The sequence below is a fragment of the Nocardia africana NBRC 100379 genome, from assembly GCF_001612635.1.
Lineage (GTDB): Bacteria > Actinomycetota > Actinomycetes > Mycobacteriales > Mycobacteriaceae > Nocardia > Nocardia africana.
Map to the genome: position 1 here is coordinate 1 of NZ_BDAV01000011.1, position 225164 is coordinate 225164.

General features: G+C 68.6%; 218 protein-coding genes, 1 pseudogene and 1 riboswitch (1 of these 220 running past the window's edge). Of the genes and pseudogenes, 113 read left to right on the forward strand and 106 right to left on the reverse strand.

The window, feature by feature from the left end:
• Window positions 1-160 precede the first annotated feature (160 nt).
• Complete coding sequence (locus NA3_RS19065) at window positions 161-1561, reverse strand: amidase (protein ID WP_062965005.1); 1401 nt, start codon at window positions 1559-1561, stop codon at window positions 161-163.
• A gap of 82 nt (window positions 1562-1643) precedes the next feature.
• On the opposite strand from NA3_RS19065, the gene NA3_RS19070 reads away from it, so the two are divergent.
• The 3 genes from NA3_RS19070 (at window position 1644) to NA3_RS19080 (ending at window position 4756) form a co-directional block, all read left to right on the forward strand.
• Window positions 1644-2324 (forward strand): TetR/AcrR family transcriptional regulator, encoded by a 681-nt coding sequence (locus NA3_RS19070; protein ID WP_062965006.1) that lies wholly within the window; start codon window positions 1644-1646, stop codon window positions 2322-2324.
• A gap of 313 nt (window positions 2325-2637) precedes the next feature.
• Window positions 2638-3162 (forward strand): hypothetical protein, encoded by a 525-nt coding sequence (locus NA3_RS19075; protein WP_062965007.1) that lies wholly within the window; start codon window positions 2638-2640, stop codon window positions 3160-3162.
• A gap of 820 nt (window positions 3163-3982) precedes the next feature.
• The gene (locus NA3_RS19080; protein ID WP_062965008.1) at window positions 3983-4756 is read left to right on the forward strand and encodes a CE1 family esterase; all 774 of its coding nucleotides are present in this window, start codon (window positions 3983-3985) and stop codon (window positions 4754-4756) included.
• Window positions 4757-5105: 349 nt separating this feature from the next.
• Here the strand turns inward: NA3_RS19080 and NA3_RS19085 are convergent, their stop codons facing one another.
• Window positions 5106-7175 carry an acyltransferase family protein gene (locus NA3_RS19085; RefSeq protein ID WP_227995262.1) on the reverse strand — a complete coding sequence of 690 codons (2070 nt, stop codon included), beginning with the start codon at window positions 7173-7175 and terminating at the stop codon, window positions 5106-5108.
• 366 nt (window positions 7176-7541) lie between these two features.
• On the opposite strand from NA3_RS19085, the gene NA3_RS19090 reads away from it, so the two are divergent.
• Complete coding sequence (locus NA3_RS19090; RefSeq protein ID WP_084491681.1) at window positions 7542-8471, forward strand: DMT family transporter; 930 nt, start codon at window positions 7542-7544, stop codon at window positions 8469-8471.
• Between the two features lie 39 nt (window positions 8472-8510).
• On the opposite strand, the gene NA3_RS19095 is transcribed toward NA3_RS19090, so the two are convergent.
• Both NA3_RS19095 and NA3_RS19100 read right to left on the reverse strand, forming a co-directional pair.
• Window positions 8511-9269, reverse strand: coding sequence for a DUF2071 domain-containing protein (locus NA3_RS19095; RefSeq protein WP_062965009.1), 759 nt, complete (start codon window positions 9267-9269; stop codon window positions 8511-8513).
• Entirely contained in the window at window positions 9266-9604 is a 339-nt protein-coding gene (locus tag NA3_RS19100; protein ID WP_062965010.1) for a metalloregulator ArsR/SmtB family transcription factor, read from the reverse strand. The genes NA3_RS19095 and NA3_RS19100 overlap by 4 nt, the downstream gene beginning before the upstream one ends.
• Window positions 9605-10664: 1060 nt before the next feature.
• Between NA3_RS19100 and NA3_RS19105 the strand changes: the two genes are divergently transcribed.
• From NA3_RS19105 to NA3_RS38685, 3 genes are all read left to right on the forward strand, one after another.
• Complete coding sequence (locus NA3_RS19105) at window positions 10665-11084, forward strand: CBS domain-containing protein (RefSeq protein ID WP_062965011.1); 420 nt, start codon at window positions 10665-10667, stop codon at window positions 11082-11084.
• Between the two features lie 12 nt (window positions 11085-11096).
• Window positions 11097-11435: a ribonucleotide reductase N-terminal alpha domain-containing protein gene (locus NA3_RS19110; RefSeq protein ID WP_062965012.1), complete on the forward strand. Its 339-nt coding sequence runs from the start codon at window positions 11097-11099 to the stop codon at window positions 11433-11435.
• A gap of 118 nt (window positions 11436-11553) precedes the next feature.
• Window positions 11554-12042 (forward strand): hypothetical protein, encoded by a 489-nt coding sequence (locus NA3_RS38685; protein ID WP_062965013.1) that lies wholly within the window; start codon window positions 11554-11556, stop codon window positions 12040-12042.
• A gap of 172 nt (window positions 12043-12214) precedes the next feature.
• On the opposite strand, the pseudogene NA3_RS39485 reads toward NA3_RS38685, so the two are convergent.
• Window positions 12215-12520 (reverse strand): annotated as a pseudogene (locus NA3_RS39485) (histidine kinase); the annotation flags it as partial.
• A gap of 170 nt (window positions 12521-12690) precedes the next feature.
• Between NA3_RS39485 and NA3_RS19120 the strand changes: the two are divergent.
• Together NA3_RS19120 and NA3_RS19125 are read left to right on the forward strand one after the other, a co-directional pair.
• Window positions 12691-14622 carry a sensor histidine kinase gene (locus NA3_RS19120; RefSeq protein ID WP_062965014.1) on the forward strand — a complete coding sequence of 644 codons (1932 nt, stop codon included), beginning with the start codon at window positions 12691-12693 and terminating at the stop codon, window positions 14620-14622.
• 227 nt (window positions 14623-14849) lie between these two features.
• Window positions 14850-15035 (forward strand): hypothetical protein, encoded by a 186-nt coding sequence (locus NA3_RS19125; protein ID WP_062965015.1) that lies wholly within the window; start codon window positions 14850-14852, stop codon window positions 15033-15035.
• Between the two features lie 370 nt (window positions 15036-15405).
• Here NA3_RS19125 and NA3_RS19130 read toward each other — a convergent pair whose 3' ends face one another.
• A complete protein-coding gene (locus NA3_RS19130) occupies window positions 15406-15732 on the reverse strand; it encodes a cupin domain-containing protein (protein ID WP_062965016.1) in 327 nt (108 codons plus the stop codon).
• A 136-nt stretch (window positions 15733-15868) separates the two neighbouring features.
• Window positions 15869-17650, reverse strand: a complete 1782-nt coding sequence (locus NA3_RS19135) for a molybdopterin-dependent oxidoreductase (RefSeq protein WP_084491736.1) — start codon at window positions 17648-17650, stop codon at window positions 15869-15871.
• A gap of 398 nt (window positions 17651-18048) precedes the next feature.
• On the opposite strand from NA3_RS19135, the gene NA3_RS19140 reads away from it, so the two are divergent.
• Together NA3_RS19140 and NA3_RS19145 are read left to right on the forward strand one after the other, a co-directional pair.
• Complete coding sequence (locus tag NA3_RS19140) at window positions 18049-18315, forward strand: Hsp20/alpha crystallin family protein (protein ID WP_233427308.1); 267 nt, start codon at window positions 18049-18051, stop codon at window positions 18313-18315.
• Complete coding sequence (locus tag NA3_RS19145) at window positions 18312-19220, forward strand: universal stress protein (protein ID WP_062965018.1); 909 nt, start codon at window positions 18312-18314, stop codon at window positions 19218-19220. Before NA3_RS19140 ends, NA3_RS19145 begins: the two co-directional genes overlap by 4 nt.
• A gap of 177 nt (window positions 19221-19397) precedes the next feature.
• On the opposite strand, the gene NA3_RS39285 is transcribed toward NA3_RS19145, so the two are convergent.
• Window positions 19398-19682 (reverse strand): CBS domain-containing protein, encoded by a 285-nt coding sequence (locus tag NA3_RS39285; RefSeq protein WP_084491682.1) that lies wholly within the window; start codon window positions 19680-19682, stop codon window positions 19398-19400.
• Here NA3_RS39285 and NA3_RS37700 point away from each other — a divergent pair.
• Window positions 19681-19953 (forward strand): ATP-dependent DNA ligase, encoded by a 273-nt coding sequence (locus NA3_RS37700; protein ID WP_062965019.1) that lies wholly within the window; start codon window positions 19681-19683, stop codon window positions 19951-19953. The genes NA3_RS39285 and NA3_RS37700 overlap by 2 nt on opposite strands.
• 80 nt (window positions 19954-20033) lie before the next feature.
• On the opposite strand, the gene NA3_RS19155 is transcribed toward NA3_RS37700, so the two are convergent.
• Both NA3_RS19155 and NA3_RS19160 read right to left on the reverse strand, forming a co-directional pair.
• Window positions 20034-21155, reverse strand: coding sequence for an acyl-CoA dehydrogenase family protein (locus tag NA3_RS19155; protein ID WP_062965020.1), 1122 nt, complete (start codon window positions 21153-21155; stop codon window positions 20034-20036).
• A 124-nt stretch (window positions 21156-21279) separates the two neighbouring features.
• Window positions 21280-22290 carry an AraC family transcriptional regulator gene (locus NA3_RS19160; RefSeq protein ID WP_062965021.1) on the reverse strand — a complete coding sequence of 337 codons (1011 nt, stop codon included), beginning with the start codon at window positions 22288-22290 and terminating at the stop codon, window positions 21280-21282.
• 150 nt (window positions 22291-22440) lie between these two features.
• Here NA3_RS19160 and NA3_RS19165 point away from each other — a divergent pair, with 150 nt between their 5' ends.
• Window positions 22441-23448 carry a zinc-binding alcohol dehydrogenase family protein gene (locus tag NA3_RS19165; RefSeq protein ID WP_062965022.1) on the forward strand — a complete coding sequence of 336 codons (1008 nt, stop codon included), beginning with the start codon at window positions 22441-22443 and terminating at the stop codon, window positions 23446-23448.
• An 86-nt stretch (window positions 23449-23534) separates the two neighbouring features.
• The gene (locus NA3_RS19170; protein WP_084491737.1) at window positions 23535-24455 is read left to right on the forward strand and encodes an alpha/beta fold hydrolase; all 921 of its coding nucleotides are present in this window, start codon (window positions 23535-23537) and stop codon (window positions 24453-24455) included.
• Between the two features lie 5 nt (window positions 24456-24460).
• On the opposite strand, the gene NA3_RS19175 is transcribed toward NA3_RS19170, so the two are convergent.
• From NA3_RS19175 to NA3_RS19190, 4 genes are all read right to left on the reverse strand, one after another.
• On the reverse strand, window positions 24461-25861 hold the full coding sequence (locus NA3_RS19175) for a WS/DGAT/MGAT family O-acyltransferase (RefSeq protein WP_062965023.1): 1401 nt from the start codon (window positions 25859-25861) through the stop codon (window positions 24461-24463).
• Between the two features lie 56 nt (window positions 25862-25917).
• Window positions 25918-26634 (reverse strand): polysaccharide deacetylase family protein, encoded by a 717-nt coding sequence (locus NA3_RS19180; protein ID WP_062965024.1) that lies wholly within the window; start codon window positions 26632-26634, stop codon window positions 25918-25920.
• Between the two features lie 45 nt (window positions 26635-26679).
• Window positions 26680-28695: an SDR family oxidoreductase gene (locus NA3_RS19185; RefSeq protein WP_062965025.1), complete on the reverse strand. Its 2016-nt coding sequence runs from the start codon at window positions 28693-28695 to the stop codon at window positions 26680-26682.
• A 318-nt stretch (window positions 28696-29013) separates the two neighbouring features.
• Window positions 29014-29694: a biliverdin-producing heme oxygenase gene (locus NA3_RS19190; protein WP_062965026.1), complete on the reverse strand. Its 681-nt coding sequence runs from the start codon at window positions 29692-29694 to the stop codon at window positions 29014-29016.
• Between the two features lie 494 nt (window positions 29695-30188).
• Here NA3_RS19190 and cutA point away from each other — a divergent pair, with 494 nt between their 5' ends.
• Window positions 30189-30521, forward strand: coding sequence for a divalent-cation tolerance protein CutA (gene cutA, locus NA3_RS19195; RefSeq protein WP_062965027.1), 333 nt, complete (start codon window positions 30189-30191; stop codon window positions 30519-30521).
• Between the two features lie 170 nt (window positions 30522-30691).
• Here the strand turns inward: cutA and NA3_RS19200 are convergent, their stop codons facing one another.
• The gene (locus NA3_RS19200) at window positions 30692-31441 is read right to left on the reverse strand and encodes a helix-turn-helix domain-containing protein (protein ID WP_062965028.1); all 750 of its coding nucleotides are present in this window, start codon (window positions 31439-31441) and stop codon (window positions 30692-30694) included.
• Window positions 31442-31717: 276 nt separating this feature from the next.
• On the opposite strand from NA3_RS19200, the gene NA3_RS19205 reads away from it, so the two are divergent.
• From NA3_RS19205 to NA3_RS19220, 4 genes are all read left to right on the forward strand, one after another.
• Window positions 31718-32032, forward strand: coding sequence for a hypothetical protein (locus NA3_RS19205; RefSeq protein ID WP_062965029.1), 315 nt, complete (start codon window positions 31718-31720; stop codon window positions 32030-32032).
• 234 nt (window positions 32033-32266) lie between these two features.
• Entirely contained in the window at window positions 32267-34111 is a 1845-nt protein-coding gene (gene asnB, locus NA3_RS19210) for an asparagine synthase (glutamine-hydrolyzing) (protein ID WP_062965030.1), read from the forward strand.
• 187 nt (window positions 34112-34298) lie between these two features.
• Window positions 34299-35534: a cytochrome P450 gene (locus NA3_RS19215; protein WP_062965031.1), complete on the forward strand. Its 1236-nt coding sequence runs from the start codon at window positions 34299-34301 to the stop codon at window positions 35532-35534.
• A gap of 124 nt (window positions 35535-35658) precedes the next feature.
• Complete coding sequence (locus tag NA3_RS19220; protein WP_062965032.1) at window positions 35659-36378, forward strand: TetR/AcrR family transcriptional regulator; 720 nt, start codon at window positions 35659-35661, stop codon at window positions 36376-36378.
• A gap of 50 nt (window positions 36379-36428) precedes the next feature.
• Here the strand turns inward: NA3_RS19220 and NA3_RS19225 are convergent, their stop codons facing one another.
• On the reverse strand, window positions 36429-37811 hold the full coding sequence (locus tag NA3_RS19225; RefSeq protein ID WP_062965033.1) for a threonine/serine exporter family protein: 1383 nt from the start codon (window positions 37809-37811) through the stop codon (window positions 36429-36431).
• A 201-nt stretch (window positions 37812-38012) separates the two neighbouring features.
• Here NA3_RS19225 and NA3_RS19230 point away from each other — a divergent pair, with 201 nt between their 5' ends.
• Both NA3_RS19230 and NA3_RS19235 read left to right on the forward strand, forming a co-directional pair.
• Window positions 38013-40049, forward strand: a complete 2037-nt coding sequence (locus tag NA3_RS19230; RefSeq protein ID WP_084491683.1) for an acyl-CoA dehydrogenase family protein — start codon at window positions 38013-38015, stop codon at window positions 40047-40049.
• 65 nt (window positions 40050-40114) lie between these two features.
• Window positions 40115-40849 carry a phosphatase PAP2 family protein gene (locus NA3_RS19235; protein WP_063917603.1) on the forward strand — a complete coding sequence of 245 codons (735 nt, stop codon included), beginning with the start codon at window positions 40115-40117 and terminating at the stop codon, window positions 40847-40849.
• Between the two features lie 32 nt (window positions 40850-40881).
• Here the strand turns inward: NA3_RS19235 and NA3_RS19240 are convergent, their stop codons facing one another.
• Both NA3_RS19240 and NA3_RS19245 read right to left on the reverse strand, forming a co-directional pair.
• The gene (locus NA3_RS19240) at window positions 40882-41775 is read right to left on the reverse strand and encodes a nuclease-related domain-containing protein (protein WP_062965034.1); all 894 of its coding nucleotides are present in this window, start codon (window positions 41773-41775) and stop codon (window positions 40882-40884) included.
• Window positions 41776-41919: 144 nt separating this feature from the next.
• A complete protein-coding gene (locus tag NA3_RS19245; protein ID WP_062965035.1) occupies window positions 41920-43614 on the reverse strand; it encodes a GMC oxidoreductase in 1695 nt (564 codons plus the stop codon).
• A gap of 272 nt (window positions 43615-43886) precedes the next feature.
• On the opposite strand from NA3_RS19245, the gene NA3_RS19250 reads away from it, so the two are divergent.
• From NA3_RS19250 to gcvP, 7 genes are all read left to right on the forward strand, one after another.
• Window positions 43887-44444 carry a CDP-alcohol phosphatidyltransferase family protein gene (locus NA3_RS19250; protein ID WP_062965345.1) on the forward strand — a complete coding sequence of 186 codons (558 nt, stop codon included), beginning with the start codon at window positions 43887-43889 and terminating at the stop codon, window positions 44442-44444.
• A gap of 162 nt (window positions 44445-44606) precedes the next feature.
• The gene (gcvH, locus tag NA3_RS19255) at window positions 44607-45005 is read left to right on the forward strand and encodes a glycine cleavage system protein GcvH (RefSeq protein WP_062965036.1); all 399 of its coding nucleotides are present in this window, start codon (window positions 44607-44609) and stop codon (window positions 45003-45005) included.
• A gap of 219 nt (window positions 45006-45224) precedes the next feature.
• Entirely contained in the window at window positions 45225-45695 is a 471-nt protein-coding gene (gene odhI / locus NA3_RS19260) for an oxoglutarate dehydrogenase inhibitor Odhl (protein WP_036500944.1), read from the forward strand.
• Between the two features lie 55 nt (window positions 45696-45750).
• The gene (gene ftsR / locus NA3_RS19265) at window positions 45751-46524 is read left to right on the forward strand and encodes a transcriptional regulator FtsR (protein WP_157126576.1); all 774 of its coding nucleotides are present in this window, start codon (window positions 45751-45753) and stop codon (window positions 46522-46524) included.
• A 79-nt stretch (window positions 46525-46603) separates the two neighbouring features.
• Window positions 46604-47077: a bifunctional nuclease family protein gene (locus tag NA3_RS19270; RefSeq protein WP_030517724.1), complete on the forward strand. Its 474-nt coding sequence runs from the start codon at window positions 46604-46606 to the stop codon at window positions 47075-47077.
• Window positions 47078-47318: 241 nt separating this feature from the next.
• Entirely contained in the window at window positions 47319-47909 is a 591-nt protein-coding gene (locus NA3_RS19275) for a MerR family transcriptional regulator (protein ID WP_051024556.1), read from the forward strand.
• Window positions 47910-48002: 93 nt separating this feature from the next.
• Window positions 48003-48097: riboswitch (glycine riboswitch) on the forward strand.
• Window positions 48098-48265: 168 nt separating this feature from the next.
• Window positions 48266-51079, forward strand: a complete 2814-nt coding sequence (gene gcvP, locus NA3_RS19280) for an aminomethyl-transferring glycine dehydrogenase (RefSeq protein ID WP_062965038.1) — start codon at window positions 48266-48268, stop codon at window positions 51077-51079.
• A 103-nt stretch (window positions 51080-51182) separates the two neighbouring features.
• Here the strand turns inward: gcvP and NA3_RS19285 are convergent, their stop codons facing one another.
• The 10 genes from NA3_RS19285 to NA3_RS19325 all read right to left on the reverse strand — a co-directional run bounded on the left by NA3_RS19285 (window position 51183) and on the right by NA3_RS19325 (window position 61521).
• Window positions 51183-52856 (reverse strand): VWA domain-containing protein, encoded by a 1674-nt coding sequence (locus NA3_RS19285; RefSeq protein ID WP_181838460.1) that lies wholly within the window; start codon window positions 52854-52856, stop codon window positions 51183-51185.
• A 105-nt stretch (window positions 52857-52961) separates the two neighbouring features.
• On the reverse strand, window positions 52962-53222 hold the full coding sequence (locus tag NA3_RS19290; protein WP_036500951.1) for a WhiB family transcriptional regulator: 261 nt from the start codon (window positions 53220-53222) through the stop codon (window positions 52962-52964).
• Window positions 53223-53256: 34 nt separating this feature from the next.
• The gene (locus NA3_RS19295; RefSeq protein ID WP_062965347.1) at window positions 53257-53826 is read right to left on the reverse strand and encodes an HNH endonuclease; all 570 of its coding nucleotides are present in this window, start codon (window positions 53824-53826) and stop codon (window positions 53257-53259) included.
• A 54-nt stretch (window positions 53827-53880) separates the two neighbouring features.
• On the reverse strand, window positions 53881-54012 hold the full coding sequence (locus NA3_RS39060; RefSeq protein ID WP_258562174.1) for a hypothetical protein: 132 nt from the start codon (window positions 54010-54012) through the stop codon (window positions 53881-53883).
• A gap of 238 nt (window positions 54013-54250) precedes the next feature.
• Window positions 54251-55006 (reverse strand): NAD(P)H-dependent oxidoreductase, encoded by a 756-nt coding sequence (locus NA3_RS19300; RefSeq protein WP_062965348.1) that lies wholly within the window; start codon window positions 55004-55006, stop codon window positions 54251-54253.
• Between the two features lie 128 nt (window positions 55007-55134).
• Window positions 55135-57318 (reverse strand): malate synthase G, encoded by a 2184-nt coding sequence (locus NA3_RS19305; RefSeq protein WP_062965039.1) that lies wholly within the window; start codon window positions 57316-57318, stop codon window positions 55135-55137.
• Between the two features lie 227 nt (window positions 57319-57545).
• Window positions 57546-58250 carry a class I SAM-dependent DNA methyltransferase gene (locus NA3_RS19310; RefSeq protein WP_062965040.1) on the reverse strand — a complete coding sequence of 235 codons (705 nt, stop codon included), beginning with the start codon at window positions 58248-58250 and terminating at the stop codon, window positions 57546-57548.
• 151 nt (window positions 58251-58401) lie between these two features.
• Window positions 58402-59115 carry a hypothetical protein gene (locus NA3_RS19315; protein WP_062965041.1) on the reverse strand — a complete coding sequence of 238 codons (714 nt, stop codon included), beginning with the start codon at window positions 59113-59115 and terminating at the stop codon, window positions 58402-58404.
• Between the two features lie 165 nt (window positions 59116-59280).
• Window positions 59281-59943 carry a DUF305 domain-containing protein gene (locus NA3_RS19320; protein WP_062965042.1) on the reverse strand — a complete coding sequence of 221 codons (663 nt, stop codon included), beginning with the start codon at window positions 59941-59943 and terminating at the stop codon, window positions 59281-59283.
• Complete coding sequence (locus NA3_RS19325) at window positions 59944-61521, reverse strand: LVIVD repeat-containing protein (RefSeq protein ID WP_062965043.1); 1578 nt, start codon at window positions 61519-61521, stop codon at window positions 59944-59946.
• 256 nt (window positions 61522-61777) lie between these two features.
• Here NA3_RS19325 and NA3_RS19330 point away from each other — a divergent pair, with 256 nt between their 5' ends.
• Both NA3_RS19330 and NA3_RS19335 read left to right on the forward strand, forming a co-directional pair.
• On the forward strand, window positions 61778-62152 hold the full coding sequence (locus NA3_RS19330; RefSeq protein WP_174561094.1) for a DUF8021 domain-containing protein: 375 nt from the start codon (window positions 61778-61780) through the stop codon (window positions 62150-62152).
• 58 nt (window positions 62153-62210) lie between these two features.
• The gene (locus NA3_RS19335; RefSeq protein ID WP_062965045.1) at window positions 62211-62684 is read left to right on the forward strand and encodes a nuclear transport factor 2 family protein; all 474 of its coding nucleotides are present in this window, start codon (window positions 62211-62213) and stop codon (window positions 62682-62684) included.
• A gap of 19 nt (window positions 62685-62703) precedes the next feature.
• Here the strand turns inward: NA3_RS19335 and NA3_RS19340 are convergent, their stop codons facing one another.
• The 4 genes from NA3_RS19340 to NA3_RS19355 form a co-directional block, all read right to left on the reverse strand.
• Window positions 62704-63606 carry a hypothetical protein gene (locus tag NA3_RS19340; RefSeq protein WP_062965046.1) on the reverse strand — a complete coding sequence of 301 codons (903 nt, stop codon included), beginning with the start codon at window positions 63604-63606 and terminating at the stop codon, window positions 62704-62706.
• Window positions 63603-64667: a hemolysin family protein gene (locus tag NA3_RS19345; protein WP_062965047.1), complete on the reverse strand. Its 1065-nt coding sequence runs from the start codon at window positions 64665-64667 to the stop codon at window positions 63603-63605. Before NA3_RS19345 ends, NA3_RS19340 begins: the two co-directional genes overlap by 4 nt.
• Window positions 64660-66042: a hemolysin family protein gene (locus NA3_RS19350; protein WP_062965349.1), complete on the reverse strand. Its 1383-nt coding sequence runs from the start codon at window positions 66040-66042 to the stop codon at window positions 64660-64662. Before NA3_RS19350 ends, NA3_RS19345 begins: the two co-directional genes overlap by 8 nt.
• Before the next feature lie 364 nt (window positions 66043-66406).
• The gene (locus tag NA3_RS19355; RefSeq protein ID WP_062965350.1) at window positions 66407-67843 is read right to left on the reverse strand and encodes a GuaB1 family IMP dehydrogenase-related protein; all 1437 of its coding nucleotides are present in this window, start codon (window positions 67841-67843) and stop codon (window positions 66407-66409) included.
• 68 nt (window positions 67844-67911) lie between these two features.
• Between NA3_RS19355 and NA3_RS19360 the strand changes: the two genes are divergently transcribed.
• Window positions 67912-68370, forward strand: coding sequence for a PPOX class F420-dependent oxidoreductase (locus tag NA3_RS19360; RefSeq protein WP_062965048.1), 459 nt, complete (start codon window positions 67912-67914; stop codon window positions 68368-68370).
• Here NA3_RS19360 and NA3_RS19365 read toward each other — a convergent pair.
• On the reverse strand, window positions 68367-68903 hold the full coding sequence (locus tag NA3_RS19365; protein ID WP_062965049.1) for a DnaJ family domain-containing protein: 537 nt from the start codon (window positions 68901-68903) through the stop codon (window positions 68367-68369). The two genes, NA3_RS19360 and NA3_RS19365, sit on opposite strands and share 4 nt — an antisense overlap.
• Before the next feature lie 194 nt (window positions 68904-69097).
• Here NA3_RS19365 and NA3_RS19370 point away from each other — a divergent pair, with 194 nt between their 5' ends.
• The gene (locus tag NA3_RS19370) at window positions 69098-70519 is read left to right on the forward strand and encodes an ethanolamine ammonia-lyase subunit EutB (protein ID WP_062965050.1); all 1422 of its coding nucleotides are present in this window, start codon (window positions 69098-69100) and stop codon (window positions 70517-70519) included.
• 26 nt (window positions 70520-70545) lie between these two features.
• Window positions 70546-71361, forward strand: a complete 816-nt coding sequence (eutC, locus tag NA3_RS19375) for an ethanolamine ammonia-lyase subunit EutC (protein ID WP_227995260.1) — start codon at window positions 70546-70548, stop codon at window positions 71359-71361.
• A 174-nt stretch (window positions 71362-71535) separates the two neighbouring features.
• Here the strand turns inward: eutC and NA3_RS36105 are convergent, their stop codons facing one another.
• The 6 genes from NA3_RS36105 to NA3_RS19405 form a co-directional block, all read right to left on the reverse strand.
• Window positions 71536-72921, reverse strand: a complete 1386-nt coding sequence (locus NA3_RS36105; RefSeq protein WP_227995258.1) for a DEAD/DEAH box helicase — start codon at window positions 72919-72921, stop codon at window positions 71536-71538.
• 313 nt (window positions 72922-73234) lie between these two features.
• The gene (locus NA3_RS19385) at window positions 73235-74212 is read right to left on the reverse strand and encodes a M56 family metallopeptidase (protein ID WP_062965052.1); all 978 of its coding nucleotides are present in this window, start codon (window positions 74210-74212) and stop codon (window positions 73235-73237) included.
• Window positions 74213-74275: 63 nt separating this feature from the next.
• On the reverse strand, window positions 74276-74713 hold the full coding sequence (locus NA3_RS19390) for a BlaI/MecI/CopY family transcriptional regulator (protein WP_051024559.1): 438 nt from the start codon (window positions 74711-74713) through the stop codon (window positions 74276-74278).
• A 77-nt stretch (window positions 74714-74790) separates the two neighbouring features.
• Window positions 74791-75681: an ABC transporter ATP-binding protein gene (locus NA3_RS19395; protein ID WP_062965053.1), complete on the reverse strand. Its 891-nt coding sequence runs from the start codon at window positions 75679-75681 to the stop codon at window positions 74791-74793.
• Window positions 75678-76712, reverse strand: a complete 1035-nt coding sequence (locus NA3_RS19400; RefSeq protein ID WP_084491740.1) for a FecCD family ABC transporter permease — start codon at window positions 76710-76712, stop codon at window positions 75678-75680. Before NA3_RS19400 ends, NA3_RS19395 begins: the two co-directional genes overlap by 4 nt.
• Before the next feature lie 200 nt (window positions 76713-76912).
• Window positions 76913-77983 (reverse strand): FecCD family ABC transporter permease, encoded by a 1071-nt coding sequence (locus NA3_RS19405; protein ID WP_062965054.1) that lies wholly within the window; start codon window positions 77981-77983, stop codon window positions 76913-76915.
• 100 nt (window positions 77984-78083) lie between these two features.
• Here NA3_RS19405 and NA3_RS19410 point away from each other — a divergent pair, with 100 nt between their 5' ends.
• Complete coding sequence (locus NA3_RS19410) at window positions 78084-78791, forward strand: IucA/IucC family C-terminal-domain containing protein (protein WP_062965055.1); 708 nt, start codon at window positions 78084-78086, stop codon at window positions 78789-78791.
• A gap of 222 nt (window positions 78792-79013) precedes the next feature.
• On the opposite strand, the gene NA3_RS19415 is transcribed toward NA3_RS19410, so the two are convergent.
• Both NA3_RS19415 and NA3_RS19420 read right to left on the reverse strand, forming a co-directional pair.
• On the reverse strand, window positions 79014-80339 hold the full coding sequence (locus NA3_RS19415) for a bifunctional o-acetylhomoserine/o-acetylserine sulfhydrylase (RefSeq protein ID WP_062965056.1): 1326 nt from the start codon (window positions 80337-80339) through the stop codon (window positions 79014-79016).
• Between the two features lie 87 nt (window positions 80340-80426).
• A complete protein-coding gene (locus tag NA3_RS19420) occupies window positions 80427-80969 on the reverse strand; it encodes an OsmC family protein (RefSeq protein ID WP_062965057.1) in 543 nt (180 codons plus the stop codon).
• Window positions 80970-81183: 214 nt separating this feature from the next.
• On the opposite strand from NA3_RS19420, the gene NA3_RS19425 reads away from it, so the two are divergent.
• The 5 genes from NA3_RS19425 (at window position 81184) to NA3_RS19445 (ending at window position 84872) form a co-directional block, all read left to right on the forward strand.
• The gene (locus NA3_RS19425) at window positions 81184-81642 is read left to right on the forward strand and encodes a PaaI family thioesterase (protein ID WP_218021852.1); all 459 of its coding nucleotides are present in this window, start codon (window positions 81184-81186) and stop codon (window positions 81640-81642) included.
• Window positions 81643-81736: 94 nt separating this feature from the next.
• Window positions 81737-82039, forward strand: a complete 303-nt coding sequence (locus NA3_RS19430; protein ID WP_062965058.1) for an urease subunit gamma — start codon at window positions 81737-81739, stop codon at window positions 82037-82039.
• A 9-nt stretch (window positions 82040-82048) separates the two neighbouring features.
• Window positions 82049-82435, forward strand: coding sequence for an urease subunit beta (locus tag NA3_RS19435; protein WP_062965059.1), 387 nt, complete (start codon window positions 82049-82051; stop codon window positions 82433-82435).
• Window positions 82435-84156, forward strand: a complete 1722-nt coding sequence (locus tag NA3_RS19440) for an urease subunit alpha (protein WP_062965060.1) — start codon at window positions 82435-82437, stop codon at window positions 84154-84156. Before NA3_RS19435 ends, NA3_RS19440 begins: the two co-directional genes overlap by 1 nt.
• Before the next feature lie 56 nt (window positions 84157-84212).
• Window positions 84213-84872, forward strand: coding sequence for an O-methyltransferase (locus NA3_RS19445; RefSeq protein ID WP_062965354.1), 660 nt, complete (start codon window positions 84213-84215; stop codon window positions 84870-84872).
• Here NA3_RS19445 and NA3_RS19450 read toward each other — a convergent pair.
• The gene (locus tag NA3_RS19450; RefSeq protein WP_062965061.1) at window positions 84862-85455 is read right to left on the reverse strand and encodes a PadR family transcriptional regulator; all 594 of its coding nucleotides are present in this window, start codon (window positions 85453-85455) and stop codon (window positions 84862-84864) included. The genes NA3_RS19445 and NA3_RS19450 overlap by 11 nt on opposite strands.
• A gap of 84 nt (window positions 85456-85539) precedes the next feature.
• Between NA3_RS19450 and NA3_RS19455 the strand changes: the two genes are divergently transcribed.
• Window positions 85540-85944 (forward strand): nuclear transport factor 2 family protein, encoded by a 405-nt coding sequence (locus tag NA3_RS19455; RefSeq protein WP_218021853.1) that lies wholly within the window; start codon window positions 85540-85542, stop codon window positions 85942-85944.
• Between the two features lie 7 nt (window positions 85945-85951).
• Here the strand turns inward: NA3_RS19455 and NA3_RS19460 are convergent, their stop codons facing one another.
• Window positions 85952-86668 (reverse strand): TetR/AcrR family transcriptional regulator, encoded by a 717-nt coding sequence (locus tag NA3_RS19460; protein WP_084491687.1) that lies wholly within the window; start codon window positions 86666-86668, stop codon window positions 85952-85954.
• Between the two features lie 84 nt (window positions 86669-86752).
• On the opposite strand from NA3_RS19460, the gene NA3_RS19465 reads away from it, so the two are divergent.
• Together NA3_RS19465 and NA3_RS19470 are read left to right on the forward strand one after the other, a co-directional pair.
• A complete protein-coding gene (locus NA3_RS19465; protein ID WP_062965063.1) occupies window positions 86753-88279 on the forward strand; it encodes an MFS transporter in 1527 nt (508 codons plus the stop codon).
• A gap of 57 nt (window positions 88280-88336) precedes the next feature.
• Window positions 88337-89203, forward strand: coding sequence for an SDR family NAD(P)-dependent oxidoreductase (locus tag NA3_RS19470; RefSeq protein ID WP_227995257.1), 867 nt, complete (start codon window positions 88337-88339; stop codon window positions 89201-89203).
• A 19-nt stretch (window positions 89204-89222) separates the two neighbouring features.
• On the opposite strand, the gene NA3_RS19475 is transcribed toward NA3_RS19470, so the two are convergent.
• Both NA3_RS19475 and NA3_RS19480 read right to left on the reverse strand, forming a co-directional pair.
• Entirely contained in the window at window positions 89223-90050 is an 828-nt protein-coding gene (locus tag NA3_RS19475; protein WP_062965064.1) for an alpha/beta fold hydrolase, read from the reverse strand.
• 137 nt (window positions 90051-90187) lie between these two features.
• The gene (locus tag NA3_RS19480; protein ID WP_062965065.1) at window positions 90188-91162 is read right to left on the reverse strand and encodes a zinc-binding dehydrogenase; all 975 of its coding nucleotides are present in this window, start codon (window positions 91160-91162) and stop codon (window positions 90188-90190) included.
• Between the two features lie 161 nt (window positions 91163-91323).
• Here NA3_RS19480 and NA3_RS19485 point away from each other — a divergent pair, with 161 nt between their 5' ends.
• From NA3_RS19485 to NA3_RS19495, 3 genes are all read left to right on the forward strand, one after another.
• On the forward strand, window positions 91324-91956 hold the full coding sequence (locus NA3_RS19485) for an urease accessory protein UreF (RefSeq protein ID WP_062965066.1): 633 nt from the start codon (window positions 91324-91326) through the stop codon (window positions 91954-91956).
• A gap of 69 nt (window positions 91957-92025) precedes the next feature.
• Window positions 92026-92739 carry an urease accessory protein UreG gene (gene ureG, locus NA3_RS19490; RefSeq protein WP_062965067.1) on the forward strand — a complete coding sequence of 238 codons (714 nt, stop codon included), beginning with the start codon at window positions 92026-92028 and terminating at the stop codon, window positions 92737-92739.
• A complete protein-coding gene (locus NA3_RS19495; protein WP_062965068.1) occupies window positions 92729-93418 on the forward strand; it encodes an urease accessory protein UreD in 690 nt (229 codons plus the stop codon). The genes ureG and NA3_RS19495 overlap by 11 nt, the downstream gene beginning before the upstream one ends.
• Window positions 93419-93528: 110 nt before the next feature.
• On the opposite strand, the gene NA3_RS19500 is transcribed toward NA3_RS19495, so the two are convergent.
• Window positions 93529-95070, reverse strand: coding sequence for an NAD(P)/FAD-dependent oxidoreductase (locus NA3_RS19500; RefSeq protein WP_084491688.1), 1542 nt, complete (start codon window positions 95068-95070; stop codon window positions 93529-93531).
• Between the two features lie 138 nt (window positions 95071-95208).
• Window positions 95209-95874: a TetR/AcrR family transcriptional regulator gene (locus tag NA3_RS19505; protein WP_128145205.1), complete on the reverse strand. Its 666-nt coding sequence runs from the start codon at window positions 95872-95874 to the stop codon at window positions 95209-95211.
• A gap of 87 nt (window positions 95875-95961) precedes the next feature.
• On the opposite strand from NA3_RS19505, the gene NA3_RS19510 reads away from it, so the two are divergent.
• Window positions 95962-97425: a cytochrome P450 gene (locus tag NA3_RS19510; RefSeq protein WP_062965070.1), complete on the forward strand. Its 1464-nt coding sequence runs from the start codon at window positions 95962-95964 to the stop codon at window positions 97423-97425.
• An 84-nt stretch (window positions 97426-97509) separates the two neighbouring features.
• Here the strand turns inward: NA3_RS19510 and NA3_RS19515 are convergent, their stop codons facing one another.
• Complete coding sequence (locus NA3_RS19515) at window positions 97510-98400, reverse strand: serine hydrolase (protein ID WP_084491741.1); 891 nt, start codon at window positions 98398-98400, stop codon at window positions 97510-97512.
• A gap of 126 nt (window positions 98401-98526) precedes the next feature.
• Window positions 98527-98733 carry a hypothetical protein gene (locus tag NA3_RS19520; protein ID WP_062965071.1) on the reverse strand — a complete coding sequence of 69 codons (207 nt, stop codon included), beginning with the start codon at window positions 98731-98733 and terminating at the stop codon, window positions 98527-98529.
• A gap of 363 nt (window positions 98734-99096) precedes the next feature.
• Here NA3_RS19520 and recC point away from each other — a divergent pair, with 363 nt between their 5' ends.
• The 3 genes from recC to recD are packed head-to-tail and all read left to right on the forward strand — an operon-like array spanning window position 99097 to window position 108145.
• The gene (gene recC, locus NA3_RS19525) at window positions 99097-102516 is read left to right on the forward strand and encodes an exodeoxyribonuclease V subunit gamma (protein WP_062965072.1); all 3420 of its coding nucleotides are present in this window, start codon (window positions 99097-99099) and stop codon (window positions 102514-102516) included.
• Window positions 102513-106268, forward strand: coding sequence for a UvrD-helicase domain-containing protein (locus NA3_RS19530; protein ID WP_227995255.1), 3756 nt, complete (start codon window positions 102513-102515; stop codon window positions 106266-106268). The genes recC and NA3_RS19530 overlap by 4 nt, the downstream gene beginning before the upstream one ends.
• The gene (gene recD / locus NA3_RS19535; protein WP_062965073.1) at window positions 106265-108145 is read left to right on the forward strand and encodes an exodeoxyribonuclease V subunit alpha; all 1881 of its coding nucleotides are present in this window, start codon (window positions 106265-106267) and stop codon (window positions 108143-108145) included. Before NA3_RS19530 ends, recD begins: the two co-directional genes overlap by 4 nt.
• A gap of 21 nt (window positions 108146-108166) precedes the next feature.
• Here recD and NA3_RS19540 read toward each other — a convergent pair whose 3' ends face one another.
• Window positions 108167-108871, reverse strand: a complete 705-nt coding sequence (locus NA3_RS19540; protein ID WP_227995253.1) for a TetR/AcrR family transcriptional regulator — start codon at window positions 108869-108871, stop codon at window positions 108167-108169.
• Window positions 108872-109002: 131 nt separating this feature from the next.
• Here NA3_RS19540 and NA3_RS19545 point away from each other — a divergent pair, with 131 nt between their 5' ends.
• Window positions 109003-110571 (forward strand): succinic semialdehyde dehydrogenase, encoded by a 1569-nt coding sequence (locus NA3_RS19545; protein WP_062965074.1) that lies wholly within the window; start codon window positions 109003-109005, stop codon window positions 110569-110571.
• 36 nt (window positions 110572-110607) lie between these two features.
• A complete protein-coding gene (locus NA3_RS19550) occupies window positions 110608-111435 on the forward strand; it encodes an SDR family NAD(P)-dependent oxidoreductase (RefSeq protein WP_062965075.1) in 828 nt (275 codons plus the stop codon).
• Between the two features lie 31 nt (window positions 111436-111466).
• Here NA3_RS19550 and NA3_RS19555 read toward each other — a convergent pair whose 3' ends face one another.
• Window positions 111467-111982, reverse strand: coding sequence for an NUDIX domain-containing protein (locus NA3_RS19555; protein WP_063917606.1), 516 nt, complete (start codon window positions 111980-111982; stop codon window positions 111467-111469).
• Window positions 111983-112066: 84 nt separating this feature from the next.
• On the opposite strand from NA3_RS19555, the gene NA3_RS19560 reads away from it, so the two are divergent.
• The 3 genes from NA3_RS19560 to NA3_RS19570 all read left to right on the forward strand — a co-directional run bounded on the left by NA3_RS19560 (window position 112067) and on the right by NA3_RS19570 (window position 115328).
• Complete coding sequence (locus NA3_RS19560; RefSeq protein WP_062965077.1) at window positions 112067-113239, forward strand: SPFH domain-containing protein; 1173 nt, start codon at window positions 112067-112069, stop codon at window positions 113237-113239.
• A 426-nt stretch (window positions 113240-113665) separates the two neighbouring features.
• Window positions 113666-114820 (forward strand): TFIIB-type zinc ribbon-containing protein, encoded by a 1155-nt coding sequence (locus NA3_RS19565; RefSeq protein WP_063917608.1) that lies wholly within the window; start codon window positions 113666-113668, stop codon window positions 114818-114820.
• Between the two features lies 1 nt (window position 114821).
• Complete coding sequence (locus NA3_RS19570) at window positions 114822-115328, forward strand: hypothetical protein (RefSeq protein WP_062965079.1); 507 nt, start codon at window positions 114822-114824, stop codon at window positions 115326-115328.
• A 10-nt stretch (window positions 115329-115338) separates the two neighbouring features.
• Here the strand turns inward: NA3_RS19570 and NA3_RS19575 are convergent, their stop codons facing one another.
• Complete coding sequence (locus tag NA3_RS19575; RefSeq protein ID WP_227995248.1) at window positions 115339-116160, reverse strand: putative protein N(5)-glutamine methyltransferase; 822 nt, start codon at window positions 116158-116160, stop codon at window positions 115339-115341.
• Window positions 116161-116203: 43 nt separating this feature from the next.
• On the reverse strand, window positions 116204-117076 hold the full coding sequence (locus NA3_RS19580; protein ID WP_062965080.1) for a YdcF family protein: 873 nt from the start codon (window positions 117074-117076) through the stop codon (window positions 116204-116206).
• 180 nt (window positions 117077-117256) lie between these two features.
• Here NA3_RS19580 and NA3_RS19585 point away from each other — a divergent pair, with 180 nt between their 5' ends.
• On the forward strand, window positions 117257-118105 hold the full coding sequence (locus tag NA3_RS19585) for a bifunctional 5,10-methylenetetrahydrofolate dehydrogenase/5,10-methenyltetrahydrofolate cyclohydrolase (protein WP_062965081.1): 849 nt from the start codon (window positions 117257-117259) through the stop codon (window positions 118103-118105).
• Here NA3_RS19585 and NA3_RS19590 read toward each other — a convergent pair whose 3' ends face one another.
• Window positions 118106-118837, reverse strand: a complete 732-nt coding sequence (locus NA3_RS19590; protein WP_308189524.1) for a L,D-transpeptidase — start codon at window positions 118835-118837, stop codon at window positions 118106-118108.
• A gap of 150 nt (window positions 118838-118987) precedes the next feature.
• Window positions 118988-119644 carry a cyclodeaminase/cyclohydrolase family protein gene (locus NA3_RS19595; RefSeq protein WP_062965083.1) on the reverse strand — a complete coding sequence of 219 codons (657 nt, stop codon included), beginning with the start codon at window positions 119642-119644 and terminating at the stop codon, window positions 118988-118990.
• Between the two features lie 231 nt (window positions 119645-119875).
• Here NA3_RS19595 and NA3_RS19600 point away from each other — a divergent pair, with 231 nt between their 5' ends.
• Entirely contained in the window at window positions 119876-120913 is a 1038-nt protein-coding gene (locus NA3_RS19600) for an LLM class F420-dependent oxidoreductase (RefSeq protein ID WP_062965084.1), read from the forward strand.
• 46 nt (window positions 120914-120959) lie between these two features.
• On the opposite strand, the gene NA3_RS19605 is transcribed toward NA3_RS19600, so the two are convergent.
• Window positions 120960-121298 carry an STAS domain-containing protein gene (locus NA3_RS19605; RefSeq protein WP_036501953.1) on the reverse strand — a complete coding sequence of 113 codons (339 nt, stop codon included), beginning with the start codon at window positions 121296-121298 and terminating at the stop codon, window positions 120960-120962.
• A gap of 270 nt (window positions 121299-121568) precedes the next feature.
• Here NA3_RS19605 and NA3_RS19610 point away from each other — a divergent pair, with 270 nt between their 5' ends.
• Window positions 121569-121982, forward strand: a complete 414-nt coding sequence (locus tag NA3_RS19610; RefSeq protein ID WP_062965085.1) for a phage holin family protein — start codon at window positions 121569-121571, stop codon at window positions 121980-121982.
• Window positions 121979-122242 (forward strand): DUF3618 domain-containing protein, encoded by a 264-nt coding sequence (locus NA3_RS19615; RefSeq protein ID WP_062965086.1) that lies wholly within the window; start codon window positions 121979-121981, stop codon window positions 122240-122242. Before NA3_RS19610 ends, NA3_RS19615 begins: the two co-directional genes overlap by 4 nt.
• Before the next feature lie 4 nt (window positions 122243-122246).
• Here NA3_RS19615 and NA3_RS19620 read toward each other — a convergent pair whose 3' ends face one another.
• The 4 genes from NA3_RS19620 to NA3_RS19635 form a co-directional block, all read right to left on the reverse strand.
• Window positions 122247-122582 (reverse strand): hypothetical protein, encoded by a 336-nt coding sequence (locus NA3_RS19620; protein ID WP_062965087.1) that lies wholly within the window; start codon window positions 122580-122582, stop codon window positions 122247-122249.
• 549 nt (window positions 122583-123131) lie between these two features.
• A complete protein-coding gene (locus NA3_RS19625; protein WP_062965088.1) occupies window positions 123132-123878 on the reverse strand; it encodes an SDR family NAD(P)-dependent oxidoreductase in 747 nt (248 codons plus the stop codon).
• Window positions 123875-124897, reverse strand: a complete 1023-nt coding sequence (locus NA3_RS19630) for a phosphotransferase family protein (RefSeq protein WP_062965089.1) — start codon at window positions 124895-124897, stop codon at window positions 123875-123877. Before NA3_RS19630 ends, NA3_RS19625 begins: the two co-directional genes overlap by 4 nt.
• Window positions 124894-126102 (reverse strand): acyl-CoA dehydrogenase family protein, encoded by a 1209-nt coding sequence (locus NA3_RS19635; protein WP_062965090.1) that lies wholly within the window; start codon window positions 126100-126102, stop codon window positions 124894-124896. Before NA3_RS19635 ends, NA3_RS19630 begins: the two co-directional genes overlap by 4 nt.
• Before the next feature lie 130 nt (window positions 126103-126232).
• On the opposite strand from NA3_RS19635, the gene NA3_RS19640 reads away from it, so the two are divergent.
• Complete coding sequence (locus tag NA3_RS19640) at window positions 126233-127129, forward strand: TetR-type transcription factor C-terminal domain-containing protein (protein ID WP_062965091.1); 897 nt, start codon at window positions 126233-126235, stop codon at window positions 127127-127129.
• 54 nt (window positions 127130-127183) lie between these two features.
• Here NA3_RS19640 and NA3_RS19645 read toward each other — a convergent pair whose 3' ends face one another.
• The 6 genes from NA3_RS19645 to NA3_RS19670 all read right to left on the reverse strand — a co-directional run bounded on the left by NA3_RS19645 (window position 127184) and on the right by NA3_RS19670 (window position 132487).
• Window positions 127184-129445, reverse strand: coding sequence for a SpoIIE family protein phosphatase (locus tag NA3_RS19645; protein WP_062965361.1), 2262 nt, complete (start codon window positions 129443-129445; stop codon window positions 127184-127186).
• Window positions 129446-129485: 40 nt separating this feature from the next.
• Window positions 129486-130118, reverse strand: coding sequence for a SpoIIE family protein phosphatase (locus NA3_RS19650; RefSeq protein WP_062965092.1), 633 nt, complete (start codon window positions 130116-130118; stop codon window positions 129486-129488).
• Window positions 130111-130527 (reverse strand): ATP-binding protein, encoded by a 417-nt coding sequence (locus NA3_RS19655; protein ID WP_372464269.1) that lies wholly within the window; start codon window positions 130525-130527, stop codon window positions 130111-130113. Before NA3_RS19655 ends, NA3_RS19650 begins: the two co-directional genes overlap by 8 nt.
• Window positions 130527-130901: an STAS domain-containing protein gene (locus NA3_RS19660; protein WP_030518329.1), complete on the reverse strand. Its 375-nt coding sequence runs from the start codon at window positions 130899-130901 to the stop codon at window positions 130527-130529. The genes NA3_RS19655 and NA3_RS19660 overlap by 1 nt, the downstream gene beginning before the upstream one ends.
• A gap of 12 nt (window positions 130902-130913) precedes the next feature.
• Complete coding sequence (locus tag NA3_RS19665) at window positions 130914-131807, reverse strand: STAS domain-containing protein (RefSeq protein ID WP_030518330.1); 894 nt, start codon at window positions 131805-131807, stop codon at window positions 130914-130916.
• A 152-nt stretch (window positions 131808-131959) separates the two neighbouring features.
• Window positions 131960-132487 carry a MarR family winged helix-turn-helix transcriptional regulator gene (locus tag NA3_RS19670; protein ID WP_084491691.1) on the reverse strand — a complete coding sequence of 176 codons (528 nt, stop codon included), beginning with the start codon at window positions 132485-132487 and terminating at the stop codon, window positions 131960-131962.
• A 253-nt stretch (window positions 132488-132740) separates the two neighbouring features.
• Between NA3_RS19670 and NA3_RS19675 the strand changes: the two genes are divergently transcribed.
• Both NA3_RS19675 and NA3_RS19680 read left to right on the forward strand, forming a co-directional pair.
• Window positions 132741-134417 (forward strand): fumarate hydratase, encoded by a 1677-nt coding sequence (locus tag NA3_RS19675; RefSeq protein WP_084491744.1) that lies wholly within the window; start codon window positions 132741-132743, stop codon window positions 134415-134417.
• 150 nt (window positions 134418-134567) lie between these two features.
• Window positions 134568-135155, forward strand: coding sequence for a TetR/AcrR family transcriptional regulator (locus tag NA3_RS19680; RefSeq protein ID WP_218021854.1), 588 nt, complete (start codon window positions 134568-134570; stop codon window positions 135153-135155).
• A gap of 42 nt (window positions 135156-135197) precedes the next feature.
• On the opposite strand, the gene NA3_RS19685 is transcribed toward NA3_RS19680, so the two are convergent.
• Complete coding sequence (locus NA3_RS19685; protein WP_062965094.1) at window positions 135198-135503, reverse strand: putative quinol monooxygenase; 306 nt, start codon at window positions 135501-135503, stop codon at window positions 135198-135200.
• Window positions 135504-135781: 278 nt separating this feature from the next.
• Between NA3_RS19685 and NA3_RS39290 the strand changes: the two genes are divergently transcribed.
• Window positions 135782-136000, forward strand: a complete 219-nt coding sequence (locus tag NA3_RS39290; protein ID WP_369689785.1) for a nuclear transport factor 2 family protein — start codon at window positions 135782-135784, stop codon at window positions 135998-136000.
• A gap of 82 nt (window positions 136001-136082) precedes the next feature.
• The gene (locus NA3_RS19695; RefSeq protein WP_063917609.1) at window positions 136083-136607 is read left to right on the forward strand and encodes an HIT family protein; all 525 of its coding nucleotides are present in this window, start codon (window positions 136083-136085) and stop codon (window positions 136605-136607) included.
• Here the strand turns inward: NA3_RS19695 and NA3_RS19700 are convergent.
• A complete protein-coding gene (locus NA3_RS19700; RefSeq protein WP_062965096.1) occupies window positions 136587-137813 on the reverse strand; it encodes an FAD-dependent monooxygenase in 1227 nt (408 codons plus the stop codon). The genes NA3_RS19695 and NA3_RS19700 overlap by 21 nt on opposite strands.
• Window positions 137814-138224: 411 nt before the next feature.
• On the opposite strand from NA3_RS19700, the gene NA3_RS19705 reads away from it, so the two are divergent.
• Window positions 138225-138623, forward strand: a complete 399-nt coding sequence (locus NA3_RS19705; RefSeq protein ID WP_062965364.1) for a PPOX class F420-dependent oxidoreductase — start codon at window positions 138225-138227, stop codon at window positions 138621-138623.
• A gap of 33 nt (window positions 138624-138656) precedes the next feature.
• Here the strand turns inward: NA3_RS19705 and NA3_RS19710 are convergent, their stop codons facing one another.
• The gene (locus tag NA3_RS19710) at window positions 138657-139340 is read right to left on the reverse strand and encodes a hypothetical protein (protein ID WP_062965097.1); all 684 of its coding nucleotides are present in this window, start codon (window positions 139338-139340) and stop codon (window positions 138657-138659) included.
• Between the two features lie 95 nt (window positions 139341-139435).
• On the opposite strand from NA3_RS19710, the gene NA3_RS19715 reads away from it, so the two are divergent.
• Entirely contained in the window at window positions 139436-139699 is a 264-nt protein-coding gene (locus NA3_RS19715) for a hypothetical protein (RefSeq protein ID WP_062965098.1), read from the forward strand.
• A gap of 38 nt (window positions 139700-139737) precedes the next feature.
• On the opposite strand, the gene NA3_RS19720 is transcribed toward NA3_RS19715, so the two are convergent.
• A complete protein-coding gene (locus NA3_RS19720; RefSeq protein ID WP_062965099.1) occupies window positions 139738-140949 on the reverse strand; it encodes an FAD-dependent monooxygenase in 1212 nt (403 codons plus the stop codon).
• Between the two features lie 93 nt (window positions 140950-141042).
• On the opposite strand from NA3_RS19720, the gene NA3_RS19725 reads away from it, so the two are divergent.
• A complete protein-coding gene (locus NA3_RS19725) occupies window positions 141043-141804 on the forward strand; it encodes a TetR family transcriptional regulator (protein ID WP_062965100.1) in 762 nt (253 codons plus the stop codon).
• A gap of 32 nt (window positions 141805-141836) precedes the next feature.
• On the opposite strand, the gene NA3_RS19730 is transcribed toward NA3_RS19725, so the two are convergent.
• The 5 genes from NA3_RS19730 to NA3_RS19750 all read right to left on the reverse strand — a co-directional run bounded on the left by NA3_RS19730 (window position 141837) and on the right by NA3_RS19750 (window position 145357).
• Window positions 141837-142802 (reverse strand): DUF1152 domain-containing protein, encoded by a 966-nt coding sequence (locus NA3_RS19730; protein ID WP_062965101.1) that lies wholly within the window; start codon window positions 142800-142802, stop codon window positions 141837-141839.
• Window positions 142803-142894: 92 nt separating this feature from the next.
• On the reverse strand, window positions 142895-143233 hold the full coding sequence (locus tag NA3_RS19735; protein ID WP_062965102.1) for a winged helix-turn-helix transcriptional regulator: 339 nt from the start codon (window positions 143231-143233) through the stop codon (window positions 142895-142897).
• Window positions 143234-143235: 2 nt separating this feature from the next.
• Window positions 143236-143619: a hypothetical protein gene (locus tag NA3_RS19740; protein WP_062965103.1), complete on the reverse strand. Its 384-nt coding sequence runs from the start codon at window positions 143617-143619 to the stop codon at window positions 143236-143238.
• 84 nt (window positions 143620-143703) lie between these two features.
• On the reverse strand, window positions 143704-144318 hold the full coding sequence (locus tag NA3_RS19745) for a hypothetical protein (RefSeq protein WP_062965104.1): 615 nt from the start codon (window positions 144316-144318) through the stop codon (window positions 143704-143706).
• A 106-nt stretch (window positions 144319-144424) separates the two neighbouring features.
• Window positions 144425-145357, reverse strand: a complete 933-nt coding sequence (locus NA3_RS19750; RefSeq protein ID WP_062965105.1) for a LysR family transcriptional regulator — start codon at window positions 145355-145357, stop codon at window positions 144425-144427.
• 131 nt (window positions 145358-145488) lie between these two features.
• On the opposite strand from NA3_RS19750, the gene NA3_RS19755 reads away from it, so the two are divergent.
• The gene (locus tag NA3_RS19755) at window positions 145489-145800 is read left to right on the forward strand and encodes an EthD family reductase (RefSeq protein WP_062965106.1); all 312 of its coding nucleotides are present in this window, start codon (window positions 145489-145491) and stop codon (window positions 145798-145800) included.
• 67 nt (window positions 145801-145867) lie between these two features.
• Here NA3_RS19755 and NA3_RS19760 read toward each other — a convergent pair whose 3' ends face one another.
• Together NA3_RS19760 and NA3_RS19765 are read right to left on the reverse strand one after the other, a co-directional pair.
• Window positions 145868-146599: a dienelactone hydrolase family protein gene (locus tag NA3_RS19760; protein ID WP_062965365.1), complete on the reverse strand. Its 732-nt coding sequence runs from the start codon at window positions 146597-146599 to the stop codon at window positions 145868-145870.
• Window positions 146600-146814: 215 nt separating this feature from the next.
• A complete protein-coding gene (locus NA3_RS19765; RefSeq protein ID WP_062965107.1) occupies window positions 146815-147438 on the reverse strand; it encodes a TetR/AcrR family transcriptional regulator in 624 nt (207 codons plus the stop codon).
• Between the two features lie 110 nt (window positions 147439-147548).
• Between NA3_RS19765 and NA3_RS19770 the strand changes: the two genes are divergently transcribed.
• Entirely contained in the window at window positions 147549-148775 is a 1227-nt protein-coding gene (locus NA3_RS19770; protein ID WP_062965108.1) for an alpha/beta hydrolase, read from the forward strand.
• Here NA3_RS19770 and NA3_RS36115 read toward each other — a convergent pair.
• Genes NA3_RS36115 through NA3_RS19780 form a run of 3 tightly spaced genes read right to left on the reverse strand, consistent with a single transcriptional unit; the run spans window position 148699 to window position 150047 of the window.
• A complete protein-coding gene (locus NA3_RS36115; protein WP_084491693.1) occupies window positions 148699-148950 on the reverse strand; it encodes a DUF397 domain-containing protein in 252 nt (83 codons plus the stop codon). The two genes, NA3_RS19770 and NA3_RS36115, sit on opposite strands and share 77 nt — an antisense overlap.
• Before the next feature lie 18 nt (window positions 148951-148968).
• On the reverse strand, window positions 148969-149181 hold the full coding sequence (locus tag NA3_RS19775) for a DUF397 domain-containing protein (protein ID WP_062965109.1): 213 nt from the start codon (window positions 149179-149181) through the stop codon (window positions 148969-148971).
• A complete protein-coding gene (locus tag NA3_RS19780) occupies window positions 149178-150047 on the reverse strand; it encodes a helix-turn-helix domain-containing protein (protein ID WP_062965110.1) in 870 nt (289 codons plus the stop codon). Before NA3_RS19780 ends, NA3_RS19775 begins: the two co-directional genes overlap by 4 nt.
• 338 nt (window positions 150048-150385) lie before the next feature.
• On the opposite strand from NA3_RS19780, the gene NA3_RS19785 reads away from it, so the two are divergent.
• From NA3_RS19785 to NA3_RS36985, 3 genes are read left to right on the forward strand one after another with little or no spacing between them, the layout of a single operon-like run.
• Window positions 150386-150739 carry a hypothetical protein gene (locus NA3_RS19785; RefSeq protein WP_062965111.1) on the forward strand — a complete coding sequence of 118 codons (354 nt, stop codon included), beginning with the start codon at window positions 150386-150388 and terminating at the stop codon, window positions 150737-150739.
• Window positions 150740-150742: 3 nt separating this feature from the next.
• Window positions 150743-151090 (forward strand): hypothetical protein, encoded by a 348-nt coding sequence (locus NA3_RS19790; RefSeq protein WP_062965112.1) that lies wholly within the window; start codon window positions 150743-150745, stop codon window positions 151088-151090.
• Window positions 151083-151295 (forward strand): hypothetical protein, encoded by a 213-nt coding sequence (locus tag NA3_RS36985; RefSeq protein WP_128145208.1) that lies wholly within the window; start codon window positions 151083-151085, stop codon window positions 151293-151295. The genes NA3_RS19790 and NA3_RS36985 overlap by 8 nt, the downstream gene beginning before the upstream one ends.
• A gap of 14 nt (window positions 151296-151309) precedes the next feature.
• Here the strand turns inward: NA3_RS36985 and NA3_RS19795 are convergent, their stop codons facing one another.
• The gene (locus tag NA3_RS19795) at window positions 151310-151537 is read right to left on the reverse strand and encodes a hypothetical protein (protein ID WP_062965113.1); all 228 of its coding nucleotides are present in this window, start codon (window positions 151535-151537) and stop codon (window positions 151310-151312) included.
• A 164-nt stretch (window positions 151538-151701) separates the two neighbouring features.
• Between NA3_RS19795 and NA3_RS19800 the strand changes: the two genes are divergently transcribed.
• Window positions 151702-152853 carry a serine hydrolase domain-containing protein gene (locus NA3_RS19800; protein ID WP_062965114.1) on the forward strand — a complete coding sequence of 384 codons (1152 nt, stop codon included), beginning with the start codon at window positions 151702-151704 and terminating at the stop codon, window positions 152851-152853.
• A 21-nt stretch (window positions 152854-152874) separates the two neighbouring features.
• Here the strand turns inward: NA3_RS19800 and NA3_RS19805 are convergent, their stop codons facing one another.
• Complete coding sequence (locus NA3_RS19805; RefSeq protein WP_062965115.1) at window positions 152875-153270, reverse strand: hypothetical protein; 396 nt, start codon at window positions 153268-153270, stop codon at window positions 152875-152877.
• Window positions 153271-153299: 29 nt separating this feature from the next.
• Between NA3_RS19805 and NA3_RS36990 the strand changes: the two genes are divergently transcribed.
• Window positions 153300-153461 (forward strand): hypothetical protein, encoded by a 162-nt coding sequence (locus tag NA3_RS36990; protein ID WP_157126577.1) that lies wholly within the window; start codon window positions 153300-153302, stop codon window positions 153459-153461.
• Between the two features lie 14 nt (window positions 153462-153475).
• Here the strand turns inward: NA3_RS36990 and NA3_RS19810 are convergent, their stop codons facing one another.
• Window positions 153476-153943, reverse strand: a complete 468-nt coding sequence (locus NA3_RS19810; RefSeq protein WP_062965116.1) for a YybH family protein — start codon at window positions 153941-153943, stop codon at window positions 153476-153478.
• A 10-nt stretch (window positions 153944-153953) separates the two neighbouring features.
• A complete protein-coding gene (locus NA3_RS19815) occupies window positions 153954-154538 on the reverse strand; it encodes an NADPH-dependent FMN reductase (protein ID WP_062965117.1) in 585 nt (194 codons plus the stop codon).
• Between the two features lie 157 nt (window positions 154539-154695).
• Between NA3_RS19815 and NA3_RS19820 the strand changes: the two genes are divergently transcribed.
• Window positions 154696-155184, forward strand: a complete 489-nt coding sequence (locus NA3_RS19820) for a M15 family metallopeptidase (RefSeq protein ID WP_084491694.1) — start codon at window positions 154696-154698, stop codon at window positions 155182-155184.
• A 156-nt stretch (window positions 155185-155340) separates the two neighbouring features.
• Window positions 155341-155646, forward strand: coding sequence for a hypothetical protein (locus NA3_RS19825; protein ID WP_062965118.1), 306 nt, complete (start codon window positions 155341-155343; stop codon window positions 155644-155646).
• A gap of 42 nt (window positions 155647-155688) precedes the next feature.
• Here the strand turns inward: NA3_RS19825 and NA3_RS19830 are convergent, their stop codons facing one another.
• The 5 genes from NA3_RS19830 to NA3_RS19850 form a co-directional block, all read right to left on the reverse strand.
• Window positions 155689-159912, reverse strand: a complete 4224-nt coding sequence (locus NA3_RS19830) for a TIGR02680 family protein (protein ID WP_062965119.1) — start codon at window positions 159910-159912, stop codon at window positions 155689-155691.
• A gap of 2 nt (window positions 159913-159914) precedes the next feature.
• Window positions 159915-161357, reverse strand: coding sequence for a TIGR02678 family protein (locus NA3_RS19835; RefSeq protein ID WP_062965120.1), 1443 nt, complete (start codon window positions 161355-161357; stop codon window positions 159915-159917).
• A complete protein-coding gene (locus tag NA3_RS19840) occupies window positions 161357-162862 on the reverse strand; it encodes a TIGR02677 family protein (protein ID WP_062965367.1) in 1506 nt (501 codons plus the stop codon). Before NA3_RS19840 ends, NA3_RS19835 begins: the two co-directional genes overlap by 1 nt.
• Before the next feature lie 159 nt (window positions 162863-163021).
• Entirely contained in the window at window positions 163022-163786 is a 765-nt protein-coding gene (locus tag NA3_RS19845; protein ID WP_062965121.1) for a DUF2127 domain-containing protein, read from the reverse strand.
• Between the two features lie 58 nt (window positions 163787-163844).
• A complete protein-coding gene (locus NA3_RS19850) occupies window positions 163845-165071 on the reverse strand; it encodes a helix-turn-helix domain-containing protein (protein ID WP_227995247.1) in 1227 nt (408 codons plus the stop codon).
• A 199-nt stretch (window positions 165072-165270) separates the two neighbouring features.
• Here NA3_RS19850 and NA3_RS19855 point away from each other — a divergent pair, with 199 nt between their 5' ends.
• Window positions 165271-165576, forward strand: a complete 306-nt coding sequence (locus tag NA3_RS19855) for a hypothetical protein (RefSeq protein ID WP_062965122.1) — start codon at window positions 165271-165273, stop codon at window positions 165574-165576.
• A 72-nt stretch (window positions 165577-165648) separates the two neighbouring features.
• Here the strand turns inward: NA3_RS19855 and NA3_RS19860 are convergent, their stop codons facing one another.
• Window positions 165649-166509, reverse strand: coding sequence for a PAC2 family protein (locus tag NA3_RS19860; RefSeq protein ID WP_210743458.1), 861 nt, complete (start codon window positions 166507-166509; stop codon window positions 165649-165651).
• Between the two features lie 161 nt (window positions 166510-166670).
• Between NA3_RS19860 and metH the strand changes: the two genes are divergently transcribed.
• The gene (gene metH, locus NA3_RS19865; protein ID WP_062965123.1) at window positions 166671-170249 is read left to right on the forward strand and encodes a methionine synthase; all 3579 of its coding nucleotides are present in this window, start codon (window positions 166671-166673) and stop codon (window positions 170247-170249) included.
• 40 nt (window positions 170250-170289) lie between these two features.
• Here the strand turns inward: metH and NA3_RS19870 are convergent, their stop codons facing one another.
• Entirely contained in the window at window positions 170290-171384 is a 1095-nt protein-coding gene (locus NA3_RS19870) for an epoxide hydrolase family protein (RefSeq protein WP_062965124.1), read from the reverse strand.
• A gap of 495 nt (window positions 171385-171879) precedes the next feature.
• Here NA3_RS19870 and NA3_RS19875 point away from each other — a divergent pair, with 495 nt between their 5' ends.
• Window positions 171880-173517 (forward strand): serine/threonine-protein kinase, encoded by a 1638-nt coding sequence (locus NA3_RS19875; protein ID WP_062965369.1) that lies wholly within the window; start codon window positions 171880-171882, stop codon window positions 173515-173517.
• 16 nt (window positions 173518-173533) lie between these two features.
• Window positions 173534-174208 carry an HAD family hydrolase gene (locus NA3_RS19880; RefSeq protein WP_128145210.1) on the forward strand — a complete coding sequence of 225 codons (675 nt, stop codon included), beginning with the start codon at window positions 173534-173536 and terminating at the stop codon, window positions 174206-174208.
• Here NA3_RS19880 and NA3_RS19885 read toward each other — a convergent pair.
• Window positions 174190-176718, reverse strand: coding sequence for an ATP-binding protein (locus NA3_RS19885; RefSeq protein WP_062965125.1), 2529 nt, complete (start codon window positions 176716-176718; stop codon window positions 174190-174192). The two genes, NA3_RS19880 and NA3_RS19885, sit on opposite strands and share 19 nt — an antisense overlap.
• Before the next feature lie 168 nt (window positions 176719-176886).
• Between NA3_RS19885 and NA3_RS19890 the strand changes: the two genes are divergently transcribed.
• The 6 genes from NA3_RS19890 (at window position 176887) to hisG (ending at window position 182522) form a co-directional block, all read left to right on the forward strand.
• Window positions 176887-177834 carry a HalD/BesD family halogenase gene (locus tag NA3_RS19890; RefSeq protein ID WP_227995246.1) on the forward strand — a complete coding sequence of 316 codons (948 nt, stop codon included), beginning with the start codon at window positions 176887-176889 and terminating at the stop codon, window positions 177832-177834.
• 28 nt (window positions 177835-177862) lie between these two features.
• On the forward strand, window positions 177863-178672 hold the full coding sequence (locus tag NA3_RS19895) for a class I SAM-dependent methyltransferase (RefSeq protein WP_218021855.1): 810 nt from the start codon (window positions 177863-177865) through the stop codon (window positions 178670-178672).
• The gene (locus NA3_RS19900) at window positions 178669-180483 is read left to right on the forward strand and encodes a choline/carnitine O-acyltransferase (protein ID WP_062965126.1); all 1815 of its coding nucleotides are present in this window, start codon (window positions 178669-178671) and stop codon (window positions 180481-180483) included. Before NA3_RS19895 ends, NA3_RS19900 begins: the two co-directional genes overlap by 4 nt.
• Window positions 180484-180635: 152 nt before the next feature.
• Window positions 180636-181229: a GNAT family N-acetyltransferase gene (locus NA3_RS19905; protein WP_227995245.1), complete on the forward strand. Its 594-nt coding sequence runs from the start codon at window positions 180636-180638 to the stop codon at window positions 181227-181229.
• A gap of 85 nt (window positions 181230-181314) precedes the next feature.
• Entirely contained in the window at window positions 181315-181578 is a 264-nt protein-coding gene (locus NA3_RS19910) for a phosphoribosyl-ATP diphosphatase (RefSeq protein ID WP_030518144.1), read from the forward strand.
• Window positions 181579-181670: 92 nt separating this feature from the next.
• Complete coding sequence (gene hisG, locus NA3_RS19915) at window positions 181671-182522, forward strand: ATP phosphoribosyltransferase (protein ID WP_062965127.1); 852 nt, start codon at window positions 181671-181673, stop codon at window positions 182520-182522.
• 21 nt (window positions 182523-182543) lie between these two features.
• Here the strand turns inward: hisG and NA3_RS19920 are convergent, their stop codons facing one another.
• Complete coding sequence (locus tag NA3_RS19920) at window positions 182544-183407, reverse strand: RecB family exonuclease (protein ID WP_062965128.1); 864 nt, start codon at window positions 183405-183407, stop codon at window positions 182544-182546.
• Window positions 183408-183490: 83 nt separating this feature from the next.
• On the opposite strand from NA3_RS19920, the gene NA3_RS19925 reads away from it, so the two are divergent.
• Window positions 183491-184324: a tRNA (adenine-N1)-methyltransferase gene (locus NA3_RS19925; protein WP_030518141.1), complete on the forward strand. Its 834-nt coding sequence runs from the start codon at window positions 183491-183493 to the stop codon at window positions 184322-184324.
• Between the two features lie 101 nt (window positions 184325-184425).
• Here NA3_RS19925 and NA3_RS19930 read toward each other — a convergent pair whose 3' ends face one another.
• Window positions 184426-185013 (reverse strand): WKL family lipoprotein, encoded by a 588-nt coding sequence (locus NA3_RS19930; protein ID WP_227995244.1) that lies wholly within the window; start codon window positions 185011-185013, stop codon window positions 184426-184428.
• A 180-nt stretch (window positions 185014-185193) separates the two neighbouring features.
• Between NA3_RS19930 and arc the strand changes: the two genes are divergently transcribed.
• On the forward strand, window positions 185194-186954 hold the full coding sequence (gene arc, locus NA3_RS19935; protein WP_062965129.1) for a proteasome ATPase: 1761 nt from the start codon (window positions 185194-185196) through the stop codon (window positions 186952-186954).
• Window positions 186955-187015: 61 nt separating this feature from the next.
• Here arc and NA3_RS19940 read toward each other — a convergent pair whose 3' ends face one another.
• Window positions 187016-187747, reverse strand: a complete 732-nt coding sequence (locus tag NA3_RS19940) for a peptidylprolyl isomerase (RefSeq protein ID WP_372464231.1) — start codon at window positions 187745-187747, stop codon at window positions 187016-187018.
• A gap of 82 nt (window positions 187748-187829) precedes the next feature.
• Here NA3_RS19940 and NA3_RS19945 point away from each other — a divergent pair, with 82 nt between their 5' ends.
• Complete coding sequence (locus NA3_RS19945) at window positions 187830-188549, forward strand: TIGR00266 family protein (protein ID WP_227995243.1); 720 nt, start codon at window positions 187830-187832, stop codon at window positions 188547-188549.
• Here NA3_RS19945 and NA3_RS19950 read toward each other — a convergent pair.
• Window positions 188546-189073: an NUDIX hydrolase gene (locus NA3_RS19950; protein WP_062965130.1), complete on the reverse strand. Its 528-nt coding sequence runs from the start codon at window positions 189071-189073 to the stop codon at window positions 188546-188548. The genes NA3_RS19945 and NA3_RS19950 overlap by 4 nt on opposite strands.
• Window positions 189074-189179: 106 nt before the next feature.
• Here NA3_RS19950 and NA3_RS19955 point away from each other — a divergent pair, with 106 nt between their 5' ends.
• The 4 genes from NA3_RS19955 to NA3_RS19970 all read left to right on the forward strand — a co-directional run bounded on the left by NA3_RS19955 (window position 189180) and on the right by NA3_RS19970 (window position 193137).
• Complete coding sequence (locus NA3_RS19955) at window positions 189180-189929, forward strand: LamB/YcsF family protein (protein ID WP_128145211.1); 750 nt, start codon at window positions 189180-189182, stop codon at window positions 189927-189929.
• Window positions 189926-190558: a 5-oxoprolinase subunit B family protein gene (locus tag NA3_RS19960; protein ID WP_128145212.1), complete on the forward strand. Its 633-nt coding sequence runs from the start codon at window positions 189926-189928 to the stop codon at window positions 190556-190558. The genes NA3_RS19955 and NA3_RS19960 overlap by 4 nt, the downstream gene beginning before the upstream one ends.
• 17 nt (window positions 190559-190575) lie before the next feature.
• On the forward strand, window positions 190576-191436 hold the full coding sequence (locus NA3_RS19965; protein WP_062965131.1) for a 5-oxoprolinase subunit C family protein: 861 nt from the start codon (window positions 190576-190578) through the stop codon (window positions 191434-191436).
• Between the two features lie 129 nt (window positions 191437-191565).
• Window positions 191566-193137, forward strand: coding sequence for an ArnT family glycosyltransferase (locus NA3_RS19970; protein ID WP_227995233.1), 1572 nt, complete (start codon window positions 191566-191568; stop codon window positions 193135-193137).
• 15 nt (window positions 193138-193152) lie between these two features.
• On the opposite strand, the gene NA3_RS19975 is transcribed toward NA3_RS19970, so the two are convergent.
• Both NA3_RS19975 and NA3_RS19980 read right to left on the reverse strand, forming a co-directional pair.
• Window positions 193153-194754 carry an FAD-dependent monooxygenase gene (locus tag NA3_RS19975; RefSeq protein WP_062965132.1) on the reverse strand — a complete coding sequence of 534 codons (1602 nt, stop codon included), beginning with the start codon at window positions 194752-194754 and terminating at the stop codon, window positions 193153-193155.
• 53 nt (window positions 194755-194807) lie between these two features.
• A complete protein-coding gene (locus NA3_RS19980) occupies window positions 194808-195416 on the reverse strand; it encodes an acyl-CoA-like ligand-binding transcription factor (RefSeq protein ID WP_062965133.1) in 609 nt (202 codons plus the stop codon).
• 115 nt (window positions 195417-195531) lie between these two features.
• Here NA3_RS19980 and NA3_RS19985 point away from each other — a divergent pair, with 115 nt between their 5' ends.
• Both NA3_RS19985 and NA3_RS19990 read left to right on the forward strand, forming a co-directional pair.
• Window positions 195532-195900 carry an arsenate reductase family protein gene (locus NA3_RS19985; protein ID WP_062965134.1) on the forward strand — a complete coding sequence of 123 codons (369 nt, stop codon included), beginning with the start codon at window positions 195532-195534 and terminating at the stop codon, window positions 195898-195900.
• Between the two features lie 118 nt (window positions 195901-196018).
• Window positions 196019-196399 carry a nuclear transport factor 2 family protein gene (locus NA3_RS19990; protein ID WP_062965135.1) on the forward strand — a complete coding sequence of 127 codons (381 nt, stop codon included), beginning with the start codon at window positions 196019-196021 and terminating at the stop codon, window positions 196397-196399.
• A 12-nt stretch (window positions 196400-196411) separates the two neighbouring features.
• Here NA3_RS19990 and NA3_RS38705 read toward each other — a convergent pair whose 3' ends face one another.
• Together NA3_RS38705 and NA3_RS20000 are read right to left on the reverse strand one after the other, a co-directional pair.
• The gene (locus NA3_RS38705; protein WP_227995232.1) at window positions 196412-197302 is read right to left on the reverse strand and encodes a DUF4873 domain-containing protein; all 891 of its coding nucleotides are present in this window, start codon (window positions 197300-197302) and stop codon (window positions 196412-196414) included.
• Window positions 197299-198198, reverse strand: coding sequence for an AurF N-oxygenase family protein (locus tag NA3_RS20000; RefSeq protein WP_062965136.1), 900 nt, complete (start codon window positions 198196-198198; stop codon window positions 197299-197301). The genes NA3_RS38705 and NA3_RS20000 overlap by 4 nt, the downstream gene beginning before the upstream one ends.
• Before the next feature lie 99 nt (window positions 198199-198297).
• Between NA3_RS20000 and NA3_RS20005 the strand changes: the two genes are divergently transcribed.
• From NA3_RS20005 to NA3_RS36120, 13 genes are all read left to right on the forward strand, one after another.
• The gene (locus NA3_RS20005) at window positions 198298-199053 is read left to right on the forward strand and encodes a TetR/AcrR family transcriptional regulator (RefSeq protein ID WP_062965137.1); all 756 of its coding nucleotides are present in this window, start codon (window positions 198298-198300) and stop codon (window positions 199051-199053) included.
• An 82-nt stretch (window positions 199054-199135) separates the two neighbouring features.
• The gene (gene dop / locus NA3_RS20010; protein ID WP_030518124.1) at window positions 199136-200635 is read left to right on the forward strand and encodes a depupylase/deamidase Dop; all 1500 of its coding nucleotides are present in this window, start codon (window positions 199136-199138) and stop codon (window positions 200633-200635) included.
• Between the two features lie 182 nt (window positions 200636-200817).
• Window positions 200818-201012 carry a ubiquitin-like protein Pup gene (locus NA3_RS20015; protein ID WP_030518123.1) on the forward strand — a complete coding sequence of 65 codons (195 nt, stop codon included), beginning with the start codon at window positions 200818-200820 and terminating at the stop codon, window positions 201010-201012.
• Window positions 201013-201038: 26 nt separating this feature from the next.
• Window positions 201039-201857 (forward strand): proteasome subunit beta, encoded by an 819-nt coding sequence (gene prcB / locus NA3_RS20020; protein ID WP_051042599.1) that lies wholly within the window; start codon window positions 201039-201041, stop codon window positions 201855-201857.
• Window positions 201854-202636 carry a proteasome subunit alpha gene (prcA, locus tag NA3_RS20025; RefSeq protein WP_062965138.1) on the forward strand — a complete coding sequence of 261 codons (783 nt, stop codon included), beginning with the start codon at window positions 201854-201856 and terminating at the stop codon, window positions 202634-202636. Before prcB ends, prcA begins: the two co-directional genes overlap by 4 nt.
• 369 nt (window positions 202637-203005) lie before the next feature.
• Window positions 203006-204364 (forward strand): Pup--protein ligase, encoded by a 1359-nt coding sequence (gene pafA / locus NA3_RS20030; RefSeq protein ID WP_181320965.1) that lies wholly within the window; start codon window positions 203006-203008, stop codon window positions 204362-204364.
• Between the two features lie 120 nt (window positions 204365-204484).
• On the forward strand, window positions 204485-205480 hold the full coding sequence (locus NA3_RS20035; protein ID WP_128145214.1) for a helix-turn-helix transcriptional regulator: 996 nt from the start codon (window positions 204485-204487) through the stop codon (window positions 205478-205480).
• 40 nt (window positions 205481-205520) lie between these two features.
• Window positions 205521-206525, forward strand: coding sequence for a helix-turn-helix transcriptional regulator (locus NA3_RS20040; RefSeq protein WP_062965139.1), 1005 nt, complete (start codon window positions 205521-205523; stop codon window positions 206523-206525).
• Window positions 206522-207565, forward strand: coding sequence for a 2-dehydropantoate 2-reductase (locus NA3_RS20045; protein ID WP_062965140.1), 1044 nt, complete (start codon window positions 206522-206524; stop codon window positions 207563-207565). Before NA3_RS20040 ends, NA3_RS20045 begins: the two co-directional genes overlap by 4 nt.
• A 99-nt stretch (window positions 207566-207664) precedes the next feature.
• A complete protein-coding gene (gene tatA, locus NA3_RS20050) occupies window positions 207665-207955 on the forward strand; it encodes a Sec-independent protein translocase subunit TatA (protein WP_062965141.1) in 291 nt (96 codons plus the stop codon).
• Window positions 207956-208066: 111 nt separating this feature from the next.
• Window positions 208067-209056 carry a twin-arginine translocase subunit TatC gene (gene tatC / locus NA3_RS20055; RefSeq protein WP_062965142.1) on the forward strand — a complete coding sequence of 330 codons (990 nt, stop codon included), beginning with the start codon at window positions 208067-208069 and terminating at the stop codon, window positions 209054-209056.
• The gene (locus NA3_RS20060) at window positions 209053-211749 is read left to right on the forward strand and encodes a DEAD/DEAH box helicase (RefSeq protein WP_062965381.1); all 2697 of its coding nucleotides are present in this window, start codon (window positions 209053-209055) and stop codon (window positions 211747-211749) included. Before tatC ends, NA3_RS20060 begins: the two co-directional genes overlap by 4 nt.
• 104 nt (window positions 211750-211853) lie before the next feature.
• Window positions 211854-212591, forward strand: a complete 738-nt coding sequence (locus tag NA3_RS36120) for a DUF4333 domain-containing protein (protein WP_084491696.1) — start codon at window positions 211854-211856, stop codon at window positions 212589-212591.
• A gap of 107 nt (window positions 212592-212698) precedes the next feature.
• On the opposite strand, the gene NA3_RS20070 is transcribed toward NA3_RS36120, so the two are convergent.
• Window positions 212699-213664 carry a 5'-3' exonuclease gene (locus NA3_RS20070; RefSeq protein WP_062965383.1) on the reverse strand — a complete coding sequence of 322 codons (966 nt, stop codon included), beginning with the start codon at window positions 213662-213664 and terminating at the stop codon, window positions 212699-212701.
• A 103-nt stretch (window positions 213665-213767) separates the two neighbouring features.
• On the opposite strand from NA3_RS20070, the gene NA3_RS20075 reads away from it, so the two are divergent.
• Complete coding sequence (locus NA3_RS20075) at window positions 213768-214895, forward strand: M24 family metallopeptidase (protein ID WP_062965143.1); 1128 nt, start codon at window positions 213768-213770, stop codon at window positions 214893-214895.
• A gap of 23 nt (window positions 214896-214918) precedes the next feature.
• Here the strand turns inward: NA3_RS20075 and NA3_RS20080 are convergent, their stop codons facing one another.
• Window positions 214919-215329, reverse strand: a complete 411-nt coding sequence (locus NA3_RS20080; protein WP_062965144.1) for a TIGR03618 family F420-dependent PPOX class oxidoreductase — start codon at window positions 215327-215329, stop codon at window positions 214919-214921.
• A gap of 43 nt (window positions 215330-215372) precedes the next feature.
• Here NA3_RS20080 and dprE2 point away from each other — a divergent pair, with 43 nt between their 5' ends.
• Both dprE2 and cbiE read left to right on the forward strand, forming a co-directional pair.
• The gene (gene dprE2, locus NA3_RS20085) at window positions 215373-216128 is read left to right on the forward strand and encodes a decaprenylphospho-beta-D-erythro-pentofuranosid-2-ulose 2-reductase (RefSeq protein ID WP_062965145.1); all 756 of its coding nucleotides are present in this window, start codon (window positions 215373-215375) and stop codon (window positions 216126-216128) included.
• Between the two features lie 56 nt (window positions 216129-216184).
• On the forward strand, window positions 216185-217459 hold the full coding sequence (cbiE, locus tag NA3_RS20090; protein ID WP_084491747.1) for a precorrin-6y C5,15-methyltransferase (decarboxylating) subunit CbiE: 1275 nt from the start codon (window positions 216185-216187) through the stop codon (window positions 217457-217459).
• 144 nt (window positions 217460-217603) lie between these two features.
• On the opposite strand, the gene NA3_RS20095 is transcribed toward cbiE, so the two are convergent.
• Window positions 217604-218194 carry a TetR/AcrR family transcriptional regulator gene (locus NA3_RS20095; protein ID WP_062965146.1) on the reverse strand — a complete coding sequence of 197 codons (591 nt, stop codon included), beginning with the start codon at window positions 218192-218194 and terminating at the stop codon, window positions 217604-217606.
• Between the two features lie 121 nt (window positions 218195-218315).
• Between NA3_RS20095 and NA3_RS20100 the strand changes: the two genes are divergently transcribed.
• The gene (locus NA3_RS20100) at window positions 218316-219275 is read left to right on the forward strand and encodes an SDR family oxidoreductase (RefSeq protein WP_062965147.1); all 960 of its coding nucleotides are present in this window, start codon (window positions 218316-218318) and stop codon (window positions 219273-219275) included.
• A gap of 107 nt (window positions 219276-219382) precedes the next feature.
• On the opposite strand, the gene NA3_RS20105 is transcribed toward NA3_RS20100, so the two are convergent.
• Entirely contained in the window at window positions 219383-219856 is a 474-nt protein-coding gene (locus NA3_RS20105; RefSeq protein ID WP_063917613.1) for an NUDIX hydrolase, read from the reverse strand.
• A gap of 233 nt (window positions 219857-220089) precedes the next feature.
• Here NA3_RS20105 and NA3_RS20110 point away from each other — a divergent pair, with 233 nt between their 5' ends.
• Window positions 220090-221556: an amidase gene (locus tag NA3_RS20110; protein ID WP_062965149.1), complete on the forward strand. Its 1467-nt coding sequence runs from the start codon at window positions 220090-220092 to the stop codon at window positions 221554-221556.
• A 44-nt stretch (window positions 221557-221600) separates the two neighbouring features.
• Here NA3_RS20110 and NA3_RS20115 read toward each other — a convergent pair whose 3' ends face one another.
• On the reverse strand, window positions 221601-223208 hold the full coding sequence (locus NA3_RS20115; protein ID WP_062965150.1) for a carboxylesterase/lipase family protein: 1608 nt from the start codon (window positions 223206-223208) through the stop codon (window positions 221601-221603).
• A 211-nt stretch (window positions 223209-223419) separates the two neighbouring features.
• Here NA3_RS20115 and NA3_RS20120 point away from each other — a divergent pair, with 211 nt between their 5' ends.
• Window positions 223420-223890 carry a MarR family winged helix-turn-helix transcriptional regulator gene (locus NA3_RS20120; RefSeq protein ID WP_218021856.1) on the forward strand — a complete coding sequence of 157 codons (471 nt, stop codon included), beginning with the start codon at window positions 223420-223422 and terminating at the stop codon, window positions 223888-223890.
• A gap of 65 nt (window positions 223891-223955) precedes the next feature.
• On the opposite strand, the gene NA3_RS20125 is transcribed toward NA3_RS20120, so the two are convergent.
• A protein-coding gene (locus NA3_RS20125) for a lipase family alpha/beta hydrolase (protein WP_062965151.1) crosses the window boundary here: on the reverse strand, window positions 223956-225164 show its 3' portion. Its footprint extends 33 nt past the window's final position; 1209 of the gene's 1242 nt are visible here — the last part of the coding sequence; the start codon falls outside the window, past its right edge; the stop codon is at window positions 223956-223958.

Sequence of the window (225164 nt, forward strand, 5' to 3'; positions counted from 1 at the left end):
GGGGGGGCAGCCGGCTCACTGCCGAGCCGGCACCAACGCCGGGGCGGATAAGAAGCAATTCGGCACACCCCCGGCCGCTACCGCCACGACCGTGAGACTTCTGCGATCGACCGGTGAACATCCGGTCTCGTCCATGGCCGAGAAGGCTGTGGCCGAACTTCTATGGGCGGGTGATGCGAGGGAAGGAGTGTTCGGCTTCCAGGAGGTAGGCCAGTTCGAGCAGGGTGCGTTCGTCGCCGTATGCGGCCGACAGTTGCACGCCGACCGGAAGGCCTTCCGGGGTGCGGCCCATCGGCAGGGAGATTGCCGGGGTGCCGGCGATGTTGTTCAGCGGCGTGTAGCTGACGTAGCGGGTGAGGCGGTCGATCAGCTCCGGGAAGGGGACGGTCGGCGCGATGTGGCCCAGCGGCGGTGTGGTGTGCGAGAGTACCGGCGACACAACAACTTCCAGCCGGGCGAACATGCGCGCGTAGGCGGCCGGGATGCGTCGCAGTCGGCGCAGCGCCGCCGGTGTGCGGTGCAGGTTGCGGCGGTGGTGGGCGCGCAGTCCGCGCGTGAGTCCGTCGGTGGCGGCCGCGTCGAACGACCGGTCCAGGATGAGCTTGCCCGTAGTCACGGCGAGATCGGCCAGCAGCGCCCAGTATTGGACGAAATCGACGGCGAACTGCTCGGTGACCGGGAGGGCGATCGGTTCGACGACGTGTCCGGCCTTCTCCAGCAGTGTGGCGGTGTGCTCGACCGCGGCACGGGTGGGTTCGTCGACCTCGGCGCCGGTGACGCTGTGCATGAGCAGCCCGACCCGCAGCCGTCGTTGCGCCGGGCCGCGGACCTCGCCGATGGGGGCGAGTTTCGGGTTGCGCCAGACGTTCTCGGCCGCGGCGACGAACGCCGCGGTGTCGCGCACCGTGCGAGTGAGTACGCCCTCGGAGATCATCGGGATCGGCACGTGCCGCGCCTGTTCACCGTCGATATGACGGCCGCGGCTCGGCTTGAGCCCGACGAGTCCACCGCATGCGGCGGGGATGCGAATCGAGCCGCCGCCGTCGTTGGCGTGGGCTATCGGGACCACCCCCGCGGCGACGAGTGCGGCCGAACCGCCCGACGAGGCGCCGATCGAGCGGTCCGGATCCCACGGGTTGCGGGTCGGAGGTTCGGTCATGAATTCGGTGGTGGCGTTGAAGCCGAACTCGGGCAGTCGCGATTTGCCGAGCAGCGTCAGTCCGGTGCCGAGGTACTGGTCGGCGTAGGCGCCGTTCTTCGCGGCCGGCCGCGCCCGGAACGCCTCGCTGCCGTGGGTGGTCGGCAGCCCCGCGACGTCGGTGTTGTCCTTGATGAACGTCGGCACGCCGTAGAGGGCGGTACCGGAGTCCGAGTGGTAGCGCGGAGCGTCGTAGATCGCGCAGGCGACGGCGTCGAGGTGCGGGTCGACCGCTTGCGCTCGCTCGATGGCGGCGGCGGCGAGTTCCTGCGGACTCACCGAGCCGTCGCGGACCAGTTCGGCGAGAGCGACCGCGTCGTGCTCGGCGAGCACATCGTCGCGAAATGCGTGAATCGACGTCATGGCGGCTGAGTCTAGAAGAATTTACAGACTCTGCCCAGAGGGAAACTGTAAAGAGTTACAGAGATGGCCTAGGGTTGGCATCGTGACCGCGCGCCGCCACCGTCCCAGCGCCCAGGCTCGACGCGAAGCCCTGCTCGCGGCCGCTGTCGAGGTCACCGCGGCCGTGGGCGTGGCCGGGGTGACCCATCGCGCGGTCACCGAAAAGGCCGGATTGCCGCTGACCACGGTCGGCTACTTCTTCGACTCGATCGACGCGCTGACCGAGGAAGCGCTGCGGGTCTATACCGATGCCGATGCCGACGCCCAGGTCGCGCTCGCCGAGGCGCTGGCCGAGGCGCACAGCACACCCGACGAGATCGCCGCCGCGATGTCGTCGGCCGCGACCCCGCGCTCACCGGAGACGCCGGCGTTGTTCGAGGCCTATCTGCATGCCGCGCGGCACCCGGAGTTCCGCGACGCCGCCGCGCGGGCGCTCGATGCCGCGCGGCGGGTTGCCGCCGCGGGTGTTCGCGCGGCCGGCGCCCCCGAACCCGACACGGCCGCACCGGCGTTCACGGCCTTGGCACACGGGTTGGCATTGCACGAAATGGCCGTGCCGGGCACGCTGCCGCCGGATTCGGTGCATGCGGCGTTTCGCGCGCTGTTTCTGGGGTTCCTCCTCGACAACGGTCATGTCGAGCTGGCTCTGCGGCTGCGGCGCCGAGCCCCAGCGGACGATCAGGTATGCGAGGGCGGTCCGCCGCCGGCCGAGCCCGACATGTGACGGCGCCGTTCGGTCGCGCCCATCGGGGAAGCGCTGACTCCGACCGCGGCTGGTGCGACGCCACGTGCCCACTGTGATCAGGATCGTTGCCGACCTGGCGAGGTGCGGGCACTATCGGAGTCGGCCGCTCGAGGATGCGCGTGCGGGACCGAGCGAGCCCGGCTGCCCGATGTGAATTCTCTTGGCGACTCGGCACTCCCACGTGCACTGTGCGCGCCGGCCCCGTCGCGGCGCGGCTGGTCCACGCCGGTCCCCGGCACGCCTTGGCGGCGGTAGCAGACCACGGAATTCGTCGCGGAGAGGAGCGCATGCGATGACAGACACCCTGACCGATATCCCCACCGCACCCCTTCGGCTCGCCCGCCCCGTCCCGGTGGCGCGGGCGACGCCGCGGAACCGGGTTCCCGCGACCGGGGTAGCGCGCGAGTGGCAGCAGGCGAAGACGGTGCTCGTCACCCGGGTGACGGGACCGAAGCAATTGGTGACCGTGCCACGGCTGGTTGTCCCTATCGGGTTCGGCCAGTTGGCATTTCGCACCTCTTCACAGGCGCCGGAAGCCGACGATCTGCTGCGCGACGGCCGGGTGCTGGTCCAGGCCGGTGATTGGCGCGGGCATCCGGCGCTGGGGTCTCATCAGCGCCAGGGACACGCGCAGGTCGTGACCGCCGGGACGCTGGTGTCATTCGTCCAGGCCGAGATCGAGGCCAAGTACCGATGGCAGATCCCGCTGGCGAAGTTCGGTCACCGGCTGGCGCGGGGAAGCGCTCCCTACGCCGACGTCGTCGTTCTGGTCACGGTTCACGAGCCCGCGTCTCCGATGCTGTCGCCGACGCCCTGACTTGTCCGTCGGCGAAAGGCGCTGTTTCGCGGAACGTGCGATGCCGCCGGGGTGGCGATCGGCCCGGCGGCACCGCAACGACTTCGCGTAACCCGTCATGCGTTCGGCTTACGCGCAGGCCGACGCCGGGCAGGACGCCGGCCTTGGTGTTCGGATACCCACCCCTCCGGAGATAGCAAACCTTCAGCAGTCGAATATGTGGCCGAAATCGCCTGCTGCGCGAAGTATTCAATCGGCGTTTCCCTCCGCGTCACCGTCCGGCAGTGGCGGGGGTGCCGCAGTCGCGGGCGGTGGCGATACGCCGGTCGAGGTGACCGCGGCCCTGGCGCCCTTCAGTGGTGGACCCCCGTTTACGCAGGAAGCGAACGTATCCCGCGTGGGGGCTTCCGGGCGCCGATCCGGCCGACACCACCGAGGCTGTCGATCGCGTCGTTCGTGGCGCACTCGGCGAAACGGGCAGTCTGACAGCAAATTTCGAGCACATGGGCGGAACGGTTCGGCGTCTTTGGCGCCGTCGCCGAAATGTCAGTTTCATGCCGGCTGGACTGCGGCTCGACGCCCGGCAATCGACAAGTAGTGACATGTCGGGAACCGATTCAACCATTTACCACTGCCGGGAACCCTGACCGCAGTACGCTGCTGTCCGTCGCCGTCTCGATGATGGGAAAGTATGCGCGCTACAGCAATTCGACTCGTCGCGGCCGTGGCCGCCATCGCCGCAATCTTCACCTCGTTGCACGTCGGTCATGGGGTACAACCTGGTGAAAGCCGAGTTCGCCCCGCTGCGGCGCAGTGCAGTCTGGCACCGACAGCCGGCACCGTGGTACGGACGATCGGTACCAGGATCTATCGGCTCAACGTTCCTGCCGGCCTGACCGGACAGTCGGTGCCGCTGCTGCTCGCCGAGCATGGAAATGCCAGCAACGCGGCAGAATTCGAGCAGGTCTCGGGCTGGACTCCGTACGCGGCCGCGCACCACTTCATCGTCGCCTACCCGCAGGGCAATGCGAACAATCTGCCGCTGGATCCCGGTAACGGTCTGGTCGGCAACGATTGGGAGTTTCAGCAGGGCTCGATCGATGTCCAGTTCCTGCGCTCGGTCGTTGCCGACATCGAGGCGAACTGGTGCGTCGACACCGCGCGCGTATACAGCAGCGGCTGGTCCGACGGCGGCATCATGTCGCAGCGGATGGCGTGCGACGCCTCCGACGTCTTCGCGGACGTAACCTCCTGGGAGGGCGGCGATCCCACCCTTCCGAACCCGACCCTGCTGATTCCCAGTCCCGGGTCGCCCTGTCACCCCGCTCGGCCGATCTCTGTCGTCATCGCCCAGGGACAGATCGACCCGATCTCCGATCCGGTAGCCGGTGTGGCCAATGTCAACCAATGGGCAGCTCGCGACGGCTGCCCCCTCCCGCCGGCGAAGTCCAGCGACACATACGGCACCACGGCCGCCTACGGACCGTGCCGGAACGCGACCGCCGTGCAGTACCGGGTGGAGAACGGCCAGGCGCATCAGTGGCCGTCCGGCGCAACCGGCGAGGACCTGCGAGATCGACTGTGGAACTTCATGTTCGCCACCACCCTCCCGTAGGAGCCGAGCGGGTGCGCCGGTTCTTCGTGGCGACGGCGCCCCCCGCTCGTCAGGACACGCGCGACAACCCCTCGAGCACCGCTACGCCCTAACGCGAACTGCAATCCCATCAACAGCCCGGTCGCGGCCCCGTCACTGGAACCCGGCCGCACCGGCGGCCAGACCGCCGCACGAGCTTCCGACTGAGCCGTTCGAGACGAAAGACGGCTTCTCACAGTAAGTTTCGGCGCTGTTCCGCCGCGGGACGGATCGCCACGCTCGGCACCCGCTCGGTGGCAATGCATCCGGGGGCACAGGAAATGCGGGCTTCGCCGGTCGATGAATCTCGCGAATGATGAGCCGATGTTCGTCATTCGCGGGCGAGGGCGCGATCGGTCAGGGCGCCGATCGCCGGTCCGAGCGTCTGAGCGTAGCTGACCGTGAGGTGATTGTCGTCGCGGAACACCAGAGTATTGCCGACGATGACGGGGCAGCGGCCGGTGGTGCAGAACATCGAGGTGAGATCGGCGTACCGACCGCCACCGGCCGTGACCGCCGCCTGCTCGGCCGCGACACCGGCGTCGTTCACCCCGGCCGGGCGTGCGGGTGCGCATGCGGTGGCATCGTCGAGGTGTTCGGACAGGCACGTCGGCACCGTGGAGTGGGGATCGGGGATCGGCCCGAGAACGAGAACGGCCGAACCGATCTCGTGCAGCTGGGCAACCAGGCGGGCCAGACTGTCCACCCAGGCTCGATCGTAGGAGACGAAGCCGAAATCGCCGCCGTAGCGTCGGGACATGCCCACCACGATCAACCGCGGATGTTCGTGTCGCAGCCGGTTCAGCACCTGACCACGCCATTGCTCGCATTCGGTGTACTCGCGGTCCAGATACGGGCTGGTGATGGGCAGGTCCATCAGCGGGCAGGTGACCTTGGCCATCGTTTCCAGCCGCCAATGCCGCGCCTCGGCGATCGGCTCGAGCGCCGGATTCCACATCGCCGCATGGGAATCGCCCACCAAGGCCACCGTGGTGGGCGAGTCCTGATCACCCGAGGCGCACTCGGATTGGCCGACCTCGCGCCACGACCGGACACAGCCGTTGGTGAACACGTCGGCCTTGTTGCCGGGCGCGTTGTCCAGTGAAGGGGTGAGATTCGATGGGACAGCACGGATTTCGGCCGAGGCGGCGACCGCGGATTGCGCTTGCGTCATCAGCTGCCGGACCGCCTCGTCACGGGGGTCGGCGGTGGGTGCGGCCGAGTCCCGCGGCGCGGTGAGCACGAGCGACGGTGCCGCCACGCCCTGCCCGACCGGGGCAGGGACGAGTGCGAACAGGACGAGTGCCGCACTCACGGCGAGCGCGGTGCAGGCGCCGCCGCAGGCGAGGCTGCGCACGGCCGAGTTCCGCAGCGGCGCCGCGAAGCGGACCGGATTCTCAACCGTCCACTGAGTGAGCAGGGCGAGCCCGCCGGCCATCACCAGCGCACCGAATGCGCCGACCCGCCCGAGCGGATGGCCCAGCATATGCGGGGCCAGCAGCAACACCGGCCAATGCCACAGGTACCAGGTGTAGGACAAGCCCCCGACCGCCCGGACCGGGCCGCGGGCCAGCAGCCGGCCGACCCCGAAACGTGCTCCGGCACAACCGGAGACGATCATCAGAGCAGCGCCCATGACGGGAATCAGGGCCGCGCTGCCGGGATACGGTGTCCTGCTGTCGAAGTGGGTGCAGGCCACGACGACCAGAACCAGACCGATCCATCCGGCTGGCGCGGCCACCGAACGCGGCAACCGGGACCACACGGCCACCGAGAGCGCGACCAGGCCGCCGGTGGCCAGCTCCCACGCCCGGGCGGGCAGCGAAAAGTACGCCCACGGCGGCAGAGTGCCGGTCCAGAACAGTGAGATCGTGAACGAGAGCGCGGCGACGACGGCGAGAACGATCAGGTACGGAAGAGGAGCGGCTGATCCGGTGCGGCGGCGCCGCACGAACCACGCCGAGGCGACGATGAGCACCGGCCACACCAGATAGAACTGCTCCTCCACGCCGAGTGACCAGAAGTGCTCGAACGGTGAAGGCGGTTCGTTCGCCGCCAGATAGTCGGTGCCGCGCAGGGCGAGCCGATTGTTCCCGACATACAACGCGCTGGCGATTCCGTCGCCGAGGACCTGGCGCGCCTGCAGCGGCGGCAGCAGCACCGCCGCTCCGATCGCGGTGGCAACCACCACGATGCCCGCCGCGGGCAGCAGCCGGCGAGCGCGTGCCCCATAAAATCGGGCCAGCTCGACGGTGCCGCCGGCCCTGACGTCCCGCCACAGTATTCCGGTGATCAGAAATCCGGAAATTACGAAAAAGACGTCCACGCCGACAAATCCGCCACTGAACCCCGGAATTCCCGCATGAAACAGCACGACCGCCACGACGGCGACCGCTCGCATGCCCTCGATATCGGGCCGAAATCCGTCCCGGGGCTGCGATGCACTGTGAACCCGGTCTGCCTGCCGATTCGCCAACCCGCTTACGGCCGTGTCCGTCATGTGCAGCATTGTGATTGATCGGTTCGTTCGTGCCGCGGCGACGTGCCGATTTCGTGCCCGACGAAATTGCCGTGTCCGGTGTGCTACTTATGGTCGAATTCGGCGGTTTGTGCCTCGCGGAATTCATTCGGCCGGTGAGGAATTCGCCAATCGGTTGTTCGGCTGTTTCGTAGGAAGCGCTTGCGGGAAGGTCTGAGCCGAGCCTCCGGAGCAACGCCGATGAGCAAGAACGGCCAATGGTGAACCCGGGGGGGAAGGAGGACGGGAGTGCGCACTCCGCGGTCTGGGGCGGTACACGATATCGAGGCGGGCTCGCTCGACACCGCGGCCCGGCGGCCCGCGTGGGCCGGGGCCGGTATGGCGGCCGGCGCGTTGGCTGTGTCTTCGTCTTCGGTCTTCATCGCGTTGTCCCATGCGCGACCGGAGGTGTCGACCTTCTATCGGTGCGCTCTGGCCATGCCGGTGTTGGTCGCCGTAGCGTGGCGGGAGGGCCGGCGCGGCGGCTGGTTGACCCTGCTGGATTGGTGTGTGGCGTTGGCCTGCGGCGCGTTCTTCGCCGCGGACATGGTGTGGTGGGGCGCTGCGATCCTCGAAGTGGGGGCGGGGCTGTCGACCGTTCTGGTCAATGTGCAAGTGATCGTCGTACCGATGATCGCGTATCTGGTCGACCGCGAAAAGCCGGGCAGAATAATGATTTTCGCACTCCCGCTGATGATATGCGGCGTGGCGGCGGCCGGCGGCGTGCTGGAGCACCACCCTGCGGGATCTGCCACGCTGCGCGGCGCTGCGCACGCGATTGCGGCGGGAGTGTGTTATTCGGGTTTCTTGTTCCTGTTACGGCGGGCAGGTCTGCGGGGGCGGACTCGGCAGACCTACACGGTGGCCGTCGGGGTAGCGGCTCTGGTCGCCGCGGGTGTGCTCGGGTTTCGGATGTCGATCGCGGTCCTGGCGGTCGATCGACCCGCACTCGGATGGCTGCTGGCCACTGCGGTTTCCGGTCAAGTGATCGGCTGGCTGCTGGTGGCGTTGTGCGCTCCGCGACTGTCGAGCGCCTCCGGTGCGGCCCTGCTGCTACTGACTCCGGTGGGCTCGCTGTTATTGAGCGCGATAGTCCTCCACGAACATCCCTCCCTTATCCAGATGGCAGGCTGTGTCCTCATCCTCGGCTGCGCATACGCCGTTGCCAAACAGTCCTGAGCCATCGACTTATCGCTTACTGGTGGAGGGCTGCAATTCCTAGCGTGCGCTGTTTCCTGCGGGCGCGGAGCCGGCAACGACCTGCAGCGGTGGAAGAGGGCGCCAGCTCACCGGCACACCGCGCATCAGCAACGCGGAGTCGAGCACCGCGCTGCCCGGTGGGAACCGGTCGCGGTCGTCGAAGACCGTGGACCGAACCGAACGGACCTCGACCGGCTCGACGTGCCACGAGTCCGTCCGGAGTTCGAGCCCATCGAGGCATCGACCGCCACGCGTGGCCGAGAATCCGGCCGAGCCACGTCGGAAGAAGTCCGATGCCTGCGCCAGATCGGCGAACAGTTCGCTTCCCTGGAACCGCTCGGTGGTCCGGACGTCCACGCTGACGGAGACCGTCTCATCACGACTTGCGAAGGCCACGTGCAGATCCTGTGCCGTCTCCCGCACATCGAACCGCGCCGAACTGTGCTCACCCGGAAACAGTCGGCCACCGGCAAGGACATTGATCACCGAGCCGCTGTCGCGACGCGAGATATACACCCCGGTGGAGCGTCCTTGCGGACCATCCCACTCGACCGCGATGCGATGCGCCGCGTTCTCGCTGCGCAGCCCGACCCGGCCGGGGAGCCGGCTGGGCCGGAACTGTCCCAGGCGGATCAGGCAGATGCCGGCAACCGCCCAACCGTCGACCAGGTGAGGTCGCATCGGCGCCGGCACCAAACTCGCGGCTGCCTCAGGGGCGACTCGGTAGTTCACGAGAAGACGTCGCTCGACGACGCTGGACATCCGCGGCGGTCTCATCCGGCACCCCCGTTCTTCGTGGTTCGCAGTCTGCGCTGCCTGACGATGACCTGTTCCGGGCAGATCGCGCTGAGGAACCTGCCGACACACAACGCCAGCCGTTCCTCGACGAGCGAGTAGAAGATCCGATTGGCGACTCGTCGCTCTCGGACGAGCCCGGCTGCCTTGAGTACGCCCAGATGCCGGGAGATCGACGGACCACTGATCGGAAACGTCGCGGCGATCTCACCCGCGGTCAACTCGCCGGAACGTAGATCCTCCAGGATCTGTCGGCGCGTCGAGTCGGCCAGCGCGCGAAACACACCGGCTTCCTCTTCAGGGTCGAGTTCGGCCATGTTTGGACTTTAGCACTATAGCTAAATAGCGAACAACAATTCGCGTCGGCGTGGGGTTCGGGTGCGAGATGACGCCATGTCGGCTGCTCGTCGGGATGAGTCGAGGTGGTGGTGGCGGGCCGGCGAGTCGATCGACGGTATCGGCCAAGGGCCTTGGAATGCCGCAACCGCTGGTGGAGCGTGTTCGGCAAACGATGGACCGCAGCCCTGCGCTGGCGTGTGCACACTGCGGTGCGATCGTTGTGTTGATCGGGTGTGACTGGCCCGCAGGCTATTTCGGTCACATGATCGGCGATGTTCGGCCGATCCTGTGGTTCGGGCTCGGGAATCGCAGCGGTGAGGGACGGGCGGTTGAACGGCTTCTAACCGAATCAGCAACTGGGTGGCGGGGCCCACCTGACGCCGACTCAGGTTCCAGCCGAAATCGGCTGCACACCTATGCACCGTCTCGGATGTTCACTACCTCAGGAACCTCATGGCCTCCTGATCGAGGAGTCGGTGCAGCGCTGACTCGAGTTCGACCGAGTTCCGATCCAGAGCAAGCGCGCTCAGAGTTGCTGAAATGAATATCTTCGCGGATCAGACATCAGGTGCCACTCCTTGATTCGGAGTTGCATCGTTGTTTGTACAGTCCCGGTCCCCGCGGGGCACCCGCATCACCTGGACCGCTCCGCTGCCCTGGATCGGTCGACTGCGAGGGAGGGTGCACGCCGGGAGAAGAGAGGTTCGTGGGACTTTCGGCACTTTCCCGGCTGGTGCTCTCGATGGCACCCTGGACGGTGCCGGGCATGCTCGGTGTTTGCTCGAGACGGTGGCTCGGTCAGTAGATTCGGGCTGAGTCACTACGAGACGAGAAGCGTCGGATTCTCGGTGGTGCATGATCGACGCAGGGCCGTCCTCGAACAGGCATAACCAAATAATCGCAATGCCCGTCGTGTCGTGACACCGGCGGGCATTGTCGTCGATCCCACCTGGTGCGCTCCTCGGGACTTTGTTCTCTTCCGGCCCTCCGTGCATCGGTGGAGGGTGGAGAACTGCCGATACTCGAAAGGAGAAAACGATGACCACAGCCAGGCAGATCATGCACGAGGGCGCCGCGTGGGTGTCACGGACCGATACCGTCGAGCACGCTGCCCGGCTCATGCGCCAACTCGACGTCGGAGTTCTACCGGTCAGCGATGAGAACGAGCGGCTGTGCGGAATCATCACCGACCGTGACATCGTGGTGAAATGCGTTGCGATCGGCGGTGATCCGGCGACGACGACCTGCGCCTCCCTGTGTGAAGGGACGCCACGGTGGGTGGACGCCGACACGGATGTTCACGCCGTTCTGCACGAACTGGAAGAGCGCCGGATCAAGCGCCTCCCGGTCATCGAGAACAAGCGGCTGGTCGGCATGATCAGCGAGGCGGATATCGCACGCCACCTCAGCGACGACGAGATCGCGAAATTCGTCGAAGGCGTCTACGCGGGCACCTGACAGCAGTGCACCATGCCTGAGGATACCGGCGTCGTCGACGACCTCGGATTGTCACCGGCGGCCCTGGCGACGGTCGCCGAACGGTACCTGCGGCGCATGCCGGGGGGCAGGATCTGCGAGTCGCCGGGCCGTATGATGGACCGGGTCGCCCGGTTCGTCGCCGGAGCGGAGGACGCCTACCGGGCCGGCAGCAGGGAATACTGGGCGCAGCGGTTCGCGGCACTGCCGCGTAGCCGTGAGTTTCTTCCGAATTCGCCGACCTTGATGAATGCCGGCACCGGTGACGGTGTGCTCTCCGGCTGCTTCGTCCTGCCACTGGTTTCGCAGCTCAAAATTGAAGCACGCAGATGATGAGTCGATCCACCGCAGTCGGTGTAAGCGCTTGATCTTTCCGTCATTGCCGACCGGCACCGGCCGCGTCTGCCATTATCCGATGGCCGGACCGGTCCGACCCAGGCAAAGAGGGGCAATGAAGCAACTGTACGCGCGCACCAGCATCATGAGCAGCGTCGAGCGACTGGACTCGACTGTTCGTGCCGCCATCACCGCTCACGCCGAGGTGAATTCTCTCGGCGATGTGTTGACATCCGCTACCACCGTGTGTGAGACCCGTAGCGTACGGCTGTATCGAAATGGCCTGCTGGCCAAGGTGACCGGCTCTGGTGACCCCGACCGCGAGCACCGGACCATCGCCATGATCATCCCCGCCTGCCTCGTCATCGCTGTCGTCGGCGAAAAGCGCGGGATTCATGTTCGTTCGGCGCGGCTGGAAGCGATTTCCCTGAACCCCGGCATTGCTGCCGCACTCGACTCCGGCATCAGCGTCGTCGCCCATTGGTCCGGCCAGATGGCACACGACGCGCCGGCCGGGTTCTTCCTGGGACTCGGCAACGACGAGGATGGACGCGCGTTCCTCGGCAAGTTCCGTGAGGCCGTTGCCGGCGCCAAGACTCGCTAGCAGGTAGTCGCGCACCCGCCGGACCGGCAGACGCGGGGTCTCGTAGGCCGATTCTTCGATTGGTTCGTCGGCGAGCGCTCGTGTGGTTCGATCGGCGCGGCAGTAGGGACCTTCGCTCTGCGGTCGGCGTCATTGCCTTCAGCACATCGCCCAGCGACTCGAGATGCTGAATGGTCACCGTGCTCAACACATCGATACCCGCCGCGAGCAGCTCCTCGACGTCCTGCCACCGCTTGGCGTTGCGGGAACCGGGTGCATTGGTATGAGCCAGTTCATCGACCAGCACCCTGCGGATTGCGGGCCGGCACCGCGTCCAGGTCCATCTCGTGCAGCGCGCCGTTGCGATAGGGAACCGTCCGTGCGGGACCGTCGCCAAACCCTCGGCGAGCCGCAGGATGGGGCGCCGCCCGTGCGATTCCACTACGCCGATGACGCGGTCGACGCCTCGATCGGCTTGGCGGTGGGCCTCCGAGAGCATCGCGTAGGTCTTGCCGACACCGTGCAGGACAGAACAGCGCCCGACGTCGCCACAGTCGATGACCTTGGCCACTTCATCACGGCTATGCCTCGGTTCTACCGTGACACACGCAGCCGATGCAGCGAGATCCCGCGACCGGCGAAGCAGCTTCGGCGCGAAAGAGCTGAGCCATGAACGATGTTTCTTCCCGCGGTCCGGCGCACCGGCACCGTGGCCGATTGCGCATCTATCTGGGCATCGCACCCGGAGTGGGCAAAACCTACGCCATGCTGACCGAGGGGCACCGACTGGTCGACCAGGGCGTCGACACCGTGATCGGTCTCGCCGAAACGCATGCTCGACACGACACCGAGGCCCTGCTGCGCGGTATTGGTCAGGTGCCGCCCCGGCGGATCCTGCACGGGGGCAGCGAGTTCGAGGAACTCGACGTCGATGCCGTGCTCGCCCGGCAACCTGCGGCCGTGTTGGTCGATGAACTGGCACACAGCTGTGTGCCGGGCAGCCGCCACGAACAGCGATGGGAAGACGTGGCGGAATTGATCGACGCCGGAATCGACGTCGTGACAGCGATGAATATCGCGCATATCGACAGCCTCGCCGACAAGGTCGAAGCAATGACTGGCGTCACCACCCGGGAAACCGTGCCGGACAGTGTTGTCGCTTCCGCGGACCGCATCGACTTCATCGACATCTCCCCGGAACAGTTGCAATCCCGCATCGCGGAAGGCGGCGTACTGCGCGGCACCACCGGGCAACTGCTCACCGGCTATTTCACCGCCGACCGGCTGGCCGCCCTGCGAGAAGTGGCCGGTCAGTGGCTGCGGGACCACGGCCGCCCCCGAGACTCATCGCCTCGCCCGCAGGCACCGGCTGCTCCGGCGCTCGACGGGGTGTTGGTCGCCCTCACCGGTGATCCGGAGGCGGAGCATGTGTTGCGGCGAGCCGCGCGAATCGCGGATTCCCTCGGCGCGCCGCTGCTCGGGGTGCATGTGCGCGAACCCAGTGGGCTCGACAGCCCCGATCCGGCGTGGCTGGCAGGCCAACGACAACTGCTGAGCCGGCTCGGGGGCCGGTTCACCGAGGTGGCGGGCATCGACGTGGCCGCCACGGTGCTCGAATTCGCTCGCGACAGCGGCGCGCACCAGCTCGTGCTCGGTGCATCCCGTCGCTCTCGGCTGGAGGAACTGCTGCACGGGTCGGTGATCAACAAGACGATCCGGACGGCCGGATCCGTGGAAGTTCACGTCATTCCGGCCCGCAGAGGCCGACACGAACACCGGGCATATCCTCGCCGTATCCCTGCTCTGTGGCCCCCGCAGCTGCCCGTCCCGCGGCGGGTAGCTGCCTGGGTGGTCGCGATAGTGGCGCCGGTCGCGATCACCCTTGCGCTGGCGCCGGTGCGGTCGTCGATCGGGCTCGGCGGAGCGCTGTTGTGCGATCTGTTCGGTGTGGTCGGCGCGGCTCTACTCGGTGGCGTCATGCCCGCACTGTTGGCAACCGCGCTGTCGGTGCTTTTGGCGGACTACTTTTTCACCGCCCCCGTGCACACCTTCCGAGTCGCCGACTGGGTCGACTTGATCGCGCTGATCACCTTCGGTGGCGTCGCAATCGTGGTCGGCGGGCTGGTGGACCTGCTGACCCGGCAGGGGCTGCGAGCAGCTCGCAGCACGGCGGAGGCGCGCAATGTGGCCCGGCTGTGCGCCGACACCCTCGTTCACCAGGACGACCTGTCGGTCTCTGTCGACACGATCCGCGGTGCCTTCGCACTGACCTCGGTGGCCGTGCTCCGCTCCACACCTGCAGGCTGGTCACTCGAAGCAGCAAGCGGTACACAGCCACCGACCGAGCCCGGTCAGGGCACGATCGACGTCGGGATCGGTCCGGGACGAGTACTCGCGGTCCGGACCGACCGAGCGCCTCGCAGTGGTGATCTACTGGATACTTTCCTCGCCGAACTGCGCACTGCCACCCAGCGCAGCCTGCGAAGTGAATTCGACCGCGCGGCTTCGCAACTCGCAAGCCGCGCCATCGCACCGCCGGGAGCGGACACTCGATTCCCCAGAAAATCCGGCAGCGATCCGCCCGCCGACGCCATTCGATGACGGTGCCCACCGCTCGCAAGGCGCAGTCCATATTGTCGCTGATGTCGCCTACACGTCCCGGGTGTGCTGTAAAAATGTGGGGCGCATGTTCTTTCGTTCCATCCTGCGGCGCTTCGCCGCGGCGGAGCAGAGAGCGTGTGTTGGTGGGTCGGACAAATCGACTCGCCAGGTCGGGGCACAACTACACGCGGACGCTCATATTCGCGTGGCACTGATCTGGAGACCGCATGTTCACGATGGAAGTTGCCACCAAGTACGTGATCGGACTCGTCGAGTCCACCGGCTGCGCACGAGCCTCCGACTTCGATGTGCCCCGCATCGTGGATACCTTGTATGCCCTGGCTGAGGATTGGGACTTCGACGCCATAGACCGCGCCACCTTCTGGGCAGTGGTCGCCGGCAATACCAGGTGACCCCCGCCCGTGGTCGCGGTTCTTCGCCGAAGCACCCCGCGGATGCCTGGCTGGTGCGGCCCTGGGCACAGCGTCCGGCTTTCGAGAGTCGCCCGTTCCGACCGGGACTATCAGCAAATCCGCGGTTCCCGACGGAAGGGCCCTACTCGTACTCGGCGGGAACGTATAACTCGACACAGGGCTGTGCGCTGCTAAGGAACTGTCAGTATCCGGTGTGGTAACGCAGGATCCTTTACCCCTCGGGGTTGGATGTGTGCGTGTGGAACAGCGTGTGGCGTCGAGGGGGGAGCCGCAGATCGCCGATCGTCGGCTGCGGCGCCCCGTACGGGCCGTGGTGACCGATGTCGAGCCGGTCCGGTCGGGTCGGCGGCTACTTCACGACAGTGAGGAGCACTGCGCTGTCCTCGACAGCTTCGAGCCCGTGCCGTGCCGTCGGCACGACGATCAGATCGCCGCTGCGGCCTTCCCACTCCGTACCCTGGCTGTGCAGCCGCACCCGGCCCCGCAACACGAACATGGTTGCCTCGCCCGGGTTTTCGTGCTCAGCCATCGACGTGCCCGCTGTCAGGGCGATTACGGTTTGACGCAGCCGATGTTCGTGGCCGCCGTACACCGTCGCGGCGCTGCGCCGTGCCGACGCCGACTTGGCACGTTCCAACTGTTCGCGAGCGAGGGCATCCAATGAGAATTTCTCCACCGAACCCGTCCTTCCGTTGTCGTCAGACTCTGATCCGATCGGTATGACCTGACTGGTTACCACAATGGAGAACCGCTCGGTCTCGCCGTAGGTCGTTCGGAGGTGCCGGGCAACGTTTCGAGATTTGAGCAGCAAGTCAGATCGATTGTCTGTAGCCGAAGAACTCGTGGTCTTCGTTGTATCCGCCGTAGCCGCCTCCGATGTCGTTGAAGTCGGCGACGAATTCGACGCCTTGGATCCATTTGACTTGTTTGAATCCGAGTTGCGTTTCGTTGCGTAGCCGCAGTGGTGCGCCGTGGCCGAAACTCAATGGTTCTCCGTTCATGTCGAATGCGAGCATGGTCAGCCGGTAGCTCATCTGCTCGATCGGGTGAGCATCGTAGTAGCGACCCTTTTCGGGGCCATCGCCGAGGGAGTAGAACACCGCCCATTTGGCCTCCGGCCGAGGACGGACCACTTCCAGGATCGATGCCATGGACACGCCACCCCACTTGGCGACGCCGGACCAGCCCTGAATGCAGAAGTGCTGGGTGATCTGCTCATGACGCGGCATCGCGCGCAGTTGGTCGAGACTCAATTCGACCGGGTTGTCGACAAGGCCGTGCACCCGCAGCCGGTAGCCGGCGAATTCGCTGTCGAACAGTGCGCGATATTCGGGCGAGTCAGGGTAGTGCCCGTTGTGCCAAAAGTAGGGTGATATGTCCTTCTCGCTGTATTCGCCGGGTGCGGAATCCAGATGCTCGAACAGGCGTTGCGCCGGCCCGACCAGTGCGTCTCCCACCCGCTGGATCAGGCGCGGATGGCGCAATGTCAGTGGAGTCGCGGCCACCCACCCCACGACGACCACGGCCATCGACACCGCGAAGATCGAGAACCCCAGCCAAGAGGTGTCGTCGCTACCGGCGTAGATGTGGTTGAGGTTGCGCAGAGCGCCGGTCGTGAAAACCAGCGTCACGTGAACGACGATGAAAAGCAAGAACCACACCATCACCAAGAAATGCAGTGACCGTGCGCTCTGAATACTCAGCGGACGGCTGATCCACCGGAGACGGGTCGACAAAGCGGGTGACATTCCCAGCCCGGAGATCAGAGCGGCCGGGGCCGCGACGAAGACGGTCAGGAAATACGCTATCTGCTGCAGACCGTTGTAGGCGACCCATCCTTGTTCGGTCGGCCAGTCCAGCGACAGATATTGAATGAGCACGGACACCGCGTTGGGAAATACCTCCCAGCTGGTGGGCACCACTTTGCGCCATTGACCGGTGGTGAAGAGGAAGACGTAGAAAATGATTCCGTTGAGCAACCACAGGCTGTCGATGCCGAGATGCCACCAGCGTGCGAGACCGATCGAGTGCCGCAATCCGGGCAGTCCGAGCTGCTGCGGCAGGCTGACCGAGTCCTGTTTCGCCGTCCACAGCGGGTCCGGCGGTACCGGCTGCTGGAATCGGAACCAATCCTTGCCCGGTGTGCAGTGGCGAGTCCAGTACAGGCGAGGGTGGTCGGTCAGAATTTGAACGCCTGACCGAATAATGAAGATCATCAGGAACAGATTGAAAAAATGCTGCCACCGCAACCAGGCCGGCATGCCGGTGGTTTGCTGCGGGTTGTCGATGACGGTGCCTGGGTGGCGCGCGATGAACTGCTGAACTGCGGCGACATCGCGAAGTCCCTGCGCGATCGCCACGGCTGCGACCAGTCCGACGAACCCGATCGGCAGCAGCCACAGCAGGTTGAACCATCTGTCGCGGCCGACGCGGATTCTCGGCGCAACGCCGTGGGTCTGGGGGATGGTGCCGGCGAAGGTCTCGGGATCGATGACATCCTCGCCACTGGTCAGTTCCGAACGCCAACTGGCAACCAGCTGCGGTGTGATCCTCGACGACGGCCTCGATCCGGGCGTCGACCCGGTTGTTCCCATCTGCGCCACCTGAAGATAGCCGGGTATCTGGAAACGACTCGTGATCATCTACGACCGTAGGACACCTCGGTCGCGTTGAACAACCTCGAGTGCCCGACGGCATGAGAAGATCCGCCTGCATCAGTACGTCAGGGCCGGCCCGCTGTGCCGGTAGAGCGCCCGACTGCCGCGTTCCTGCCTTGCCCTCGCTGTGGACTTCGGTCACTTCTCGCATCGACCCGATGCCCTACCTGTCGGACGCGATGGGCAGTGGAATCGACGATGTCGGAAACGCTCAGTTCTCCCGAGGAGTGATCATGAGTCGGCTTCCTGCCCACCGTCCAGGGTCGCTTCCACCGGACTTCACCGACTGGTGGAATTCCCTGACGCCCGGGCTTTCTCCGATGTTCGGAGCCCACATGCTGCGGGTCGAGGATTCTCTCGACGACGGCCATTACGTGGTGCGGGCAGAGATTCCGGGCGTCGACCCCGCGAAAGACGTCGAGGTCTCGGTGCACAGTGGACTGCTCACCATCAAAGCCGAGCGCGGCGAATCCCGGGAGGAGAAAGGGAGAAGGTGGACGTCAAGTCCGGGGATTGACCGACGTGAGCGCGTGCCCGTTCCGGCGGACGCCGGGGCGGGTCGCGGCCGGCCGCACATCATCGATCATCGAGGAGCCACATGAGCGACCACACCGGACGGCCACGGCAACACGTCGACGCACCGGTGCTCGCCGCCGTCGACGGCTCGGCGGTCGGATATCACGCCGCGGCGTGGGCCGCGACCGAAGCGGCCATGCACGGACGCCGCCTCCATCTGGTCACCTCGGCAGCCATTGTCGCCGGACCGGAACCGACGCCCATCATCACCGACGACGCCGTGAGTTGGTTGCACCGCGACGGTGAACGCATCCTCGTCGAGGCTCGCCGCATCGCTCGGCTGGCGGCTCCGGCGCAGACGCCGAAGATCACCACCGAGGTGACCGGCGAACCCATCATCGAATACCTGATCGAACGCTCTCGTCATGCGCTGGTGCTCGCCGTGGGAAGCCGCGGGCTCGGCGCGATTCGGCGTGGACTGCTGGGCTCGGTGGCCTCGGCGGTCATCCGGCATGCCCACTGTCCCGTTACTATCGTGCACACCATGTCGGCGACCGATCCGGTGACAGCTGCCCAACCCGTCCTCGTCGGGGTCGACGGCACGGACAACAGCGTGGCTGCCCTTGAAATCGCTTTCGAGGAAGCGTCGCGGCGGAAGGTCGGCGTGGTCGCGTTGCATGCCTGGAGCGACATCAGTGCTAAATTGCACTTCACAATCGAGGGTTGGGTCCAGGTCCGCGACTCCGAAGATGCCGTCCTGGCCGAGAATCTGGCCGGGTACGCCGAACGGTATCCCGATGTCGAGGTACGGCGTGCATTGGTGTATCACAGTCCGGTTCGCTCGCTACTGGACGAGGCCGACAACGCCCAACTCCTCGTGGTCGGTAGCCACGGTCGCGGCGGATTCAGCGGCATGCTGTTGGGCTCGACCAGTGCCGCCGTTGCCCAGACAGCGCCGTGCCCGGTCATGATCGTGCGAACCGCGAAATAGGCAGATACACACAAATATTCGTATCGGTTGCGGTATCGGCCTCCGGCTCCGATACACGCGAACGCACCCGAGGAAACCGCTGTCAGTGCCTATGCCCGGGGATGGGTCTGCCATCGGGGCGGGCAGACAACAGTACGGTTGCGAGAGTGGCGGCGCTGTCTCGCTGTCACGGCGCGATCAGCCGCGCGCGGACACCCGTTCTACGTATTCTGCGATTTCTTCGTCGTGCGGATGCCGGGCGATGTCGGCTTCGCTGATCATGCCGACCAGCCGTTTGTTCTCGATGACCGGCAGCCGTTTGATCTGGTGGTCTTCCAGCTTTTCGAGAACGTCGCGCGCGTCGAGACGTCTGCGATGTTGCTGTGAGTACGTTCGAGTTGGTGGGACGCGTGCCGGCGCCGATGCTGGCGACCGCGGGGCGGCCGCCGGAGAACTCGGATCTGTCGGCGGTCGAGATGAAATGGGACGGCATGCGCGCCATCACGTCATCGGCGATGGTGAGGCCAGACTGTATTCGCGTAACGGTCGGGAAGCCAGCGCGTCGTTTCCCGAGCTGACCGCCGCGCTGGCCGACATCGCGGCCGGTCGGTGGTTCGTGATCGACGGGGAGGTCGTCGCTCCGGAGTTGCCCGCCGGAATTCCGTCGTTCGGACGGTTGCAGCACCGCATGAATATCGCCCGGCCGCCGGCGGGGTTGATCGCCTCGATTCCGGTGCAGCTGTTCGTCATCTGAGGTGGATTTCGACGACGGACGGGAGGAATACGGGAGCGCCGCCGCGTCCTGACGCCGAAAACAGCCTCTCACCAGGCGATCTACAAGCTACGCCCGATAATGAGCTTCATGATCTCGTTCGTCCCGCCATAGATCTTCTGAATCCGCGCATCCGTGAACACCCGTGAGATCGGATACTCCGCCATATACCCGTACCCGCCGAACAACTGCAGGCATTCGTCGGCGACGCGGCACTGCTGTTCGGTCAGCCACCATTTCGCTTTGGCGGCGGTGGGGATGTCGAGTTGGCCGCGGAGGTGTTTGGCGACGCAGTCGTCGAGGAAGGCCCAGGCGACCGAGGCGATGGTGTCGCATTCGGCGAGGGTGAACTGGGTGTTCTGGAAGTTGAAGATGGGTTTGCCGAAGGCTTGGCGCTCCTTGGTGTAGGCGACGGTCATCTCGACGGTCTTCTCGATCGCCGCCGCGGCGGCGACGGCCAGGATCAGACGTTCCTGGGGGAGTTGCTGCATGAGCTGGATGAAGCCGGTGCCCTCGGTGGCGCCCAGGAGGTTGGTCTTCGGCACGCGCACGCCGTCGAAGAACAGTTCGCAGGTGTCCTGGCCGTGCTGGCCGACCTTCTCGAGGTTGCGGCCGCGCCGGAAGCCGTCGCGGTCGGTTTCGACGGCGATCAGCGACACCGATTCCGCGCCTTTGCCTTCGGAGGTCTTGGCGGCGACGATCACCAGATCGGCGAGCAGGCCGTTGGAGATGAAGGTCTTGGCGCCGTCGATGACGTAGTGGTCACCGTCGGCGACGGCCCGGGTGCGGATGGCTTGCAGGTCGGAGCCGGTGCCCGGTTCGGTCATGGCGATGGCGGCGACGATCTCGCCGGAGGCCATCTTCGGCAGCCACGCCCGCTTCTGGTCCTCGGTGCCGTAGGCGTTGATGTAGTGCGCGACGATGGTGGAGTGCACCGGATTGCCGAGGCTGGGCGCCATGGCCCGGGTCTGCTCGATCGCGATCACGGCCTCGTGGGCGAAGGTGCCGCCGCCACCGCCGTACTCCTCGGGGATGGAGATGCACAGCAGGCCCAATTCGCCTGCGCGATTCCAGATTTCGCGGTCGACGTGGTGCTGGCGTCCCCAGCGATCCTCGTTCGGTGCGCATTCCTTCTCGAAGAATCGGCGCGCCAAATCGGTGAGCGCGTCGAGATCTTCGTCCATCCACGGGGACCGATGCACCGGCACGGGGAAACTCCTCTGGTCGAATACAGTGTTCGTTCGCCAAGGTAGGAGCGCGCCGCGCGCAGGCCAATGACCGCAGCGCTCGATCTTGTGACCGGATCGCTCAGGGTGCGGCGGTGCCGCGGTAGGAGCCGGGAGAGCTGCCGGTCCAGCGCCGGAAGGCGCGGGAGAAGGCGCTGGGTTCGGAGAAGCCGAGCCGTCGCGAGACCGCTGTCACCGTCTCGCCGCGGACCAGGGCCGCGATCGCGGCATCGCGCAGGATCTGTTCGCGGATGCGGCTGGGTGAGGTGTGCTCGTCGCTCAGTTTGCGGCGCAGTGTCGCGGGGCTGACGGCGAGTTCGGTGGCGATCTGCTCGACTCCGGGCCAGTGCCGTGGTCCGCCGCGTTCCAGGACCCGGCGCACCCGCGTCGCTGTGGACACAGCATCGTCGCCGCGGCCGATCACGGCCTCGGGTGCGTTGCGCAGGAAGCGCAGCAGATCGTCCTCGTCGCGCACGAGCGGTGCGGTCAGAACGGCGGAATCGAACACCAGGGCCGGATGCGGTGCCGAAAACCGTACCGGCGCATCGAAGATCAGGTCGTAGTCGTCGAGATCGTTGGGCGGATAGGGGACTTCGACGCGCAGCAGTCGCAGCGACCCGCCCACCGACCAGTCCAGAAAGCGGTAGACGACCATCAGCATGGTGTCGATGATCAGGCTGTGCGGATGGCGGATCTCGGTGAGGTCGAACGCGATTCGCGCCTCCTGGTCATCGGTGCTCAGCCGCAGCGGCGGAAATCCCGGCAGGGCCTTCTGGAACATCCGGAACCGGTGCAGTGCGGCGGCGATATCGCGCGAACCGAGCAGGGCGAAGCACACCAGCCGGAAGGTGCCGCGCGGCATCGGATGACGGCCCAATCCGAGTAGTTCGTCGTCGGTGCTGCGCCACAGTTGCTGCACCAGGTGCACGGCTTGTCCGACGGTGACGCGGGCGCGTCCCTGCTCGAGCAGTTGCGGCGCGATCCCGGCTTCGGCGAGCAGTTCCCCGGTGTCCCATCCGCGGCGGCGCGCCAGGTCGACGATCGCGTGCACCCGCCCGATGGGCAGCGTGAAGGTGGTCGACGGCGCGGGCACTCAGCGACGCTATCAACGTCGCGTTCCCGTGCTTATGTCCGCCTCGGCGGCCGGATGTGCCAGGTTTGTCCGTGCGCGCGACTACCATCGATCTTCCCGCCGTGGCGCGGGCGTTCCGGTGTCGGAAGGAGTGCGATGAACCCTGCGACGATGGCCGCCTGGCAGGTGGTGCGGCCCGGCCCGATCGACGAGTCCCCGCCGGTCCGCACCCGGATCCCGATTCCGGAGCCGGCCGCGGGCGAGGTGCTGGTGCGGGTGCTGGCCTGCGGGGTCTGCCGTACCGATCTGCATGTCGCCGAGGGCGATCTGCCGGTACGCCGGCCTCGGGTGGTGCCCGGTCACGAGGTCGTGGGGGAGGTGGTCGCGGTGGGCGAAGCAGCGACGGCTGTCGCGCCGGGTGATCGGGTCGGGATCGCGTGGTTGCGCAGCACGTGCGGGGTGTGTGCGTACTGCCGTCGCGGCGCGGAGAATCTGTGCCCGAATTCGCACTACACCGGATGGGACGCCGACGGTGGTTATGCCGAATATGCCACGGCGCCTGCCGATTACGTGTATCCGCTGCCTTCCGGGTACGCCGATGCGGAGTTGGCCCCACTGCTCTGCGCGGGCATCATCGGCTACCGGGCGCTGCGGCGGGCGTCGCTGCCGAAAGGGGGACGGCTCGGCATCTACGGGTTCGGTGGCAGTGCGCACCTGGCCGCGCAGGTCGCCCTGGCTCAGGGCGCCGAGGTGCACGTGATGACTCGTGACGCCACCGCGCGGGAGTTGGCCCTGGCGCTGGGTGCGGCGTCGGCGCAAGGGGCGGCCGATCCGCCGCCGGTGCCGCTGGATTCGGCGATCCTGTTCGCGCCGGTCGGTGATCTCGTGCTGCCCGCGCTGGAGGGGCTGGATCGTGGCGGTGTGCTGTCGATCGCTGGTATCCACCTCACCGACATTCCGGCGCTGAATTATCAGCGCCATCTGTTCCAGGAACGTGAGATCCGTTCGGTCACCGCCAACACCCGCGCGGACGGGCGGGAATTTCTGGAATTCTGCGCCCAGCACCGGATGCAGGTTCGCATCAACCCTTATCCGCTCGAATCCGCCGACCGGGCGCTGGCCGATCTGGCACACGGCCGGTTCGCCGGGGCGGCTGTGCTGCTGCCCGGATCCCGCTGACCGCCCCGGTGGATGTGCGGCACCCGGTACCATCGAATTGGAACGTGTTCTAATTCATGACCGGGCCGGCGATGCAGGAGGTTGCGATGGCGGCGGAGCGGCAGACGGCGGGTAGCGGTCGCGGGGCGGCCGGCGGGCGTTTCGGCACCCGCGTATCGCGCACGACCTCGGTGCCCGCGGGCCGGATGGTGGATCTGCCCGGGCGCGGGCGGACCTATCTGGTCGACATCCCCGGGCCCGAGGGCGCACCGACGGTGATCCTGTTGCACGGCCTGGTGACCACGGCGATGCTGAACTGGTTCCCGGCCCTGGCGGAGTTGTCCGAGCGCTATCGGGTGGTGCTGTTCGACCAGCGCTGGCACGGGCACGGAATCCGTTCGCCGCGTTTCGATCTGGACGATCTGGCCGACGACGTCGTCGCGGTCGCGGAGCTGACCGGCGTGCAGCGGCCGATCCTGGCGGGGTACTCCATGGGCGGCATCGTCGCCCAGTCGGTCGCGCACCGGCGTCCGGACCTCGTCGGCGGCCTGGTGTTGTGCGCGACGACCTACCGGTTCCGGGAGAAGTGGCGGGAGCGGCTGTTCCACGGCGGTATGGCCCTGCTGGCCGGGGTGATGACCGAGACGGCCGGGCGCCGGGTGGCGGAGGCGGCGACCAAGCTGCCGATTATGCCCGAAATATCCTGGGAGACAGGACGAATGGATCGATGGGCGCTGGCGGAGCTGCGCACCACCAGCGGGTGGGCGATGACTCAGGCGATCGCCGAATTGGGCCGCTTCGATTCCTCGCCGTGGTTGTCGAGCCTGGATGTGCCCACGGGCGTGGTGATCACGACACACGACCGCGCGCTGCCGGTCTATCGGCAGCTGGAGATGGCGAAAATGATCGCCGGGGCGGAGATTTTCCTCGTCCCGGCCGGGCATGCGGCCTGCGTACTCGAGGCGGACGCCTTTGTCCCTGTGCTCCTCGAGGCCTGCGCGGCGGTGGCCGCTCGGCGGGAGAGCTGAGGCGCTCAGCGCTGGGCCTGTGCCGCCTTCAACAGCGCGGAGATGTTGTCGTGCACGGCATCGGCCATCCGGTCGATATCGGGGACCAGTTCACGGCAGGCGATGAAGCCGAAATCGAGATCGCCGTTGGCCGACAGCACCGTGACGTTGAGGCCCGCGCCGTGGAATACCGGGCCGAACGGGAACAGCGAGTCGATGCGGTGGCCGAGGAAGTACAGCGGCTGCTGTGGCCCGGGAACGTTGGAGATCACCAAGTTGTGCACCACCGGATGCCGTTCGGCGAGTTTGAACGACGAATAGGCGCGCACCGCGATCCGGAACGTGTTCGGCGGGGCGTATTCGGCCCAATCCTGCAGGAAGTCCGCACCCAGGACTTCGTGTTCCTCCTTCGCGCCGACGTTGCCCTCCGCGATGAGCCGCAGCCGTTCCACCGGATCCTCGATATCGGTGTAGAGCTGGGCGAACAGCGTCGACACCTTGTTGACACCGCGTTCGTGTCGCGTCGTCTCGTGGGTGGAGACGGGCACCGAGGCGATCAGTGAGGTGTCCGGCAGTTCGTCGTGTTCGCTCAGATATTGCCGAAGCGCCCCCGCGATGACGGTGAGGACCACGTCGTTGATCTTCGCGCCGAACGCCGCCCGGATCTCCTTGATATCGGCGAGCGGGGCCGTGGTGAAGGCGACGCTGCGATGGCGGGTGATGGTGCGGTTGAACGGCGTGCGCGGCGCGGTGAACGGCAATGCCATGCCCTGTTTGTCGGCGCGCCGGCGCTGCACCATCCCGCCCAGCTTGCCCAGTGTCTTCGGCACCATGCCGACCACGCCGAGTTTCGCCGGCATCCGCACCAGCCCCTCGGCGGCGAGGACCAGATCGTTGGGCTCGTCGGCCTCCGAGTGGATCTCGGCCGGTGGATCGGGGTAGCGCACGCCCGGTTCGGCATCGCACAGATACGCCATCATGTTGGCGCCGGTGACACCGTCGACGGCGGCGTGATGGTATTTCGAGACCACGGCGACCTTGTCGTCGGCCAGGCCCTCGATCACCCACATCTCCCACAGCGGCCGGTCGCGGTCCATCGGCTGCGCGGCGATGTCGCCGACCAGTTCGGCCAGTTCCTTCGGCCCGCCGGGGGAGGGCAGCCCGAGGCGGCGGACGTGGCGGTCGAGGTCGAAGCCGGTGTCGGTGACCCAGACCGGGTGGTCGAGGTCGAACGGGACCCGATGGACGCGGCGGCGCATGGAGGGGATCAGGTGCAGGCGGCGGCCCAGTTCCTCCTTCAATGCGGTGAATTCGTAGTCGGTCCCGTCGGCGGGCGGGTCGAGAATCAGCAGCGCGCACACGTGCAGCAGTTGGGTGTCGGTCTCCAGGTACAGAAAGCTGGCATCCAGCCCGGTCAATCGCTCCATACCTACAGACTATTAGAACACGTTCTAGTTTTGGCCGAAACGGCCGAGGAGTTCGGTCACATTCCGGTGGGTTTCGCGCCAGCGATCAGTTGCGAGACGGTCACGAAACCGTAACCGCGCGAACGGAGTTCCGCGACGATACGCGGAATCGCTGCCGCCGCGGCCGACTGGTACATCGCGTGCAACAGAATGATCGACCCCGGCCGGGCGCGGTTCACCGTGTCCGAGACTATGGCATCGGTGCTCGCGCCACCCATGGAATCGGATTCGACATCCCACATCACGGTGGTGCGGTCGTGGTGGGACAGATACCAGGGGAGCGCGACCAGCTTCTTCCCGTAGGGCGGGCGGAAGGTCACCGGGCCGTGGTATCCGGTGCGCCCGATTTCGGCGTCGGTGCGCTCGACCTCGTCGCGGACCGTGGCCGGGGTGACGAAGACGAGCCGCCGGTGGGTGTAGCTGTGGTTACCGAGCTCGTGCCCGGCCGCCGCGATCTGTGCCCCGTAGTCGCGATGTGCCGCCAGGTCGCGGCCGACGAGGTAGAAGGTGGCCGGAACATGTTCGGCGGCAAGCATTTCCAGTATCGCGGGGGTGCGGTCGGTCGGGCCGTCGTCGATGGTCAGCGCGACCACCTTGGCGGTGGTGTCGACGTGATGGACCAAGCGGCCGGCGACCTGGAAGGTCCGCGAATTCATCAGAACGTAGGTGCCGATCGACAGCACCGCCGCGAGGACGACGACGACCGCGCCGGAGAGCAGAAGCCTGCGTTTCACCGGCGAAACCTACCACCGGACACGGGGTCCGGTGGTAGGTGCGGATCACCAGTTCAGGCCGGGCAGCCGGTTGACGATACGAGCCGCGGGGGTGGGCAATCCCATCAGCGGCTGCACCACCGGTGCGAGCGCCAGAAGCGGGCTGCGGCCGCCGCTCTCGGCCGTTTCGTCGGCTGCGGCGCGGCCGTGCCGTGCCGCGGCGGATTCGCCGGTCCGCCGGAAGCCCTGGTGCAGAATGGCTTTCTTCACCGAGGGCATCACCGTGTCGATCACCTGGGCGAAGGTGCCGATCGGAGTGTCGATGCGCGCGGGCCGCTCCTCGAGTGCGCGCACCACGATCTCCGCCGCCTGTTCGGGACTGTGCACGGGCAGCGAACGGTACATCTCGGTCGGCGCGATCATCGGAGTGCGCACCAGCGGCATCCGCACCGAGGTGAAGGTGATACCGGCGTCGGCGTTCTCGACCGCCGCGATCTCGCTGAAGGTGTCCAGTGCCGATTTGCTCGCCACGTAGGCGGCGAAGCGCGGCAGTTTGGTCTGCACCGCGATCGAGGAGATGTTGACGAAGTGGCCGAAGCGCCGCTCCCGCATGGCCGGCAGCAGGGCCAGGATCAGCCGCACCGCGCCGAAGTAGTTGACGGCCATCGTCCGCTCGAAATCATGCATGCGATCGGTGGAGTTCAGCACCGAACGACGGATCGAACGCCCGGCGTTGTTCACCACGTAGTCGACATGACGATGGTCGGCGAGCACCTGCTTGACCAGCAGTTCGACCGCCTTCTCGTCGGTGATGTCGCACGGATAGCCGTAGGCGTCGCCGCCCTGCCCGCGCACCTGGGCGGCCGCTGCCTCGAGCTCGTCGACCCCGCGCGCCACCATCAGCACCGTCGCGCCGCGGCGCGCCACCGCGTGCGCGGTCGCCAGGCCGATACCGGAGGAGGCGCCGGTGATGAGCACGATCCGGTCGCGCAGCGGGTCGCCGCCGCCGTGGCGGCGTGCCCGGTCGGGATCGAGGTGGGCGCGCCAGTACCGCCACAGGTTCTCGGCGTAGGTGTCGAAGGCGGGCACCTCGAGATCGGCGCGACGCAGCAACGCCCGGGTGGAATCGGAGACGAACTCCGACGCGAACGAGGTATGCGGGGCGACCTCGGCCGGAATGCCGAACTGGCTCAACAGGAAATCGCGCGCCGCGGTGACACCGGGTAGCCGGTTCAGCGTTGCCAGCGCGGTGTGGCTGCCCGGAACCGGGCCCACGCCACCGGGTGCGCCGGCCGCCCGCGACAGCGCGCCGTAGATCTCGGTGAACGGCTGCGGACGCGGGTTGACCAGGTGGAATGTGCGCTTGTTCAGCCCCGGACGCCCGATGAGCTCGACCATCGCCTGAGCGACGTAGTCGACCGGGACGATATTGGTCGCGCCCAGATCCGGCAGCGGCAGCGGCAGCCCGCCCGGCAGTGCGGCCAGCCGCGCGATCGCGGGGAAGAAGTAGTACGGACCGTCGATCTTGTCCATCTCGCCGGTGCGCGAATCGCCGACCACGATGGCCGGGCGATACACCCGCCAGCGCAGCCCCGTGCTTTCGCGGACCAGTCGCTCGGCAGCGAATTTCGTTCGGTGATAAGGAGATTCGAGATTCTGTCCGAGGTCGAAATCGTCTTCGAAGAATTTGCCGCGATGGTCACCGGCCACCGCCACCGAGGAGACGTGGTGCAGCATCGCACCCAGTTCGGTGGCCAGCGCGATGACCGCGCGGGTGCCGTTCACATTCGCCGCGTAAGCGGATTCCTCATCGGCGGTCATGTCGTAGACCGCGCCCAGATGCACCACGTGCTGTGCGGCCGGCGGTTCGTCCACCAGCCCCAGACCCTCGGCCGTCAGGTCTCCGATCAGCGGAAACACACGGTCGGTGGCATTCCATCGAGACGCGAGTTCGGCCAGTTTGGCTGCCGAGGCCTCGCGCACGAGCACGTGCACCACTGCGTCGGTATCGGCGGTGAGTAGCCCTTCCACCACGCGTCGTCCCAGGAAACCCGTCCCACCGGTCACGATATAGGTGGCCATAACCCCTCCTTGCGTGTCGAACATGTTGTCGCACAACGTTGTTCGTCCGACATGCATCGGTGGATGTGGACTGAACGAAGCGGCCTCTATCAGAATCGAGGTCGCTGTAGGAACCCCTGCGTACCTAACTGGTGAGTAACTTTAGCTGGCGGCGAGTTGTGCCCGCAACCGAACGGCGCTCCCCTGCGGTGTGGGACTGGTCACCACGTGGGAGCGCCGATCGGTATGTGTAACAACGATTTTGATGTAACTCGGAGACGCATCTGGTTATCGACCGGCAACCTTCCGGTCGGCTGTCCAAGAACGTTCGGGGAGGGTTCAGCCTTCGCGGCGGATCGCGAATTCGCTTGCCAGATCGGCGAATACGGCACTGTTGAGGTCGAAGGCGCGCCGGCACTCGCCGAGCACCCGCTGCTTCTCCAGGTCGTCGACGGCCAGTTCGTCGAGCAGGGTGCGGTAGCCGCGCTTGAACGCGGCCGGATTCGCGATCTGATCGAAGACGTAGAAGCGCACCCCGTCGCCGCGCTTGGGCAGCTGCCACAGCTTCGCCGCGGTGCCGCGAATGACCTGACCGCCCGACAGATCACCCAGATAGCGGGTGTAGTGGTGGGCCACATATCCCGCCGGCCAGTGCAGTGCGCACTCGGTGATCCGGGCGGCGTACTCGGCGGTGGCGGGCAGGGCGGTGATGTCGTCGCGCCACTGCGGCCCGCCCAGATGTGCCAGATCGTTCTCGAGATGCGCCAGGCGCGCGAGTTCCGGCCGGATGAACGGACCGGCGACCGGATCGGTGGCGAGCGTGTCCCAGTGCGCCTCGAGTGCCCGGTAGATATGCCAGAGCTGGCCGGTGTAGCGATAGAACGCGCTGACATCCAGGGCACCGCCCAGCATGTCGCTCATGAAGGTCGAGTTCTCGGCGCGCTCGTGCTGTTCGGCGGTGGCGGAGCGGATCTGCGCGGAGAACGGCACGGGCTGCTCGGTGGAGGTGGCGTCCGGCATGATCCTGATTTCCTCGCTTCGTGGGACGACAAGTATGGGTAACCTAACTTCCCCTCCGACGATACCGGCCCATGAGCGCGCCGAAATCAAACTTTCGGACGAGAAACCGCGCGGGCAGTGCGCGCGGCGACTGGCGGCGGTCGATGAACTGACGTTTCCTCATCGGGGGTGGACCGGCGAACAAATCGTGCAAACCTCACCGACCTTGCGCGTTTTCGGACGTTCTCGTGGAGGTTTGCACGAAAAGTTCGGCACAACTGCCGACGACCGTGTTCTCCCTGCGGATCGACGGTCGGTCCCGGCGCCGATCCGGGCAGCGCGGTCTTCCCGCCCTCAGCTCCTCTGACCTGCCGCAGGATCCTGTGGTCATCCGGGCATGGTGGTCATTTGACGGGCGGTTTCATCACCACTGATGATTTTGTTACCGCGAGTTGTGCACTCGGCCGGCGTCGTGAATCGGTCAGCGGCGCAAAGCCGGCCGATATGGTGGCCGCATGGCGGCAGCGCGGGTATGGGCAGTGACATCGACGACGCCGACTGAGGACGATGGGCGGGTGATCGCACGAGCGGTGGTCGGTGAGCGGCTGGCGGCGGGAGCGGAGATTACCGGGCCGGCGCTGTCGGTGTTCTGGCATCTGGGCGAGCTCGGTGAGGGCCAGGAATGGCGGGTGACGTTCCGCACGGCGGCCGCAGTGCGGGATCGGCTCGCGGGGCGGATCCAGGAGTTGCATCCGTGGGACAGTCCTGAAGTGACCGCGACGCCGGTGGCGTGGTGCCTCGACACTTACGCCGAGTGGGTGGAACGGACTACAGGCGCGCCGGAATAGGCGGCCGCACAGGCGCAGTGCGGCGAAAAGTTCGGCACCACCGCCTCAGGCCGTGTTCTCCCTGCCGATCGACGTTCGGTCCCGGCGGCGGACACGGGTTCGTGGGCGCGGTTTTCCCGCCCCAGCAGGGCGAGCATGCGGGGCCGGAAATATGCCAGAACCGTTGCGGATCAATCGCTTTGGGGTGGGCGATCGTATTTCTCGATCGTGGCTTTCGATGTGGACCGGTCCTGCAGGACCAGCTCCCACGGCCCGACGTTCACGTCGAAATTCTTGCCGAAGCCGACCCACTTTCCCGCCAGCCGGGTGGCGGTGAGTTCCGACAGCAGCTGGATCGCCCCGAAATACCGTGCGCCCTTGTAGTAGCCGCTCGGTGCGGTGGTTTCCGACCACGTGCCCGTCGCGATATGCCCGTCGAGGGTGAGGTCGAGTTCGAGTGTGCCCGCCGCCGACTTCGGCAGGCTGCGGACCGTGAGCCGCTGTTCGTGCTGGAGCACGACCACGTAGTGCGACGAGGTGAAAGTCTGTTCGCGGCCGGAGGAGTAGAACTCGTACCGGGACAACCAGATTCCGGAGTACGTGCCGGAATTGGGCTGCGGTGCGGCCTGGCCGGGATGGCGTTCCCGCGGGACGTCACCGATGGCCGAGTGGACTTCGTGGCCGGCCGTGTCGTCGCCGGACAGGCTGCGCCCGGCCATCACCGCGCCGAATCCGAGGCTTTCGATGGGCAGGCGCATCACCTGTTCCAAGGCGCGCGCATGCGACGGGCGGGGGTTGGCGGTCGCGCCGGATTCCCATCGCTGAACGAGTCGTTTCGTCGCGCTGGCGCATCCGGCCTCGCGCAGCATGCGGGCGAGATCGTCCTGGCTCAGCAGTCGTGCCGTGCGGGCGGCGCGCAAGGCGACGTTCGGCGTTCCCATGCGCCCACCGTAAAGCAATGACGCCTGAATGTCGCCCCGTTTGTGTGCCGATTGACGCCGTTTTCGTCGTCGCCTGGCGGCCGTGGTCCGCGCGAATGTGTCCGTAGTTCCGGCGGCGGGAGCTTCGGTTCCGGGCGCCGCGGGATTCCGAACCGAACAGCGAGGGGTGTGTGCGATGTGGGTGTTGTTCCTGCTCACCGTGGGGTTGCTCGTGTTGACTGTCGCGCTGGTGCGCCTTCCGCTGCGTGGCGAGGCGCGTCGCCGGGATCGGCGGTCGTGAGGGATGCGCGCCCGGTCGCACTCGGGTGGGTGCATCCGGAGTCGCCGTGTCTCGACTGGGATATCGCTCAGGTGCGGCGGCTGGCGGAACGGCTGGGCTATCGGCTGGTGTGGGCGCCGGAGACGAGTCGGATACCGCTCGCCGATCAGGTTCGAGCGGTCGATGCCGATGTTGTAATCGCCCCGTCAACAGAGCATTTCGACTTTCTCGCCCTGAACTCGGTGATGGCCGTCGCCGACGTCGAAACCGTGAATCCGCGGTTGTCGTTCGCGCGTTGGGCTACCAGAGGGCAACCCGGCTGGGAGTCGTAGTGGGGGCGGGGTGACGATAGGGGTGGTGGCGCGGTCGGACGGTGCGGTCCGGTGCGGCGGGACGAGCGGTTTCCGGTGGTTCGCCTGCCGCCGACGAACAGAACTATTCGGGCGAAAGCGGCGAGTTGGGACAAGCTCGGACAAGTCGGGCGGGTGGTGGCGCACGCGAGACGCCTTGTGTTACAACGGTTTTACGCATCGTTCACTAAGCTAACTACTTTGAGAGGCGGCGGAATGTGCGGAATCGCGGGCTGGGTGGCCTTCTCCGAGGACCTCACCCGGCAGCAGGGGGTTATCGATGCGATGACCGAAACCATGGCCTGTCGCGGGCCGGACGGGCGAGGCACCTTCGTCCGTGCACACGCGGCACTGGGGCATCGGCGACTCGCCATCATCGACCTGCCGGGCGGGGCGCAGCCGATGACCGTGCCGACTCCGGCGGGCGACGTGGCGATGGTGTACTCCGGGGAGGCCTACAACTTCCGTGAACTGCGCCAGGAGCTGCGCGGACTCGGGCACACCTTCGATACCGACAGCGACACCGAGGTGGTGTTGCACGGCTACCTGCAATGGGGTGAGTCCGTCGTCGACCACCTCAACGGCATGTACGCCTTCGCGATCTGGGACGAGCGCGAGCAGAAGCTGGTCATGGTGCGCGACCGGATGGGGATCAAACCGTTCTACTACTACCCGACCCCTGACGGTGTGCTGTTCGGCTCCGAGCCGAAGGCCATTCTCGCCAACCCGCTCGCGGCCGCGACCGTCGACCTGGACGGCCTGCGCGAGCTGTTCGCCATGACCAAACAGCCCGGCTGGTCGCTGTGGAAGGGCATGGAGGAGGTGCTGCCCGGCACGCTGGTCACGGTGGACCGCAACGGAATTCGCACCCGCACCTACTGGCGGCTGCACGCCGTCGAGCACACCGACAGCCAGGAACAGACCGTCGCCCGGGTGCGCGAACTGCTGACCGATATCGTCGAACGCCAGCTCATCTCCGATGTGCCGCGCTGCGTGCTGCTCTCGGGCGGACTGGACTCGAGCGCGATCACCGGACTGGCCGCGGCCCGGCTCGCTCGCGACGGTGAGCAGTTGCGCACGTTCTCGGTGGATTTCGCCAACCAGGAGCAGAACTTCGTTCCCGACGAGATGCGCGACACCCCGGATTCGCCGTTCGTGCGGGAGGTGGCCGCGCTGGTGCGCTCGGCCCATCGCGATGTGATGCTGAATCCGGCGGATCTGGCCGACCCGGCGGCGCGACGCGCGGTCGTCACCGCCCGCGACATCCCCGTCGGTTTCGGCGATATGGACACCTCGCTGTATCTACTGTTCGCGGCCATCCGGCAGCACTCGACCGTGGCGCTGTCGGGGGAGTCTGCCGACGAGGTGTTCGGCGGGTATCGCTGGTTCCACGACGAGGTGGCGCTGAAGGAGGACAACTTTCCGTGGCTCGCGTTCAACAGCGCCCTGACCGGCGAGTCCCGCTGGCAGATCCTGAATCCGGCCCTGCGTGAACGGCTGCGGCTCGAGGAGTTCGTCGCCGACCAGTACAGCGCGGCGGTGGCCGAGGTCGAGCACCTCGACGGCGAATCCGAGGTCGAACACCGGATGCGGACCGTCTGCCACCTGCACCTGACCCGGTTCGTGCGCACGTTGCTCGACCGCAAGGATCGCGCGTCGATGGCGGTCGGCCTCGAGGTGCGGGTGCCGTTCTGCGATCACCGCCTGGTCGAGTACGTCTACAACACCCCGTGGTCGTTGAAGACCTTCGACGGCCGGGAGAAGAGCCTGCTGCGGCATGCGGCCGAGCATGTGCTGCCGGAATCGGTCGTGCGGCGGGTCAAGAGTCCGTATCCGTCGACGCAGGATCCGGGCTACGAGGCGGTGCTGCAGCAGCAGGCGAAACATGTTCTCGCCGAATCCGATTCACGCCTGTTCGACCTCATCGACCGGCAGTGGCTGCAGCGGGCGGTTGCCCTCGACCCGGCGGGTATCGACAGCGCCGTGCGCGCCGGACTGGACCGCATCATCGATCTGCATACCTGGCTGGAGCTGTATTCTCCCCAACTGCAGCTGGATTGAGCGCTCGTCCGGGCCGGCCCCGACCCCGCGTCGGAGCCGGCCCGGACGCTGTCCGCGCTGGTCACACGCCTTGCCGGAGATTTGCTAGCGCGCCGGATCAAGCACGTGAACATTATTTACTAATAGGTGTTCACAAAACGGGTGTGGTGTGGTTCACTCCATAGGAACGTGTTCCAAAGGAGGTACCGTGTCCGCGCCGTCTCTGCCGTCCATCAGTCACGATTTCGATTTCACCGACCCCGATCTGCTGTCGCAGCGCCTGCCCGTGGCCGAATGGGCCGAACTGCGCCGCACCGCCCCGGTGTGGTGGGTCGACCAGCCCAACGGAGTGAGCGGATTCGACGACGGCGGCTACTGGGTGGTGAGCCGGCTCGACGACATCAAGGAGATCTCGAAGAACTCCGAGGTCTTCTCCACCCAGGAGAACACCGCCGTGATCCGCTTCAACGGCGAGATCACCCGCGAGGAGATCGAGATCCAGCGCGCCATGCTGGTCAACACCGATCCGCCGGCGCACGACAAGCTGCGCCGCATCATCTCGCGCGGCTTCACCCCACGCGCGGTGGAGAGCCTGCGAGCCGCGCTGCGCGAGCGCGCCGAGCGGATCGTGCACGAGGCGAAGAAGACCGGCGGCGGCGACTTCGTCCAGCAGGTGGCCTGTGAGCTGCCGCTGCAGGCCATCGCCGAACTGCTCGGTGTCCCGCAGGAGGATCGCGGGAAGCTGTTCGAGTGGTCCAACCAGATGATGGGCTACGACGACCCCGACTACGCCGACAGCTACAAAATGGCCAACGCCCAGGTCATGGGCTACGCGTGGAACCTCGCCGAGGAGAAGCGCAAATGCCCGGCCGACGACATCGTCTCCCAGCTGCTCAACGCCGATATCGAGGGCGAGGCGCTGGGTTCGGAGGAGTTCGCCTGGTTCGTCATCCTGCTGGCCGTGGCCGGTAACGAGACCACCCGCAACGCCACCACCCACGGCATGAAGGCGTTCGTGGACAATCCGGCGCAGTGGGAGCTCTACAAGGCCGAGCGGCCGCGCACCGCGCCCGACGAGATCGTGCGCTGGGCCACGCCGGTCATCGCGTTCCAGCGAACCGCGTTGTCGGACACCGAAATCGGCGGCCAGCCGATCAAGAAGGGGCAGCGGGTCGGGCTGTTCTACTCTTCGGCGAACTTCGACGAGGAACGTTTCGACAAGCCGTTCGAATTCGACATCATGCGAAACCCGAACCCGCACGTGGGATTCGGCGGCACCGGCACCCACTACTGCGTCGGCGCCAACCTGGCCCGGCTGCAGCTGGATCTGATCTTCAACGCCATCGCCGACGTGATGCCCAACCTGCGTGAGGTGTCCGAGCCGGTCCGGCTACGCTCGGGCTGGTTGAACGGAATCAAGAGCTGGCAGGTCGCCTACGAGTGAGCGCCGCGGCCGCCGGGGCAGCGCCCTCGGCGTCCCGGTCTCCGGCGGCCCAGGACACAGTGTGCGCACCGGCCTCGACGTACCCGTGACGTCGGGGCCGTGCGCATGCGACGAAGGACGACGCATGACAGCCGCACGACGGGGCCGGATGCCCGCGGTCAGCGACGCCGATATCCGGCGCGTGGCTCGCACGCTCCTGGTGGAGCAGGGACCCGAGGCGGTGACCCTGCGCGCCATCGCGCGTGAGCTGGGGATCACCGCACCCGCGTTGTACCGGTACTACTCCTCCCGCGACGATCTGGTGGGCGCGCTGCGCAGCGATATCTGCGCCGACCTGGCCCAGGAGCTCGCCGAACAGGTGGCCGAACTGCCCGAGGACGGCATGGTCCAGTTGTTCGCCATCTGCAAGGGGTTCCGGCAGTGGGCCCTGGCCCACGCCCACGAGTTCACGCTCGTCTTCGCCTCGCCGGCCGGGGGTTCGGCCAGCGCCATGCGGCAATTCGACGAACCGTTCGGCCGCATCTTCCTCGAGGCCGCGGGCCGGCTGCTGACCACCTACGACATCGTCACCCCGCCGACCGATGTGATCCCGCACGCGCTGCGTGAAGACCTCATCGGATTCCAGACCGAACTGCTCACCGTGCTCGCCGAATCGGGGCAGAAGTTCCCGGCCGAGAAGCTGGACCTGGGTGTCACCTATCTGATGATCCAGTTCTGGGCGCGGCTGTACGGGCACGTCACCCTCGAGGTCTTCGGCAACTACCCGATGCCGGTGGGCAATCCGGATGCCCTGTTCGATGCGACGCTGGCCGATCTGGCCCGCTCCATCGGGTTCGCGACCTGAGGCATCCGCTTCCTGAACGATCCGGCCCCCCGGCCGCGAGCCCGGCGGCCTCAGGTGAAGTCGTCGGGGCGCACCCCGGTGACCCGCCGCAGGATCCGCGGCCGGCGCAGCCACCGGGCGAACCACTCACCGAGCGTGATACCGCCGCCGAGGGCACAGCCGACCACCAGCGCGGCGAACATCTGATTCAACCCGACCAGCAGATCGTCGTTGATCAGCGCGAACAGGCCCCGGTAGACCTTGAGACCGGGCAGCAGCGGAGTGATGCCCGCGATGGCGACGACCAGCGGGGGCGTCACCGCACGGCGGGCCAGCAGACCACCGGCGAGACCGATCGCGGTCGCCGAGACCGCGGCCGCGATCACCGGCCCGAAACCGGCGTGCTGCACGAACAGATAGCACACGGTGATCCCCGCACCGCTGATGGCGGCGACGGTGAGGGCCCGTCGCTCGGCATAACAGGCGAGCGCGAATGCCGCGGCCGCCAGCGCACCGGCGGTGATCTTCAACGGCAGATTGGTGATGTCGTAGGACGGCGACATGTCGATCGGCGGCACCTGGGCGCCGAAGGCTTGGGCTCCGCGCAGCGCCAAACCGACCCCGCCGATGATCGCGCCGGTCATGACCAGCACTTCCAGCATGCGGGCGGCGGCCGTGATGGGTGCTCCGGTGATCGCGTCCTCGACCGCGCCGACCAGTTGCAAACCACTGAGCAGCACGGTGATTCCGGCCGCGACGACCAGGCTGGGATTGGTGTCCAACCCCTCGCCGAAGGTCTGCAGCAGGATCGCGGGCAGCGTCGCGATGATGCCGCCCATCATGTTCTGGAAGAAGAAGGGCAGGCCGCGCTTGTTGAGCTCGCGGTTGCATCGGTCGATCAGCAACGTCGTGGCGAAACTCACGGCCGCGACCAGTACGCCACCACCGAGCAACAGCGCGATGGATGCCGCCAGCAGCGACCAGCCGAATGTCGCGATCCAGCGGTTGTAGGGGTGCGGGGCGGTGGTGATCGCGTCGAGGGCGGCGTGCGCCTCCTGGGGCGGCACCACCTCGCGGCGGATCCGCCGGGTCAGGCGGTCGACGGCCGACAGGCGAGTGAAGTCCAGCGAGCGGTACTGCACCACCCGCATGGTGCTGGCGGGGGGCAGCGACGGACCGCGGTCGGCGGAGATGCGAATCGAGTTGTAGGTCACATCGATATCGCATTGCGCCAAACCGTATGTCGCGGCGATGAATTCGACCTGTGTGCTGGTGTCGGTCACGGCGGTGCCCGAGGCGAGCACCACCTCGCCGACCCGCTCGGCCAGGTCGAGCACCTCGGTGACGGCGGCGTCGTCGGTGAGATCGATCGGCTTCAGCGGGGCCGGTGCCTCGACCACCGAGTCCACCGTGGCGCGCCGCTGGGCGACCAGCCGATCGGTTACCGCTCCCATCGCCCGATGCCACAACGAACTCGGCCGGGTCTCCGGCCCCGTGCGGACGAGTTCGGGCTCCAACTCATCTGTCACACACCACACGGTAGCCGGAGTCCGCGCACGGTCCGGGGTCACCTCCCTCACGCCGACGGGAGCGGCAAATCTGGCAACCTGCTGGTTATCGCAGGTGTGTTCCGAGTCCCGCTACAGTCGGTAACCATGGGCACCGATACGGCCACGGGCACCGAAGCAGCAGATTCCGCGAGACCAGACTCCGCGCAGCCGGAGGCCGGGACATCGAGCACCGGGACATCGAGCACCGGGGCATCGAAGAACGGGAAGTCGACCGCCGACCATCTGCGGGCCGCGCTCGACGGCCCGTGGCGGGAGGTCCGCGAACAGGCGCGAAGGCAGCTGGTCGACGATCGGTTGTTCGGCGATCCCTACCTCGACTACCGCCAGGCCCGCGCGCGGGTACTGGACCAGATGCGCCTCATCGCCGAATTCGGTTATGCGGAAAAAGGTTTCAGCCTGGAGCACGGTGGTACCGGCGATCCCGGCGGGGCGGTCACCGGCCTGGAGATGCTCGCCTACACCGATCTGTCGCTGTGGGTGAAGGCCGGTGTGCAGTGGGGGCTGTTCGGCGGCGCGGTGGAAAACCTGGGCACCGACCGCCACACCGACATCGTCAAACGCCTGCTGTCTCTGGATCTGCTCGGCTGTTTCGCGATGACCGAGTCCGGGCACGGCAGCGATGTGGCGAATCTGGAAACCACCGCCACCTACGACCCGGCGACCGGCGAATTCGTGGTGCACAGCCCGACGGCCTCCTCCCGTAAGGACTACATCGGCGGCGCCGCCGAACACGCCCGGATGGCGGCGGTATTCGCCCAGCTGATCACCGGCGGGGAAAGCAAGGGCGTGCACTGCTTCCTCGTCCCGATCCGCGACGAGCAGGGCAACGACCTGCCCGGCGTCACCACCTCGGATTGCGGTCTCAAGGGCGGTCTGCCCGGCGTCGACAACGGCCGCATCGAATTCGACCACGTCCGGATCCCGCGGGAGAATCTGCTCAACCGCTACGCCGACGTCGAGCCCGACGGGACCTACCGTTCCGATATCGAGAACCCGAGCCGCCGGTTCTTCACCACGCTGGGCACGCTGGTGCGCGGGCGGGTGAGTGTCGGTGGCGCGGCCGCCGCCGGGGCGCGGGTGGCGTTGAGTATCGCGCTGCGCTACGCCGACAAGCGCCGCCAGTTCTCCGATCCCGACGACGGCAGCGAAACCCTGCTGCTGGACTATCGCAGCCATCAGCGCCGGCTGTTTCCGCATGTGGCGCGCGCGTTCGCGCTGGCGTTCGCCCAGAACGATCTGGTGCGGCGCATGCATCTGGTGCAGACCGGGCAGAATCTGGACCCGGAGGCGCAGCGCGCGCTGGAGAAGCGGGCCGCGGGCCTGAAGGTCGCCCAGACCCGCCACGCCACCCGAGCCATCCAGGAATGCCGCGAATGCTGCGGCGGCGCAGGCTATCTCACCGAGAACCGGCTGGTCACCCTGAAGGCCGACACCGACGTGTTCACCACCTTCGAAGGTGACAACGTGGTGCTGACCCAGCTGGTGGCCAAGGAACTGCTCACGGCCTACTCCGACGAGGTGCGCGATCTCGACGCCCTGGGCTGGGTGAAGTTCGCGGCCACCATGGCCCGCGACGTGGTGCGCGAGACCTCGGGTGTGCGCCAGCTCATCCAGCGCCTGCGCGACCGCTCCGACGACGGCGTCGACGAGGGCGATCTGTCCCGGCGTTCGGTGCAGCTGCAGCTGTTCGCCGACCGCGAGGACTATCTGACCCGCACCGCCGCGTACCGGCTGCGCGCGCGGGCCGAGGAGACCGGGCCGTTCGAGGCGTTCAACAACGCGCAGGACCACATCCTCGCCGCCGGTGAGGCACATATCGACCGGCTGGTGCTGGAGGCGTTCATCGAGGGCATCGCCGATATCGAGGATCCCGACGCGCGAGCGCTGGCCGACACCGTGTGCGATCTGTTCGTGTACTCCACCATCGAACAGAATCAGGCCTGGTACATCATGCACCGCTTCATGTCGGTGGATCGGGCCAAGTCGGTGCGCCGCGGGGTCAACGAACTGGTGGATCGGTTGCGGCCGGAGTCGGCCACCCTCGTTGAGGCGCTCGGCGTGCCGGAGGCCATGCTGCGCGCGGCGATGCTCGACGACGCGAGCGTGCACCAGGGCGCGTGATTTCGTGCTCGATATCGGCGGCCGGTGACGGTGGGGCGGTAGCCGGACGCGGCTATGGTCGAGAGGTGCCCGTTTCACCGCCGGTCGCTCGATATCGAGCGCATCTCGTTGCCGCCGCCGTCACCCTGATCGGCCTGCTGGTCACCGTGACGGTTCCGCTGAGCTTCCCCGCCGGCGGGGGACCGACTGCGTTCGATCGCACGATCGGCGATCGCGTGCACGATAGCCTGGACGCACATCGCGGCGTCTACGACGCGCTGGTGGTGCCGAGCGATGCCTATATCGTGTTGCCGCTGTTGCTGATCGGCATCCTCTCCTGCGTCCGGCGGCGGGACTGGTGGGGTGCCGGATTTCTGGTGCTCGTCCCCGAGCTGGTGGTCGCGATCAACACCTGGGCGCTGAAACCGCTGTGGGACAGGCATTTACAGCACTATCTCGCCTATCCGAGCGGGCATACCGTCCAATTCGTCGCCATCGCAACGGGTTTGCTGCTCGTCGCCGCCACCGTGCGCGTGCGCATCGCCATCGGTGTGGTCGCCGCGCTCGCCCTGGCGGCCGTGGCGGTGGGCATGGTGGGCCTCGGCTATCACTATCCGACCGATGTCGTCGGCGGCACCGCGTTCGCCGTGGCGGCGGTGACCGCCTGTTGGGCGATGACGACGACACTGCGCATGCGGTTCGAGACCCGGCCGCCTCGGGTAGCGCCCGTCGGCGAGACCGGTGCCGGCGGACAGGCGGAGTCGGGTGGCGACGATGCCGCAGGGAAGACCGAGCGTGCGGCGGGCACGCCCGCGGCCTGAGCGATGCCCGCGGCGGGCGCCGCCGATCCGGCTCAGCCGGGACCGAAATTCAGGACCAGCGTGATCACGAACCAGACCACCCAGGCCGCACCGACGAGCATGCCGATCGCGAGCAGAATGCGCAGCGCCGCCCGGCCGGGATCGATCCGGTCGGCCTCCTTCGGATACAGGTTCCACGGGCTGTACCAGGGCATCGTGATCGCGACCGGACGCCCGTAGGCCTGATCGGCGTGGGCCTGTTCCTCCATGAACGCTTCCGCCTGTGCCTGTTGCGGGCCTCCGTACCACAGCGTGGTGTCCACCGGTCCGCCGAAGCCCTCGGCGACGAGATCCTGCGGGGCGGGCAGATACGGCAGAATGCCCAATCCGCGGAAGGTCAGCGCGACCTCGTTCACCGTCCACTGCGCCCGCCCCTGCGAGGTGAGCGCGGTCAGGCAATCGGCCAGCCGCCTGGGGTCGTCGCCGAGCACCACCTGGAAACCGGGATCGTTCCACAGCTGGCGGATCGTCGGCTTCGCCCCGTGCGGCGGCACCACGACGACCACGCCCTGCACGACGCGCTGGCCCAAACCGCGTTCGGCCAGCCAGTTCTGCAGGGCGTGGGTGTGCTCGCGGGAGCGGTCCAGCGGGGTGCCGCGATCGCCGCCCTCGAAACTCACCACGTGCCCGCCGACCCGCCACGGTCCGTTCAACGGGACCTCGAGGTCGCCGCTCACCCGCTCGACCAAGGCCTCGGCCTCGATCACCACGCAGGTGGTCGGCGTCCAGATCACCGCATCGAACTGATGCAACCGGTCGGCGTAGAACAGGCCGCAGTTGACCGTTGCCACACCCTGCGGGTCACCCGGCCCCTTCCAAGTACGCAACCAGTCGATGAGGACCCGCTCGGCCAGACTCCCGGCCGCGTTCTGCACTCGCACGAGCATTGGCGACCGCCCTTCCGTCGACACTCGATATCGGAAAGCATAAGGGGCACTACGGGTCCGGGGGAGACTTCGACGCGCCGGTGCCGGCATGTCGGGCGCCTGCGCCGCACCGTGGGGCAGTGGCGAAGGCGCCCGCTATGCCGGTCAGCGCTCGGCGGGCGCGGGATCGATCGGCGCGATGGGTAGCCGCAGCGCGCCGGGTGCGGTGTCGGGCACGGTGGCGTAGTGCGGGGCGACCGGGTCGATGCGGCGGTAGCCCGCGCCGAGTTCCGGCCGCGGATCGGGTTCGCCCTTGTTGGGCCAGAACGCCATCGCGCGTTCGGCCTGCGCGGTGATCGTCAGCGACGGGTTCACCCCGAGGTTCGCGGTAACCGCGGAGCCATCGGCGATATGCAACCCGGGATGGCCGAAGACGCGCTGGTACGGGTCCACCACACCGCTTTCGGGTCCTTCGCCGATCACGCAGCCGCCGATGTAGTGCGCGGTGGCGGGGATGTTGAACACGTCCATGACGAGGCCGTGCACGTCGCCGTCGACCTTCTCCCCGAACCGGCGGCCGACCTCGTGGGCCAGCGGAATCCAGGTCGGATTCGGCTGTCCGGTGCCCTGTTTGGTCTTCAGCCGCCCCCAGCGGCGGAACGAGGTCAGCGAATTGTCCAGTGACTGCATCACCAGCAGGATCACCGACTTCTCCGAGGCGTGGCGGGCGTTGAGGCTGCGCGCGAACACCATCGGATGCAGCACGATGGCCAGCAGGAAGCGCAGGAACCGGAACGCGCCGCCGTCGACGATCGGCACCGACATCGGGAACAGCGCGTTCTGGCCCTTGCCGTAGTGGCAGACCTCGACGTGGGTGTCGGGTTCGGGATGGATCGAGGACGTGATGGCGATGCCCTCGGCGAAATCGCGGCGCTGCCGGCTGACCACATTGAGGATGGCCTCGGAGTTGCTACGGGTCAGCTCGCCCAGCCGGGGCGAGAGGTTCGGCAGCACCTTGTCGTCGCGCATCTTGTGCAGCAGCTTCTGGGTGCCCAGTGCCGCGGCGGCGAAGACGACCTGTTCGGCGGTGAAGGTCTTGCGGCCCTTGCGAACCCAGCGATCCGAACGCTGCGTCTCGATCGCGTAGCCGCCGCCCACCATCGGACGCACGCGCGTCGCCGTGGTCAGCTCGAACACCTTCGCGCCGGCCTGTTCGGCGAGATACAGATAGTTGGTGGGGGTGGTGTTCTTGGCATTGTGCGGGCAGCCGGTGAAGCAGCGCGCACAGTGGATGCAGCCGCTGCGGCGCGGGCCCGCACCGCCGAAGTAGGGGTCGTCGACCTCGACGCCGGGCTGCTCCTCGTTGAAGAACACGCCGACGTTGGTGGGGTGATAGGTATCGCCCACGCCGAGATCGTCTGCGATGGAACGGATCACCTCGTCGGCGGGCGTCACGCGCGGATTGGGCGCCACGCCCAGCATCCGCTTGGCCTGGTCGTAGTAGGGGGCCAGTTCACTGCGCCAGTCGGCGATATGGGCCCACTGCTTGTCGGTGTAGAAGTTCGGCAGCGGTTCGTAGAGGGTGTTGCCGTAGATCAGCGAGCCACCGCCCACACCGGCGGCGGAGAACACGGCGCACTTGCCGAGCACACTGATCCGCTGCGGGCCGGTGAGGCCCAGCCGTGGAGCCCAGATCGACTTGCGCACATTCCAATTCGAATTCGGAATGGACTCCGCGGGCCAGCGCCGGCCGGATTCCAGAACGGCCACCCGATAGCCCTTCTCGGTGAGGCGCAGCGCGCTGACGCTGCCACCGAAGCCGGAGCCGATCACCACCACGTCGTAGTCGAAGTCGGGCATGTCTTCCTCTCGTCACCGCATTCACAATGAAACGATCTTCGACTCATTGTGTCACTCGCTAGTGTGCCATCCGGCCGGATGCGACTGGTAAACCTATCGTGCCGCCGCACCCGTCGCGGCGTGCCCGAATGGCGCGGCGGGATCGGTTCGGGTAAGCAACAGGCGTGAGCAACCGACCGGCCGGCGGGTCCGGCCCCGACCATCAGGCCTCCGAGCGCTCGGAGCCCGCGCGCGAACCTGCCGGCGCCGCGGCCGGCACGGAAACCGACCGCATTCTCACCGTGCCGAACGTGCTGAGCGTGCTGCGGCTGATCGGCGTGCCGGTCTTCCTCTGGCTGCTGCTGGTCCTGCATGCCGACGGCTGGGCGTTCGCGCTGCTGGTCGCCAGTGGCGTCACCGACTACCTCGACGGAAAGCTGGCACGGCTACTGGATCAGTACTCGCGGCTGGGCGCTCTGCTGGACCCGCTGGTGGACCGGTTGTATCTCGTCGCCACCGTGCTCGGCCTGCTGGTGCGCGGAATCCTGCCGTGGCCGTTCGTCGTCGTGCTGATCGGCCGCGACCTGATCCTGAGCGCGACGCTGCCGATCTATCGCCGCCGCAACCTCGATCCGCCGGAGGTCATCTACCTCGGCAAGGCCGCCACCTTCGCGCTGATGTCGGCGCTGCCGTGGCTGCTGGCCGGCCAGATGGATTGGGCGGCAGCCGGTTTCGGCCGGGCCTTCGGCTGGGCGCTGCTGTGGTGGGGTACGGCGGTCTACGTGTGGACGGGTCTGCTGTATCTGCGCAAGGCCTTCGCCGTCGCGCGGACGATCCCCGTTGCGCGGTAGCGGACCGTGGCCGCCGCGCGGTAGCGGACCATACCTGTTGCGCCGCGAGCAACTTCGCAGCGGGGTGTGGCGATCCGCCGTGTCGGCCGGGGTCGATAGAGTTGTGCCGACCGCCGGTCGGCCGACACCCGTGAAAGGACGCCCCGTGAGAGGAATCAGCCTGTGACCAACCTTCCCGAGGACCTTCGCTACACCGAGGAACACGAGTGGGTGCAGCGGATCGCGCCGGACCGCGTGCGGGTCGGTATCACCGATTTCGCGCAGTCGCAGCTCGGTGATGTGGTGTTCGTGCAACTGCCGGCAGTCGACACCGTGGTGTCGGCCGGCGAGGCGATCGCCGAGGTCGAATCGACCAAGAGCGTCTCGGAGATCTACGCCCCGCTGAACGCGAAAGTCGTTGCGGCGAACGAAGATCTAGACTCCGAGCCGGAGTCGCTGAACACCGACCCCTACGGTGACGGCTGGATCTTCGAGCTGCAGATCGACGACGCCGAGGCACTCGATACCGCCCTCGGCGCACTGCTCGATGCCGCAGGTTACCAAGGAGTTATCGAGGGCTGAGTCAGCCTTCCCAGTTCTACCTGCACGGGTGCGGCCCAGCAGGGTACGGTCAATGCCAACAGATGTGCCGGCGGCCGGTGCCGGGAACTCTGCCGGAACTTGCCGGTGACACCTGACAGCGCGACAGCCGGTCGCGATGGGTGGCGGCGGTGAGGGCAGTGCGCTCGGAATTGGCGCCGGATACCGGTACGGAAAATCGGTTCGAGGAGGAGAGCAAGGGTGAGCGAGAACAAAGACCCGGGATACGGGGAGAGCGCGGCCGAAACGACTTCGGTGTTCCGCGCTGACTTCCTCAACGAGGTCGACGCGTCGCGCTCCGGTGAGCAGACCGGCGAACAGCCGGTGCAAGGGGTCGAGGGGCTGCCCGCGGGTGCCGCCCTGCTGGTGGTCAAGCGCGGTCCCAACGCGGGGTCGCGGTTCCTGTTGGATCAGCCCACCACGTCGGCGGGCCGTCACCCCGACAGCGACATCTTTCTCGACGATGTCACCGTGTCCCGTCGGCACGCGGAGTTCCGGCAGGACGAGGACACCTTCCAGGTCGTCGACGTGGGCAGCCTGAACGGCACCTACGTCAACCGCGAGCCGGTGGATTCCTCGGAGCTGCAGAACGGTGACGAGGTGCAGATCGGCAAGTTCCGGCTGGTCTTCCTGACCGGACCGCGGCCGCAGGTCAACGAGCCGAGCGCATAAACGGCCGAGGCGGATTCCACTGATGACTGGCGCAGCGCAATGGACACGCGGAGGAATGTCGATCGGCTCCGTGCTGGACCTGCTGCGTCCGGATTTTCCGGACATCACCATCTCCAAGATCCGCTTCCTCGAATCGGAGGGGCTGATCCGCCCGGAGCGCACGCCTTCGGGATATCGCAGATTCTCGGTCGCCGATGTCGAACGGCTGAAGTTCGTGCTGACCGCGCAGCGGGATCAGTATCTGCCGCTGAAGGTGATCAAGGAGCAGCTCGAAGCGATCGACCGCGGCGCGGCGACCCTGGGTGTGCGCGAGGCGCGGGCCCGGGCCGACGGCGCCGGTGTGGACGGCTCGGGGCGTGCGCCCGAGTCCACCCGCCCGGTAGGCGCCCCCGCGGCGCCCCGGCGGCTGGGGGTGGTGCCCGGCGAGGTGTCGCCGGACGAATTGCGTCTCGATCACGAAATCCGCGTCACGCGTGCCGATCTGCTGGAGCAGGCCGGGATAGATGAGAAATTTCTCACCGAACTGATTCGCGCCGGGCTGATCACGCCCGGCGCTGCCGGATTCTTCGACGCCGAGGCGGTCACCTTGGCTCGCACCGCTCAGGCGATGAGCGAATTCGGTTTGGAGGCACGGCATCTGCGGGCGTTCAAGCTGGCAGCGGACCGGGAGGCGGCGATGATCGCCCAGATCGCCGCGCCGATAGCCAAGAGTCGCGACGCCGATGCCCGGGCCCGCGCCGAGGAGACCGTACGCGAGTTGGCGGCGTTGTCGCTGACGCTGCATACCAGCTTGGTGAAGACGTCGGTGCGGGCTTCCCTCGGCGGCTGAATTCTTCGCCTAGACTCGGTGATACGGCCTGCCCAGCTGGGCTCGTGCGGGCGGCCGGCGAGTATGGGAGGCCAGTGCGATGAGTGAAATGCGTGTGATCGGCATCCGGGTCGAGCAGCCCCAGAACCAGCCCGTGTTGCTGCTGCGTGAAGAGTCGGGCGACCGTTATCTGCCCATTTGGATCGGTCAGGCCGAGGCGACCGCCATCGTGCTCGAGCAGGAGGGGGTGACCCCGATCCGGCCCCTGACCCACGACTTGATCAAGATCCTGATCCACGACCTCGGCCACACCTTGAAAGAGGTGCGAATCGTGGACCTGCAGGAGGGCACCTTCTACGCCGACCTCGTCTTCGACAACGACGTGCGGATCTCCGCACGTCCGTCGGACTCGATAGCTATCGCCTTGCGGGTCGGTTGCCCGATCTACGCGGAGGAACCGGTCCTCGAGGAAGCCGGGCTGGTGATGCCCGACGAACGCGAGGACGAGGTCGAGAAGTTCAAGGAATTCTTGGAGTCGGTCTCACCGGACGATTTCAAGGCCACCGACAGCTGAGCTGTTTCGAGGACACGACAGCTGAGCTGTCGGCGAAGACTCCGACAGGTGAGCTGTCCGGATCATCGGTCACCGCGGGGCGGTGTGGTGATCTTGAACTGTGCTCTATACCTCACGTAGAGGGTGAGAAACACGCCGCACGCGGAGTTTGGCTCCATGCCCGTGCTGCCGAGACAATCGACAGAGTAGCCTCGACAGTTAGGCCGTTGTTCTTCTTCGGCGATGCAGTGAGGGAGTAGCAGTGGGAGACCGACCGCAGCAACCAGCACCCGACCCGCGGCCCACCGCGGTCGTGCAGCCAGGGCTGTTCCCTGACGACACGGTGCCCGACGAGCTGGTCGGTTACCGCGTTCCCAGCGCATGCCAGGTGGCCGGTATCACCTACCGGCAGCTCGACTACTGGGCCCGCACCGGGCTCGTCGTCCCCTCGATTCGCAGCGCCACCGGTTCCGGCAGCCAGCGCCTGTACTCCTTCAAGGACATCCTGGTCCTCAAGATCGTCAAGCGGCTGCTCGACGCCGGGATCTCGCTGCAGAACATCCGCATCGCCGTCGATCATCTGCGTAGCCGTGGGGTGGAGGATCTGGCCGGGATCACGCTGTTCTCCGATGGCACCACCGTCTACGAATGTTCCTCGCCGGAAGAGGTCGTCGATTTACTGCAGGGCGGTCAGGGCGTCTTCGGCATCGCCGTCAGCGGAGCCATGCGCGAGCTGACCGGTGCGATCGCCAACTTCCCGGCCGAACGCGCCGAAACCCATGAGGCGAGCGACCGGCCCGAGGACGAACTCGCCTATCGCCGCAAGGCGCGCGAGAACCGCAAGACGGGATAAATCGTCGGTCGCCGGATGTGACGGAGCCGACTGCGCGCTGAGCTGGGTCGGAAACATGGCGTTTACCGCGCACCGCTTAGACTGAGGGTGCGTCGCCGCCGTGCGGGAGAGTTCCGGGTTCGTCCCGGACGCCGAAGGAGCAGCACCTCCCCGTCAATCTCTCAGGCATCAGGGACCGTACGGAGTTCGACGCCTCTGGAAAGCGGCGGCCGCACACAATGCGGGCCGCCCGCCCATGGGGAAAGGGATCGCGCGCGACCCCGAATCTCTCAGGCGCCACGACAGAGGGGGAGGGCCGACAGTCGTCGACGTGGCACCCGGGGTGCCGGTCGACCCGCCCGAGCCTTGGAGCTGCCGTGACCCGTAGTTTCGCCGACCGCCACATCGGACCCGACACCACCGAACTCGATCGGATCCTCGATACCGTCGGCGTCGGGTCGATGGACGAACTCGCGGCACGCGCCGTTCCCGCGAGCATTCTGGACGCCGCCGGTGAGACCGGGCTCGACGCGCTGCCGGCCGCGGTCTCCGAACACGACGCGCTCACCGAGCTCGCTGCCCTCGCACAGTCGAACACCGTCGCCACGTCGATGATCGGCCTCGGTTACTACGACACCCTGACCCCGCCGGTGCTGGTCCGCAACCTGCTGGAAAACCCCGCCTGGTACACCGCCTACACGCCGTATCAGCCCGAGATCAGCCAGGGCCGGCTCGAGGCGCTGCTGAACTTCCAGACCATGGTCTCCGATCTGACCGGGATGGAGGTGGCCAACGCCTCGATGCTGGACGAGGCGACCGCCGCCGCCGAGGCGATGACGCTGCTGCAGCGCGCCAACCGCAAGAGCACCTCCCAGCGCCTGCTCATCGATGCCGACCTCTTCCCGCAGACGCGCACCGTGCTGGCCACCCGGGCCGAACCGCTCGGCATCACGCTGGTCGAGGCGGATCTGAGTTCCGGCGAACTGCCCGAGGGCGACTTCTTCGGCGTGGTCCTGCAGACGCCGGGCGCCTCCGGGCGGATCGCGGACCCCACCGCGGTGATCGCCGCGGCGCACGAGCGAGGTGCGCTGGTCGCGGTCGGCGCCGATCTGCTGGCGCTGACGCTCATCACCCCGCCCGGGGAGCAGGGCGCCGACGTGTGCTTCGGCACCACCCAGCGGTTCGGTGTCCCACTCGGTTTCGGCGGTCCGCACGCCGGATATCTCGCGGTGCGCACCGCACACGCGCGGCAACTGCCCGGCCGCCTGGTCGGTGTCTCGCTGGACGCCGACGGAGACCGCGCCTACCGGCTCGCGCTGCAGACCCGCGAACAGCACATCCGCCGCGAGAAGGCGACCTCGAACATCTGCACCGCGCAGGTGCTGCTGGCCATCGTGGCCGCGATGTATGCCTCCTACCACGGCGCCGACGGGCTGCGCGCCATCGCGCGGCGCGTGCACGGCCACGCCGAGCGGCTCGCCGGCGGGCTCGGCGACGCGGTCGTGCACGAACGTTTCTTCGACACCGTCCTGGTGTCGGTGCCGGGTGGCGCCGAGGCCGTGGTCGCCAAGGCCAAGGGCCGCGGAATCAACCTGCGCCTGGTCGACGCCGATCACGTGGCGGTGGCCTGCGACGAGGCGACCACCGAGGCCCAGGTGGCGATCGTGCTGGAATGCTTCGGCGCCGACGGGGTGCCGGAGACGGCCGCACTGCCCTCGATCGAGACCCGGACCTCGGCCTATCTGACCCATCCGGCGTTCACCCGTTACCACACCGAAACCGCGATGCTGCGGTATCTGCGGCAGCTGTCGGACAAGGATATCGCCTTGGACCGCAGCATGATTCCGCTCGGCTCGTGCACGATGAAGCTCAACGCCACCGCCGAGATGGAGCCCATCACCTGGCCCGGCTTCGCGCGCCTGCACCCGTACGCGCCGCTGGAGGACGTGCCGGGCATGCTGCGCGTGATCGAGGATCTCGAGCGCTGGCTGGCCGCGGTCACCGGATACGACCGGGTGAGCCTGCAGCCCAATGCCGGCAGCCAGGGCGAGTACGCGGGATTGCTCGCGATCCGCCGCTATCACCTCGACCGCGGCGACACCCACCGCGACACCTGCCTGATTCCCTCCAGCGCGCACGGCACCAACGCCGCGTCCGCGGCAATGGCCGGACTGCGGGTGGAGGTCGTGAAATGCCGGGACAACGGCGACGTCGATCTGGACGATCTGCGCGCCAAGATCGCCGATCACGCCGACCGGCTGGCCTGCATCATGATCACCTATCCGTCCACCCACGGCGTGTACGAGCACGAGGTGGCCGAGTTGTGCGCACTCGTGCACGACGCGGGCGGCCAGGTGTACGTCGACGGCGCGAATCTCAACGCCCTTGTGGGACTTGCCCGTCCGGGTCGCTTCGGCGGTGACGTCTCGCATTTGAACCTGCACAAGACCTTCTGCATCCCGCACGGCGGTGGCGGTCCCGGCGTGGGCCCGGTCGCGGTGCGCGAGCATCTGGCGCCCTACCTTCCGGGCGATCCGCTGCAGGCGGAGTCGCACGCGGTGTCCGCGGCGCGGTACGGGTCGGCCTCGATCCTACCGATCACCTGGGCTTATATCCGGATGATGGGCGCCGACGGCCTGCGCCGGGCGACACTGACCGCGATCGCCTCGGCCAATTACCTTGCGCGGCGGCTGGATTCGCATTTCCCGGTGCTCTACACCGGGGAGAACGGCATGGTCGCCCACGAGTGCATCCTGGATCTGCGCGAGATCACCAAGCGCACCGGCGTGACCGTCGACGATGTCGCGAAACGCTTGGCAGACTATGGATTCCACGCTCCGACGATGAGTTTCCCGGTGGCCGGGACACTGATGGTCGAGCCCACCGAGAGTGAGAATCTCGACGAACTCGACGCCTTCGCCGACGCGATGATCGCGATCAAGGGCGAGATCGACGAGGTCGCCGCCGGTACCTGGCCGGTCGAGCAGAGCCCGCTGCGCGGCGCCCCGCATACCGCCGCCGCGCTCGTCGGTGAGTGGGATTATCCCTACAGCCGGGAGACCGCCGTCTACCCGCTGGGTGTGCACTCCGGCCGGGCCAAGGTGTGGCCCGCGGTCCGGCGCATCGACGGCGCCTTCGGTGACCGCAACCTGGTGTGCTCGTGCCCGCCGCTCGAGGCGTACACCGACTGAGTACGAGCCGGGCGCAGGCGGTCACGCTCCGGCGGCGACCGCCTGCGCGTCGGCCTCGGCGAGGCGTTCGGTGGCGGCCGGCTTGCCGGGCGTGCGACCGGTGCTACGGCGTGGTCAGCGCGTGGTTGACGGCCGTGCCGAAGGTCATGTCGTCGGAGGTGCTGACCTTGGTGTAGGTGCCGCCGGTCTTCTGGGCCAGATTCTGCAGGGTCTGCGCGCCCTGGCCGCCGATGACGATCACGTCCACCCGCACCGGATGCGCGGCATCGGCGGCGCCGGTGATGTCGGCGATCAGCTGATCCCCGGTCACCGAGGAATTGTCGTTCGGGCCGCCGGTGATGAGCAGCACCGAATTCGTCTTACCCGCGGAATAGTTCTTCACCGCGCTGCGGTAGGCGGCCTCGAGCGACGGGTAGGTGCGGTCGGTGCTCGAACCGGCGAGCGTGACATTGCCCAGGGCCGTCGCCAATTCGGTGCGATGCTGCTGGGTGAGCGCCTGGGTGGGCGCGACCATCCGGTAGGGAGTGCCGTCGGTCAATTGGTTGGCGTAGATCCAGGCGCCGGCACCGAAATCCGGCGGCATGGTGTCGAGCGTCGACTGGACCGCGGCGAGCGTGTTGTTCAACCGCGACATCGAACCGTCGTTGGTGGCCATCGCCGCCGAGGTGTCGATGAGGATCGTGGCCTGCACGCCCAGCACCGGATGGGCGAGCACCGACTGCACCCGGTCCAGGACCGACTTCGCCGGCACCGCGGCGGGGGTGGCGGCCGCGGCGCCGAATCCGTTGTCGGTGAACAGCTTCTGCTGGTCGGGGGCGCGCAGGAAGTCGGCGAACATGCCGGCGACGAGGTTCTGGGTCTTGTCCACCCAGCTTCCGGTGAGCATCGCGGCGGGGTGATCGGCGACCGGCGCGGCACCGGTCGGATGGAACAGCGCGACGTTCGGCCGTGCCTTGGCTTGCTGCTCGGTAACTGCTACGGCGTGGATGGGGGAGTTGGGCCCCTGTGCGGAGTCCGCGACCGCCGCCAGCGCGGAGGCGGTGTCGCCGGATTCCGGTGCGTCGGCGGCCAATCCGGAGATGGCGGCGATGACCTGACCGGACGCGGCGGCCTCATCGGTCAGCGGATCGGAACCGGAGACGGCCGACCCGACCGCCACCGCGGCGGCCAGCGAATCGTCACCCGGGGGCATCGCCATGCGCAGCGGACCCCAGCTGCCGAGGCCGATATCGCCGAGCGAGCCGCGCTGCAGCCGCGCCAGATCCGACCAGCTGAGGTTGGCCTTCTCCATCGCTTGCGCCAGGGGGCCGGGAGCGGCCACCGCGATCGGGCTGACGGCGATCGAGGCCGGCGTGCCCTGGACCAGTCCCGGCACCCGCATCTGCTCGACCGCGCGCGACGAACTCGGAATCCAGAGACCGGGTTGCGGGCCCAGCTTGGCGTCCCAGTTCGGTGCGGTGAGCCCGGTCACCATCGCAGCGGTGGTCCGTTCGGTGACGGAGACCTTCGCGCAGTGGTCGCGCACCTGGGGGTGGGCGGCGTTGTAGCGGTCGGCGGCGGCGCGCACGGGAGCGGCGATATCGGGGTCGACGGTGACGGCCAGGGTCACCGGGCCCTCGATGCACTGGCCGGCGGCGCTGCGGTTCTCCGATGCCGAACGATTGCTGAGCCAGAACCAACCGGCGACCGCCGCGATCAGCAGCAGGACCGCTACCACGGTGATAACCAAACCTTTGCTGACGCCCCGTGATCCGTCCGCGCTGCGATGTGTGCCCACGATTTTCCAGTGTATGGTCACGCGAAAACCGGCGCTCGACCAGGATCGGTCGAGCGCCGGGTCACGGATCGGGCGAGTGGCGCGGACCACTCGCCCGTGTCGTTCTCAGTCGCGGATCAGCTTGCCGCGGTCGAATTCGTGACCGCCCCACACACCGGACTGGCCGGTGGTGGCCGCGAACTCCGCGCACTGCCGGCGAATGGGGCAGCCGGCGCAGATTCCGCGCGCGTAGTCGAAGTCCTGCGACGGGTACGGGAACCAGGCATCGTGGTTCGGGTCACCCTTGCATGCGGCCTGTTCCCAGCTCTGTGTATCCGAGACCGGGAGCAGATCCACCAGGGTGAGTGCCGGAGTCGTAGTTGTCATATCGGATCCCTCCTTTCTCGGGATGTGCGGGTGTTCACTGTGCGCCGGTGGCGGTGGGTTGCGCGCCGGTGGCGACGAGGTCCTTCCAGATCCGCCGCTGCCGCCGCTGCAGGTCGGTGGGAGCCTTCGGTTCCCAGAGCAGTCGCATCCCGGCCTCGTCCGGGGTGCGGTCGGCCTTGCGGGTGTTGCACGGTCCGCAGGCGGCGATCAGGTTGTTCCAGGTGTTGGGTCCGCCCCGGCTGCGCGGGCGGATGTGGTCGACGGTGCGCGCCCAGCCGGCGCAGTATCCGCACCGGTGACGGTCCCGTCGCAACACACCCGCGAGGGTGGCCCGGCTCTCGTCGTGCACGAGCACGCTGTGCTCGAGGTAGACGTAGCGCAGCAGCCGAATCGTTTGCGGCAGAGCGATTTCCAGATGCTTGGAGCGAATCGGGAAACGAGGTTGCCGCTCGGCCACGGTCTCGGCGGCACCGCTGATCACCAGCACCACCGCGCGATCGGCGCCGATATCGGTCAGTGCCTCGTAGGAGGCGTTGAGGACCAGTACCGGGGCGTGTATCCAGTTGTCGGGAGCGAGGGGTCTTTCGGCGTGACGAGACAGCATGGGAGTCACCATGTTTCGTGAAAGGGCGGAACGAGAAGGAGAGCGGGGAGCCGGTCAGGCTTGCTGGAAGAGGGGGCCGGATTCCCGGTCGACGCGCCGCAGACTGTGCTGCGACTGCTCGATGCCGGTCGAAAGTCGCTGCCCGGCAGAATTGTTCATCTCGTCGCGCATACTCGTCGGATACATCGGCCACCTCCTCCTTCCCGTTACTCGTCGCGTGGCCCGCCGCGCCGGCGGGACCGGTTGATCATCGTTGCCATGGTGACACAGCGTTACCGCCGTTGTCGGGTCATTTTTTTCGCCGCCGCAACCGATCCGGCAGTCTACGAACCCCCTGGTGCGGTGATTACAGCACCGGAGGCGGGCGAACTATTCCCTTTCCCGCGCACACGGGGTGTGCGCTGGGCCACGGCCGGTGTGCGTCTCAGCCGGCGCGGTGCAGTGCGAATCCGGTCGCGTCGCGGCCCAAGCCGTCCCGGAGTCGCAGGCTGCGGTCGTAGTCGCCGCCGGCCTGGGTGCGGTAGGGAATCGGTTCGATCGTCTCGATCCCAGCCAGCCGGTCCCGCAGGTCGGCGGCGATATCGGCGAAGCGTTCGGAGTCGACCCGGATGGTGCCGTGCACGAGGAACGGCGGCAGTACATCCATGCCGGGGTAGTAGAGGATGCCGTGGTGGATGGGGAAGAGCAGGTCGTCGATGTGACCGTTGATCCCGCGGTCGGAGTAGGCGGGTTCGCGTCCGCCGATGGAGACCACCAGCATGGCTCGCCGCCCGCTCAGCGCGCCCGCGCCGTAGCGGGGCAGCGCCGTGCTGCCCGATCCGTAGGCGAAGCCGTTGGTGAACACCCGGTCCACCCAGCCCTTGAGGATGGCGGGCATCGAGTACCACCACAGCGGAAAGTGCATCAGCACCACGTCGGCCCACCGCAGTTTGTCCTGTTCGGCCTTGATATCGGCTGCCAGCGTGCCGTTGGCGTACGCCTCGCCGGAGGCCTGCATGAAGGTGCCCGCACCGGTCTCGCCGAAGTCGCCGGCATCGGCCTGCGCCTTCCATCCCATCGCATACAGATCGCTGACCACGACCTCGTGGCCCGCGCCGCGAAGGTGATGCACCGCAACGTCTTTGAGAGCTCCGGTGAGCGAATCGGGTTCGGGATGCGCATACACGATCAGAATTCGCATATGTGGCGACAACGGTTCGATACCGCCGCGCATTCCCGCGTCCGGACGCGAAGCAGCCCCGGTCGTTCGATACGACCGGGGCTGCGACGTCAGCCGTTCGCCGTGACAGGGGCGCGACGAGTGTCGGATCAGCCCTTCGCGGCGAGCGCCTTCGCCTCACGGCGGCGGCGGTGCAGGATGGGCTCGGTGTAGCCGTTGGGCTGGCGGGTGCCTTCGAGGATCAGTTCCTTGGCGGCCTGGAAGGCGACGCTGCCGGCGAAGTCGGGCGCCATCGGCTTATAGGCGGCGTCACCGGCGTTCTGCCGGTCCACGACGGGCGCCATCCGCTCCAGGCTCTCGACGATCTGCTCCTCGGTGACGATGCCGTGGCGCAGCCAGTTCGCCATCAGCTGGCTCGAAATACGCAGGGTCGCACGGTCTTCCATGAGCGCGACGTCGTTGATGTCGGGCACCTTGGAGCAGCCGACGCCCTGATCGATCCAGCGGACCACGTAGCCCAGGATGGACTGCGAGTTGTTGTCCAGCTCGTTGCGGATCTCCTCGGCCGACCAGTTGGTGTCGGCGGCCAGGGGGATCTCCAGGATCTGGTCGACGGTGGCGCGCGGGCCGCCCTTGGCGATCTCGGCCTGTCGCTTGAACACGTCCACCAGGTGGTAGTGGGTGGCGTGCAGGGTGGCGGCGGTCGGGGAGGGGACCCAGGCGGTGGTGGCGCCGGCGCGCGGGTGGCCGATCTTCTGCTCGAGCATGTCGTGCATCAGGTCCGGCATGGCCCACATGCCCTTACCGATCTGTGCCTTGTGCTGCAGGCCGGTGGCCAGGCCCTTGTCGACGTTCCAGTCCTCGTAGGCCAGGATCCACTGCTGCTTCTTCATCTCGGCCTTGCGGATCATCGGGCCGGCCTCCATGGAGGTGTGGATCTCGTCGCCGGTGCGGTCCAGGAAGCCGGTGTTGATGAACACCACGCGGTCCTTCGCGGCCGCGATGCAGGCCTCGAGGTTGACCGTGGTCCGGCGCTCCTCGTCCATGATGCCGACCTTGAGGGTGTTGCGGGGCAGGCCCAGCACATCCTCGACGCGGCCGAACAGCTCGTTGGCGAAGGCGACCTCGTCGGGGCCGTGCATCTTCGGCTTCACGATGTAGACCGAACCGGTGCGCGAGTTGCTGACCCTGGCGTTGCCGTTGAGCGAGTGGACCGCGATCAGCGAGGTGATCAGGCCGTCGAGGATGCCCTCGGGCACCTCGTTGCCCTCGGCGTCGAGGATCGCGTCGGAGGTCATCAGGTGGCCCACGTTGCGGACGAACAGCAGCGAGCGGCCGTGCAGGACCACGTCCTTGCCGTCGAGACCGGTGTACACCCGGTCCGGGTTCATCGTGCGGGTGAAGGTCTTGCCGCCCTTGCTGACCTCTTCGGCCAGATCGCCCTTCATCAGGCCCAGCCAGTTGTGGTAGCAGAGCACCTTGTCCTCGGCGTCGACCGCGGCCACCGAGTCCTCGAAGTCCATGATCGTGGTGACCGCGGACTCGAGCACGACGTCCTTGACGCCGGCGTCGTCGGTCTTGCCGATCGGCGATTCCGGGTCGATCTGGATGTCGATGTGCAAACCGTTGTGGCGCAGCAGGATCGAGCTCGGCGCGGACGGATCGCCCAGGTAGCCGACCAGGGCCGAGGAATCGGCCAGGCCGATGTCGGTGCCGTCCTCGAGGGTGACCTCGAGTTCACCGTCGACGATCTTGTAGGCCTTGGAGCCGACGTGCGAGCCGGTGATCAGCGGCACGGCGTCGTCGAGGAAGTTGCGCGCCCACTCGATGACCTTGTCGCCGCGGACCTTGTTGTAGCTGGTGCCCTTTTCCGCGCCGCCCGCCTCGGAGATGGCGTCGGTGCCGTAGAGCGCGTCGTAGAGCGAGCCCCAGCGCGCGTTGGCGGCGTTGATGGCGAAGCGCGCGTTGCTCACCGGCACGACCAGCTGCGGGCCGGCGGTGGTGGCGATCTCGTCGTCGACGTTCTGGGTGCCGATGGCGAAATCGGCGGGCTCCTCGCGCAGGTAGCCGATCTCGGCGAGGAACTTCTTGTAGGCGGCCTTGTCGTAGCCCTTGCCCGGGTTCTCGGCGTGCCAGGCGTCGAGTTTGCCCTGGATCTCGTCGCGTTCGGCCAGCAGGGCGCGGTTGCGGGGAGCGAGGTCGTTGATGACGCTCTCCGCACCGGTCCAGAACGCGGCGGAATCTACGCCGGAGCCGGGGAGCGCCTCGTTCTCCACGAAATCGTGAAGAACCTTGGCCACCTGGAGCCCGCCGACCTGAATCCGCTCTGTCATCTACTGCCTCATTTCGAGAAAGCCGGATGGAAAAAGTACGCCTGTCATGTTACCCATGGGTAGTCGCGCGGTCGCGGTCGGCATCGATTGAGCAGGCCCGATTGTATCGTGGGCCACAACTGCGGTCGCCTGCCCCCCGGGGCGTCTCAGGCTCGGGAATTCGGTAGTGCGGCGAGCTGTCGACGGCCGTTCGGCATCGGGATGCCGGTAGCTGAGCAGCGGGTTCGTCACGTTACAGGCAGCGTCCAGGCCAGCGCCATGCTGAACGGATGTCCGAGCAGACCCTTCCATTTCGGCTTGGTCGCGAGCCAGGCCTCCTCGACCAGAGCCTCGGCGGCCTCCTCCAGGCGCCAGCCGGCGTCATTCCCGGCGGTGACATGCTCGCTGAACATGTGCAGGTGGGTGTCGATCGCCAGCGGTTCCCCCGACTCGCCGGTGTAGTGCGTGGGCATTCCGGTCACCATGAGGAACTGAGGGTGGTAGCTGACCATGACGAAGGCGCCGCCGGGCGCTGCCAGGCGCCGGGCTTCGGCGTAGAGCGGGGCCAGGTCGGGTAGATGTTCATCGATGAGGGAGCAGATCACCAGATCGTACGTGCCGCCGGGCAATCCGCTGTCACGCACGTCGGCACGGGTGAGTGTGGTGTGTGCCCCGCGGTCGCGCGCCACGCTGAGCATCCCCTCGCTCAGATCCACCCCATCGATGTGCGCGACTCCCCGCTCACGCAACCAGCGGCCGGTGCGGCCGGTACCGCAGCCCAGGTCGGCCGCGCGGCGCCCGCACTCCCAGTTCGGTCGGCGCAGCCGGTTCAGCAGTGCCAGATCCATGTCGTCCATGACGGTCCGGTCGTAGGTGGGGGCCCATCCGTCGTATCCGGTGGCGACGTCGACGGTGCGGTAGTGACGGCGGTCGTAATCCGCGAAGGTCGGCATAACGCCAGTATTGTCCCTGCGGCAAGCGCTTTTTCGACCTGGATTTCGCCCTGCGACGTCCGCCCGGATTCCTACGCTGCCGCCTATCGCAACCTGGCGGGCGCGCGAGCCGCCGATCTCGACCGACGTCCCTGACCGGTACGGGTGACGGTTACCGCCGGGGCTCGATCCACAGTGCTTCGGCCAGCACGCGCAGATCGCCCTTCGGTGTGGAAATAGCCACGCCGACAGTGTGTTTGCGCCCCGACGCGGCGATCGGCCAGGCCCACACGAGATACTTCTCCCCGGCGCGCACGGGCCCGATGCGTCGGGTGGTGAGGGCGGCCGTGAGGCCCCCGGGGGACATTCCGGACAGCTCGATGGCTGCCCAGCCGCCGGGGCAGTCGACGGCGGACCAGATGTTCTCGGTGGTGAGATGTCCACCGGGCCCGGCCAATTCGGCATCGGGAACCCAGGCGGCCGCGACGAGGTCCTGGTCGCGCACCCGCCACGGATACAGCCGCAGGCCCCGGCCCGGCGTGTTCGCGGTGCCGCAGCCGTAGCAGTCGGGAATCGGGCGGCCCGCCGCGAACGAATCGCGGGACGCGACGACCGCCTGGTCCCATGTGGGTGGCGGCGTGACGGCCAATTCCACAGAACCCGGACTCGCCTCGGCGAGGACCGTACCCTCGGAATCGGTGAGCACGCTGCCCGATTCGGAATCGGTGATCTGCACCGGCGTCCGCACCGGAACACCGCGCCGGAAGTCCACACGCACCTCACCGCCGACGCGATCGGCGAGCAAGCCCGCCACATAGCCGCCGAACGCCAGGTCCGGATAACCGTGGATATGCGTGGGAATGGTGATCGCCGTACCGACAGTCATCCGCGTCCGAACCTCTCGATTGTGTGCCGACCCAGCGACCATAGCGGCACCCACCGACAACCATGCGTCGGGCGGATGGTTCGCGCCACCGGACCGGCCGTCTCGCGGAGCCGGTGGACACGGCGGGGGTGTGCCCATGCCGCCGCGTGCATCGCCGGAATCGACCTAGGGGAGTGGTTGCGCCCCGCGCTGGTTCAGCAGCAGCGCGATCAAGCCGGTCTCCTGGCTCTGTGCGACGAGCATGGCCCGGGCCTGCTCCTTCACCGCGCCGGAGGCGATCTGCCGGTCGGCGGCGCGAGCCATCGCGATGCCGCCCTGGTGATGGCGGTACATCAGTTGCAGGAAAAGGACTTCCGCATCGCGCCCCCGGGCGGCCGAGAGCCGGTCCAACTCGGCCGTGCTCGCCATACCCGGCATCATGGCCACCGGAGCGGTCACGGCCGGCGTAGTGGAAGGCCCGCTCATCGAATGATGATGGGTGGCAACCGTTTCCGCCGTCATCCATGCCATCGGATGCTCCGACATCGGTGCGGCGTTCGCCAGGCGCAGCCATCCGAGCATCGTGCCGATCTCCACGCGCTGTGACTGGTCGATCTGCTGCGCCAGCCGCGATACCTGGGGGTCCACCCCGGGGTCCAGGCGTTGCACCATCTGGATCGCCTGCTGATGGTGAGCCGTCATATCCTGGGCGAAACCGATCTCGGTCGTGTCGAGAACCGGTGCGGCGGTGTGCTTCTCGGGCAGTACGACCGGCCGCAGCGCGGCGCCGATCACCAGCAGGATCAACGCCGTCGCCGCGTAGGAGCCCCAGCGCAGCCATCGTGACATCTAGGACCCCACGATCGACTGCTGGTCGGCCGGTGGCGAATACACGTCGTTGTCCAGCTGCAACACCATGAATCCGTTGTCGTTGCAGGAGGTCCACAGCTGGCTGCCGTGCCATTCCGGCGGCGCGAAACACCAGTCCGAGGACACGTCACCGAAGGCCAGCATCCCGCTGCGCGGTGACAAGGCCTGGGCCGGGTCGAATTTCCCGTCCAGAATGGCGCGCGCCACCGAAAAGCCTTCCAGCGCAGGCGGTCCGATCAGGGAACCCAGCGCGTGGGGTGAATTCCACAGTTGCAGATTCTGTCCGGTGCGGGCGGGCGGATTGAAGTAGGCGATCTCGTGCACCCGGAACGGATCGCGCACATCGAACACCCGGATGCCGGACGATTCCCATCCGCAGGCCAGCGCCGTCGGATTCTCGGGACGGTCGGCCGCGCAGTAGTGCGGATCATAGGAGAACACCGAACCGCCCATCGAGGAGGCGAGCATGCTGTCCTGGTTCTCCGGCAGGTCGATCCGCAACTTGATCTTCTCGACGACCTTGGGATTGTTCTCGTCGGAGATGTCGACCAGTTTCACCCCGCCGGCTCCCGCCTCGTCGACGGTGAACAGATACGGGGTGCCGTCGTAGCTCACCGGCACGCTGTGCTGGGTCGCCCAGCCGTCGGTCCAGAACACCCGGCCGATGTGGTTGACCTGCGGATTCGGATCGCGACGCTGTACCGCGCTGATATCGAGCACGGTGAAACCGCCCAGTGCCGACAGATACATGCGGTTGCCGTCGGGGCTGATGCCGAAGCCGTGCGCCTCGATGCCGGTGAGCCCCTGCCAGATCACGTGCGGATTCGCCGGATCGGTGAGGTCGACCGCGCTGACGAAACCGGGCGCGATACCCGAGGCCCAATAGGTGCGGCCGTCGGGGGAGAAGCCGCCCTCGTGGGTGGTGATGGGCAGGGGCATGGCCAGATTGGTGCCCGGCCCCGGGTTGAGCAGCCGCGGATGCGCACAGTCGGAGATGTCGTAGACCGACAGGTAGCCCGTGCCCTCCAGGAATGGAACCCCGGTGCCCACCAGCAGTTTTCGTGCGGTGTTGACTTTCAGGCTCTCCCACGTTCCGGCCATCATCGCCGGTTCGGTGAGGGTGGTGCTCAGCACCGGATGCGCCGGATCGGAGGCGTCGATCACCTGCACGCCCTGGGCGGGACCGAGCAGATCACCGGGGAAGAACGAGCCGGTGTAGGAACAGTGGTCGTAGGTGGTGGAGGTGATGCCGGCGCCGTGGCCGGCATATCCGCCGACGAACGACATATTGCAGCTGTAGCCCTGCGTGCTGCGGCCGGAGGCGCGGTCGGCGGCCGGAACGTCGCCCTGCATCCCGGTTTCCGGCCGTGAGCCCGGGCCGCAGTCGGCCGGGGGCACCGCGACCTTCCCGATGTCGAGGAACTGCTGCACCTGGGTGGCGATATCGGATTGCAGATCCGCCGACGCGCCGCCGACCGGCAGAATCGCGGCCGCGAGCACGGCCGCGGCCGCGGCGATGAGTGGTTTGGGCGTGCGACTGCCAGACCTCCGCGCCATTGCGGGACCCCCACCTTCCACAGTGAAACGGGTTACACATCGCCGAACGCGGAGATACCCGGTACCGCCGGTCTCGGAGATGCATCGAAACGGTAGCTCGAGCACCCTCTCACCGGACTCGTTTTCGGCGAAAGCAGTCCGGGTGACCCGATCTGTTGCGCCACAGCAACACGTGAGACAAACTCGGCGGATGGGAATGAAACACGTTGCAGTCATATCGGGTGCGGTGGCTGCCGCGTTGAACGCCGGAGTGGGAATGGCTGCGGCAGCACCGAATCCGGCCGATACGCCCCGGCAGGCCGTCGCCCGCGCGTATATCGATGCGCTGGTCTCACACGACGCGAGCGCGGTGCCGTTCGCGCCGGACGCCACCCGTGTCGAAGCCGGGTTGCAGACGGGCTATTCGGGACCGCAATTGACACAGGACCTGAATCACGGCGTCCAGTATTCGGTGATTCAGGACATTCGCGATCTGCGGATGACCGAATGCGGTGACGTGGTGACCGCGCGCTATCTGCTCGACTCCGGTGTCGACGGGGTGCGGCTGATGACCGTCGACATCACCGAAACCTTCGTCATTCCCGACGGCACCATTCACACCATCAACGCCACCATCGACCCGGTGGTGTGACCGCGCGCGGCGCGGGATCGGAAGGCACCGGAACACAACCGGAGAGCGAGGAAAAGGTATGTCCGACAACGATGATCCGCGGGCGGTCGTGCTGCGGCTGTGGGCGGCGCTGGCCCGGCGCGACTGGGACGCGGTGGCCGCATCGCTCACCGAGGACTGTATCTACCTCGACGTGCCGACCGGTCCCACGCTGGCCGCGAAGGGGCCGGCCGATACCGTCAAACGTCTGCGCATCGGACTGGCCGGACTGGCCGAATACACCAATCACGACGGACTGCTGGTCGCCGACGGCCCGGATGTGATGTACGAGCACTCCGAAACCTGGGTGTGGCCGACGGGCGAGCGCGCCGAGCTGCCGTTCGTCTCCGTGCACCGGGTCCGCGACGGGCGTGTCTCGCTGTGGAAGGACTACTGGAACTTCGACACCCTCATCTCTGCGGCGCCGCCCACCTGGCTGGCCGATTTCGCGGAGGCGGACATGTCGTGGATCTACGACGCCACGGCGGAATTGAGTATCCGCCGCGCGAGCTGAGCGGCGCGGCGCCGTCCGGTCACGACAGCCCGAGCAGTGCCCGGCACCGGCCGAGCAGTTCGGTGCGCAACGGCTCCGCCCGCCGGGCCAGCTCGGACTGGGCGCGCACGTATTCGGCACGGCCGCTGGGGGTTTCGATCGGGATCGGCCGGTAGCCGTAGTCGGTGAGGTCGTAGGGGCTGGCGCGCATATCGATTTCGCGGGCGGCGCAGGCCAGGGCGAAACAGTCCAGCAGCAGATCCGAATCGATCAGCGGCACCAGCTTGAACGCCCACTTGTACAGGTCCATACCCGCGTGCAGGCAGCCGGGCTGTTCCCGGCGGATCTGGTCGTCGCGGGTGAGGTGTTCGGTATTGCGCGGCGCGGCCTCGGGGGTGAAGAAGCGGAAGGCGTCGAAGTGGGTGCAGCGCAACGACATCGAATCGACCACGGCGTCGGTGCCGGCCCTTCCGAGCCGCAGCGGGACCTGCCGGTGGCGCACATCCTCGCTGCGGTAGACCATGGCCCACTCGTGTAATCCGAAGCAGGACAGCTGCGCCGGCCGTGCCGCGGTGGCCGCCAGCAGGGCCGCGACGAACTCCACGGTGTCGCGGCGGCGGTCGAGAAAGGCCGGATCGGCGGTGTGGGCCGGACCGTCGGCCGTCTCGACCCGGCGATAGCCGCGGCGCTGTGCGTACTCCTCGGCGTCGGCCAGCGCCACGCCGAAGCCCGGATGCCAGCGGCGCAGCTGGGCCGGTTTGTGCCCGTAGTAGGTGAACAGGAAGTCGATCACCGGATGTTTGCGGCCGTCGGCGCGCTGCCGCAGGTATGGGCCGACCATGTCGTCGACCCGGTCCCGATGCGCCTGCGCCCGGGCCCGCCACCGGTCCGGCGGCAGGACCCGAAGCCGTTGCGTCGCAGCCGGTGTCGCGTCCACGGTCATTCCGCCACCCGGTGGGTGGCGTCGCGCACGGTGCCCACGAACTCTTCCACCAGATCCTCGAGCGCGACGATGCCGACGGTATTGCCGCGGGTGTCGATGACCCGGCCCAGATGGCTGTTGGTGCGGCGCAACCGGGCCAGTGCCTCGTAGAGCGTGGTGCCCATACTCAGCGTCGGCAGTGGCCGGATATCGGTGCGGGGGATCGGTGTCGCCGGGCCGGCCGAATCGTCGGCCACCTTGTCCAGCACATCCTTGACGTGCAGATAGCCCACCAGCGAGCCGTCGGTGGCGCGCACCGGGTAGCGGGAGAAGCCCGTTTCGGCGACCGCGGATTCGATATCGCCCAGGGTGGTGCCGTCACCGCGCAGCGGCACACAGCGCGTCTTGGCCAGCGGCACCATCACATCGGCGACGATGCGGTCGGTGGTGCCCAGCGCCTGGGTGAGGCGGCGGTGCTCCTCCTCGTCGATCAGACCTTCCGAGCGGGATTCGCCGATCATCTCCGCCAGCTCCACCGACGAGACGGTGGCGTCGAGCTCGTCCTTGGGCTCGATGCGCAGCGCGCGCAGGGTGAGATTGGCCGCCAGGTTGTACAGGCCGATCAACGGGCGGGCCAGGCGCAACCACCACAGCATGATCGGCACCAGCAGCAGCGCCACCCGCTCCGGCCCCGCCAGGGCGATGTTCTTCGGGATCATCTCGCCCATCAGCATGTGCAGGATCACCACGAGGCCCAGGGCCAGGGCGAATCCCACCGGGTGCAGTAGCTGGTCCGGCACGCCGAGGAGATCGAACGGGCGCTCGAGCAGATGCGCGATCGCCGGTTCGCCGACGCGGCCCAGCAGCAGCGAACAGATGGTGATGCCCAGCTGGGCGGCGGCCAGCATCATCGACAGATGCTCGGCCGCGCCGATCACCGTGACGGCACCTCGTTTGCCTTGGGCGGCAAGGGTTTCCAGCCGGTCGCGGCGGGCGGAGATGAGCGCGAACTCCGCGCCGACGAAGAAGGCGTTGGCGCCGAGCAGGACGGCCGTCAGCACCAGTCCGAACAGATCACCCATGGCTGAGCTCCCACGTCGTCACCGCATCGGCGTCCACCGGCTGCAGCAGCACCCGGTCGATGCGTCGTCCGTCCATGCGTTCCACCCGTGCCAGCCAGCCGCCGTGGGTGTGCGGCTGCAGCGTGTGCCCGTTGGTGACGCTCGGGGTCGGCAGCAGCACCTCGTCGCCGGCCACCGGAATCCGGCCCAGGGTGGTCAGGACCAGACCGCCGAGGGTGTCGTATTCGCCGTCGGGCGCGTCGTAGCCGGTGGCCCGGGACACCTCGTCGATGCGCAGCAGTCCGGAACAGTTCCAGCCCACGGCGGTGCGGCGCACGTCGAGTTCCTCCTCATCGTGCTCGTCGCGGACGTCGCCGAGGATCTCCTCGATGATGTCCTCCATGGTCACCAGGCCCGCGGTGCCGCCGTATTCGTCGACGACCAGCGCGAGCTGCATCCCGTCGGCGCGCACCCGTTCGAGCACGGTGTCGCCGTCGAGGCTGGCGGGCACGATCGGCACCGGCCGCGCGATCGAGGCCAGCGCGATGGTGCCGCGCTGCCCGACCGGAAACAGGAACGCCTGTTTGACGTGCACGATGCCGAGGGTGTTGTCCAGATCGCCGTCGATGACCGGGAAACGCGACAGCCCGGTGCGCCCGGCGGCGGCGATGAGATCGGTGATGGTGTCATGCTGATCCAGCGTTTCGATCTTCACCCGCGGGGTCATCAGATCCTCGGCGCTGCGCTCACCGAACAGCAGCGAGCGATCGACGACGAGCGCGGTGCGCTGATCGAGCGAGCCCCGCATCGCGGAGGTGCGCACCAGCGAACCGAGCTCCTGCGGCGAGCGTGCCGACCGCAATTCCTCGGCCGGTTCGATTCCCAGCCGGCGCACCGCCCAGTTCGCGGCGCCGTTGAGCAGCTTGATCAGCCAGGAGAAGGTCGTGGTGAACACGATCATGGGACCGGCCGTCCAGCGCGCGGTGGTCAGCGGTTTGGCGATCGCGATGTTCTTGGGGACCAGCTCGCCGTAGGTCATCGACAGCGAGGTCGCCAGCACCAGCGCGATGAACAGGGAGATGCCCTGCGCGGTGCCGGGGCCCACGCCGAGCGCGGTGCATATCGGCATGATGAGCCTGGCCAGCACCGGTTCGGCGATATAGCCGGTGACCAGGGTGGTGATGGTGATACCGAGCTGGGAGCCCGACAGCTGGAACGACAGGGTGCGGTGCGCGTGGCGGACCTGGCGGGCGCGACGGTCACCCTCGCGGGCGTGCGCTTCGACGGTGCTGCGCTCGAGTGCGGTGAGCGAGAATTCGGCAGCGACGAAGATCGCCGTGCCCGCGGTGAGCGCGATGAATCCCAGCAGGCTGGCGATGGTGAGCACTACGGACACGATCGGCACCGCCCACCGGGTAACGGAGGATCTGCGGAGATGGAGGCGCCGGGTTGGTCACCCGGCTCGGTAGAGGAGCCCTCCTGAGTGGCGCCCTCGGACGCGGGTGACAACTGGTTCCTTTCGCAAGTGGACGAGCCGAACAAAACGCAATGCCGGTCGGTGAAGCGGTCTCCACCGGTCGGCACAGCCTATGTTACCGGGACGCGAGCGGCACCCGAGCGGCACGGCGCGCCGCCGCCGCAAACCGCGCGGCCGGACGCCGACGTGTGGTAGGTGAACGACCGCTCGCGCGGGTGGTTCACAGGCCCGGACAGCTCGCGGCATCCGCGCGTGGGCACTGTCGCCGATCCGCGAGGAGGCGTCACCAACCCGAGGGCAGCGGGCGTCCCTCGGCGAAGCCGGCGGCCGACTGCACGCCGAGCACCGCCTTCTCGTGCAGTTCGGCGAGCGTGCGGGCCCCGGCGTAGGTGCAGGCGCTGCGCACGCCCGAGCAGATGTGGTCGATGAGGTCCTCGACGCCGGGGCGTTCCGGGTCCAGTCGCATGCGCGAGGAGGAGATGCCCTCTTCGAACAGCGCTTTGCGTGCGCGATCGAATCCGCTGTCGGCGGCGGTACGGGCGGCCACCGCGCGTTTGGAGGCCATGCCGAAGCTCTCCTTGTAGGCGTTGCCGTCGCGGTCGACGCGCAGATCGCCGGGGGATTCGTAGGTGCCGGCGAACCACGAGCCGATCATCACGTTCGACGCGCCCGCGGCCAGCGCCAGCGCCACGTCGCGGGGATGGCGGACCCCGCCGTCGGCCCAGACGTGCACGCCGAGATCCTTTGCCGCCGCGGCACATTCGGCGACCGCGGAGAACTGCGGACGGCCGACGCCGGTCATCATGCGGGTGGTGCACATGGCGCCCGGGCCCACGCCGACCTTGACGATGTCGGCACCGGCCTCGGCCAGGTCGCGGGTTCCGGCCGCGGACACCACATTGCCCGCCACCAGCGGCACGCCCAGTTTCAGGTCGGCGACCGCGCGCAGCGCCTCGAGCATCTTCTCCTGATGTCCGTGAGCGGTGTCGATGACCAGGACGTCGGCGCCGGCGTCGACCAGAGCCTTCGCCTTCCCCGGAATATCGCCGTTGACCCCGACCGCGGCCGCGATGCGCAGTGTGCCCTGACGATCCACGGCGGGGGTGTAGATACCGTCGCGGATCGCACCGGTGCGGGTCACCACACCGGCGAGGGTGCCGTCGTCGTGGACCAGCACGGCGAGACCGGCATGGGCGGCCTCGAGCCGGTCGAAGATCTCGCGCGGGGAGGCGGTGGCGGGTGCGGTGACGAAATCGGCGTCGGCGACGGTGCGCAGCCGTGCGAACCGGTCGACATCGGCGCAGGCCGCTTCGGTGACGACACCGACCGGCTTGTCGTTCTCGACGATCACCACGGCGCGGTGGGCGCGCTTGTGGATCAGCGCCAGCGCGTCGGACACCGAATGGTCCGGCCCGAGCGTGACCGGGGTGTCGGCGGTGAGGGAACGGCTCTTGACGAAGGAGATGGTGTCGGCGGCCGCGCTGATGGGCAGATCCTGCGGCAGCACCACGATGCCGCCGCGGCGCGCGACCGTTTCGGCCATGCGGCGTCCGGCGACCGCGGTCATGTTCGCGACCACGATGGGGATGGTGGTGCCCGTTCCGTCGTTGGTGGACAGGTCCACATCGAACCGCGACGACACATCGGTGCGATTGGGTACGAGGAACAGATCGTCGTAGGTGAGGTCGTACGGCGGCGTGTGTCCTGGAAGAAACTGCACTCCGGCCATTGTAGGGGAATCGATCATGGCAGGGTGGGTGCGAGAAGACCGTCGAGAAAGGATCGCCCATGCCACGGATCGCGACCGCCACGGAGGTCGACCGGACCGAACTGCTCGACTTCGCCCGGCAGCGTCACCGCGGTGTCCTGGTCACCACGCGCGCCGACGGCACCCCGCAGATGTCGCCGGTGACCTGCGGTGTCGACGAGGCCGGCCGGATCGTGATCTCCACCTATCCCGGACGGGCCAAGAGCCGCAACGCGCGCCGCGATCCGCAGGTGTCGATCTGCGTACTCTCCGACGACTGGGACGGTCCGTACGTCCAGATCGACGGGCGTGCCGAGGTCCTCGACATGCCGGAAGCGCTGGACGGACTGGTGGAGTACTACCGCTGTATCGCGGGCGAGCATCCGGACTGGGACGACTATCGCGCGGCGATGGCGCGGCAGAACAAATCGTTGATCCGCATCGAGGTGGAGCGGTGGGGGCCGGTCGCCACCGGCGGATTCCCGCCGTCCGAGGACTAGGTAGCGCCGCCGGGCCGGTCGCGGCGGGTCAGCCGGCGCCACCATCGCGGGCGGGAGTCCCGATAGCGCGTGGAAGTGCTTGCGGGAGCGTCTTTTCCGCTCCCGGAGGCCGAAGCTCGCCGTTGCCGGATGCGCCGGTCGGCGCGCCAGCGCGCGACGACCTCGTCGGGTCGGGCCGGTGCGAGGCGGACGTGCGGGCCGTGCGGCATCCGGATCCATTCCACGATGCGGCCGTTGAGATCGGAGACGTAGGCGCGGACCTCCGCCTCGGAATCCATCTCCGCGACCCGCTCGGGCAACCGTTCCAGATCCCGGCGCAGCACCAGCGAGGTCGGCAGCAGCGCCTCGCCGCCCACACCTTCGCGGCGCATGTAGTTGTTCAGCCACCAGTTCTCGTCGTAGGGCTCGCCCATGCCGGGCAAGGGTTTGCCGGTGCCGGCCAGATTGTCGAACTCGCCGCGCTCGGTCGCCTCGCGGATCTGCTTGTCGATCCAGGATTCGAAACCCATGCCGGCCGGTTTGCGTTCGGTCATGTGCGCCTCCCCGCAGTATCGGAGTGCTTACTCGATCGTAACGTGTTGGGACATAACGGACATCGAAGGGTGCGGGTGCGGCGGTACGCTGGCAGCCACCACCGGCGGTGAGGGTGGACAGGTCGCCGATCCGGAGGAGAGCCAGTGACACGGATCCGGAGGAGAGCCGGTGACACCGATCCGGAGGAGACCCGATGATGCGGTATCAGCAGACCCTCCACGGCCGGACCTACGCCTTCGACGGGCTGGCCGACCTGCTGGCCAAGGCGACACCGCTGCGCAGCGGCGACGAACTGGCGGGGTGCGCGGCGAGTTCGGACGCCGAGCGCGCCGCGGCGCAATGGGCGCTGGCCGAGGTGCCGCTGCGCGAGTTCCTGAACGATCCGGTTGTGCCCTACGAGACCGACGAGGTCACCCGGCTGATTCTCGACACCCATGATCGCGCCGCCTTCGCGCCGATCGCGCACCTGTCCGTCGGCGGGCTGCGGGACTGGCTGCTGACGGTGGCCGCCGGAGCGGAGTCCGATCCACCGGCAGCGGTATTACGTTCCGTAGCAACGGGTTTGACGCCGGAGATGGTCGCGGCGGTGAGCAAGCTGATGCGTAATCAGGATCTGATCGCGGTCGCGCGTGCCGCCGAGGTGCGCTCCGGATTCCGGAGCACCATCGGACTGCCGGGGCGGCTGGCCACCCGGTTGCAGCCGAACCACCCCACCGACGATCCGCGCGGTATCGCCGCGGCAGTGCTCGACGGATTGCTGCTCGGCTGTGGCGATGCGGTGATCGGCGTGAACCCGGCCACCGACTCGCCGCGCGCCGCCGCCGAGTTGCTGGCGTTGCTCGACGAGGTGCGGATCCGGTTCGACATTCCGGTCCAGTCCTGTGTGCTCGCGCATGTGACCACCACGCTGGGGCTGATCGAGGCGGGTGCGCCGGTGGATCTGGTCTTCCAGTCGGTCGCGGGCACCGAGGCGGCGAATGCGAGCTTCGGGGTGAATCTGTCGCTGCTGCGCGAGGCGAACGAGGCCGGACGATCGCTGGGGCGCGGCACTGTCGGCGACAACGTGATGTATCTGGAAACCGGGCAGGGCTCGGCGCTGTCGGCGGGCGCGCATCTCGGTACCGGTGGCAGGCCCGTGGATCAGCAGACGCTCGAGGCGCGGGCCTACGCTGTCGCGCGCGAGCTGGAGCCGTTGCTGGTCAATACGGTTGTCGGTTTCATCGGCCCGGAGTATCTGTACGACGGCAAACAGATCGTCCGCGCCGGGCTGGAGGATCACTTCTGCGGCAAACTGCTCGGCCTGCCCATGGGCGTCGACGTCTGCTACACCAACCACGCCGAGGCCGATCAGGACGATATGGACACCCTGCTCACGCTGCTGGGCGCGGCCGGCGTCGCGTTCGTGATCGCGGTGCCGGGTGCCGACGACGTGATGCTCGGCTACCAGAGCCTGAGCTTCCACGACGCGCTGTACGTGCGCCGGCTGCTGGGCCTGGCGCCCGCGCCGGAGTTCGAGCAGTGGCTGGCCCGACTGGGCATGCTGGACGCCGCCGGCGGAATCGCCGCGGTGGAACCGCTGGCCTCGCCGCTGCGGGAATTGGCGGGGCCGCGATGAGCGCGGGGCGTGGTGATGGGGGCGAAGTGAGCACGAGTGCGGAGAGTGGGGACGCCGTCGGGGTGGATGCGGGCGAGCTGTTCTGGCGGGAATTGCGTGGGGTGACGCAGGCGCGGATCGGGCTCGGGCGGACCGGTGATGCGCTGCCCACCGCGCGAGTGCTGGAATTCCGGGCCGCGCATTCGGTGGCGCGCGACGCCGTGCACACATCCGTGGACGTGGACGCGTTGTGCGAACGTGTCACCGCGGTGGGCATCGGGACGCCGATCCGGGTGCGCAGCCGGGCACGTGACCGCGCGGAATATCTGCGCCGGCCCGATCTGGGACGAGAACCCGAGGAGTTCCCGGTGATGCGAAAGACCCTGTCGCCCAGTGCTTTCGATGTGGGTTTCGTGCTGGCCGACGGATTGTCGCCGCGTGCGCTCGCCACCCACGGCCCGGATCTGCTCGCCGCCCTCGTCGATGAACTCGCTCCGCACTACGCGCTGGCCCCGCCGGTGATCGCGACGCAGGCGCGGGTGGCGATCGGCGACCATGTCGGTGCGACCCTCGGCGCGCGCACCGTGCTGGTGCTGATCGGCGAACGCCCCGGCCTGTCGGTGCCCGACAGCCTCGGCATCTACCTCACTCACCAGCCCCGCCCGGGCCGCACCGATGCCGAACGCAACTGCGTGTCGAATATCCATCCGCCCGAGGGTCTGGGGTATCGGCAGGCCGCGGCGGTGGTCGCGGGCCTGGTCGCGGGTGCGCGTGCGCTGGGACGATCCGGCGTGGACCTGAAGGACGGTTCGCGCATCGAAGCAATGAAATCCGTTGTGGTGGACGGTATTCCGGATAACTGACGGTGAAGCGACGCTGCGCGGTGGACAGCCGGTCGAGACCACGGCATGCCGAGGGCGCGGTCCGAGCAGACGGCGACCTTTTCAGGGGTCGGTACGGATGTGCGGGGCGAGTACGAGGGGGCGCGGTAGGCCGGCTGTACGAAGTCGCAGTGGAAACCCGGGGCCGATGTCGGATCAGTTGGCGCGGCGCTTGCGGGAGCGGGGCGGCCGGGAGTTTCGCCCGGGCTTTCCAGGCGTGTCGACTTCTTGCGTGGCGGCCGCCTGAGACGGGGCGGCGGCCGGATCCGGGAGCGGGCGTCCGGTCGGCGGGCGGGCCCCGGCCAATTCGGCCAGCCGGGAGTCGCCCGGTCGCACGCGCAGCTGCTCGAACGCCACCGCGGCCTCGCGGAGCACGGTTTCCGTGTCCGCATCGGTGCTGATCGTGACGATTGTTCCGCCCGCGCCGGCCCGGCCCGTGCGGCCGGAGCGATGCAGATAGTCCTTGGCGTCGGCGGCGGGATCTACATGGACGACCAGCGTGACGTCGTCGACGTGAATACCGCGCGCGGCCACATCGGTGGCGACCAGCACCGGTTCCACGCCGGAGGAGAAGGCCGCCAGGGTGCGCGTGCGCTGCGCCTGACTCAGACCGCCGTGCAGCGCGACGGCTCCCACGCCCACCTCCCGTAGTCGCCGCGCGAGTTTGTCCGCGCCGTATTGGGTGCGCACGAACAGCAGGGTGCGTCCGTCCCGTGCGGCGATCTCCGCGACCACGGCGCGCTTGTCGGATGCTCGCACCTGCACGAGGTAGTGGGCGAGCTTCGCTGTGCCGGAAAGCAATTCGGCACGGCGCCCGGCGTTCTTTTCGGTGTCACCGGGCCCGTCCTCGGCCGGCGCCGCGCGGTTCGTGGATTGCGTGCCAGGGGCTGCGGGTGCGGGCTCGGCTTCTGCCGCGCGGCTCCCGGCTTGTTCGGCGGTCGGTGGCCGCTGGTTCGCGGTCGTCGTGACGTCGTGGTGGACGGGGTTGTTCAGGTAGGTGTGCACCAGTGTGTCGACGGCGGTGTCCAGAGTTGCGGAGAAGAGCAGGTGCTGAGTGTCGGCGGGTAGGCGGTCGAGGATCGCGCGGATCTGGTCGACGAAGCCGAGTTCGGCCATGTGGTCGGCCTCGTCGATCGCGACCACGCGCACCGCGTCCAGGCCGACCTTGTCCTGGTCGATGAGGTCGGTGAGCCGACCGGGGGTCGCGACCAGCAGGTCCACGCCGCGGGTCAGGCGGTCGGCTTGCCGTTTGATCGGCACACCGCCGACGGCCGTCGCCACTCGCAGGCCCAGCGACAGCGCCGCCTCGTCGAGGGCTGCCTCGATCTGCAGGGCCAGTTCGCGGGTCGGGGCGAGGACGAGCGCCCGCGGGCGGCGTGGTGCGGACGCGCCGCGGCGCAGCCGGACCAGCATCGGCAGGCCGAAGGCCAGCGTCTTGCCGGAACCGGTGGCCGCGCGTCCCAGCACATCACGTCCGGCGAGCACATCCGGAATCGCCGCGACCTGAATGGGAAACGCCGTCTCGAGGCGGTCCCGTCGCAACGTCTGAACCAGTTCGACCGGCAGGCCGAGTTCCGCGAAGCCGGGTCCTGCGACTGGGGCCCGATGGCGAGAACCGTCGCGACTCGGAGTCGCGGGTTCGGTATCGGGCCCGCCGCGGCGACGGTCCTTCGGTGCCCGGTCTCCGGCATCGGGGGTGCGGTCCGATCGTCCCGTGCGCTCTCCCGTCGTCCGGCCGGACCCGGCCCGTGCGGAACCGTCCGGGGGTCGCGCGCCTCGAGGGCCGCCGCGTCCGAAAGGCTTGTCCCCGCGATTGTTCGCATGCCGGCCGCGAGACGCCGGTGAACGCCGTCGCTCAGGCACTCAGCAACCGGTTCAATTCGACCAGCCACGGAATCGCCACCGCGAGGGTCGGCACCACCAGGATCGCGGCGGCTGTCACGTAGGCCGCGGTCGCGATGCGCAGATCGCCGAGCGGACCGGTCAAGCGCTGGATGCGGATCAGCGTCGTGGGTCCGCCGGCGGCCATGGCTCCCTGCGGGGCGGTGGAGTTCGAGCAGGTCACCAGCGCGCGGGCCAGCGGGGTGGGGCCGGTGACCTTGACGGCGGAATCGTCGGCGAGCAATTCGATCAGCAGCTTCACCGAATCCAGCGCGGACTTGCTGCGCACCACCCGCGGGAACGCCTCGTGCGCGGCGGTGAACGCCTCCAGCACCAGGTCGTGGCGCGCGCGCAGATGCGAACGTTCGTGGCTCACGATCGCGGTGAGCTCGGATTTCGACAGGTTCGCGAATGTGCCCTGGCTCAGCACCACGCGCTGGCGCAGACCGGGCAGGCAGTAGGCGATGGGCTCGGCGGCGGCCAGGACGCGGATATCCGCGGCACGGGTACCGGCCAGCGGCGAGGCCGCGATCAGATCGCCGTGGCCGGTGTCGCCGCCCTGGTCGAGCAGGTCGACCAGCATCCGGTGCCGCGCCCGGCGGCGGCGGGTGTGCACGCCGACCCGGATCGCGGCATAGATCAGGCGCGCGCCGACCAGCAGGGTCAGCGCGAAGACGACGACGTAGATCAGCCAGAGGCCCAGGCCGAGCGCGTCGATCTCCTTGGTCGGGGAGGTGGTGGGGCGACCGTCGGGACCCGGGACCAGCAGCAGACTGGCGATGGCCAGCCCGGATCCGAACGCCGACAACACCGCTGCCAGCGCGACCGCCTGCCACAACACCAGCGCCGCGCGGGGTGTCCGGTACGGCCAGGTGGCTCGGCTGAGCAGAGCCGGGACCGGTCCCGCGAGAAGCAAAGCGAGACCGGCGAAGACCGGCGCGGTTGCGTTCATACTCAGCTCACTGCGTTGTGGGGCCAGGGGCCCGAGATCGCGGCGGCGGAGAGCACCACGCAGCTACTGCGGCGGGGCGACTCCGTTGTCGTCGGATGCGGTGTTCTCGTCCTCGGACGGGTTGCGCGCGGTCTCGGTTGCTTCGAGCTTAGCGAGTGCATCGCGGAGTGCGGCAGCCTCATCCTTTCCGACCTGCTCTACGAAGTGCACGAGCGCAGCGCGCCGGGAACCGACTTCGTCGGCCTGCTGCAGCGCGTCGACCATCAGACTGGCCACGAGCTCGTCTCGGGTGTGCACGGGCGCGTACCGATGTGCCCGGTCGTCGCGCTGTTGCACGACCAGATTCTTCTTCGCCAGCCGCTGTAGCACCGTCATCACCGTGGTGTACGCGAGCTCGCGGCGCGCGGCGAGGGCTTCATGGACCTGCCGTACCGTCTGCGGTTCATCGGCCGACCACAACTGGTCCATGACCGCTTTCTCGAGTTCACCAAGACCTGCCATCCCTCCAGCTTACGGAGGCAACGACACAAATGCGTACTACGGTTCGTCGTAACCGGTCGGTAGCTATGTGGGATTTTTCATAAGCCGGTCGGGGAACCCGTGTCGGCACGGGCCGGGCGCGGTCCGCCGATAGCGCCGACGACGTGCCGCGCGCCGATCGGCACGATCATCGGGCGCTCCGACACCGGATCGGTGTGCACCTCGGCACGCAGGCCGAAGACCGTCTGCAACAGTTCGGTGTCGATCACCTCGCCCGGCGCGCCCTGGGCGACGATGCGGCCCTCGCGCATGACGATCAGCCGGTCGCTGTAGCGGATGGCCAGATTCAGGTCGTGCAACACCATGACGACGGTCCGGCCCAGATCGTCGTGCAGCCGGTCGACGAGGTCGAGGACTTCCAGCGAATGGGCCAGATCCAGATAGGTGGTCGGTTCGTCGAGCAGCAGGATGTCGGTGCCCTGGGCCAGTGCCATGGAAATCCACGCCCGCTGGCGCTGGCCGCCCGACAGTTCGTCGAGGGTGCGGTCGGCCAGTTCCGACACGCCGGTCTGGGCGAGGGCGTGGGCGACCTCGGTTTCGTCGTCGGCCGACCATTGCCGCAGCCAGGACTGGTGAGGGTGACGGCCGCGCGCGACCAGATCGGCCACGGTCAGGCCTTCCGGTGCGACCGGTGTCTGCGGCAGCATGCCGACGATGCGGGCGACGTCGCGCGTCTTCATGGTGGCGATCGCCTTGCCGTCCAACAGGACTCGGCCCGCAGTCGGCCGCAGCAGCCGGCCCAGCCCGCGCAACAGCGTGGATTTGCCGCAGCCGTTCGGGCCGATCACCGTGGTGATGAGGCCGGGTTCGATATCCACACTGAGGCCGTCGACGATGACGCGCCCGCCGTAGGCGAGGGTGATGTCCTCCGCGGTGAGGCGGTGGGCGTCGTCGCGACCGGTGTTGCGGGGCGGGGTTCGGGTGCTCACAATGTCGCCTTCCGGTTCACGCGTATCAGCAGCAACAGCAGGAACGGTCCGCCGAACGCGGCCGTGACCAGACCCACCGGCAAGTCGACCGGGACGACGGTCCGGGCCGCGACATCGGCGGCGATCACGATCAGCGCGCCGGTCAGCGCCGAGCCGATGACCGGCTCGCCCGGTGTGCGCAGCAGGCGGCGGGCGATCTGCGGCGCGGCCAGCCCGACGAAGGCCAGCGGGCCGACCGCCGCGGTGGCCAGTGCGGCCGCCGCCACCGCGGCGCCGATCAGCACCAACTGCCGGGTCTGCACGCGCACACCGAGCGCGCGGGTGGTGTCGGAGCCGAAGCGCAGGGCGGCCAGGGTGCGCGCCGAACCCGCCGCGATGATCACCACGACGACGAGTCCGGCCGTCGCCGCCGTCGTCCGATTCCAGTCCGCGCCGTTGAGCGAGCCGGTGAGCCACAGTTGCGCCCGGGCGGCGTCGTCGAGGCTCGCCCGCGTGACGAGCCAGTTGATACCGGCCAGCAGCAGCGCGTTGACCCCGATCCCGATGAGGATGAACCGCATTCCGCTCAGTCCGGTGTCGCCGCCGCTGTTGCGCCCCAGCGCCAGGATGCCGATCAATGCGGCCGTGGCGAGTCCGCCCGCCAGTGCCGCGAGCGGAACACCCAGTGACGCGACGATTCCGGTGGCGGTGCCGCCCGCACCGGCCAGCACCGCCACCGCGGCGAAGCTTGCCCCGGAGGTGATGCCGAGCACGTCGGGGCTCGCGAGCGGATTGTGCAGGATCGACTGGGTGATCGCGCCCGCGATGCCGAGCGCCGCTCCGGCCACCAGCGCGGTCACCGCTCGCGGCAGTCGCGATTCCATGACGACGTAGCGCTGCGAGCGCGTCCCGCCGCCGGTCAGCACGTCCAGCACGCGGTCGAGGGCGATGTGATAGTCGCCGACGGCGATGTCCACCACGAACACCACCACGATCGCCGCCGCGAGGACGAGCAGCGTCAGCAGCATCGAAAGACGAAGTACCGCAGACATTCCGGCGATGCGCACCGCCGGGCGCACCCGGGTCAGCGCCACGCCGGATCGGCCCGCGCCGGGAGCGCTCCGCGGATCGCCGACGGAGTCGGACGTCGCCTCGGTGCCGGTGTCCACGCTCTGTCCGTCTCCGTTGGTCTCCGCCCCGGTATTCGATTCCGTGCCCGCGGTATCGGATGTGCGGATATCGCTGCGCGCGTTCACAGTTCGGCCACCTTCCGCCGGCGCACCAGGGCGATGAAACAGGGTGCGCCGATCGCGGCCAGCACGATACCGGCCTGCAACTCGCCGGGCGGTGCGATCACCCGGCCGACGACATCGGCCAGCAGCAGCACGATCGCGCCGAGCAGCGCCGAATACGGAATCAGCCAGCGGTGATCGGGGCCGGTGATCATGCGGCCCAGGTGCGGAACGACCAATCCGAGGAAGGCGATCGGGCCCACCGCGGCCGTCGCGGCGCCGGTCAGCAGCACCACCGCCGTCAGTCCGATCGCGCGGTTGCGCGCGATGTTCACCCCGAGCCCGCGCGCCACGTCCTCGCCGAGTCCGATCGCGTTGAGCCCGGGCGCGGCGAGGATCGCCAGCACCGTTCCCGCGAGGATGAACGGCACCACCTGGGCCGCCACCGCGGGTTCGTGTCCGGCGGGTGTGCCGACCACCCAGAAGCGGTAGGTGTCCAGCGCGGCCGGGTCGAGCAGGATCACCGCGTTGGTCAGCGCCTGCAGCAGTGCCGTGACCGCCGCACCGGCCAGGACCAGCGTCAACGGGGTCGCCCGGCTGCCACCGGTCGCCGCCGCGCCGAACACGACCACACCGGCGGCCAGTGCTCCGGCGAAGGCGAACCAGATGTACTGGCTCGGCTGGGTGAGAGCGAACAGATGGATGCCGAGCGCGGCCAGGAACGCCGCGCCCGCGTTGAGTCCCAGCAATCCGGCATCGGCGAGCGGATTGCGCGTGTAGCCCTGGATCAGCGCACCGGCGATGCCGAGTGCGGCGCCGGTGAGCAGTGCGAGAACCGTTCGGGGCAGGCGCAATTCGCGCACGATCCGATCGGCCTGCCCGTCGGCAGCGCAGGTGAACGGCACCCCGTTCGGACAGGAGATCGCGTGCCAGATCTCGGCCGGGGACAGGGATTTCGCGCCGACGGCGACTCCGGCGACGACGGCGAGCAGTAGCACCCCGGCCAGGAGTGCCAGGCCGGTCGCGCGGCGACGAGGGGTGGTGACTGCGGCGGACACGGCGGCGAACGACTCCTGGGTGACGCGTTTCATGGCGATCGAGCACTTGCGCGGCAACCTCTGGCCGTACAAGTCTGGTAAGCCTAACCTATCTTCCGTTGCCGACCGTAATGCCGAACGTTGAGGGGGTTCGATGTCCGAACCAGTGACGATTTCCCCGGCCCGCCGTGTCGAGCCGGCGTTCGAACAGATCTGCGTCCGGCTGCGCGCGTTGCAGCCCGGGCATCCGCGGGTCTACGCCGTGGCGGCGATGGCCGAACAGGGGCGCCGGCGCTGGTGGCGGCCGGCGGACGGGGTGCGGGAAGGTCGCATCGAGCTGATGTATCGGCGGCACGCGGCGGAGATGGCCAGCGCCGAGATCGCCGCCGAGGTGGTCGCCACCGCGCTGATCCATGCCGTGGTCGGCCGGGTGGTAGCGCTGATGGTGTGCGACAACCGGGCCTGGGATCCGGGGCTCGAGAATCTGTGGGTGCACAGCGACAACGACGGCGGGCTGGACTGGGCGGGCCTGTCGGATACGACGATTCGCGTGGTAGCCGGTGATCCGCTGGCCGGGCGGCCGGGGGTGGTGACGCTGCCGTGCGATCGAGCGCTGTCGCTGTGGCTGGCGCATCGCTGCGAGGCGGCGCTGACGCTGGTGTGCGAGAGCCTGCACCGCTGCGCCGGGCTGGACCGGGCGCGATTTTGGAGTCTGGTGGGCGAATCCGTCCGCGGTGCGGCCACCTACGTCCCGGAACTGGCGCGGACCGGCGCGGATATCGGAACCGAGCGGGGGCAGGCGCTGCTGCTGGCATTGGCCGAACGCGGGTTGCCGGTGCGTCGCTCTTGCTTGGTTAGGTAAGCCTGACCTACACTCGACCCGGCGTCCGGATCGAGCGAGAGTCCCGAGGGCTGCGGTCGACTCCCCGGTCCACTGCCCGCGGCGGGCCCTTTCGTCACGAAGGGCCCGCCGCGTCGTTTCCCGGCTTCCGCGCACCAACCTCGATGTGCTGGTGCGTGTTTCGCAGACATGGCGATGCCCGGCCCACCGCCGTGGAGGCGGCGGACCGGGCACCGGTGAGAACTAGTGCGTGGCGGCGAAACCGGTCCGCAGGTCGGCGAGGATGTCCTCGATCCCCTCGATGCCCACCGCGAGCCGGACCAGACCCGGCGTCACACCCGCGGCCAGCTGCTCCTCGGGAGTCAGCTGCGAATGCGTGGTCGACGCCGGGTGGATGACCAGCGAACGCACATCGCCGATATTGGCGACATGACTGTGCAGGGTCAGCGCGTCGACGAACTTCTTACCCGCGTCCACACCGCCCGCCAGCTCGAAGCCGACGATCGCGCTGGTGCCCTTCGGGGCCAGCTCGCGGCCGCGCTCGTACCACGGCGACGACGGCAGGCCCGCGTAGAAGACGCTGGTGACCTCCGGCCGCTCGGTGAGGAATTCGGCGACCGCCTGCGCGTTCGCGACGTGCCGCTCCACCCGCAGGCTCAGCGTCTCGAGCCCCTGGGCGATGAGGAACGCGTTGAACGGGGCCACCGCGGAGCCGAGGTCGCGCAGCAACTGCACCCGCGCCTTCAGCGCGTAGGCCGGCGCACCCAGATCGGCGAAGACCGCGCCGTGGTAACTGGGGTCGGGGGTGGTGAAGCCGGGGAATCGCGAGTTGCCCTGCTCGTCGGTCACCGTCCAGTCGAAGGTGCCGCCGTCGACGATCACACCGGCGATCGCCGCGCCGTGGCCGCCGAGATACTTCGTCGCCGAGTGGACGACGATGTCGGCGCCGTGCTTCAGCGGCTGGATCAGATACGGCGTCGGCACGGTGTTGTCCACGATGAGCGGCACACCGGCGGTGTGGGCGACCTCGGCCAGGCCCGGCAGGTCCAGGATGTGGTTCTGCGGGTTGGACACCGTCTCGCCGTAGAGCGCCTTGGTGTTCGGGCGGATCGCGGCGCGCCACTGCTCCAGATCGTCGGGGTCTTCGACGAAGGACACCTCGATGCCCAGCTTCGGCAGCGTGTAGTGGAACAGGTTGTAGGTGCCGCCGTAGAGGCGCGGACTCGACACGATGTGGTCACCGGCGCCCGCGATGTTGAGGATCGCGAAGGTTTCGGCGGCCTGGCCCGAGGACAGCAGCAGTGCCGCCACGCCACCCTCGAGGGCGGCGATGCGCTGCTCGACCGCGTCCTGGGTGGGGTTCATGATGCGGGTGTAGATGTTGCCGGGCTCGGCCAGGCCGAACAGCGCCGCCGCGTGATCGGTGTCGCGGAAGGTGTAGGAGGTGGTCTGGTAGATCGGCAGCGCGCGAGCGTTGGTGGTGCCGTCGGGAATCTGGCCGACGTGGACCTGCTTGGTCTCGAAGCTCCAGTTCTGCGCCGGATCGTTCGGCTCGACGGAGTCGGTCATGGGTTTCAGCTCCAAAAGGTGTAGAGGGATGGGTCGTCGCGCACGAGGCGGCGGTGCGCCGCCCCAGAATGCCCGATTCGCGAGGAATCAGGCGGGAACTGTGGAGTTTTCCAACTCCGGGGTGATCAGTGTGGTCAGTACGGGCGTCGGCCCGGTGGAGATATCGAGGACCGGGCAGTGGGCGTCCACGGCGGCCTGCAGTTCAGCGTAGCGCTGCGCCGGCTCCGGGCCGTCGATGTGCACCCTCACCCGGACCTGCTGGAATCCGGCGCGCACGGTGTCGTCGAGCCCGAAGAAGCCGCGCACGTCGAGGTCACCCTCGGCGGCGATGCGCAGATCGTCGACGACGATGCCCAGGCGCTGGGCCCAGAACCGGTAGGTCACCACCTGACACGAGATCAGCGCCGCGAGATAGAACTCGACCGGATTCGGCGCGGTGCCCGCGCCGCCCAGCGCGGCCGGCTCGTCCACCCGGACCGTGTAGGCGCCGGCGGTGACGGCGCTGCCGACGGCGCCCTCCGCGACTCCGGCAGCGGAAAACAGGACCTGCGCCTTCGCCGGATCGCCCGCCACGGCCTGTGCGGTGGCGTCGACGATGTCGTTGAGCGGAGTGTCCGATGCGGCTGTCATGGCCGCCACGGTAGGGCCGCGCGGGTGTGTGAGCGAGGGTTGCGCTCGCCGTGATCACAACCGTAGCCGTATCGCTGTGAGTACGTATGGCCCTGCGGTACAACGATTTTCACATTTCGTCGCCGGGTGTGCTGTTCGATTACCCGTCCCGTGCGTGGTCGGGTGTGCGGCACCGCTGTACCGGGCGGTACTCGGGTGGTGTAAGTGTTTTTCCATGACACAGCACGACCGATTCGAGGCTCGCTCCCTGGCGGATGTCACGCCCGAGCAGATGACCCGCTACAGCGAGGGGACTTTCACCGACCTCATCGGTCTGAAGTACACCGAGGTCGGACCCGACCGTGTGGTCGGGGAGTGGGTGGTCTCGCCGCAGCTGCATCAGCCCGCGGGCATCGTCAACGGCGGGGTGTACTGCACCATCATCGAGACCCTGGCCAGCGTCGGCGGTGGTGTCTGGTTCGGTGACCGCGGACATGTGGTGGGCGTCAACAACAACACCGACTTCCTGCGCGCGGTCCGCGAGGGCAGCCTGCGCGGCGTGGCCACCCCGATTCATCAGGGCCGCTCCCAGCAGCTGTGGCAGGTGCAGATCACCGACGAGCAGGACCGGCTGGTCGCTCGCGGGCAGGTGCGGCTGCAGAATCTCACCGCGGACGGCGCGGCGAAGGCCTGACGCCGGCGAGCGGAGCGCCCGTCCCGGCGAGCGCACCCGGTACGGCCGTGCCAAGATATCGAGCACCGTACGCCCGAACAGCCGAGGAGTCGATGTGCGCCTGTCACCGCACGAGCAGGAACGGCTGATGCTCAGCTACGCGGCCGAACTGGCGCGCCGGCGGCGGGCTCGCGGGCTGAAGCTCAACCATCCGGAGGCGGTCGCGATCATCACCGACCACGTCCTCGAGGGCGCCCGCGACGGCCGCACCGTCGCCGAGCTGATGTCCTCGGGCCGCACCGTGCTCACCCGCGACGACGTCATGGCGGGTGTTGCGGAGATGATCCCCGACGTGCAGGTCGAGGCCACCTTTCCCGACGGCACGAAACTGGTGACCGTGCATCACCCGATCGGCTGAGGGGCACCGATGAGCGCGATATCGGCCGAGGGCGGCTCCGGCCCGGTGCCAGGGGAGTATCTGCTCGCCCCCGGCTCGATCGAGATCAATGCCGGCGCCGACCGGATCGACCTCGAGGTGGTCAATACCGGCGACCGGCCGGTGCAGGTGGGCAGTCATGTGCACTTCCCGCAGGCCAACACAGCCCTCGACTTCGATCGGGTCGCGGCACACGGGCGCCGCCTCGACATTCCGGCCGGTACCGCCGTGCGTTTCGAACCCGGCCTGGCGCAACGCGTTTCGCTGGTGCCGCTGGGTGGCAGCCGCGAGGTGTACGGGATCGGCCCGGACGCGCCGGGACCGCTCGGACCGGTGGCGAACCGGGCCGGCGACACAGACGGAAGGCCGGTCGACTGATGGCGGAACTGTCCCGCGCTCGCTACGCCACGCTGTTCGGCCCCACCGTCGGGGATCGAATTCGCCTAGCGGACACCGATCTTCTGATCGAGATCACCGAAGATCGCTGCGGCGGACCCGGACTGGCCGGGGACGAGGCCGTGTTCGGCGGCGGCAAGGTCCTGCGCGAATCGATGGGCCAGGCCCGCGCCACCCGGGTCGAGGGCACCCCGGACACCGTGATCACCGGCGCGGTGATCGTGGACTACTGGGGAATCGTCAAGGCCGACATCGGCATTCGCGACGGCCGCATCTGCGCGATCGGCAAGGCCGGCAATCCGGAGACCATGGACGGCGTGCATCCGGATCTGGTGGTAGGCCCGTCGACGGAGATCATCGCCGGAAACGGCCGCATCCTCACCGCCGGTGCGATCGACTGCCACGTGCACTTCATCTGCCCGCAGTTGCTCGACGAGGCGCTCGGCGGCGGGATCACCACCCTCATCGGCGGCGGGACCGGCCCGGCCGAGGGCTCCAAGGCCACCACGGTCACGCCCGGCGCCTGGCATCTGGGCCGCATGCTCGAGGCCACCGACGGCTGGCCGGTCAACATCCTGCTGCTGGGCAAGGGCAATACCGTGCGTCCCGAGGCGATGTGGGAGCAACTGCGCGGCGGCGCGGGCGGATTCAAGCTGCACGAGGACTGGGGGACCACCCCGGCGGCGATCGACGCCTGCCTGCGGGTGGCCGATGCCGCCGGCGTCCAGGTCGCGCTGCATTCCGATACGCTCAACGAGGCCGGATTCGTCGAGGACACCCTCGCCGCGATCGCCGGGCGGGCCATCCACTCGTATCACACCGAGGGCGCCGGCGGCGGGCACGCGCCGGATATCATCACCGTCGCCTCGCACCCGAATGTGATGCCCAGTTCCACCAATCCGACTCGCCCGCATACGGTCAACACCCTCGACGAACATCTGGACATGCTGATGGTGTGCCACCATCTCAATCCGGCCGTGCCCGAGGATCTCGCCTTCGCCGAGAGCAGGATCCGGCCCTCGACCATCGCCGCCGAGGATCTGCTGCACGATCTGGGCGCGATCTCGATGATCGGCTCGGATTCGCAGGCGATGGGCCGCATCGGGGAGGTGGTGATGCGGACCTGGCAGACCGCGCACATGATGAAACGCCGCCGCGGCGCGCTACCCGGCGACGGGGCCGCCGACAACCATCGGGTGCGCCGCTATATCGCGAAATACACGATCTGCCCGGCGGTGACGCACGGACTGGACCACGAGATCGGGTCGGTGGAGGTCGGCAAACTGGCCGATCTGGTGCTGTGGGAGCCGGCCTTCTTCGGCGTGCGCCCGCACGCGGTGCTCAAGGGCGGTGCGATCGCATGGGCGGCGATGGGCGATGCCAACGCCTCGATACCGACACCGCAACCGGTCCTGCCGCGGCCGATGTTCGGCGCCGCACCCGTGGTCGCGGCGGGCACGTCGCTGCATTTCGTCTCCCCGCAGGCCGTCGAGGACGGGCTGGCCGAGCGGCTGCGGGTGCGGCGGAAGCTGGTGCCGGTGGCCGATGTACGCCGCCGGACCAAGAGCGATCTGCCGCTCAACGACGCGATGCCGCGTATCGAGGTGGAACCCGACACCTTCACCGTGCGCATCGACGGTGAGGTGTGGGACCAGCAGCCCGCCACCGAGTTGCCGATGGCGCAGCGCTACTTCCTGTTCTGAGTCCCGTGGACGGTGCGGCGCTGCGCCTGTGCGGTCGCGGTGGCACACTGGCCGATATGACGAATGCCGGATGGGGCGAGGTCGACCGCTACGTCGTGGACACCTTGATCGGCGATGCCGATTCCGATGTGGCGCAGGCGAATTCCGACGCGGGCCTGCCGCCCATCGACGTCTCACCGGCGCAGGGCAAATTCCTGTATCTGCTCGCGTTGTCGGCCGGGGCGCGGCGGCTCGAGATCGGCACGCTCGGCGGGTTCAGCACGCTGTGGCTGGCGCGTGCGGTGGGCCCGCAGGGGCGCGTCGTGACGTTGGAATACGATCCGCACCAGGCCGAGGTGGCCCGCGCCAACCTCGACCGCAAGGGTGTGGGGGAGCGGGTGGAGATCCGGGTGGGCGCCGCGCTGGACACCCTGCCCGGAGTCGCCGAAGACCACGGCGAGCCCTTCGACTTGGTCTTCATCGACGCCGACAAGGTCAACAACGCCAACTACGTGCAGTGGGCGCTGCGGCTGACCCGCCCCGGTTCGGTGATCATCGTCGACAATGTCGTGCGCCGCGGCGCCCTGGCCGACGGCGATCCCGGCGATCCCGCGGTCCGTGGGGCGCGGGAAGCGCTGCGCCTGCTCGCCGACGAGCCGCGGCTCGAGGCCACCGTGCTGCAGACCGTGGGCAGCAAAGGCTGGGACGGATTCGCCTACGCCGTCGTCACCGGCTGACCGGTTCCGAATCGCCGCGCCCGATCCGGTCGGGATGGTCGGCGAGTTCGGTCCAGAAGTCGACGTACGCCTGTTCGTGGCCGATGCCGAGTTCCAGGATGCGGGAACGGGATTGGGCGCGCACGGTATCGGCCGGGTCGATCTCGGCGTGCATGGCGCGGTAGCGGTCGAGCCAGCGGCGGTGCTCGGCCGCCTGGCGGCGCGCGAGGGCGACGACATCCTCCGGTGCGCCGAGGTCGGCGAAGAACAATTTCACCTGCGCCGGATCACGCGTTTCCGGCGGCGGACACTGCGGATCGGCTAGCCACGCGCGTAACGCCTCGCGTCCGGCGTCGGTGAGCTGGAATACCCGTCGCCGGCGGCCGGTCTCCTCGGCGTCCTCGTGCAGCAGGCCACGCTCGGCCAGCCGGGCCGGAATGCGGTAGAGCTGCGCATGCGGCACCGGCCAGAAGTAGTCGACGCTCTCCTCCATGCGCGCTTTGAGTTCGTAGGGCGTGAGCGGGCCGTGCCGGGCGATGAGCCCGAGCACTATATGGTCCTGCGCTCCCAGATCCGGCATGGTCGTCAGCTTTCGGTTCGGCATGTCTCGGTTCGGTACGTCGGTTGACACGGTCTCACTGAGACTATAGCTTCATATCCGTCATACCGTATCAATGAGACTATTGGAGTGAGCGTGCGCGCGTACGGGATCGAACTGTTCGACCGATGGACGGCGATGTGGAACGGGGAGCTGGAACTCGCGAGCCGAATCATGGCTCCGCACTTCATCCTTCGGTACGCCCAGCCGGGCGCGGAGGTCTACGACACCATCCACGACCCGGAGACCTTCGCGCGGCAGATCGCGGCCTTCCGCGCGGACGCGCCCGGGCAGCGATTCGAAACCCAGGGCGAGGCGGTCGTCGAGATCGACGACCGCCGAACCGGGATCGTGGCGCGGCCCTACGGTTCGCGCCGACCGGTCGCCGACGGTGAGATCGCGGTGAGCGGCACCGATATCCTCCGCGTCGAGGACGGGCTGATCGTGGAGGTGTGGTCGGTCTCGGGCGGAACGCAGGGCCGGTCGTACTACTGACCGCGAGTCAGCCGTGGCGTGCGGCGAAACCGTCGCACAGCGCCGACAGGCCCGAATGCAACTGCCGCACCGGATCGAGCAGATCGCCGAGCCCGGTTCCTTCGAGGGGCGCCAGCGCGGGCGGGCTCGGCCAGCGCGGGGTGCCCTCCAGAAGTGCTGTCAGCCCGGAGGATTCGTCGTGCTCGTCCTCGCGGGCGGCCAGAATGGTGGCGCTGACCTGCTGCAGGGCGATGCCGGCGATATAACTCCAGACCTCGAGCGCCATCGCGGTGGCCTCGCGGCGATCGTCGGTCAGCTCGAGGAAACCTTCGGTCAGCCAGCCCAGGCATGCCAGGCTGTGCGGGCCGAAGTTGTAGCGCGGCACCGCGAAGGTGAACAGCACCCACGGGTGCAGCCGGTAGAGTTGCCAGTCGATATCGGCGGCCGCGCGTACCCGGTCACGCCAGGTCCAGCCCGCTTCCGGCGCGGGGTAGGGGTAGCGGCGCGCGACCTCGTCGGTCATCTCGGCCAGCAGCGCGTCCTTGTTCGGGACGTGCCGATACAACGACATCGCGCCCACGCCCATCCGCTCGGCGATGCGGCGCATGGACAATCCGTCGATGCCGTCCGCGTCCGCCAGCGCGATGGCGGTGTCGACGATCGCCGCTCGCGTCAGCCGCTCGGGCTGGGACCGGCCCCCGGAGCCCGAAGGTGCAGATGAGGGTGGGTGGGAAGGTTTCGGCATCGAAACTCGCTTTCCTTTCTGCGGCCGGATGCGTACGCTGTACCCCGGTCGCGTACATCGTACGCACGAGATGAAGGATAGGTGATGGTCGGCATTGAGACCTCGGCGGCGGGCCGCACCGCGCCGAGCGCAACCCCCCGGCGGGCGTGGCTGGGTCTGGCGGTGTTGATTCTTCCGGTGCTGCTGGTGTCGATGGACATGTCGGTGCTGTATCTGGCGATGCCGACACTGACCGAGCATCTGGACCCCTCGGCAGAACAGCAGCTGTGGATTCTCGACATCTACGGATTCATGATCGCCGGACTGCTGATCACCATGGGCAATCTCGGTGACCGCATCGGGCGACGCAACATATTGCTCGCCGGCGCAACGGTTTTCGGCATCGCCTCCCTGCTGGCGGCCTTCGCGCCCAGCGCCGACGTGCTGATCGCGGCGCGCGCGCTGATGGGTGTCGGCGGTGCGACGCTGCTGCCGTCGAGCCTGGCGCTGATCTCGAGTCTGTTTCCCGACGCGCGGGCCCGCGGCACCGCCATCGGCATCTGGACGGCGTTCTTCGCGGGTGGTTCGGCGGTGGGGCCGGTGATCGGCGGCTTGCTGCTGCACAAGTTCTGGTGGGGCTCGATCTTCCTGATCAATACGCCGGTGCTACTGGTGCTGCTGGCGCTGGGACCGCTGCTGCTGCCCGAACACCGCTCCGCCGGTCGCGGGCCGCTGGACCCGGTGAGTGTGATCATGTCCATCGGCGGCATCCTGCCGCTGGTGTACGCGGTGAAGCGGGCCGCGGCCGAGGGCGTCGACGCGGTCTCGGTGGTGCTCGGACTCGCCGGTGTCGCTGTCTTGGTGGCATTCGTGCGACGCCAGCGCACCCTGGCCGAACCGCTGCTGGATCTGAGCCTGTTCCGGCGCGGCCTGTTCCGGGTGGCGATCGGATCGTCCACGGTGGGCATGATGTCGCTGGCCGGCATGAGCTATCTGACCAGCATGTATCTGCAGTCGGTGGCCGGGCGCGACGTCCTGGGCGCGGCGCTGCTGGGTATTCCGGCGGCGATCGCGGTGTTCGTGTGCTCGATGGGCGGTGCGCGGGTGGCGCGCCGGCTCGGGACCCGCGGCTCGTTCGTGCTGGCGCTGAGCGCGGCCGCGGTCGGCAATCTGCTGCTGCTCGGTATCGGCGTCGACGGCGGAATCGGCTGGTACATCGCGGGTTCCACGATCGCGGGCCTCGGCTACGGCATCGTGTTCACCCTGGTGTCGGAGGTCGCGGTGTCCTCCGTTCCCGCCGAGCGGGCGGGATCGGCGGTCGGCATCTCCGAAACGAGTTTCGAACTGGGTAACGCACTGGGATTGTCGCTGCTCGGTTCGCTGGCGGCGCTGGTGTTCCGATCCGGTGGCGAATTCGCCGACACGCTCGGCGAGACGCTCGTGCGCCATCGCGGCGATGCGGCCGTGATCCATGCCGCGCAGAGCTCGTTCGTCACCGGGATGCACACCGCGCTGGTGGTCGGTGCGGGCCTGCTGATCATGATGGCGGTGACCGCCGCGGCGACCTCGGGTCGCCGGCGCCGGCGCGCGAACGCGGTGGATGCCGCGTCCGCGGCGGCGGGAACGCGCTGACCGCTCGCGCAGGCAATTCCGGCCCGCCGGCGGAGGCGGCCCAATACAGTTTCGGCTGTGAGAGATGCCGTTTCACCGGGCCGCCCGCTGGCCGAGCGGGTCGCGACGCGCTTGTTGTATCCCACGTCGCGGCCCCAGGACACGGCGCTGCGCGAGGCCGTCTCGGGCCGGGTGGTGCTGGTGACCGGTGCCTCGCACGGCATCGGGAAGGTCACCGCCACCAAATTCGCCGCCGCCGGAGCCGTCGTGGTCATGGTCGCGCGCTCGGCGGCGGAACTGGAGGCCGCGGCCGACGACATCACCACCAATGGCGGCATCGCGCACACCTACAGCATCGACCTGACCGATATGGAAGCGGTCGACGACTTGGCCCGCGACATCCTCGTCACGCATGGCCGGGTGGATGTGGTGATCAACAACGCGGGCCGCTCGATTCGGCGCTCGATCGACCAGTCCTACGATCGTTTCCACGATTTCACCCGGACCATCGATATCAACTATCTCGGCCCGGTGCGATTACTGCTGGCCCTGCTGCCGGCGATGCGAGAGCGCGGTCGCGGGCATATCGTCAACATCTCCACCTGGGGGTTGCGCATGCCGCCGGCACCGCGATGGGCCGCCTACGGGGCGTCGAAGGCGGCATTCGACCAGTGGTTGCGCACGGTGGCGACCGAGGTGGCCGCCGACGGCGTGACCACCACCTCGATCTACATGCCGCTGGTGCACACCCGCATGAGCGCGCCCACCGATTTCGGTTCCATGCCGGGTCTGACCGCCGCGGAGGCCGCGGATCTGGTGTGTCACGCCGTGGTCGCGAAACCGGTGGAGATCTCCCCGTGGTGGAGCGGTCCGCTGCAGGCGTGGACGGATCTGACCCGCGGCCCGATGCAGCGGTTGATGGCCCGCAGCTTCCGGGCGAAATGACCCGGCGGCGACGTCGGGGTCAGCCTTGCAGGAACGCCAGGAGGTCGGCGTTGAAACGCTCCTTGTCGCCGGGGACCAGGGCGATCCCGTGTGAACCGCCCTCGTAGACGGTGAGGGTCGCGTCCGGGATGATCTTCGCCGCCTTGCGGGCGGTGGCGTCGATCGGCACGATCTGATCGTCGTCGCCGTGCACGATGAGCGTCGGCACGTCGAACTTCTCCAGGTCGCCGGTGAAATCGGTATATCCGAAGGCGTCGACACAGCGCACCCCGGCCTCGATCGACTCGTGCATCGCCATGAACCAGAACGCGTCGCGGTTGCCCTGGGTGGCCTTGGTGCCCGGCCGGTTGGCGCTGAAGAAGCCCTCGGAGGTGTCGCGCCAGAACTGCGAGCGTTCGGTCAGAATGCCCTTCTCGAGCTGATCGAACACCTCGTCGGGCACGCCTTCCGGATTGCTCTCGGTGCGCGCCATCAGTGGTGGGATAGCCGACAGCAACACCGCCGAGCGCACCCGCCCGGTGCCGTGGCGGCCGATGTAGCGAGCCAGTTCGCCACCGCCCATGGAGTGCGCCACGAGCGTGACATCGCGGAGGTCGAGCCGGGTGAGCAGATCGTTCAGGTCGTCGGCGAAGGTGTCGAAGTCGTATCCGCTCCACGGCTGTGCCGAGCGCCCGTGCCCGCGGCGATCGTGCGCGATACCGCGAAAACCGTTGTCCGCGACGTGTTTCAGCTGATCGTCCCAGGCGTCGGCGTTGAGCGGCCAGCCGTGGATGAAGACCACGGGGCGGCCCGAACCCCAATCCTTGTAGTAGATGTCGACCTCGTCACGCGTCGTACACACAGGCATGGACGAACCTCCTCTGCGTGCGCCCGCCGGCCTCGGTCGCGGGCCGTGAGAACGAGACGCGATCTCCAGCGTAGGAGTTGCGACCGAGGCGAGCGGCTACGAATCGGTGACGGAAGCAAACGATCAGCTATCGGCCGTTACGGTTCGAGAACGACCTTGCCGACGGTTGCGCGGTCCTCGAGGGCCCGGTGCGCGGCCGCGGCATCCGCGAGGGCGAACCGGTGTACCGCCGGGCGCAACCGCCCGGATCCGGCCGCGGCGAGGGCGCGCGTCTCCAGGGCCGCGAGGCCGCCGCCGCGTTCGAGCATTGCCGGGCCGAGCACCGAGCGCGAGGTGATGCCGCGGGCGGCGAGGTCGTCGGGATCGAATTCCAGCGGCGTATCGCTCCAGCCGAAGACGAGATGGGCGCCGCCGGGTGCGAGCAGTTCGACCGCCGCACGCCCCGCCGCGCCGCCGACTCCGTCGAAGACCCAGTGCGCCGGCCGTTCGCCGAAGCGGGCGCGGACGGTGTCCGGCCAGCCGGGGTCGGTGTAGTCGAGGGCGAGGTCGGCGCCGTTGGCGGCCACCGTGGCGACCTTGGCCGGACCGCCGGCCAGTCCGACGACGGTGAGCCCGGCGGCCCGCAGATACTGCACGAGCAGCGTGCCGATCCCGCCCGCCGCGGCCGGCACCACCGCGAGCTGTCCCGCCTCGACGTCGGCGAATCCGAGAATGCCGAGGGTGGTTCGCCCGGTGCCGATCATCGCCACCGCCGCAGCGGGATCCAGTGCGTCCGGAATCCGGTGCAGCCGTTGGGCATCCGCGACCGCCACGGCGGCGTAGCCGCCCGGCGCCGCGCCCAGATGGGTGACGACCCGAGCGCCCAGCAGATCCGCGTCGACATCGGAGCCCACCGCATCCACGACGCCCGCGACCTCCCGGCCCGGGATCGTCGGCAACTGCGGCAGCGGGTAGGGCCCCGGCAGGCCCCTGCGCAACTGCGTGTCGACCAAGTGGATTCCCGCCGCCGCCACGGCGATTCGAACCTGTCCCGCGTCCGCCACCGGATCGGGGACGGTCTCGTAGCGCAGGTTCTCGGCCGGGCCGAATTCGTGCAGTCGTATCGCTTTCATGCGCTCAGCCTGCAACCTCCACTATTGTTGAGGTCAAGTGCGGGCCGAGACGTCCGGTCCCGCGTCAGTGGGCAGCGGTGAGCGCCGCGGCGGACTTCGCGGCCGCCGGCTGACCGCGCGGTTCTAGGATCGGAGATCGTGCCCGGCCGCAGGAGATGCCCATGAGCCTCGCGATGGTGATGTCGCTCGCCGATTCGCGGCTGCCCATCGGCGGGCATGTGCATTCGGGCGGTGTCGAGGAGGCGGTCACCTCCGGGCTCGTGCGCGACCTCGACACGGTGGCGGCCTATCTGCGGCGCCGGATCCGCACCACGGGCGTGGTCGCGGCCTCGCTGTCGGCGGCCGTCTGCGCGGGAACCCTGAGCCCCTCGGCGGCCGAGGCGGAGGCCGACGCCTGCACCCCGGCACCGGCAGCTCGCACGGCCTCGCGGGCGCAGGGGCGCGGACTGCTCCGGCTCGCGAAACAGGTCTGGCCGCACCATGATTGGTCGAGCGTGGGCGTGCGGCCGCATCTGTCCACGGTCTTCGGCGTCGTGGGCGCGGCCGCGGCGGTGCGACCGGTGGAGATCGCCGGGGTCGTGGTCTATACGACGATGACCGGTGCCGCGACCGCGGCGCAGCGATTGCTCGCACTCGATCCGGCCGCCGTCGCGGCGATCACGCTGGAGTTGGCTGCGCTGTGCGACGAGACCGCCCGCGCGGCCACGAACGGCCTCGCGGCCCTGTCCGATCCGCTCGGTGACGTGCTCGCTCAGCGCCACCTCGACCGCGAGATGCCGCTGTTCGCGTCGTAGCTCGGTAACACCGGGTTCACATGAATCGGCCACGATGATCGTCGAGAGTCGACGCCCGAAGGAGAGCCCATGCCGCCGCATCTGATCGATGGCGAACCGCACGATCACGCTCACGACCGGCCCAAGCGGGTGCGGACGCCGGGGGAGCCGGTGCGTATCGGGATCGGTGGGCCGGTCGGATCCGGGAAGACGGCGCTGGTCGCGGCGCTGTGCCGGCAGCTGCGGGCGGAACTGTCGCTGGCGGTGCTGACAAACGACATCTACACCACCGAGGACGCCGACTTCCTGCGCCGGCACGCGGTCCTGCCCGACGAACGGATCAGCGCGGTGCAGACCGGTGGCTGTCCGCATACCGCGATCCGCGACGACATCACCGCCAATCTCGACGCCATCGACGATCTGATCGAGGCCAATCCGCCGCTGGATCTGATTCTGGTCGAATCCGGCGGCGACAACCTCACCGCGACCTTCTCCGCGGGCCTGATCGATGCGCAGATCTTCGTCGTCGACGTGGCCGGCGGCGACAAGGTGCCGCGCAAAGGCGGTCCGGGCGTCACGTTCTCGGATCTGCTGGTGATCAACAAGACCGACCTGGCGCCGATGGTCGGCGCCGACCTCGAGGTGATGCGGCGCGATTCCGGGGCGGTGCGCGCGGGCCGCCCGTTCGTCTTCAGTTCGCTGACCGAGGATCCGGCCGCGACACCGGTGCTGGCGTGGGTGCGCGATCAGCTGCGCGCGGCGGCGGCCGCCGATGCCGCCGGGGAAAGCGCTGTTGCGCACTGAGATTCGCATCGTCGCGCGCGCCGGGGCCCGGCCTCGCTCGGCGGCCACCGGCGCGCTGGCGGTCCGCTCGACCGGACCGGAGACGGTGCATCTGATCGGTGCGGCGGCCACGCCGCTCGGCGGGGACGAACTCGATATCCACATCGTGGTCGAGCCCGGTGCGCGCCTGGTGGTGCGCTCGGTGGCGGCGACGATCGTGCTTCCCGGCCGCACCACCCCGACGTCGACGGCATCGTGGACCTTCGATATCGGCGCGGGCGGTGAACTGGACTTCGACCCGGAACCGACGGTCGTCGCCGGGGGAGCCGAGCATCGGGCGGTCACCACCGTGCGGCTGGCCTCCGATGCCCGCATCCGCATCCGCGAACGCGTCCAGATCGGCCGCACGGGCGAGGATCACGGCCGCTGGCGCGGCGACCTGGTCGCCGACACCTCCGGCCTGCCGCTGCTGCGGCATCGCCTCGAACTCGGCGCCGGCACCGCCGCCGACGACCTGCTGTCGGCTCCCCGCGCGCTGTCCAGCGAGCTGCGATACCCCGACGACAGCCCCGCCTCGACCATCGGTGTCGCCGCTGCGGCGCTTCCGCTGGCCGCAGGTGGCTCGCTGTCGACGTGGACGGGTGCGCGACTGTCCGAAACACCCGCGGAATTCCGCCCTCGAGCCGCCGCAGTGGGGTGAAACTTGGCAGCCGGGATTCGATCGCGCTCGGCGGGCGACACGAATGCACAAGGGCCGCAAGCGCATCGGCTCGCGGCCCTCGGTAGTGCGGTGGTGGAACGGGCGGGCGGTCAGCCCGCCTTCGGATGCGACGAGCCGGAGGCGGTCGACTCGCTGGAGGCAGTGGACTCGCTGGTGCCGGAAATGGGTTCGCCTGCGCCCGAGGCCTTGTCGCCATCCGGGGTCGTGGCCGCTGGCTTCGCCGCGGGTTCGCCCGGTGCGGCGGGGGGCGTCGTAGTGCCGATCTCGGCCTGCACCTCCCGGGCATCGGTCTCGTTGCCGTTCATGGCCTCGAGCGCGAGCCGGGCGAAGACCCACTGCTCGGTGGCCGCCATCTGCCCGCGATTGCGGCCGAGGAAGGCGACGAACCACTGGAACACCGTGACGGTCCGGCTGCGGTAGCCGATCAGGTAGTACAGGTGCAGGACCAGCCAGATGAGCCATGCGAGGAAGCCGGAGAACTCCAGCTTGCCGATCTGGCAGACGGCGTTGAACCGCGACACCGTCGCCATGCTGCCCTTGTTGAAGTACTTGAACGGCTTGCGCTGATCGGGGGTCTGCTTCCCGGCGACCTCGGCCTTGATCTGCTTGGCCGCGTACGTCGCGCCCTGGATGGCGCCCTGGGCCTGTCCGGGCACACCGGGCACCGCCATCAGGTCACCGACGACGAAGACGTTCGGATATCCCTTGATCGTCAGATCCGGTTCGACCACGACCCGCCCGGCCCGGTCGGTCTCGGTGCCCTTGGACCGTTCGGCCAGCATCTTGCCCAGTTCGCTGGCCTGCACGCCGGCCGACCACACCTTGCACGCCGATTCGATGCGCCGTTCGGTGCCGTCCTTGTCCTTGACCGTCACACCACGGGCGTCGACATCGGTGACCATGGCGTTGAGCTGGATCTCCACGCCCATCTTCTCGAGCCGGCGCTGCGCCTTGCCGCCGAGTTTGGGACCCATCGGCGCGAGCACCGCGCCGGCGCCTTCGACCAGCAGGACGCGAGCGTCGCGCGGATCGATGTTGCGGAAGGTCCCGACCAGGGTGCGGTCGGCGAGTTCGGCGATCTGGCCGGCCAGTTCGACGCCGGTGGGGCCCGCCCCGACCACGACGAACGTCAGGAACCGGTCGCGCTCCTCCTGGGTCTTGGCCAGTTCGGCCTCCTCGAACGAGCCGAGGATGCGCGCACGCAGTTCCAGCGCGTCGTCGATGGTCTTCATCCCCGGCGCGTAGGTGGCGAAGTGATCGTTGCCGAAATAGGACTGCTGGGCGCCGGTGGCGACGATGAGGCTGTCGAAGGAGGTGACGGTGTCCTGGTTGAGCAGTCTCGACGTCACGGTCTTGTTCACCAGGTCGATATCGTGGACCTCACCCAGGATCACCTGCGTGTTGTGGTGTTTGCGCAGCACGATGCGGGTGGCGGGGGCGATCTCACCGGTGGACAGGATGCCGGTGGCGACCTGGTAGAGCAGCGGTTGGAACAGGTGCGTGGAGGTCTTGGAGATCAGTACGACATCGACGTTGTCGTGCTCGAGATGTTTGCACGCGAACAAGCCGCCGAAGCCGGATCCGATCACCACCACGCGGTGGCGTCGGTTCTCGACAGTTTCGGTTCCCATCAGCGCTCCTCGCCGGACGTTCGGTCTACGACAGGCTCAACGGTAGTCGGCTGCCCGGAGGCAGTCACGACGAGCACCGAATGTCGGCGCGTCCGCACCCCGGGCCCGAGTTTCGGCCCGCGTGGGGCGGGTATGCGATCACTTCGGCACCGGCTCGGCGGCGCCCACCAGCGGCCCGACGAGGCGGTCGCCGCCGATGCTCTCCACGGTCGGCCACAGGAAGGCCGCCAGCTGGTCGACGAATTCGGCGCGGGAGCGAGTCGGCTGCTGCATCCAGGCCTCGGCCGACATCAGGATGGCGCCGACAGTGGCGGTCGCCCAGATCCGCGCCAGCGCCGGATCGGCGTCGAGACGACGCAGGATGATGTCGAAAATCGATGTCGCCCAGTCGGATACGCGGGTGAAGAACGGCCGGTGCTCGGCGTCGCCGCGCTCGAGCCGCTGCATCATCACGTGGTGCAGATTGGGATTGGCGTCGACGAAATCGCACATCAAGGTCACCACCGCCCGCAGCAGTTGCCGGGCGGGCAGCGGCTGGGCCAGCAGCCTGTCGGCGGCGGCGATGATCGCGTTCATATGCCGCTCGGCAAGGGCGTCGACCAGCGCCGAGAGATCCGGGAACACGGCGTACACCGCGGTGCGGGCGTAGCCGGCCTCCGCGGCGACCTGTGCGATCGTCATCCGCGATCCGGAGCCGGCCACCACCCGCTCGGCCGCGTCGAGGATTTCCGCGCGCCGGCGGTCCGGATCCCGGGGCGGCCCGGGCGGGCGGCCCGGGCGCCGAATTTCTGTGTCCCTTGTCACAGCGCGATCCTACCTCTAATGTACGAGGTGTACTTTTCTTGCGGCCGGGCGGCGTGGCGCGGTCGCTGTGTTCGGGAGGCATCTGTCATGGTCAGCGTCGACCCGCGTCCCTCCGGCGCCGAACGGGAGAACATCGGCTTCATCGAAATTCCGGACAGTCATCCGATCGACCGGCTGCTGCACCGATTACCGGCCCGTGAGCAAGTGTTGGCGACACCGCCGCGGACCAGTGCGGCGGCGGCCGTACGCGGCGACGCCGGGCTGCCGGTGCTGGGCCGCTCCCTGCAGTATCTGCGCTGGGGCCCGGCCGAGATGTACGACCGATACCGCCGCTACGGACCGGTGAGCTACAACAAATCCTTCGGTGTCGACCGTGTCCTGATCGCCGGTCCGCAGGCCGTCGACGAGGTACTCGGCAAGCGGCGCAATGATTTCGGGCAGGGCTGGGACTTCCTGATCGGCTCGTTCTTCCGCCGCGGACTGCTGCTGCTGGAGTTCTCCGAGCACATGTTCCACCGGCGCATCATGCAGCAGGCCTTCACCCGCGAGCGGCTGGAATCACATCTGGCGCAACTGAGTCCGGTGGTCGAGGCCGCGGTCGAGCGCTGGAGTGCGGGCGATGCGCGCACTCTGCGGCTGTATCCGACGGTGAAAGATCTCACTCTCGAGATCGCCACCGAAACCTTCATGGGGGTCGACGCCGGACCGCAACGCCACCGGCTCGGGCAGGCCTTCCTCGATTGCACCCACGCACCGCTGGCGCTGGTGCGCTATCCGGTGCCCGGTGGTGCGTGGCGCGCCGGACTGCGCGGGCGCAGGAAGCTCGAGGAGTACTTCACCGCGATGGTGCCGCAGAAGCGCCGCGAAGAGGGTGCGGACTTCTTCTCCGCGCTGTGTCACGCCCGCACCGAGGACGGTGCGGCGTTCTCCGACGCCGACGTGGTCAACCACATGATCTTCCTGATCATGGCCGCCCACGACACGACCACCACCACCGCGACCTCGGTCGCCTACTACCTGGGCCGGCACCCGGACTGGCAGCAGCGGGTGCGCGCCGAGGCGCAGGCGCTGTTCGACGAACTCGACGGCGCGCCGCCGACGATCGCCGACCTGGACCGCCTGCGCGATCTGGATCTGGTGATCAAGGAGAGCCTGCGGCTGGTGCCGCCGGTGCCGGGCCTGGTGCGCCGCGCCGTGCGCGACACCGAGGTGGCCGGTCACTACATTCCGGCCGGCACCCACGTCGATGTCGCCTACGGTGTCAACCACCTGATGCCCGAATTGTGGTCGCACCCCGCGCGTTTCGATCCGGAACGATTCACCGAGGGCCGGCGCGAGGACAAATCGCACCGGCTGGCGTGGATGCCGTTCGGCGCGGGAGCGCACAAATGCATCGGCATGCATTTCGGCACCCTCGAGGTGAAGGTCGTCATCGCGGCGATGGTGCGTGCCTACCGCTGGCACATCCCCGACGACTACCTGATGCCGTGGGGCTTCAACACCATCCCGTTCCCGCGCGACGGGGCTCCGATGCGGCTGTCGCGGCTGTGAAGTCGATGCGGCTCGCCGCGGTGACCGCGATGCGGCTCGCCGCGGTGACCTCGATGCGGCTCGCCGCAGTGATCCCGCTGCGGGTTACCGGCCGGCGAACAGCAGCTGCGCCACGTGCGTGGTGGTCTCCTCGCCGTCGGTGTAGCCGCCCTGGTCGCCGAGGGAATTCATCACCGCGAGGGTGTAGCGCTCACCGGGACCCGCGAAGCCGACCGAGTTGACGACCCAGCCGCCGTTCTCGTCGGACCAGCCGTTCTTCAGGCCGGGATGCAGGGCATCGCCCGCGCCCCACACGCCCCAGTGCTGATTGGTGTCGACCTTGCGCATCCGGTCGAGCAGATAGCCGCGATCGTCGGGATGCATATGGTCGAGCACGTTGTTCATCAGCCGATCCAGATCCGACGGCGCGCACTGCTGAAAACCCCAGTCCGGGAACAGATGTCCGTTGCCGTTGGTCGGGCGCGGCACCAGGCCGGTCATCCCGTTGGCCCGGAAGGCGTTGTTGAACGCCTGCCGGTCCGGGCCGGCGTACTTGTTCCACAGGAAGTCCGCCGCGGCGTCGTTGGAGGTCGCCAGCATGGACTCCATCTGGGTGCGGTCCTCGGGCGTCAGCGTGATCGCGCCGACGCGCGCCCGGTTGAGCAGATCCTCGGCGATGGCCAGCTTGATCGTGGAGGCGGTCCAGAACAGGGTGTCGGCGTTGCCGTTGGCATAGGTGCCACCGGTGACACGGTCGCGCACCACATAGCCGGTGACGCCGGGCCGGGAGGACAGATAGTTGTCGACGGCCGCGATCCGGCTGCTCATATCGCAGTCGAAGCCGTCGCGGCAGCCCTGCATGCGCAGCGGGACGGCGGTGGCCGGAGCGGGGTCCAGCACGGGGGTGCCCGCCATCAGCGCGGCGGCGACGACGCAGGCACCGGCGGCCAGGCGAGTGGTTCGAATGCCGCGGGACGCGGTCCGGGGATAACGCACGGTGAGCCACAATAGCCACAAATGCGCCGTTCACGCACGTCTTGAGCTCGACCTGCGGATGTGCTAGCTACGCGGAGATCGTTGCAGGCCAGCGCATTTCGGCCATATCGACCGCAACGGCGCAGGTCAGCGGAAGGCTGCGAGCAATTCCTCGACGCTGCGGCCGTTGAGCCGATAGCAGTGCTCGAACGCTTCGGAATGCCGGTCGCGGGCCCAGCTGTGCAGCACCACGCCGCGGCCGTAGTGCCGGGAGTTGATCAATTCCCACGTCTCGCCCGATCGCCGTACCGTGAACCCGGATCTGGGTACGAGGGGGACCACCGTCGCAGACATGTTTCGAACCAGCCTTTCGATACCGCTTCTCCCGAAACCTCCCCGCAGAGCACTGTGGCACATGGCGAACCCGGTGCGTGGGTGACACGCGGTGGCGAATTGCGTTCGCAATAGCCGAATGGTCATGATGGCCGGATTCGATTGTGTTGCCGAATGTTTGGTGGGATGCTGCGAAGGGCGGCAAATCGGTGGTAACGGGCGTTGCCCGGTCGGTTGCGGGCGGCTCGCGCCACGGCATTCGCGGGGTGCGGCGCTCCGAGGCGGGTCGGTGCCGCCGGGGGCGGTGGCCGGGTTTGTAGGATCGTGCGCGCCGCATCACCGCGACAACGGATCGCGCGCGAGGGACAGAGAGGCGGTGCGCAGGTGCTGCACATCCATCGGGCCGAGTCGGCGCGCACGCTCGCCGACGCGCTCGCCGCGATGCTGTCGCACCCGCTACCGGACCCCTTCGCCGCCGAGGTCGTCGCGGTCGGCGCGCACGGAGTGCAACGCTGGCTCAACCAGCGGCTCGCGGTAACCCTGGGCGCGCGAACCGGTGACGGCGTGGCCGCCAACATCGACTATCCGACCCCGGCGGCGCTGGTCGCCGACATCTCGGCCGCGGCCTCCGGCATCGCCGCCGACGCCGACCTGTGGGCACCCGACCGGCTGGTGTGGCCGATGCTGGCCGCGATGGACGCCGCAATCGGCGAGCCGTGGGCGGCGGTGCTGGCCCGCCATCTGGGCGTGGGCGCGGGCCCGGCCGAGGCATACCGGGCGGGCCGGCGGCTGGGCACCGCGACACATATCGCGACCCTGTTCGACAATTACGGCACGACCCGCCCGACATTGATCACCGACTGGGCGGGCGGCGCCGATACCGACGGCTGCGGTGCCGAGCTGCCCGAGGACCTGCTGTGGCAGCCGCGGCTGTGGCGGCGGGTGCGCGAGACGATCGGCATCCCCGCACCGGCGCAGCGGCTCGACACCGTGTGCCACCGGCTGCGCACCGATCCCGCGAGTATCGATCTGCCGCAGCGGCTTTCGATCTTCGGACTGCCCCGGATCCCGGCCGCGCAGCTCGCGGTGCTCGAGGCGGTGGCCGAACACCGGGACGTGCACATCTGGCTCGCCCATCCCAGCCCGGCACTGTGGGAACGGCTGCGCGGGTCCGATTCGGAGGGCGTCGAGGTCGCCGCCGCGACGGGGCCCACGGGCGCCGCGACGATCGTGCGCACCCGTCGCGCCGCTCCCCGGCGAGTGGTCGCCGAACCGATCGCCCGGCATCCGCTGCTGGCAGCGCTGGGCCGCGACGTGCGGGAAGTGCAGAACCGGGTATCCACCGTCGAGTTCACCGACCGGCACCATCCGCCCGGTCCCGAGCGCGCCGATACCGGAGATCGTTCGGGCACACTGCTTTCCGAGGTGCAGCACGCCATCCGCGCCGACCACTGGCCGCCGGTCGCGCGCGAGGGTGACGACAGCGTGCAGATCCACGCCTGCCACGGCCCTGCTCGGCAGGTGGAGGTGTTGCGCGATGTTCTGCTCGGCCTCTTCCAGCGCGATCCCACCCTCGAACCGCGCGACGTGATCGTGCTGTGCCCCGATCCCGACGGCTTCGCACCGCTCGTGCGGGCGGCCTTCGGCCAGGGGCCCGCCGCTCTCGACGACCCCGACGCCAATCCCGCGCACGGCTTGCGGGTCCGGCCCGCCGAACGCAGTGCGGGCGCGGCGAATTCGGTGCTCGCGGTGCTGGAGGATCTGCTGGCGCTGGCCGAGGGGCGGGTCGGTGTCACCCAGGTGCTCGACCTCGCCGCGACCGAACCCGTCCGATACCGCTGCGGATTCGACGACGACGATATCGAGCGGCTGCGCGAATGGGCCGCCGAAACCGGCGCTCGCTGGGGGATCGTGCAACGGCAGCGGCAGGCCTTCGGCCTCGCCGAATTCGGCCAGAACACCCTCAACGCGGCCGTCGACCGCATTCTGCTCGGCGTCGCCGCCGGGGAATCGGGCGAGGACTGGCTGGATCTGGCCCTGCCGCTCGACGACGTCGACTCCGGCGACGTGGACCTGGCCGGGCGGTTCGCCGAATTCGTCGATCGGCTCGCGGTCTGCGTGCGCGATCTGAGCGGGCCCACCCCGGCCGAACCCGCCGGCACGCCGCGACCCGCGCGGCAGTGGTTGCAGATTCTGCACCGCGCACTCGATCTGCTCACCGACCTGCCGGCCGCGGCGGCCTGGCAGGGAGTGCAGGCACGGCGGGAACTCGCCGCCGCGTTCGAACACGCGGACGCGGCCGAGTTGCGGCTGCCCGATGTGATCGCGGCCTTGCGGGCGCGGTCGCGGGCCCGGGCGCCGCGCTCGAACTACCGCACCGGCGAGCTCACCGTGTGCGGGCTGGCGCCGATGCGGTCGGTCCCGCATCGGGTGGTGGTGCTGCTCGGGCTCGACGACGAGGTGTTCCCGCGCACCGGCGGCATCGACGGCGACGACGTCACCGCGCGGGAACCCCTTGTCGGAGAACGTGATCCGCGCAGCGAGGACCGTGGTCTGCTGCTCGACGCCGTCCTCGCCGCCGAAGACCGTCTCGTCGTGCTCTACACCGGCGCCGATCCGGTGACCGGAACGCCCCGGCCACCGGTCACACCGCTCGCGGAACTGATCGACGTGGTGCGCGCCCACCGCGGCACCGGCGAGGTGGTGCGGCGTCATCCGCTGCAGGCCTACGACGGCCGCAACTTCGATGCGCGCGACCCGTTCGGTTTCGACACCCTCGCGCTGGCCGCCGCCCGTGCCGCGGCCCGCCCCGCGCAACCGAGTCCGCCGTGGCTGCCCGGCCCGCTGCCCGCCGTGGCGCGCACGGATGTGGAACTGGCGGAACTGGTGTCGTTCGCCGAACATCCGATCCGGGCCTTCCTGTGGCAGCGCCTGGGCATCCGGGTGCCGGAGGAGGACGAGGACATCGACGAACGCCTGCCCATCGAACTGACCGGACTGGCGACCTGGAATATCGGTGAACGCATGCTGGCGGCCCGGCTCACCGGCGCCGACCCGGCCGCGCTGCGGGCCGCGGAATGGCGGCGCGGCACCTTGCCGCCGTTCGGTCTCGGCGCGGCGGTGTTGGCCGAGGTGGAATCCACGGTCGACCGGCTGGTGCAGGTCGCCGCGCCATTGCAGCAGGCACCGGCGCGCACCATCGATGTCGCGGTGGATCTGGGATCGGGGCGGCGGCTGACCGGGACGGTCGCCGATGTGCACGACGACGCGGTCGTGCGCGCCACCTATTCGCGGCTGGCGCCCAAGCATCGGATGGCGGCGTGGGTGCGGCTGCTGGCGCTGGCCGCCACCGAACGGCACCAGAGCTGGCAGGCGGTGAGCATCGGGCGCGGCAAATTCGGTCGACCCGCTTGGCGTTCGTCGCTCACCGCACCGGCCCCCGCGCTCGCGGCGGACCTGTTGCGCGACCTGGCCGACCTGCGCGAGGAGGGTCTGGCCGAACCGCTGTCGTTCGCGCCCTCGGCATCGGCACTGTATGCCGAACGCCGTTGTCGCGGAGCGGATCTCGACTCCGCGCGCGCGGCCGCGGAGGAGGAGTTCTACGGCGGGCCGAAGGGTCCGCGCCCGTTCGGCGACCACACCGACCGCTATCTGACCTACATCCGGGGACCCGAACCGAGCTTCGAGCAACTGGAAACCCCGCTGCCCGAACCGGACCGGTACGGCGAGAGCACCACATTCGGCTCGGTGGCCCGCCGACTGTGGAATCCGCTGCTGGCCAACGAATCCCAGGGGCAGCCATGACCGAGGAACTGTTCCCCGTCACCGATCTGCGCACCGCGGAAGCGCCGGCGCACACCACCACCCGCCGCCGGCGCACTCGCGATGCCGACGAATCGGCCGATGCCGCCGAACTTTTCGCTGTCGACGAGGTAAGTCCAGGGAACGGGACGGACCTTCCCGATTCGGCCGGCAAGCCCTCCGATGCCGAGGCGGCGGATGTCGGCGCTTCCGACGCGGTAGATGCCGAGGCGGCCGATACGGTCGGCACCGAAGCGGTCGATACCGAGGGTGCGTGCGTCGACGCGGCCGACCGCACTGTCCCGGAAATGGCCGTGCGATCCGTCGACGTGGAAGCCGAACCGGCGCCGGCCCGCTCGCCGTCGAACCGCCGTAACACTGCCTCCGGAAGTCCCGGGCGCAGGAACGTCCGGGGCATCGCCACACGGGGCGCCGCGTCGTTCGGGCAGTTCGACCTCTGCGGTGAATTGCCCACGGGGACAACCGTTCTCGAGGCCAGCGCGGGCACCGGCAAGACCTATGCCATTGTCGGGCTGGCGGTGCGGTTCGTCGCCGAGGGGCTGGTCGACATCTCGCAGTTGCTGCTGGTGACCTTCAGCCGGGCGGCGACGCAGGAGTTGCGGGAGCGCACCCGGGAGCGGTTCGTCACGGTCGCGGCCGCGCTCGACGATCCCGAAGCCGCGCGCGCCGGAACCGACGAGCTGATCGCCCATCTGGCCGATGCCGACCCGGCCGAGGTGGCGCGCCGGCGCCGGCGGCTGGTCGCCGCGCTGTCGGATTTCGACGCCGGCACCATCTCCACCACGCACGGGTTCTGTCAGCGCATGCTCGACGAACTCGGCATCGAGGGCGAACACGATCCGCGGGTGCGGCTGGTCGAGGGCATCGAGGAACTGGTGAGCACGGTCGCGGAGGATCTCTATCTGGCCCGCTATGCCCGCGGCGGTGCGCCGATGCCGGTGCGGCAGGCGCTGTCGCTGGCGGCGGCCGCGGTGGCGGACCGGCGCGCGCGGCTGGTGCCGGGGGAGGAGCTCGGCGATCACCCGGCGGCCGAGGCGGCGGCGTTCGCGGCCGCGGTGCGCGCGGAAGTCGATCGGCGCAAACGGCTTTCGGGCATCCGCGACTTCGACGACCAGCTGGTGCTGCTGCACGACGTGCTCGCCGACCCGGTCCACGGCGAGCGCGCCTGCCGCCGTATCCGCGACCGCTTCCGCGTGACGCTGGTCGACGAATTCCAGGACACCGACCCCTTGCAGTGGGACATCCTGCGGCGGGTCTTCCACGACCACACCACCCTGGTGCTGGTCGGCGATCCGAAGCAGGCGATCTACGCCTTCCGCGGCGCCGAGGTCCTCAGTTATCTGGACGCGGTCGCCCACGCCGGCACCCGTCGCGAACTGGACACCAACCGCCGCAGCGACGCGGGTCTGCTGGCGGCGCTGCACCACATGCTGGGCGGCGCGGCCCTGGGACATGCGCAGATCACGGTGCCGCCGGTCACGGCGGTGCGGCCGCGCAGCCGGCTCGCCGGGCCGGAGGGCGCGGCGGTTCCCTTGCGGCTCAGATGTTTTCCCCGCCAGGGCGCCGGACCGTTGAACGGCAGCGGATTTCCGGTGGTGGGCCGCCAGCGCGATCGCGTGGCCACCGACCTCGCCGCCGATATCGTCCGCACCCTCGAGTCCGGGGCGCGGTTCGGCGACCGCGCGCTCGGCCCCGGCGACATCGCGGTGCTGGTCCGCACCCGCGCGCAGATCGACCTGGTGCGCGCGGAACTGGATCGCGCGGGTGTCGCGTCCGTCCTCGCCGGGGGCGCGAGCGTGTTCGCCACCCGCAGCGCCACCGACTGGCTGTGGGTGCTGCGGGCGCTGGAACAACCGCATCGCGGCGACCGGGTGCGGCTGGCGGCCACCACGCCGCTGCTCGGCCTGTCCGCCGCCGACATCGACGCCGGTGGTGCGGATCTGGTGGGCCGGCTCAGCACCCAGCTGCGCGATGCGGCCCGGCTGTTCGCGCGCTCGGGTTTCGCGGCCGTGTTCGACCGGCTGTCCGCCCAGGCCCAGCCCGCGCCGCGACTGCTGGCCCAGAGCGGCGGCGAACGACGCCTGACCGATCTGCGGCATATCGCGCAACTACTCGACGAGGTCGCCGCGCGGGAATCGCTCGGGCTCACCGCGCTCACCCGCTGGCTGGCCGACCGCGTTCGCGATCCGGCCTCGGGCGCCGTCGCGGGACGCAGCCGCCGCCTCGACCGCGACGCGGCCGCGGTGCAGATCGCCACCGTGCACGCCAGCAAGGGCCTGGAATTCCCCGTCGTCTATCTGCCTTTCGCGTGGGACGGCGCGAAGAACCCCAATCCGTCGACGCTGCTGTTCCACGACGGCGACGAACGAGTCCTCGACGTCGGCGGCCCGGAAGCGCCCGGTTACGCCGAGCACCGCCGCCGCTGCGAGGCCGAAGAGGCAGGCGAGGAGCTGCGGCTGCTGTATGTCGCGCTGACCCGGGCGCAGTGCCAGGTGGTGGCCTGGTGGGCGCCGGCCTACGGTACGGCGGCCGCACCGCTGCACCGGATGATCCTGGGTCGCGCCCCCGGCAGCGCGGAGGTGCCGGCGCGCAGCGAGGTGCCCGCGGATCCGATCGTGCTGCAGCAGTTGCGTGAATGGGCCGCGGCGGCCGGGCCCGGCCTGATCGAGATCGAGCCCGTCCGCGCGGCGGTCGAGGCACAACTGCGCACCGAACGCGGCCATACCGGCGATACGGCACTGGCGGCCGCGCGGTTCACCCGGTCCGTCGACCACGACTGGCGCCGTACCTCGTACTCGGCGCTCACCGCCTCGGCTCACGAAGTTTCCCATGGTGCAACGGATTTCGTGGCGCCGGATACCGTCGAGGGCGGCGCCGACGAGCCGCTGTCGCCCGCGCCGGAACTCGGTCCCGGCCTCGGGGGCGAGGACGAGTTCGCCGGCGCGCCATTGTCGTTGATGAACGACCTGCCCTACGGCGCCGAATTCGGCACCCTCGTGCACGGCGTGCTCGAGCTGGTCGACACCGATGCCCCCGATCTGGCCGCCGAGGTCCGGCTGCGCTGCGAACAGGCCGTCGAGCAACTCATGGCCGATATCGATCCCGGCGCCCTCGCTCACGCGCTCGTCGCGGTGTTGCGCACGCCGTGTGATCCGGTCGCGCTGGCCGATATCCGCTCCCGGGATCGGTTGAACGAACTGGAATTCGAGTTGCCGCTCGCGGGTGGTGACGACCCGGTGGCGCAGCGGGTGACGGTCCGGCGCATCGGCGCCCTGCTGCGCAAACATCTGCGGTCCGACGATCCGTTCGCCGGCTACGCCGATGCCCTCGACCTGCTCGACGATATTCCGCTGCGCGGGTATCTGACCGGAAGTATCGACGCGGTGCTGCGGACCGACGGCCCCCGCTTCCTGGTCGTCGACTACAAGACCAATCGGCTCGGCACCGGTGAGCTGACCGTCGCGCACTACCGGCGCGACCGCATGGCCGAGGAGATGACGCGTTCGCACTATCCGCTGCAGGCGCTGCTGTATTCGGCTGCGCTGCACCGCTATCTGCGCTGGCGGTTGCCCGGCTACGACCCGGCTCGCCACCTCGGTGGGGTGCGCTATCTGTTCGTGCGCGGCATGATCGGTCCCGCCACCCCGCCCGGCCACGGCGTCTTCGACTGGGACCCACCGGCGGAGCTGATCGTGGCGCTGTCGGATCTGCTGGCCGGTCAGGAGGGCGGATGACGGCGATTGCTCTGGCGCAGCGCGCCACGGGACTGTTGCGGACCTTCAACACCGCCGGTGTGCTGTCGGCGGCCGATGTGCACGTGGCGTTGCGGCTGGGCCGGCTCGGCGGTGAATCCGGGGAACAGGTGCTGTTGGCCGCCGCCCTCGCGGTGCGCGCGGTGCGGTCGGGGTCGGTGTGCCTGGAGCTGCGGCGCATGCACGAAATCGGCGTCGACGGTGAGGGTTTCGATCTCGGCGACGCGGAGCCGATCGATCCCGCTCTGCTGCCCTGGCCTGATGTCGACAGCCTGTGTGAGCAGTTGCGCGCGAGCCCGCTGGTGTGCGGCAGTCCGGCCGGACCGCTGTGCCCGCTGCGGCTGGTCGACTCCGAGGGCGGGCCGCTGCTGTATCTGGATCGCTACTACCGGCAGGAACAGACGATTCGCGAGGTGCTCGCGGAGCGTGCGCACGGCCATCCGCTCGTCGACCCGGACACCGTGCGCCGCGAACTGGACCGGCTGTTCCCCGGCACGGGCGGGCCCGGCGCCGCCCCGGACCGCCAGCGCATCGCCGCCGCCGTCGCCGCCACCAGCTGGACCACGGTGGTCGCCGGTGGCCCGGGTACCGGCAAGACCCACACCATCGCCCGCATTCTCGCACTGCTGGTCGCTCATCAGCGCGCCGTCGCCGACACGGCCCCGCTGCGTATCGCGCTGGCCGCCCCGACCGGCAAAGCCGCTGCGCGCCTGCAGGAATCGGTGCGCGAACAGGCCGGCGATCTCGACCTCCCGGAACTGACCGCGGCCACCGTGCACCGGCTGCTGGGCTGGCAGCGCGGCGGTACCACCCGCTTCCGCCATCACGCTCACAACCGGCTGCCCTACGACGTCATCGTCGTCGACGAAACCTCCATGGTGTCGCTGACCATGATGAGCAGGCTGCTGCCGGCCGTGCGCCCGGACGCGCGGCTGGTCCTCGTCGGCGACCCGGACCAGCTGGCCTCCGTCGACGCCGGCGCCGTCCTCGCCGATCTGGTCGCCGGGCCCGTGGCCGGCCCGCCGAATCCGATCCTCGAGCAGATCCTGGACACCGGTTCCGGCCCGGTGGCGGGTGCCGAGGATCTCAGCGAACGTGAGCGGAACCGCTTGCGCGGCGGCATGATTCGTCTCACTCGCGGCCGCCGGTTCGGTGGCCGGATCGCCGATCTGGCGGTGGCGGTGCGCGCCGGGGACGCCGAGACCGCGCTGGCGCTGCTGCACGACGGCGGCGCGGAACTGTCCCTGCACGAGCCCGACGAGATCGCCGATGTGCGCGCCGACGTGGTGCGCGCCGCGCGCGAATCCACCGCCGCCGCCGAGGCCGGGGACGCCGCGGCCGCGCTGCGGGCAATGGAATCGCATCGCCTGTTGTGTGCGCACCGGCAGGGGCCGTTCGGTGTCGAACGGTGGGACCGGATGGCCGGCGGCTGGGTGGCCGCGGCCGGCATCGGGACGGAAACCTTTGCGGGACAGTGGTTTCCCGGACAGCCACTGCTGGTGACCGCCAATGATCACGAGGCCCGCATCTACAACGGCGACACCGGCGTCATCGTGCGGTCCGCCGACGGTGGCCTGCGCGCCGCGCTGCAGCGCGGCAGCGAACCGTACCTGGTGCATCCCACCCAATTCCCGGGGGTGACCACGGTGTACGCGATGACCATCCATCGCAGCCAGGGCAGCCAGTACGGTGCGGTGACGATCGTGCTGCCGGGCCCGGAATCGACGCTGCTGACTCGTGAACTGCTCTACACCGCGATCACTCGCGCCCGGCAGCGGGTCCGCATCATCGGTACGGCGGAGGCGCTGGAGGCCGGGATCTCGCGGCGGGTGCTGCGGGCCAGCGGGTTGCGCGGCTGATCCGGGTCGCCCCTGCCGGTTTCACTCCGGTGCGGGCAGGAAGATCCCCGGAATCGTCAGCGCGAGTTCGACGTCCTCGCGCCGCCCCAGCGTGACCAGCACGGTGCGGATCATCGTCAGCCGGGCCTCGGCGACCGCGTCGGGATCGGGCTCCGCGCCCGGCGCCGTGGCCAGCGACACCTGGTAGACCACGAAGGCACAGACCTGCAGCGCGGTGTCGAGATCCAGCGGTGCGGGCAGTTGCCGGCCCAGCACCGCGAACTTCTCCCGCACCAGCGCGCGGATGTCGTCGAAGGCCTGCTCCCGGTACGCCGAGACCGGTGAGGCCGGATCGTGCAGCTCCGCGAACACCGGCCGCAGCATCGGCCCGTGCCCGCGGGCCCAGTCCAGGTAGGCGTCGATGATGCCGATACCGAGTGCCACGGGCTCGTCGGACTCCTCCAGTGCCCTGCGGATGCCGCCCACCAGTCCCTCGTTGGACTGGGTGAGAACCACGTCGAGCGGGGCAGTGGCGTTGGCGAAGTAGCGGTAGAAGGTGGGCCGGGAAATCCCGGCCTGTTCGATGATGCGGGCGACACTCAGTCCGCGCGAACCGAATTCGGTGAACACCGCGGCGGTGGCGGCGACGATGCGGGAGCGCACCTCGTCGGCCTGGGCGGGCGTCTGCGGCGGCCGGCCTCGGCGAGCAGCGCCGTTGTGAGTGGTGACCATCCCGTCCTGCGGCATCCGTGGTGCCTCCCTGATCGGTCGTGCGGACTTGACAGTGCCCGGCATCGCCCCATTAATCTAACATCGGTGTTAATCTAACACTGGTGTTCAACAAATTGTTGGGCATCTGCCGACCGAGAGGGCCGACAATGACGACCGCCCCAGACCTCGCCGCCCCGGCCCTGCCGCAGGAGTTGGTGGACCGCCTGCTCGCGCACGCCACCGCGGGTGGCGCGCCCTCGGTCGCGGTCTTCGCCCCGGCCACCGGCGCGAAGATCGCCGATCTGCCGCAGTCGTCCACCGCCGATATCGATGCCGCCTTCGCGACCGCCCGCAGCGCCCAGCAGCAGTGGGCGCGGGTTCCGGTGCGCGAACGCGTCGCGGTGCTGCGCCGCTTCCACGATCTGGTCCTGGCCGAACAGGACACCATCCTCGACATCGTGCAGACCGAGGCCGGCAAATCCCGCGTGCACGCCTTCGACGAGGTGGGTGACGTGGCGGTCAACGCCCGCTACTACGCCGCCACGGCCGAACGACTGCTGGCCTCGCGCACCCCGCGCGGTGTGCTGCCGGTGCTCACCAAGGTGGAGGTCCGCAACCGGCCGAAGGGTGTCGTCGCGGTGATCTCGCCGTGGAATTACCCGCTGGCCCTGGCCGCCTCCGACGCGCTGCCCGCGCTGATGGCCGGTAACGCGGTCGTCGCGCGACCGGACAACCAGACCGCGCTCACCGCCCTGTGGGCGATCGACGTCGCCGAACGCGCCGGTCTGCCCGCGGGTCTGTGGCAGGCGGTGCTGGGCCGCGGCTCGGTGATCGGCGGCGAGGTGATCGCGCGCGCCGACTACGTCGACTACACCGGTTCCAGCGCCACCGGCCGCACCATCGCCCGGCAGGCGGGGGAGCGGCTGATCGGCTACTCGCTCGAACTGGGCGGCAAGAATCCACTGCTGGTGCTCGCCGACGCCGATGTGAGCGCGGCCGCCAAGATCGCGGTGCGCGCCTGTTTCGCCTCGGCCGGGCAGCTGTGCGAATCCATCGAGCGCGTCTATGTGCACGACCGTGTCTACGATCGCTTCGTCAGCGAATTCACCGCCGGCACACAGGCTTTGCGGCTCGGTTCGGCACTCGACTACTCCTACGAGATGGGTTCGCTGACCTTCGCGCGCCAGCTCGACACGGTCACCGAACACGTCCGGGACGCCGTCGCCAAGGGCGCGACCGTGCTGGCCGGTGGCCGTGCGCGGCCGGACCTCGGCCCCTACTTCTACGAGCCGACCGTGCTGGCCGGGGTGCGCCCGGGGATGACGGTCTATCGCGAGGAGACCTTCGGCCCGGTCGTCTCGATCTACCGCGTGCACAGCGACGACGAGGCCGTCGAGCAGGCCAACGACACCGCCTACGGCCTCAACGCCAGTGTGTGGAGCCGCGATACCGGACGCGCCCGCGAGATCGCCGCCCGCATCCACGCCGGATCGGTGAACGTGAACGAGGGTTTCATCGCCGCGTGGGGCAGTGTCGCGGCCCCCTCGGGCGGGCTCGGCATCTCGGGCAGCGGCCGCCGCCACGGTCCGGAGGGACTGCTCAAATACGTCGACACCCAGACCATCGCGGTCCAGCGCGCACTGCCGATCGCGCCGCTGCCGGGCATGTCGGAAGCGCTGTGGGCGAAGACCATGACGCTCTACTTCGGCGCGATGAAGGCGTTGCGGCAGAAGTGATCTCGCCCGCTCGGGCACATCGGAAAGGGAACGAACATGGATACGGTCGCGGGCAAGCGGGTGCTGATCACCGGCGCGGCGATGGGCCTGGGCAAATCCTTCGCCCAGCGGGCGGTGCGCGAACAGGCCGCCGACGTGGTGCTGTGGGATGTCAACGAGACCGCGCTGAAGCAGACCGCGGCCGAACTGTCCTCCGGATCGGTGAGCCGGGTGCACCACTACGTGGTCGACGTCTCCGACCAGCAGTCGATCGTCGACGCCGCGGCCGCGGTGCGATCGGAGGTCGGCGATATCGACGTGCTGGTCAACAACGCCGGAATCGTGCGCGGCAACGGCTACTTCTGGGAGACCGAGAACCGCGCCGACATCGACAAGACGATGGCGATCAATTCGCTGGCGCCCATGTACATCGCGCTGGAATTCCTGCCCGCGATGGTGGACCGCAAGACCCCCGCTCGGGTGCTGAACATCGCCTCCTCGGCGGCGCTGGTGTCCAATCCGCGCATGAGTGTCTACGCCGCGTCCAAGTGGGCGGCGCTCGGCTGGTCGGATTCGGTGCGCCTGGAACTCGAGCAGTCCGGCAACGAGCACGTGAAGGTCACCACGGTGTGCCCGACCTACATCAACACCGGAATGTTCGACGGCGCCAAGGGTTTCTGGTTCACGCCGATCCTGGAGCAGGAAGAGGTCGTCGACACCGCGTGGCGGGAGATGAAGAACGGTGCGGCGCTGGTCGTGCTGCCGTGGACCTCCCGGCTCAACCGCGCCATCTCCGGTCTGCTGCCGCTGAAGGTGCGCGACTACTACCTGAACAAGGTGGGCGTGTACCACTCGATGGACGAATTCACCGGCCGCAAGTCCTGAGGCCCGGCAGATTCCCGAGACTTCGCCGGGTTCAGGAGGCTTCGCCGGTCCGGTCGCGCCACGGCAGCGTGACCGGCTCGGTCGGAATCCGTCCCGCCAGCAGCTCGCCGAGCAGCCCGGTCAGACCGAGCGGATACACCTGCTGATCGGTGCTCGCGAGCTCGTCGGCACTCCACCAGCGGAATTCATCGATGGCGGTGCTTTCGTAGCTCAGCAGACCGCTCGTATCCAGGTCGGCGCCGGTGGTGGGCAGCCGGTAGAAGAAGTAGTCCTCGCGGAACATGCCCGACAGCCATCCCGGAATATCCAGATGCCCGGCGGCCACCGCCACCTGCGGTCCGAGATCGGCTGTGCCGACTCGCAATCCGGTCTCCTCACGCAGTTCCCGTGCCGCCGCCTCGGCGGGCGATTCCGCCGCGTCGATGCCGCCGCCGGGGGTGATCCAGTACAGCGGATCCAGCGTGCCGCGATAGGCGATGAGCAGAATCCGGTCGTCGGCGTCCGCGAGAATCACCCGTCCCGATCTGCGCACGTATCGCTGCTCCACAACGCCTCATGCTAGCGGCCGCGGCGAATCCGTTTGTGCCATACTCTGCGCGGCGGAATGCGCCGAGGGAGGACGGAAGTACGCATGGGCCTGATGGACAAGATCCGCGGTGAATTCGTCGACATCATCGAATGGCTCGACGATACGAATTCCACGCTGGCGTGGCGGTTCCCGCGCTACGACAACGAGATCAAGAACGGCGCCGAACTGATCGTGCGCGAGGGCCAGCAGGCCGTCTTCGTCTACCGGGGGCAGCTCGCCGACCGGTACGAGCCCGGCCATTACGCCCTGACCACGGAGAACATGCCGATCATGTCCACCCTGCAGGGGTGGAAGCACGGGTTCAACAGCCCGTTCCGGTCGGAGGTGTATTTCGTCAACACCCGGCCCGTCACCGATTTCCGCTGGGGCACACCGCAACCGGTGACGGTGCGCGATCCCGACTTCCGCATGGTGCAGGTCCGCGCCAACGGCACCACCATCGTCAAGGTGGTCGACCCGGCCGTCTTCCTGCGCCAGGTCATCGGGACCGAGAGCGTGGTCGACATGGAGCAGATCACCGATCTGCTGCGGCGCACCGTCGCGCTGGCCTTCTCGGATATGGTGCTCGCCACCGGCCTGGGCGCGATCGATCTCCAGGGCCGTCAGGTCGAATTGTCCGACAAGCTGCGCGAATTCGTGGCGCAGCGGGTGGCGTCGTTCGGACTCGGTGTCGACGCGGTCACCATGACGATCTCGCTGCCGGAGGAAATTCAGCAGGCGATGACTCGCGGTGTGGCCCGCGGCGTCGAGGCCAGTGGATTCGCCGACAACGTCCGCGATCCGAACCGGTACCAGCAGGTGCAGGCGGCCGACGCGATGCTCGCCGCAGCGCAGAATCCCGGCGGCGGTGCGATGGGCGCGGCGATGCAGGCCGGGATGGGCGTGGCCCTGGGCGGGCAGATGGCGGGCGCGATGCAGGCCGGATTCGCGCAACCCGCCGCCGGCTATGCCCAGCCGGGCTACGGGCAGCAGCCACCGCCGCTTCCGGGGCAGCAGCAGTTCCACATCGACCTCGACGGACAGGCAGCGGGTCCGTTCCCGGTCGACCAATTGCGCCAGTTCGTCGCCGCCGGCCGCCTCACGCCGCAGACGAACGTCTGGACCACCGGCATGTCCGCGTGGGCCGCGGCCTCGACGGTCCCCGCGCTGCAACCGCTGTTCGGTGGTCCGCCGCCGCTGCCCGGCACCCCGCCCCCGCCGCCTCCCGCCGGCTGACCGCACCTGAGCCGAACCGGGGGACAGATGAATCACCCACGCCCACAACCGAACCCGTCTCCGGTGCCGCCACCCCTCCCAGGCCGCGGCGAACCCGAGGGCACGCCGCCGCCGCGGCCACCCGCGCCGGCCGGCTATCAGCAGCCGGAGGGCATGAGGCCGCCTCCGATGCCGTCGCCCGAGCAGGGCGGTTACCGCGCGCCGGGGACGATACCGCCACTCATGCCGAGCGGTGGTTATCGCACGCCGGACGGTATGACGCCGCCACCGCCGGGCGTTCGGGCCGAATACCCTGACCCCGTCACCGGCCGTCCCGGGCCACCGCCGGGCATGACGCCGCTCGGTCGTGGGAGCTACGCGCCCGGCGGTTTCGGGGATGGGCCGCCGCCTCCGTCTGGGGTTCCGCAAGGTGCCGCAGATCCGGCGATGCTTCATCGGACCGAGCTCACTCGTACCTACCCCTGTGGCGCGTGCGGCGGCCAGCTGGTGTTCGATATCGCCGCACAGCAGTTGCGGTGCCCCAGTTGTGGCAACTACTCACCGCTGTCGGCGCCGCGGACACCGGTCGTCGCGCGGGATCTGCGGCAGGCGATGGGGGAGTTGCGTGCGCTGCAGGCTGTGACCACCGGGCCCCAGATCACCGGGGATCGCGAGGTGAAGTGCCAGAATTGCGGTGGCACAACCACCTTCGTCGGCAGCCTGACCGCGACGCGCTGCCCCTACTGCACCACGCCGATCCAGCGTGACGACGTGCACAATGCTCCCGCCCGGTTACCGGTCGACGGTGTCGTCCCCTTCCGCGTCGACGAGAAGGCAGCGCGCGACCGCGTCGAGAAGTGGGTCGCCGGACGGTGGTTCGCGCCGACCGCGTTCAAGAAGTACAAGCGGCTCGGTTCGCTGGCGAGCGTCTACCACGCCTATTTCACCTACGACGCCGACGTGCACACGTGGTATCGAGGCGAACGCGGCGAGGAGTACACCGAACGGTACTGGGACGACGGAGAGCTGAAGAGCCGCACCGAAATTCGCTGGTATCCGGCGATGGGGGAGGTCGGCAACCGGTTCGACGATCTGCCGATCCTCGCCAACGACATCGACGACGCCGCGCGCGTCGCCGAACTCGAACCCTGGCCGGTCGCGGAGGCCACCGGCTATTCGCCGGAGTACGTCGCCGGTCATCTGGCCCGCACCTACGATCGCGACGCCGAGGAGATGTTCCCGGTCGCCCGCACGCGGATGGAGAAGGTCATCGAGCAGACCGTGCGCGAGGACATCGGCGGTGACCGCCAGCGCATCCACGATCTGCGCTCGAGCTGGAATTCGCTGGCCTACAAGCACATTCTGCTGCCGATCTGGCTGCTGACCGTGGTGTACGCGAACACTCCGTTCCGGGTCTACATCAACGGCCTGACCGGTGAGGTCGTCGGGCAGCGGCCGTGGAGCAAGGTCAAACTCGCCGCCTTCGTCACGGTCGTCACGCTGCTGATCATCGGCGCGGTGGTCGCGCTGTCGATGTGGCACGGCGGGGGAACCCACCATCACAGCACCGGCCACACCACCGTCGTCCACCACGGGAGCTGACATGTTCGTGCTGCTACTGCTCGTGCTCGGCCTCGTGGTAATCGTGGGCGGGGTCGTCGCGATCGGGCTGGTGGCCCTGGCCCATCAGCGCCGCCGCATCGCCGCCGAGAACCAGGTGGTACCGGGCACCGCCACCCGCGCACCGTCCTCGTGGGCGCGCTCGCACGACCCCGAGGCCCGCCTGCACCGCCGCCTGCGCGATGCGATGACGGCGTTGCGCGCGGTGACGGCCTACGACACGGCGGCAACGGTCACCCTCCGGGCCGATCTGGAACAGTCGGCACTGGCTCTCGACGACCACTTGGTCGCGATATCGATGCTGCATCCCGACGCGCGGACCCCGCAGCTGGCACAGGCCGACCGCGCGGTCGCGGCGGTCGAGGCGGGTGTCGCCGACTACGCCACGGCCGCAACGCAACCGGATCTCAGCGCGCTCGAGGCCGATCTGGCGGGGGTGCGGGCGCGGTTGCGCACGGCCGACGACCTGCGTCGAGGCATCGGCGCCTAGCGTCCACCGCTCAGCCGGCGGGTCTGGTTCCGCACACTACTGTCGCTCCGTAGTCGGACGATTCCGCGATCGCGGGGCGCAGCCCGGCTGCCGCGACGATCGCGGTGGCGGTATCGATCTGGCCGGTGGCGATTTCGACCAGGACCCAGCCGCCGATGCTCAGCCACCGCGCGGCAGCGGCGGCCACGCGGCGCAGCACGTCGAGTCCGTCGGCGCCACCGTCGAGGGCGGTGCGGGGTTCGTGGTCGCGGGCTTCCGGCGGCATCTGCGCGATCATCGCGGTCGGCACATACGGGGTGTTGGCCAGGAGCAGATCCACGCGTCCGATCAGTTCGCCGGGCAGTGCGGAAAACAGGTCGCCCTGAAAGACCTGCCCGCCCAGCGGCTCCAGATTGCGCCGCGCGCACGCCACCGCGGCGCCGTCGATATCGGCGGCGACCAGCTCGACGTCCACTCCGCCGGCGCGCAACGCGGTCGTCGCCGCCAGGCCCAAAGCGCCTGAGCCACAACACATGTCGACCACGGTGCGCCGATCTCCCGGCCGGGCGGCGGTGCGTTCGAGGGCTTCGTCGATCAAGAACGCGGTGCGTTGCCGCGGCACGAATACGCCGGGGTCGAGCGCCACCCGCACGCCGCGGAAGTCGGCCCAGCCCACCAGGTGTTCGAGCGGTATGCCGTCGGCGCGTCGTGCGACGAGCGCGGAGAGCTCGCCGGGGGAGGAGGCGGCCTGCCGCAGCAGCGCCGCTTCCTCCTCGGCGAAGACGCATCCGGCGCGGCGCAGCGCGGCCACGACCGCGTCGGTGTCGGGATCGTGGGCTTCGAGGTCGATCACCTCACCATTGTCGGCGCGGCGTCAACCACGTTTTCCGCGCGAACTAGCGGGCCGACGGCAGCAGGAAGGTGCGGGTCGCGTCGAGATAGATGCCGCGCTGGGCGGCCTTGCTCGGCGGCGGCAGCTGCGACACCAGCTGATCCAGCGAGGTCATCGCTCCTACCACGCGGGTGCCGGCGACGATGAAATCGGCCACCGCGCGGCGGATGTGGTTCGGTGAGGTCACCACGACCGCACTGGTCGCGCCGGCGTCCTGGAGCATCCGGGTGCTGAACAGTGCGTTCTGCACGGTCGACGTGGCGCGGTCCTCGACCAGCACGCGGGAGGCGGGGATGCCGTGGCCGATCAGCCAGCCCGCCATCGCGGCGGCCTCCGGCACTCCGTTCTGCGGGTTGCCGCCGGTCACCACGATCGGCGACATCGGCGCCGCGATCGCCTGCAACCACGCCGCGGTGAGCCGGTTGACCAGTTCGGGGCGCAGGCTGCCGTCGGGGAGCAGGCCGTAGCCGAGCACCACGATGCCGGTCTGCGGGCCGACCAGCGCCGGCAGCGGATTGGGCAGGGTGCCCACGGCCGCGCCGATGGCGCCGATGAGATTGCGGGCGCCCTGGGCCATGCCGGGATCGATGGCCGCCAGCCGGTTGAAGGCGGTCTCACGCGTGACCAGATCGCCGGTGTAGTCGGACCAGATGCCCTGCAGAGCCAGCGCCTGCGCGTCGTCGGGTGTGTTGTCCAGCAGTGCGCGCAAATCGGCCAGACCTGCCGCGTCGTTGCCGTTGACGAAGTTCTCCTGGGCAGAGTTGTACAACGGCGCCGGTCCGTCGGCGGCCGTGGCCGTCGCGGTGAGTGGTCCGGCCAGCAGCGCGGCCGCCGAGGCCGCGACGAGAAGATGTTTTATACGTCTGGCGATGTTCACTGCAGTTGTCACCTTTCCGGGCGAGCGGGATCCCGCGTGGGTGGGGTGGGGCGTGGGCACAGCCGTGCCCACCATACGACCCGAATCGGTGAGGGCCCCGGATTTGCCCCCGCTCGAGTCTGCATTCGCGGGGGTGGCGGCGGCCGTCGGCGCTGGTGTGCGGCCCGATAGGGTTGCCGGGTGGACACCCTATCGCTGACCGGCAAACAACTCGCCGCCGACCTCAACGCCGAGACGAAGAACCGCGCCGCCGCACTGGCCGAAGCCGGGGCCGCCCCCCGCCTGGTGCTGGTGGTGGCCAACGACGATCCGGCCAGCGGGTGGTATGTCAATTCGCTGCAGCGCGCGGCCGCTCGGCTCGGAATCGACTGCGAGACAACCGATCTCGGCGCGCAGGCGAGTGCCGCCGAGATTCGAGAGGCGCTGGCGAAGCTCAGCGAGGACCCCGCGGTGCACGCGGTGATGCTGCAGACTCCGCTGCCCGCCGGTGTGGAACTCAACGACGTCAGCTCGGCCATCGCCGCGGCCAAGGATGTCGACGGCGTCAGCCCGCTGTCACTGGGACTGCTCGCCGCCGGACTGCCCGGATTCCCTCCCGCCACCTCACAGGCGGTGGTGGAGCTGGCCAAACATCACGACATCGCGCTGGCGGGCCGGCACGTCGCGGTCGTCGGCCGTTCGAACGTGGTCGGCAAACCTTTGGCACAACTGCTGCTGGCCGAGAACGCGACGGTGACGGTGTGCCATTCGCGGACCACGGACCTGCCGGCGGTCACCTCGGCCGCCGATATCGTGGTCGCGGCGGCCGGGCGGGCCGGCCTGATCGGTGGTGATCATGTGCGCGAGGGCGCGGTGGTCATCGACGTGGGTACCAACGAGGGACCCGACGGTGGCATCGTCGGCGATGTGGACGCCGCCTCGGTCGAGGGCCGGGCCGCGGGACTGAGCCCGGTGCCCGGCGGTGTCGGACCCGTCACCACCGCGCTGCTGATGCGGCACGTGGTGGAGGCGGCCGAAGCGGCGCGCTGATCACCAGTGGGTGGTCACCGGATCGCCCACACTCACGTTGTCGTAGTACCACTCGGCATCGGCGGGAGCCAGGTTGATGCAGCCGTGGCTGACATTCGAATTCCCTTGCTGACCGACCGACCACGGCGCCGAATGCACGAAGACGCCGCCCGAGGTGAGCCGTTCGGCGAATTCGCCGGTCAGGTAGTAGCCCTCCGGGTCGTCGAGCGGAATGCCGATGGTGCGCGAGTCGAAGATGATGGTGCGGTCCTTCTCCATCACGGGGAAGGTGCCCACCGGGGTCTCGCGTCCGGGCTTACCCATCGAGGCCGGCATGACCCGTGGCGCCTGCCCGGGAATGAATACGGTGAACGTATGCGCCGACATGTCGGCATCGGCGCTGGTCCCGCCGTCGGTCCGGAATTCGGACCGGGCGTTGCCCGCCGTCACGGTGAATCGGGCATCGGCCGGCAGGTATCCCGTGGAGTTCCAGACCAGTTCCCGGTCGTTGGTCCAGGAGAACGTTCCGGCCTGCGCGCCGACGTGTACGGACCGTTCGGCGCGGGCGCGATCGGTGACGGGTGCGGTGAATCGGACGGTGACCGGATGGGCGATGCCGACGACGGCGCCGTTGCCCGGTGAGATCGAGGCCACGGGTGTGGTCTGTGGTGTGGCCAGCACCGCTGCCGCGGTGCCCGTGGTGACTGCGGCCAGTGCTGCGATGACTGTCGCCAGGAACAAATGACGCATCATGTTCCTCATGGCTCCACCCCCTCAGGTGGTGTGTGTATCAGGACCTCGATCCTAGTTCCGGATGATCATGGTCGCCGGAATAGTTTTCGCTTCGTAACGACAGTTACGGTGTGGCAAACCGAGGTTCAGCCGAGGGGTGTGGTATACGGCTCAGCCGACGACGGCGGCGAGGACGTCCGTGTGCAGCGCGTCCGCGCGGGCGAGGATCTCCTCGATGCGCTGCAGCGCGGGCGCGAACTCCTCGGCCTCGTGGTCGCCGAGCGAGCCGACGTTGATGGCGATATTCAACTGTGAACTGGCGGCGGCGGCCCGGGCGGCATCGGCGGCGGCGCCGATGTCGGTGACCACGTTCGGATTGCCGATCGGCAGCAGATCCGCAGCCAGCGAGAGCACCTCGCCGGCTTCGGCGACCACCGCGGCCGGGACTCGCGCGGCCTGCAGCAGTGCCGAGGTGATCGCTTCCTTGCGGGCTGCGATCTGCTCGTCGGTGTCCTTGGGCAGTTTGTAGGCCGCGCCGACCGCGGTGAAGGCGGTGGCGTCGGCATCGGCCAGGGTCAGGGCGCGCTCCCGGGCGGCGTCGGCCGCCGCGATGATCCGATCGATCGCCGGACGGTTGTCGGCATCCTTGGCGCGGGTGGTGTAGCGGGCCACCATCGCCACCAGTGCGGCGCCCTGGGCGGCGTGCAGTGCCGCGACCGCGCCGCCGCCGGGCGCGGGGATCTTGGCGGCGAGATCGTCCAGGTAGCGGCCGATCGTCGACTCTCCGAACGTCGTGGTGTCCGGCGACGATGCGGTGTCCTGAGACATGCTGCGGGGCCTCCCGTTTCGAGGAATCGGCGTGCGGTACGCCGATAACCGTACCGGGCCGCGCGCCGGATCATCGACCGGCCCGTACCGCCCTGTCGCGGACGGTGTGCGGGCGGTGTGCAGGATGGAACCGAGACCGCCCCGGCCGCGATCGCGGATCGCGGTTTGTGACGGGTGGTGCAGTGCGATAACCTCACTGCAACTGGTTGCATATGAACGGAGTTGCATACGATGCGGATCGGGTTGGGCATCAACTATGCGGGGGGCTTCAAGGAGGTCGCGGCCGAGGTCGCCGACCTGGAACGGGCCGGCCTGGACATCGTCTTCGTGCCCGAGGCCTACTCCTACGACGCGGTGAGCGGACTGGGATATCTGGCGGCCAAGACCGAGCGGGTGCAGCTGGCCTCGGGCATCCTGCAGCTCTACACCCGCACGCCCACGCTGACCGCGATGACCGCGGCGGGTCTGGACTACGTCTCCGACGGCCGCTACGTCCTCGGTCTGGGCGCCTCCGGACCGCAGGTCATCGAGGGGTTCCACGGCGTGCCCTACGACGCGCCGATCGGCCGCACCCGCGAGGTCGTGGAGATCTGCCGCAAGGTGTGGCGGCGTGAACGCCTGGAGTACCAGGGCAAGTACTACACGATCCCGCTGCCCGCCCAACGCGGCACCGGACTGGGCAAACCGCTGAAGCTGATCAACCATCCGGTACGCGACCGCATCCCGGTGTTGCTGGCCGCGCTCGGCCCGAAGAACGTGCAGTTGGCCGCCGAACTGGCCGAAGGCTGGCAGCCGATCTTCTTCCTGCCGGAGAAGGCCCGCGACGTGTGGGGTGAGGCGCTGGCCGCCGGCACCGCGAAACGCGATCCGGAACTCGGCGACCTCGACGTCTACGCCGGGCCGGCGCTGGCGATCGGCGACAACGTGGAGCCGCTGCGCGAGTTCGTCAAACCGCATCTGGCGCTCTACATCGGCGGTATGGGAGCCAAGGGCAAGAACTTCTACCACTCGCTGGCCACCCAGTACGGTTACGGCGCCGAGGCCGATCGCATCCAGGAGCTGTATCTGGCCGGCAAGAAGGACGAGGCCGCCAAGGTCGTACCCGACGAGCTGGTGCGCGACATCTCGCTGATCGGTTCGGCGGGCTTCGTCAAGGAGCGGGTGGCGGCATTCCGGGAGGCCGGTGTCACGGTGCTGAACGTGGTGCCGCTCGCCGCGACCGCGCCGGAACGGGTGAAGCTGATCGAACAGCTGCGCGAGCTGGTCTGACAGGCGTGGCCGGCAGCCCGCTTCCCGGGCTGCCGGCTCGGTCCGCTCAGCCCTGGTGCAGCGCCGCGAGCGCGGCGTCGAGGGTGGGGTGCAGGGCGAACACCTGATCGAGATTGGTCAGTTTGAGCTGTCTGCTGGTGGCCGGCCCCTCGGCGACCAGGACGATGCGCGTCGCGGAGCCCGCCCGCTGATGGGCGGCCACCAGGGCGGCCATACCGGCCGAGGCCAGGAAACTCACCTGCAACAGGTCGATGATCAGTGCCGCGGGTTTACCGCCGAGGGTCGCCTCGATCGCACTCTCCAGTGCGGGAGCGGTCGCCAGGTCGACCTCGCCGGCCACCGTGAGCACGGTCGCATCGTCGTGCACGCTGACCGAGGTGGTCATCGCGTCGGCGAGGGGATACGCGTCTCCGGGAGTATTGGTCACGGTTGTCAATCTACCTGCTGGGTACCCGGGACTCTCTCCGGCCGGGCAATTGCTTTCCGGCGCAAGGAGTTAACCGTGCGACGGACGCGCGATCGGTCGTCCGCACGCACGGGCGGAGGTGTCACGGCGGATTTACCGGGTATCGCGAGCACAACCGGAGAGGCGGTTCGCTCGTGGGCGGAGCGAGGTCGCCCGATTCGATCGGTGCCCGGAGGAGTGGTTGGTCAGATGTCGCATATCGAGAACGGCCGAGCGCCGGAGACGGCGTCGGTGGCCGAATTGGTCGGCACGACCACGGAGCAACTGAGCCGGCTGGTTCGCGAAGAGGCGAAACTGGCGGTTGTCGAGGCGCAGGGCAAGGCCAAACGGGTGGGAGCCGGTGCGGGGATGCTCGGCGCCGCCGCGGTGCTGGGGCTGGCCGTCCTCGGCGCCTTGGTCGCGGCCGCGATCGCGGCCTTGGCGCTGGTGCTGCCCGTATGGGCTTCCGCGTTGATCGTGGCCGCAGCGCTGGCCGTGATCGCCGGTGTCTTCGGTCTCCTCGGGCGGACGAGCATCCGCAAGGGGAGTCCGCCGATCCCCGAGCAGGCCGCCGCGAATGTCCGGGAAGACGTGGCCGTCATCAAGGAAAGGGCACAGCGATGAACATCCCTTCCGATCCGGAAGCGTTGCGTTACGACCGGGATCTGACGCGCGAGGAACTGGGCCGCACCGTGCAGGCGCTGAGCGACAAGCTCGACGTGCCCGGCCGCACCCGCGAGCGACTGCACCGCGGTGCCCGCTCCGCTCAGGACAACGCGGACCGGGCGGCGCAGGTGGTCAAGCAGATCCCGTTGCCGGCGATCGGCGTCACCGCGGCGGGGGCGATCGCCGCGGTCTGGCTGGTGCGGCGCAAGCGGTCGTGACGGGTCAGTTCGCGCCCGCGCCGGGTGGCCCGCCGAGGGGCCAGCGCGCGTAGGTGCGTTCCGGCCTGACGGTGATCACATCGGTGACCTCGATGAGTTCGGCGGGCACGATGCCGTCGGGAAAGTGCTCGATGCTCGGCACGATCACCGCCTCGGCATCCGTGGTGATCGCCGCGCCGATCAGGAACTGCACCGGGTTGTCGGTGCGATCGCCGAAGGCGACCGTTTCCGAGAGCGTGTAGCCCAGACGTCTTGCCAGACAACGGATTTGCGCCGCGTCCCACTCCTGCTGCAGGCGTGAGACCTCCGTGCGCAGAAAGCCGAGGGCCAGAAAACTCATGGCAGTCCTCCTCGCGTCGTCCGCAATCGGAACCACCGGCGACGTGGTTGTCCGCACGCCGGTTCATCCCGCCGCTGTACCTCTCGCGGACAGACCCGCGAATCTCTAGCAAACTCAGAAGGTATTTCCCGGTCGCCGGAGCGGGCAAACCCCTGTCCGGGGGTTGACACAGGCGCTCGTCCGGTGCGGTTTGCTGGGTCGGACCGGGGCTTTGTCGAGGTGAACGCCGGTTTTTGGATGATCTTGGTCCCTGCCGCGCTATCGCGAGAAGGGCGATGAGGTCATCTGCATCGCCGCATCGTGTCCGCCCCGGACCCGAAGTGGGTATCTGCTCCGGAGGGTGAGCGCGGTCGTGGTTGCTCGGCGGCACGCCGAGGTACCCGCAGGCGACCGCAGCGTATTCTCAGCTAACTGTCGAAACGTGCGTGACATCGAAGAACTCGATCCGCAGCAGTTCGTGGCGCAGATCGGCGATCCGCAGGCCCGGATCGTGCGGCGGCGGCTTCGTCGTCGAGGTGGGTAGGCGCCGATGCCGCCGGACCGCGGTCGCTATGCGCGGTAGGCGTCGGTTCCCGCGCGGGACAGGACGATGTTCGGGACCACCGCTCGCGACGACAACCGCAGCAGGGCATCGACCATTTCGACGATGTCGCTGACGGCGAGCATCTGCTCCGGCGGGATGCGGTCGTGGATCCAGGCGCTCATATCGGTGTCGACATAGCCGGGGGCGAGGGTGGTGGCGCTGATGCCGTTACCGGATTCCTCGGCGTTGAGGGTGGCGATCAAGGAGATGAGTGCCGCCTTGGCCGCACCGTAGACGGCGAGTCCGGCTTCGGCGTAGACACCCGTGATCGACGACAGCGCAATCACTTTCGCGCCGCGGTCGGGTTCGGCGGCCGCGGCGGCGCGCAGCATCGGCAGCGCGCCCTGGATGAGTTGCAGCGGCGCCCGCAAATTGACCGCGAGGGTTTTGTCGAAGCGCCGCATGGAGGTTTCGGCGACCGGACCGGCGGTGCCGACCCCCGCGTTGAGGATCAGCGCCGACAGGGTCCCGAATCGGTTCGCGTGCCCGGCCAGCACCCGCTCGACGCCGTCGGTGTCGGACATGTCGGCGGCCACGGCGACGAGGTCGGTCGCGCCGGCCGACCGAAGCTGCGCGGCGACCTCGTCGAGGCGTGCGGCATCGCGGGCGGTGACGGTGAGCGAATAGCCTTGTTCGGCAAGGCGGTTCGCGATCCCGAGCCCGATGCCGCGGGACGCCCCGCTGATCAGGGCGGACTTGTGATTTCCGGTCATCTCCGGACTCCTTTCAGTGCGCGCAGCCCGGCGGCCATGAATTCCGGTGTCGCCTCGGCCGCGCGTTCGGCCGCGGAGCCGGCATCCGAGCCCTGTAGCGCGCGGTGGGTGATGCCCTCGCCGATGACGCCGAGCTTGAAATTGGCCAGTGCGAGATAGAAACCCCAGTCCCCGAGATCGCGGCCCGAGGCGATGGCATAAGCCTGGGCCAGATCGTCGGCACCGGGCATGCGGTGGCTGGTCCACGCGGCCGGTGAACCCAGCACCAGATCGAAGATCGGTGCCCGGTACACGCACATCAACGCCACATCGGTGAGCGGATCACCGAGCGTGGACAGCTCCCAGTCGACGACGGCGCGAACCCGCCCGGGGTCGTGGGCATCGAGAATGGTGTTGTCGATGCGGAAGTCGCCGTGCACGATCGAGGCGGCCGACCGGGTGGGCACCGCCTCCGCGAGCGCGGCGTGCAGGGCCGCCACATCGGGAAGTTCGCGGGTCTTCACCCGTTCCCACTGCGCGGCCCACAGATTCACCTGCCGGGTGACGAATCCGTCCGGGCGCCCGAACTTCTCGAGTCCGACCGCGTTCGGATCCACGGCATGCAGCTCGGCCAGTACCCGCACCAGTTCCTCGACGGCGGCGTCGATCTGGGTGTCGGTGAGGGCGGCGAGATCGTCCTGATCGCGGATCACCATGCCGTCGACGAATTCGACGACGGTCATGGGCGCGCCGAGTGTGGCGCCATCGGCGTCGAAGACGACCGTCTTCGCCACGGGCACAGCCGATTCGCGTAAGGCGTGGGTCACCGTGAACTCGCGGGCCATATCGTGCGCGGACGGGGTGAGGCCCGCGACCGGCGGGCGGCGCACCACCCACCGCGACGCCTCGTCGGAGGCGACGAAGGTCAGATTCGACCGGCCGCCGCTGATCAGTTCCACACGCAGATCACCGCGCACGTCGACGCCCTGCTCGCGCAGGAACCGCTCGAGCGCGGGCACATCCATTCCCGGCAGGCTCATTCGGCATCTCGCAAGGCGCGCTTCGCGGCACCGACCGCACGTTTCGCGATCGCCCACCGATGGACCTCGGACGGTCCGTCGTAGATGCGGAAGGGCCGCACCTCACGCGACAGCCGTGCCAGCGGGAGATCGCCGGACACACCGAGACCGCCGCACATCTGCATACTGCGGTCGATGATCCGGAAGATGGCTTCGGCGGCAAAGGTTTTCGCGATCGAGGTGGCGTCGGCGGCCGGTTCGCCGCGATCGAGTTCCCAGCACGCGCGGGTGAGCAGGGCCCGGGTGGCGGCGATATCGATCTCGTTGTCGGCGATCATCTTCTGCACCATGCCGAGATCGCCCAGTCGCGAGCCGAAGCCCTCGCGCCGGGCCACGTGCGCGACCGCGACGTCGTGGCCGCGGCGCGCGGCGCCGAGCCAGCGCATCACATGCGTCATGCGGGCCGGGCCGAGACGGACCTGGGCGTATTCGAAGCCGCGGTCGACCTCGCCGAGAACGGCCGCGTCGGAAACGAGCAGGTCCTCGAAGAACACCTCGCAGTGCCCGCCGACCATCGAGCGATCCAGTGTGTCGAGGTGGCGTCCGACCCGGATGCCGGCACTGTCGGCGGGCGCCAGGAACATGGTCGCGCCGCCGCGCTGGCCGGGCTCTCCCGAGGTCCGGGCCATGATGATGAAGAAGCCCGCGCCGTCGGCGCCGGTGATGAACCATTTGCGGCCGTTGATCCGCCATCCGCCGTCGGCGCGGACCGCGCGGGTGGCCAGCGCGGACGGATCGGAGCCCGCACCGGGGGCCGGTTCGGTCATCGCGAAGGCGGACCGCACCTCGCCGCGCGCGAGCGGCGCGAGGTACTGCTGCTTCTGCTCCGGGTTCGCGATATGCGCGAGCATGTGCACATTGCCCTCGTCGGGTGCGGCGATATTCAGCGCCGTCGGGCCGAACAGCGAATAGCCGGCCTCCTCGAATACGGGTGCGCGGTCCGACATTCCGAGACCGTGGCCGCCGTATTCGACCGGCGCGTGCGGCGCGAAGACACCCGCCTCGCGAGCGGCCTGCTGCAGGTCGACGCGGAACGTGTCGCCACCGGCCGCGGTGATGTCGCCGTCGTGCGCATCCTCGAGCGGCAGCACCCGATCGCGGATGAAGGTGCGGGTGCGTTCGGCCAGCTCGTGTACCTCGGGCGGCGGGGACAGCTCGATCGCCACGGTCCACTCCTCGTGCTCGGTCGCCGAACGATCGCTCGGCGATCACCTGCCATGCAGGGTGGCATGTGGTGATAATGCCTGTCAATTCGGTGTTCTTCGTGCCTTTCGCTGTTCAGGTATCCTGAACGCTATGGAGAGTGCGGAGCGGGAACGACACGGTGTGGGCAGCCGGGTGCGGCAGGCGAGAACCGCTGCCGGGCTCTCGCTACGTGCGACAGCGGAACGGATCGGGGTCAGTCCGGCCACGCTCAGCGCGGTCGAGAACGACAAGACCGGCGTCTCGATCGCCCGGCTGCGTGCCTTGGCCGCGGTGCTCGACACCACGGTCGCATGGCTGATCGACGAGTCTCCCGCGCCGTCGCCTGCACGCCCGCGCGTGCGGACGGTCGCCACGTCCGAGGAGGACACGACCCGCGCGTGGCGCGAATTCCCGCCGCTGGACATCGATCCGGTCCTGGCCGCCGCCATCGATTCCTTCGTCGAGACCGGATATCACGGCGCGACCATGCGGTCGATCGCCCACCGCGCCGGGATGAGCGTGCCCGGCGTCTATCACCACTATCGGGACAAACAGGAACTTCTCGTCCGCGCGCTCGACCTCACCATGGACGAATTGCATTGGCGCACAAGGGCAGCGCGCGGCGAGGCGACCGGTGGCCGCGACCGCCTGATCCGCGTGGTCGAGGCTCTCGCCCTGTTCCACACCCATCGCCGCGAACTGGCCTTCATCGGCGCCAGCGAGATGCGCAGTCTCACATCGGACAATCGCCGGCGAATCACCGCATCCCGCAACGACATTCAGTATCTGCTCGACGAGGACATCGATACCGCGCTGGCCGAGGCGAACCTGCCTACCGCCCACGCGCGTGTCGCCGGCCGCGCCATCGCCACGATGTGCACGTCACTGCCGCAGTGGTTCCGGCTCGAAGGGCCCGCCACTCCCGAGCAGATCGCCACCGAGTACGCGGATTTCGCCCTCGGCCTGCTCGGGATCGAGACGCGGAATACGGTGCCGACCATGGAATGAGCGACCACGGACCGATCGACGAGGGACAGACCGGTCACGGGCGGGCCGGCCTGCTCAGACCCTGCTCGCCGCCGAGAACGTCACCAGCGGCAATTTCGCGGTCATCCGCACCCGCGTGCCGGTCTCGGTCTGCTCGATCTCCACCTCGTCGGCGAGGGCGCGCATCATGGACAGCCCGCGCCCGCGAGTACCCGGATCCTCGGGTTGCGGCCGCCACGTCCCGGTGTCGACGATCTCGAGGCACACCGCGCCGCGCACGTGGGTGGCGGTGAGCGTCACCTGGCCGGGCGAGCCCGGGGCATAGGCGTGCTCGATGCTGTTCGTGCAGGCCTCGTTGGCGGCGGCGACCAGATCGGCGGCGAGGTCGTGACCGACCGCGGCCGCCGACAGCCACGACGTGAGCGCGCGGCGCACACCCGACAGCCGCGCGGGCTCGGCGGGTATGTCCAGCCGCAGCGGCGGGGGCGGCTGGCGGTAGACCACCATCGCGATATCGTCGTCGTAGCCGGCTTCGGGGCGTAGCCGCGACAGCACCGCGTCGGCCACCTCGCGCGGCAGATGCGTTGCGGCGCCGGACAATTCGTCGGCGATCTGGTCGAACCGGATGTCGATATCGATACCGCGCTGCTCGACCAGGCCGTCGGTGAACAACACCAGCGTCGAACCGGGTTCGATCGCGGTGGTCGCCTCGGGCCGGTTCGGGGTGTCGAAGGTGGCCAGCGGGACCGCGCGGCCGCCTTCCAGCAGCCGGCCGGTGTGGCCGGGCGCCGCCAGCACGGGCGGCATATGCCCGGCGCTGGAGTACCGCACCAGCCCGCGCGCGGGATCGAGGATGGCGGCGCAGACCGTCGTGCACATCGCGCCGGGGATGCGGGCGGCCACCGCGTCCAGTTCGGCCAGCAACTGAGCGGGCCCGGCGCCCCGCAGCAGCAAAGCTTGTGCGGCGGTACGCAATTGGCCCATCACCACCGCCGCGGACAGGCCGCGGCCGACGCAGTCGCCGACCACGATGCCCAGGGTGCCGTCGCGCAACTGCACCACGTCGTACCAGTCGCCACCGATCTCGAGCGGGGGCAGGGCGGGTTCGTAGTGCACCGCGAACCCGGGCGGCAGTTCGATCGGCCCCAGCATGGCGCGCTGCAGTGTCAGCGAGGTCGAGCGCGCCTGGTCGAAGTTGCGGGCGCGCTGCAACGCCAGGCTGAGATGGCCGACCAGCAGGGAGAACAGCGCCCAGTCACCGGAACTGATCGCGCGCGGCGCGGCGAAGCGCACCCACAGTGCGGCGTCACCGGTTTCGCCCAGCGGCGCCACGATGCCCTCGGAACTCGCCGCGCCTTCGGGAATGGCGAACATGGCCCGATGCGGCCGCATCCGGGTCCGGTCCAGCAGCGCCCGCGCCCGCGCGTCGATCACCTGGCGGGAGACGGCGTCGCCGCCGGCCACCGGGCCCGACACGTACAACTCCGGTGCGGTCTGGCGATTCGCCCACATCGACACCACGGCGGTTTCCGCGCCGATGGCCCGGCGCAGTTCCTCGAGGCCCACCGACAGCACCTCGGCGACCGTGGTGGCGGCGCCGACGGCGGTGGCCAGCCGCGACACCGCCTGGTCGCGAGCCTGCGCGTCGTGTTCGGCGGTCACGTCGCGGATGGTGCCCACGAAGAGTCGCTCGTCGTCTTCCGGATTGCGCAGCGAGGAGGTGCTGACCGCCAGCCACACCCGCCGCCCGTCGCGGTGGCGCACCGGCATCACGAACCGCGCGGCCTCGGTGCCCAGCGCCGGATGCTCCGCCGCCGAATCGTCGTCGGTCCACGGATGCGGCAGGGGATAGGGGGCGGAGTCGGGCCCGTAGCCGGTCAGCGCGCCGAACGCCGAGTTGACCTCGGTGATGGTTCCGTCGTCGGCGGCGACGAAGAAGCCGTCCTGCAGCGACTCCACCAGTGCGGTGCGGAAGGCGTCGCGGCCCTCGAGATCCTCGGCCCGCAGCCGCTGCAATTCGTAGCTGCGGGTGCTGTCGAGAAAGCCGCGGGTGGCGACATCGAGCGCGGCGAGGGTTTGCAGCAGAAACTCCAGCGCCGATTGTGCGCGCTGGGCGGCGTCACCGTCGAGTTGCTGCGCCGCGGGGCCGGCGATCAGACCCTGTTCGTCGAGCAACCGGAAGTGGTGCTCGGTCAGATCCAGAATGCTCACACCCTCGACGAGTGCGCGCCGGCCGAGTTCGTACCCCTCGGCGAGCGTGTTCTGGGTGGGTGAATCCATATGCAGCCGAAGCGCATTCGCATACGCTTCGCGGAATGCGGCCAGCACCGCGCTCATCGCCGCACCCGGGGTGGGCTCGTGGGCCGGCTCGGCCGGCTCACGACGCACCCGCGATCGGACCGCGGTGGCGCGCGGCCAGGACCAGCGCGTCGTCGGTGTCCTTGACGTGATGGCGCAGGATGTCGTCGGCGATATCGGTGGCAGGCCGGGCCAGATCGAGGGTGTCGACGAAATCGCTGACGATGCCGTCGGTCGACATCACCAGCACATCGCCGGGCCGGATCGCCACGGTCTGGGTCTGCAGGTTCGGCGGCAGCAGATAGCCGACGATCCCGCCGGTCAGCAGCGCCGTCGCCCGTACCGCGGGCTTGCCGGGGCCGATGGCGACCACCCGGGATTCGACATTGCCGACCCCGAGCCACTGCAGTTCGTCGTCGCCGGTGAACAGCACCAGCGAGACCGCCGCACCCCGGGTGTCGGCCATCGCGCGATGACACAGCACCATCAGCACATCCAGCGGTTCGGCGCGATTGTCGGCGAGTACCTGCGCGGCCCGGTCGGCGGCATCGGCGGCCGCGGCCCCGTGTCCCAGCCCGTCGAGCACCGCGAACAGCACCGAACCGTCGCCGGCGTCGAGTACCACCGACCGATCGCCGGAGACGCGCTGGCCCGGTAGCGCCCGGCCCGCCACCGCCCATTCGACAGTGCCGACCGATCCGTCCTCATGCACCGGTGGGTACCCACTTCCACATCTCCACCAGCGTTCCCTGTCCGGGCGCCGACTCCACGATCAATCCGTCCATCAGCCGTCGCGCGCCGGGTAATCCCAGCCCGAGTCCGCGGCCGGTGGAGTAGCCGTCTTCCAGTGCCCGGGGGATGTCCCGGATACCCGGCCCTTGGTCCTGGGCCTGCACGACCAGTGCCCGGCGGCCGTCGCGCTCCTGTACCGCGACCCGGATCTCACCGGTTCCGGCGTAACTCGTGATATTGCGGGCGATTTCGGAGATGGCCGTGGAAATCATGGTGATGTCGGTCAACGTGAAACCCAGCTCGGCAGCGAGCTCCCGCCCTGCCTGTCGCGCGGTCACGATGTCGCCCGACACCTTCACCGCTATCACCACGTTGTCGGAGGCCACGATCACCGACCGCTTCGCCGGCCGTTGGGTAGCTGTCTGTTGAGCCAGGCCAGCCCCTCCTCGAGGTCCAGAGCCGTGTGCATGCCCTCGAAGGTCAGACCCAGCTGGACCATCGCGAACGCCACTTCGGGCTGCAGACCGACGATGACCGTCTCCGCACCCCGCAGCTTGGTCATGTGCGCGATGGTACGCAGGGAGCGCGCGGCGAAGGAGTCCATGACGTCGATCGCCGTGACGTCGACGATGATTCCCTGGGCACGGTACTTGCTGACGTAGGTCATCAAGTCGTCCTGCAGGCGTTCGGTATCGGCGTCGGTGAGCGCCGATTGCACGGACGCGATCAGGTAGGTGCCCTGCTTCAGAATGGGTACCGGCATGAGGCGCCTTGACTACCGTCCGTCGCGGTCGGTGAGTCTCGAGATCTCGTAGCCGAGCAGTCGCTCCGCCTCCTCGATACCACCCTGTAGGTCACCGACCGCGTTCATCTTCGTCAGATCGAGGCCGATGGTGACCAGCGCGAGCGCGATCTCCGACGAGAGGCCGGTGATGATGACGTTGGCACCCATCAGATTCGACGCGTCGACGGTCTGTACCAGGTGGTTGGCGACCGTGGAGTCGATCATCGGAACGCCGGTGATGTCGATGACGACCACCTTGGCGCGGTTGGCGCGGATCGCGCGCAGCAGCTGTTCGGTGAGCTGCCGGGCGCGCTGACTGTCCAGCACACCGATGATCGGCAGAATCAGCAGCTGCTCACGCACCTGCAGCACGGGCGTCGACAGCTCGCGGATGGCTTCCTGCTGCTGGCGGATGACGCGCTCGCGCTCCTGCACGAACGAGATGGCCACGGTGTTGGCGATCCGGTTGGCCGCGGGCTCGTAGGCGTCGAGCACCCGCTTGAGTAGCTCGAAGTCGGACTGGTACTTCTCGAAGAGGCTGCGCGCGAGCACATCTCGCAGCAGCAGCACGATGCCGACGACCTCGTCGGTTTCGACGCCTCGCGGGATGATGCGTTCGGACAGGTCGCGGGCGTAGGCCTGCAGCGCCTCGACGCTACCGGTCTGCAATGCCTCGACGTAATTGTCGTAGATGGAGGTGGCCTCGGAGAAGATCTCCTCCGGGGTCATCGCGGTCAGCAGTGCGGCGTCCCCGATACGACGAGCCCATTCCTCACGTAGCTCAGTGCGATTCTGCCGCAGATGTTCGACCAGTTGCGGCAGCAGATTCTCGACCGGACCCGCCGGTATCGAATCCGGAGAGAGGCCGATGGACACGTCGGACATGAAAACTCGTGCCCCTTTCCTAAGGGAGGTCGGTTCGTCGGGGTCGCTCGCGCGTGGCTGCCGTCCAGAAGCCGCAGTCGAGCCTAGTCTCACTCGATACCCGCTGGCGAACAATCGAAACATGTCGCGAAGGTGTGTGCTCGGCCACCCCATCAGCCCGGCTGCGGACTGGGCTCGCGCGGCAGGGCGCCGCTGTGGTCGATGCAGGCCTCGCCGCCCGGGTCCGGCGCGCGATGATGCGTGAGCAAGGTGTCGTAGATGTCGGCGAGGGCGGCCAGCTGGTCGCGGTCGAGGACGTCGATCATATGCCGCCGCACGCTGTCGACGTGGGCGGGAGCGGCGGTGGCCAGCACTTCCGCGCCTTTCGGGGTGAGGACGGCGGCGGTGCGGCGGGCGTCGTCGGGAATGGCCTCGCGGGCGACCAGCCCACGCTTCTCCATGCGGGTGATCTGGTGGGAGAGCCGGCTCTGCGACCATTCCAGCACCGAGGCCAGTTCGGCGAAGCTGCGCCGATGGTCGGGGGCGTCGGCCAGTCGTGCCAGCACCGTGTACTCGACGTAGGTGAGATTCGACGCGCGCAGCGAGTCGCGGCCGACAGCGGCGGCGATGAGATCACGGGTGAAGACGAAGCCGAGCCACGCTCGCGTTTCGAGATCGTCGAGCCAACGGGGTTCGGTCACGATTCCTCTCCAGGGAGTTCTGCGTCGGTCATGGTATTGCCTTCCCGCTGTCGGCGATACCCGAAGTCGCGGTATCGGATCGACACCTACACCCACCGCATTGAAGGTGCAACCTTTGCGCTCGGCAACGAAGATAAGGCTGGCCTGATCGCGGTGTGACCGGGTGCGCTGATTAGAGTCGGAGCGTTGTTTCGGCCGCGAGCGGTTCTCCCGCCGGCCGAGTGCACCCGCAGACACACAAGGAGTGCGATTCGTGACCGCGCCTGAGTTCCGCTATTCGGATCTGCTTCCCACCGGAGCCGACGAGACCCCCTACCGGTTGCTGACCACCGAGGGCGTCAGCACTTTCGAAGCGGGCGGACGCACGTTCCTGCAGGTCGACCCCGACGTGCTGCGGATGCTGACCGCCGAGGCGATGCACGACATCAGCCACTACCTGCGCCCGGCGCACCTGGCTCAGCTGCGCAAGATCATCGACGATCCGGAATCCTCCGGTAACGACCGCTTCGTCGCGCTCGACCTGCTCAAGAACGTCAACATCTCCGCGGGCGGCATCCTGCCGATGTGCCAGGACACCGGCACCGCCATCGTGATGGGCAAGAAGTCCGAGGGCGTGCTCACCGGCGCCGACGACGCGGAATGGATCTCGCGCGGTGTGTTCGACGCCTACACCAAGCTGAATCTGCGGTATTCGCAGCTCGCGCCGATCACCATGTGGGACGAGAAGAACACCGGCTCGAACCTGCCGGCGCAGGTGGAGTTGTACTCCACCGCAGGCGATCCCACCCATCCCGCCTACAAGTTCCTGTTCATGGCCAAGGGTGGCGGCTCGGCGAACAAGTCGTTCCTCTACCAGGAGACCAAGGCCATCCTGAACCCCACCCGGATGCTGGAATTCCTCGACGAGAAGATCCGCTCGCTGGGCACCGCCGCCTGCCCGCCGTACCACCTGGCCGTGGTGATCGGCGGCACCAGCGCCGAATTCGCTTTGAAGACAGCGAAATACGCCTCCGCGCACTATCTGGACACCATGCCGACCGAGGGGTCGATGGCCGCGCACGGCTTCCGTGATCTGGAGCTGGAGGAGGAGGTCTTCAAGCTGACCCAGTCCTTCGGTATCGGCGCGCAATTCGGCGGTAAGTACTTCTGCCACGACGTGCGCGTGATCCGCCTGCCGCGCCACGGCGCGAGCTGCCCGGTCGCGATCGCGGTGTCGTGTTCGGCCGACCGGCAGGCGCTGGCGAAGATCACCCCCGAGGGCGTCTTCCTCGAGCAGCTGGAACGCGAACCGGCGCAATACCTTCCGGAACAGACCGACGAGATCCTCGGCGGCGACGTGGTGAAGATCGACCTCAACCGGCCGATGTCGGAGATCCGCGCCGAACTGTCGAAGTACCCGGTGAAGACGCGGCTGTCGCTCACCGGTCCGCTGGTGGTGGCCCGCGACATCGCGCACGCCAAGATCAAGGAGCGCCTCGACGCCGGCGAGCCGATGCCGCAGTACCTGCGCGATATGGCCGTCTACTACGCCGGCCCCGCCAAGACTCCCGAGGGTTACGCGTCCGGCTCGTTCGGCCCGACCACCGCGGGCCGCATGGACTCCTACGTCGATCAGTTCCAGGCCGCGGGCGGCTCGTTCGTCATGCTCGCCAAGGGCAACCGCTCGGCGCAGGTGACCAAGGCGTGTAAGGAGCACGGCGGCTTCTACCTCGGCTCCATCGGCGGCCCGGCCGCCCGCCTCGCCCTGGACTGCATCAAGAACGTCGAGGTCCTGGAATACCCGGAACTCGGCATGGAAGCGGTCTGGAAGATCGACGTCGAAGACTTCCCCGCCTTCATCGTCGTCGACGACAAGGGCAACGACTTCTTTTCCGAAACCCAGAAGCCGATCGCGCTGCGCGTGCGGACGCGCTCCAAAGAGCGGGTCTGAGTAACCGCCCGGGGCCGCTTCACGGTGTTCTGTGCGCGGCCCCGTCCGCCGCGGCGTGAAGCGGTTCACGGTGCGGAACCGGCAACTATGACGACCGATATGATCGGGGCACCGATGTCATATGACGGTCGTTATAGACAGGGAGGCAGGGTGGCGGAGGACGCACGCCGAAAACTGGTTGCGGGCGCGGCCGATATGATCCGGCGGCGCGGCCTCAACGCCACCAGTGTGCGCGAACTGGCCAAATACGCCCACGCGCCGCTGGGGTCGACGTACCACTACTTTCCCGGCGGCAAGACGCAACTGGCCAGCGAGGCCGTCGCCTTCGCCGGTGACCGGACCGCGAAGATCTTGGTCCGCGAGCTCGCCAACGGACCGGTCGAAGGGCTGCGAGCCTTCCTCGCGACGTGGCGAAAGATTCTGGTGGACAACGACTTCCGAGCCGGATGTCCCGTGCTGGCGGTCTCTGTCGAAGACGCCGCCGACGCCGAAGAAGGTCCCCGCGAAGCAGCGGCCGCCGCCTTCGCACGATGGACCCAACTGCTGGCCGCATCGCTGCGCGACCATGGGGCGGGCGAGGCCGACGCCGAGCGTATCGCCACGCTGACCGTCGCCGCCGTCGAAGGAAGTGTGGCGATGTGCCGCGCCGAGCGCAGCACCAGAGCGCTCGACCGCATCGGCGCCGAGCTCGAAACGATCGTCGAGGCCGCGCTCGCGGGGCCCCGCAACGAGGGGTGAACACGCCGCGCGGTCCGATCACCGCGCGGCGCGGGGGAGTGGCTAGAGGGCGCCCTTGTCCGGGTCGCCCGCGGGGACTGCTTCGAGAACCTGGACATCCAGCGAGCCGGTGACCAGCCCTTTCAGCCCTTCGTTCAAGGCTTTGAGGCTCGGCGAGCCGCCGTGCGCACCCAGCGCCGCCATGTCGCGCCACTTCTCGATGAACACGAAGCGGTCCTTGCCCCGGTGCAGGGCGTAGAGCTCGCACCCGTCCTCGGTGTGGACTTCCGGGATGAGGCGGGTGAGAAGCTCCGCGACCTCGTCGAATGTGTCGGGCTTCGGGGTGATGGTGGCGACGATCACAGGCACGAAGCGAGGGTACCAGCCGGCCTCAGCCGCGGGCCCGGGTCCCGGGCCGATCGGCTACCGCGGCTCATCGGACGTTCGGCTCGAGCGGCTGCGGTGCCGCCATTCGCGCAGCAGTTCCCCGATAGGCCGATCGCTCGTCATGCTCCGAGTCTGATCCGTCACCGGCCGCCGCCATTACACGACATGCAATCGACGCGCCCTGCGTCTCTGGGCAACAGTCGTCGCATGGACACAACCAACACGGAAATCCCAGCGGCCGAGACGATTTCATCGAGTTCATCACCACCGCCCCGGTCGCCGGCGCCGATCTCGAACTCGTGCGGGTCATCGCCGAGAACGACTACGTGGTCCTGCATTACCGCATGTCCCCCGCAGGCGATGAGCCCGATATCGCCATCGTGGATATCTGGCGGCTCGAGAACGGGCAGATCGTCGAACACTGGGATGTCGTCCAGTCAGTTCTCCAACCCGATCAGATTCCCAACGGAATGTTCTGAATCGGGCATCGTCGCCACTCCGGCCGGCATGCCGCGTCGGCGTAGCCTCGTTGCCGCACGTCCTTTCGGATAATGTCGCCGCGTGGGGAACGAATGCCTGATCTGTGACAAGCATCGTGGTGTCGGACGTCTGGTCGGTCCGGTGATCTACGCCGATGATCTGGTGGTGGTGACGCACCGTCCACTGTCCGAGGGGGCACCGATGCCTGGCTACCTGTTCGTCGAAACCGTCCGTCATGCAGCGACTTTGGCCGATCTGAACGATGCCGAAGGCGCCGCGATCGGATGGGCGGTTCGCCGGGCCGCCTTCGCACTGCGGGCCGAGCTTGCCCCCGAGTTCGTGTTTTCCGCGGTTACCGGTCGCAGCGTGGCGCACTTTCATCAGCACGTCTTCGTCCGCCCGGAAGGCACCCCGGATTCGGTGAACTGGTTCGCCAGCGACTCCTGGGACGGCGCTCCGCGGATCGAGGAGTCGGCCCTCGATGCGTTGTGCGAGCGCCTCTCCGTCCACTTCGGGCCGAGCGCCGAGCCGAAGTGCTCCGGCGCAGGGGATCGGGCATCAGGACACACCCGGCTCGGCGGTGGCCTACGGGAGTCCGCTCGATGAGGTGGTGGGCGGTGCGGCCGTGATCCCCGAGTCGGGCACCCCTGCGTAGTCGGGCAGGTCGACGCCGTTGAGCGCGCGGTCGATCAGCTCGGCGAACCATTCGCCGGTGAAATCGGGGCTCGGCTCGGAGTCGGGCGTGGGAACTTCACGGCTGCGTGCGTGTAGTCGGCCGATTTCCTGGTTGGCCTCGACGTACGGGCGCATCTGTTCCTCGTAGCGGGCGTATCCGATCTTCGGGTCCCAGTCGGCGGCGGCCAGCTCTCCGGCCAGCAGGTAGGCGCCGACCAGGGCCAGGCCGGTGCCCTGCCCAGACATCGGCGACGAGCTGAACGCCGCGTCCCCGAGCAATCCCACCCGGCCGCTGGACCACCGGTCCATCACCACCTGGGCGACCTGGTCGAGGTAGAAGTCCGGGGTGTCGTCCAGGTGCGCGAGGATACGCGGGGTCAGCCAGCCCATTCCGGCCATCCGCTCTCGGAGCAGGCGCTTCTGGGACGCGATGTCGCGGTAGTCGACGTCGAGGTCCGCGGCGGTGAAGGAGAACATCGCCATCGCCCGGGTGGCGTCGGGGACGGGTCGCAGGCCGGCGGACCGCCCGGGCTCCTGGTAGTCGATCAGCCAGCGCTCGAGCCCGAATTCGTTGGGCACGGTATAGAAGGCCAGTGCCTGCCCGAGGTGACGGATGAACCGCTCGCGCGGGCCGAAAACCATTGCGCGCAGCGCCGAGTGCAGCCCGTCCGCCCCGATCACCAGGTCGAAGCGCCGTCGACCGCCGCCCGCGAAGACGATGTCGACCCCGTCCGCGTCCTGGGTCAGTTCGGCGATCCGATCGCCGAAGATGTACTCGGCACGGTCGCGGGTGTCGTCGTAGAGCACCCGGGACAGGTCCCCGCGCAGGATTTCGATCTCGGAGATGTATCCGTCGCCGCCGTCGTCGTCAGCGCGGAAGGTCTCCAGCACGGTGCCGTTCGCGTCCACGGTGTGCGCGCCGGCGGTCTCGGTGCGCGCCGCGCGCACCGCCGCGTCGAGTCCCATCCGCCGGATCACCTCTTTGGTCACCCCGCGCGCGTCCACCGCCTGCCCACCGGGACGCAGCTCGGGAGCGCGCTCCACAACGGTCACCTCGGCGCCCCGCCGGACAAGCCAGTGGGCCAGCGCGGGCCCGGCGATGCTCGCCCCCGCCACCAACACTCGGGTGCCGCTCACAGGGCCCCCTGCTCACCCGTGCCGATCAGAGACCGGGTCGTCTGCCCGAAGTCCTCGGTGCCCATCGTTGCCTCCCGTGGTTCTTCCCGCGCTGGAACGGTCCCAGTGCTGTCGGTGTATCCAGAGGTGTCGACGGCGGGGCCCCACGGAATTCATCGGTGCTACGAGATCGCTGTATCGGCTCTGCCGGAAGGGCCTGTGCAGCTTGGTGATTCGAGGGCTATCCGCTGCCGCCGATCGGAAATCTAGCATCACTAGACAATCTATCGCGAATGATGCTACCTTCGCTCTAGTCGCTAGCGTTGATAGATTCGGAAGAGAAGCCGAGATGGTCACGCTCGACGCCACCGACAACCTCCGGCGAACCGCCGGGGGCCCAGCCGCTTTCGAGTTCCTCGAGGAGTAATGGACATGACCTTCACCATCAACGAGCGGAAGTTCCTCGCCGAGGCCGGAATCGGCCGCCTCGCCACGGTGTCACCCGACGGCGTCGTGCAGAACAACCCGACCAGCTATCGGGTGAACGCCGACGGGACCATCGACATCGGAGGGATGCGGATGCGCGCCAGCCGCAAGTACCGCAACGTCGAGGCGGGCAGCCGCGTGTCGTTCGTCGTCGACCAGCAAATTTCCTTGGAGCCGTACGAAATTCGCGGCATCGAGGTGCGCGGCACGGCCGTCGCGCTCGACGACGAGGAGCCCCCCTTCCCGCCCCAGGAACGCGCCGTCATCCGCATCCACCCCGACCGAATCATCTCCTGGGGCATCGACGGCGGATCCTTCGACTTCACCAGCCGCAAGCCGGAGTAAATCGCGCCTCGACGGTGCTCGCCTGCGACCAGCTCAGCCCAGCGGGGTGATCGGCTCGGTGCGATCTCCGAGCAGGTAGTCGCGGAAGGCTCGCAGGTATTCGCCGAGTTCACGCTGATCGGCGAACCTGATTCCGGTCGGATCGAACCATTCGTCCGGCGTCGGTCGCCACGCGATCATGTAGTCGAGTGCGTCGCGCACCAACCGCCCCAAGGTCGGATCCGCGGCGCAGGCGTCACGCACCACCGAGGCGCATTGCCGCATCCCGGTCCGGTGCTCGGCGCGGTGCATGTCCACCAAGGGCCACCGCAGGCTATCGATATGCGGTATTTCGTCCCACCACGTGAACGTCTTGCGAAGGGGCCCGTCGGCGCGCACTCGGCGCCGCGACGCTGTGACAGGCGTCGGGTAGTCCGACGGTGCGCCTCGCCGGTCGATGTCGTGCGCCGGCCCGGTCGTGAGATTCTCGGGTGGGTACCACACGCCGCGCCACACCGGGACTCCGAGATAGCGGGGATTCAGCGGCAGCGGTTCGGCCAGCGAGATGTCGGCGGTGATGCGAAGCACGGGCGGCAGCACTCCGTCGGAGAACAGAGCCGCAACCATCGACAAGCAATCCCGCACGTCGAAGCCGGTGACTCCGACGCCCCGCCAAAACCGGGCGTCGACATTCGCCTGCGGATCGAACTCGATCCAGAACCGCCGCACCGTGGTCATCCGCGATGTCCTCTCACTGTCACCGATGTCGAACGCCGACCCCGGATGATTCCAGCGCCCGTGTAAGAGTGCGACGGGCGGGAACCACTGCGGGTATGACGGAGAACACAGCGAACGCGTCGGATTCGACCACGAAGCCCGCCGAGACGGTCACGCCCGAGCCGGATCGGGAAACCCGCGAGCGGGCCAAGAAGGAAGCCGACAAACTGGACAAAATCTACGAGCCCGGTGCGCGGGCCAGCGTCGTCGTACCTGGTACCGACGGCATGGTCGCCGGTACCGCCTTCGCCGACTCGGTCGACGAGCAGATCACCGAGAACAAGCCGCCGGACGAACTTCGCAAGGACAAAGATTCCTGAGCTCGGCCGCCGGCGAACCGGCCCGTAGTCACATCGCTTCATTCCACGATCGACGCTGCCGGCACCTTGTAGTCGGGTAGCTCCTCGACGGCCTCGGGGGCCATGATGCGTTCCATTCCGGCCATCGCTTCCAGGAGCGGCAGGCGGGTGATGAGGTTGCGCACGGCGATGCCGATCCGCGTTTTCGGCGCCATGAGCCGCAGGTTGGGGCCGATCTGTTGTTTGCGGTCGACCAACGGCCGGTGGGCCTGCTCGTAACGGCGGAAACCGATGCGATGGTCGCCGGCGGCGGCCGCGAGCTCACCGGCGAGCCGGTAGGCGCCGATGAACGCCAGTTCGGCCCCCGCGCCGGAGACCGGGGACGCGCAGTAGGCGGCGTCGCCCACCAGCGCGATCCTGTCGATCGACCAGGAATTCATGCGGACCTGCCCGAGCGTGTCGATGTAGGCGTCCGGATCGGCGAGTACGCCCTCCAGTAGTTCCGGCACGTGCCAGGCCTCCTCGCCACGGAACTCGGTCGCGAGCAGCGCCTGGACGGCCTGCTGGTCGCGCGGGTCGATATCGCGCCGGGGGCTGCGGAACATGAGATACGCCTTGGCCTGCGCGTGGTTACCCGAGCGATAGATCCCCGCGAAGTGCCCTGGAGTGTTGAACACCGTCATCCACCGATCGGGTCCCAGCGTCGAGTCGGTGTTACCGAAGGCGAAGTAGTGGTCCATGTGCCGGACGTAGTCGGACTCCGGGCCGAAGGCCAGTCGCCGGACCGTCGAGTGCAGGCCGTCGGCCCCGACCACCAGATCGAAGCGCCGCATCGCCGCGTGCTCGAAGGTGACGGTGACACCGTCGTCGTCCTGCTCGAGCCCGCGGACGGAGTCGCCGAAGATGTACTCGACGTCGTCGGCGGTGATGTCGTGCAGGATCCGGACGAGATCGCCACGCATGATCTCCGCCTCGGTGCTGCCGTACTTGTCCTTGATTGCTTGCGTGTCGATGCGAGCGACGTCGCGGCCGTCGGCGCGGACGAACCTCATGCCCGCCACGTCGGCCGCGGATTCCCGCACACGCGCCATGATCCCCATCTTCTCGGCCACCTCGATCGCCTGATCACGGATATCGACCCCTTGGCCGCCGGTCCGCAACCGGGGTGCCCGTTCGACCACGGTGGGCCGAAATCCGTGCCGCGCAAGCCAGTACGCCAACACCTGCCCGGCGATACCGGAACCGGAAATCAGAATCCGCTCGTTCTTCACGACGTCCTCCTCGTCTCAAAAATACTGACCATTGGTCAGAGCTCAACGATAGGTCGCTGACCACTGGTCAGTCAAGGGGTAGGATCGGGAACCGTGACTGACGATTCGCGTGCTCGCATCCTGCGCACCGCGCTGGCGATGTTCGCCGAACGCGGCTACCACGCTGTCTCGGTGCGTGAAATCTCCGAGCGGGTCGGCCTGACCAAAACGGCTGTGCTCTACCACTTTCCGAGCAAGAGCGACATCGTCGTCGCTTTGGTCGAACCCTTGCTCGCAGATACCGAGGCGATGCTCGAAGCCGTGCGGTCCATCCGGAATCCGGACGCGCGACGGTGGGCGGTGGCCGAAGGGCTCGTCGATACCTGGCTCCGGCATCGGCCCTTGCTGCGGATACACATGCAGGACCAGGCGTTATCGGCCGATACCGCAACCTACCGGCGGCTGCGTGACATCGCCTTGACCGCGCAGGAACTGCTCGCCGGCCCCGACGCGGATTTCACCGCGCGGGTGCGGGCCGCGCAGATCTACGCGGCGCTCAGCGATCCGGTGGTGTTCTTCGCCGACCAGCCCGGAAAACGGTTACGCGCGGCCATTCTCGATGGCGTGCAGCGCCTGCTGGGCGGGCCGCCGCCCCGTGCGAGTGCTCGCACGCCCGAGCAGCCCGCCGACTTTCCACGCCGCCGGACCGGTCGCGGCCGGCCGGGTGCGATGACCCCGGAAATGGTCGAAACCGCTCGGCACATGCGAGACTCCGGCGAATACACCGTCGACGAGATCGCCGCGACCCTGGGTGTATCTCGCGCAACCGTGTACCGGAGTCTCACAACTTCCCACAACCGCTCCACTGTCTCATAAATATCAATTTTTGATACGTGCTGTCGTGAGGTTCAGGCCGGGATGGTTCGCCGGGGGCGCAGTGCGATGTGGTCGCGGAACGCTTCGATGGCGGTGGCGACCTCGAATGGTGTTGTCGTGTGGGCGATCTCGTGGCGGTAGAGGACTCGGTCCGCGACCGCGTCGAGGTCGAATCCCCAGACCATCGACATCAGCGGGTTGATGAACAGTTCTGCGCCTTTGGCGCGGGTGCGGGCCAAGGAGTGATGGTCGCCGTATTCGCCGCGGGCGGCGTCGGTGATCGAGGCGCAGACGATGCTTTCCCTGCCCGGGGTGTGGTGTTGGACCCAGTCGACAGCGTCGAGCCATGCGTCGACGGCGGTGGTGCCGGGCAGAAGAGCGAACACGCCGTGGTATGCGCCGAGTTTGGTCAGGGCGGCAACGTTTTCCAGGAAGTGCGCATGGCAGACGCCGTGGTAGGTGTCGACACCGAATCCGACGCAGACCGCGAGTTTGACCGGCAGATCGAGTGCGTGGGCGGCCAGTAGGCTGGTGATGTCTTCGACTGGTGTTCCGAGTCCGGCTTCGTCACCGGTCATGAGTAGATCGGTGCCGCCGTCGACCAGAACGACCGCATCCAGGTCGAGCTCGCGGGCCAACCACGCGTAAGCGGCTCGAATCCCGGCGGGTCCGCTTTTCCGGATCAGGAACACCCGGTCGGGATGGCCGTGGTCGCGTAACCACACCGCGAGGTGCTTCTCCGGGAAGTAGGCGAGCGGACCGCTGGTGTCGGCATCGATGTCGAACACTCCCGCCGCCACCGGTTGTGCGTCGATGCGTGTGACCGGTGTGAAGGTGAGGTTGGCCAGGAAGACCGTCTTGTGGTGTTCGTGGAGCGCGAAAGCTATCGGCAGACCGCTGAGCAGGTCGAACCCACCACCGGCACCGACGATCAGGATTCGCTCGCAGTGTCGGAGGCGATGGAGCAGCGGTGTGTCGAACAGGGTGGGTGCAACCATCTGTCGAAGTATTCAGCACATCCGTCGGCTGGAAAGGGTGCGCGGCTGGCCGCCCGAACGGACGGTGCTGCCTACCGTCCGGCCCGGAGCGTCTACTCGTCCGTCATCGTTTGCCACTCCGCCGCCCACTGCGTCAACGGTGCGAGCCGTTCGACGAGTGTGTGCCCGGTGCGGGTCAGCCGGTATCCCTCGTCGTGTTCCACCAGGCGCGCTTCGGTGAGTTCGGACAGTCGGCGGGTGAGCACGCTCGAGGAGAGGTCACCGCATGCGGTGCGCAGTTCGCGGAAGGTGAGGGGGCCCGAGGCCTGATCGAGTTCCCAGATCACCCGCAGCACCCAGCGCCGGCCGAGCAGATCGAACAGCGCCATGATCGGGCGCCCGGTGGACGATCCGCGCACCGGGCGCCCCGGGCGCGGCGTTTCGGACGCCATGATCACGCCGCTTGCGGCGGGGGTGAATCATCCAGTCGCCGTGCCATTTCCGCGATGGCCGCGCGCAGTACCCGATACGGCCGCAGGAACAGTGTCACGTGGGTCAAGCTCCCGGTCGCGGAGAGTTCTTCGCGCAGCACCCCTTGGAGTTCCCGGTCGGCGAATCGGGCGGTGAAGGCGAACATCCCGTCCTGCCCGTCGGTCCACTGCTGGGTCTGCTGCACCGAGTCGAGCACCGTCGAGATCGTCGCCAGCAGGTGTGCCGCGCGGGCCCGGCCGTGGTAATCGGCCACCGGGCTCGAGAACGTCGCTTCCTCGGCGAGCAAGTCCGGCAGCTGTGTGGAGTCCTTCGATTGCCACACCCGCAGGATGAGACTGTCGGTCATGCCTCTATTTTAGAGGCACGCCGGGGCTCGTGCCAGTCTCCGCAGTTCCCGAAGTGGATCCGCGTCGAGAATCGGGCGCGATCGTCAAAATCTGGAGAGGGTTTCCAGCCAGGCATGGCCGGGGTGCACGCGCGACAGCCACCCGGACAGTCGGGCTCGCCGTGATCGGTCCATCGCGGGAAGCGCGCGCACGAAATCCGCCTCGTCTTTGGCTCGGCGCGCTTTCGCCTTGAACAGGAGTACGACCTCCGGGATTACGTATGGGATGCCGTCGGTGGTGCGGAGAATCAACTCGTCGTGGGGCAGTGTGATCGCGGTGTCGCGGCGGCACACCCATCGATCGCCGCGGTGTGGTTCGCGGAAGACGTCGAGGCGGTAGAGCCCGGTCGCCGGTTCGCGCAGCCACGTCTGATGGTGGTTGTCTGCTTCCTCTGGAAATGGCCAGGCGTGCCCGTCGCCGACGACGTCCCATTCGTAGCCGGGAAACGCGTCCACGATTTCGGCGAATCGTTCACGTGGAATACCGATTTCGAGATCGGAGTGGGCACGTCCGAGACCGCCGACGAACAGATCCAGTGCCCACCCGGCTGCGACATGCCAGCATGACGGGGCGCCCGACAGCCTTTCGGCGACTTGGCCGGGAGTCCAGGCCTCCCAGAGGCGGTCGCATTCCTCAACGGACAACGGGCGTCCGGTCATCCCGGTGGCCTCCTTCGCATCGGTCGGGAGCGACGGTTCGTCTCACCATCGTGGCCGTCAACCGGTCGCCTCGTGCGGACGGCGTTCATAAGGTGGATCGTCATCGTCATCGGCAATCTGCGTGACCTGTTGCGGGTCGGTCCGGCAGCCAATGCAGCTCGTGTGCCAGGGTTTTGGCGACGGTGCGGATGCGGCGGTGGAGTGGTGACTGCACGCGCGGGAGGACCAGGTGGATGGTCAAAGTGGGTGCGCCCCGCAGCGGTCGCCAGGTGAGACCGGCCGGTTGTGTCGTGACCGCGACTTCACCGGCCGGGGCGAGGGTGAGCCCGTCGCGTAGGTCGCGCTGCGACATGTCGAAAGAGACTGCGGGCGTGTGGAATCGGGGGCTCGGTCGGGTGTCGCGGAACAGTGCGGACAGCTGATCGTGGATCACGGGATTGGCAGTACGGTCGGGCAGGCGCAGCGGATACGCGGCCGCGTCGGCGATCTCGATCTCCGGATGTTCGGCCAGCGGATGATGGTGTGCCAATTGGACTCCGACGCGCTCACGCCGCAGCAGGAACCGGCGCACACCACGCCCCGGCTGTTCACCGCGGGTGATCCCCGCGTCGATGCGGCCGTCGGCGACCGCGGGGGAGATCTCCGGTGTCTCCATCGGGACCGCGCCGACCTCGAGTCCCGGGCTGCTGCGAAGGAGCCTGTCCACCAGGGCCGGTGCCGTCTCGGCTCCCGTGCTGAGGCTGTATCCGATGCGCAGCGTGCCGAGTTCACCGGCCCCGGCATTCCGGGCGGCGTCCCATGCCCGGTCCAGCGCCGCCAGCGCGGGTGGCGCGGCCTCCGCCAAAGCCGCACCGGCCGTGGTCAATTCGACGCTGCGCGTGTTACGAACCAGCAGGCTCGTACCGAGTTCCGCCTCCAACCGGCGCATCCGGGCGCTGAGTGCCGGCTGCGCGATACCGATTCGTGCGGCCGCGCGGGTGAAGTTCAACTCCTGCGCCAGCACCAGAAAGTACCGCAGGCTCACGGTATCCGGCGCCACATGCCCTCCCCGTCGATTGATAACGATCCGTTCTGAGTCTATCGTGTTCCGGTCTTTCCCTCGACCACACATCACGCCCTAACCTGCGCATATGACGATTCAATCGACCGCAGTGGATGCAGGAGGCAGTCATGCATAAATTGGTAGTCCTGTATCCCGAGCCCGCCGACCCCGATCACTTCCGCGACTACTACGTGAACAATCACCTTCCGCTGGTCAGGAATTGGCCGGGCCTGCTCGGGTGGCGCTACAGCTTCGACGTGGCGGCGACCAACGGAGAACCGCCGTACTTCGCGGTCTTCGAAGCCGACTTCGCTGACGCCGCCGCCCTGGCCGCGATGCGGGCGTCCCAGTATGGCCGGCTGGCGGCCGCCGATGTCGTCAACTACGCCACCGGTGGTGTGGTCGTCATCGACTATCCGGTGCAGGAGGGCACCAGTTGAGGCACGCTCCTCGATAGGCGGCGGCCCGGCCGACAGCTGCTGACGCCGTCGGCCGGACTGCCGTGCCTCACTTCAGATGCCGTGCGAAGAACCGGCTTCCGTCGTCTCCCTCGAACTGCGGGACGCCGGTGTGCCCGCCCATGTTGGCGTGCAGTGTCTTCTCCTTCGAGCCGAGGGCGTCGAACAGGTCCAGGGCCTGCTGCCGGTCGTTTCCTTCGTCGTCCCACTGCAGCAGGACCAGCAGCGGAGTGGTGACCTGCCGGGCCTCGTCGAATGTGCTGCGGGGCACGAAGCTTCCGGCGAACAGGACGGCGGCCGCGATGCGCGGCTCGACGACCGCCAGCCGAACCGCGATGGCGATCACCCCTCCCGAGAACCCGACCGGGCCGCCGATTCCCGGCAACGTCAGGAGGGCGTCCAGGGTGGCCCGCCATTCCGGTACGGCCTTGTCCACCAACGGAAGTACGAGCCGGTCCACAATGTCGTCATCGACCGGCTCGCCGGCCTGGATTGCCCGGCGGAGATCGGTTCGAGCCTGCTCGGCGTCGGCGGAACGGGGCCGGTCACCGCTGCCGGGGAGTTCGATGGTGGCCGCGGCGTAGCCTTCCGCCACTGCGCGCCGAGCCCGGGCCGCCAGACGTGGATACATCTTGTCCAGTCCGCCGGGATGGCCGAGCAGGATCAGCGGTGTGGGTGCGGAGGCGGATGCGGGCGTCCACAGGATGCCGGGGATCTCGCCGAGGGTGAACGTGCGTTCGAGGACGTCGTCGCCGAGACGCTGTTCGGAGGTGAAGTGCATGGTCATGCCTTTCGGGAGTGCTTTCGCGCGGCGCTCCCGGACGACCTATCGCCCGACCGTGACCCCGGAGGGGAGCACCCATGTCGATACTGCGTTCACGGGTACCACCTCCTCGTTCTCTTGCACGGCTTCGGAGAAGGTAGCAGGGGTCCCGAGTGCTCGGCAACGAGATTTTCGCAAGATTTCGCCTCGGGGCCGAGCCGGTGGCTTCGTTATCACGATTCTCGCTGGGGTGCTGGGTGTTTCGGGGTGGCGCGGTAGGCGGCGAGGAGCATATCGGTGAGGGCGTCGAGGTAGCTGGGGTCGGTGAGGGTGCCGCCCATCAGGTGGTGCCAGAACAGGGGGGAGACAACGAAATCCAGGGCCAGTTCCTGGTCGAGATCGCCGGGGAGTTCGCCGCGGGCGGTGGCGCGGTGGAACATGGCGGCGACGCGGGTGCGGCGCTGGGATCCCGCGGCGCGGAGGGCGGCGGCGAGGCCGGGGGAGCGGATCGATTCGGCGAGCAGGTCGGGGATGATGCGGGCGGCCAACGGGTGGGTCAGGCCCTGGGCGGCCGTTTCCAGGAAGGCGCGCAGATCGCCGCGCAGGGTGCCGGTGTCGGCGGGTTCGGCAGCGGGGACGGCGACCTCGGTGATCAGTGCCAGTACCAGCTGTTGTTTATTCGGCCAGCGTCGGTAGAGGGTCGGCTTGCTGACGCCCGCGCGACGGGCCACTGCCTCCATCGACAGCTTGCCGTAGCCGCTTTCGGCCAGTTCGGCGAACGCCGCATCCCGGATCGCCGCGGTCACCTGGGGTTGCAATACGGCGGCGCCGGCCGGGGTGCGCTTGCTGGTCGTCATGGACGCACCCTATCAACGTCGAAACGGTTGCGTTTCGTCGTCGGCGAATCTATCGTTGCCCGTATACGACGAAACGGTGTCGTATCGACGTAAAAGGCGAGGTCGAGATCATGAAGTTCCTGTTCGACGACGAGTCCAACTCCTACGAGGCGCTGCGCGCGGCCGCATACGCCTGCTACGGCGCCGCAGACCTGGGAGAGGTCATCGCCACCGCCGAGCGCATCACCGAAGGTGACGATGCCTCCTGGCTACGGGAGTGGCGGGCGACGGCCGAGCGCATCCATGCGATCGGGCGGGACTGCCTGGCCAAGGACCGGCGGGTGAGTGCCCGGCAGGCGTTCCTGCGGGCCTCGAACTACTATCGCACCGCCGAGTTCTACCAGCGCGAGCACCCGGTCGGCGATCCGCTGGTGGCGGAATTGTCGCAGCGTTCGCGCGAAACCTTCGCCGCGGCAGCGGAACTGCTCGACACCCCGGTGCGGTCGGTGTCGATTCCCTACGGCGACACGACACTTCCCGGCTTTCTGTTCCTGCTCGACGATTCCGGCGCGCCCCGGCCGACGGTGATCTTCAACAGCGGCTTCGACTCCACGCTGGAGGAGGCGTACCCCGCGCTCGCCGCCGGCGCGCTGGAACGCGGCTACCAGGTATTGGCCTTCGACGGCCCCGGACAGGGTGCGGTGATTCGCGAGCAGGGCCTGCCCTTCCGGCCCGACTGGGAGGTGGTGATCTCCGCCGTCGTCGATTACGCGCTGACAATGCCGGAGATCGACGCGGACCATCTCGCCCTGTTCGGCTACAGCCTCGGCGGCTACCTGGCGGCGCGTGCGGCGGCGTTCGAACCCCGCCTGGCCGCATTGATTCTCGACGACGGCGTCTTCGACTACCACGAGGCCAATATCGCGCCGATGCCGCCGTTTCTGGCGGACTGGGTCGCGGCCGGTCGCGATGCCGAGGCCAATGCCGTTGCGGCCCTGTTGACGACGTTCAACACCTCGATCCGCTGGGCGCTGCGCAATGGGGCGTGGACCTTCGGCGCGCAATCGGCGGCGGACTATGTGCGCAAGACCGCCGAGTACACGATCGCCGACGTCGTGGACCGGATCGCCTGCCCCACACTGGTTCTCGACGCGGAGGACGATCAGTTCTTTCGCGGCCAGGCGGAGCGGGTCTATCGGGCGCTGACCTGTCCGAAGGACTACATCGTCGGCACCGCGGCCGAGGGTGCGGGGGAGCACTGCCACATGGGTGCTGTGCTGCTCACCCACCAGCGCATATTCGACTGGCTGGACGATGTTTTCGCGGTCGAGAAGCCGGATACCGCCGTCGCGCGGTGAAGGCGGGTAGGGCGCGTAGTGGCCTGGGCGGATTCGCCGGCTGCGAGCCGCCCGGATTCTTCGAATCGCGGATGCCGACCCAAACGCTCTCCAGGAACGCGACCTCGTCGCATTCCTTTGTGCCGCCGCTAAGGCTGCTCTTGAACCACTTCGCCCCAGAAAGGTCGACGTTCACTTCACGTCCTCATCTCGCCTACGCGAACGGCCGGTCGAGCCCGCCGTTACGTAGGCTGACGGTGAAGGCGTCCCACTCGCCGGGGGTGAAAGCGAGCACGGGACCGCCTGGGTCTTTCGAATCACGGACGCCGACCGTGCCACTGTCGAGGAACACAACCTCGACGCACTCCTTCGTGCCCCCGCTTCGGCTGCTCTTGAACCATTTCGCCCCGGATAGATCAGCGCTCACCCTAGATGCTCCTTCGCTACCTGCCGTAACGCGATCCTGCTGCGTGCCGCATCCAGTGCGGCAGACCGCAGGACCTCGTATGCTCCAGCGTACCGACGGAGGCTAGCGGGTTTCTCCAAATACAGGTCACCCGTGTAGGTTTCCGCGTATACGACGTTGTGGTTGGTGTGGCCGAAGCGCAGCATCACGAATGGACCGATCGCTTCGCCTACTGGCACGCCGGCGGTGAACGGAAGAACCCGAATGTCGATATTCTCGCGCGTACTTATGTCTGCCAGATAGCGCACCTGGATACTCATCACTTTGCCGCTTCCGACGACGCGACGAAGAGCCGCCTCATGAACGATGAGTTGCAATTCAACCGGCCGGACCTTGCGAGTAATGAGTAGTTGCCGTCGAATTTTGAGTTGGACATGCCGTTCGATCGCGTCGTCCGTGCCGTTCGGCAATGCGTTTCGCGACAGCACCCGGGCATAGTCGGGGGTTTGAAGTAGGCCGGGGATCAGTTCGGGCTGGTACGTGGCAATCTCCTGTGCGGCGGACTCCAACCCCACGTAGATATCGAAGTCGGCCGGAATCAGATCGTCGTACTCGTGCCACCAGTTCTGCGTATTAGCCTGCTGGGCAAGACCTTTCATCGCATCGGTCTTCTCCTCATCGAATTCGTACAGTCGGCAGTACGCCTCGATCTCGGGAACCGACAGCTTCTGCGTGAGCCCTTTCTCGATCCGCATCAAGGTCGGCGCCGAGCGTCCGATGTGTGCCGCGGCCTCGGCCAGGCTCATGCCGCTCTCCTCCCGCGCCTGCCTGAGGTAGTAGCCGAGCTGGCGTTTCGGCAGGGACAGCGGTTCCCCGGGTTCGGCCATCGAATGCCCCCTTTCTGTGCATTGCGAAGTGAAATGGTGCCTTTGGATTCCTGAAATCGGTCCTGGCGCTTTGTGTCACTTCCGGCGAAATTTCATGTTGCGCAGGCGGACCAGGCCGGTCGGTGGTCTTCTGGTGCTGCTACCACGACCGACGCGAAACCATGTCCGCTTCTGCGGTCGACATCAACAGAGGAACCTGACGAATCGCTAGTGCGGCCACAGGTGGAGTGCGCCCCCTGTGCCACGGCTACCGCACATGATAGCCGAGTCGTACCGGCCCGGCGAGCGTCGGTCGGGAATTGCGTTCCAGCCCAACGTCTTCGAAGGAGATGCAACCAGTGCCCTACTCGCCGATCGACGATGATGCACTCCTCGCGCTACCGGGTATCTGCGATCTGCCGCAGATCGAATTGGCCCACGACCTGATGCAAGAGCATCGGAACTGCCGGATCGAGCAGTGTGCGTGGAAACGGGTGGCCTACCGGACGCTGGTGCATTTCCGGCGGGTCGAGCCGCCGCGGTTGAGCCCGCGTGAGCGTGCGCACCGGCGCGGTATCGAATTCCCTGTCGGCAGTGGGTTTTCCGGTTCGCCACGTCAGAACGCGGTGCCGATCGAGACGTTCGAGCAGGTGCTTGCAGGGTTGACGGAACTGGCAGACAGCCTGCACCCGAACGTCGTTCGTGATCGGTGAGCGATGGGGACATGGAACGTCCTGTCGAGCGTCGTCACGGTGCTGTCGGGGTGTGGCGTCGTGCTGCTCGCCGTCGGATGTTTCTGGCCTCGCGATGATGCCCCGCGTGCGGGACACGGCGAGCGATGGGACGGCGCGAACGGCAGGCCGCCGATCGCGTGGCTCACGGACTGGAGTTGTGCCCCTCCCGGCCGGCCCTTCACTACGGCCGAGGCCCACCACTGGATGCAGATCCATCGTGACCACGACTGCCCGCGCAAGCGTGCGGCCTTCGCCGCGCTGGTCGCGGCCGGCCGCATTCATCCCGATACCACCCGCCGGAACACCCTCAGGAGCGAACCCGATGAGTGATCGCGAGACGAACAACCCAGCAGCGGAAGCAGATTCGATGCCGGAGCGAATTCCGGAGCTTACCGCGCGGGCCGAAACCGCAGGTTACGTTCTCGTCCGCGGCGTCCGTCCGCAACTGGAATGGAAACTGCTGGACAGGGAAAGCGGCGACGAGATCTTCTGTGCGGCCGAACTGGACGCAATCGAACACTGGCTCGATTCGTGATCCGTGTCCGGTTGTCAGCGAAACGCCGAGGTGGCCGCACGCCACGGAGCGCGGCCGGCGCGGTGCCGGCCAGTGGGCGCGACGCCGCCTTGGCGCACCATGCGCCGCCGGGTCACCTCGTCGGCCTGTGCGGGAATCCGTCGGGTCCGTCCCGGCGCCAGGGAGGCGACCGCGACCAGCGCGCTGGCCCCCAGTGCGGCGGCGAACGGCACCAGGGCGTTCGCGGTCAGCGGAAGAGCCATGACTGCCTCCTCGTCGTCGGTTGGACAGAGCAGACGACCGCTTTGCACGCTATCGGTGGGTCGGACTCGCGGTAGAGCGACACGCCGCCGCGCATTTCGCCCGGCACGCCGTGGAGTCGGCGGCGAACACCACCACAGTCTCTATAACGTGTTCTAATTTCGGCATGACCGGTGTGCAGGGACGGGTGGATCCGGCCTTCGAGGCGGTCCGGGAGGTGTTCGCCGCCAACCTGTCCGAGGGGCGAGATCTCGGCGCCTCGGTGGCGGTGTGTGTGGACGGACATCCCGTCGTGGATCTGTGGGGCGGTGTCGCCGACGAACGCACCGGGCGAGCGTGGGAGCAGGACACGGCCTGCGTGGTCTTCTCGTGCACGAAAGCGCTCACCGCGACGGCGGCTCTCGCCGTCGCGCGAGACGTCGGCATCGACCCGGACGAGCCGGTCGCGCGGTGGTGGCCCGAATACGCGGTCGAGGGAAAGGAATCCACCACACTCTCCGACATGCTGACCCATCGGGCCGGGCTGCCCGTCTTCGAGCAGCCGATCACGGTGGCCGAGGCCGCCGATCCGGAGCTGATGGCGCGCACCCTCGCGGCGCAGCGCCCGATCTGGCAGCCGGGTAGCGAACATGGTTACCACGCACTGACTTTCGGCTGGCTCGTGGGCGAGTTCGTACGCCGCCAGACGCATTCGACGGTCGGGGACTATGTGCGCGGCCACTTCGGCGCGGATCTGCGCATCGGCGTCTCCGCCGACGAGGCCGCGCGTGCGGCGCGCCTGGCCCGCCCGCCCGCTGCCGAGATGGCGTGGACGGGTGACATCGGGTCGATCGATGCGGCCGCGGCGGCTCGCTTGGCGGAGGTTTATCGCGATCCGGAGTCGCTGCTGATGCGCTCTTCGTCCAATCCGGCTGCCGCATACAACCATTCGGATGTGCTGGCGGGCGGTTGGCCGGCGTCGGGACTGGTCGTCACCGCCCGCGCCCTCGCCGGCTTCTATCGCGACCTCGTCGCGGGAAAACTGTTGCCGCAGGCGGTGCTCGCGGAGGCCACGAGAGAGCGGGTGCGCGGGGTGGACACGGTGTTGCAACTCGAGACGGCATTCGGCTGGGGCTACATGCTGCCGTCGCAGAACTTCGTGCTGCCCGACACCGCGGCAGCCACCGCCTTCGGACATCCCGGAGCGGGCGGTTCGGTCGGCATGGGCGACATCGACAACCAGGTGGCGATCGCCTTCGTCCCGAATCTGCGCCGCGACTGGCTCGCCGGTGACCGGCGAGCCTACGACCTGGTCGCCGCCGTGTACGACTGCCTGTGATGTCGCCGGGTCTCCCGGAATTCAGACGAAGGCGGCCGCTCTGCGGAGGGCGTCGAGGGTGGTTTCGGGTGAGGTGTTGAAGCAGAACCGGATTCCCGGCGCTGCCTCGGCGACGAGGTTGACGACTCGTTCGAACAGCAGGGTGTGTTCGGGGACCGCTCGCACCGCCCCACCCACCATGACGAGGTCGAACGATCGGCTCGCCAGTACTGCGCGGAGCTCGTTCTCCGCCTCGTCGGGCGCCGCGGACACCAGGCATGGCGTGATGTCGAATTCGGTGTCCTGAAGCGCGGCGTTGGCGGCCTCGACCCTGGCCATGAGTTGCTCCTCGTCCAGATCGGGAAAACGACTGTAGTCCAACGCTCGTGGATGCAATCCGATGGTCAGCGCGCGGAGGCGGGCAGCGGGATCGGTCATCGGTGTCCTCCGAGAAGGGGGGTGGCAGCGTGTCCACGTGGGACGATGGGCCTGTTCGGCAATTTAGCTTTGAAAGCAAAGGTGGTGCGCATCGGGGCTGGCGCGCCGCGGTGGGCCCGCTGACCGCGGAGCAGCGGGCCCTGGTCATCACGACACTGCGCGCCTACGAGGAAGCCGTTTCCTCCGGCTGACACCGCCGTGGTGGTCAGGGTTCGAGGTCGACGACGCCTGTGCCGCCGGCGATGTCGAACGGCACCGACACCTGATCGTGCGTGATCAGCCAGGTGCCGTCGATCTTTCGCATTCCGTAGGTGACCCGGACCCACATACCGCTGTTGGCCACCCCGTTCTTCATCGTGCCGTGCAGTCGAGCGAAGGCGTGCCCGAACGCCACGTCCTCGCCCACGGTGAACGTCAGGTCGCGAATCTCGTAGTTCACGTCCTCGAAGAACAGGAACACCTTGGCCCAGTTGTCGAGTTTCGCCGCGATCCCGACATGCTGGAGTGGCGGCTCGACATCGAAGGACACGACGTCGGTCGCGTACGCCTGCCGCACCGCGTCGAGATCCTTGGCGCGCAGTCCCGCGATCAGCCGGTCGATCTGCCGCCTGATCTCGGCTTCGTCGGAGGCGGTGCGGTCGGCGCGGGACCGAAAGTCGTTGGATACGGTCATGTTCGGCTCCTCAGGAAGTGGCGAGAGTGGTTTCGGCGCCGGCTCGCAGCGGGGCGAGCGCGGTGCTCCACGCGATGACTTGGTCCAGTGTCTTGTCCAACGCGGCGGCATGATGGTCACGTGGGACGAACGTGGTGTGGTTCTCGAAATCGGTGAGCACCGAGATCGAGACCTGGTAGCCCACATCGGCCATGCCCAGCGAGCTGCAGACCGCCCGCAGCTGCACGACCGCGCGAGCGCCGCCGTTCGCGCCGTAGGAGACGAATCCGACCGACTTGTCGACCCACTCCGCGAACACATGATCGAGGGCGTTCTTCAGCACCCCTGGCATGCCACCGTTGTATTCGGGCGTCACCAGCACGAAGCCGTCGAACTGGGCGATCCGCTCGGCCCAGGCCCGGGTGTGCGCATGCACCGAGGGGCCGAACATCGGCGGCACCGGTTCGTCCAGATGTGGCAGCGGGTGGTCGCGCAGATCGATCAGTTCGAACTCGGCATCGCTACGACGCGCTGCCGAGTCCAGAACCCACTGCGCGATCTGCGCACCGTTGCGGTTGGGGCGGGTACTGCCGAGAATGATGCCGATTCTGGTCATTTCCGGAACTCCTGGATGGCTGAAAACTGGTACGTCCTCTACGACGACGCAGCCGCCGAAAATGTCAGGCGGTGCTGGTCCCGGCCCTCGCGGGCGCGACGGCGGGCCGGCGCCCGGTTGCGCGGTGTGCGGATCGGCGCTGGTTACGATCGGTTTCATGCTGCGAGGACTTGCTGGTACAGCCGTGGTGGTCGGTGTGGCGCTGGCCGGGGCCGCGGGACCGGGTCTGGCCGAACCCATCCCCACCGCATTCGCCGCCGGCACCGAGGGACTGGATCCGCTGCTGGCCGCCGCCTACACGATGGCCGAACGACAGGCCCACCAGCAGGGCGTGCCGCTCGGGATCGTGTCCGGACACCGCACCCGCGACGAACAGGAACAGCTGTGGGAGCAGGGCATCGCCACCTACGGCGGTCCCGACGCCGCGCGGCGGTGGGTACTGCCACCGGACGAATCCACGCACGTGACCGGTAAGGCCATCGACGTCGGTCCGCAACAGGGCGCACAGTGGTTGCAGGACAACGGGAATCGCTGGGGGCTGTGCCGGACATTCGACAACGAGTGGTGGCACTTCGAGTTGCAGACCTTCCCCGGCGGCGCCTGCCCGCCCCGCTGGCCCGACGCCAGTGTCCGTCCGCACCGATAGCGCGAAACTCGCGAATCGGATAGCTACCACCCGGTATTCAGCAAACTTTCGGAGACACGCCGATTGTCCTGTCCATAACCGGTGTGGCGCACTCGCGGATGGGGCACTGTAAATGTCTGGCGGTTTCCCGGCAGACGGGCCGGGACGCTCGAAGCGATGGAGGTTCGGGTGCGAGGGCGGGTTCCGGTGCGGCGGAGCGGTGCGACATGTGGCGATGCGGTGTACGGCGAGACCGGACCGGACATACCCACGGTCCAGCTGATCCCCGAGACCGGTCTGTCCTCGATACCGTGCGGATGGCTGTTGCCGGAACTGCCCACCGCCCTGCTCATCGCGGTCTTCGTCGGCACCGGCTGGGTCGGCTACGCGGCGTCCGACCGGCCGATTCCCGATCCGCCGCTGACGGTCGTGGTCGCACCCGGCGACCGGGATTCACTCTCGATCACCTTCGGCGACCGGTAAGCCGCGCCGGGCCGAATGTGCCCGGCGCGCAACGTGTTCCGTTCAGCTGGTCGGTTCCAGCGCCTCGTCGAAGGTGATGCCGCCCTCGACGGTGTGCGGGGTGCGGCGCCGGTTGGGCGAGCCCAGGGCGGTGGTCAGATCGGAACCGTCGTGTTCGGCCAGCAGCGCCGAGGAATCCCACACCAGCAGCGTCGCGCTGACGGTGTTCTCGGCCGCCGAATGCGCGAGATCGTAGTGTGCGCACGCGGGGACATGATCGTAGGTGATCCACAGGTCGTAACCGGTCATGAACAGGTCCAGATCGAAATCGACCGACAGGCCGAGCAATTCGCTGCGACCGTTGTCGTCGACGCCGGCGAACGCCTCGTCCAGCGCGAGCAGCCGCGGCGCTTGCGGATCGGCCGAATCCAGCATCACGTGCGCGGCCGCGAACAGCGGAAGATGCAGCGACACCGACTGCTCACCGCCCGAGAGCGCGCTGTGCCGCGCGACGGTGAGCCGATCCTCGGAGCCGTCGGCGGTCACCAGGGTGAACGAGAACACCCGCCAGGTGCGGTAATCCAGGGTTGTGGCCAGAATCTCCGGATAGGACCGCTCCGGGTGTGCCGCGCGCGCCGCCCGGATCTCGGCGGCGAAATGCGCACGCACGGTGGCCAATTCGTCGGGGCCCAGATCGGCGGCGGCCCGGTCGAGCAGTTTGCACACCGCGCGCGCCGACTCCGACAGATTGTCCGCCAGCACCCAGTGCACGCCGATGGTGTTGCCGGAGGACATGCGTCGCTGCTTCATCTCCGTGCCCATCCGGGCGATGAGATCGCGGGCGTCGCAGGTGCGTTCGTGGATCTGCTGCGCCAGTCCGGTCAGCAGCGCGTCCTCGAGAATGCGCCGCTCGGCATCGGTGAGCAGCAGTTCCTGATCGGCGCGGGCCGCGGCGATGCGGTCGGCGAAATCGGCCAGTGCCGCCATCCCGTTGTCGTCGTGCACCTGGACGACGGTCAGGCCGTCGGCGGCATCCCACTGCAGGCGGTAGTCCTGGCGTGCGGAGGCCAGGGCGGCGTCGAATTCCTGCAGCGCCGCGGTCACCGCGCTGCGGGTCGATTTGCGGGCGGACTCCCCGGCGCGTACGGAAGCGGTGGCGGCGCACAGGTTGTCGAACAGCTCGTGCACCTCGACGGGCAGGACGGCGATCTCACCCTCCGGCCCGCCGGATTCGATGCGATACAGCAGCTGATCGGCGGTCGACCAGGCCGCCGGTGAACCCGGCCACCGGCTCTCGGTGGGCGCACCCAGCAGCGAGAGCAGATCGGGCCGCGCGTAGGGCGCGAGTTGCCGGACGTCGGTGAGCAGTTCGGTCAGTGCCGTGCCGAGGGACTCGTGGGCGGCGCGATAGGCGCCCTCGGCCGACCCGACCGCTTCGATCGCCTCGGCGGCGGCCTTGCGGGCGGCGCGCTGTTCGGCGCGGGCGGCGTCGATGCGCTCGCGGGCCTGCTCGAGTTCGCGGTCGATATCCGCGGCGTCGGCACCCAACGCCTCGCGCAACGTCTCGAGTTTGCGCAACTGCTCCTCGTACCCGGCCCGCGCGGCCTCCGCCTCCTCGGCGAAAGCCTCGGCCAGATCCCGGGATTCGGCGAGCCGGTCGTTGGCCTCGCGGGCACGTTCGGCCTCGCGCTGCTGGTCGCCGCGCAGCCGCAGCAGCGCGGTGCCGGTGTTCTCGAAATGGCGGATCGCCGCCGCGAGCGCGTCCAGTTCCGCGGGGTCGCGAGGTGCGTTGCGGGCGGCGGCGACCGCCCGGACCTTCTTGTCGGCGGTGGTGAACGCCGCGACGGCCTGGTCCAGATCGTGGTCGGCCTGCGCCGCCGCCTCGGTGTGCGAGCGCAGCACACCCGCCGCCTCGGAGACCGAACGCAGCGCGGCGATCACCGCACTGCTGCGCGGCAATTCCTTCGCGGCGGCCGCCAGCCGGGCCAACCGCCCGGAGGCGTCGTCGGCGTCCGCGCGGGCGCTGTGCTCGGCCTGTTCGGCGGCGGCGATCTCGTCGGCCAGCTCGGCCAGACGGCGCTCGCGGCGCCGGGCGCGGGCGGTGGCGCCGATGAATTCGGCCTGCTGCTTGTGGTGGCGGCCGAGTTGCACGCCCTGCCGGAAACCGCCGTCGCCGCCGACTGCGACCAGGTCGCCGGATGTGTGGGAGTCGTTGTCGTGCAGCGCGATCGAGGCCAGGATGTCGGCCAGGTGTGCGCGCGAGACCGCCGCGATCGGCGAGTCGGCATCGTCGCCGACACCGTCCTCGACCACCAGCACCTGGGCGAGCGTGGGACCCCCCGGCCGGGCGGTGGACGGCAGCGGCGTGAGGAAGATGTCCGAAACATCCTGCGGCGCATGATCATTCGCACCGACCCAGGCGTCGAGCAAGCCCGCGGCCTGCAGAGCCGCCTCGATCCCGGCGGCGCGCTCGGCATCGATGTCGTCGGCGAAGCGCACCAGCTGCCACAGCGGTGCGCCGGGACGCGTCGCCCGGGCATCGGTGCGGCTCTGCGGTGCCGGTGGCGCGTCGTCCTGTTCGGCCGCGACCCGCTGCTGTTCGGCACGCAGCGCCGCGGCGCGGTCGCGGGCCTGATCGGCGCTCGCGCGGGCCTGACGGCGGCGGTCCCGCAGCGTTTCGGTGAGCGATTCGGTGTGCTCGGCCAGCACCTGCGGCAGCGGCGGCGCGTCGTCGCCGCCGGCCTCGGCGAGTGCGGCGTCGAGCGCCTCGAACAATCCGGCGGCCACCGGGGAGTGCAGGTCACCGTGGGTGTTCCACCAACTACGCAGGGAGGCAGCGGTATTCGCGCGCGCCAGCGCCACCGCGGCCTCCGCCTCTGCCAGTTCGGCGGCCGCGGTGTCGCGGTGGCGGGCCGCGCGTTCGAGGGCTCGTTCCGCGCGGGTGCGGTCGGCCGCGGCGGCATCGGCCACCGTCATCGCCTGGCGCACCGCGCGCACATCGGCATCGCGTTCCTCGGCGTGGCTGCGCACGGTCGTGACGAGTTGTTCGGTGCGGGCCTGTTCCGGCAGTGCTGCCCAGGCGATTCCGGCTTCCTCGGCCGCCGCGCGCAGTTCGTCCTCACCGCGGGCCAGGGCCGCGGCGGCGGTGGTGACCGCGGCGGCGGCGCGTTCGTATTCGTCGCCCCGCTGGTCGGCCGCCTGCTGGGCCTTGGTCGCCTTGTCGCGGTGGACCGCCGCCGAGGTCTCCAGCCGCCGCACCGCGTCGGCCAGATCGTCGAGCTGCTGCTTACCCTCGTACGCGCTGGAACGCTGCAGCGTCTCCCGATCGGTCAGGGCCTGTTCGTAGGCGCGATCGGCCTCCTCGGCACGATGCTCGGCGGCGGTGCGCTCGCTCTCGCGCCGCTGCCGCAGCGCCGCGGCCGCGAACAGCGCGGTGCTGCCGTGGGTCACCGCGTCCAACCGGGAGCGCACCTGATCCACATCCGATTTCGCCTGCACCGCAAGGTATTTGCGATAGACGTCGACGAAGGTGCGCGTGGCGGAGTCGGCGGCGACCAGCCCCTCGAGCGTGCGGCCGACCTCCTCCATATCGCTGAACGAGCGGGCGGCGTCGAGGATCAGCTGATCGTCGAGCGGGCGCAGGCCGTCGGTCAGGGCCTGCGACAGTCCGCGCGGATCGAGGTTCTTGGCCAGCTGCGGGCGGCGCAGCGTCAGAATCAGATTGATCAGCTGGTCGTAGCGCTGCACGCCGAGACCGAACATGCGCGCGTCGATCGCGGCGCGGTAGTCGACGGGACGGTCCACGATCGCGTCGGTGCCGATCTGCTCGGCCAGTTGTTTGCGGGTGAAGGGCCGGTCGTCGGGACCGATCAGCGAGAAGTCCACGCCCACCCGGCCGTCGGCGACGAAATACCACCGCGTCACCTTGTCCGAGGACCGGGTGGCGCGCATGCCGATGCCGACGGTGACAACCTCGGGATCGGACCAGCGCCCGCGCGCGAATTCCATCCAGACGTAGGAATAGGCCGAATCCTGCTTGCGATACAGCAGATTCGACTTCATCGTGCGCTCTTCACCGGCGAACGGATTCAGTCGCCGCGGTTCGATGCGGCCGTCGAAGACGAAGGGGAACAACACCTCCAGCGCCTTGGTCTTACCGGAGCCGTTCGGCCCGCGCAGCACCAGCCGCCCGTCGGCGAAGCAGAATTCCTGATCGCGGTAGTCCCACAGGTTGACGATCCCGGCGCGGGTGGGAATGAAGCGGACTCCACCGTGAATGAGGTCCATGGTTACTCCGTCCCCTTTCCTGAAGTGCTGGATCCCGCGGCGGCCGGTGTGGGAGCCGGTTCCCCGGTGGCGTGCGCGCCCAGCGATCGTGCCGAGGCGAACAGTTCGGTTCCGGCCCGCGTGCGCACGGTGACCACCGCGCCTCGATAGCGGGCGAGCGCGGGCAGCGCCAGGACACCGCCGTCGACCCTCTCCACGAGCGACAGCCGCGCCAGCAGACCCACCACCTCGGTGGTGAGCCCGCCCACGTCGGCCTGCCACTGGGCGGCGAAGGTCGAACCGTACCGCTCGGTGAGGGCGTGCACCGACGCGCGAATCCACTCGTCGTCGACGAACGGATGGGTGATCGGCTCGGGACTCTCCTCGTCGCCGGCCGGATCCTCCGTGTCGCCGGGTTCCTGCGGCGCCGTGACCAGCGGCGCGAAGAGGGTGGCCGCCGGAATGGCGGCATCGAGTCCGTCGGCGATGTCGGTGGCGGCCGGCGGACGCAGTCGGCGCGGCAGCGGATTGTCGATATCGAGGACCCGGTCGGCGATCTCGCCGATCAGCAACAGCGCCACCTGCGCGAGTGTTCCGGTGCTGGGGAAGCGCACATCGGAGAACCGGCCGGAGGTGTCGATCAAGGCCACACCTTCACCGCGGCGTTCGGCGCGCAGCCCGGTCAGCAACTCCACCTCCGCCACGATCTTCTCGCTGCCCAGCGCGGATTGTTCCGCCGCGCCGAGGGTTTCGGTGTAGACGACCGGCAGTTCGATCAGCGCCCGCCGCACCCGGCGCGCGGCCGCGGCTCGCGACGGCACGGAAGTCGTTGCGGCGGAATCGGTGTCGTCGGCGAGCAGGGTGCGCACACTGTGCAGGTGCTGCAGCGCACGCGGCGGCCGGAAGATCGCGAACACCACCGAGCGGTCGATGTCGTAGAGCGCCTCACCCGCTTCCGGGTCGGCCGCCCAGCCACCGGCGTCGCCGTCGGCGAGGGTCAGGGCGCCACGGGCGGCCAGCCAGGCCACCGCGTCCACGAACGCATCCCGGTCGGCGGCGCGTTCGGTCGACAGTTCCAGCCCCTCCACCCGCACCGCGTAGGCGGCGACCTGATCGGCCAGCTCCGACAGGGTGACCTGGTCACCGGCGCGACCGAGCGCGGCCAGGGCGAGCGACAGGTAGGCGTAGCGGCGGCGGTCGAAGACGCGATCGCCGGGGGTGCGGGCGGGACGGCCGGTGTCGAGCCGGTCCGGGATCGGGAACAGCCGCGCCGTGGTCTCGGTGACCTCGAGCCGGTAACCGAGCAGCTCCGCCATGTCCTCGCGCAGTTCGGTGGCCCAGCGCCGAATCAACGGCAGCGCAATGCGATCCGGGAAGGTCCGGGTCACCAGATGATTGGCCAGCAGCACCCGCGCGGCGCGCTGGTAGCTGTCCAATGCCAGCGGGTCGATGGTCTTCGCGTGCATCACGACCGCCCGGAGGCGGTACGGGCGCGGGAATTCTCGCGCACCTCGAGCCGCCGGTGATCCAGATACAGCAGTCCCTGGGCGGTGCGCACCACCGTGGAGCCGGGATGCTCGCGGACCGTCAGCGTGACACCGCTGTCGGATCCGCTGGTGCTCACTCGGCCACTCACCGGCACCCACGCCGTGGAGGCGGCGTCGAGCAGCCGCAGCAACACCTCGGTTTCGCGTTCGTCCAGCACCCGGTCGTGCACATCGGCGGCGGCCAGCGACATCGCGGCCGCGGCGCGGGCCCGCTGCGTCTCCAACTGCGCCTGGCGCAGCCGCCGCACCCCGGCATCGTTGCGCACGAGCCGCGCCGGCGCGCCCGGGGTCGGCTGGCGGCCGGTTTCGGCCAGAGTGCGCGCGATCTCCAATGGCGCTGCCTCCCACCAGGATCGGTGGGCGGGGATGATGTCGGCGTCGGGATGTTCCATCGACAGATGCCGGGGTTTGCCCAGGCCGAATACGACGTCGAACAGGGCGTGCGCGCTGTCGGTGGTGGGTGCGGCGGCGAACCAGCCGGCCAGATGCCGCAGCGCCGACTCCCGGCTCACCCCGCCCTTGCGTGTTTCGGTCACGCGGCGCAGCAGCGACAGCACCGCCGCGATCGCGCTCATGGTCGCCTCCCGCAACCGTTCGGCCTCGGTCGCCGGCGCGGATTCGGCGGGGTCGGGCGCGCTGCGGTCGCGGACCGCGACGAACCATCCGCGCAGCCCCTGCCAGCGGGCCCGCCAATCGGCTTCGCGCGCGCCGATATCCAGCAACACCCGCTCGTCACACGACGCGGCGCGGGTGATCAGCGATTCGGCGCCGGTGTCGTCGACCTCGGCGATCGCGGCCGCCAGCCGGGGCGCGTAGCGGGCCAGATCCATGCTGAACTCGCGCATATGGGCCAGCAGCGCATCCTTGTGTGCGAGAAAGGCTTCCGGCGTGGCCTCGGTGGTGCGGACCAGATCGCCGAGGGTCAGATAGAAATGCGCGGCGTGGTCGGCCAATTCGGACAGCGCGGTGTCGAGCCGTTTCAGGATGCGGTACACCCGCTCGGCGTCGCCGTCGCGATTGGCGCGGGCCAGCGCCTGCAGGTCGGCCAGCAGTTCCGGGAGCACCAGCCGCGACAGTGAGGCCTCGTCCAGGCGCGCGCCCAGTACCTCGTTCACCGCCCGATACGCCTGGTATCCGGCCTGCGAGAACTGATACACGTAGTGCCGGTTGCGATATTCGGCGAGGGTGGCCGCGCGGGTGCCGTCGTAACTGCGTTCCAGCACGCCCCAGGTGTGCAACTGCTCGAGCAGCGGACCGATCTCGGTGGCGGTGGGATGCGGCGCGTCCGGCATCCGGGCCAGGGTGTCGGCCAGGTCGGAGGCGTGCAGGAGCACCACATAGGCGGCGCGCGCGTGATCGAACGCGCGCAGCACCCACAGATAGTCGTTGCGTTTGTCGGCGGTGGCGAAGGAGAACAACCGCAGCCGGTCCGCGCCCTCGATCACGGTCTCGTCCCGGGTGGGCGAGACGCCGTCGAACAGTGCGGGTTCGGCGGGCAGCAATCGGTCAGCGGACTCGGTCACCGGCACGAGCGTAATACCTGCCCGCGCGCCGCGGCGGCGCACCCGGGCCTCGGCGTGCCGTCACCCCGCCTCGATGGCGACCGCGGAGCGTTCCACGGTCAGCAGGCTCTCCTCGCTGTGCTCGCGGTGATAGGCCGCGCCACCGCCGTTGAGGCCGAACAACCGCTTCGACCACAGCAACCACAGCACCGCGGCGATGTTGATCAGCAACGCGCCGGCGCGGAGGACGGTGATGCGCTCGGTGAGTTCGTAGATTTCGAGCGGCAGGAAGATCGAGGTGGCGATCACGGCGAAATACTCACCCCAGCGCTGCACGTACCACAGGCCCACGGCCTCCACGAATTCGATGACGGCATATGCCAGCAACCCCACCGCGATCCAGGTGAGCACGGTCGGCGAGAGCGTCCAGCCCTTCTCGATGAACGCGACGATCTTCGAATTGTCGGGATTCCAGCCGATCTGGTCGGCGAGCGGACGGATCAGCGGCAGCTCCCGGTTGTACGCGGCGTGCAGCTGTTCCTGTGAATTGCGCACCTTGAACACCCCGGCGGCCAGCAACACGAACACCAGTCCGCGCAGCACGCGTTCGGTGGCCAGCAGCCGCATGATCAGCCGGTCGCGCAGCAGCCGCCCGCGCGGCACCTCGGGCGCCGCATCGGCCGGGCCGCGCCCGCGCGGCTCGCCGATCACGAAATTCCCGCAGCGCAGACACCGCCAGGCCTCGCCGGCTGCCGTCGAAACATGCAGGCGCGCAGCCAGTTCCGCTTCGTCGGGGGCGTAGGTGGCGTGCCCGTGCCATGAGCAGCTGCGCAGACTGAAGTCCATTCGTCGCAGCGTACAACCCCGGCGGCGTCGTGCAATTCAGCGGCGCAAGCGAATCCGCTCAGCTCGTCGACAGCACCCGCAACTGCTCGAGATAGGTGCGGGTGCGGGGATCGGAGGGATAGCGTTCGATCATCTCCCGCGCCGCCTCGCCCGCGATCCACAGCAGCGACGGCAGTGAGCGGCGCTTGCCCTCGAACGCGCGCATCGCCTCGTCGACCGCGAGCTCCAGATCGCGATCGCGGACCGCCACCACGGCCAGGGTCAGTTGTGCCTCGGAGACGCGCATGGGCTGGCGGACCGAACCGTCGAGGCCCGTGGCGCTGCGGATCACTTGGCGGGCATAGCCTTCCGCCAGGCGGTTGTCACCGGCGACCCGGCAGCAATCCATGGCGTAGAAGTCGAATTTCTGCGCGTCGACCACGAAGTGGTTGTCCAGATTTGCCGGATTGTCCAGTTGTCGCAAGATATCCCGGCCGCGTTCGAGGGCGCGTTCCATCGCCTCGCGATCGCCGATGCGCGCCCATGCCTTGGCCTGCTGCGCGGCCAGTTGGACGCCCACGCCCATGCCGCGGCAGTTGTCGAGGGCCGACTCGGCCACCTCGATCGCACCGCGGTAGTTGCCCTGGGTGATGGCGAACCACGCCGCCATTTCCGCACCCCAGCCGACGATTTCGGGATGTTCGGCCTCCTGGCCCAGCGACAGCGCCGCGCGGCGGGTCGCCTCCGCGGCGGTGCGCCGGCCCAGGTCGTAGTCGACGCATCCCACCAGCAACGCCACCCAGCCGGCGAGCACCAGCACCTCGCGATGCTGGGCCAGGGTCAGCCGCCCGTCCAGCAGTGAGGTGATGCGCCGCAGCCACGCGGTGCCCTCGGTGTGCAGTTCGTGCGGGTCGGCGAAGGGATATTCGCAGCACAGCCGCTCGGCGGTGATGCGAATCGCATCCAGTGTGGCCGAGGAGATGTCGGACATCCGCAGCCGGCCGATGAACTCGAGCGTGTCCATTCCCGTTGACGACAAAAGTTCGTCGTCCCGATTCGGGCGCGCTTTGGGGAAAAACGCCGCGGTGACGGTGTCGAACGCCGCGGCGATGATCGGCGCGTAGAAATCGTCCGGGCGCGACTCACCCGATTCCCAACGGCGCCAATTGCGTAGGAGGGTACTGTCTGTCGGCAGGTTGTGGGATGACTTCGCGCGCATCGCGCGCACGGCGTCCGCTTGGGACCACCCCCGCGCGTCGCGTTCGGAGCGCATCCTGACAGCCCAGACGGGTCGATCGTCACTCACGGCCACGTCTGTAGTATCCCACCAGTTAACGCCGGTGGACCCGATAGGGCACGCGGTTGTCCGTCATTGACATCTGCAATTGCATTTGCAGATAACGGATGCTCGATTCGGGCGGTTTTCCCGTCCGCAGAAGGTGATCCACGAGCAGGTGATCCACAACAGAACAGCGAATCCCTTATACATCCAAACGGAGGTTCGGGTGGAAGCGTTGATCTATGGATACGTGCGTGACGACCTAGCCGACGGTCACGCCGCCGAGCTGGAGGATGCGATGTGCACCCTGGCCAGCGAAGTCGGCCTCTGCTTCGCCGCGACGTTCCATGAATCGACCCAGGGTGACGGCACCGCGTTCGCCGAGCTCACGGCCGAGCTCAAGCGGGCCGAGGCACACCATGTGGTGGTTCCGTCGCTCGATCATCTTGCGGGCCAGACCATTCCGCGCGACGTGCTGATCGCGAAGCTGGCCCACGACGCGGAAGCCCAGGTGCTGACCATCGAGACCTGACCGCGCGCGGCTGTCGCCGGACACGCGTCCGCGGGACTCGCCCGCCGGCCGAGTGTCCGGCGCCGCCACCGGCTACAAGCCGAATCCGCCCTTGCCGCCGCCTCGCCGGCGCAGATACTTCTCGAATTCCGCGGCGATCGCATCGCCATCGATCTTGGCCATCGCGTCGTCGAGGTCGACCGCGGCGTCGCCGCGCTCCTCCAGCGAACGCACGTATTCGGTGACCTCCTCGTCACCCTCGGTCATCTCGTCGACCGCGGACTCCCAGTCCTCGGCCTGCGCGGGCAACTCGCCCAAGGGCACCTCGATGTCGAGCACGTCCTCGACCCGGCGCAGCAGCGCGATGGTCGCCTTCGGATTCGGCGGCTGGGAGACGTAGTGGGGAACCGCCGCCCAGAACGAGATGGCCGGCACGCCCGCTCGCACGCACGCGTCCTGCAGCACGCCGGTGATGCCGGTCGGCCCCTCGTAGCGAGTTTGTTCCAGGCTGAACTGTTCGGCCGCTTCCTTGCTGTAGGCGGTGCCGGTGACCGGGACCGGCCGGGTGTGCGGGGTGTCCGCGAGCAGTGCTCCCAGAATCACCACCGTCGTCACCTGCAGTTGTTCGATCAACTCGATGATGTCGGAGCAGAACGCGCGCCAGCGCATATTCGGCTCGATGCCGTGCAGCAACACGATGTCGCGCTCACTACCGGGAGGGGAGCACACCGACAGCGTGGTCGAGGGCCACTGGATCTCGCGAGTCACGCCGTCGACCTGGCGTACGGTCGGCCGGTTGACCTGGTAATCGTAGTAGTCTTCGGAATCCAGTTCGGCCAGCGGTTCGGCGTCCCAGATCAGTTCCAGATGTTCGACGGCGCCGCTGGCGGCGTCGGCCGCGTCGTTCCAGCCTTCGAAGGCGGCGACGAGAACCGGATCACGCAACGTCGGCATTGCCGGATCGGATGAGGCACTGGGGTTCACCCGGTCAGCCTACGGCGTGGCGGCGGTGTCGTTCACCGCATATCGCGGGATACCGCGTGTCGGAGTGATGTGGCGCGGGCCGCCCGATCCGGTGGTCAGGATTGTCGGGGCCGCCCACTACTCTGGGGTACATGTCTGTGTCCTCCCGCGCCGAGTTCGATACCACGTTGCTCGACACGCTTGCCCGGCGTGTCGTGATCGGCGACGGGGCGATGGGCACGATGTTGCAGGCCGCGGATCTGACGCTGGACGACTTCCGTGGCCTCGAAGGATGCAACGAGATCCTGAACGAGACCCGCCCGGACGTGCTGCGCGGCATCCACCGCGCCTACTACGAGGCCGGCGCCGACGCGGTCGAGACCAATACCTTCGGCTGCAATCTGCCGAACCTGGCCGACTACGACATCGCCGACCGGATCCGCGATCTGTCCGAACGCGGCACCCGGCTCGCCCGCGAGGTGGCCGACGAGATGGGCCCGTCCGCCGACGGCACGCCCCGCTACGTCCTGGGGTCGATGGGCCCGGGCACCAAACTGCCCACCCTGGGCCACGCCCCCTTCGTCGCGCTGCGCGACGCCTACGCCGAGGCCGCGCTGGGCATGCTCGAGGGCGGCGCGGACGCCATCCTGATCGAGACCTGCCAGGACCTGCTGCAGGTGAAGGCCGCGGTCACCGGCAGCCGCCGGGCCATGGAACGGGCCGGGCGACGCATTCCGATCATCACCCACGTCACGGTCGAGACCACCGGCACCATGCTGGTCGGCAGTGAGATCGGGGCGGCGCTGACCGCGATCGAGCCGCTCGGCGTCGACATGATCGGTCTCAATTGCGCCACCGGCCCGGACGAGATGAGCGAACATCTGCGCCATCTGTCCAAGCACGCCCAGTTGCCGGTGTCGGTGATGCCCAATGCGGGGCTGCCGGTGCTGGGGGCCAAGGGCGCCGAATATCCGCTCACTCCGGGCGAATTGGCGAGCGCGCTGCACGGCTTCGTCACCGAATTCGGCCTCGCGCTGGTCGGCGGCTGCTGCGGCACCACCCCGCAGCACATCCGCGAGGTCGCCGACGCGGTCGCGAATGTCGCCCCGGCGCAACGCGATCCGGTTCACGAGCCGAGCGTGTCCTCGATGTACACCTCGGTTCCGTTCGAACAGGACGCCTCGATCATGATGATCGGCGAGCGCACCAACGCCAACGGCTCCAAGGCCTTCCGGGAGGCGATGCTGGCCGGTGACTGGCAGAAGTGCCTCGACATCGCCAAGGATCAGACCCGCGACGGCGCGCACATGCTGGATCTGTGCGTCGACTACGTCGGCCGCGACGGCAGCGTCGACATGGCCGAGCTGGCGGGACGGCTGGCCACTGCCTCGACGCTGCCGATCATGCTGGACTCCACCGAGCCGCCGGTGCTGCAGGCCGGTCTGGAACATCTGGGCGGACGGTGCGCGGTCAACTCGGTGAACTACGAGGACGGTGACGGGCCGGATTCGCGCTTCCAGCAGATCATGCGCCTGGTCGCCGAGCACGGCGCCGCCGTGGTGGCGCTGACCATCGACGAGGACGGCCAGGCCCGCACGGCGGAGAAGAAGGTCGAGATCGCCGAGCGCCTGATCGCCGACATCACCGGCAACTGGGGGCTGGCCGAGAGCGACATCATCGTCGACTGCCTGACCTTCACCCTCGGCACCGGCCAGGAGGAATCGCGACGCGACGGTGTGGAGACCATCGAGGGCATCCGCGAACTCAAGCGCCGCCACCCGCAGGTGCAGACCACCCTCGGCCTGTCGAACATCTCCTTCGGCCTCAACCCGGCCGCGCGACAGGTGCTGAATTCGGTGTTCATGCACGAATGTGTCGAGGCCGGACTGGATTCGGCGATCGTGCACGCCTCCAAGATCCTGCCGATGAGCCGGATCCCGGAGGAGCAGCGCACCGCGGCGCTGGATCTGATCTACGACCGCCGCCGCGAGGGCTACGACCCGCTGCAGGCGTTGATGGCGATGTTCGAGGGCGTGTCGGCCGCCTCGGCCAAGGCCTCGCGCGCCGACGAACTGGCCGCGCTGCCGCTGTTCGAACGCCTCGAGCGGCGCATCGTCGACGGCGACCGCAACGGGCTGGAAGCGGATCTGGACGCGGCCATGCAGGAGGTGCCGCCGCTGCAGATCATCAACGAAACGCTGCTGTCGGGGATGAAGACCGTCGGTGAGCTGTTCGGATCCGGTCAGATGCAGCTGCCGTTCGTGCTGCAGTCGGCCGAGGTGATGAAGGCCGCGGTGGCGCACCTGGAACCGCATATGGAGGCCACCGACGACTCGGGCAAGGGCCGCATCGTGCTGGCCACGGTCAAGGGCGACGTGCACGACATCGGCAAGAACCTCGTCGACATCATCCTGTCGAACAACGGCTACGAGGTCGTCAATCTCGGTATCAAACAACCGATTTCGGCGATCCTGGACGCGGCGACCGACAAGAAGGCCGATGTGATCGGCATGTCCGGTCTGCTGGTCAAGTCGACGGTGGTGATGAAGGAGAACCTCGAGGAGATGAACACCCGCGGGGTCGCCGACCAGTTCCCGGTGCTGCTGGGCGGCGCCGCGCTGACCCGCGCCTACGTCGAGAACGATCTGACCGACGTCTACTCCGGCGATGTGCACTATGCCCGCGACGCGTTCGAGGGCCTGCGCCTGATGGACGACATCATGACCCGCAAGCGTGGCGGCGCGGTCGATCCGGACAGTCCCGAGGCCGAGGCCGAACGCGCCAAGGCCGCCGAACGCAAGGCCCGCCACGAGCGGTCCAAGCGCATCGCGGCGGAACGGCGGGCCAAGGAGGTGCCCGTCGAGGTGCCCGAACGCTCGGACGTGGCCGCCGATCTGCCGGTGCCGGTGCCGCCGTTCTGGGGCACCCGGGTGATCAAGGGCCTCGCGGTGGGCGAATATTCGGGCCTGCTGGACGAGCGCGCGCTGTTCCTGGGGCAGTGGGGGTTGCGCGGGCAGCGTGGCGGCGAGGGGCCGAGCTACGAGGAACTGGTCGAATCCGACGGCCGCCCGCGGCTGCGGTACTGGCTGGACCGGTTGTCCACGGAGGGCGTGCTGCAGCACGCGGCCGTGGTTTACGGCTATTTCCCGGCCGTATCCGAGGGTGACGATGTGATCGTCCTCACCGAGCCGGATCCCGCTGCGCCGCAACGGTATCGGTTCACCTTCCCGCGTCAGCAGCGCGACCGCTTCCTGTGCATCGCCGACTTCGTGCGCTCGCGCAAGCTGGCCGCGGAGCGCGGCCAGGTGGACGTGCTGCCGTTCCAGCTGGTCACCATGGGGCAGCCGATCGCCGATTTCGCCAACGAGCTGTTCGCGGCGAACAACTACCGCGACTACCTCGAGGTGCACGGCATCGGCGTGCAGCTCACCGAGGCGCTGGCCGAGTACTGGCACCGCCGGATTCGTGAAGAGCTTGTGCTGGAAGGACATTCGGTCGCCGACGAGGATCCCGCCGACGTGACGGATTACTTCAAACTCGGCTACCGTGGCGCACGCTACTCCTTCGGGTACGGGGCCTGCCCCGACCTCGAGGACCGCGCGAAGCTGGTGTCGCTGCTGGAGGCGGAACGGATCGGCGTGTCGCTGTCGGAGGAGTTGCAGCTGCATCCGGAGCAGTCGACCGACGCCTTCGTGCTGCTGCATCCGGAAGCCAAGTACTTCAACGCGTAAGTAATCTCCGGTAAGACGTCAGTGCAGGTGGGGGAGCGGTCTACGAATGCGTTGTGAAGAAGGTGTCGATGTCGTTCGCGAGTTCGGTCGGCGCTTGGTGAGCGGCGTAGTGTCCGCCGCCTTGGAATTGGTTCCAGGAAACGATGTTTCGGTGGTCGCGGTGGGCGAAGCGGGGAATCGAGGCGAAGACATCGCCGGTGAACTCGGCGAGCGCGACCGGTATCGAGGTCGGTTCGCTCCGTCGCGGAGCGCGGGAATCTTCGTGGTAGAAGCCGATGGCGGATCCGGCCGTCGCGGTCAGCCAGTAGATCATCACGTTTGTGACGGTGAAGTCGGGATCCACGCCGCGGCCGAACAGTTGCGCGTTCCAGGCGAGCAGTCCCGCGGGGGAATCGACAAGGGCGTGAGCCACTGTGTGCGGCTGGTTGGCGTGCAGCGTCAGGTACGCGCCTTCGGCGGCCATGAAGCGTTGTAGACGTCGCCATCGATCGAGGCTGCCGGGGTCGAGGTCGGTGAGCTCGCCGGGTGCTCCGGAGGGGGTCGAGAAGATCTGGGTGACATGGACTCCGGTGACATGTTCGCTGTCGAGGTGTCCGAGTTCGAGGGAGATGGTCGAGCCGATGTCGTTGCCGACCGCGCCGTATCGGTCGTAGCCGAGCCGCTTCATCAGTTCTGCCCACGCTCTGGCCGTGCGCTGCCTGTTCCATCCACGATCGCTCAGGGGCGCGGAGTAACCGAAGCCCGGGATCGACGGAATGACAAGGTGGTATCCGGCGCGGGTCAGTGGTTCGATGATGTCGAGGTATTCCACCACCGTGCCCGGCCAGCCATGGGTGAGGATCAACGGCAACCCGTCCGGCCGGCCGGACCGGACGTGCAGGAAATGGATGATCTGCCCGTCGATCTCGGTCGTGTACTGCGGGTAGGAGTTCAGTCGCTTTTCCCAGGAACGCCAGTCGTAGCCGGTTCGCCAATACTCCACCAGTTCTCGTACGTAGGACGTGGAAACACCGGCCTCGCTGAAGGATTCATCGGCGAATCGGGTGTGCGCCAAACGGCGCGCCAGGTCATCGAGCGTGGTATCGGACACGTCGACTCGGAACGCGGCGATCTGTGCACTCTTCGAAGCAGGCATGACAGCATGCTGTCAAAAGGGCAGTATGCTGTCAATGGTCGAGTGCGCCGGTTCGTGGATGGGGTTCATGCGCTGCGGCATTTCTGTGCATCGATGCGGCTGGCTAACCTGGCGAGTGTGCGGGAGCTGCTGAGTACATGGGGCATCGGGATGCGTCGATCACGGTGAACACGTACGGTCACTTGATGCCTGATAGCCACTCACGGTCTCGCGCGGCGGCGGACGCTGTGTGGTCGACGGCCTCTGTTTCCGAGACGCCGTCTGGACGGCCCGAGTCTGCCGATGGCGGGGAGGGGGTTGGCGATGGACTCGTCGATTTCGATGACCGATAGGCTCGCACCTGCTGGTTTGCCCGGGTGTTCGGCTGAGTTGTCGGTGGGGTGAGCGGCCGGAGCGTAGCTCAAAATACTTCAACACGTAGGATTTTGGCGTTTCCGGGCGTCACGCAGAGTGGCAAGGCGGCTCGGCGTGTGAACGCAGGAGGGGTTGGACACCATGAGTTCAGATCGGCTGATCGCCGGGCGGTACCGACTGGCCGATCCCATCGGCAGCGGGGCCATGGGGGTCGTGTGGCGCGCCAGTGACGTGCGGCTGCGCCGCACCGTCGCGGTCAAGCAGCTGCTGCTGGCGCCCGGACTGACCAAGGCGCAGGCGCTGGAGGCGAAGATGCGCGCCATGCGGGAGGGACGCATCGCGGCGCGGCTGCACCATCAGAACGCGGTCACCGTCTTCGACGTCGCGGAGGAGGACGGCCAGCCCTGGCTGGTGATGGAATACGTCGACGCGCAGAGCCTGGCGGCGCTGATGCGCGACAAGGGTCCGCTCGAACCGCGCGAGGTGGCCAGGATCGGGGCGAAGGTCGCCGCGGCGCTGGCGGCCGCACACGACGCCGGCATCGTGCACCGGGACGTGAAGCCCGCGAACATCCTCGTCGCCGACAACGGGACGGTGAAGATCACCGACTTCGGCATCTCGCGTGCCGTCGGCGACGTCACGGTCACCTCGACCGGATTCCTGGCCGGTACCCCGGCGTATCTGTCGCCGGAGATCGCGCGCGGTGAGGATCCGGAACCGGCGTCGGACGTGTTCGCGCTGGGGTCGACGTTGTATGCGGCGGTCGAGGGTGCGCCGCCGTTCGGCGAGGGCGACAATCCGCTGGCGGTGCTGCATTCGGTGGTCAGCGCCAAGGTGCCCGAGCCCGAGCGCGCCGAAGCCCTGGGCCCGGTGCTGATGAGCCTGCTGGCCGCCGACGGCGCCGACCGGCCCACCATGCGGGAAGCGCAACAGGCGCTCGAGGCCGTCGCCGACGGCCGATCGGCGGCGTTGGTTCCCGCGGCCACCAAGGTGCTCCCGCAACCGGGCCCCGACGCCGCCGCGACCACGGTGCTGTCGGCCCCCGAGAAGACGACGCCCGCGCCCGCCCCCGCGGGTGCCGCATCCACCGCGAAAACGCCCGCGCCGCAACCGAAACCAGGCCCGCTGCGCGATCGGCGGATCTGGGCGGCCGCTGCGGCGGCCGTTCTCGTGCTCGCCGTGATCATCGGACTGGTGGCGACATCCGGGTCCGACGACAACCACACGGCGGCGGGGAACGCCACCACCTCGGCGCCGGAGCAGCCCTCGGCGACCGCCTTCGCGCCGCCGGGCGCGGCGACGCCGGACGCGCCCGGCGGATCCTCGTCCAACGGTGCGGGTGGCAGCGCCCCGCTCGGCAGTCCCGTCCCCAGCGGTCAGATCCCGCCCGGCCCGGCGCCGAGCGGTGCCCCGGCGCCCGGCGCGAGCGCCACCCGCACCGCGCCGCCCGGAACCAGCGCCCCCTACGGCCCGGCTCAACCGGCCGATATCGCGAGCTTCATCTCCGGCTACTACGGCATGTTGCCCGGCAACACCAGCGGCGCCTGGGCCGAGCTGGCGCCGTCGTACCAGTCCCAGACCGGCGGCTACGCGCAGTACTCGAACTTCTGGTCGACGGTGTCGTCGGTGCGGGTCGGCGGGGTGACGCAGACCGGACCGGGCCGGGCGGTCGCGACGCTCACCTATACCCTGAAGAACGGGACCGTCACCTCCGAGAGCCGCTGGTTCACGGTGGACACGGCCACCGGCCGGATGCTCATCACCGCGTCGGGAACCTGATGCGGAATCGGAAGGAGTGCTCCGGGTGACTGTGGCCGCCGTGCTGTGGGATATGGACGGCACCCTGCTGGATTCGGAGAAGCTCTGGGATATCGGCGTGCGCGAACTCGCCGAGGAGCTCGGCGGCCGGATGACCGACGCCATCCGACACGCGCTGATCGGCGCGGACGCCCGCAACGCGCTGCGGATCCTGTTCGACGGCCTGGGCCTGGAGCTCGACCCGGCGGCGATGCTCGCGGCGGGACAGTGGCTGGAGCGCCGGGTCACCGAACTGATGGCCGGGCCCATCCCGTGGCGGCCCGGGGCGCAGGACGCGCTGGCCACGCTGCGGACGGCGGGCCTGCCGGCCGCGCTGGTGACCAACACCAAACGATCCATCACCGAGCTGTGCCTGGAAACGCTGGGCCGGCACATGTTCGACGTCTCGGTGTGCGGCGACGAGGTCGACAGCGGCAAACCCGCGCCCGATCCCTATCTGCGCGCCGCGCGGTTGCTCGGTGTCGCACCGGAAGATTGTGTGGCCGTGGAGGATTCGCCGACCGGCTCGGCCGCGGCACTGGCCGCCGGATGCCGGGTGCTGGTGGTGCCGTGTGAGATCGCGGTCCCGGTGCGACCCGGACTCGAATTCCGCGAATCCCTGGTGGGCCTCACCGTCGACGAGCTCGCCCTGGTTCACGCGGGCGCGCGCTGACGCGAATCGAGCTCGCCTCCGCCGGTGCGGCGCCGGCGCGGCCGCGGGGTGCGTGCCGTGCGGGCGCGGCGATCGGGCGGCACCAACGCGGCGATATCGGCGCGCGAAGCCACCGCCAGCTTTCGCAGGACGGCCGCGACTTGCGCATCCACCGTGCGCGCCGAACTGCCGCGCCATGCGGCGATATCGCCGTTGGTCCAGCCCGCCGCCGCCAGTGCGGCGACCTCCTGCTCGGCCCGGGTCAGTAGCTGCCATTCCGGTGCGGGCGGGGTCTGCGGGCACTCGCCCGGCACGGCGATGTCGCAGGCGAGCCGGCCGATCTCGGTCAGTGCCGTGCGCATCGCGGTGCCCTCGCGATAGGCCGCGTCGAAGGCACGCGGGCCCAGTAACCGCCGGATCCCGTCCGCCGCGCGGTCGGTTTCGGCCACGAAGGGCCGCAGCTGGGCGATCTCCACGCCGAGCCGGCGGCGCAGCGCCGCGGCGGCGCCGAGCAGTCGCGCGATCTCCACCGCGGCCGCGTGCGGCGCGGACTCCGGTGGCGCGGCCAAGGTCAGACGTGCCAGTGCCCACGCCCGCGCGTGGACGGACCACACCACACCCCATGTGTCGCGTGTCGCGACCTGCCGCGCGAGGGTGGCGGGCGCGGCCGCGGCGGCCCACCGCGCGTCGCCGTGCAGGGTTTCGGCGATGACGCGCGCGATCGCGGCCCACGACTTCGCCCAGTCCGCGCCCGAAGCCGACACCACCTCGAGGTGGCGGGTGGTCAGTGCGAGAGCCTGCTCGGGCGTCCCCAGGAAGGCGGCGGCCAGCGCCTCGAACAGCGCGCTGATGGCCGCATGGCCGTAATCGGCTGCGGCGGTATATCTTTCGCGGGCGCGTGTCAGCAACACCAGGGCGCGCACATCCTGGTCGACGAGCATCAGCCGGCAGCCCAGAGTGAAGGCCACCGGCGCCGGCAGCGGAATGTCGGCGGTGGGGTCGGCGGCCAATCGTGCCCGTGCCGCCGGCTCGGGCACCGCGGTCGCCACACAGCGATCGAGTAACTCGTCGGCCTCGTCGGGCAGGCCCTGGCACAGGCAGATCCAGGCGATCGTCGCCATCGCGCGGATCCGCAGCGGCTCGGGCGCGGATGCGGCGGCGGCCAGCGTCTTCTCGGCGCGGCGCCGCGATTCGCGCAGCGAACCCCGGAAGAAGGGGACGTGCAGCGCGATCATTGCCAGCGCGATCTCCAGCCCGGCCACCGCATCGTCGGGCGAGTCCAGGCTGCGGTCGATGGCGACCAGGAGGTTGTCCCACGAGGCCCGCGCCCACTGCGGCAACCGGCCGTCGCCGTCGTCGGAACTCGTGATCCGGTCGCGGTAGTAGCGGCGGTGCCGGTCCGCCAGCCGCTGCGGCTCGTCCGGATCGCGTTCGGCCAAGCGCTCCCCGGCGAACAATCGCAGACTCTCCAGCAGCGAATAGCGCACCTCGCGGGCGCTCAGATGCACCGTGACCAGCGACTGGTCGGCCAGCCGTTCCAGCAGCTCCTCGATGTCGGCGGCGGCCGGCTCCACCGCTGAGCCGGCCGAGGCGTCGGGCCCGGCGCACACGGCCACGATCGCGTCGAGGTCGGCTCCCACCTCGAGACCCGACTCGTCTTCGGCGTCGGCCGGATTGACGTCGTATCCGGGTGCGAAGACCGACATCCGTTCGAACAGCAGCCGTTCCCGTGGGTCGCACAGGTCGAACGACCACGCGATCACGTCGGTGATTCCGCGATGCCGGGTATCCGCGCCGATCAGAGGGGCGGGCCGCCAGTGCAGGCGGGTGTCGCCGGCGCGGCCGTCGAGATCGCGCAGGATCACGGCCGGTGGGCGCCGCCGCAACCGCGCGGCGGCGAGGCGGATGTGGAGTGGGTAGTGGTGCAGATGCGCGCAGATGGATGCCACCGTCTCGGCGGTGTCCGGGCTCAGCACGGTACCGGTCAGTGCCGCGCGCCGGTGGAACAACTCCACGGCCTGGCGCTGCGTCAACGGCGGGAGCGGGAGGAGTTGCTCATCGATCCAGCCGAGGGGGCGACGGCTGGTGGCCAGTACCGTCAGGCCCGGCACCGTCTCGATCAGTTCGGCGATCACCTGCCCGGCGCCATCGGGGACGTGCTCGCAATTGTCCATGACCAGCACCGGGTGCGCGGTGGTGGCATCGAGGGTTTCGATCAGCGCCGGCCAGGGCTCCCGCCCGGAGAAGTCGTGGTCGACGACCGCGCGTATCACCTCGTCGGCCACGGCGGCCGCGTCGGCGCCCGCGGCCAGGCGGGCCAGGCGCACCCAGTGCACACGGCGCTCGCCGGTCCCGCGTAACCGGCGCACAGCCTCGGTGACCAGGCGGGTCTTGCCCAGACCACCGGCGCCGATCACCGTGATCAGCCGTGCGGATCCGGACAGCAGGGCCGCCAGCCGTTCCAGTTCCGGCTCGCGGCCGATGAATTCGTCGGAGGTGGTCGGCACGGTGCCCACCCGCAGTGGCGCCATCTCGCGACCCTACCGCCCGTGAGCGGCGACCGGACCGGCAGCGGTGCACCGCCGCGTTGTGGTGGCGAATATCGCTGGCGCACATGGTTACTCGAGGGTTTGTGAGGTTTCCCAATGATATCCGGGAATCTGCTGTGCAATGGCCTCCGGCAGGTCACAATGATCTTCATGGCGGCGACAGGGGGTTGTGGCAACGTGGGTGCGATGGGCCGGGTGGACGGCGGAACGGCTGGGGGAGAAGGTACTTCGGATCGAGAGGGTGGCCCTGCGCTGGCTGCCGTCGTCGACACCGAGCGCTATCCGCTCGACGCACCGGGCAGTGCGCGGTGGGACGAGGTGGTGCGCCGAGCGCGCGAGGACCTCGCCGCCGACGGCTGCACCGTCCTGCCCGGATTCGTACGCCCGGCCCTGCTGGCCACGCTGCGCGACGAGGGCGCCGAACTCGCCCCGCACGCCTACTACACGGTCGAGAAGGTCAACGCGTACAACATTCCGCTCGACAGCGACCTACCGCCGGACCATCCGGCCACGATCGTGCTCGAGCGCGGAAACGCCTTCGTCGCGCGGGATCTCATTCCCCGGACCTCGGTGATCCAGGTGCTCTACACGAGTGCGGCGTTCCAGAGATTGGTCGCCGAGTGCTTCGGCTTGCCCCAGCTGCACGAATACACCGATCCGCTGGCGGGGTTGTGCCTCAACGTGGTTGCGCCCGGCATGTCGCATCCGTGGCATTTCGACACCAACGAATTCACCGTCTCGATGCTGACCCAGGAACCGGACGCGGGCGGGGTCTTCGAATACTGCCCGCGCATCCGGACACCGGAATCGGAGAATCTGGCCGATGTGCGGGCGGTGCTGACCGGATCGGGCGAACCGTTCATCCGGCGGCTCACGCTACGCCCCGGCGATCTGCAACTGTTCCAGGGCCGTTTCTCCCTGCACCGGGTGTCACCGGTGGAGGGCGCCACTCAGCGTCACAGCGCGATCTTCGCCTACAGCGACCGCCCGGGCATCGTGGGCGCGGTCGAACGCACCCGGCAGCTGTTCGGGCGGGTTCTGCCGGACCATCTGGCCGCGGCGGGCAATGCCGTTCGCGGTGACCGACTTCTCGACTGATCACCCGTTCGACTCAGGAGGATCGCCCGTGACGGTTTCGATGCACAGCACCGGAAAAGCTTCGTTCGACGACATCTACGACCGCCCCGATCCGAGCGCCTACTGCCGCCGGATGGCCGATTTGGACTACTGCATACCGGAATTGGCGAAACCCGCCTTCCTGGAACTGTTCGCCGACTACGAGGCGCGTACCGGTACCGCGCCGACCGTCCTGGACCTGGGCTGCTCCTACGGGGTGAATGCGGCGCTGCTGCGCTTCGGCACCACCGTCGCCGATCTGGCCGAGCACTACGGTGACGCCGACACCGCCACCTGCATCGCCCGCGACCGCGCCCGCCTGGCCGCCGACGACCGGCTGCCCCGGATCCGCTTCATCGGCATGGACGCCTCCGCGCCGGCATTGGACTACGCGGCGGCCACCGGGCTGCTGCACGAAACCGTGCACGCCGATCTGGAGGCGGGCGAGCCCACCGAGGCGCAGCGAAAGATCATCGGTTCGGCCGATCTGGTGATCTCCACGGGCTGCGTCGGTTACGTCACCGGCCGCACCCTCACACGGGTGGCCCGCACGCACGGTACCCGGCTACCGTGGATGGCACACTTCGTGCTGCGGATGTACGCCTTCGAATCGATCGCGAGCGAACTCGCCGCCCTGGGGTACCGGACCGAGCGCCGTCCCGGCACCTTCCGGCAGCGCCGCTTCGCCTCCGCCGCCGAACAACAACAGGTACTGAATACGTTGACCACCAACGGAATCGATCCGACCGGCTACGAATCCGACGGCTGGCTGCACGCCGAACTCTTCATATCCACACCGACCCCCGAGGACCGCCCGTGACCGACCGTACCTTCGCCTTCGACGATCAGCTGCCGCGCGTGCCGCTGCCCACGCTCGACGACAGCTGCGCGCGTTTCCTGCAGTGGTCGCGGCCGCTGCTGTCGGAGGACGAATACGCCGATACCGAGCGCGCCGTGGCCGATCTGCTGCGCGCCGACGGGCCGGCCCGGATCCTGCACGCCGATCTGGAGCGGTTCGACCGCACACCCGGGGTCGGCAGCTGGCTCGACGAGTTCTGGCCCTCGCGTTATCTGGGCCGTCGCGACCGGATCGCGGTCAACGCCAACTTCTTCTTCCTGTTCCGCAACGACACGCCACTGGCGCAGTCCACCTCGGACCAGCAGGCCGATCGCGCCGCCGCGCTGATCACCGCCGCGGTGAACTACAAACTGCTGCTCGATCGGGAGGAGATCCCGCCGGTCGTGCAACGCGGCGCGCACTTTTCGATGGCGCAGAACAAATTCCTGTTCTCCGAGACCAGGATTCCGGGCGATCCGCAGGACAGCGTGCGCGTGCCCTACAGCGACGAATGGCCGGGCCCGTCGCAGGCACGCCACATCGTGGTCTTCCACCACGGCGCCATGTTCCGGATGGAGGTCATCGGCGCCGGCGGCGCGCCGCACGCCTCTGAAGACCTCGCCGACGGACTGCGGGCCGTGCTCAAGGCGGCGCCCGAGCAGGTGCCGGTCGACTCCTCGGCCGGACATCTCACAACCATGGCGCGGGCCGAATGGGCCGGCGTGCGCGGGCGTCTGCTGGAGGATCCGGTGAACGCGGCGGCGCTGGAGGTGATCGAAACCGCGCTGTTCTGCGTCTGCCTCGACGATGTGACCCCCGCCGATCAGCTCGCGGCCAGTGATCAGCTGCTGCACGGCGACAGCGGGAACCGGTGGTTCGACAAGGCGGTCTCGCTGATTGTCTTCGCCGACGGCAGCGCCGGCATCAATGTCGAACACTGCGGACTCGACGGCACCACCATCCTGTCCTTCGTCGACCGGCTGCTCGAGGCTCCGGCCGCCGAGCATGCCGCGCAGTCGGGGGCGCAGCCGCAGGGACTGCCCTCGGTGGAGCCGATCGAATTCCGGCTCGACGATCGCTTGCGCGGCGAGATCTCTTCGGCCGCAGCCGAATTTGCGCAGTTCGTCGCCGACAACGCCACGACCACGGTGTCGTTCGACCACTTCGGCACCGCCCGCGCCAAGGAGCTGGGCATCTCCCCGGACGCCTTCGCGCAGTTGAGCTATCAGCTCGCCCATCAGCGCAGCAAGGGAATGATCGGGGCCACCTACGAATCCATCGCGACCCGGCAGTATCGCAACGGCCGCACCGAGGCCATGCGTGTGGTGACCCCGCAGATCCTGGAATTCGTTGCCGCCATGGATGATTCGTCGGCGGATGCGGCGACGAAGCTGGCCGCCGCCCGGGCGGCCGCGGCCGCCCATGTGGAGCGCGCCAAGCAGTGCCAGCGCGGTGAGGCGCCGGAGCAGCATCTGTGGGAGCTGCAGTGGGTGCAGCGCCGGCGTGGCGCCGAACTGGGCGTCACCGAGCCGATGCCGTTCTTCGACAGCCCGGGCTGGATCATCACCCGTGACGACTATCTGAGTACCAGCTCAGCGCCCTCGGCGAATATCGAATACTTCGGTTTCGGCTGCACCAGCCAGAAGTGCATCGGCGTCGCCTACGTCCTGCTGCCGGACCGCTGGAACATCTACCTCGCGACGCCGAAATCCGTTGCGGAGCAGATGTATCGGTTCGCGGACGAATTGCGGCGCGCCGTTTCCGAACTGGAGGAATTGCTCGCCTCGGCGTGATCGACACGCCACACCGAGTCGACCGTCACCCGAGTCGGGTGGCGGTCGACCCGTGCTCGGCTGCTGCGACGGGAACGGCTCGATCTGCCGCTGCGCCGCGACCGCGATCCGCGACGAGCTGCACGTCCACCGTCATGGGTAGCCTCGTTCCCGTGGTCGACTCGGTGATGCCGCGGTTCGCCTGGCGGCAGGTGACACCGGCGGATTTCGCGCTGCTCGGACAGTGGCTGGCGCAACCGCATGTGCGGCGGTGGTGGCATCACGACTTCGACGCCGCTTCGATCGAACGCGATTTCGGGCCGACCGCGCGCGGGGAGGTGGCCGCCGAGGATCTGCTCGTCAGTGCCGACGGCGAACCCGTCGGGCTGGTGCAGCGGATCCGCTGGGCGGATTGGCCCGAGTACGTGGAGCAGGTGCGGCCGATTCTCGACGTGCCCGGCGAGGCGGTGTCGCTGGACTACCTGATCGGCGAGCCGGGGCGGGTCGGCCGCGGCCTGGGATCGGCGATGCTGCGCGCGGTCGTCGCGGCGAGTTGGACCGACTATCCGCGCGCCGACTGCATCGTCATTCCCGTCGCGGCCGCGAACCACGCGTCCTGGCGCGCGCTGGAGAAGGCCGGTCTGCGCCGCGTCGGGGAAGGGGAGCTGCCGCCGGACAACCCGATCGACGACGGATGGCATTACATCTACCGCGTCGACCGCCCGCGCGAGGTCCCGGCAGCACCGGCACCGGGCGGTGGACGGTGATCGCGCGCACACCAGCGGCAACCGTGGCGCCCGCGCCGATAACCGATTGCGGGACATATGCGGTCGTCTGAAAGAATGGCGTCCCGTGAAGACTTTCGAAACCCTGTTCGCCGAGCTGCAGGATCGTGCGGCCAACCGTCCGGAAGGTTCCGCAACCGTGGCGGCATTGGACGCCGGGGTCCATGCGCAGGGCAAGAAGGTGATCGAAGAGGCCGGTGAGGTGTGGATCGCCGCCGAACACGAGACCGACGAACAGCTGGCCGAAGAGATCTCTCAGCTCCTGTACTGGGTGCAGGTGCTGATGGTGGGTCGCGGTCTGCGGCTCGAGGACGTGTACCGACATCTGTGACGGGTGAGGCCCGGGCCACGACGGCTACCGGGCGACACGGTTCGACCGCTCCCTGACACATCTGTCCGCATTCCGTCCCGAAAGGACACCCCATGCTTCGCGTCGCAGTCCCCAACAAAGGCGCCCTGTCCGAATCGGCCGTCGAGATTCTCACCGAGGCCGGTTACCGCAAACGCAGCGATTCGCGCGACCTGTCGGTGATCGACAACGCCAACCAGGTCGAATTCTTCTTCCTCCGCCCGAAGGACATCGCGATCTACGTCGGGTCGGGACGCCTTGACCTCGGCATCACCGGCCGCGATCTGGCCCTGGATTCCGGCGCCCCGGTGCAGGAACGCCTCGGCCTCGGCTTCGGCCGCTCCACCTTCCGCTACGCCGCCCCCGCCGGGCGGGAATGGAAGGTCGAGGACCTCTACGACAAACGGATCGCCACCAGCTACCCGAATCTGGTGCTGCGGGATCTGCAGCGGCGGGGCATCGAGGCCGAGGTGATCCGCCTCGACGGCGCGGTGGAGATCTCCATCCAGCTCGGGGTCGCCGACGCCATCGCCGACGTGGTCGGCTCGGGGCGCACCCTGCGCCAGCACGATCTGGTCGCCTTCGGCGATTCACTGTGCGATTCGGAGGCCGTGCTGATCGAGGCCACCGGCTCCGATCACAGCGACAAGGCCCGCAACCAGCTCATCGCCCGGGTCCAGGGCGTGGTGTTCGCCCAGCAGTACCTGATGCTGGATTACGACTGCCCGAAGGATCTGCTCGACCGGGCGGCCGCGATCACGCCCGGGCTGGAGTCGCCGACCGTGTCCCCGCTGACCGATCCGGACTGGGTCGCCGTGCGCGCGCTGGTGCCGCGCAATCAGGGCAACGACGTGATGGATCAGCTCGCCGAACTCGGCGCCAAGGCGATTCTGGCCACCGATATCCGGTCCTGCCGCGCCTTCTGACCTCGCCCGGCGGCACCGCGGTCACGGGTGCGGCACCGTCGCGGCGGCGTCCTCCGGCCAGCCCGGATACGGCGGCGGGGTGCCGCCGTAGGCCGGGCACAGTGAGCGGTACTCGCAGAATTTGCAGCTCCACCCCGGTCGCGGCGGGAAATCTCCCTCGCGGCCGGCGGTGGTGATCGCCGCCCACAGGGCCGACACGATGCGCTCGAACCGCTCGAGTTCGTCCGCGTCCGGCGCATAGGTCAGGATCTGCCCGTCGCGCAGGTACAGCAGCCGCAGCTGGGCCGGCGCCACCCCGCGGGTGCGGTACATGATCAGGGCGTAGAACTTCAGCTGGAACAGCGCCTTCTGCTCGGCATCGGGTGCCGGAGTGCGCCCGGTCTTGTAGTCGACCACCCGCACCCGGCCGTCCGGCGCGACATCGATGCGGTCGACGTAACCGCGCAGCGGCGACCCATCCGCCAGCCGGACCTCCACCAGCGATTCACAGGATTCCGGGTCGAATCCGGTGGGATTCTCGAGGTGATAGTAGCCGCGTACCAGGTGGCTCACCTCGTCGAGAAACGGTGGGAGACCGCCCTGTTCGAGGACCACCTCGATCTCGGGGCGATCTGCCAGCAAACGCTCCCAGGCCGGCTCCACCAGCGCCGCGGCCCGCTCCGGAACGCGTTCACCACTGGGTAGCCCGTACAGCGATTCCAGTACCGCGTGCACGACGGTTCCGCGTACGGCGTCGCGGCCGGGCGTTTCCGGAATGCGGTCGATCGCGCGTAATCGGTATTTGAGCGGACATTGTTTGAAATCGATTGCCCGCGAGGGCGACAACGCCGGTCCGCGGGAAACGGCCGGTAATTCGGGCGGGGTCGCCGTCGGTGGTGCGGACATACCTGGCAGGCTATCGGCGGGTACCGACACATTCCGCGGGGTGATACCGCCGCCGGAAATGACGCGCAGGAGAACGGAGATACATGACGGCCAGACGGACCGGCCCATTCACCACAGGGGACCGGGTGCAGCTGACCGATGCCAAGGGCAGGCAACACACCGTCGTCCTGGAGCCGGGCAAGGAATTCCACACCCACAAGGGACCGATCCGCCACGACGAGCTGATCGGCGCCGACGAGGGCTGTGTGGTCCAATCCGCCAACGGCACACCGTATCTCGCGCTGCGGCCGCTGCTGGTCGACTACGTGCTCTCGATGCCACGCGGTGCGGCGGTCATCTATCCCAAGGACGCCGCGCAGATCGTGCACGAGGGTGACGTGTTCCCCGGCGCGCGGGTGCTCGAGGCCGGCGCCGGATCCGGCGCGCTGACCTGTTCGCTGCTGCGCGCGGTCGGGCCGAACGGCAGCGTGCGCTCCTACGAGATCCGCGAGGACCATGCCGAGCACGCCGTCCGCAATGTCGAGCGATTCTTCGGCGAACGCCCGGACAACTGGACGCTGACCCTTGGCGACGTCGCCGACTACGACGGCGAGCAGGTCGACCGGGTGGTGCTGGACATGCTCAAACCGTGGGACGCGCTGCCCGCGGTATCCCGTGCGCTGATCCCCGGCGGGGTCCTGATCGTCTACGTCGCCACCGTCACGCAGCTGTCGGAGATCGTGGAGGCGCTGCGCCAGCAACAGTGCTGGACCGAGCCGCGGTCCTGGGAGTCGCTGGTGCGGCCGTGGCATGTGGTCGGGCTGGCGGTTCGTCCCGAGCATCGCATGCAGGGGCATACGGCCTTCCTGGTGAGCGCCCGCCGCCTCGCCGACGGTGTGGTGGCACCCAAACCGCAGCGGCGCCCCTCCAAGGGCTGAGAAAGCGGCTGAGGCCATTTCTTCGTACGGACCGGCGGCGACCGGCCCGATGATTCGGCCCCGGTTCGCTGGGAGAAACCGGGGCCGGTGTCGTGCGGAGCTCAGGGCTGGCAGGGCGCCATACCCATGGCCAGGATCTGGCACGCGGAGGCGTCCGACAGCTGCCAGCCCGCCGCCGAGTGCTGCCAGGTCATCGGCATCGGGCCGGCCGGGCCGTGCGGCGAGGTGATGGTGACCTGGCCGGTGGCCTGGTCGCCCTCGGTCTTGATGTCGGCGACGGTGAAGGTGATGGTGCCGTAGTTGGCCAGGCCCGTGGTCATGGTGTCGATGTTGGCGGCGCGCTTATCCCCTCCGACCACCAGCTTTTCCTTCTCGGCGGTCGGCTTGGCCGGGTCCACGAAACCGTTGAGGGTCGCCTGCAACTCCTCGGCGGTGGGAGCGGGCGCGGCGGCGGCGCTCGTGGCGGCGGCCGAGGCCGAGGTGGCCGTCGTGGTACTCGTCGGCGTGGAGTCCTGGGAATTGTCGGACCCGCATGCTGTCATAGCGGTAACGGCGAGCGCCGCGAACGCGGTAGCCGTAGCAAGACGCAACCGGCGCGAACCGGAAACACCGGCGGTCCGCGTGGCGTTGCTCCCGGTGCGGGTACTGCCACCGAAGGGAGTAGCGCTGTGGCGGGTAGGAAGGAGCATCGACTAGACCTTTCGGTTCGGTCCGGCGAAATCGCTCGCCGAATGCAGGTTAGGGCAGGCTAACATGGTGTCCGGCCGGTAGACCGCAGCTGAGATGTGATCACGACGAAACCATGTCGGAAAGCGAGAACGGTTCGCGCCCGGTAGCGTTGATAGACCGGGACTGGGAGGAGCAGCATCATGAGCCCCATCGAGAATTCGGATTCGGCGGCCTGGAGAGAACTCGAGGTGGTACGCGCCGAGGCGGCTGCACTCCGTAGGCAACTCGCCGACTCGCCGGATCGTTCAAGGGAATTGGAAGCTCGTATCGATTCGCTGACGATTCGCAACACCAAACTGATGGACACCCTCAAGGAGGCCCGTCAGCAGTTGGTGGCGCTGCGTGAGGAGGTCGACCGGCTGGGCCAGCCGCCCAGCGGCTACGGCGTGCTGATCGGTGTATACGAGGACCAGACGGTCGACGTGTTCACTTCCGGACGCAAGATGCGCCTGACGTGCTCGCCGAACATCGACACCACCGAACTGCACTACGGACAGACCGTGCGCCTGAACGAGGCGCTCACGGTGGTCGAGGCCGGCACCTTCGACCAGACCGGTGAGATCGGCACCCTGCGCGAGGTCCTCGACGACGGCCGCCGCGCCCTGGTCGTGGGTCATGCCGACGAAGAACGCGTGGTCTGGCTGTCGGGCCCGCTGTCGGCGCTGGTCGACGCGGACGACATCGAAGATCCCAACGCGCCCGTGCGGCGGCTGCGGCCGGGTGATTCGCTGCTGGTCGACACCAAGGCCGGATTCGCATTCGAGCGCATCCCCAAGGCCGAGGTCGAGGATCTGGTGCTCGAAGAGGTGCCCGATGTCGGTTACGAGGACATCGGTGGCCTGGGCCGCCAGATCGAGCAGATCCGCGACGCGGTGGAGCTGCCGTTCCTGCACAAGGATCTGTTCCGCGAGTACGCGCTGCGCCCGCCCAAGGGCGTGCTGCTCTACGGTCCGCCGGGCTGCGGTAAGACGCTGATCGCCAAGGCGGTCGCCAACTCGCTGGCCAAGAAGATCGCCGAGGCGCGCGGTGAGGACGCCAAGGAGGCCAAGTCCTTCTTCCTCAACATCAAGGGTCCCGAGCTGCTGAACAAGTTCGTGGGCGAGACCGAGCGCCACATCCGGATCATCTTCCAGCGGGCTCGTGAGAAGGCCTCCGAAGGCACCCCGGTGATCGTGTTCTTCGACGAGATGGACTCGATCTTCCGCACCCGTGGTTCGGGTGTGTCCTCGGATGTGGAGACCACGGTCGTGCCGCAGCTGCTGTCGGAGATCGACGGTGTGGAGGGCTTGGAGAACGTCATCGTGATCGGTGCGTCCAACCGCGAGGACATGATCGACCCCGCGATCCTGCGGCCCGGCCGTTTGGACGTCAAGATCAAGATCGAGCGTCCGGACGCCGAAGCGGCACAGGACATCTTCTCCAAGTACCTCACCGAGGATCTGCCGCTGCACGCCGACGATATCGCCGAGTTCGCCGGCGATCGCTCCAAGTGCGTCAAGGCGATGATCGAGCGGGTCGTGGACCGGATGTACGCCGAGAGCGAGGACAACCGCTTCCTCGAGGTCACCTACGCCAACGGTGACAAGGAGGTCCTGTACTTCAAGGACTTCAACTCCGGCGCCATGATCCAGAACATCGTGGACCGTTCCAAGAAGTACGCGATCAAATCGGTGCTCGAGACCGGCAACCCCGGCCTGCGCATCCAGCACCTGTTCGATTCGATAGTCGACGAGTTCTCCGAGAACGAGGACCTGCCCAACACCACCAATCCGGATGACTGGGCACGTATTTCGGGTAAGAAGGGCGAACGGATCGTCTACATCCGGACGCTGGTTACCGGTAAGAACGCTTCGGCGAGCCGGGCGATCGATACCGAATCCAATACGGGTCAGTACCTCTAGGAGTACCGCACACACGAAGGCCGCGCCCGCATCGCGAGCGCGGCCTTCGCCGTATCCGGTGTCAGCGCCGGGCAGTGGCCACCGAGTCGAGCACAATATCGGTGGCCGGTGCGCCGTCGCCGGATCCGTCCTTCACGCCGCCCGCGGCGATGTTCTGCAACACGTCCATACCGCCGGTGATCCGGCCGAACGGGGTGTAGTTGGGCGGCAGCTTGCTGTCGGAGTAAACCAGGAAGAACTGGCTTCCGTTGGTGTTCGGGCCGGAATTGGCCATCGCGACCGTCCCCGCCGGGTAGGTCGCCCCGGCCAGGTTCTCGTCGCCGAACCGGTAGCCGGGACCGCCGGTGCCGGTTCCGGTCGGGTCACCGCACTGCAGCACGAAGATACCCTCGGTGGTCAGGCGGTGGCAGCGGGTGTGGTCGAAGTACTGCTCGCCGGCGAGGAAGGCGAACGAGTTGACCGTATGCGTGGCCCGCGCGGCGTCGAGGGCCACGGTGACGGTTCCACAGTTGGTTTCCAGCGTCGCGGTGTACCCGGCGTTCGGGTCGATGGTCACGGCGGGTTCGGCCGGCCACTGCTTGCCGTTGGGCCGGGCGTCGCCGGGCGTCATGCAGCCGGGCGCCTGGGCGTGCAGTGGCAGCGGGGCAGCCACGGCAGCGGTGCCGCCGGCCAGCAGTGCGATCGCCGCACCCGCCGCCGCCAGGCCGCTGCGCACCGGCAATCTGCGCGATCTGCGGTCGCGTCGGGCGGAGTGGTCGAGATCGGACTGCGAGTGGGGGAAATCGATACGCACCGGGGCGGGCCTCCGACATTCGTCTCGTGATTCGGTTCGGTCGCCCGGCATCATCGCATGCCCGACCGCCGGGTGCGGGTGAATGGGACATCCCGGCCCCGGCGCTGCTAACGTCGCCGCCATGCAGGTGGTGTTGCGGCATAATCCGTCGTCCACGGTGGCACGGTGTTTTCTCGCCGGTGGGGAGCCGTTGCGCGCGGAAACCGGTGCGATGGTGGCCCATTCGGCCGGAGTGAGCCTGGCCGCGAAGGCCGAGGGCGGATTCCTGGCGGGGCTGAAGCGTTCCGTACTGGCCGGTGAGTCGTTCTTCGTGTCCACGTTCACCGCGCCGCCGCAGGGTGGCTGGGTCGATGTCGCGCCGGCGCTGCCCGGGGACATGCTGGCGCTGCCGATCGCTCCCGACCGTCCGTACTTCATCAGCCGCGGCGGCTGGATCGCCAATTCCCATGGCGTGCAAGTGGAAGCGAAGTGGGGCGGTTTCGCCAACATGTTCGGCGGTGAGGGCGGGTTCGGCCTGCGCGCCCAGGGGCAGGGCGAGGTCGTGGTCGGCGTCTTCGGTGCGATCGACGTGATCGATCTGCAGCCGGGTGAATCGGTGACCATCGACTGCGGCCACGTGGTGGCGTACGACCTGGCGCTGAAATTCGGTATCCGCCGGGCGGTTTCGGGTCGTTCCCTGCAATCGATCACCTCCGGCGAAGGTCTGGTGTTCGACTTCACCGGACCGGGCCGGGTGCTGCTGCAGACCCGCAACCCCGGCGCGTTCGCGGCATGGGCCGGCGCGGTCACCTCGTCCGGTTAGGGCCGAAAACGCGGGTGCAGCAGTTCGTCGATCAGAATTCGGGTGTCGGGGACGAACGGCCAGCCGGGGTCGCTCAGGTGCTCCCACAGCTGTGTGTCGGTCCACCACCAGCCCGCGGCGATCTCCTCGGCCTGAACGGTGATCGGCCCGTCGGAGCGGATCTCGTAGGCGAACAGATGGCACCGCATCGGGCGGCCCGCCCAGCTGCCATCCCAGGAGACCCGGGCCAGCGGCCGCGGTTCGTCCGCAGCCGCAACGATTCCCAGTTCCTCGCCCAGTTCGCGGGCCGCCGCGGCGGCGGGATCCTCGCCGGGGCCCAGCACCCCGCCGGCCAGGCAGTCGTGCATCCCGGCGAACACCATCTTGGTATCGGTCCGCCGATGGACGTAGATGCGCCGCCCGTCGAGCGATCGCACCAGCACGCCGGCACTGGCATGCCACAATCCTTCGGCATACACCTCGGCGCGTTCGGCACTGCCGATCTCGTTGCCGCGGCCGTCGTAGACGGCGATGACCTCACCCATTCCCGCCAGCCTAGGCGGTGAGTGCGGGAGAATGCGCCCACGGTGGCGGATCGGCGGCGGACGCGGACGATGGTGGTAGGACAACGGTGAGGCGAGGTGGTACTCCGTGGTGATCGACCTGAACAGCGATCTCGGGGAGGGGTTCGGTGCGTACACGATGGGCGACGACGCGGCGCTGCTCGACGTCGTGACCAGCGCCAATGTCGCCTGCGGCTTCCATGGTGGGGATCCGGTGATCATGCGGCGCACGTGCGATCTGGCGGTTGCGCACGGGGTGCGGATCGGCGCCCACATCTCCTACCGCGACCTCGCCGGATTCGGCCGCCGCGAGATGGCGGTGTCCCCGGCCGAGCTGACCGCGGAATCCATCTATCAGATCGGCGCGCTCGACGGCTTCGCCCGGGCGGCCGGCGACCGGGTGCGCTATGTGAAACCCCATGGCGCGCTGTATCATTCGGCGGCATCCGATCCCGAGGCGGCCGAGGCGGTGGTCGCGGCGCTGCTCGCCTTCGACGAGTTGAGCCTGCTCGGACCCGCCGATTCCGAACTGGCACGCGCGGCGGAGGCGGCCGGAATCTCGTTCCACGCGGAAGGTTTCGCCGACCGGGCCTATACCTCCGAGGGCAGACTGGTGCCGCGCGGGCGAGCCGGTGCGGTGCTGGCCGCCGAAGCCGCGATCGGGCAGGCGCTGTCGATCGCCGTGGACGGGCACGCGCATACGGTGGCCGGCGAGCCGGTGCGAGTCGAGGTGCGCAGCCTCTGCGTCCACGGCGATTCGCCCGACGCCATCCGGATGGCGCGCTCGATCCGGCAGTCGCTGCTGGACAAGGGCGTCGAACTGCGGAGTTTCACATGAACGCGATGACCGTGCGGCCCGCGGGTGACCGCGCGCTGCTGCTCGAACCGGCCGACGCCGCCCAGTTGCCGCTGCTGCTCGACCACCTGCGGCGGACGCCGATCGAGGGGGTGGCCGACCTCCTGCCCGCCGCCCGGACCGTCCTGCTCACGCTGTGTCCCGGCATCGATCCCGCGGCGATCGAATCGCGCGTGCGCGCACTGGATCTCGCGCCGGGCGACGATTTCGACAGCGCGGACGCCGCGGAGACGGTCACCGTCCCGGTGCGCTACGACGGACCCGACCTCGCCGATGCCGCCGAACTTCTCGGCATCACACCCGGGCAACTGGTCGAGCGGCACACCGATGCCCCATGGCGGTGCGCGTTCATCGGTTTCGCGCCCGGCTTCGGCTATCTGCACGCCCCCGATGCCGGACTGTCGGTGCCGCGGCGCTCGCAGGCCCGGACCGTCGTTCCGGCGGGTTCGGTCGCCCTGGCGGGCGGATACAGCGCCGTCTATCCGCGCAGTTCGCCGGGCGGCTGGCAGATCATCGGCCGAACCGACGTGGTGCTGTGGGATGTGGCGCGGCCGGAACCAGCGCTGTTGCGCGCGGGAACCCGGGTCCGGTTCGAGGCGGTGGATCGGTGAGATCCGCGGCGGTGCGGATGCGGGTGCTCGAACCCGGGGCGCTGAGCACCGTGCAGGATCTCGGCCGCCCCGGCTGGTTCCACGCCGGGGTCGGGGTTTCGGGGGCCGCGGACCGCCGGGCGCTGCGGCTGGCGAACCGCCTGGTGGGCAATGCCGAGTCGGCGGCGGCCATCGAATGTGTGCTGGGCGGGCTGAGCGTGGAATTCGACGCCCCGGCGGTGGTGAGCATCACCGGAGCGCCGGTGCCGATCCGGGTGGGTGCCCGGCCGGAACCTCCCGCGTCGGTGCTGTTCGTGGCGGCCGGGCAGCGGGTGCGGATCGGCATGGCCGAGGCGGGCCTGCGGTGCTATCTGGCGGTGCGCGGCGGGATCGCGGTGGAGCCGGTCCTCGGATCGCGCAGCCGCGACACCATGGCGGGGTTGGGTCCCGAACCGCTGCGCCAGGGTGACACCCTGCCGGTCGGCGCCCCACCGCGCGGCTGGCCGATCGTCGAGATGGCTCCCGTCGCGCCGCCGCCCCAGGGGACTCTGCGGGTGCGGGTCGGGCTCGGGCCGCGCGCCGACTGGTTTCACAACCCCGGCGATCTGTTCACCGGCGCCTGGGCGGTCTCCACCGACACCGACCGGATCGGTGTGCGCCTGGACCGCCACGCCGGCGCCCCGCCGCTGCGCCGGGTGAACGATGCCGAATTGCCCACCGAGGGAATGGCTTTGGGTGCGATCCAAGTTCCACCCGCGGGCCGCCCGGTGATTCTGCTGGCCGACCGTCCGATCACCGGCGGCTATCCCGTGGTGGGGACCGTGATCGACGCCGATGTGGATCTGATCGGTCAGGCCCGGCCCGGCCAGTTGATCGAATTCCGTTCCTGGCGGCCCTGATCCGCCGTGAGGACGGGTCGGCATACCTCTCGAGACTGACCACGGATCGGTCTGCGGGGCGACTCCCCGGCGGCCGGAAACCGATACCTTCGCACACGTCCCCACGAAATCCGCTACAGGAGTGTGCCGGTGACCGATGTGTACGAGTCCGACACCGGAGCGCGCGGTGCGACCGAAGCGGCCTCCGTGCGCGATGCGACGCGATCGGCCGCGATTCCGCCGTTCGCGTGGCCGGTGGTCGCGCCGATCGCCGCCCTCGGCGCCGCGGCGCTGCTGTTCGGGGCCTCGCGGTACGGATATTTCGGCGACGAACTCTACTTCCTCGCCGCCGGCCGCCGGTTGAGCTGGGGTTACGCCGACCAGGGCCCGATGCTGCCGCTGCTGGCCCGGACGATGGACACGCTCGTGCCAGGCTCCTATCCGGCACTGCGTATCCCCGCGGTGCTGATCACCGTCGTGGCGATCGTGTTGTGCGCCATGATCACTCGCGAGTTCGGCGGCGGGCGCACGGCGCAGGCCCTGGCCGCGTTCGCCTACGCGTGCTCGCCGTTCCTGCTGCTGCAGGGATCGATGCTGACCACCAATACCGTCGATACGGCGCTGTGGGTGCTGATCAGCTGGCTGGTGGTGCGGTGGGTGCGCACCCGCCGCGACGGCCTGCTGCTGATCGCCGGCCTCGTGACGGCGGTCGACTTGCAGGTCAAATGGCTGATTCCGTTCTTCTGGATCGCGCTGGCCGTGAGTTGTGCGGTCTTCGGTCCGCGCGAGTTGCTGCGCCGTCCGCTGCTGTGGGCCGGCGCCGGGCTCACCGTGCTGTCGGCGCTGCCGCAGGTGATCTGGCAGATGCGTCACGGCTGGCCGCAACTGGCGATGGGCGCCGAGATCGCGTCCGAACAGGCGATCATCGGAGGTCGCCTGCTGTTCGTGCCGATCTCGCTGATCCTGGTCGGCATTCTCGGCGTCCCGGTCCTGCTGGGCGGGCTGTGGGCGTTGCTGCGCTGGAAACCGTTGCGGCCGTATCGTTTTCTGGGCGCCACGCTCATCGTGGTCGACATCGTCTTCCTGGTCACCGGCGGCCGGGTGTACTACCCGGCCGGGATGTACGGCGTGGTGCTGGCGGCCGGCGCCGTCGCGCTGGTGCACTGGTTGCGGGCGCGGGCGGCGGGCGGGCGCCGGATCGCCGGGGTCGCGACCGCGGTCATTGCGGTGGCGTCGGTCGCCACGATCGTGACGTCGCTGCCGTGGCGTCCGGCCTCGGCGGTCGAGCCACCCCGAGACGATGTCTCGGCCGCGATCGCGATCGGCACCTACGGGCAGTTCGGCTGGCCGGAACTCACCGCGGCGGTCACGACGGCCTATCGCGGGCTGCCCGCCGCGCGCCGCGACCACGCCGTCGTCGTCACCGACACCTACTGGCAGGCGAGCGCCCTCGACCACCTCGGTCGCTCGGACCTGCCGCCGGTCTACAGTCCCAGTCGCGGCTTCGGCTACTTCGGCACCCCGCCCGACAGCGCCGAGACCGCCTTGATCGTCGGTGGTGACGCGGCGGACCTGCGCGGCCGGTGCACCTCGCTCACCCCGGTCGGCAGGGTCGACACCCGGCTCGGTTTCGTCGGCAACACCCGCGATGTCACGATCTTCGACTGCACCGGCCCGAAGCAGCCGTGGTCGCGGATGTGGCCGGAATGGATGCATCTGTGATTTCGGTGCGCGACCTCACCGGGCGTGAACAGGCACGGGTGCGGATCCGAACCAGCGGGTGAGCGCGCTGTGCAGACCGTCGGCACTCGCGTCGTCGCCGGCCCACGCGACGTACCCGTCCGGGCGCAGCAGAATTGCCGTCGGCGGGCTCGCGGTCCCGGGTTCGGCCGCCGTGCCCACGGGCCGCTCTCGCTCGGTGAGAGTGAGTGCGCCGGAAACGATTTCGACGCGCGCACTCCAATCGGCAGCTGCCACGGCCGCCACCCCCGTGCTGTCGATCAGCAGCGGACGCGCGGTGTATAACAGGTCGGCGACCCGCACACGAGTGCCGTCCGTGGTGACGGTGTAGTCGGGGACCAGCCGTCCGGACAGGTGATGATCGTCGCCGACGTCGTACCGGATGTCGGCCCCGGCCAGAAGGTGGGCGAGGTGGTCGGCGACGGCCGGTATCCGTACCAGTTCCGCGAACAGGTCGCGTAATCCGGTGACCTCGGGTCCCGGCGCGATCAGCGCGCTCTGCGCGAGGCTGTGCATCATCACTCGCTCGGCCGCCGGATAGCGTTCGCTCTCGTAGGTGTCCAGCAGTCCGGCCGGCGCCCAGCCGTTGACCTCGGCGGCCAGTTTCCAGCCCAGATTGATCGCGTCCTGCAATCCGAGATTCAATCCCGGGCCACCCATCGCGGAGTGTACGTGCGCGGAATCTCCGAGCAGCAGCACACGGCCCTCGCGATAACGCTGCGCCAGCCGGGTGTTCTGACCGACGGTGCGGCGCAACGCATGTGGGCCGGCGCCGGTCGGTGGTTCGATCGGCACGTCGGCTCCGAGTACCCGCTCGATGCTCGCCCGCAGCTCCGCGAAGGTCACGGGTTCGTCCTCGGCCGGGAGGTGATCGGTGCCGTATTCGCTCACTCCGATCATCGGCCGCCCGGGTGTCAGCTCGGCGAAGATGAACATGCCCTTGTCCACACGGTTGTGGCCGAAGTGGAACCGTCCCGCGCCCGGAATGTCTATGCCGCCGTCGGGTGTTCGCAGCCCGTCCGGAATGGTGGCATGGCCGAATCGCGTGACGCGGTCGACCACCGTGCAGCCGGGGAAATCGATTCCGACCAGCTTGCGCACCGCACTTTTCCCGCCGTCAGCGGCGACCAGATAGCGAGCCTGGATGTGATAGGCGCCGCCGGGGCCGTCGACGGTCGCGACGACATGGTCGCGGTGGGTCTCGAGATCGCGCAGGCTGTGTCGCCAGCGCACCGCCACACCCAGTTCCTGCGCTCGGGCGGCGAGCAGGGCGACCAGTCGCGGTTGCGGAATCGGCAGTGCGTACATCGGGTTGTCCGCGAACTCCGCCAGGTCCAGCGGTAGTCCGCTGAACGAGTAGCCCGGAAGTGGTGGTGGGATCGCGGGAGCGTCGTCCCCGGCGGCGGGGCGGTACAAGCCGCGCATATCCAGCAGCCGCACCACCTGCCCGACGAGGCCGTTGGCCTTGGGCTCGGTACTGGGGGCGGGCAGCTTTTCCAGGACCGACGCCGTAACGCCGCTCAGCGCGAGTTCGCAGGCCAGCATCAGCCCGTTCGGTCCAGCGCCGGAAATCAGGACATCGCAGGTGTTTTCGGACATGACAAATCAGACCCCTTGTCGGATAAGCGGTTTCGAGAGAACGCAGGGAGAGTTCAGTTGGGTTCGGGCAGGCCGGCGGCGACCAGTTCCAACGCTTGCCGCGTCAGCGCGGTGATCGAGGCGGGAGGTGCGCACCGGGGATAGACCTCGATCGCCGCCACCAGTGCTCCGAGCACGGCTTCGGCGACCAGCCGGGGATACAGCGTGCCGGGATCGGTGCCGGTGCGTTCGGCGACCGCCTCGGTCAAGGCGTCGGAGGAGGTTCGGGTCAGCGCTGCCTGCGCCTCCGGGCTGGCAACGAGCTTGCGAACCTCGGTCAGACGATCGCGTGGCGGGGGATCGGCATCGAGGCCGTCGACCCGCAACGGTTCGAGCATCGCCTCGGTGATCGAGGTCCACAGCGGCTCACCGGCCGGCCGGGCCCGCAGCACGTCGATTCCTCGGTGGATCCGGTCGATCTGCCGGTACGCCAGTGCCTCGTATTTGTTGGCGAAGTAGTTGGTGAACGTTCGCACCGAGACCCCTGCGCGGGCGGCGATGTCCTCGCGCAGCACGTGGTCGAGGCCGCGTTCGAACATCAGCTCGAGGGCGGCATCGCTGAGCGCGCGCCGGGTATCGAGCTTCTTGCGCTCCCGCAGCCCGGGGGCCGGCTCCGTGCTCATGAACCTAGTATCAGCAAAAGTGCGAGTCACTTCAATAGTGCACGACAGGAAAATTTGCCTTTCAGGCAAATTTCTTTCATCGGCGCGTCCGACCGGGCGCGCTAGTGTTCTCGCCATGACATCCGGACAGACGCAGATCTGGCACAACCCCCGCTGCTCCAAGAGCCGCGCGGCCAAAACCGCGCTGGACGAGGCCGGGGTGGACTACATCGAGCGGCGGTATCTCGACGACCCGCCGACCGTGGCGGATCTGCGCGAGGTCCTGGCCCAGCTCGGCCTGGAGCCCTGGGACATCACCCGCACCGGTGAACCGGAGGCCAAGGAGCTCGGTATGGCGGGCTGGTCGCGGACGGAGGCCGATCGTGAGCAGTGGATCGAGACTCTGGCGAGCAATCCGAAGCTGATCCAGCGCCCGATCGTGGTCACCCCCGACGGCCGCGCCGTCGTCGCGCGAGACGAACAATCGCTGAAGTCGGTGCTGTAATCCTCCACGCGCCGCGCGGCCGGACGACGAGTCCGGCTGCGCGGCAAGGACTTCGGTGCGGCGCGGCATTACCCGGCGGGTAATCGACCGGGCGCCCGCTCTGCGACATGCTCGTCGTATGAGCGAAAACGACACCACCACCACCAGCACCTACGACGCCGTCGCCCAGCGCTACATCGACACCTGGAACGAACCCGACGCCCCGGCGCGGCGCAAACTGCTCGACGAGCTGTATCGGCCGGATGCCACCTACACCGATCCGCTCGCGGCCGTCGCCGGAGTCGCCGCGATCGATGAGATGATCGCCGGCGTCCGGGAACAGTTCGCCGGGATGCGATTCGGCCTCGGACCTGTCGACGGGCACCACGACCAGCTGCGATTCACGTGGACGCTGGGCCTTCCCGACGCCGAACCGCTGATCGTGGGCTTCGATGTGGTCGTCCTCGACGGTGATCGCATCGCCCGCGTGCACGGATTCCTCGACAAGATTCCGGGCTGACCGCCCGTCTTCTCAGTGAATACCGTTGTCCGCCAGGGGAAACGGTGGTCGTCCGATGCCGGCGATCCGCAGATTTCCCCACGGGTCGCGCTCCTGCAGCCGGCCCGGGGCGGGCTCACCGCCCGGCACCCGCAGCGATACCGCACCGCGCCCGGGATCGGGCAGCCGGCCCGCCTCCGCGGAGGTGAGACGGCCGTACCAGTGATAGCGACCGTCGATCGGGTCCGGATGCCCGTTCAGCGCGACCGTCACCGCGAGTTCGGCGCCCGGCGCGTCGAGTACCGCCGGACCGGCGTACTCGTAGGCGGGCGCCCGCTCGGCGGCGACGGTCGTATCGAAGTGATCCCGATCCGGTCGCGGCAACCGCCGTCCCGGGCGGGGATCGGCCGCCCAGCGGCGGGCCGATTCGTGCTGCACGGCACGTCGGACCTGGATGCGGGTACATCCGGCCCGGTGCATCGCCGCGATGCAGCGCGCGGCGTATTCGGCGCGGGCGTGCACCGGATAGTGCGGCCAGTTGGCACCGGCGGGGGAGTGCGTCCAGAACAGGTTGGGCATCTCGTGCATCGCCGTGCCCAGGTGGGCCACCCGGCCATCGGCCAGCAGTGTGTGCAGGTCGGCGCCGACTCCGGCGATGCGGCGCGGGTCGAGGTCGGCATCGGCGAGGATCACCACCGAGGCCGTGGTCGTGCCGTCGTCCGAACGCAGCCGCCACAGGTCGTGTGCGCCGTCGAAATCCATCGTGTGCACCGCGGGCGGTGGCCGATCGCCGGCGAGCCTGGTCGAGCCCAGAACGGTGAGATCGCGAAATCCGTTGCGGCGCAGCGTGGCCGCGACGATCGGGGCCGACGGGCGGGCGGCGACGACGGCCACGCCGCCCGGGCTGTGCCGGTTCGGCCTCATGCGAGCAGCCCCCGCCGCCGCCACAGTCGCTTGCCGATCGGGCCGAGCAGGCCGTTCTCGTCCAGGAACGCGCCGAGGTCGGCGGCACCGGCGGCCAGCATGCGGTGGGCGTGCGGATTGGCCAGCGCCGCGCGTGTGGCCGCCCGTCCGTCCAAGCCGGCCCGAATGTACATGTGCCGGTTGGTGATCAGCCGGACGAACAGCGGAGCGGCCACGGCGACACACATCCGCACGTAGGTTCGTTCCGCCCGCGACATCGCCGGCACGCGACGGGCGAGTGCGTCGCGGGCGAAGCCGATGTGGCGCGCCTCCTCGGTGACGTGGACGCGGAACGTGCGCGCCACCACCGGCTGCAGCTGCGGATCGTCGATGGTGCGGCGTTGCAGCGCGTCGAAGATCTCCTCACCGACCAACGCTCCCACCCACACCATCGGGCCGTGCAGAACCAGCTGCAGCGACGAGATGGCCAGCCGGGCAGGGGCTTTGGGCCAATAGGGGCGGGCGTCGATGCGGTCGATCAACTTGCCGAACATGGTCATGTGCCGGCATTCGTCGCCCATCTCGGTCAGCGTGTAGTGCGAGCGGTGCGAGGTGGGATCGCCGTTCATCAACTCCCGCAACAGCAACCGGTTCAGGATGTTCTCGAACCAGATCCCCACCGAGAGGATGTTCGCGAGTTCCTGTCGCGACAGCTCGCGCCGCTGCTCGGGTGACATCGCGTCCCAGAGGTCGGTGCCGTAGAGGGAGACCACCTCCGGCGGCAGGAAGAACTTGTCCGGATCCAGCGGCGCGTCCCAATCCAGATCGACCACCGGGTCGTAGGACTTGCGGACCGAACCCAGCAGCAGGCGCTGCGCGAAGGTATCCCGCGGGAGCAGGGTGGCGTCGTTGCCCATGGCTGCGCTCCAAACGAATCGAATTACCGGGACGGGCTGTAACACCAAGGTTAGTGAGACGGTGTGTATCGGTCAATACCACATGAGTATCGTTGACATGTGAGCGAAACCGGTGGACAGCGGCCCCCGCGGCGTGCGGAACGGTCCGCGGCGGCCGGTGTGGACGGTCGCAGTACCCGCTGGAACGGGCACAAACAGCGGCGGCGTGCCGAGGTGATCGAGGCCGCGGTCGCGGTGATCGAGGAGAACGGCGCCGAGGTGTCGGTCCAGCAGATCGCCGACCGGCTGGGCCTGCCGCGTCCGGTGGTGTACCGCCATTTCGACGGGCGGACCGATCTGGACGAGCAGATTCGCGGCCGGATCCTGGAATCGCTTCTCGCGCAACTGCTTCCGACGCTGCGCGCGGACGGGACGGTCAAGGACGCGGTGCGCGGGGCGGTCGGCACCTACGTCGGATGGGTGGCCTCGCATCCGCAGTTGCACCGATTCCTGGCGGCGAGTGCCCCGCAAGGAGATTCGTCGCTCGCGCTGGCCGGGGCGCGCGACCGCATCGGCGCCCGGCTCGCGGATCTGTTCGCCACCGCCTCGGCGCGCGTCGGCATCGATCCCGTGCGGGCCCGGCCGATGGCCTTCGGGATCGTCGGCTTCGTCGACGGTGTGGTCAACAGCTGGCGCGCCGACACCGCTTCGGCGCTGGGGTCGGAGCAGATCGAGGCGATCGTGACCGAATCGGTGCTCGGGCTGCTGGAGAGCAATGCACGCAGTCTCGGGGTGCCGCTGGACCGGGACGCCACCGTCGCCGACCTGGTGGCACGGTCCGAGGCCGCGGCCTCGGACCCGCTGGCGGTCAACTGAATTCGTGGCGCGCGGCGCGGCGGTGACGGGCCACCGCACCCGGGCGGCCCCGGGGGGCACGCGCGTCGCCTAGGCTCGACCCATGCAGCGCATCATCGGAATCGAGGTCGAGTACGGCATCTCGACACCGACGGAACCCTCGGCGAACCCGATTCTCACGTCCACCCAGGCGGTGCTGGCCTACGCGGCGGCCGAGGGCGTACCCCGGGCCAAGCGCACACGCTGGGACTACGAGGTGGAGTCGCCGCTGCGTGATGCCCGCGGCTTCGACCTGGGCCGGCTCAACGGGCCGGCGCCGGTGATCGACGCCGACGAGGTCGGCGCGGCGAACATGATTCTCACCAACGGCGCCCGCCTCTACGTCGACCACGCCCACCCCGAATATTCGGCTCCCGAGGTCGTGGACCCGCTGGACGCGGTGATCTGGGACAAGGCCGGTGAGCGGGTCATGGAGGCCGCCGCCCGCTATGCCTCCAGCGTGCCGGGTGCGCCGCGCATGCAGCTGTACAAGAACAACGTCGACGGTAAGGGCGCCTCCTACGGCACCCACGAGAACTATCTGATGAACCGCGATACGCCGTTCAACCAGATCATCGTCGGCCTGACGCCGTTCTTCGTCTCCCGGCAGGTCGTCACCGGCTCGGGCCGGGTCGGCATCGGGCAGTCCGGCGACCACGCCGGATTCCAGCTGTCGCAGCGCTCGGACTACATCGAGGTCGAGGTGGGCCTGGAGACCACCCTCAAGCGCGGCATCATCAACACCCGCGACGAACCGCACGCCGACGCCGACAAGTACCGGCGTCTGCACGTGATCATCGGCGACGCCAACCTGGCGGAATGGTCGACCTACCTCAAGGTCGGCACCACCGCGCTGGTGCTGGATCTGATCGAGGCCGGTGAGGACCTGTCGGATCTGCAGCTGGCGCGCCCGGTCACCGCCGTGCACACCATCAGCCACGACCCCAGCCTGCGCGCCACCGTCGCACTGGTCGACGGCCGCGAACTGACCGGCCTTGCGCTGCAACGGATCTACCTCGACCGGGTGGAGAAGTTCCACGACCGCGAGGGCACCGACGACGCCCGCGTCACCGATGTGCTCGAGAAGTGGGCGCATGTGCTCGACCTGCTCGAACGCGACCCCATGGACTGCGCGCACCTGCTCGACTGGCCGGCCAAACTGCGCCTGCTCGAGGGGATGCGCAGCCGCGAGGGCCTGGGCTGGGCGGCGCCGAAACTGCATCTGATGGACCTGCAGTACTCCGATGTGCGCCTGGACAAGGGCCTCTACAACCGCCTGGTGGCGCGCGGTTCGATGGAACGGCTGGTCTCCGAACAGCAGGTGACCGACGCGATGACCAACCCGCCGACCGACACCCGCGCCTACTTCCGGGGCGAATGCCTGCGCCGCTTCGGCGCCGATATCGCCGCGGCGAGCTGGGATTCGGTGATCTTCGACCTGGGCGGCGACTCGCTGGTCCGCATTCCCACCCTGGAGCCGCGCCGGGGGACGAAATCCCATGTCGGCAAGTTGCTCGAGGGTGCCGGCACGGCCGCCGAACTGGTCAAACAGCTCACCTCCTAACCGGGCGGCCGGGGCTACGGCGGTGCGTTCGTGCCGGGGTGGCACGGCGTGCTGTGACGTTGCGGCGGGGGCACATTGCGAGGTAATCCGGCATGTTGTCACCGTCGCTGGGTAGTGTTGAGGGACGAGCATCGGAGGTTTCCGGTGCTCGCCGATGATCAGTACAGAGGAGGTCGGCTGCTATGGCACAAGAGCAGACCAAGCGCGCCGGTGGTGGCGACGAGGACGACGACGCGGCCGGTGTCGAGGCCGCGGGACAGGAGCGCCGCGAAAAGCTGGCCGAGGAGACCGACGACCTGCTCGACGAGATCGACGACGTGCTCGAGGAGAACGCGGAGGACTTCGTGCGTGCCTACGTCCAGAAAGGCGGCCAGTGACATCAGGTGACCCCTTGCGGCTCCACATGGGGTACGCCCTCTCGTCATTCTCCGAATATCTGCGCGAAAACGCGCCGGAACTGTTGCCGGGCAACGGTTTCGGGCGGGCTTCCGGCGGTAACGGCTCGGCCGGGGACCTGGCGCCGCACGGCACCACGATCGTCGCGGTGACCTACCGCGGCGGTGTGCTGATCGCCGGCGACCGCCGGGCCACCCAGGGCAACCTGCTGGCCAGCCGCGACATGGAGAAGGTGTACATCACCGACACCTTCTCCGCGGCCGGTATCGCCGGCACCGCGGGCGTGGCGGTCGAGATGATCCGCCTGTTCGCGGTGGAGCTGGAGTACTACGAGAAGATCGAGGGTGTGCCGCTGACCTTCGACGGCAAGGCCAACAAGCTGTCGAAGATGGTCCGCGACAATCTGCCCGCGGCACTGCAGGGCCTGGCGGTGGTGCCGATCCTGGTCGGGTACGACCTCGAGGCCACCGATCCGGAGCGGGCCGGCCGCATCGTGTCCTACGACGTGGTCGGCGGCCGCAGCGAAGAGCGCTTCGGCTACACCGCCACCGGTTCGGGCTCGATGTTCGCCAAGTCGTCGTTGAAGAAGACCTACAGCCGCGATATGGACGAGGACCGCGCCCTGCGCATCGCCGTCGAATCGCTGCTGGACGCCTCCGACGACGACACCGCCACCGGTGGCCCGGATCTGCAGCGCGGTATCTTCCCGACGGCGATCGTCATCAACGCCGAAGGGGCGCTGGAGGTTTCGGACGAGCGGCTCGAGCAGATCGCGCGCTCGATCGTCGACGAGCGGGTGGCCGAAGAAGGGAGTGCGCGTCCATGACACTGCCGTACTACGCGTCGGCCGAACAGATCATGCGCGACAAGACCGAACTTGCGCGCAAAGGCATCGCCCGGGGACGCAGTGTCGTGGTGCTGGTGTACGACAAGGGTGTGCTGTTCGTCGCCGAGAACCCCTCGGCGACACTGCACAAGGTGAGCGAACTCTACGACCGCATCGGATTCGCCGCGGTCGGCAAGTACAACGAGTTCGAAAGTCTGCGTCGTGGTGGCATCCTGCAGGCCGACCTGCGGGGATACCAGTACGACCGGCGGGATGTGACCGGGCGGGCGCTGGCGAACATGTACGCCTCCACCCTCGGCACGATCTTCACCGACCAGCTCAAGCCCTACGAGGTCGAGATCTGTATCGGTGAGGTCGGCTATCCGGAGCAGGAGTCGAATTCGGTTCTGTACCGGATCAACTTCGACGGCTCCATCGTCGACGAGCGCGACTTCGTGGTGATGGGCGGCAATACCGACCCCATCAGCACCGCGCTCAAGGACACCTTCCAGCCGGGCCTGGAATTGCGGGCCGCGATCCGCACCGCCGTGGACGCCCTGCAGAAGGGGTCGCCGGACAACAGCGACAAGGACAAGCGCGGCATCGCGGTGTCCTCGCTGGAGGTGGCGACGCTGGAGCAGGCCCGCCCGCGCCGGGCCTTCCGCCGCATTCCGCACGCCACGCTGGAGACGCTGCTCTCCGCCGACGGCGCGGCGAACTCGGGTGAGGAGAACGCCGAACCGGAGACCCCCTCCGCCGGAGACCCCTCCAACCCGTAACCGCTGGTAGCGCTCGACCCGGACGCCCGGCCCCTTCCGAACGTGGGAAGGGGCCGGGCGTCTCGTTTGCGCGCCCTGCCGCGGGCGGTCCCGTCGGCCGCGCAGGTAGACGCGGGTGTACGCTCGGTCCCGGCGACTTCTCGTCCGCGCCCGCGACCTGCGGCTTTGTGGCCCCGTCGGCATGAGTGTCCGAGCTGTGCCCCACAGACGGGCATCCAGCGAGTGCCCGACGACGAGGCCCGGAGGACCGCGAACCCCGCGCTGCCGGAGACGTCGCCATCCAGTGCAGCCCATATTGTTGTGAACCCGTATGCAACCGCTTGCTCGCACAGCCACTTTCGCCGTTCGCTTTGCCGTAATGTCGATGGTGTGCAGCGACGAATTATGGGGATCGAGACCGAGTTCGGGGTGACGTGCACGTTCCACGGTCACCGTCGGTTGAGTCCTGACGAGGTGGCCCGGTATCTGTTCCGCCGGGTGGTGTCCTGGGGCCGTAGTTCGAACGTATTTCTCCGCAACGGAGCGCGGCTCTATCTCGATGTCGGTTCCCATCCGGAGTATGCGACGGCCGAATGTGACTCGCTGGTTCAGCTGGTCACCCACGATCGCGCGGGTGAGCGGGTGCTCGAGGAGTTGCTGATCGATGCCGAGCAGCGCTTGGCCGAGGAGGGGATCGGCGGTGACATCTATCTGTTCAAGAACAACACCGATTCGGCAGGCAACTCCTACGGCTGCCACGAGAACTTCCTCGTGGTGCGGGCCGGCGAGTTCTCCCGGATCTCGGATGTGCTGTTGCCGTTCCTGGTGACCAGGCAGCTGATCTGCGGTGCCGGAAAGATCCTGCAGACGCCGAAGGCGGCCACGTTCTGCCTGTCGCAGCGGGCCGAGCACATCTGGGAAGGGGTGTCGTCGGCGACCACGCGGTCGCGGCCGATCATCAACACGCGCGACGAGCCGCATGCCGACGCGGAGAAGTACCGCCGCCTGCATGTGATCGTCGGCGACTCGAACATGGCCGAACCCACCACCATGCTGAAGGTGGGCACCGCGGCGCTGGTGCTGGAGATGATCGAGGCGGGGGTGTCGTTCCGCGATTTCGCGCTCGACAATCCGATCCGCGCGATCCGCGAGGTCAGCCACGATCTGACCGGCCGGCGACCGGTGCGGCTGGCGGGTGGCCGTCAGGCCAGCGCGCTCGACATCCAGCGCGAGTACTACGCCCGCGCGGTCGAGCATCTGCGCAATCGCGAGCGCGATCCGCAGGTGGACGCCGTGGTGGATCTGTGGGGTCGCACGCTCGACGCGGTCGAGGCGCAGGATTTCGCGAAGGTCGACACCGAGATCGACTGGGTGATCAAGCGCAAGCTGTTCCAGCGCTACCAGGACCGGTACTCGATGGAGCTGTCCGATCCGAAGATCGCTCAGCTGGATCTGGCCTATCACGACATCAAGCGCGGTCGCGGAGTGTTCGATCTGCTGCAGCGCAAGGGTCTGGTCAAGCGGATCACCGAGGACGAGGCGGTCGATGCCGCGGTGACGACTCCACCGCAGACGACGCGGGCCAAACTGCGCGGTGATTTCATCACCGCCGCGCAGGAGGCGGGCCGCGATTTCACCGTCGACTGGGTGCACCTGAAGCTGAACGATCAGGCGCAGCGCACGGTCTTGTGCAAGGACCCCTTCCGGTCCGTGGACGAGCGCGTGGATCGGTTGATCGCCTCGATGTGAGAGCAGACGGCCCCGCGGTGAGTCGCGGGGCCGGTCGATCCGGCTGCCGGCAGCGATATCCCGGCGCGGATCGGTGCGGTGGTGCACCGTCGTCCGGGGAGTCCGATTACTCTGTGTCGGGTGGCGATTTCCAAGGTCGAGCGGCTGATGAATCTGGTGATCGCGCTGCTGTCGACCCGGCAGTTCCTGACCGCGGAACGCATTCGCGACAGCGTTGCCGGCTACGAGGATTCGGCCAGCGACGAAGCGTTCAGCCGGATGTTCGAGCGCGACAAGAACGAACTGCGGGATCTGGGGATCCCGCTGGAGGTCGGCCCGGTGGGCCGGTTCTCCGGGCAGGAGGGGTATCGCATCAATCGCGATGCCTACGAACTGCCCGATATCGACCTGACCAGCGCGGAAGCGGCGGCGGTCGCGGTGGCGGTGCAGTTGTGGGAGTCTCCGGAGCTGGCCAGCGCCGCGGAGAGCGCGGTGCTCAAGTTGCGGGCCGCCGGTGTGCACGTCGACCCGGACGCGGCCTCGGCGTCGGTGCCCGCGGTCCCGGCGCGCACCCGCGGGTCGGAGGCCGCCCTGGGCAAACTGCTGGCGGCCATCGACGCGGGACGGGCGGTGCGATTCGAGCATCGCGTCACCCACAACGCGCCATACACCACGCGAGACGTGGAGCCGTGGGGTGTGGTGACCCGGCACGGGCGCTGGTATCTGGTCGGCCATGATCGCGACCGGGACGCCGTGCGGACCTTCCGGTTGTCGCGGATCGGTGCGGACGTGGAGGTGTATGGGCCGGAGAACGCCGTGCACAAACCGGCGGATGTGGACCTGCGCCGGATCGTGGCGCGGGTGACGGGTGCGGCGCCGGTGAGCGGATCGGCCACCGTGTGGGTGGCGAAGGATCGCGGCCAGGAGATCCGCCGGCTGGGCGTGGTGATCGCCGAGGAGACGGTCGCCGGCCGCCCGGGTTCGGTGGTGGAGGTGCCGGTGCGGTCGCGGGACTGGCTGGCGCGGCTGATCACCGGCCTCGGCCCGGATGCGCTGGTGCTGGCCCCGGAGGATCTGCGGGCCGATGTGATCGCGCGGCTGCGGTCGGTACTGGAACGGACGGAGGTGTCGGCATGAGACGCGTGAGCGTCGGAGCGGCCCGGGCGGGGGTGCGGCGATGAGCAGCCGATTGTCGACGCGACTGTCCCGTCTGCTGAATATGGTCCCGTACTTCCTCGCGAACCCGGGGATCAGTGCCCCCGAGGCGGCCGCGGAACTCGGTGTCAGCACCAAACAGTTGATGAGCGACCTCAATCAGCTCTGGATGTGCGGACTGCCCGGCTACGGTCCGGGCGATCTGATCGACCTGTCGTTCTCCGAGGAGAGCATCGAGGTCACGTTCTCCGCCGGGATCGACCGGCCGCTGCGGCTGACCTCGATCGAGGCGACGGCACTGCTGGTGGCCTTGCGCTCGATCGCGGATCTGCCGGGCATGGTCGATCCGACCGCGGCCCGCTCGGCCACCGCCAAGATCGAATCCGCCATCTCCGGCGAGGCCGGCCAGCGCAGCGAACCCGACACCGCGGAACCGGTCGAGGCGCCGGCGGTGACCACCGTGCGTTCCGCGCTGGCCGACGGGCGCGCGCTGCGGCTGGTGTACTACTCGGCGAGCCGGGATGTGGTGTCCGAGCGCGTCGTCGACCCGATCCGAATCGTGCTGGTGGACAACAACTCCTATCTGCAGGCGTGGTGCCGGCAGGCGGAGGGTGTGCGGCTGTTCCGGTTCGACCGGATCGAGGAGGCCACCGAACTCGAGGAGCCGGCGAACCCGCCCAGCCACGCCACCGAGGAGTCCGCGGGCCTGGACCTGTTCTCCGATGATCCCGCAGTTGCCTTGGCGCGCTTGCGCATTCGTGCCGACTACGGATGGGTGCTGGACCAGTATCCGATGCATCCGGTGGTCGTGCATCCCGACGGCAGCGTCGAGGCGACCATGCGGTTCGCCACGCTGGGCTGGATCGCGCGACTGCTGCTCGGCTTCGGTTCCGGTGTCACCGTGCTGGGGCCACCCGAACTGGTGAGCGCGGTGCGGGAACGTTCGGCCGCGGCGCTGGCCGCCTACGACCACGTCGGTGATCTCGGATACGACCGGAACATGGTCGAGGAGGTCGGGCCCGCGTGACGTTCCGGGTGACAGTGCTCGGCGCCGGAAGTATCGGCCTGTTCGTCGGTGGCAAACTCGCCGCCGCCGGCGCCGAGGTGAGTTTCGTCGGGCGCCCACGGTTGCTGGACGAGATCGGCACCCACGGACTGCGGCTGACCGATCTGGACGGCGGCGACGAGCGCGTCGCGGCGAGCGGCTTCCGCACCGAGACCGAACCGGACAGTGCCGCGACCGCCGACCTGGTGCTGGTCACCGTGAAATCGGCGCAGACCGCCCAGGCCGCGGCGCAACTGCGCGACCGAGTGCGCCCGGACACGGTGGTGATCAGCCTGCAGAACGGCGTCGGCAACGATGCGGCCATCCGGGAGGCGCTGCCCGCGGCGGTGGTCTCGGCAGGCATGGTGATGTTCAACGTCGTGCACAGCGGTCCCGGCCATTTCCATCGCGGCACCGACGGCACCGTGGCGGTGTCCGACGATCCGGCGCTGTCCCGCTTCGCGCCGCTGTTCGAGCGGGCCGGGCTGCCCTTGGACCGCCATTCCGATCTGCGCCCGGTGCAGTGGGCCAAGCTGCTGCTGAACCTCAACAACGCGATCAACGCGCTCTCGGGCCGGCCGCTGCGGGAGGAATTGGCCACCCGCGACTACCGGCGCTGCCTGGCGCTGGCGCAGACCGAGGCGCTCGCGGTGATGCGGCGCGCCCGGATCCGTCCCGCGCGGCTGACCGTCCTGCCGCCGCGGGTGATGGCCCGCCTGCTGACGGTTCCCGATGCCGTCTTCGAGCGGGTGGCCGGACGGGTGCTCGCGGTGGATCCGATGGCGCGCTCGTCGATGGCCGACGATCTGGCCCTGGGCCGGCGTACCGAAATCGATTGGCTCTGTGGGGAGATCGTCGAGCTGGGCCGGATGGTGGCGGTGCCCACCCCGGTGAACGCGCGGCTGGTCGCATTGATCCGGGCCGCCGAGAACGGCGACGAACGTCGCTGGAGCGGGTCCGACCTGCTCGCGGAACTGCGCGGGGCCGCGACCGCCGAGGCCACGGGACCGGTATCGCGCTGACCCGCGCCGGCATCTCGCCGGTCTCCGGGTGACGACGCGCGTAGTCGCCGGATCGGGGTCCGGTAGCATCGGACATACCACAGTCTTGGGAGGTTTTCGATGGGTTCATTGAGCCCGACGCACTGGCTCATCATTGCGTTGGTGATCCTGCTGCTGTTCGGCGCCAAGCGGCTGCCCGACGCCGCCCGGGGTCTCGGACGTTCCTTGCGCATCTTCAAGAGCGAGATGAGCGAGATGCATTCCGAGGGCTCGGCGAACGCGGGTTCTGCGAACACGGGATCGGCGAACGCGTCCGGCACCGCGCAGCAGCCGGCGCCCGCGGCCGAACTGCCGCCTGCCCAGCCGGTGAATCCGGCACCGCAGGCCGACAAGGATCGTCACACGGCCTGATCCGGTCCGTCTCGAGGCCGTCACCCCGGCAACGCCCGCGGGGTGGCGGTGCGATGGCGGTTGGGCGTTTCATCCGGATCCGGCCAGGTGATCAGCGAGGCAGTCACATCCATGCGCATTCCGTTCGACCCCCGCCGTAGCCGGCGCAGGACGAATCCCGACGGCACCATGTCGTTGGTCGAACATCTGCAAGAGTTGCGTTCGCGACTGTTGAAGTCGCTGCTGGCTGTGGCGCTGACCACGGTGCTCGGATTCCTCTGGTACTCGCATTCCTTCCTCGGCATCGAGAGCCTGGGCGACCTGCTGCGCGGGCCGTACTGCTCGCTGCCGCCGGAACATCGGGCGCAGCTGACCACCGACGGCGCCTGCCGGCTGCTGGCCACCGCACCGTTCGAACAGTTCATGCTGCGGTTCAAGGTCGCCTTCACCGCGGGCGTGGTGATGGCCTGCCCGATCTGGCTGTACCAGCTGTGGGCGTTCGTCACGCCGGGCCTCTACGCCAAGGAGCGCAAGTACGCGATCAGCTTCGTCGCCTCCGGTGTGGTGCTGTTCGTCACCGGCGCGGTGCTGGCGTACTGGGTGGTGGCGCATGCGCTGAGCTTCCTGATGGGGATCGGCAGCAATGTGCAGATCACCGCGCTCAGCGGTAGTCAGTACTTCGGATTCATCATCAAGCTGCTGATCATCTTCGGGGTCAGCTTCGAGACACCGCTGCTGATCATCGGGCTGAACATGGTCGGCGTGCTGACCTACGAGCGGCTCAAGAAGTGGCGCCGCGGCATGATCTTCGGGCTGTTCGTCTTCGCCGCGATCGTCACCCCGCAGGATCCGTTCTCGATGCTGGCGTTGGCCGCCGCGCTCACCGTGCTGTTCGAGGTGGCCGTGCAGATCGCCCGGCTCAACGACCGCCGCCGCGCCCGCCGGGGCGACAACTGGGACGCGCTGTCCGACGACGAGGCCTCGCCGCTGGCCGGCCCCGACGATCTGGACGGTGTGAGCCCGGTGGAGCCCGCCCAGCCGGTGACGGCGAGCGGACCGGTCTCGGCCGATCCGGCGGCGAAAACTCCGCGCCCGGTGTCGGACTACTCCGATACCCTCTGAGCGTGGGACAACCGTCGCTGACTGGCGAACTCGCGGCATTCGCCGCCGACCTGAAATTCTCCCTGGACCCGTTCCAACAGCAGGCCTGTGTGGCGCTGGAGAACGGGCACAGTGTGCTGGTGTGCGCGCCGACCGGCGCCGGTAAGACCGTCGTCGGGGAATTCGCCGTGCACCTGGCCCGCGCGGCCGGTGGCAAGTGCTTCTACACCACCCCGATCAAGGCGCTGTCGAATCAGAAGTACGCCGATCTGGTGGACCGCTACGGCCGCGACGCGGTGGGGCTGCTGACCGGTGATCAGTCGATCAATCCGGACGCCCGGGTCGTGGTCATGACCACCGAAGTGCTGCGCAACATGCTCTACGCGGGCTCGGACGCGCTGCACGCGCTGTCGTTCGTCGTCATGGACGAGGTGCACTATCTGGCCGACCGGTTCCGCGGCGCGGTGTGGGAAGAGGTCATTCTGCATCTGCCGCCGGAGGTGCGTCTGGTGAGCCTGTCGGCGACGGTCAGCAATGCCGAGGAGTTCGGCGCGTGGATGGAGACCGTGCGGGGCGATACCGCCGTCATCGTCGACGAGACGCGGCCGGTGCCGCTGTGGCAGCACGTGATGGTCGGGCGGCGGCTGTTCGATCTGTTCGATACGAAGTCCAGCGATCAGAAGATTCTCGTCGACGAGGATCTGGTTCGCTACATCAAACATCGCGAGGCGGCCGACCGGATGAACGGCTGGTCCGGGCCGCGCCATCGCGGTGGTCCGCGCCGTGACTTCCGGCCGCTGCCGCGCCCGGAGATGCTCGCCCGCCTCGACGACGAAGGGTTGCTGCCGGCGATCACCTTCATCTTCAGCCGGGCCGGCTGTGACGGTGCCCTCGCCCAGTGCCTGCGCTCGCGCCTGGATCTGAGCCGTCCCGACGACGCGGCGGAGATCGAGGCGGTGATCGAGCGCCATACCGGTGATCTGCCGCGCGCGGATCTCGATGTGCTCGGCTATTGGGAATGGCGAGAAGCGCTCTACCGCGGCCTGGCCGCCCATCACGCCGGCATGCTGCCCGCCTTCCGGCACACCGTGGAGGAATTGTTCGTCCGCGGGCTGGTGCGGGCCGTATTCGCCACGGAGACACTGGCTCTCGGCATCAACATGCCGGCGCGCACGGTGGTGCTGGAACGGCTGGTGAAGTTCAACGGCGAAACTCACGCCGAGCTGACTCCCGGGGAGTACACGCAGCTCACCGGCCGAGCCGGGCGGCGCGGTATCGACGTCGAGGGCCACGCGGTGGTGATGTGGCATCCGGATGTCGACACCAGCGCGGTCGCCGGCCTGGCCTCGACCCGCACCTATCCGTTGCGCAGCTCGTTCCGGCCCGGTTACAACATGTCGATCAACCTCATCGACCGGATGGGCGCCGCGCAGTCGCGGGAGTTGCTGGAGCGCTCGTTCGCGCAGTTCCAGGCCGACCGGTCGGTGGTGGGCCTGGTCCGCGGTATCGAGCGCAACGAGGCACAGGTGCGCAAGCTGCGCTCGCAGATCGGTGACGACGGATTCCTCGAATACCTCTCCCTGCGCGAGCGGATCAAACAGCGCGAACGCGAACTGGAACGGCAGGGACGCGCCGATCGGCGCGGGGCCGCGGTCGAGTCGCTGACCTCGTTGCGCCGCGGTGACGTGGTGGCCATCCCGACCGGGCGCCGCCAGGGCCTCGCGGTGATTCTCGAACCGGATGCCAGTCCGGGCGATCCCCGTCCGCTGGTGCTGACCGCCGACACGTGGGCCGGTCGCGTCTCGGCCGCCGACTTCCCGACGCCGGCTCAACCGCTGGGCCGGATGCGGCTGCCCCGCCACGTCGATCACCGCACCGCGCGAGCGCGCCGCGATCTGGCATCGGCGTTGCGTAGCACGGGAATCGCGGTACCCGGCCGGGCCCGGCGCGGGGGTCGCGCGCGTGCGGCCGACGATCGGGAATTGGCGACGCTGCGGCGTGCGCTGCGTGCTCATCCCGCTCACTCCCGGCCCGACCGGGAGCAGCTGGCCCGGCTGGGGGAGCGCTACAACCGGCTCGAGCGCGAGACCGAGTCGATGCGCCAGAAGGTCGCTGCGACAACGAATTCGCTCGCGCGCACCTTCGATCGGATCGTCGCGCTGCTGAGTGAGCGCGGCTATGTCGACGGCGGGGAGGTCACCGCCGACGGCCGGCGGCTCGCCCGGATCTACACCGAAGCGGATCTCGTGGTGGCCGAATGCCTTCGGCAGGGGCTGTGGCGCGGGCTCGGCGCCGCCGAACTCGCGGGCGTGGTGTCGGTACTGGTCTTCGAGTCGCGGCAGGAGGGCGGCTACCTCGGCCCGGCCGGTCCGACCGAACCGGTCCGGCGCGCGGTCGGCGCCACCATCGGCGTGTGGAGCCAGCTGCGTACCGACGAGGCACGGCACAAACTGCCGCCGACCCGGGAACCGGATCTGGGCTTCGTCACCGGCATCTACAAATGGGCCCGCGGCGATGGATTGGCCGAATCGTTGCTGGCCAGTGGCGATCAGGGCAGTGCGTTGTCGGCGGGTGACTTCGTACGCTGGTGCCGGCAGGTGATCGATCTGCTCGACCAGATCCACCAGACCGCCGACGACACCGAAGTCGCCGCCACCGCCGCCAAGTCGGTGCGTGCCATCCGGCGTGGCGTTGTGGCGGTGGACGCCGCGTAGCGCGCGGGGCTGTGATTGGATGACTACCGGTACCGACCGTGGTGAGGGCCTGATCACCTCACGCGGGGGGATGTGAGACGACGAGTGCGAGTGGAGGCAGGCACATGAGCGGCCCGTACGGACCGAACGAGACCCCTGGCCCAGGGGAGGGCCACAGCGGCGATCCGGCCCAGCAGTGGTCGGGGCAGCCGCAGCCCGGCCAGTCCGGACCGGCGCCGCAGTGGGGTGGCCAGCAGCCGCAGCAGCCCCAGTGGGGTCAGCCCGCACCCTCGCAGCAGCAGTGGGCGCCCCAGCCGCAGCAGCCGCAGCAGCCGCAATGGGGTGGCCAGAGCCAGCCGTCCTGGCCGCAGCAGCCGCCGGCCCAGGCGCAGCCGTGGGAACCGACCCAGCAGCAGTGGAGTCAGCCGCAGCAGCCGTCGCAGCAGCAGTGGGCGCAGCAGCAGCCCACGCAGCAGGGGTGGGCGCCGCAGCCCGACCAATCGCAGCAGCAGTGGGGGATGCAGGAACCGCAGCTGAGCACCACGCCCGCCAAGAAGTCGAAGAAGGGCCTGCTCTTCGGCGGTATCGGCCTGCTGGTCGTGGTGGTCGTCGCCGTGGTCCTCGCCTTCGTCTTCCTCGGCAGCGACAAACTGGACAACAAGGCCGTGCAGGACGGCGTGCAGAAGGTCCTCAAGGATTCCTACGGCATCGACGACGTCCAGAACGTCAGCTGCCCCTCGGGTCAGAAGGTCGAGGTCGGTGGCACCTTCGACTGCACCCTGAAGGTCGGTGGCGAGCAGAAGAAGGTCACCGTCAAGATCACCAAGGACGACGGCACCTACGAGGTCGGCCGGCCCAACTGAGCGTGAGACGGACCGACGGCCGTGCGAATGCCCTCGTGGTCGACGGCCGCCGGGACCTCACAGTCACGAGAGCACTTGACAGCCAATGCTTTTCGCGACGGTGACGATCAGGCGTTCGACGCGAGCGCGGCGGTCAGTCGCTTGACGGGGCTTTCGGCGTTGTAGGCGGTGGCGAGCGCGTGCAGCGCGTCCGGGTCGGCCGGTTCGGCGGGGAGTAGATCAGGGCCGGACAGTTCGACCTCGGCGTCGCGGACGACCCGCACCACGGGCGCTGCCGCCTTCAGATAGTCTTCGGCCGCAGCGAGTTTCGCGCGCACGCCGCGCGCCAGATCGGAGGCGGGATCGGCGACCGCGGCCACGAGCGCTTCGAGCGAGCCGTACCGCGAGATCAGCGTGGCGGCGGACTTGTCACCGATCCCGGCGACGCCGGGCAGGCCGTCGGACGCATCGCCGCGCAGCGTCGCCATATCGGCGTAGGCCGGGCCCGCATTCTCTTGCGGCACACCGTATTTCGCGGCCACCTCGGCGGGGCCCCAGAGTTCGGCCTTGGCCAGCCCGCGGCCCACATAGAAGACGTGGACCGGGGGAGCGTCGGCGCGCACCACCTGCAGCAGATCGCGATCACCGCTGACCACGATCACCTCGTTGTCGCGTTCGCGGGCGGCGAGGGTGCCGATCACGTCGTCGGCCTCCAGGCCGGCCGCACCGGCGGTCGCGATCCCGGCCGCCGCGAGCATCTCGGTGATCATGTCGACCTGCGGGGTGAGCGTGTCGGGCACCTCTTCGGAGCCGGGCTGGGCGCCCGCGGCGGTGTCGAGCCGGTGGGCTTTGTAGGAGGGCACGAGCTCGACGCGGAAGGCGGGGCGCCAGTCGAGATCGAGGCACACCACCAGGCGGCCCGGATTGTGCCGGGTGACCAGCGCGGCGACCATGTCGGTGAAACCGCGTAGTGCGTTCACGGGCCGGCCGTCGGGCGCGGTGATCTTCTCCGGGATGGCGTAGAACGCCCGGAACCACAGGCTCGCGCCGTCGAGCAGCAACAGTGGCCGGTCACTCGCACTGGGGGTGAGCATGGCGCAGACGCTACCGGGCCGCACCGACAATCCGGCCACGACCCGGTCGCGAACGTCGTGATCGTCCGGACCGTGTCCCGCGTGGCGGGTAACGTCGTATCGCATGAGCGCGCATACGGAGTCACGATTCGGTGCCGAGATCTACGGCAAGCGGCTGGAGCGGGCGGCGGAGCTGACCCGCGCGGCACATCTGGACGCGCTGCTGATCACGCCCGGACCGGATCTGCGATATCTGCTGGGGTCGGCCGCGCAATCGTTCGAGCGGCTCACCTGCCTGGTCGTTCCGGCCAGCGGCGAAACTCCGTCGGTCGTGGTGCCGAAGCTGGAGCTGGCCGCGCTGGACGGCTCGGCCGCCGGGGAACTCGGATTGCACATGGTGTCGTGGGTGGACGGCGTGGACCCGTACGGAGTCGTGAAATCGACGCTGAACGCGGGCGCGCGGGTCGCGGTCGACGATGCCATGCCCGCCCTGCATCTGCTCCCGATCGCGGACGCGCTGACGGCCATGCCGGTGTCGGCGACACCGATCATCCGGGAGCTGCGGATGGTCAAGGATGCGGCCGAGATCGACGCCCTGCGCCGCGCGGGTGCGGCCATCGATCGGGTCCATGCCCGGATGGGTGAGTGGCTGCGGCCGGGCCGCACCGAGGCCGAGGTCGCCGCCGACATCACCGCCGCGATCGTGGCGGAAGGGCACGACCGCGCCGATTTCGTGATCGTCGGCAGTGGACCCAACGGCGCCAATCCACACCACAGCCATTCCGACCGGATCATCGAAGCCGGTGACGTGGTGGTCATCGATATCGGCGGTCCCGTCGAGCCCGGGTATTTCTCCGATTCCACCCGCACCTACGTCCTGGGCGAGCCCGATCCGGAGATCGCCGAACGCTATGCCGCACTCGAACGCGCGCAGGCCGCCGCGGTGGCCGCCGTGCGACCGGGCGCCACCGCCGAATCCGTCGACGCCGCGGCGCGGAACCTGTTGTCCGAGTCGGGTTTCGGTGAGGCCTTCATTCACCGCACGGGCCACGGCATCGGGCTGTCGGTGCACGAGGAGCCCTACATCGTGGCGGGCAACGAGACCGTGCTGCGTCCGGGGATGGCGTTCAGCGTCGAGCCGGGCATCTACTTCGGCGGCGAATGGGGTGCTCGCATCGAGGACATCGTGGTGGTCACCGAGGACGGCGGCGAATCGGTGAATCGGCGTCCGCACGGCCTGACCGTGCTGTAAGGCCTGGTCGGCGCCGGTGTCGTTCAGCCGCGCAGGGTGCTGCTCGACAACACCCGCGCGACGCGCACCGCGATGACCACGCGCTGCGGGTTCTCGCGCGGGGTGCGGTAGCGCTCGGCGTAGCGTGCTTCCGCCTCGGCGACCCGGTCGCGATCGGTCCAGACCTCGGCCGGGCCCTCGAGGGTGAGCCAGCGGGGGCCGTCGACCTGGCTCAGCGCCGCGTAGCCGCGCCGGTCCGCGTTGCGCGCCTTGGTGCTGGGACCGCTGGTGATCACCCGCGCGATACCGGCCTCGGGATCCCAGGTGAAGCCCACCGCGACGACGTGTGGAGTACCGTCCGCGCGCAGTGTGGTCAGTGTGGCCAGATGCCGTTCGGTCACGAACTCCAGCGCGGTGGGAGACAGGTCGATGCGCGCGGCCGCGGTACTCGTCATGGCTGCGACGCTAGCAACCGGCGCCGATGGCAGACTATGCGACATGGGTGTGCGTGAGGTCGACGACGGGGTGATCGTGCTGTTCGGCGGGCGCAGCGAGATGGGACTCGAGGTCGTCCGCCGGATCTGCGCGGGCCGCGAGGTCGTGCTCGCGGCGCGCCGCAGCGATCGGCTGGGGGAGGAGACCGCGATGCTGCGCGCGGCGGGCGCTCGCGCGGTTCATGCGGTGGAATTCGACGCCGACGACCTGTCGGGCCATCAGCCGCTGCTGGAGAAACTGGCCGCCGACCACGGCCGGATCGGGGCGGCTATTCTCGCCTTCGGGGTATTGGGGGATCAGGCCCGCGCCGAACAGGATCCGGCCGCAGCGGTCGCGGTATTGCACACCGACTTCGTCGCGCAGGTGAGCCTGCTGACCGTGCTGGCGAATCTGCTGCGCGCCCAGGGCAGCGGCCAGCTGGTGGTGTTCAGCTCGGTTGCCGGCGTGCGCGTGCGGCGTGCCAACTACGTCTACGGTTCGGGCAAGGCGGGGCTGGACGGATTCGCGTCGGGACTGTCGGATGCGCTGCACGGCAGCGGCGTTCATCTGCTGCTGGTACGGCCGGGTTTCGTGATCGGCCGGATGACCGAGGGAATGAGCCCGGCGCCGCTGTCGAGTACGCCGCAGCAGGTGGCCGACGCGGTGGTTTCCGGATTGCGCCGGCGTGCGGGCGAAGTGTGGGTGCCGAGCACCCTGCGGTTCGCCTTCGCGGTAGCCCGATGGGTGCCGCGGGCCGTCTGGCGCCGGATGCCCCGCTGATGTGCGCGACCACACCGTCTGCGGGCCGGAGCGTCGCGACGGCGGCCGGTGAAGGTATGACAGGCGAACAACCCGCTCTCGCAACCGGAGACACGCAGCACACACCGGAGAGCGATCGCGTGATCGCGGTGGTGGGCATCGGCGCCGACGGCTGGCCGGGGTTGAGTCCGCGCGTACGCGCCGAGATCGCCGGGGCCCAGGTGCTTTTCGGATCGCGCCGCCAGCTGGAGCTGGTGCCCGCCGACGCGACCACGGCGGATCGCCGAGCCTGGCCGACTCCGCTGTTGCCGGCGCTGCCGGAACTGCTTGCCGCGCATCGCGGTTCGCGCATCTGCGTCCTGGCCAGCGGTGATCCCATGTTCTACGGCATCGGCGTCACGCTGGCGAACATGCTGGGGCCGCAGGCTGTCCGGGTCTTTCCGCAGCCGTCGTCGGCCACGCTGGCCTGTGCGCGACTGGGCTGGGCGAGTGCGCACACACCGGTGGTGAGCATCGTCGGCCGCCCCCTCGAGACGGTGCTGCCGGAACTCGCCGACGGCCGGCGGCTGCTGGTGCTCAGCGCGGACGAGCATTCTCCGGCGCGGGTGGCGGAACTACTGCGGTGCAACGGTTTCGGCGAGTCGCGGCTGACGGTGCTGGAGCAACTCGGTGGTCCCGGCGAACGGATCGTCGCCGCCACGGCGGCGCGGTGGTCGCGGCCGCCCGGCGATCCGTTGAACATCGTCGCCGTCGAGGCGGTCCGTGATCCGGCCGCGCCCCGGCTCACCCGCCTGCCGGGTCTGCCGGATGCCTCGTACGGTGGCGACGGACAGCTGACCAAGGCGGAGGTCCGCACCCTGTCGCTCGCCGCGCTCGCCCCGACGCCCGGCGAACTGCTGTGGGATGTGGGCGGCGGGGCGGGCACCATCGCGATCGAATGGTGCCGCACCCATCCGGACTGTCGCGCAATAACATTCGAGCGCAGTGCGGCGCGGCGCGAACAGATCGCCGCCAATGCCGCGGCGCTCGGAGTGCCCGCGATCGATGTGCGCGGTGAGGCGCCCGCCGATCTGCCCGCAGCTGGTGACCCCGTGCCCGACGCGGTCTTCCTCGGCGGGGGGCTCACCCAGGACGGGCTGTTCGCGACGTGCTGGGACCGGCTGCGGCCGGGTGGGCGTCTGGTCGCCAACGCCGTGACCGCGGAATCGGAGGCGATGCTGCTGCGGTGGGCAGCGACGCACGGTGGTGACCTGCGGAAATTCCAGATCTACCGGGGCGAGCCACTCGGCGGATTCACAGCCTGGCGCCCGCATCTGCCGGTGGCGCAGTGGATCGCTGTCAAGCCGAACTGATCACAGCATCCGCCATGCTCGTCCGTAGTCACCCGTGACGGATATGACCAGAGCCGGTTGCGGCACTCGAAACATGCTGCGGCAGGCCGGGTTCGGTGACATGGGAGGCAAGTCCACCGGCGACGTTCGGTGAGACGGGCCCGGTCAGTGTTCGGAGCCCGCCTGTATCGGTGCGGCGGCCGCGGCGAGGGCGCGCAGCTCGTGGAAGGCGCGGGAGAGATGCGCGTCCAGACCGTCCGCGGGGTCGTCGATCCAGGCTCGGACCGCGTGTTGATAGGCGGCCCAGCCGGTCCGGGCGGCGAGGTCGGCCGTCCCGGTCTCGATACCGCGTTGTCGCAGCGCCTCCGCCACGGCGTCGGTGAGCACAGCATGTTTGGCCAGCTCGCGCTCGCGCAGCGCCGGTGTTGCGGCGACGACTTTCCATCGTGGATCGGAGAACGGGCGGTCGCGTTGCAGGTTTCGGGCCGATGTCCGGAAGGCGCACAGCAGGACATCGAACGGACTCGGTCCCTGGGGTGCTTCGGCGATCGCCTGCATCAGGGAGGTGCGGAGGTCGGCTTCGCCGTCGAAGAGCACCTCGCGCTTGTCGGGAAAGTGCCGGAAGAAGGTGCGCTCGTTGACCCCGGCCCGGGCCGCGATCTGCGCCGCGGTGGTCTGGTCGAACCCTCGTTCCCGGTACAGCTCGAGGGCGGCCTCGGTCAGGCGGCGACGCACCTCTGCTCCGCTTCGTGGCATCCTCCGAGCCTACCGCGTTGTGTCAGTGACTGGCATCACGTTGCGCCAGCGACTGGCGCTACGCGTAGAGTCAGTCACTGACACTAAGTAGCGCCAGTGACTGGCGCAAAATGGAGGTTCCATGCACGTCTTCGTCACCGGTGGCTCCGGTCAGACCGGACCCGCCGTCGTCACCGAGCTGATCGCCGCCGGTCATACCGTGACCGGCTTGGCCCGCTCGGCGGCCGCGGCCGCACGGCTGGAATCGCTCGGCGCGACACCGCATTCCGGCTCCCTGGACGACCTCGACAGCCTGCGCGGCGGCGCGGCAGCCGCCGACGGCGTCCTGCACATGGCCTACGGGGGCGACTACGCGGATCCGGATGACCTCATCCGCCGCGACTGCGCGGCGATCGAGGCGCTCGGACAGCCACTGGCCGGCTCCGGCAAGCCGCTCGTCAGCACCTCGGGCACCTTGGTGACCAGGGCCGGGCAGGTCAGCACCGAGCAGGAGGCGCCGGATCCCGATTCGGTCGCGGCTTTCCGCATCGCCGGCGAGCAGACCTGCCTGAGTCTTGCCAAGTGCGGTGTGCGAGCCAGCGTTGTACGACTCGCGCCGACCGTGCACGGGCCAGGCGACTACGGGTTCATTCCGGCTCTCATCGCGGCCGCGCGCAGGGCCGGGGTCTCGGCCTACATCGGCGAGGGCGACAATCGGTGGCCGGCGGTCCACCGGGCCGACGCCGCGGTCCTGTTCCGGTTGGCGCTGGAGAAGGCTCCCGCCGGCAGCGTGCTACACGGCGTCGGGGAAAGCGCTGTCACGATCAAGAGCATCGCGGAGCAGATCGCGCACATGCTCGACATCCCCACCGCTTCGCTGACCCTCGAACAGGCCGCCGCACATCTCGGGAACCCGTTTCTGGCCCGATTCTTCTCCCTCGACGTGCCGGTATCCAGCGACCACACCCGAGCGCTGCTGGGGTGGGCGCCCGGCCACGCGACGTTGCTCGACGACCTGCGGACCGGCGACTATTTCACCCCGGAGGCCGGCGTCCGGGCCGAACAGGTGTGGCTGCCGCACGGCTCGCACGATCAGAGCTGACCTGCCTATATCCGTGGACGACCTCGCCGCGACAACGCCGCACGAGAATACTTGCGCTGCAGGGTCTTCCGGGTCCAGGCGACATGGCCGACCGGAGGACACCATTCTCAGCTCGAGGTTTCCGACAACGGGGTCCGGGCTTCGGCGATCTTGCGGTAGTCCTCGAGGATGCGGCGAATGGAGGGAGTCACGCGCAGCTCGCTGTCCAGCGGCGCCCAGGTGTAGGCGCGGTGGACGGACAGGCGGATGGGGTACGTGGCGGCCACGTCGACGGCGAAGTGCAGGCGCCGGACCGGTTTTCCGACGGGCGAGAGGTAGTCGAAAGACCCTACGTGGCAACGGATTCGGGTGACGAGCAGTCCAGTCTCGGTGGCGACGGCGCGCGTCACGGCCGCGTCGAGCGGCTCGCCGGGTTCGACGGTGGTGCCGGGGAGTTTGAGGGTGGCCTTGATGGGGCCGCTGTCGTCACGTTCCAGCAGCAGAACTTCCCCGCCGCGATCGATGATCGTGCCGATTCGTAGTGCGACACCGTCCTTTTCGGCGCGTTCGTACAGTTCGTCGAGCATGGATGTAGAGATCATCCGACTCACCAACCCTCGATCGGTGCACCACCCGGGCAGTACAGTGATGACCCATTATTGCGGATGAACGTGGCCGCGTATGACGGGAAGGCATCCGTGCGTCGGATTTTCGCCGAGTTGGTACCGACCGGCACCACCGCGTGGGTCGGCGAGAGCGCTCGATCGGCGCGAGCCGGTCACGAACGACGGATTCCAGGAATGATGCGGTCCGATCCGCCGATAGAGGAGTGCAGATGAATGTCGAGGAGTACCGCCGATACGACGCCACCGGTCTCGCCGAATTGGTGGCGAAGAAGGAGGTCACGGCCGCCGAGCTGCTCGCGGCAGCGCGCGATCGCGCCGCCGAGGTGAATCCGCGGATCAACGCGATCATCGCCGACATTCCGTGCTCGGCCGACGCGGAGCGCACCGGGGCCTTCGCCGGGGTCCCGTTCCTCATCAAGGACCTCGGGATGGATTATGCGGGGCTTCCGTCCTCGCAGGGATCGCGCTCGTTGCGCACGTCCCCGGCGCCAGAGCACGCCACGATCGTCCGACGGTGGCTCGACGCCGGCCTGATGATCTTCGGCAAGACCAATATGCCCGAGTTCGGCGCCAAGGCGATCACCGAGCCCGAGCTCTGGGGTCCGACCCGAAATCCGTGGGACCTGTCGCGAACGCCGGGTGGGTCGTCGGGCGGCTCCGCGGCGGCGGTCGCGGCCGGCATCGTCCCCGCCGCCGGCGCGAACGACGGCGGCGGTTCGATCCGAATTCCGGCAGGTTGCTGCGGACTCGTCGGTTTGAAACCGGGACGGGGGCTGACCCCCATGGGACCGGGGACCGGAGAACTCATGCACGGTGCCGCTGTGCAAGGGGTCGTCACGCGCTCGGTCCGCGACACCGCCGGGATGCTCGATGTCATCGCCGGCGGAGAAGTGTCGGGTCCGTTTCAGCCGGCGGTTTCCGGCCCGTACCGCGACGCGGTAGGCCAGGATCCCGGCCGCCTGCGAATCGGCGTGCGAATCCCCACGGCCATTACACCCGAACCCGATCCCGAGGCCTTCGCGGCGGTCGAAGCGGCAACGCGGGTGCTGACCGATCTCGGCCACCGGGTGGAAATCCTGGAAGAGGCGCCGTTCGACGACGCTGCCCTGGCCAACGAGTTCTTGCTCGCCTGGTTCGTCTACATCGCCTACGAGGTCGCCGCCGCACGTCGGCTCACCGGCTGCGGCACCGAGGGATTCGAGCGCGACACCCTGGTCATGGCGGCGTTGGGCAACGCGACACGAGGCCCGGAATACGTCGCCGCCGTCGAAGCCCGGCACGGCCACGCCCGTCGCCTGACCGAGTACTTCGCCACCTACGATCTTCTGCTGACGCCCACGATGGCGACCCCGCCCCCGAAGATCGGGGAGTTCGAATTGCCGAAGTCGCTGCGCCGCGCGACCGACGCGATTCTGAAGACCCGCACCGCCGGCCTGCTCAAATACACGTCGATCGTCGACCACTTGATCAGCAAGAATCTCGGTTGGGTGCCCTACACCCAGCTCGCCAACATCACCGGCCGGCCCGCGATCTCGCTGCCCCTGCACTGGACCGCCGACGGACTTCCGCTGGGGGTCCAACTCGTGGCTCCCCTGGGCGGAGAATCGACGCTGATCAAGGTCGCCGCCCAGGTCGAGCAGGCGGCGCCGTGGTTCGACAGGGTCGCAGCCCTTTGACGGACATCGCACCTTCGCGGTAGCCCGCGATCGACGACGCCCCTCTATCCGATGTGGTCGATATCGGCCCACAGGTCGCAGTGGTGCTGTGCGCCGAAGGTGTCGGCGGTTCCGATGCGGTCGCTTCCGAGCTCGAGGGTGGTGTCGACGGTGGCATGGGGCCACGGGGTCAGGGCCGGTGTTTCGGGATTGCCGGTGTGGGCGAAGTGCGCCCAACTGTCCTGGATGTCGCGGGAAAGCCGGTCGGCGGCAGGGGACAGCGGAATGGGCAGGCCCATGAGCGTGGAGAACACATAGGGCACCTCGGCGCCGTGGAACGCGCCCGGCAGGAGCGGATTGACAGGCAGGGGTGTGTCGTCGAACTGGTAACGCCACACCCGGGCGCCGCCGCGGCGGGCGGATTCGGCGGTGAATTGAGCTGGGCAGGCGAAGAATCCGTCGGTGAGGACGCGTTCTTTTGCGGCCGCGGGAGTGGGGTAGGCGTAGGTGGGATAGCGCTGAAGTACACGATCGGCGTTGTCGCCGAACAGTTCTCGCGCCCACTTCGTGTAGTCGGCTGCGGAGGGCGTGGTCCCGTGTCCGTAGTCGAGGAGGGCGATGAAGGTCGCGCCCTCGTCGGCGTTGCTGCCCACGATCATGGGGATGTCACGCACCGCGCCGTTCGCCAGGGCGTTCTCGGGTGTATCGGTCACCACGACCCCGTCGCGGATGGGTGTCCAGGTGACGGCCATGGTGTTCAGTTCGGTCGTCGGGGAGTCGAGGAGCCGATCGAGGGGCAATGCCCGCAGGCAGGCCAGCCGGGTGGCGGGGTCCGCGCAGCCCAGGCTGGATGCGTAGTCGCCGGATCGCTGATAGGCAACCTGCGGGGTGGGTGGAACGAGTGGACTTCGTGCGCACGAACCGCTTTCGACGATCGCTTTGGTGTAGAGGCCGCGGGCCGCGGGGGAAGCGAGCTGGGTACAGACGCTCATGCCGCCGGCGGATTCGCCGAACAGGGTGACATTGCCGGGATCTCCGCCGAATGCTGTGGCATTGTCGTGAATCCAGCGCAGCGCGGCCTGCTGATCGAGCGTCCCGTATGTGCCTGTCGCGCCGCTGCTTTCGGCGGCGAGCTCGGGCAGGGCCAGGAAGCCGAACGGCCCGACGCGATAGTTGGGGACCGCGACGATGACCTGCCCGTCGCGGACGAGGCGGGCCGGGGAGTCGTATTGGGCATTGGATCCGAGCACGAAGGCGCCGCCGTAGAGCCACACCATCACCGGCAGCCCGGCGCCGGCGGGGTGTTCGGGCACGTAGACATCGATGCTGAGGCACTCTTCGCTCGACGGCTGCAGCGATACTCCGGGCACGGGAGGCGACTGCGGGCACTGCGGGCCGTGGGCGACCGCCGGCCGGACATCCGGCCAGGGCGCAGCGGGCTGCGGCGGCGCGAACCGGCCGGCCTGCGCGAACGGTACACCGAGATATCGAACGACTCCGTCGGCGCGCAGGCCCCGAATCTGCCCGCCGCTCACGCTCACAACCGGCTCGGAACCGGCGTCCGGTGCGGCGTGGGCGGCCGGGATCACCACCGCCATCGCGACCGCGACGACGCTGATCAGTATCGAGGACAGCCACCGCGCTCGGGTGCGAGGGGCAGTGCGGATCGACATGTGAAGCTCCCGACTCCATTTAGTTTTGTAGCAAAAGTACTGTAGGTGGCAGGTCTGCCGGGCGCAGCGTTTTCGCGGTTATCGCCTGCGCCCCTTCGGGATTGCCCGAAGGGTTCGCCGACCGCACCGACTGAACGACGGTGCCGGTGCGGCGTGGAGTGGGTCGACAGTGTCGCGGTGCCGGCATCGGTCGTGCGGGCAGAATGTGGGGGTGGAAAACTCGGCCTCACGAACGGATCCGGCATCGCGAGTGGCGGTGGACGCCCAGCTCAGCGCGTTGCTCGGACCGTTGCGCCGGGCGGTTCTGCGTCGCACGCGCACCGCCGAGGACTTGCCTGACCTCCCGGAAGCGCAGATCGAACTGCTCCGGCTCCTGGTGGCGTCGGGCGGACTCACGCCGAGCCGGGCGGCCGCCGAATTGAACGTGGCACAGTCCACCATCAGCAATCTGCTGCGAACCATGACGGCGGACGACCTCGTCGAGCGGCTGCCGACACCGGGGGACGGGCGTGGGGCGATGCTCGTCGCATCGGCGCGGGCGCGCGAGCTGCTGGATCGGTACGACCGCGCGAGCGCGGCGATGCTGCGCGAGACGTTGGCCCGGCTGTCCGACGCCGATCGCCGGGCGGTGGAATCGGCGGTACCCGCATTGTGGCGGCTGCTCGCGGAGCTGAGCGGTTAAAGAGTCCGACCACGTCTGCCTCCTCTCGGTTGTTGCAGCACACCCAGAGCGGCAGGCCGTCCGGCTCAGTCCGAACGAAGGGACTTCTGTTCGCGCTCGCCGCACAGCCAGCGGGACAGCGCTTCATAGACTGCCTCGTGGTTGAGGAGCGTGAAGTGATTCGCCCCGGGCAGGTGCAGGCCGTTGTCGTCGTCGAAACCGATGCGCCGCATGCGATTCCGGCCCGAACCGCTCGTGGTCAGCACCAAACCGTCCCCGATGACGCGGCCAAGGGGATGGTTCGGGCTGCGAGTGATGGTCGCGGTGACGAAGTAGTGATCGGCGCCCTCGAGGAGCGGGATCTCGCGAATCGCTCGCCGGCGCAACGTGTCCGCGTCCAGACCGTTCCAGTCCTGATCGACCAGCGAACCATCGCGCAGGTCGCGGATGCCCGCACTGCGGCGGCGTAGCAGTCGTCCGAACGGCCGGGTCTCCGGTACGCGAACCAGCGCCGCGGAGAGGTAATAAACGAATTGCTCGAGCGGCGCACCGAGGTGCGGTGACCCGAGGCAGACCACCTGGCGCACGTGGCGTACCCAGGAATGGCCGTCCTCGGCGGCGCCGAAACACGCGCCGCGGGCGATGAGCCCGCCCATCGAATGGCCGACCAGCGACAACTGCTCGATCTCGACCGGCCAGTGCTCGACGAGGCGCTGTAACAGATCGTCGAGTTGCCGGGCGTTCTCGGAAATGTGCAGACCGCTGTTGTACCGCACCTGAAGGGATGTGCAGCCGAGATCGGCCTCCAGTCGTTCGGCATAGGTCGGTCTGCCGCCGAGGCGCCACGCGTGTTCGGTTTCCGCCAGGCCGTGCAGGAAGATCACGACCCGGCCGCTCGGGTTCGTGATGTGCTGCGCGAGCCGTTCCGGCTCGACCGGAGCGCCGTCGAACCGAAATGCCATGGGCGCGTCGAGGATCGGCTGCTCCTGCGCGAGAGTGTCGCCGATCAAGCCCTGCACGGCCGCGATGAGGCCGGAGCCGAAAACCGTACGCGACGGGGTGGGTATACCGGAGAGCGTCGCGGCGTGTTCGGCCAGCGTGCCCGCCGAGACCGCGGAACCGCTGACGATCCGGTACACGGTGTCGGCGATGGAGTCGTGTATGACCTGCACCGGCCGTGCGGCCGGGCCGACCCCGAGTCGCACGGCCGCGAATACGTGATCGGAGATGGCGCGATGCACCGTGGCGATCCCGTCCACAGCGCCGGCCAGTTCATCGCCGGCCAGCCGGGCGAG

Excerpts from the sequence above, each read along its gene's own strand:
- NA3_RS19065 (WP_062965005.1), bottom strand. The coding sequence starts at position 1,561 with ATGACGTCGATTCACGCATTTCGCGACGATGTGCTCGCCGAGCACGAC.
- NA3_RS19075 (WP_062965007.1), top strand. The coding sequence starts at position 2,638 with ATGACAGACACCCTGACCGATATCCCCACCGCACCCCTTCGGCTCGCC.
- NA3_RS19085 (WP_227995262.1), bottom strand. The coding sequence starts at position 7,175 with ATGCGAGCGGTCGCCGTCGTGGCGGTCGTGCTGTTTCATGCGGGAATT.
- NA3_RS19095 (WP_062965009.1), bottom strand. The coding sequence starts at position 9,269 with ATGAGACCGCCGCGGATGTCCAGCGTCGTCGAGCGACGTCTTCTCGTG.
- NA3_RS19100 (WP_062965010.1), bottom strand. The coding sequence starts at position 9,604 with ATGGCCGAACTCGACCCTGAAGAGGAAGCCGGTGTGTTTCGCGCGCTG.
- NA3_RS19105 (WP_062965011.1), top strand. The coding sequence starts at position 10,665 with ATGACCACAGCCAGGCAGATCATGCACGAGGGCGCCGCGTGGGTGTCA.
- NA3_RS19110 (WP_062965012.1), top strand. The coding sequence starts at position 11,097 with ATGCCTGAGGATACCGGCGTCGTCGACGACCTCGGATTGTCACCGGCG.
- NA3_RS38685 (WP_062965013.1), top strand. The coding sequence starts at position 11,554 with ATGAAGCAACTGTACGCGCGCACCAGCATCATGAGCAGCGTCGAGCGA.
- NA3_RS19120 (WP_062965014.1), top strand. The coding sequence starts at position 12,691 with ATGAACGATGTTTCTTCCCGCGGTCCGGCGCACCGGCACCGTGGCCGA.
- NA3_RS19125 (WP_062965015.1), top strand. The coding sequence starts at position 14,850 with ATGTTCACGATGGAAGTTGCCACCAAGTACGTGATCGGACTCGTCGAG.
- NA3_RS19135 (WP_084491736.1), bottom strand. The coding sequence starts at position 17,650 with ATGGGAACAACCGGGTCGACGCCCGGATCGAGGCCGTCGTCGAGGATC.
- NA3_RS19140 (WP_233427308.1), top strand. The coding sequence starts at position 18,049 with ATGCTGCGGGTCGAGGATTCTCTCGACGACGGCCATTACGTGGTGCGG.
- NA3_RS19145 (WP_062965018.1), top strand. The coding sequence starts at position 18,312 with ATGAGCGACCACACCGGACGGCCACGGCAACACGTCGACGCACCGGTG.
- NA3_RS37700 (WP_062965019.1), top strand. The coding sequence starts at position 19,681 with ATGGGACGGCATGCGCGCCATCACGTCATCGGCGATGGTGAGGCCAGA.
- NA3_RS19155 (WP_062965020.1), bottom strand. The coding sequence starts at position 21,155 with ATGGACGAAGATCTCGACGCGCTCACCGATTTGGCGCGCCGATTCTTC.
- NA3_RS19165 (WP_062965022.1), top strand. The coding sequence starts at position 22,441 with ATGGCCGCCTGGCAGGTGGTGCGGCCCGGCCCGATCGACGAGTCCCCG.
- NA3_RS19170 (WP_084491737.1), top strand. The coding sequence starts at position 23,535 with ATGGCGGCGGAGCGGCAGACGGCGGGTAGCGGTCGCGGGGCGGCCGGC.
- NA3_RS19175 (WP_062965023.1), bottom strand. The coding sequence starts at position 25,861 with ATGGAGCGATTGACCGGGCTGGATGCCAGCTTTCTGTACCTGGAGACC.
- NA3_RS19185 (WP_062965025.1), bottom strand. The coding sequence starts at position 28,695 with ATGGCCACCTATATCGTGACCGGTGGGACGGGTTTCCTGGGACGACGC.
- NA3_RS19190 (WP_062965026.1), bottom strand. The coding sequence starts at position 29,694 with ATGCCGGACGCCACCTCCACCGAGCAGCCCGTGCCGTTCTCCGCGCAG.
- cutA (WP_062965027.1), top strand. The coding sequence starts at position 30,189 with ATGGCGGCAGCGCGGGTATGGGCAGTGACATCGACGACGCCGACTGAG.
- NA3_RS19200 (WP_062965028.1), bottom strand. The coding sequence starts at position 31,441 with ATGGGAACGCCGAACGTCGCCTTGCGCGCCGCCCGCACGGCACGACTG.
- asnB (WP_062965030.1), top strand. The coding sequence starts at position 32,267 with ATGTGCGGAATCGCGGGCTGGGTGGCCTTCTCCGAGGACCTCACCCGG.
- NA3_RS19220 (WP_062965032.1), top strand. The coding sequence starts at position 35,659 with ATGACAGCCGCACGACGGGGCCGGATGCCCGCGGTCAGCGACGCCGAT.
- NA3_RS19225 (WP_062965033.1), bottom strand. The coding sequence starts at position 37,811 with ATGGGAGCGGTAACCGATCGGCTGGTCGCCCAGCGGCGCGCCACGGTG.
- NA3_RS19230 (WP_084491683.1), top strand. The coding sequence starts at position 38,013 with ATGGGCACCGATACGGCCACGGGCACCGAAGCAGCAGATTCCGCGAGA.
- NA3_RS19240 (WP_062965034.1), bottom strand. The coding sequence starts at position 41,775 with ATGCTCGTGCGAGTGCAGAACGCGGCCGGGAGTCTGGCCGAGCGGGTC.
- NA3_RS19245 (WP_062965035.1), bottom strand. The coding sequence starts at position 43,614 with ATGCCCGACTTCGACTACGACGTGGTGGTGATCGGCTCCGGCTTCGGT.
- ftsR (WP_157126576.1), top strand. The coding sequence starts at position 45,751 with ATGTCGATCGGCTCCGTGCTGGACCTGCTGCGTCCGGATTTTCCGGAC.
- NA3_RS19270 (WP_030517724.1), top strand. The coding sequence starts at position 46,604 with ATGAGTGAAATGCGTGTGATCGGCATCCGGGTCGAGCAGCCCCAGAAC.
- NA3_RS19290 (WP_036500951.1), bottom strand. The coding sequence starts at position 53,222 with ATGACAACTACGACTCCGGCACTCACCCTGGTGGATCTGCTCCCGGTC.
- NA3_RS19295 (WP_062965347.1), bottom strand. The coding sequence starts at position 53,826 with ATGCTGTCTCGTCACGCCGAAAGACCCCTCGCTCCCGACAACTGGATA.
- NA3_RS39060 (WP_258562174.1), bottom strand. The coding sequence starts at position 54,012 with ATGTATCCGACGAGTATGCGCGACGAGATGAACAATTCTGCCGGGCAG.
- NA3_RS19300 (WP_062965348.1), bottom strand. The coding sequence starts at position 55,006 with ATGCGAATTCTGATCGTGTATGCGCATCCCGAACCCGATTCGCTCACC.
- NA3_RS19305 (WP_062965039.1), bottom strand. The coding sequence starts at position 57,318 with ATGACAGAGCGGATTCAGGTCGGCGGGCTCCAGGTGGCCAAGGTTCTT.
- NA3_RS19310 (WP_062965040.1), bottom strand. The coding sequence starts at position 58,250 with ATGCCGACCTTCGCGGATTACGACCGCCGTCACTACCGCACCGTCGAC.
- NA3_RS19315 (WP_062965041.1), bottom strand. The coding sequence starts at position 59,115 with ATGACTGTCGGTACGGCGATCACCATTCCCACGCATATCCACGGTTAT.
- NA3_RS19320 (WP_062965042.1), bottom strand. The coding sequence starts at position 59,943 with ATGTCACGATGGCTGCGCTGGGGCTCCTACGCGGCGACGGCGTTGATC.
- NA3_RS19325 (WP_062965043.1), bottom strand. The coding sequence starts at position 61,521 with ATGGCGCGGAGGTCTGGCAGTCGCACGCCCAAACCACTCATCGCCGCG.
- NA3_RS19330 (WP_174561094.1), top strand. The coding sequence starts at position 61,778 with ATGGCTGCGGCAGCACCGAATCCGGCCGATACGCCCCGGCAGGCCGTC.
- NA3_RS19335 (WP_062965045.1), top strand. The coding sequence starts at position 62,211 with ATGTCCGACAACGATGATCCGCGGGCGGTCGTGCTGCGGCTGTGGGCG.
- NA3_RS19340 (WP_062965046.1), bottom strand. The coding sequence starts at position 63,606 with ATGACCGTGGACGCGACACCGGCTGCGACGCAACGGCTTCGGGTCCTG.
- NA3_RS19345 (WP_062965047.1), bottom strand. The coding sequence starts at position 64,667 with ATGGGTGATCTGTTCGGACTGGTGCTGACGGCCGTCCTGCTCGGCGCC.
- NA3_RS19360 (WP_062965048.1), top strand. The coding sequence starts at position 67,912 with ATGCCACGGATCGCGACCGCCACGGAGGTCGACCGGACCGAACTGCTC.
- NA3_RS19365 (WP_062965049.1), bottom strand. The coding sequence starts at position 68,903 with ATGACCGAACGCAAACCGGCCGGCATGGGTTTCGAATCCTGGATCGAC.
- NA3_RS19370 (WP_062965050.1), top strand. The coding sequence starts at position 69,098 with ATGATGCGGTATCAGCAGACCCTCCACGGCCGGACCTACGCCTTCGAC.
- NA3_RS19385 (WP_062965052.1), bottom strand. The coding sequence starts at position 74,212 with ATGAACGCAACCGCGCCGGTCTTCGCCGGTCTCGCTTTGCTTCTCGCG.
- NA3_RS19390 (WP_051024559.1), bottom strand. The coding sequence starts at position 74,713 with ATGGCAGGTCTTGGTGAACTCGAGAAAGCGGTCATGGACCAGTTGTGG.
- NA3_RS19400 (WP_084491740.1), bottom strand. The coding sequence starts at position 76,712 with ATGTCTGCGGTACTTCGTCTTTCGATGCTGCTGACGCTGCTCGTCCTC.
- NA3_RS19405 (WP_062965054.1), bottom strand. The coding sequence starts at position 77,983 with ATGAAACGCGTCACCCAGGAGTCGTTCGCCGCCGTGTCCGCCGCAGTC.
- NA3_RS19410 (WP_062965055.1), top strand. The coding sequence starts at position 78,084 with ATGTCCGAACCAGTGACGATTTCCCCGGCCCGCCGTGTCGAGCCGGCG.
- NA3_RS19415 (WP_062965056.1), bottom strand. The coding sequence starts at position 80,339 with ATGACCGACTCCGTCGAGCCGAACGATCCGGCGCAGAACTGGAGCTTC.
- NA3_RS19420 (WP_062965057.1), bottom strand. The coding sequence starts at position 80,969 with ATGACAGCCGCATCGGACACTCCGCTCAACGACATCGTCGACGCCACC.
- NA3_RS19425 (WP_218021852.1), top strand. The coding sequence starts at position 81,184 with ATGACACAGCACGACCGATTCGAGGCTCGCTCCCTGGCGGATGTCACG.
- NA3_RS19435 (WP_062965059.1), top strand. The coding sequence starts at position 82,049 with ATGAGCGCGATATCGGCCGAGGGCGGCTCCGGCCCGGTGCCAGGGGAG.
- NA3_RS19440 (WP_062965060.1), top strand. The coding sequence starts at position 82,435 with ATGGCGGAACTGTCCCGCGCTCGCTACGCCACGCTGTTCGGCCCCACC.
- NA3_RS19445 (WP_062965354.1), top strand. The coding sequence starts at position 84,213 with ATGACGAATGCCGGATGGGGCGAGGTCGACCGCTACGTCGTGGACACC.
- NA3_RS19450 (WP_062965061.1), bottom strand. The coding sequence starts at position 85,455 with ATGCCGAACCGAAAGCTGACGACCATGCCGGATCTGGGAGCGCAGGAC.
- NA3_RS19460 (WP_084491687.1), bottom strand. The coding sequence starts at position 86,668 with ATGCCGAAACCTTCCCACCCACCCTCATCTGCACCTTCGGGCTCCGGG.
- NA3_RS19465 (WP_062965063.1), top strand. The coding sequence starts at position 86,753 with ATGGTCGGCATTGAGACCTCGGCGGCGGGCCGCACCGCGCCGAGCGCA.
- NA3_RS19475 (WP_062965064.1), bottom strand. The coding sequence starts at position 90,050 with ATGCCTGTGTGTACGACGCGTGACGAGGTCGACATCTACTACAAGGAT.
- NA3_RS19480 (WP_062965065.1), bottom strand. The coding sequence starts at position 91,162 with ATGAAAGCGATACGACTGCACGAATTCGGCCCGGCCGAGAACCTGCGC.
- NA3_RS19485 (WP_062965066.1), top strand. The coding sequence starts at position 91,324 with ATGAGCCTCGCGATGGTGATGTCGCTCGCCGATTCGCGGCTGCCCATC.
- ureG (WP_062965067.1), top strand. The coding sequence starts at position 92,026 with ATGCCGCCGCATCTGATCGATGGCGAACCGCACGATCACGCTCACGAC.
- NA3_RS19500 (WP_084491688.1), bottom strand. The coding sequence starts at position 95,070 with ATGGGAACCGAAACTGTCGAGAACCGACGCCACCGCGTGGTGGTGATC.
- NA3_RS19510 (WP_062965070.1), top strand. The coding sequence starts at position 95,962 with ATGGTCAGCGTCGACCCGCGTCCCTCCGGCGCCGAACGGGAGAACATC.
- NA3_RS19520 (WP_062965071.1), bottom strand. The coding sequence starts at position 98,733 with ATGTCTGCGACGGTGGTCCCCCTCGTACCCAGATCCGGGTTCACGGTA.
- NA3_RS19530 (WP_227995255.1), top strand. The coding sequence starts at position 102,513 with ATGACCGAGGAACTGTTCCCCGTCACCGATCTGCGCACCGCGGAAGCG.
- recD (WP_062965073.1), top strand. The coding sequence starts at position 106,265 with ATGACGGCGATTGCTCTGGCGCAGCGCGCCACGGGACTGTTGCGGACC.
- NA3_RS19540 (WP_227995253.1), bottom strand. The coding sequence starts at position 108,871 with ATGCCGCAGGACGGGATGGTCACCACTCACAACGGCGCTGCTCGCCGA.
- NA3_RS19545 (WP_062965074.1), top strand. The coding sequence starts at position 109,003 with ATGACGACCGCCCCAGACCTCGCCGCCCCGGCCCTGCCGCAGGAGTTG.
- NA3_RS19550 (WP_062965075.1), top strand. The coding sequence starts at position 110,608 with ATGGATACGGTCGCGGGCAAGCGGGTGCTGATCACCGGCGCGGCGATG.
- NA3_RS19560 (WP_062965077.1), top strand. The coding sequence starts at position 112,067 with ATGGGCCTGATGGACAAGATCCGCGGTGAATTCGTCGACATCATCGAA.
- NA3_RS19565 (WP_063917608.1), top strand. The coding sequence starts at position 113,666 with ATGCTTCATCGGACCGAGCTCACTCGTACCTACCCCTGTGGCGCGTGC.
- NA3_RS19570 (WP_062965079.1), top strand. The coding sequence starts at position 114,822 with ATGTTCGTGCTGCTACTGCTCGTGCTCGGCCTCGTGGTAATCGTGGGC.
- NA3_RS19590 (WP_308189524.1), bottom strand. The coding sequence starts at position 118,837 with ATGATGCGTCATTTGTTCCTGGCGACAGTCATCGCAGCACTGGCCGCA.
- NA3_RS19595 (WP_062965083.1), bottom strand. The coding sequence starts at position 119,644 with ATGTCTCAGGACACCGCATCGTCGCCGGACACCACGACGTTCGGAGAG.
- NA3_RS19600 (WP_062965084.1), top strand. The coding sequence starts at position 119,876 with ATGCGGATCGGGTTGGGCATCAACTATGCGGGGGGCTTCAAGGAGGTC.
- NA3_RS19605 (WP_036501953.1), bottom strand. The coding sequence starts at position 121,298 with ATGACCACCTCGGTCAGCGTGCACGACGATGCGACCGTGCTCACGGTG.
- NA3_RS19610 (WP_062965085.1), top strand. The coding sequence starts at position 121,569 with ATGTCGCATATCGAGAACGGCCGAGCGCCGGAGACGGCGTCGGTGGCC.
- NA3_RS19615 (WP_062965086.1), top strand. The coding sequence starts at position 121,979 with ATGAACATCCCTTCCGATCCGGAAGCGTTGCGTTACGACCGGGATCTG.
- NA3_RS19620 (WP_062965087.1), bottom strand. The coding sequence starts at position 122,582 with ATGAGTTTTCTGGCCCTCGGCTTTCTGCGCACGGAGGTCTCACGCCTG.
- NA3_RS19625 (WP_062965088.1), bottom strand. The coding sequence starts at position 123,878 with ATGACCGGAAATCACAAGTCCGCCCTGATCAGCGGGGCGTCCCGCGGC.
- NA3_RS19630 (WP_062965089.1), bottom strand. The coding sequence starts at position 124,897 with ATGAGCCTGCCGGGAATGGATGTGCCCGCGCTCGAGCGGTTCCTGCGC.
- NA3_RS19640 (WP_062965091.1), top strand. The coding sequence starts at position 126,233 with ATGGAGAGTGCGGAGCGGGAACGACACGGTGTGGGCAGCCGGGTGCGG.
- NA3_RS19645 (WP_062965361.1), bottom strand. The coding sequence starts at position 129,445 with ATGAGCGCGGTGCTGGCCGCATTCCGCGAAGCGTATGCGAATGCGCTT.
- NA3_RS19660 (WP_030518329.1), bottom strand. The coding sequence starts at position 130,901 with ATGCCGGTACCCATTCTGAAGCAGGGCACCTACCTGATCGCGTCCGTG.
- NA3_RS19665 (WP_030518330.1), bottom strand. The coding sequence starts at position 131,807 with ATGTCCGACGTGTCCATCGGCCTCTCTCCGGATTCGATACCGGCGGGT.
- NA3_RS19705 (WP_062965364.1), top strand. The coding sequence starts at position 138,225 with ATGACCTTCACCATCAACGAGCGGAAGTTCCTCGCCGAGGCCGGAATC.
- NA3_RS19710 (WP_062965097.1), bottom strand. The coding sequence starts at position 139,340 with ATGACCACGGTGCGGCGGTTCTGGATCGAGTTCGATCCGCAGGCGAAT.
- NA3_RS19715 (WP_062965098.1), top strand. The coding sequence starts at position 139,436 with ATGACGGAGAACACAGCGAACGCGTCGGATTCGACCACGAAGCCCGCC.
- NA3_RS19730 (WP_062965101.1), bottom strand. The coding sequence starts at position 142,802 with ATGGTTGCACCCACCCTGTTCGACACACCGCTGCTCCATCGCCTCCGA.
- NA3_RS19735 (WP_062965102.1), bottom strand. The coding sequence starts at position 143,233 with ATGGCGTCCGAAACGCCGCGCCCGGGGCGCCCGGTGCGCGGATCGTCC.
- NA3_RS19740 (WP_062965103.1), bottom strand. The coding sequence starts at position 143,619 with ATGACCGACAGTCTCATCCTGCGGGTGTGGCAATCGAAGGACTCCACA.
- NA3_RS19745 (WP_062965104.1), bottom strand. The coding sequence starts at position 144,318 with ATGACCGGACGCCCGTTGTCCGTTGAGGAATGCGACCGCCTCTGGGAG.
- NA3_RS19755 (WP_062965106.1), top strand. The coding sequence starts at position 145,489 with ATGCATAAATTGGTAGTCCTGTATCCCGAGCCCGCCGACCCCGATCAC.
- NA3_RS19760 (WP_062965365.1), bottom strand. The coding sequence starts at position 146,599 with ATGCACTTCACCTCCGAACAGCGTCTCGGCGACGACGTCCTCGAACGC.
- NA3_RS19765 (WP_062965107.1), bottom strand. The coding sequence starts at position 147,438 with ATGACGACCAGCAAGCGCACCCCGGCCGGCGCCGCCGTATTGCAACCC.
- NA3_RS19770 (WP_062965108.1), top strand. The coding sequence starts at position 147,549 with ATGAAGTTCCTGTTCGACGACGAGTCCAACTCCTACGAGGCGCTGCGC.
- NA3_RS19780 (WP_062965110.1), bottom strand. The coding sequence starts at position 150,047 with ATGGCCGAACCCGGGGAACCGCTGTCCCTGCCGAAACGCCAGCTCGGC.
- NA3_RS19790 (WP_062965112.1), top strand. The coding sequence starts at position 150,743 with ATGGGGACATGGAACGTCCTGTCGAGCGTCGTCACGGTGCTGTCGGGG.
- NA3_RS36985 (WP_128145208.1), top strand. The coding sequence starts at position 151,083 with ATGAGTGATCGCGAGACGAACAACCCAGCAGCGGAAGCAGATTCGATG.
- NA3_RS19795 (WP_062965113.1), bottom strand. The coding sequence starts at position 151,537 with ATGGCTCTTCCGCTGACCGCGAACGCCCTGGTGCCGTTCGCCGCCGCA.
- NA3_RS19800 (WP_062965114.1), top strand. The coding sequence starts at position 151,702 with ATGACCGGTGTGCAGGGACGGGTGGATCCGGCCTTCGAGGCGGTCCGG.
- NA3_RS19805 (WP_062965115.1), bottom strand. The coding sequence starts at position 153,270 with ATGACCGATCCCGCTGCCCGCCTCCGCGCGCTGACCATCGGATTGCAT.
- NA3_RS19810 (WP_062965116.1), bottom strand. The coding sequence starts at position 153,943 with ATGACCGTATCCAACGACTTTCGGTCCCGCGCCGACCGCACCGCCTCC.
- NA3_RS19815 (WP_062965117.1), bottom strand. The coding sequence starts at position 154,538 with ATGACCAGAATCGGCATCATTCTCGGCAGTACCCGCCCCAACCGCAAC.
- NA3_RS19820 (WP_084491694.1), top strand. The coding sequence starts at position 154,696 with ATGCTGCGAGGACTTGCTGGTACAGCCGTGGTGGTCGGTGTGGCGCTG.
- NA3_RS19825 (WP_062965118.1), top strand. The coding sequence starts at position 155,341 with ATGGAGGTTCGGGTGCGAGGGCGGGTTCCGGTGCGGCGGAGCGGTGCG.
- NA3_RS19830 (WP_062965119.1), bottom strand. The coding sequence starts at position 159,912 with ATGGACCTCATTCACGGTGGAGTCCGCTTCATTCCCACCCGCGCCGGG.
- NA3_RS19835 (WP_062965120.1), bottom strand. The coding sequence starts at position 161,357 with ATGCACGCGAAGACCATCGACCCGCTGGCATTGGACAGCTACCAGCGC.
- NA3_RS19845 (WP_062965121.1), bottom strand. The coding sequence starts at position 163,786 with ATGGACTTCAGTCTGCGCAGCTGCTCATGGCACGGGCACGCCACCTAC.
- NA3_RS19860 (WP_210743458.1), bottom strand. The coding sequence starts at position 166,509 with ATGCCGACGTTGCGTGATCCGGTTCTCGTCGCCGCCTTCGAAGGCTGG.
- metH (WP_062965123.1), top strand. The coding sequence starts at position 166,671 with ATGTCTGTGTCCTCCCGCGCCGAGTTCGATACCACGTTGCTCGACACG.
- NA3_RS19870 (WP_062965124.1), bottom strand. The coding sequence starts at position 171,384 with ATGCCTGCTTCGAAGAGTGCACAGATCGCCGCGTTCCGAGTCGACGTG.
- NA3_RS19875 (WP_062965369.1), top strand. The coding sequence starts at position 171,880 with ATGAGTTCAGATCGGCTGATCGCCGGGCGGTACCGACTGGCCGATCCC.
- NA3_RS19885 (WP_062965125.1), bottom strand. The coding sequence starts at position 176,718 with ATGGCGCCACTGCGGGTGGGCACCGTGCCGACCACCTCCGACGAATTC.
- NA3_RS19890 (WP_227995246.1), top strand. The coding sequence starts at position 176,887 with ATGGCGGCGACAGGGGGTTGTGGCAACGTGGGTGCGATGGGCCGGGTG.
- hisG (WP_062965127.1), top strand. The coding sequence starts at position 181,671 with ATGCTTCGCGTCGCAGTCCCCAACAAAGGCGCCCTGTCCGAATCGGCC.
- NA3_RS19920 (WP_062965128.1), bottom strand. The coding sequence starts at position 183,407 with ATGTCCGCACCACCGACGGCGACCCCGCCCGAATTACCGGCCGTTTCC.
- NA3_RS19925 (WP_030518141.1), top strand. The coding sequence starts at position 183,491 with ATGACGGCCAGACGGACCGGCCCATTCACCACAGGGGACCGGGTGCAG.
- NA3_RS19930 (WP_227995244.1), bottom strand. The coding sequence starts at position 185,013 with ATGCTCCTTCCTACCCGCCACAGCGCTACTCCCTTCGGTGGCAGTACC.
- arc (WP_062965129.1), top strand. The coding sequence starts at position 185,194 with ATGAGCCCCATCGAGAATTCGGATTCGGCGGCCTGGAGAGAACTCGAG.
- NA3_RS19945 (WP_227995243.1), top strand. The coding sequence starts at position 187,830 with ATGGGACATCCCGGCCCCGGCGCTGCTAACGTCGCCGCCATGCAGGTG.
- NA3_RS19950 (WP_062965130.1), bottom strand. The coding sequence starts at position 189,073 with ATGGGTGAGGTCATCGCCGTCTACGACGGCCGCGGCAACGAGATCGGC.
- NA3_RS19960 (WP_128145212.1), top strand. The coding sequence starts at position 189,926 with ATGAACGCGATGACCGTGCGGCCCGCGGGTGACCGCGCGCTGCTGCTC.
- NA3_RS19965 (WP_062965131.1), top strand. The coding sequence starts at position 190,576 with ATGCGGGTGCTCGAACCCGGGGCGCTGAGCACCGTGCAGGATCTCGGC.
- NA3_RS19975 (WP_062965132.1), bottom strand. The coding sequence starts at position 194,754 with ATGTCCGAAAACACCTGCGATGTCCTGATTTCCGGCGCTGGACCGAAC.
- NA3_RS19980 (WP_062965133.1), bottom strand. The coding sequence starts at position 195,416 with ATGAGCACGGAGCCGGCCCCCGGGCTGCGGGAGCGCAAGAAGCTCGAT.
- NA3_RS19985 (WP_062965134.1), top strand. The coding sequence starts at position 195,532 with ATGACATCCGGACAGACGCAGATCTGGCACAACCCCCGCTGCTCCAAG.
- NA3_RS19990 (WP_062965135.1), top strand. The coding sequence starts at position 196,019 with ATGAGCGAAAACGACACCACCACCACCAGCACCTACGACGCCGTCGCC.
- NA3_RS38705 (WP_227995232.1), bottom strand. The coding sequence starts at position 197,302 with ATGAGGCCGAACCGGCACAGCCCGGGCGGCGTGGCCGTCGTCGCCGCC.
- NA3_RS20000 (WP_062965136.1), bottom strand. The coding sequence starts at position 198,198 with ATGGGCAACGACGCCACCCTGCTCCCGCGGGATACCTTCGCGCAGCGC.
- dop (WP_030518124.1), top strand. The coding sequence starts at position 199,136 with ATGCAGCGCATCATCGGAATCGAGGTCGAGTACGGCATCTCGACACCG.
- NA3_RS20015 (WP_030518123.1), top strand. The coding sequence starts at position 200,818 with ATGGCACAAGAGCAGACCAAGCGCGCCGGTGGTGGCGACGAGGACGAC.
- prcB (WP_051042599.1), top strand. The coding sequence starts at position 201,039 with ATGGGGTACGCCCTCTCGTCATTCTCCGAATATCTGCGCGAAAACGCG.
- prcA (WP_062965138.1), top strand. The coding sequence starts at position 201,854 with ATGACACTGCCGTACTACGCGTCGGCCGAACAGATCATGCGCGACAAG.
- NA3_RS20040 (WP_062965139.1), top strand. The coding sequence starts at position 205,521 with ATGAGCAGCCGATTGTCGACGCGACTGTCCCGTCTGCTGAATATGGTC.
- tatA (WP_062965141.1), top strand. The coding sequence starts at position 207,665 with ATGGGTTCATTGAGCCCGACGCACTGGCTCATCATTGCGTTGGTGATC.
- tatC (WP_062965142.1), top strand. The coding sequence starts at position 208,067 with ATGCGCATTCCGTTCGACCCCCGCCGTAGCCGGCGCAGGACGAATCCC.
- NA3_RS36120 (WP_084491696.1), top strand. The coding sequence starts at position 211,854 with ATGAGCGGCCCGTACGGACCGAACGAGACCCCTGGCCCAGGGGAGGGC.
- NA3_RS20070 (WP_062965383.1), bottom strand. The coding sequence starts at position 213,664 with ATGCTCACCCCCAGTGCGAGTGACCGGCCACTGTTGCTGCTCGACGGC.
- NA3_RS20075 (WP_062965143.1), top strand. The coding sequence starts at position 213,768 with ATGAGCGCGCATACGGAGTCACGATTCGGTGCCGAGATCTACGGCAAG.
- NA3_RS20080 (WP_062965144.1), bottom strand. The coding sequence starts at position 215,329 with ATGACGAGTACCGCGGCCGCGCGCATCGACCTGTCTCCCACCGCGCTG.
- dprE2 (WP_062965145.1), top strand. The coding sequence starts at position 215,373 with ATGGGTGTGCGTGAGGTCGACGACGGGGTGATCGTGCTGTTCGGCGGG.
- cbiE (WP_084491747.1), top strand. The coding sequence starts at position 216,185 with ATGACAGGCGAACAACCCGCTCTCGCAACCGGAGACACGCAGCACACA.
- NA3_RS20095 (WP_062965146.1), bottom strand. The coding sequence starts at position 218,194 with ATGCCACGAAGCGGAGCAGAGGTGCGTCGCCGCCTGACCGAGGCCGCC.
- NA3_RS20100 (WP_062965147.1), top strand. The coding sequence starts at position 218,316 with ATGCACGTCTTCGTCACCGGTGGCTCCGGTCAGACCGGACCCGCCGTC.
- NA3_RS20105 (WP_063917613.1), bottom strand. The coding sequence starts at position 219,856 with ATGATCTCTACATCCATGCTCGACGAACTGTACGAACGCGCCGAAAAG.
- NA3_RS20110 (WP_062965149.1), top strand. The coding sequence starts at position 220,090 with ATGAATGTCGAGGAGTACCGCCGATACGACGCCACCGGTCTCGCCGAA.
- NA3_RS20115 (WP_062965150.1), bottom strand. The coding sequence starts at position 223,208 with ATGTCGATCCGCACTGCCCCTCGCACCCGAGCGCGGTGGCTGTCCTCG.